At 69.3% G+C, this 221,975-nt stretch carries 226 protein-coding genes, 2 pseudogenes and 1 riboswitch (1 of these 229 running past the window's edge); of the genes and pseudogenes, 90 read left to right on the top strand and 138 right to left on the bottom strand.

Annotated features, from left to right (window positions below):
* Positions 1–470 (top strand): annotated as a pseudogene (locus tag AC5Y2S_RS09210) (PE-PGRS family protein); the annotation flags it as partial.
* Between the two features lie 395 nt (positions 471–865).
* Positions 866–3,373 (top strand): PE family protein, encoded by a 2,508-nt coding sequence (locus AC5Y2S_RS09215; protein ID WP_499955718.1) that lies wholly within the window; start codon positions 866–868, stop codon positions 3,371–3,373.
* A gap of 208 nt (positions 3,374–3,581) precedes the next feature.
* On the opposite strand, the gene AC5Y2S_RS09220 is transcribed toward AC5Y2S_RS09215, so the two are convergent.
* The 3 genes from AC5Y2S_RS09220 to AC5Y2S_RS09230 are packed head-to-tail and all read right to left on the bottom strand — an operon-like array spanning position 3,582 to position 6,351.
* Positions 3,582–4,661 (bottom strand): adenosine deaminase, encoded by a 1,080-nt coding sequence (locus AC5Y2S_RS09220; protein ID WP_499955720.1) that lies wholly within the window; start codon positions 4,659–4,661, stop codon positions 3,582–3,584.
* A complete protein-coding gene (locus AC5Y2S_RS09225; RefSeq protein WP_499955722.1) occupies positions 4,658–5,956 on the bottom strand; it encodes a thymidine phosphorylase in 1,299 nt (432 codons plus the stop codon). The genes AC5Y2S_RS09220 and AC5Y2S_RS09225 overlap by 4 nt, the downstream gene beginning before the upstream one ends.
* Positions 5,953–6,351 (bottom strand): cytidine deaminase, encoded by a 399-nt coding sequence (locus AC5Y2S_RS09230; RefSeq protein WP_499956504.1) that lies wholly within the window; start codon positions 6,349–6,351, stop codon positions 5,953–5,955. The genes AC5Y2S_RS09225 and AC5Y2S_RS09230 overlap by 4 nt, the downstream gene beginning before the upstream one ends.
* A 211-nt stretch (positions 6,352–6,562) precedes the next feature.
* Between AC5Y2S_RS09230 and sdhC the strand changes: the two genes are divergently transcribed.
* From sdhC to AC5Y2S_RS09250, 4 genes are read left to right on the top strand one after another with little or no spacing between them, the layout of a single operon-like run.
* Positions 6,563–6,901: a succinate dehydrogenase, cytochrome b556 subunit gene (gene sdhC / locus AC5Y2S_RS09235; RefSeq protein ID WP_499879639.1), complete on the top strand. Its 339-nt coding sequence runs from the start codon at positions 6,563–6,565 to the stop codon at positions 6,899–6,901.
* Positions 6,898–7,365 (top strand): succinate dehydrogenase hydrophobic membrane anchor subunit, encoded by a 468-nt coding sequence (locus AC5Y2S_RS09240; protein WP_499955724.1) that lies wholly within the window; start codon positions 6,898–6,900, stop codon positions 7,363–7,365. The genes sdhC and AC5Y2S_RS09240 overlap by 4 nt, the downstream gene beginning before the upstream one ends.
* Before the next feature lie 10 nt (positions 7,366–7,375).
* Complete coding sequence (gene sdhA / locus AC5Y2S_RS09245) at positions 7,376–9,130, top strand: succinate dehydrogenase flavoprotein subunit (RefSeq protein WP_499955726.1); 1,755 nt, start codon at positions 7,376–7,378, stop codon at positions 9,128–9,130.
* A complete protein-coding gene (locus AC5Y2S_RS09250; protein ID WP_499955728.1) occupies positions 9,130–9,918 on the top strand; it encodes a succinate dehydrogenase iron-sulfur subunit in 789 nt (262 codons plus the stop codon). Before sdhA ends, AC5Y2S_RS09250 begins: the two co-directional genes overlap by 1 nt.
* 9 nt (positions 9,919–9,927) lie before the next feature.
* Here AC5Y2S_RS09250 and AC5Y2S_RS09255 read toward each other — a convergent pair whose 3' ends face one another.
* On the bottom strand, positions 9,928–10,998 hold the full coding sequence (locus tag AC5Y2S_RS09255) for a GGDEF domain-containing protein (protein WP_499955730.1): 1,071 nt from the start codon (positions 10,996–10,998) through the stop codon (positions 9,928–9,930).
* A 37-nt stretch (positions 10,999–11,035) separates the two neighbouring features.
* Here AC5Y2S_RS09255 and AC5Y2S_RS09260 point away from each other — a divergent pair.
* Positions 11,036–11,701, top strand: a pseudogene (locus AC5Y2S_RS09260) (carboxymuconolactone decarboxylase family protein); the annotation flags it as partial.
* On the opposite strand, the gene AC5Y2S_RS09265 reads toward AC5Y2S_RS09260, so the two are convergent.
* Entirely contained in the window at positions 11,661–12,575 is a 915-nt protein-coding gene (locus AC5Y2S_RS09265) for a sigma-70 family RNA polymerase sigma factor (protein WP_499955732.1), read from the bottom strand. The pseudogene AC5Y2S_RS09260 and the gene AC5Y2S_RS09265 overlap by 41 nt on opposite strands.
* Before the next feature lie 26 nt (positions 12,576–12,601).
* On the opposite strand from AC5Y2S_RS09265, the gene AC5Y2S_RS09270 reads away from it, so the two are divergent.
* Positions 12,602–13,933 carry an aspartate aminotransferase family protein gene (locus tag AC5Y2S_RS09270; protein WP_499955734.1) on the top strand — a complete coding sequence of 444 codons (1,332 nt, stop codon included), beginning with the start codon at positions 12,602–12,604 and terminating at the stop codon, positions 13,931–13,933.
* Here the strand turns inward: AC5Y2S_RS09270 and AC5Y2S_RS09275 are convergent.
* Positions 13,908–14,159, bottom strand: coding sequence for a hypothetical protein (locus tag AC5Y2S_RS09275; protein ID WP_499901868.1), 252 nt, complete (start codon positions 14,157–14,159; stop codon positions 13,908–13,910). The genes AC5Y2S_RS09270 and AC5Y2S_RS09275 overlap by 26 nt on opposite strands.
* 178 nt (positions 14,160–14,337) lie before the next feature.
* Between AC5Y2S_RS09275 and dacB1 the strand changes: the two genes are divergently transcribed.
* Genes dacB1 through AC5Y2S_RS09295 form a run of 4 tightly spaced genes read left to right on the top strand, consistent with a single transcriptional unit; the run spans position 14,338 to position 18,456 of the window.
* Positions 14,338–15,573 (top strand): D-alanyl-D-alanine carboxypeptidase DacB1, encoded by a 1,236-nt coding sequence (gene dacB1 / locus AC5Y2S_RS09280; RefSeq protein WP_499955736.1) that lies wholly within the window; start codon positions 14,338–14,340, stop codon positions 15,571–15,573.
* Positions 15,570–16,928, top strand: coding sequence for a sugar porter family MFS transporter (locus tag AC5Y2S_RS09285; protein ID WP_499955738.1), 1,359 nt, complete (start codon positions 15,570–15,572; stop codon positions 16,926–16,928). The genes dacB1 and AC5Y2S_RS09285 overlap by 4 nt, the downstream gene beginning before the upstream one ends.
* Positions 16,919–18,037: an N-acetylglucosamine-6-phosphate deacetylase gene (nagA, locus tag AC5Y2S_RS09290; protein WP_499955740.1), complete on the top strand. Its 1,119-nt coding sequence runs from the start codon at positions 16,919–16,921 to the stop codon at positions 18,035–18,037. The genes AC5Y2S_RS09285 and nagA overlap by 10 nt, the downstream gene beginning before the upstream one ends.
* A gap of 50 nt (positions 18,038–18,087) precedes the next feature.
* Positions 18,088–18,456 carry a DoxX family protein gene (locus AC5Y2S_RS09295; protein ID WP_499955742.1) on the top strand — a complete coding sequence of 123 codons (369 nt, stop codon included), beginning with the start codon at positions 18,088–18,090 and terminating at the stop codon, positions 18,454–18,456.
* A 12-nt stretch (positions 18,457–18,468) separates the two neighbouring features.
* On the opposite strand, the gene yhjD is transcribed toward AC5Y2S_RS09295, so the two are convergent.
* A complete protein-coding gene (gene yhjD / locus AC5Y2S_RS09300) occupies positions 18,469–19,497 on the bottom strand; it encodes an inner membrane protein YhjD (protein WP_499955744.1) in 1,029 nt (342 codons plus the stop codon).
* 8 nt (positions 19,498–19,505) lie between these two features.
* Complete coding sequence (gene trpS / locus AC5Y2S_RS09305) at positions 19,506–20,525, bottom strand: tryptophan--tRNA ligase (protein ID WP_499955746.1); 1,020 nt, start codon at positions 20,523–20,525, stop codon at positions 19,506–19,508.
* 131 nt (positions 20,526–20,656) lie between these two features.
* Between trpS and ephH the strand changes: the two genes are divergently transcribed.
* Positions 20,657–21,454 carry an epoxide hydrolase EphH gene (ephH, locus tag AC5Y2S_RS09310; RefSeq protein ID WP_499956505.1) on the top strand — a complete coding sequence of 266 codons (798 nt, stop codon included), beginning with the start codon at positions 20,657–20,659 and terminating at the stop codon, positions 21,452–21,454.
* Here the strand turns inward: ephH and AC5Y2S_RS09315 are convergent.
* A complete protein-coding gene (locus AC5Y2S_RS09315) occupies positions 21,451–22,680 on the bottom strand; it encodes an NADP-dependent isocitrate dehydrogenase (RefSeq protein ID WP_499955748.1) in 1,230 nt (409 codons plus the stop codon). The two genes, ephH and AC5Y2S_RS09315, sit on opposite strands and share 4 nt — an antisense overlap.
* Positions 22,681–22,707: 27 nt before the next feature.
* Positions 22,708–24,954, bottom strand: coding sequence for an NADP-dependent isocitrate dehydrogenase (locus tag AC5Y2S_RS09320; RefSeq protein WP_499955750.1), 2,247 nt, complete (start codon positions 24,952–24,954; stop codon positions 22,708–22,710).
* Positions 24,955–25,111: 157 nt separating this feature from the next.
* A riboswitch (SAM riboswitch) is annotated at positions 25,112–25,229 on the top strand.
* A 154-nt stretch (positions 25,230–25,383) separates the two neighbouring features.
* Between AC5Y2S_RS09320 and AC5Y2S_RS09325 the strand changes: the two genes are divergently transcribed.
* The 3 genes from AC5Y2S_RS09325 to AC5Y2S_RS09335 are packed head-to-tail and all read left to right on the top strand — an operon-like array spanning position 25,384 to position 28,648.
* A complete protein-coding gene (locus AC5Y2S_RS09325) occupies positions 25,384–26,757 on the top strand; it encodes a bifunctional o-acetylhomoserine/o-acetylserine sulfhydrylase (protein ID WP_499955752.1) in 1,374 nt (457 codons plus the stop codon).
* Positions 26,758–26,768: 11 nt separating this feature from the next.
* Complete coding sequence (metX, locus tag AC5Y2S_RS09330; RefSeq protein WP_499955754.1) at positions 26,769–27,917, top strand: homoserine O-acetyltransferase MetX; 1,149 nt, start codon at positions 26,769–26,771, stop codon at positions 27,915–27,917.
* The gene (locus tag AC5Y2S_RS09335; RefSeq protein WP_499955756.1) at positions 27,914–28,648 is read left to right on the top strand and encodes a class I SAM-dependent methyltransferase; all 735 of its coding nucleotides are present in this window, start codon (positions 27,914–27,916) and stop codon (positions 28,646–28,648) included. Before metX ends, AC5Y2S_RS09335 begins: the two co-directional genes overlap by 4 nt.
* A gap of 10 nt (positions 28,649–28,658) precedes the next feature.
* Here AC5Y2S_RS09335 and AC5Y2S_RS09340 read toward each other — a convergent pair whose 3' ends face one another.
* From AC5Y2S_RS09340 to AC5Y2S_RS09355, 4 genes are all read right to left on the bottom strand, one after another.
* The gene (locus AC5Y2S_RS09340; protein WP_499955758.1) at positions 28,659–29,912 is read right to left on the bottom strand and encodes a PE-PPE domain-containing protein; all 1,254 of its coding nucleotides are present in this window, start codon (positions 29,910–29,912) and stop codon (positions 28,659–28,661) included.
* A gap of 60 nt (positions 29,913–29,972) precedes the next feature.
* Complete coding sequence (locus AC5Y2S_RS09345; protein ID WP_499955760.1) at positions 29,973–31,355, bottom strand: HNH endonuclease signature motif containing protein; 1,383 nt, start codon at positions 31,353–31,355, stop codon at positions 29,973–29,975.
* A gap of 501 nt (positions 31,356–31,856) precedes the next feature.
* Complete coding sequence (locus AC5Y2S_RS09350; protein WP_499955762.1) at positions 31,857–32,261, bottom strand: VOC family protein; 405 nt, start codon at positions 32,259–32,261, stop codon at positions 31,857–31,859.
* Positions 32,261–33,700 (bottom strand): FAD-dependent oxidoreductase, encoded by a 1,440-nt coding sequence (locus AC5Y2S_RS09355; RefSeq protein ID WP_499955764.1) that lies wholly within the window; start codon positions 33,698–33,700, stop codon positions 32,261–32,263. The genes AC5Y2S_RS09350 and AC5Y2S_RS09355 overlap by 1 nt, the downstream gene beginning before the upstream one ends.
* A 268-nt stretch (positions 33,701–33,968) precedes the next feature.
* Here AC5Y2S_RS09355 and AC5Y2S_RS09360 point away from each other — a divergent pair, with 268 nt between their 5' ends.
* Positions 33,969–34,436: a DUF732 domain-containing protein gene (locus AC5Y2S_RS09360; RefSeq protein ID WP_499955765.1), complete on the top strand. Its 468-nt coding sequence runs from the start codon at positions 33,969–33,971 to the stop codon at positions 34,434–34,436.
* Here the strand turns inward: AC5Y2S_RS09360 and AC5Y2S_RS09365 are convergent.
* Together AC5Y2S_RS09365 and AC5Y2S_RS09370 are read right to left on the bottom strand one after the other, a co-directional pair.
* Entirely contained in the window at positions 34,433–34,708 is a 276-nt protein-coding gene (locus tag AC5Y2S_RS09365; protein WP_369807245.1) for a DUF3017 domain-containing protein, read from the bottom strand. The genes AC5Y2S_RS09360 and AC5Y2S_RS09365 overlap by 4 nt on opposite strands.
* A gap of 1 nt (position 34,709) precedes the next feature.
* Positions 34,710–35,552, bottom strand: coding sequence for a bifunctional methylenetetrahydrofolate dehydrogenase/methenyltetrahydrofolate cyclohydrolase (locus AC5Y2S_RS09370; RefSeq protein WP_499901553.1), 843 nt, complete (start codon positions 35,550–35,552; stop codon positions 34,710–34,712).
* Between the two features lie 39 nt (positions 35,553–35,591).
* Between AC5Y2S_RS09370 and AC5Y2S_RS09375 the strand changes: the two genes are divergently transcribed.
* From AC5Y2S_RS09375 to AC5Y2S_RS09385, 3 genes are all read left to right on the top strand, one after another.
* Complete coding sequence (locus AC5Y2S_RS09375; protein WP_499901554.1) at positions 35,592–36,800, top strand: NADH:flavin oxidoreductase; 1,209 nt, start codon at positions 35,592–35,594, stop codon at positions 36,798–36,800.
* 248 nt (positions 36,801–37,048) lie between these two features.
* The gene (locus tag AC5Y2S_RS09380) at positions 37,049–39,739 is read left to right on the top strand and encodes an FHA domain-containing protein (protein ID WP_499955767.1); all 2,691 of its coding nucleotides are present in this window, start codon (positions 37,049–37,051) and stop codon (positions 39,737–39,739) included.
* Positions 39,739–42,207: an ATP-binding cassette domain-containing protein gene (locus AC5Y2S_RS09385; protein ID WP_499955769.1), complete on the top strand. Its 2,469-nt coding sequence runs from the start codon at positions 39,739–39,741 to the stop codon at positions 42,205–42,207. The genes AC5Y2S_RS09380 and AC5Y2S_RS09385 overlap by 1 nt, the downstream gene beginning before the upstream one ends.
* On the opposite strand, the gene AC5Y2S_RS09390 is transcribed toward AC5Y2S_RS09385, so the two are convergent.
* From AC5Y2S_RS09390 to AC5Y2S_RS09415, 6 genes are all read right to left on the bottom strand, one after another.
* Positions 42,204–42,758 (bottom strand): pentapeptide repeat-containing protein, encoded by a 555-nt coding sequence (locus AC5Y2S_RS09390; protein ID WP_499955771.1) that lies wholly within the window; start codon positions 42,756–42,758, stop codon positions 42,204–42,206. The genes AC5Y2S_RS09385 and AC5Y2S_RS09390 overlap by 4 nt on opposite strands.
* Before the next feature lie 7 nt (positions 42,759–42,765).
* The gene (locus tag AC5Y2S_RS09395) at positions 42,766–43,341 is read right to left on the bottom strand and encodes a GTP-binding protein (RefSeq protein ID WP_499955773.1); all 576 of its coding nucleotides are present in this window, start codon (positions 43,339–43,341) and stop codon (positions 42,766–42,768) included.
* On the bottom strand, positions 43,322–43,696 hold the full coding sequence (locus tag AC5Y2S_RS09400; RefSeq protein WP_499879299.1) for a DUF742 domain-containing protein: 375 nt from the start codon (positions 43,694–43,696) through the stop codon (positions 43,322–43,324). Before AC5Y2S_RS09400 ends, AC5Y2S_RS09395 begins: the two co-directional genes overlap by 20 nt.
* A 6-nt stretch (positions 43,697–43,702) precedes the next feature.
* Entirely contained in the window at positions 43,703–44,131 is a 429-nt protein-coding gene (locus tag AC5Y2S_RS09405; RefSeq protein ID WP_499901559.1) for a roadblock/LC7 domain-containing protein, read from the bottom strand.
* Positions 44,128–46,893 carry a sensor histidine kinase gene (locus tag AC5Y2S_RS09410; protein WP_499955775.1) on the bottom strand — a complete coding sequence of 922 codons (2,766 nt, stop codon included), beginning with the start codon at positions 46,891–46,893 and terminating at the stop codon, positions 44,128–44,130. Before AC5Y2S_RS09410 ends, AC5Y2S_RS09405 begins: the two co-directional genes overlap by 4 nt.
* Positions 46,894–47,183: 290 nt before the next feature.
* A complete protein-coding gene (locus tag AC5Y2S_RS09415; RefSeq protein WP_499901561.1) occupies positions 47,184–47,789 on the bottom strand; it encodes a class I SAM-dependent methyltransferase in 606 nt (201 codons plus the stop codon).
* A gap of 42 nt (positions 47,790–47,831) precedes the next feature.
* Between AC5Y2S_RS09415 and AC5Y2S_RS09420 the strand changes: the two genes are divergently transcribed.
* Both AC5Y2S_RS09420 and AC5Y2S_RS09425 read left to right on the top strand, forming a co-directional pair.
* A complete protein-coding gene (locus AC5Y2S_RS09420) occupies positions 47,832–48,296 on the top strand; it encodes a tRNA (cytidine(34)-2'-O)-methyltransferase (RefSeq protein ID WP_499955777.1) in 465 nt (154 codons plus the stop codon).
* 30 nt (positions 48,297–48,326) lie between these two features.
* A complete protein-coding gene (locus AC5Y2S_RS09425) occupies positions 48,327–48,653 on the top strand; it encodes a YciI family protein (RefSeq protein WP_499901563.1) in 327 nt (108 codons plus the stop codon).
* A 1-nt stretch (position 48,654) separates the two neighbouring features.
* Here AC5Y2S_RS09425 and AC5Y2S_RS09430 read toward each other — a convergent pair whose 3' ends face one another.
* A complete protein-coding gene (locus AC5Y2S_RS09430; RefSeq protein WP_499955779.1) occupies positions 48,655–49,299 on the bottom strand; it encodes a nitroreductase family protein in 645 nt (214 codons plus the stop codon).
* A gap of 23 nt (positions 49,300–49,322) precedes the next feature.
* Between AC5Y2S_RS09430 and AC5Y2S_RS09435 the strand changes: the two genes are divergently transcribed.
* Positions 49,323–49,733, top strand: coding sequence for a TIGR03667 family PPOX class F420-dependent oxidoreductase (locus tag AC5Y2S_RS09435; protein WP_499955781.1), 411 nt, complete (start codon positions 49,323–49,325; stop codon positions 49,731–49,733).
* A 12-nt stretch (positions 49,734–49,745) separates the two neighbouring features.
* On the opposite strand, the gene AC5Y2S_RS09440 is transcribed toward AC5Y2S_RS09435, so the two are convergent.
* Together AC5Y2S_RS09440 and AC5Y2S_RS09445 are read right to left on the bottom strand one after the other, a co-directional pair.
* Positions 49,746–50,087, bottom strand: coding sequence for a hypothetical protein (locus tag AC5Y2S_RS09440; RefSeq protein WP_370494505.1), 342 nt, complete (start codon positions 50,085–50,087; stop codon positions 49,746–49,748).
* Between the two features lie 141 nt (positions 50,088–50,228).
* Positions 50,229–53,510: an error-prone DNA polymerase gene (locus tag AC5Y2S_RS09445; RefSeq protein ID WP_499955783.1), complete on the bottom strand. Its 3,282-nt coding sequence runs from the start codon at positions 53,508–53,510 to the stop codon at positions 50,229–50,231.
* Between the two features lie 180 nt (positions 53,511–53,690).
* Between AC5Y2S_RS09445 and AC5Y2S_RS09450 the strand changes: the two genes are divergently transcribed.
* Complete coding sequence (locus AC5Y2S_RS09450) at positions 53,691–55,016, top strand: wax ester/triacylglycerol synthase domain-containing protein (RefSeq protein ID WP_499955785.1); 1,326 nt, start codon at positions 53,691–53,693, stop codon at positions 55,014–55,016.
* A gap of 41 nt (positions 55,017–55,057) precedes the next feature.
* Positions 55,058–56,170 carry a trehalose-phosphatase gene (gene otsB / locus AC5Y2S_RS09455; protein ID WP_499955787.1) on the top strand — a complete coding sequence of 371 codons (1,113 nt, stop codon included), beginning with the start codon at positions 55,058–55,060 and terminating at the stop codon, positions 56,168–56,170.
* Positions 56,171–56,178: 8 nt separating this feature from the next.
* Here the strand turns inward: otsB and AC5Y2S_RS09460 are convergent, their stop codons facing one another.
* The gene (locus AC5Y2S_RS09460) at positions 56,179–57,063 is read right to left on the bottom strand and encodes a MaoC family dehydratase (RefSeq protein WP_499955789.1); all 885 of its coding nucleotides are present in this window, start codon (positions 57,061–57,063) and stop codon (positions 56,179–56,181) included.
* 82 nt (positions 57,064–57,145) lie between these two features.
* Between AC5Y2S_RS09460 and AC5Y2S_RS09465 the strand changes: the two genes are divergently transcribed.
* The 4 genes from AC5Y2S_RS09465 to AC5Y2S_RS09480 are packed head-to-tail and all read left to right on the top strand — an operon-like array spanning position 57,146 to position 61,614.
* Positions 57,146–57,850 carry a histidine phosphatase family protein gene (locus AC5Y2S_RS09465; RefSeq protein ID WP_499955791.1) on the top strand — a complete coding sequence of 235 codons (705 nt, stop codon included), beginning with the start codon at positions 57,146–57,148 and terminating at the stop codon, positions 57,848–57,850.
* Positions 57,851–57,866: 16 nt separating this feature from the next.
* Complete coding sequence (locus tag AC5Y2S_RS09470) at positions 57,867–59,861, top strand: SDR family oxidoreductase (RefSeq protein WP_499955793.1); 1,995 nt, start codon at positions 57,867–57,869, stop codon at positions 59,859–59,861.
* Positions 59,862–59,906: 45 nt separating this feature from the next.
* Positions 59,907–60,644, top strand: coding sequence for a 2OG-Fe dioxygenase family protein (locus AC5Y2S_RS09475; RefSeq protein WP_499955795.1), 738 nt, complete (start codon positions 59,907–59,909; stop codon positions 60,642–60,644).
* A 10-nt stretch (positions 60,645–60,654) separates the two neighbouring features.
* Entirely contained in the window at positions 60,655–61,614 is a 960-nt protein-coding gene (locus tag AC5Y2S_RS09480; protein WP_499955797.1) for a nucleoside hydrolase, read from the top strand.
* Here AC5Y2S_RS09480 and AC5Y2S_RS09485 read toward each other — a convergent pair.
* From AC5Y2S_RS09485 to imuA', 3 genes are all read right to left on the bottom strand, one after another.
* Positions 61,574–61,861: a hypothetical protein gene (locus AC5Y2S_RS09485; protein ID WP_499955799.1), complete on the bottom strand. Its 288-nt coding sequence runs from the start codon at positions 61,859–61,861 to the stop codon at positions 61,574–61,576. The two genes, AC5Y2S_RS09480 and AC5Y2S_RS09485, sit on opposite strands and share 41 nt — an antisense overlap.
* Before the next feature lie 77 nt (positions 61,862–61,938).
* Positions 61,939–63,468 carry a DNA polymerase Y family protein gene (locus AC5Y2S_RS09490; protein WP_499956506.1) on the bottom strand — a complete coding sequence of 510 codons (1,530 nt, stop codon included), beginning with the start codon at positions 63,466–63,468 and terminating at the stop codon, positions 61,939–61,941.
* 34 nt (positions 63,469–63,502) lie between these two features.
* Positions 63,503–64,153 (bottom strand): DnaE2-dependent mutagenesis accessory factor ImuA', encoded by a 651-nt coding sequence (gene imuA' / locus AC5Y2S_RS09495; protein ID WP_499955801.1) that lies wholly within the window; start codon positions 64,151–64,153, stop codon positions 63,503–63,505.
* Positions 64,154–64,292: 139 nt separating this feature from the next.
* On the opposite strand from imuA', the gene AC5Y2S_RS09500 reads away from it, so the two are divergent.
* Positions 64,293–64,829, top strand: a complete 537-nt coding sequence (locus AC5Y2S_RS09500) for a hypothetical protein (protein WP_499955803.1) — start codon at positions 64,293–64,295, stop codon at positions 64,827–64,829.
* Here the strand turns inward: AC5Y2S_RS09500 and guaA are convergent, their stop codons facing one another.
* Genes guaA through AC5Y2S_RS09520 form a run of 4 tightly spaced genes read right to left on the bottom strand, consistent with a single transcriptional unit; the run spans position 64,830 to position 70,036 of the window.
* The gene (gene guaA / locus AC5Y2S_RS09505; protein ID WP_499955805.1) at positions 64,830–66,389 is read right to left on the bottom strand and encodes a glutamine-hydrolyzing GMP synthase; all 1,560 of its coding nucleotides are present in this window, start codon (positions 66,387–66,389) and stop codon (positions 64,830–64,832) included. It lies immediately after the preceding gene.
* A 19-nt stretch (positions 66,390–66,408) separates the two neighbouring features.
* Positions 66,409–66,783 carry an SRPBCC family protein gene (locus tag AC5Y2S_RS09510; protein WP_499955807.1) on the bottom strand — a complete coding sequence of 125 codons (375 nt, stop codon included), beginning with the start codon at positions 66,781–66,783 and terminating at the stop codon, positions 66,409–66,411.
* Positions 66,780–69,611 (bottom strand): MMPL/RND family transporter, encoded by a 2,832-nt coding sequence (locus tag AC5Y2S_RS09515; protein WP_499955808.1) that lies wholly within the window; start codon positions 69,609–69,611, stop codon positions 66,780–66,782. Before AC5Y2S_RS09515 ends, AC5Y2S_RS09510 begins: the two co-directional genes overlap by 4 nt.
* Positions 69,608–70,036: an MmpS family transport accessory protein gene (locus tag AC5Y2S_RS09520; protein ID WP_499955810.1), complete on the bottom strand. Its 429-nt coding sequence runs from the start codon at positions 70,034–70,036 to the stop codon at positions 69,608–69,610. Before AC5Y2S_RS09520 ends, AC5Y2S_RS09515 begins: the two co-directional genes overlap by 4 nt.
* A 194-nt stretch (positions 70,037–70,230) precedes the next feature.
* Between AC5Y2S_RS09520 and AC5Y2S_RS09525 the strand changes: the two genes are divergently transcribed.
* The 3 genes from AC5Y2S_RS09525 to AC5Y2S_RS09535 are packed head-to-tail and all read left to right on the top strand — an operon-like array spanning position 70,231 to position 72,484.
* Positions 70,231–71,028: an SDR family NAD(P)-dependent oxidoreductase gene (locus tag AC5Y2S_RS09525; protein ID WP_499955812.1), complete on the top strand. Its 798-nt coding sequence runs from the start codon at positions 70,231–70,233 to the stop codon at positions 71,026–71,028.
* A 13-nt stretch (positions 71,029–71,041) separates the two neighbouring features.
* A complete protein-coding gene (locus AC5Y2S_RS09530) occupies positions 71,042–71,878 on the top strand; it encodes an SDR family oxidoreductase (RefSeq protein ID WP_499955814.1) in 837 nt (278 codons plus the stop codon).
* A 12-nt stretch (positions 71,879–71,890) separates the two neighbouring features.
* Positions 71,891–72,484 carry a TetR/AcrR family transcriptional regulator gene (locus AC5Y2S_RS09535; protein WP_499955816.1) on the top strand — a complete coding sequence of 198 codons (594 nt, stop codon included), beginning with the start codon at positions 71,891–71,893 and terminating at the stop codon, positions 72,482–72,484.
* 7 nt (positions 72,485–72,491) lie between these two features.
* Here the strand turns inward: AC5Y2S_RS09535 and AC5Y2S_RS09540 are convergent, their stop codons facing one another.
* On the bottom strand, positions 72,492–73,688 hold the full coding sequence (locus tag AC5Y2S_RS09540; protein WP_499955818.1) for an acyl-CoA dehydrogenase family protein: 1,197 nt from the start codon (positions 73,686–73,688) through the stop codon (positions 72,492–72,494).
* 60 nt (positions 73,689–73,748) lie between these two features.
* On the opposite strand from AC5Y2S_RS09540, the gene AC5Y2S_RS09545 reads away from it, so the two are divergent.
* On the top strand, positions 73,749–74,393 hold the full coding sequence (locus tag AC5Y2S_RS09545) for a TetR/AcrR family transcriptional regulator (protein ID WP_499955820.1): 645 nt from the start codon (positions 73,749–73,751) through the stop codon (positions 74,391–74,393).
* Here the strand turns inward: AC5Y2S_RS09545 and AC5Y2S_RS09550 are convergent.
* On the bottom strand, positions 74,356–74,964 hold the full coding sequence (locus AC5Y2S_RS09550) for a TetR/AcrR family transcriptional regulator (RefSeq protein ID WP_499955823.1): 609 nt from the start codon (positions 74,962–74,964) through the stop codon (positions 74,356–74,358). The two genes, AC5Y2S_RS09545 and AC5Y2S_RS09550, sit on opposite strands and share 38 nt — an antisense overlap.
* Positions 74,965–75,036: 72 nt before the next feature.
* Between AC5Y2S_RS09550 and AC5Y2S_RS09555 the strand changes: the two genes are divergently transcribed.
* Positions 75,037–76,140, top strand: a complete 1,104-nt coding sequence (locus tag AC5Y2S_RS09555) for a cytochrome P450 (protein ID WP_499955825.1) — start codon at positions 75,037–75,039, stop codon at positions 76,138–76,140.
* Between the two features lie 4 nt (positions 76,141–76,144).
* Here AC5Y2S_RS09555 and AC5Y2S_RS09560 read toward each other — a convergent pair whose 3' ends face one another.
* Positions 76,145–76,786 carry a winged helix-turn-helix transcriptional regulator gene (locus tag AC5Y2S_RS09560; protein ID WP_499955827.1) on the bottom strand — a complete coding sequence of 214 codons (642 nt, stop codon included), beginning with the start codon at positions 76,784–76,786 and terminating at the stop codon, positions 76,145–76,147.
* A gap of 79 nt (positions 76,787–76,865) precedes the next feature.
* On the opposite strand from AC5Y2S_RS09560, the gene AC5Y2S_RS09565 reads away from it, so the two are divergent.
* The 8 genes from AC5Y2S_RS09565 (at position 76,866) to AC5Y2S_RS09600 (ending at position 84,781) form a co-directional block, all read left to right on the top strand.
* Positions 76,866–78,401 carry an MFS transporter gene (locus tag AC5Y2S_RS09565; RefSeq protein ID WP_499955829.1) on the top strand — a complete coding sequence of 512 codons (1,536 nt, stop codon included), beginning with the start codon at positions 76,866–76,868 and terminating at the stop codon, positions 78,399–78,401.
* 31 nt (positions 78,402–78,432) lie between these two features.
* Complete coding sequence (locus AC5Y2S_RS09570) at positions 78,433–79,257, top strand: class I SAM-dependent methyltransferase (RefSeq protein WP_499955831.1); 825 nt, start codon at positions 78,433–78,435, stop codon at positions 79,255–79,257.
* The gene (locus AC5Y2S_RS09575) at positions 79,254–80,057 is read left to right on the top strand and encodes a class I SAM-dependent methyltransferase (RefSeq protein WP_499955833.1); all 804 of its coding nucleotides are present in this window, start codon (positions 79,254–79,256) and stop codon (positions 80,055–80,057) included. The genes AC5Y2S_RS09570 and AC5Y2S_RS09575 overlap by 4 nt, the downstream gene beginning before the upstream one ends.
* A gap of 5 nt (positions 80,058–80,062) precedes the next feature.
* The gene (locus AC5Y2S_RS09580; protein WP_499955835.1) at positions 80,063–80,947 is read left to right on the top strand and encodes an alpha/beta fold hydrolase; all 885 of its coding nucleotides are present in this window, start codon (positions 80,063–80,065) and stop codon (positions 80,945–80,947) included.
* Complete coding sequence (locus tag AC5Y2S_RS09585; RefSeq protein ID WP_499955837.1) at positions 80,944–81,339, top strand: hypothetical protein; 396 nt, start codon at positions 80,944–80,946, stop codon at positions 81,337–81,339. Before AC5Y2S_RS09580 ends, AC5Y2S_RS09585 begins: the two co-directional genes overlap by 4 nt.
* Positions 81,336–81,602, top strand: coding sequence for a TetR-like C-terminal domain-containing protein (locus AC5Y2S_RS09590; RefSeq protein WP_499955839.1), 267 nt, complete (start codon positions 81,336–81,338; stop codon positions 81,600–81,602). Before AC5Y2S_RS09585 ends, AC5Y2S_RS09590 begins: the two co-directional genes overlap by 4 nt.
* A 75-nt stretch (positions 81,603–81,677) precedes the next feature.
* Complete coding sequence (locus AC5Y2S_RS09595) at positions 81,678–82,418, top strand: beta-phosphoglucomutase family hydrolase (protein WP_499955841.1); 741 nt, start codon at positions 81,678–81,680, stop codon at positions 82,416–82,418.
* Positions 82,415–84,781 (top strand): glycoside hydrolase family 65 protein, encoded by a 2,367-nt coding sequence (locus AC5Y2S_RS09600; RefSeq protein ID WP_499955843.1) that lies wholly within the window; start codon positions 82,415–82,417, stop codon positions 84,779–84,781. Before AC5Y2S_RS09595 ends, AC5Y2S_RS09600 begins: the two co-directional genes overlap by 4 nt.
* On the opposite strand, the gene AC5Y2S_RS09605 is transcribed toward AC5Y2S_RS09600, so the two are convergent.
* Positions 84,775–85,356: a TetR/AcrR family transcriptional regulator gene (locus AC5Y2S_RS09605; RefSeq protein ID WP_499955845.1), complete on the bottom strand. Its 582-nt coding sequence runs from the start codon at positions 85,354–85,356 to the stop codon at positions 84,775–84,777. The two genes, AC5Y2S_RS09600 and AC5Y2S_RS09605, sit on opposite strands and share 7 nt — an antisense overlap.
* A gap of 64 nt (positions 85,357–85,420) precedes the next feature.
* Between AC5Y2S_RS09605 and AC5Y2S_RS09610 the strand changes: the two genes are divergently transcribed.
* Complete coding sequence (locus AC5Y2S_RS09610; RefSeq protein ID WP_499955847.1) at positions 85,421–86,338, top strand: TauD/TfdA dioxygenase family protein; 918 nt, start codon at positions 85,421–85,423, stop codon at positions 86,336–86,338.
* 9 nt (positions 86,339–86,347) lie between these two features.
* Here the strand turns inward: AC5Y2S_RS09610 and AC5Y2S_RS09615 are convergent, their stop codons facing one another.
* On the bottom strand, positions 86,348–88,084 hold the full coding sequence (locus AC5Y2S_RS09615) for a GMC oxidoreductase (protein ID WP_499955848.1): 1,737 nt from the start codon (positions 88,082–88,084) through the stop codon (positions 86,348–86,350).
* An 80-nt stretch (positions 88,085–88,164) separates the two neighbouring features.
* Between AC5Y2S_RS09615 and AC5Y2S_RS09620 the strand changes: the two genes are divergently transcribed.
* Together AC5Y2S_RS09620 and AC5Y2S_RS09625 are read left to right on the top strand one after the other, a co-directional pair.
* The gene (locus AC5Y2S_RS09620; RefSeq protein WP_499901595.1) at positions 88,165–88,386 is read left to right on the top strand and encodes an antitoxin; all 222 of its coding nucleotides are present in this window, start codon (positions 88,165–88,167) and stop codon (positions 88,384–88,386) included.
* 6 nt (positions 88,387–88,392) lie between these two features.
* Positions 88,393–88,809: a TA system VapC family ribonuclease toxin gene (locus AC5Y2S_RS09625; RefSeq protein ID WP_499955850.1), complete on the top strand. Its 417-nt coding sequence runs from the start codon at positions 88,393–88,395 to the stop codon at positions 88,807–88,809.
* A gap of 19 nt (positions 88,810–88,828) precedes the next feature.
* Here AC5Y2S_RS09625 and AC5Y2S_RS09630 read toward each other — a convergent pair whose 3' ends face one another.
* Both AC5Y2S_RS09630 and guaB read right to left on the bottom strand, forming a co-directional pair.
* On the bottom strand, positions 88,829–89,956 hold the full coding sequence (locus AC5Y2S_RS09630; RefSeq protein ID WP_499956507.1) for a GuaB3 family IMP dehydrogenase-related protein: 1,128 nt from the start codon (positions 89,954–89,956) through the stop codon (positions 88,829–88,831).
* A 14-nt stretch (positions 89,957–89,970) separates the two neighbouring features.
* Positions 89,971–91,584, bottom strand: a complete 1,614-nt coding sequence (guaB, locus tag AC5Y2S_RS09635) for an IMP dehydrogenase (protein WP_499955852.1) — start codon at positions 91,582–91,584, stop codon at positions 89,971–89,973.
* A 152-nt stretch (positions 91,585–91,736) separates the two neighbouring features.
* Between guaB and AC5Y2S_RS09640 the strand changes: the two genes are divergently transcribed.
* Complete coding sequence (locus AC5Y2S_RS09640) at positions 91,737–92,147, top strand: DUF5319 domain-containing protein (RefSeq protein ID WP_066933952.1); 411 nt, start codon at positions 91,737–91,739, stop codon at positions 92,145–92,147.
* Position 92,148: 1 nt separating this feature from the next.
* Here AC5Y2S_RS09640 and AC5Y2S_RS09645 read toward each other — a convergent pair whose 3' ends face one another.
* From AC5Y2S_RS09645 to AC5Y2S_RS09655, 3 genes are all read right to left on the bottom strand, one after another.
* Positions 92,149–92,925 carry an anti-sigma-D factor RsdA gene (locus AC5Y2S_RS09645; RefSeq protein WP_499955854.1) on the bottom strand — a complete coding sequence of 259 codons (777 nt, stop codon included), beginning with the start codon at positions 92,923–92,925 and terminating at the stop codon, positions 92,149–92,151.
* Positions 92,918–93,493 (bottom strand): sigma-70 family RNA polymerase sigma factor, encoded by a 576-nt coding sequence (locus AC5Y2S_RS09650; RefSeq protein WP_081665178.1) that lies wholly within the window; start codon positions 93,491–93,493, stop codon positions 92,918–92,920. Before AC5Y2S_RS09650 ends, AC5Y2S_RS09645 begins: the two co-directional genes overlap by 8 nt.
* An 81-nt stretch (positions 93,494–93,574) precedes the next feature.
* Positions 93,575–94,381, bottom strand: a complete 807-nt coding sequence (locus AC5Y2S_RS09655) for a hypothetical protein (protein ID WP_499955855.1) — start codon at positions 94,379–94,381, stop codon at positions 93,575–93,577.
* A 367-nt stretch (positions 94,382–94,748) separates the two neighbouring features.
* Here AC5Y2S_RS09655 and AC5Y2S_RS09660 point away from each other — a divergent pair, with 367 nt between their 5' ends.
* From AC5Y2S_RS09660 to AC5Y2S_RS09670, 3 genes are all read left to right on the top strand, one after another.
* Positions 94,749–95,057, top strand: coding sequence for a WhiB family transcriptional regulator (locus AC5Y2S_RS09660; RefSeq protein ID WP_499955857.1), 309 nt, complete (start codon positions 94,749–94,751; stop codon positions 95,055–95,057).
* A gap of 278 nt (positions 95,058–95,335) precedes the next feature.
* Entirely contained in the window at positions 95,336–96,115 is a 780-nt protein-coding gene (locus AC5Y2S_RS09665; protein WP_499956508.1) for a Rieske (2Fe-2S) protein, read from the top strand.
* Positions 96,112–96,597 (top strand): hemerythrin domain-containing protein, encoded by a 486-nt coding sequence (locus AC5Y2S_RS09670; RefSeq protein ID WP_499955858.1) that lies wholly within the window; start codon positions 96,112–96,114, stop codon positions 96,595–96,597. The genes AC5Y2S_RS09665 and AC5Y2S_RS09670 overlap by 4 nt, the downstream gene beginning before the upstream one ends.
* Positions 96,598–96,601: 4 nt before the next feature.
* Here the strand turns inward: AC5Y2S_RS09670 and AC5Y2S_RS09675 are convergent, their stop codons facing one another.
* Positions 96,602–96,868: a hypothetical protein gene (locus AC5Y2S_RS09675; protein ID WP_499955860.1), complete on the bottom strand. Its 267-nt coding sequence runs from the start codon at positions 96,866–96,868 to the stop codon at positions 96,602–96,604.
* Between the two features lie 117 nt (positions 96,869–96,985).
* On the opposite strand from AC5Y2S_RS09675, the gene AC5Y2S_RS09680 reads away from it, so the two are divergent.
* The gene (locus tag AC5Y2S_RS09680) at positions 96,986–97,717 is read left to right on the top strand and encodes a superoxide dismutase family protein (RefSeq protein WP_499955862.1); all 732 of its coding nucleotides are present in this window, start codon (positions 96,986–96,988) and stop codon (positions 97,715–97,717) included.
* A 115-nt stretch (positions 97,718–97,832) separates the two neighbouring features.
* On the opposite strand, the gene AC5Y2S_RS09685 is transcribed toward AC5Y2S_RS09680, so the two are convergent.
* Together AC5Y2S_RS09685 and AC5Y2S_RS09690 are read right to left on the bottom strand one after the other, a co-directional pair.
* The gene (locus tag AC5Y2S_RS09685; RefSeq protein ID WP_499901604.1) at positions 97,833–98,498 is read right to left on the bottom strand and encodes a nitroreductase; all 666 of its coding nucleotides are present in this window, start codon (positions 98,496–98,498) and stop codon (positions 97,833–97,835) included.
* A gap of 116 nt (positions 98,499–98,614) precedes the next feature.
* Entirely contained in the window at positions 98,615–99,715 is a 1,101-nt protein-coding gene (locus tag AC5Y2S_RS09690) for a ferritin-like domain-containing protein (RefSeq protein WP_499955864.1), read from the bottom strand.
* A gap of 677 nt (positions 99,716–100,392) precedes the next feature.
* Between AC5Y2S_RS09690 and AC5Y2S_RS09695 the strand changes: the two genes are divergently transcribed.
* Positions 100,393–101,388, top strand: a complete 996-nt coding sequence (locus AC5Y2S_RS09695) for an LLM class flavin-dependent oxidoreductase (protein WP_499955865.1) — start codon at positions 100,393–100,395, stop codon at positions 101,386–101,388.
* 88 nt (positions 101,389–101,476) lie between these two features.
* On the opposite strand, the gene groL is transcribed toward AC5Y2S_RS09695, so the two are convergent.
* The 14 genes from groL to glmS form a co-directional block, all read right to left on the bottom strand.
* Positions 101,477–103,099 (bottom strand): chaperonin GroEL, encoded by a 1,623-nt coding sequence (gene groL, locus AC5Y2S_RS09700; protein WP_499955867.1) that lies wholly within the window; start codon positions 103,097–103,099, stop codon positions 101,477–101,479.
* Positions 103,100–103,176: 77 nt separating this feature from the next.
* Positions 103,177–103,479, bottom strand: a complete 303-nt coding sequence (groES, locus tag AC5Y2S_RS09705; RefSeq protein ID WP_007167930.1) for a co-chaperone GroES — start codon at positions 103,477–103,479, stop codon at positions 103,177–103,179.
* A gap of 213 nt (positions 103,480–103,692) precedes the next feature.
* Positions 103,693–104,718, bottom strand: coding sequence for a tRNA (adenosine(37)-N6)-threonylcarbamoyltransferase complex transferase subunit TsaD (gene tsaD / locus AC5Y2S_RS09710; protein WP_499955869.1), 1,026 nt, complete (start codon positions 104,716–104,718; stop codon positions 103,693–103,695).
* Positions 104,715–105,182, bottom strand: coding sequence for a ribosomal protein S18-alanine N-acetyltransferase (gene rimI, locus AC5Y2S_RS09715; RefSeq protein WP_499955871.1), 468 nt, complete (start codon positions 105,180–105,182; stop codon positions 104,715–104,717). Before rimI ends, tsaD begins: the two co-directional genes overlap by 4 nt.
* Positions 105,179–105,808 carry a tRNA (adenosine(37)-N6)-threonylcarbamoyltransferase complex dimerization subunit type 1 TsaB gene (gene tsaB / locus AC5Y2S_RS09720; protein WP_499901610.1) on the bottom strand — a complete coding sequence of 210 codons (630 nt, stop codon included), beginning with the start codon at positions 105,806–105,808 and terminating at the stop codon, positions 105,179–105,181. The genes rimI and tsaB overlap by 4 nt, the downstream gene beginning before the upstream one ends.
* Positions 105,805–106,275, bottom strand: a complete 471-nt coding sequence (tsaE, locus tag AC5Y2S_RS09725) for a tRNA (adenosine(37)-N6)-threonylcarbamoyltransferase complex ATPase subunit type 1 TsaE (protein ID WP_499955873.1) — start codon at positions 106,273–106,275, stop codon at positions 105,805–105,807. The genes tsaB and tsaE overlap by 4 nt, the downstream gene beginning before the upstream one ends.
* The gene (locus AC5Y2S_RS09730; protein WP_499955875.1) at positions 106,268–107,320 is read right to left on the bottom strand and encodes an alpha/beta fold hydrolase; all 1,053 of its coding nucleotides are present in this window, start codon (positions 107,318–107,320) and stop codon (positions 106,268–106,270) included. The genes tsaE and AC5Y2S_RS09730 overlap by 8 nt, the downstream gene beginning before the upstream one ends.
* Positions 107,321–107,372: 52 nt before the next feature.
* Positions 107,373–108,539 (bottom strand): alanine racemase, encoded by a 1,167-nt coding sequence (alr, locus tag AC5Y2S_RS09735; RefSeq protein WP_499955876.1) that lies wholly within the window; start codon positions 108,537–108,539, stop codon positions 107,373–107,375.
* A gap of 95 nt (positions 108,540–108,634) precedes the next feature.
* Positions 108,635–110,020 carry a glutamate decarboxylase gene (gene gad, locus AC5Y2S_RS09740; protein ID WP_499955878.1) on the bottom strand — a complete coding sequence of 462 codons (1,386 nt, stop codon included), beginning with the start codon at positions 110,018–110,020 and terminating at the stop codon, positions 108,635–108,637.
* A gap of 22 nt (positions 110,021–110,042) precedes the next feature.
* Positions 110,043–111,458 (bottom strand): NAD(P)H-hydrate dehydratase, encoded by a 1,416-nt coding sequence (locus AC5Y2S_RS09745; protein WP_499955880.1) that lies wholly within the window; start codon positions 111,456–111,458, stop codon positions 110,043–110,045.
* A gap of 20 nt (positions 111,459–111,478) precedes the next feature.
* On the bottom strand, positions 111,479–113,329 hold the full coding sequence (locus tag AC5Y2S_RS09750; protein ID WP_499955882.1) for an alpha/beta hydrolase family protein: 1,851 nt from the start codon (positions 113,327–113,329) through the stop codon (positions 111,479–111,481).
* A gap of 3 nt (positions 113,330–113,332) precedes the next feature.
* The gene (locus AC5Y2S_RS09755) at positions 113,333–114,040 is read right to left on the bottom strand and encodes a rhomboid-like protein (RefSeq protein ID WP_499955883.1); all 708 of its coding nucleotides are present in this window, start codon (positions 114,038–114,040) and stop codon (positions 113,333–113,335) included.
* Positions 114,041–114,068: 28 nt separating this feature from the next.
* Entirely contained in the window at positions 114,069–114,923 is an 855-nt protein-coding gene (locus AC5Y2S_RS09760) for a DUF4436 domain-containing protein (RefSeq protein WP_499955884.1), read from the bottom strand.
* 88 nt (positions 114,924–115,011) lie between these two features.
* The gene (gene glmS / locus AC5Y2S_RS09765; protein WP_499955886.1) at positions 115,012–116,877 is read right to left on the bottom strand and encodes a glutamine--fructose-6-phosphate transaminase (isomerizing); all 1,866 of its coding nucleotides are present in this window, start codon (positions 116,875–116,877) and stop codon (positions 115,012–115,014) included.
* 541 nt (positions 116,878–117,418) lie between these two features.
* Between glmS and AC5Y2S_RS09770 the strand changes: the two genes are divergently transcribed.
* Genes AC5Y2S_RS09770 through AC5Y2S_RS09780 form a run of 3 tightly spaced genes read left to right on the top strand, consistent with a single transcriptional unit; the run spans position 117,419 to position 119,562 of the window.
* On the top strand, positions 117,419–117,622 hold the full coding sequence (locus tag AC5Y2S_RS09770; RefSeq protein ID WP_499901622.1) for an Rv1535 family protein: 204 nt from the start codon (positions 117,419–117,421) through the stop codon (positions 117,620–117,622).
* A gap of 25 nt (positions 117,623–117,647) precedes the next feature.
* Positions 117,648–118,487 carry a dienelactone hydrolase family protein gene (locus AC5Y2S_RS09775; protein WP_499955888.1) on the top strand — a complete coding sequence of 280 codons (840 nt, stop codon included), beginning with the start codon at positions 117,648–117,650 and terminating at the stop codon, positions 118,485–118,487.
* A 31-nt stretch (positions 118,488–118,518) separates the two neighbouring features.
* Positions 118,519–119,562, top strand: a complete 1,044-nt coding sequence (locus AC5Y2S_RS09780; RefSeq protein ID WP_499955890.1) for an LLM class F420-dependent oxidoreductase — start codon at positions 118,519–118,521, stop codon at positions 119,560–119,562.
* A gap of 4 nt (positions 119,563–119,566) precedes the next feature.
* On the opposite strand, the gene AC5Y2S_RS09785 is transcribed toward AC5Y2S_RS09780, so the two are convergent.
* The 5 genes from AC5Y2S_RS09785 to rplM all read right to left on the bottom strand — a co-directional run bounded on the left by AC5Y2S_RS09785 (position 119,567) and on the right by rplM (position 123,541).
* A complete protein-coding gene (locus AC5Y2S_RS09785; protein ID WP_499955892.1) occupies positions 119,567–120,802 on the bottom strand; it encodes a hypothetical protein in 1,236 nt (411 codons plus the stop codon).
* A 2-nt stretch (positions 120,803–120,804) separates the two neighbouring features.
* Complete coding sequence (locus AC5Y2S_RS09790) at positions 120,805–121,092, bottom strand: hypothetical protein (protein WP_499955894.1); 288 nt, start codon at positions 121,090–121,092, stop codon at positions 120,805–120,807.
* A 47-nt stretch (positions 121,093–121,139) separates the two neighbouring features.
* Entirely contained in the window at positions 121,140–122,477 is a 1,338-nt protein-coding gene (gene glmM, locus AC5Y2S_RS09795) for a phosphoglucosamine mutase (RefSeq protein WP_499955896.1), read from the bottom strand.
* Positions 122,478–122,603: 126 nt separating this feature from the next.
* Complete coding sequence (rpsI, locus tag AC5Y2S_RS09800) at positions 122,604–123,101, bottom strand: 30S ribosomal protein S9 (RefSeq protein WP_499955898.1); 498 nt, start codon at positions 123,099–123,101, stop codon at positions 122,604–122,606.
* The gene (gene rplM / locus AC5Y2S_RS09805; RefSeq protein ID WP_066933818.1) at positions 123,098–123,541 is read right to left on the bottom strand and encodes a 50S ribosomal protein L13; all 444 of its coding nucleotides are present in this window, start codon (positions 123,539–123,541) and stop codon (positions 123,098–123,100) included. The genes rpsI and rplM overlap by 4 nt, the downstream gene beginning before the upstream one ends.
* Before the next feature lie 268 nt (positions 123,542–123,809).
* Between rplM and AC5Y2S_RS09810 the strand changes: the two genes are divergently transcribed.
* Positions 123,810–126,980, top strand: coding sequence for an ATP-binding protein (locus AC5Y2S_RS09810; protein ID WP_499955900.1), 3,171 nt, complete (start codon positions 123,810–123,812; stop codon positions 126,978–126,980).
* Position 126,981: 1 nt separating this feature from the next.
* On the opposite strand, the gene AC5Y2S_RS09815 is transcribed toward AC5Y2S_RS09810, so the two are convergent.
* Complete coding sequence (locus tag AC5Y2S_RS09815; protein WP_499955902.1) at positions 126,982–127,929, bottom strand: DUF7064 domain-containing protein; 948 nt, start codon at positions 127,927–127,929, stop codon at positions 126,982–126,984.
* A gap of 293 nt (positions 127,930–128,222) precedes the next feature.
* Between AC5Y2S_RS09815 and AC5Y2S_RS09820 the strand changes: the two genes are divergently transcribed.
* On the top strand, positions 128,223–129,347 hold the full coding sequence (locus tag AC5Y2S_RS09820) for an oxygenase MpaB family protein (RefSeq protein WP_499955904.1): 1,125 nt from the start codon (positions 128,223–128,225) through the stop codon (positions 129,345–129,347).
* A gap of 55 nt (positions 129,348–129,402) precedes the next feature.
* On the opposite strand, the gene AC5Y2S_RS09825 is transcribed toward AC5Y2S_RS09820, so the two are convergent.
* Genes AC5Y2S_RS09825 through eccCb form a run of 4 tightly spaced genes read right to left on the bottom strand, consistent with a single transcriptional unit; the run spans position 129,403 to position 134,865 of the window.
* Positions 129,403–129,705 (bottom strand): WXG100 family type VII secretion target, encoded by a 303-nt coding sequence (locus AC5Y2S_RS09825; protein ID WP_499955906.1) that lies wholly within the window; start codon positions 129,703–129,705, stop codon positions 129,403–129,405.
* 8 nt (positions 129,706–129,713) lie between these two features.
* Positions 129,714–130,025 (bottom strand): WXG100 family type VII secretion target, encoded by a 312-nt coding sequence (locus AC5Y2S_RS09830; RefSeq protein ID WP_499955908.1) that lies wholly within the window; start codon positions 130,023–130,025, stop codon positions 129,714–129,716.
* Positions 130,026–130,063: 38 nt separating this feature from the next.
* Entirely contained in the window at positions 130,064–131,311 is a 1,248-nt protein-coding gene (locus AC5Y2S_RS09835; protein ID WP_499955910.1) for a type VII secretion-associated protein, read from the bottom strand.
* Positions 131,308–134,865: a type VII secretion protein EccCb gene (gene eccCb / locus AC5Y2S_RS09840; RefSeq protein ID WP_499955912.1), complete on the bottom strand. Its 3,558-nt coding sequence runs from the start codon at positions 134,863–134,865 to the stop codon at positions 131,308–131,310. Before eccCb ends, AC5Y2S_RS09835 begins: the two co-directional genes overlap by 4 nt.
* A gap of 114 nt (positions 134,866–134,979) precedes the next feature.
* On the opposite strand from eccCb, the gene eccD reads away from it, so the two are divergent.
* Together eccD and mycP are read left to right on the top strand one after the other, a co-directional pair.
* Positions 134,980–136,356: a type VII secretion integral membrane protein EccD gene (gene eccD, locus AC5Y2S_RS09845; RefSeq protein ID WP_499955914.1), complete on the top strand. Its 1,377-nt coding sequence runs from the start codon at positions 134,980–134,982 to the stop codon at positions 136,354–136,356.
* Positions 136,353–137,621, top strand: coding sequence for a type VII secretion-associated serine protease mycosin (mycP, locus tag AC5Y2S_RS09850; protein ID WP_499955916.1), 1,269 nt, complete (start codon positions 136,353–136,355; stop codon positions 137,619–137,621). Before eccD ends, mycP begins: the two co-directional genes overlap by 4 nt.
* On the opposite strand, the gene eccB is transcribed toward mycP, so the two are convergent.
* Positions 137,586–138,950, bottom strand: coding sequence for a type VII secretion protein EccB (gene eccB, locus AC5Y2S_RS09855; protein WP_499955917.1), 1,365 nt, complete (start codon positions 138,948–138,950; stop codon positions 137,586–137,588). The genes mycP and eccB overlap by 36 nt on opposite strands.
* Before the next feature lie 143 nt (positions 138,951–139,093).
* Between eccB and AC5Y2S_RS09860 the strand changes: the two genes are divergently transcribed.
* Together AC5Y2S_RS09860 and AC5Y2S_RS09865 are read left to right on the top strand one after the other, a co-directional pair.
* Positions 139,094–139,939 carry a cutinase family protein gene (locus AC5Y2S_RS09860; protein WP_499955919.1) on the top strand — a complete coding sequence of 282 codons (846 nt, stop codon included), beginning with the start codon at positions 139,094–139,096 and terminating at the stop codon, positions 139,937–139,939.
* 56 nt (positions 139,940–139,995) lie between these two features.
* On the top strand, positions 139,996–140,616 hold the full coding sequence (locus AC5Y2S_RS09865; protein ID WP_499956509.1) for a cutinase family protein: 621 nt from the start codon (positions 139,996–139,998) through the stop codon (positions 140,614–140,616).
* Here the strand turns inward: AC5Y2S_RS09865 and truA are convergent.
* The 8 genes from truA to infA all read right to left on the bottom strand — a co-directional run bounded on the left by truA (position 140,613) and on the right by infA (position 145,207).
* Positions 140,613–141,524, bottom strand: coding sequence for a tRNA pseudouridine(38-40) synthase TruA (gene truA, locus AC5Y2S_RS09870; RefSeq protein WP_499955920.1), 912 nt, complete (start codon positions 141,522–141,524; stop codon positions 140,613–140,615). The genes AC5Y2S_RS09865 and truA overlap by 4 nt on opposite strands.
* The gene (gene rplQ / locus AC5Y2S_RS09875) at positions 141,454–142,080 is read right to left on the bottom strand and encodes a 50S ribosomal protein L17 (RefSeq protein WP_499955921.1); all 627 of its coding nucleotides are present in this window, start codon (positions 142,078–142,080) and stop codon (positions 141,454–141,456) included. Before rplQ ends, truA begins: the two co-directional genes overlap by 71 nt.
* A 60-nt stretch (positions 142,081–142,140) precedes the next feature.
* On the bottom strand, positions 142,141–143,184 hold the full coding sequence (locus AC5Y2S_RS09880; protein ID WP_067006072.1) for a DNA-directed RNA polymerase subunit alpha: 1,044 nt from the start codon (positions 143,182–143,184) through the stop codon (positions 142,141–142,143).
* Between the two features lie 78 nt (positions 143,185–143,262).
* Positions 143,263–143,868, bottom strand: a complete 606-nt coding sequence (rpsD, locus tag AC5Y2S_RS09885) for a 30S ribosomal protein S4 (RefSeq protein ID WP_066933864.1) — start codon at positions 143,866–143,868, stop codon at positions 143,263–143,265.
* Positions 143,869–143,877: 9 nt separating this feature from the next.
* A complete protein-coding gene (gene rpsK / locus AC5Y2S_RS09890; protein ID WP_067873528.1) occupies positions 143,878–144,297 on the bottom strand; it encodes a 30S ribosomal protein S11 in 420 nt (139 codons plus the stop codon).
* A gap of 4 nt (positions 144,298–144,301) precedes the next feature.
* Entirely contained in the window at positions 144,302–144,676 is a 375-nt protein-coding gene (rpsM, locus tag AC5Y2S_RS09895; protein ID WP_066907568.1) for a 30S ribosomal protein S13, read from the bottom strand.
* A gap of 162 nt (positions 144,677–144,838) precedes the next feature.
* Positions 144,839–144,952, bottom strand: a complete 114-nt coding sequence (gene rpmJ / locus AC5Y2S_RS09900) for a 50S ribosomal protein L36 (RefSeq protein ID WP_003879483.1) — start codon at positions 144,950–144,952, stop codon at positions 144,839–144,841.
* Between the two features lie 33 nt (positions 144,953–144,985).
* Positions 144,986–145,207, bottom strand: a complete 222-nt coding sequence (infA, locus tag AC5Y2S_RS09905; RefSeq protein WP_003418601.1) for a translation initiation factor IF-1 — start codon at positions 145,205–145,207, stop codon at positions 144,986–144,988.
* Positions 145,208–145,459: 252 nt separating this feature from the next.
* Here infA and AC5Y2S_RS09910 point away from each other — a divergent pair, with 252 nt between their 5' ends.
* The 9 genes from AC5Y2S_RS09910 to AC5Y2S_RS09950 all read left to right on the top strand — a co-directional run bounded on the left by AC5Y2S_RS09910 (position 145,460) and on the right by AC5Y2S_RS09950 (position 156,388).
* On the top strand, positions 145,460–147,136 hold the full coding sequence (locus tag AC5Y2S_RS09910; RefSeq protein WP_499901642.1) for an NAD(P)/FAD-dependent oxidoreductase: 1,677 nt from the start codon (positions 145,460–145,462) through the stop codon (positions 147,134–147,136).
* Positions 147,133–148,614, top strand: a complete 1,482-nt coding sequence (locus tag AC5Y2S_RS09915) for an ATP-binding protein (RefSeq protein WP_499901643.1) — start codon at positions 147,133–147,135, stop codon at positions 148,612–148,614. Before AC5Y2S_RS09910 ends, AC5Y2S_RS09915 begins: the two co-directional genes overlap by 4 nt.
* Positions 148,615–148,643: 29 nt before the next feature.
* Positions 148,644–149,474: an LLM class F420-dependent oxidoreductase gene (locus AC5Y2S_RS09920; RefSeq protein ID WP_499901644.1), complete on the top strand. Its 831-nt coding sequence runs from the start codon at positions 148,644–148,646 to the stop codon at positions 149,472–149,474.
* 20 nt (positions 149,475–149,494) lie between these two features.
* Positions 149,495–150,361, top strand: a complete 867-nt coding sequence (locus AC5Y2S_RS09925; protein WP_499955922.1) for an LLM class F420-dependent oxidoreductase — start codon at positions 149,495–149,497, stop codon at positions 150,359–150,361.
* A gap of 28 nt (positions 150,362–150,389) precedes the next feature.
* Positions 150,390–151,385, top strand: a complete 996-nt coding sequence (gene rfbB, locus AC5Y2S_RS09930; protein ID WP_499955923.1) for a dTDP-glucose 4,6-dehydratase — start codon at positions 150,390–150,392, stop codon at positions 151,383–151,385.
* A gap of 1 nt (position 151,386) precedes the next feature.
* Positions 151,387–152,007 carry a dTDP-4-dehydrorhamnose 3,5-epimerase gene (rfbC, locus tag AC5Y2S_RS09935; protein WP_499955924.1) on the top strand — a complete coding sequence of 207 codons (621 nt, stop codon included), beginning with the start codon at positions 151,387–151,389 and terminating at the stop codon, positions 152,005–152,007.
* Positions 152,004–152,843 (top strand): SDR family NAD(P)-dependent oxidoreductase, encoded by an 840-nt coding sequence (locus AC5Y2S_RS09940; protein ID WP_499955926.1) that lies wholly within the window; start codon positions 152,004–152,006, stop codon positions 152,841–152,843. The genes rfbC and AC5Y2S_RS09940 overlap by 4 nt, the downstream gene beginning before the upstream one ends.
* 122 nt (positions 152,844–152,965) lie before the next feature.
* Positions 152,966–154,420: a PecA family PE domain-processing aspartic protease gene (locus AC5Y2S_RS09945; protein ID WP_499955928.1), complete on the top strand. Its 1,455-nt coding sequence runs from the start codon at positions 152,966–152,968 to the stop codon at positions 154,418–154,420.
* 81 nt (positions 154,421–154,501) lie between these two features.
* Positions 154,502–156,388 (top strand): PecA family PE domain-processing aspartic protease, encoded by a 1,887-nt coding sequence (locus AC5Y2S_RS09950; protein ID WP_499955930.1) that lies wholly within the window; start codon positions 154,502–154,504, stop codon positions 156,386–156,388.
* On the opposite strand, the gene AC5Y2S_RS09955 is transcribed toward AC5Y2S_RS09950, so the two are convergent.
* From AC5Y2S_RS09955 to AC5Y2S_RS09985, 7 genes are read right to left on the bottom strand one after another with little or no spacing between them, the layout of a single operon-like run.
* Positions 156,385–156,771, bottom strand: coding sequence for a hypothetical protein (locus AC5Y2S_RS09955; protein ID WP_499955932.1), 387 nt, complete (start codon positions 156,769–156,771; stop codon positions 156,385–156,387). The genes AC5Y2S_RS09950 and AC5Y2S_RS09955 overlap by 4 nt on opposite strands.
* Positions 156,768–157,700 (bottom strand): metallophosphoesterase family protein, encoded by a 933-nt coding sequence (locus AC5Y2S_RS09960; protein WP_499955934.1) that lies wholly within the window; start codon positions 157,698–157,700, stop codon positions 156,768–156,770. Before AC5Y2S_RS09960 ends, AC5Y2S_RS09955 begins: the two co-directional genes overlap by 4 nt.
* Positions 157,697–158,122 carry a cupredoxin domain-containing protein gene (locus AC5Y2S_RS09965; RefSeq protein WP_499955936.1) on the bottom strand — a complete coding sequence of 142 codons (426 nt, stop codon included), beginning with the start codon at positions 158,120–158,122 and terminating at the stop codon, positions 157,697–157,699. Before AC5Y2S_RS09965 ends, AC5Y2S_RS09960 begins: the two co-directional genes overlap by 4 nt.
* A gap of 21 nt (positions 158,123–158,143) precedes the next feature.
* Positions 158,144–158,833 (bottom strand): Rieske (2Fe-2S) protein, encoded by a 690-nt coding sequence (locus AC5Y2S_RS09970; RefSeq protein WP_499955938.1) that lies wholly within the window; start codon positions 158,831–158,833, stop codon positions 158,144–158,146.
* Positions 158,830–159,387 carry an RNA polymerase sigma factor gene (locus AC5Y2S_RS09975; RefSeq protein ID WP_499901655.1) on the bottom strand — a complete coding sequence of 186 codons (558 nt, stop codon included), beginning with the start codon at positions 159,385–159,387 and terminating at the stop codon, positions 158,830–158,832. The genes AC5Y2S_RS09970 and AC5Y2S_RS09975 overlap by 4 nt, the downstream gene beginning before the upstream one ends.
* Before the next feature lie 17 nt (positions 159,388–159,404).
* Positions 159,405–160,829 carry an NAD(P)-binding protein gene (locus AC5Y2S_RS09980; protein WP_499955940.1) on the bottom strand — a complete coding sequence of 475 codons (1,425 nt, stop codon included), beginning with the start codon at positions 160,827–160,829 and terminating at the stop codon, positions 159,405–159,407.
* A gap of 32 nt (positions 160,830–160,861) precedes the next feature.
* Positions 160,862–161,434, bottom strand: a complete 573-nt coding sequence (locus AC5Y2S_RS09985; protein WP_499955942.1) for a TetR/AcrR family transcriptional regulator — start codon at positions 161,432–161,434, stop codon at positions 160,862–160,864.
* 84 nt (positions 161,435–161,518) lie between these two features.
* On the opposite strand from AC5Y2S_RS09985, the gene AC5Y2S_RS09990 reads away from it, so the two are divergent.
* The 4 genes from AC5Y2S_RS09990 to mmsB all read left to right on the top strand — a co-directional run bounded on the left by AC5Y2S_RS09990 (position 161,519) and on the right by mmsB (position 166,066).
* A complete protein-coding gene (locus AC5Y2S_RS09990; protein ID WP_499955944.1) occupies positions 161,519–162,397 on the top strand; it encodes an SDR family oxidoreductase in 879 nt (292 codons plus the stop codon).
* 80 nt (positions 162,398–162,477) lie between these two features.
* Positions 162,478–163,998, top strand: coding sequence for a CoA-acylating methylmalonate-semialdehyde dehydrogenase (locus AC5Y2S_RS09995; protein ID WP_499955946.1), 1,521 nt, complete (start codon positions 162,478–162,480; stop codon positions 163,996–163,998).
* Positions 163,999–164,008: 10 nt separating this feature from the next.
* A complete protein-coding gene (locus tag AC5Y2S_RS10000; RefSeq protein ID WP_499955948.1) occupies positions 164,009–165,169 on the top strand; it encodes an isobutyryl-CoA dehydrogenase in 1,161 nt (386 codons plus the stop codon).
* A 12-nt stretch (positions 165,170–165,181) separates the two neighbouring features.
* Positions 165,182–166,066, top strand: a complete 885-nt coding sequence (mmsB, locus tag AC5Y2S_RS10005; protein ID WP_499955950.1) for a 3-hydroxyisobutyrate dehydrogenase — start codon at positions 165,182–165,184, stop codon at positions 166,064–166,066.
* A gap of 18 nt (positions 166,067–166,084) precedes the next feature.
* Here mmsB and AC5Y2S_RS10010 read toward each other — a convergent pair whose 3' ends face one another.
* From AC5Y2S_RS10010 to secY, 11 genes are read right to left on the bottom strand one after another with little or no spacing between them, the layout of a single operon-like run.
* Positions 166,085–166,630: a TIGR03086 family metal-binding protein gene (locus AC5Y2S_RS10010; RefSeq protein ID WP_499955952.1), complete on the bottom strand. Its 546-nt coding sequence runs from the start codon at positions 166,628–166,630 to the stop codon at positions 166,085–166,087.
* Between the two features lie 23 nt (positions 166,631–166,653).
* Positions 166,654–167,157 carry a MarR family winged helix-turn-helix transcriptional regulator gene (locus tag AC5Y2S_RS10015; RefSeq protein ID WP_499955954.1) on the bottom strand — a complete coding sequence of 168 codons (504 nt, stop codon included), beginning with the start codon at positions 167,155–167,157 and terminating at the stop codon, positions 166,654–166,656.
* Between the two features lie 8 nt (positions 167,158–167,165).
* A complete protein-coding gene (locus AC5Y2S_RS10020; protein ID WP_499955956.1) occupies positions 167,166–168,218 on the bottom strand; it encodes a pyridoxal phosphate-dependent aminotransferase in 1,053 nt (350 codons plus the stop codon).
* On the bottom strand, positions 168,218–169,237 hold the full coding sequence (locus AC5Y2S_RS10025) for a 3-oxoacyl-ACP synthase III family protein (RefSeq protein ID WP_499955958.1): 1,020 nt from the start codon (positions 169,235–169,237) through the stop codon (positions 168,218–168,220). Before AC5Y2S_RS10025 ends, AC5Y2S_RS10020 begins: the two co-directional genes overlap by 1 nt.
* 7 nt (positions 169,238–169,244) lie before the next feature.
* Positions 169,245–169,892: an SRPBCC family protein gene (locus AC5Y2S_RS10030; protein WP_499955960.1), complete on the bottom strand. Its 648-nt coding sequence runs from the start codon at positions 169,890–169,892 to the stop codon at positions 169,245–169,247.
* Entirely contained in the window at positions 169,873–171,579 is a 1,707-nt protein-coding gene (locus AC5Y2S_RS10035) for a thiamine pyrophosphate-binding protein (protein WP_499955962.1), read from the bottom strand. The genes AC5Y2S_RS10030 and AC5Y2S_RS10035 overlap by 20 nt, the downstream gene beginning before the upstream one ends.
* Before the next feature lie 60 nt (positions 171,580–171,639).
* Positions 171,640–172,395 (bottom strand): anti-sigma factor family protein, encoded by a 756-nt coding sequence (locus tag AC5Y2S_RS10040; RefSeq protein WP_499956510.1) that lies wholly within the window; start codon positions 172,393–172,395, stop codon positions 171,640–171,642.
* Between the two features lie 55 nt (positions 172,396–172,450).
* Positions 172,451–172,996, bottom strand: a complete 546-nt coding sequence (locus AC5Y2S_RS10045; RefSeq protein WP_499879180.1) for a sigma-70 family RNA polymerase sigma factor — start codon at positions 172,994–172,996, stop codon at positions 172,451–172,453.
* A gap of 45 nt (positions 172,997–173,041) precedes the next feature.
* Positions 173,042–173,842 carry a type I methionyl aminopeptidase gene (gene map, locus AC5Y2S_RS10050; protein ID WP_499955964.1) on the bottom strand — a complete coding sequence of 267 codons (801 nt, stop codon included), beginning with the start codon at positions 173,840–173,842 and terminating at the stop codon, positions 173,042–173,044.
* 2 nt (positions 173,843–173,844) lie between these two features.
* On the bottom strand, positions 173,845–174,390 hold the full coding sequence (locus AC5Y2S_RS10055; RefSeq protein WP_499955966.1) for an adenylate kinase: 546 nt from the start codon (positions 174,388–174,390) through the stop codon (positions 173,845–173,847).
* Positions 174,387–175,712 (bottom strand): preprotein translocase subunit SecY, encoded by a 1,326-nt coding sequence (secY, locus tag AC5Y2S_RS10060; protein WP_499901670.1) that lies wholly within the window; start codon positions 175,710–175,712, stop codon positions 174,387–174,389. Before secY ends, AC5Y2S_RS10055 begins: the two co-directional genes overlap by 4 nt.
* Positions 175,713–175,917: 205 nt before the next feature.
* On the opposite strand from secY, the gene AC5Y2S_RS10065 reads away from it, so the two are divergent.
* On the top strand, positions 175,918–176,823 hold the full coding sequence (locus AC5Y2S_RS10065) for a class I SAM-dependent methyltransferase (protein ID WP_499955968.1): 906 nt from the start codon (positions 175,918–175,920) through the stop codon (positions 176,821–176,823).
* Here AC5Y2S_RS10065 and AC5Y2S_RS10070 read toward each other — a convergent pair.
* Together AC5Y2S_RS10070 and AC5Y2S_RS10075 are read right to left on the bottom strand one after the other, a co-directional pair.
* Positions 176,820–177,485, bottom strand: a complete 666-nt coding sequence (locus AC5Y2S_RS10070; RefSeq protein ID WP_499955970.1) for a GNAT family N-acetyltransferase — start codon at positions 177,483–177,485, stop codon at positions 176,820–176,822. The genes AC5Y2S_RS10065 and AC5Y2S_RS10070 overlap by 4 nt on opposite strands.
* Before the next feature lie 70 nt (positions 177,486–177,555).
* Complete coding sequence (locus AC5Y2S_RS10075) at positions 177,556–178,983, bottom strand: RNA-guided endonuclease InsQ/TnpB family protein (RefSeq protein ID WP_499955972.1); 1,428 nt, start codon at positions 178,981–178,983, stop codon at positions 177,556–177,558.
* Between the two features lie 203 nt (positions 178,984–179,186).
* Here AC5Y2S_RS10075 and AC5Y2S_RS10080 point away from each other — a divergent pair, with 203 nt between their 5' ends.
* A complete protein-coding gene (locus AC5Y2S_RS10080) occupies positions 179,187–179,579 on the top strand; it encodes a transposase family protein (RefSeq protein WP_499956511.1) in 393 nt (130 codons plus the stop codon).
* Here the strand turns inward: AC5Y2S_RS10080 and AC5Y2S_RS10085 are convergent.
* Complete coding sequence (locus AC5Y2S_RS10085) at positions 179,551–180,912, bottom strand: xylulokinase (RefSeq protein WP_499955974.1); 1,362 nt, start codon at positions 180,910–180,912, stop codon at positions 179,551–179,553. The two genes, AC5Y2S_RS10080 and AC5Y2S_RS10085, sit on opposite strands and share 29 nt — an antisense overlap.
* Before the next feature lie 30 nt (positions 180,913–180,942).
* Between AC5Y2S_RS10085 and AC5Y2S_RS10090 the strand changes: the two genes are divergently transcribed.
* The 4 genes from AC5Y2S_RS10090 to AC5Y2S_RS10105 are packed head-to-tail and all read left to right on the top strand — an operon-like array spanning position 180,943 to position 184,490.
* Positions 180,943–181,923, top strand: coding sequence for an NAD(P)-dependent oxidoreductase (locus tag AC5Y2S_RS10090; protein WP_499955976.1), 981 nt, complete (start codon positions 180,943–180,945; stop codon positions 181,921–181,923).
* Positions 181,920–182,573: an L-fuculose-phosphate aldolase gene (locus AC5Y2S_RS10095; RefSeq protein ID WP_499955978.1), complete on the top strand. Its 654-nt coding sequence runs from the start codon at positions 181,920–181,922 to the stop codon at positions 182,571–182,573. Before AC5Y2S_RS10090 ends, AC5Y2S_RS10095 begins: the two co-directional genes overlap by 4 nt.
* Positions 182,574–183,452, top strand: a complete 879-nt coding sequence (locus AC5Y2S_RS10100) for an MBL fold metallo-hydrolase (RefSeq protein WP_499955979.1) — start codon at positions 182,574–182,576, stop codon at positions 183,450–183,452. It begins immediately after the preceding gene.
* 3 nt (positions 183,453–183,455) lie between these two features.
* Positions 183,456–184,490 carry an NAD(P)H-dependent amine dehydrogenase family protein gene (locus tag AC5Y2S_RS10105; RefSeq protein WP_499955980.1) on the top strand — a complete coding sequence of 345 codons (1,035 nt, stop codon included), beginning with the start codon at positions 183,456–183,458 and terminating at the stop codon, positions 184,488–184,490.
* Here the strand turns inward: AC5Y2S_RS10105 and AC5Y2S_RS10110 are convergent.
* A complete protein-coding gene (locus AC5Y2S_RS10110; RefSeq protein ID WP_499955981.1) occupies positions 184,479–185,336 on the bottom strand; it encodes a helix-turn-helix transcriptional regulator in 858 nt (285 codons plus the stop codon). The genes AC5Y2S_RS10105 and AC5Y2S_RS10110 overlap by 12 nt on opposite strands.
* Before the next feature lie 74 nt (positions 185,337–185,410).
* Between AC5Y2S_RS10110 and AC5Y2S_RS10115 the strand changes: the two genes are divergently transcribed.
* Entirely contained in the window at positions 185,411–186,043 is a 633-nt protein-coding gene (locus AC5Y2S_RS10115; RefSeq protein WP_499955982.1) for a class I SAM-dependent methyltransferase, read from the top strand.
* Here AC5Y2S_RS10115 and AC5Y2S_RS10120 read toward each other — a convergent pair.
* Positions 186,022–186,873, bottom strand: coding sequence for an SDR family NAD(P)-dependent oxidoreductase (locus AC5Y2S_RS10120; protein ID WP_499955983.1), 852 nt, complete (start codon positions 186,871–186,873; stop codon positions 186,022–186,024). The genes AC5Y2S_RS10115 and AC5Y2S_RS10120 overlap by 22 nt on opposite strands.
* 145 nt (positions 186,874–187,018) lie before the next feature.
* On the opposite strand from AC5Y2S_RS10120, the gene AC5Y2S_RS10125 reads away from it, so the two are divergent.
* Complete coding sequence (locus AC5Y2S_RS10125; RefSeq protein ID WP_499956512.1) at positions 187,019–187,597, top strand: TetR/AcrR family transcriptional regulator; 579 nt, start codon at positions 187,019–187,021, stop codon at positions 187,595–187,597.
* Here the strand turns inward: AC5Y2S_RS10125 and AC5Y2S_RS10130 are convergent.
* Together AC5Y2S_RS10130 and AC5Y2S_RS10135 are read right to left on the bottom strand one after the other, a co-directional pair.
* On the bottom strand, positions 187,572–188,786 hold the full coding sequence (locus tag AC5Y2S_RS10130; protein WP_499955984.1) for a zinc-dependent alcohol dehydrogenase: 1,215 nt from the start codon (positions 188,784–188,786) through the stop codon (positions 187,572–187,574). The two genes, AC5Y2S_RS10125 and AC5Y2S_RS10130, sit on opposite strands and share 26 nt — an antisense overlap.
* On the bottom strand, positions 188,783–189,559 hold the full coding sequence (locus AC5Y2S_RS10135; RefSeq protein WP_499955986.1) for an SDR family NAD(P)-dependent oxidoreductase: 777 nt from the start codon (positions 189,557–189,559) through the stop codon (positions 188,783–188,785). The genes AC5Y2S_RS10130 and AC5Y2S_RS10135 overlap by 4 nt, the downstream gene beginning before the upstream one ends.
* 97 nt (positions 189,560–189,656) lie before the next feature.
* On the opposite strand from AC5Y2S_RS10135, the gene AC5Y2S_RS10140 reads away from it, so the two are divergent.
* From AC5Y2S_RS10140 to AC5Y2S_RS10150, 3 genes are read left to right on the top strand one after another with little or no spacing between them, the layout of a single operon-like run.
* Complete coding sequence (locus AC5Y2S_RS10140) at positions 189,657–190,601, top strand: class I SAM-dependent methyltransferase (RefSeq protein WP_499955987.1); 945 nt, start codon at positions 189,657–189,659, stop codon at positions 190,599–190,601.
* Positions 190,594–191,502, top strand: a complete 909-nt coding sequence (locus AC5Y2S_RS10145; RefSeq protein ID WP_499955988.1) for a class I SAM-dependent methyltransferase — start codon at positions 190,594–190,596, stop codon at positions 191,500–191,502. Before AC5Y2S_RS10140 ends, AC5Y2S_RS10145 begins: the two co-directional genes overlap by 8 nt.
* 10 nt (positions 191,503–191,512) lie before the next feature.
* Positions 191,513–192,427 carry a class I SAM-dependent methyltransferase gene (locus tag AC5Y2S_RS10150; RefSeq protein ID WP_499955990.1) on the top strand — a complete coding sequence of 305 codons (915 nt, stop codon included), beginning with the start codon at positions 191,513–191,515 and terminating at the stop codon, positions 192,425–192,427.
* On the opposite strand, the gene AC5Y2S_RS10155 is transcribed toward AC5Y2S_RS10150, so the two are convergent.
* Complete coding sequence (locus tag AC5Y2S_RS10155) at positions 192,424–193,011, bottom strand: TetR/AcrR family transcriptional regulator (protein WP_499955991.1); 588 nt, start codon at positions 193,009–193,011, stop codon at positions 192,424–192,426. The genes AC5Y2S_RS10150 and AC5Y2S_RS10155 overlap by 4 nt on opposite strands.
* 67 nt (positions 193,012–193,078) lie before the next feature.
* Between AC5Y2S_RS10155 and AC5Y2S_RS10160 the strand changes: the two genes are divergently transcribed.
* Positions 193,079–194,242, top strand: coding sequence for an LLM class flavin-dependent oxidoreductase (locus tag AC5Y2S_RS10160; protein WP_499955992.1), 1,164 nt, complete (start codon positions 193,079–193,081; stop codon positions 194,240–194,242).
* On the opposite strand, the gene sppA is transcribed toward AC5Y2S_RS10160, so the two are convergent.
* On the bottom strand, positions 194,239–196,002 hold the full coding sequence (gene sppA / locus AC5Y2S_RS10165) for a signal peptide peptidase SppA (RefSeq protein WP_499955994.1): 1,764 nt from the start codon (positions 196,000–196,002) through the stop codon (positions 194,239–194,241). The two genes, AC5Y2S_RS10160 and sppA, sit on opposite strands and share 4 nt — an antisense overlap.
* A 38-nt stretch (positions 196,003–196,040) precedes the next feature.
* Here sppA and AC5Y2S_RS10170 point away from each other — a divergent pair, with 38 nt between their 5' ends.
* Positions 196,041–196,970 (top strand): LLM class flavin-dependent oxidoreductase, encoded by a 930-nt coding sequence (locus AC5Y2S_RS10170; protein WP_499955996.1) that lies wholly within the window; start codon positions 196,041–196,043, stop codon positions 196,968–196,970.
* Here AC5Y2S_RS10170 and rplO read toward each other — a convergent pair whose 3' ends face one another.
* The 16 genes from rplO to AC5Y2S_RS10250 form a co-directional block, all read right to left on the bottom strand.
* Positions 196,971–197,411: a 50S ribosomal protein L15 gene (gene rplO, locus AC5Y2S_RS10175; RefSeq protein ID WP_067006245.1), complete on the bottom strand. Its 441-nt coding sequence runs from the start codon at positions 197,409–197,411 to the stop codon at positions 196,971–196,973.
* Entirely contained in the window at positions 197,408–197,590 is a 183-nt protein-coding gene (rpmD, locus tag AC5Y2S_RS10180; protein WP_067006248.1) for a 50S ribosomal protein L30, read from the bottom strand. The genes rplO and rpmD overlap by 4 nt, the downstream gene beginning before the upstream one ends.
* Complete coding sequence (gene rpsE / locus AC5Y2S_RS10185; RefSeq protein ID WP_499955998.1) at positions 197,587–198,285, bottom strand: 30S ribosomal protein S5; 699 nt, start codon at positions 198,283–198,285, stop codon at positions 197,587–197,589. Before rpsE ends, rpmD begins: the two co-directional genes overlap by 4 nt.
* Positions 198,286–198,307: 22 nt before the next feature.
* Entirely contained in the window at positions 198,308–198,676 is a 369-nt protein-coding gene (rplR, locus tag AC5Y2S_RS10190) for a 50S ribosomal protein L18 (RefSeq protein WP_499901876.1), read from the bottom strand.
* A gap of 41 nt (positions 198,677–198,717) precedes the next feature.
* Positions 198,718–199,257 (bottom strand): 50S ribosomal protein L6, encoded by a 540-nt coding sequence (gene rplF / locus AC5Y2S_RS10195; RefSeq protein WP_499956000.1) that lies wholly within the window; start codon positions 199,255–199,257, stop codon positions 198,718–198,720.
* A gap of 11 nt (positions 199,258–199,268) precedes the next feature.
* Entirely contained in the window at positions 199,269–199,667 is a 399-nt protein-coding gene (rpsH, locus tag AC5Y2S_RS10200; protein ID WP_067158795.1) for a 30S ribosomal protein S8, read from the bottom strand.
* 19 nt (positions 199,668–199,686) lie between these two features.
* A complete protein-coding gene (locus tag AC5Y2S_RS10205) occupies positions 199,687–199,872 on the bottom strand; it encodes a type Z 30S ribosomal protein S14 (protein WP_003873499.1) in 186 nt (61 codons plus the stop codon).
* A 4-nt stretch (positions 199,873–199,876) separates the two neighbouring features.
* Positions 199,877–200,440 (bottom strand): 50S ribosomal protein L5, encoded by a 564-nt coding sequence (gene rplE / locus AC5Y2S_RS10210; protein WP_499901693.1) that lies wholly within the window; start codon positions 200,438–200,440, stop codon positions 199,877–199,879.
* 1 nt (position 200,441) lies between these two features.
* Positions 200,442–200,759 carry a 50S ribosomal protein L24 gene (gene rplX, locus AC5Y2S_RS10215; protein WP_085097010.1) on the bottom strand — a complete coding sequence of 106 codons (318 nt, stop codon included), beginning with the start codon at positions 200,757–200,759 and terminating at the stop codon, positions 200,442–200,444.
* The gene (gene rplN, locus AC5Y2S_RS10220) at positions 200,760–201,128 is read right to left on the bottom strand and encodes a 50S ribosomal protein L14 (protein WP_003403649.1); all 369 of its coding nucleotides are present in this window, start codon (positions 201,126–201,128) and stop codon (positions 200,760–200,762) included.
* A gap of 157 nt (positions 201,129–201,285) precedes the next feature.
* Positions 201,286–202,758: an HNH endonuclease signature motif containing protein gene (locus tag AC5Y2S_RS10225; protein ID WP_499956002.1), complete on the bottom strand. Its 1,473-nt coding sequence runs from the start codon at positions 202,756–202,758 to the stop codon at positions 201,286–201,288.
* A gap of 101 nt (positions 202,759–202,859) precedes the next feature.
* Positions 202,860–203,336 carry an Rv1419 family lectin gene (locus AC5Y2S_RS10230; RefSeq protein WP_499956513.1) on the bottom strand — a complete coding sequence of 159 codons (477 nt, stop codon included), beginning with the start codon at positions 203,334–203,336 and terminating at the stop codon, positions 202,860–202,862.
* 116 nt (positions 203,337–203,452) lie between these two features.
* Positions 203,453–204,391: a DUF4436 domain-containing protein gene (locus AC5Y2S_RS10235; protein ID WP_499956514.1), complete on the bottom strand. Its 939-nt coding sequence runs from the start codon at positions 204,389–204,391 to the stop codon at positions 203,453–203,455.
* A 135-nt stretch (positions 204,392–204,526) separates the two neighbouring features.
* Positions 204,527–205,486, bottom strand: coding sequence for a DUF4436 domain-containing protein (locus tag AC5Y2S_RS10240; protein WP_499956515.1), 960 nt, complete (start codon positions 205,484–205,486; stop codon positions 204,527–204,529).
* A 194-nt stretch (positions 205,487–205,680) separates the two neighbouring features.
* Positions 205,681–206,571 carry a formylglycine-generating enzyme family protein gene (locus AC5Y2S_RS10245; protein WP_499956004.1) on the bottom strand — a complete coding sequence of 297 codons (891 nt, stop codon included), beginning with the start codon at positions 206,569–206,571 and terminating at the stop codon, positions 205,681–205,683.
* Positions 206,572–206,592: 21 nt separating this feature from the next.
* Positions 206,593–207,534, bottom strand: coding sequence for a DUF4436 domain-containing protein (locus AC5Y2S_RS10250; protein WP_499956005.1), 942 nt, complete (start codon positions 207,532–207,534; stop codon positions 206,593–206,595).
* A gap of 260 nt (positions 207,535–207,794) precedes the next feature.
* Here AC5Y2S_RS10250 and pstS point away from each other — a divergent pair, with 260 nt between their 5' ends.
* Complete coding sequence (gene pstS / locus AC5Y2S_RS10255; protein ID WP_499956006.1) at positions 207,795–208,922, top strand: phosphate ABC transporter substrate-binding protein PstS; 1,128 nt, start codon at positions 207,795–207,797, stop codon at positions 208,920–208,922.
* A 4-nt stretch (positions 208,923–208,926) separates the two neighbouring features.
* Here the strand turns inward: pstS and AC5Y2S_RS10260 are convergent, their stop codons facing one another.
* From AC5Y2S_RS10260 to AC5Y2S_RS10275, 4 genes are read right to left on the bottom strand one after another with little or no spacing between them, the layout of a single operon-like run.
* The gene (locus AC5Y2S_RS10260; RefSeq protein ID WP_499956007.1) at positions 208,927–209,853 is read right to left on the bottom strand and encodes a DUF4436 domain-containing protein; all 927 of its coding nucleotides are present in this window, start codon (positions 209,851–209,853) and stop codon (positions 208,927–208,929) included.
* Between the two features lie 53 nt (positions 209,854–209,906).
* A complete protein-coding gene (locus AC5Y2S_RS10265) occupies positions 209,907–210,560 on the bottom strand; it encodes a hypothetical protein (protein ID WP_499956009.1) in 654 nt (217 codons plus the stop codon).
* Positions 210,541–212,892 (bottom strand): sulfatase-like hydrolase/transferase, encoded by a 2,352-nt coding sequence (locus tag AC5Y2S_RS10270; protein WP_499956010.1) that lies wholly within the window; start codon positions 212,890–212,892, stop codon positions 210,541–210,543. Before AC5Y2S_RS10270 ends, AC5Y2S_RS10265 begins: the two co-directional genes overlap by 20 nt.
* 49 nt (positions 212,893–212,941) lie before the next feature.
* Positions 212,942–213,625, bottom strand: a complete 684-nt coding sequence (locus AC5Y2S_RS10275) for a DUF2306 domain-containing protein (RefSeq protein ID WP_499956011.1) — start codon at positions 213,623–213,625, stop codon at positions 212,942–212,944.
* 56 nt (positions 213,626–213,681) lie between these two features.
* Between AC5Y2S_RS10275 and AC5Y2S_RS10280 the strand changes: the two genes are divergently transcribed.
* Positions 213,682–214,380, top strand: a complete 699-nt coding sequence (locus AC5Y2S_RS10280) for a TetR/AcrR family transcriptional regulator (RefSeq protein ID WP_499956013.1) — start codon at positions 213,682–213,684, stop codon at positions 214,378–214,380.
* Positions 214,381–214,397: 17 nt separating this feature from the next.
* On the opposite strand, the gene rpsQ is transcribed toward AC5Y2S_RS10280, so the two are convergent.
* The 12 genes from rpsQ to AC5Y2S_RS10340 form a co-directional block, all read right to left on the bottom strand.
* Positions 214,398–214,766: a 30S ribosomal protein S17 gene (gene rpsQ, locus AC5Y2S_RS10285; protein WP_499956015.1), complete on the bottom strand. Its 369-nt coding sequence runs from the start codon at positions 214,764–214,766 to the stop codon at positions 214,398–214,400.
* Complete coding sequence (gene rpmC / locus AC5Y2S_RS10290) at positions 214,763–215,008, bottom strand: 50S ribosomal protein L29 (RefSeq protein ID WP_499956016.1); 246 nt, start codon at positions 215,006–215,008, stop codon at positions 214,763–214,765. The genes rpsQ and rpmC overlap by 4 nt, the downstream gene beginning before the upstream one ends.
* A complete protein-coding gene (rplP, locus tag AC5Y2S_RS10295; protein ID WP_499901706.1) occupies positions 215,008–215,424 on the bottom strand; it encodes a 50S ribosomal protein L16 in 417 nt (138 codons plus the stop codon). The genes rpmC and rplP overlap by 1 nt, the downstream gene beginning before the upstream one ends.
* A 3-nt stretch (positions 215,425–215,427) precedes the next feature.
* Entirely contained in the window at positions 215,428–216,261 is an 834-nt protein-coding gene (gene rpsC / locus AC5Y2S_RS10300; protein ID WP_499879145.1) for a 30S ribosomal protein S3, read from the bottom strand.
* The gene (gene rplV / locus AC5Y2S_RS10305) at positions 216,261–216,809 is read right to left on the bottom strand and encodes a 50S ribosomal protein L22 (protein ID WP_499956017.1); all 549 of its coding nucleotides are present in this window, start codon (positions 216,807–216,809) and stop codon (positions 216,261–216,263) included. The genes rpsC and rplV overlap by 1 nt, the downstream gene beginning before the upstream one ends.
* Entirely contained in the window at positions 216,806–217,087 is a 282-nt protein-coding gene (gene rpsS / locus AC5Y2S_RS10310; protein WP_025738376.1) for a 30S ribosomal protein S19, read from the bottom strand. The genes rplV and rpsS overlap by 4 nt, the downstream gene beginning before the upstream one ends.
* Before the next feature lie 12 nt (positions 217,088–217,099).
* Complete coding sequence (rplB, locus tag AC5Y2S_RS10315) at positions 217,100–217,942, bottom strand: 50S ribosomal protein L2 (RefSeq protein ID WP_085190746.1); 843 nt, start codon at positions 217,940–217,942, stop codon at positions 217,100–217,102.
* 29 nt (positions 217,943–217,971) lie between these two features.
* The gene (gene rplW / locus AC5Y2S_RS10320; protein ID WP_067012931.1) at positions 217,972–218,274 is read right to left on the bottom strand and encodes a 50S ribosomal protein L23; all 303 of its coding nucleotides are present in this window, start codon (positions 218,272–218,274) and stop codon (positions 217,972–217,974) included.
* Complete coding sequence (rplD, locus tag AC5Y2S_RS10325) at positions 218,274–218,927, bottom strand: 50S ribosomal protein L4 (protein ID WP_499956019.1); 654 nt, start codon at positions 218,925–218,927, stop codon at positions 218,274–218,276. The genes rplW and rplD overlap by 1 nt, the downstream gene beginning before the upstream one ends.
* Complete coding sequence (rplC, locus tag AC5Y2S_RS10330) at positions 218,927–219,580, bottom strand: 50S ribosomal protein L3 (protein ID WP_067012928.1); 654 nt, start codon at positions 219,578–219,580, stop codon at positions 218,927–218,929. The genes rplD and rplC overlap by 1 nt, the downstream gene beginning before the upstream one ends.
* 14 nt (positions 219,581–219,594) lie before the next feature.
* Positions 219,595–219,900 carry a 30S ribosomal protein S10 gene (gene rpsJ / locus AC5Y2S_RS10335; protein WP_003873519.1) on the bottom strand — a complete coding sequence of 102 codons (306 nt, stop codon included), beginning with the start codon at positions 219,898–219,900 and terminating at the stop codon, positions 219,595–219,597.
* 333 nt (positions 219,901–220,233) lie between these two features.
* Entirely contained in the window at positions 220,234–220,845 is a 612-nt protein-coding gene (locus AC5Y2S_RS10340) for a TetR/AcrR family transcriptional regulator (RefSeq protein WP_499956021.1), read from the bottom strand.
* A gap of 243 nt (positions 220,846–221,088) precedes the next feature.
* On the opposite strand from AC5Y2S_RS10340, the gene AC5Y2S_RS10345 reads away from it, so the two are divergent.
* Positions 221,089–221,975: the 5' portion of an MFS transporter gene (locus AC5Y2S_RS10345; RefSeq protein WP_499956022.1), read on the top strand. It continues 724 nt past the right edge of the window; 887 of the gene's 1,611 nt are visible here — the first part of the coding sequence; its start codon is at positions 221,089–221,091; the stop codon falls past the right edge of the window.

Consider the following 221,975-nt stretch of genomic DNA (forward strand, 5'->3'; position numbering starts at 1 on the left):
TGTTCGGTGCCGGCGGTGACGGCGGGGCCGGCGGTATCGGTGACAGCGGTGTCGGCGGGGCAGGCGGGGCAGGCGGCAACGCCGGCATGCTGTTCGGTGCCGGCGGTGACGGCGGCACCGGCGGGTGGACTGCCGGCTCCACCGGCGGGGCCGGCGGGGCCGGCGGCAACGCCGGCCTAGTCATGGGCAACGGCGGTGACGGCGGCACCGGCGGGCTGGCCAGAACCGGTACCGGCGGTCACGGCGGTAACGGCGGCACGGCCGGGATGATCAGCGGCAACGGCGGGGCGGGCGGCGCCGGCGGAGACTCCCTCAGTATCGGCGGTAACGGCGGCAATGGCGGCAACGCGTTCGGCATCGGCGATGGTGGTAGCGGCGGCAACGCCGGGACTGGGCCAGTCCCGGGCGTGCCCGGTACCGGCGGCACCGGCGGGCTGCTCGGCGCACCCGGATATAACGGGATGACGTAGCCCGTGGCGTCGATACGGATGGCCCGACCCACAGCTGCCCGACGGCGCGGTGATTTGGACCTCGCTGTCCAGGCTCAATCGGGTGGTGCAACAAATCTACCGGTGAAAGGCCACCGCCATGCCAACCACCGCGATCACGTCTCCCCAATGTCCGGCTGCAGGTCGGCGTCGCCACAGTCGATGACTGGCAGCCTGATGATCCTCAGCTGCATCGGGTCAGTTTGGCGTCAACCGCAATGTCACCGACCACGAACTCCAAGTGGGGTAGTGGCCCTAACGGGAGGTGAAAATTTGCCGCAATGCCGAAATACCGGGGCGGAATCGACGCACGCTCCGGACACTCTTGAAGTTCATCGGGCTCACCAACATGTCGACGACCTGGCAGGAGGATAGCGATGTCGTATCTGGTGGCAGCCCCCGAGTTGCTGGCTTCGGCGGCAACGGATCTGTCCAACATCGGTTCGGCGGTGACCGCCGCGAATGCGGCCGCGACGGCCTCAACTACCGAGGTGCTCGCGGCGGCCGCCGACGAGGTGTCGACGGCGGTGGCGTCGCTGTTCGCCGGGCACGCACGGGCCTTTCAACAGCTGAGCGCTCAGGCGGCGGCGTTTCATACCCAATTTGTCCAGGCGCTGACCGCGGGTGCGGGGTCCTATGCCAGCGCGGAGACGGCCACTGTTGCGGCGTTCACGACCAATCCGGTGCAGACGGTGCAGCAGGATCTGCTCAGCCTGATCAATGCGCCCAGCCTGGCGCTGACTGGGCGCCCGCTGATCGGCAACGGCGCCAACGGGGCCCCCGGGACCGGGCAAAACGGCGCGCCCGGCGGGTGGCTGCTTGGCGACGGCGGGGCCGGCGGCTCGGGCGCGGGGGGACAAAACGGCGGTAATGGCGGGGCTGCCGGGCTGTTGGGCACCGGCGGTGCCGGGGGGGCCGGCGGGGAGTTGGGGTCCGGTGGGGCCGGCGGGACCGGCGGGTTGCTATTCGGCAACGGCGGGGTCGGCGGCGCGGGCGGGGCCAGCCCTTCAGCGACCGTTGGTGCCGGCGGGGCCGGCGGGGCCGGCGGGCTGTTGGGCGCCGGCGGTGCCGGCGGGGCCGGTGGGCTCGGCGCGACCACGGGAGGGGCCGGTGGGGCTGGCGGGACCGGCGGGCTGCTCAGCGGGCTAGTCGGTGCGGGCGGCGGGACCGGGGGGGCCGGCGGGCTCGGCAACGTCACGGGAGGGGCCGGGGGGGCCGGCGGCAACGCCGGCCTGCTCGCCGGCCCCGGCGGCGCCGGTGGGACCGGTGGGATCGGCGAGAACGGCACCGGGGGTGCCGGCGGAGCCGGCGGCAACGCGGGCCTGCTGTTCGGCGCCGGCGGCCCCGGCGGGGCCGGCGGATTCAGCAGCGGTGCCGGCGGCACCGGCGGGGCCGGCGGGGCCGGCGGCAACGCGGGCCTGCTGTTCAGCTCCGGCGGGGACGGCGGGGCCGGAGGAGCCGGCTTGAACGGCGGGGGCACCGGCGGGGCCGGCGGGACCGGCGGCCATGCCGGCCTGCTTGGCTCCGGCGGGATCGGCGGGATCGGCGGAGCCGGCTTTGTCACCGGGGGTGCCGGCGGGGCCGGCGGCGGGGCTGGCCTACTGGCGGGCAACGGCGGTGCCGGCGGCGCCGGCGGTGAGGGCGTGACCGGTGGTGCCGGCGGGGCGGGCGGCAACGCCGTGCTGATCGGCACCGCCGGCGACGGCGGCAACGGCGGGTTTGGCCCCGTCGTCGGCGCCCCCGGCGCCAACGGCGCCGCCGGACCGCTGCAGCCGGTATTCAACGTTGTGAACGGCCCCGTCGAGGCGCTGACTGGGCGTCCGCTGATCGGCAACGGCGCCAACGGACTTGCGGGCACCGGACAACCCGGCGCGCCCGGCGGGTGGTTGCTCGGCAGCGGCGGGGCCGGCGGCTCGGGCGCGGCGGGCCAAAACGGGGGCGCCGGCGGGGCCGCAGGGCTGTTCGGCGCCGGCGGGGCCGGCGGCGCCGGCGGAAGCTCATCGACCGCCGGGGCCGGCGGGGCCGGCGGAGCCGGCGGGCTGCTGTCCGGCAACGGCGGGGTAGGCGGGGTCGGCGGGTTCGCGCTTGGCGCCGGCGGGCACGGCGGGGTAGGCGGGGCCGGCGGAGCCGGCGGGCTGTTGGGCGCCGGCGGGACCGGCGGTGCCGGCGGGATCGCGACAGGCACCGGTGGGACCGGCGGGGCCGGCGGGGCAGGCGGTGCCGGCGGGCTGCTCAGCGGGCTGGTCGGTGCGGGCGGCGGGACCGGCGGGGCCGGCGGCCTCGGCCGCGGCGTCGGGGGTACCGGCGGAGCCGGCGGCAACGCCGGCATGCTCGCCGGTTATGGCGGCGCCGGCGGGGACGGCGGGAGCAGCTCGTTCGGCGCGACCGGCGGGGCCGGCGGGACCGGCGGCAATGCGGGCCTGCTGTTCGGCGCCGGCGGGGACGGCGGGGCCGGCGGGGAGGCCGGGGCCGGCAACGGCGGAGCCGGCGGGGCCGGCGGCAATGCAGGCTTGTTGTTCTCCAGCGGCGGGATCGGCGGGCACGGCGGGGACGCCGGTGTTACCGGTGGGGCCGGCGGGGTCGGCGGCAACGCCCTCTTGCTTGGCTGCGGCGGGACCGGCGGGGCCGGCGGAGGCGGTACCACCACGGGGGGCGCCGGCGGGACCGGCGGAGGAGCCGGCGCACTGTTGGGCGACGGTGGTGCCGGCGGGGCCGGCGGGAATGGCGCGACGACCGCGGGTGCCGGGGGGGCCGGCGGCAACGCTGTGCTGATCGGCGACGGCGGCAACGGCGGCAACGGCGGGCTTGGCCCGACGCCCGCCCCCGGCACCGGCGGCGCCGGCGGGCTGCTGCTGGGCCTGAACGGGATAGACGGATTGCCGTAGCCGGCTTTCGGGCCCACTCCTGCCCCCGGGTGGCGACGGGGGTCGGCAACTGCCAGCGGGCGCGCGTCGTTGGCGCGAGCTCACTGATATCGCGGTCACCGGATGCGTTGCACCGCAACGCGATCGACGCCGCCGAGCTTCGCAGCCATTGAGGCACGCGAATGGCCCCAGCAGATGGCTGTTGTGCGTTGGCTCCCCGGCCGCCGATCTAGCCGATCAACACCGCGTAGCGCGGCTTGATCACCTCGTCGATGATCGCCAGCCGCTCGTCGAACGGGATGAACGCCGACTTCATCGCGTTGATGGTGAACCGCTCGAGGTCACTCCACCCGTAGCCGAAAGCCTGGACCAGCCGGTGCATTTCGAGGCTCATGGTGGTGTCGCTCATCAGCCGGTTGTCGGTGTTGACGGTCACCCGGAAGCGGGTGCGGGCCAGCAGGTCGAACGGGTGCTCGGCGATGCTCTTGACCGCGCCGGTCTGCACGTTCGAGCTGGGGCACAGCTCCAGCGGAATTCGCTTGTCCCGCAAGATGGATGCCTGCTGGCCCAGCCGGACGCGGCCGTCCCCGAGGACCTCGATGTCGTCGACGATGCGCACCCCGTGGCCGAGCCGATCGGCGCCGCAGAACGCGATCGCCTCGTGGATGGACGGCAGGCCGAACGCCTCACCGGCGTGAATCGTGAAGCGCGCGTTGTGGTCTCGCATGTACTCGAAGGCGTCCAGGTGACGGGTCGGCGGGTTGCCGGCCTCGGCGCCGGCGATGTCGAATCCCACCACACCCTTGTCCCGGAACCGGATCGCCAGCTCGGCGATCTCCCGGGACACCGCGGCGTGGCGCATCGCGGTGACCAGCAGCCGCACCTTGATGGGGCGCCCGGCCGCCGCGCAGGCCTTCTCGCCGGCGGCGAAACCTGCCAGCACGGCGTCGACGATCTCGTCGAAGGACAGCCCGCGGTCGATGTGCAGTTCGGGGGCGAACCGCACCTCGGCGTAGACCACCGAATCATCGGCCAGGTCCTCCACGCACTCGTAGGCGACGCGGTACAGGGCGTCGGGGGTCTGCATCACCGCCACGGTGTGCGAGAACGGTTCCAGGTAGCGCTCCAGGGAGCCGCTGTGTGATCGGGTGCGAAACCACTTCGACAGCTCGTCGACGTCGGTGGCGGGCAGCCCGTCGTAGCCGGTCTGGCCGGCGATGTCGAGCACGGTCGACGGCCGCAGCCCGCCGTCGAGGTGGTCGTGTAGCAGGGCCTTGGGCGCCTTCTTGATCTGGTTGAGGTCGATCACAGCGTGATCCGATCGATGATCAGCGGCCGGGAGGCCGGGGGCGTGTCGTCGACGCTGTAGCCGCCGGCCAGCTCGGCCATCGCGGCGTCGAAGCGCTCGGGGGTGTCGGTGTAGAGGGTGAACAGCGGCTCGCCGGCGGCGACGGGCTCCCGGGGCCGGCGGTGGATCCGGATTCCCGCGCCCAGCTGCACCGGATGGCCCGGACGGGCCCTGCCCGCGCCGAGCCGCCAACTCGCCAGCCCCACCGCCATCGCGTCGATATCGCCCATTGTGCCGCCCCGGTGAGCGGTGACGGTCTCGGAACACGAACCGATCGGCAACGGTACCGACAAGTCGCCGCCCTGGGCCGCGACGAGCCGGCGAAAGCGGTCCATCGCGGTGCCGTCGCGCAGCGTCCGGGCGGGGTCGCGGTCGTCGATGCCGGCGAGGTCGAGCATCTCGGCGGCCAGCCGCAGCGTCAGCTCCACCACGTCGGGCGGCCCGCCGCCGGCCAGCACCTCCAGCGACTCGGCGACCTCGAGCGAGTTGCCGACGGTCGAGCCCAGCGGGCGGTTCATGTCGGTCAGCAGCGCGCGGGTGGGCACCCCGTGCGCCGCGCCCAGCTCGACCATGGTCCGCGCCAGCTCCCGGCTGGCCGCCTCCGAGCTCATCAGCGCCCCGGATCCGACCTTCACGTCGAGCACCAGCGCGCCGGCGCCCTCGGCCAGCTTCTTGCTCATCACCGAGCTGGCGATCAGCGGCAGCGACTCGACGGTGGCGGTGACGTCGCGCAGCGCGTACAGCTTGGCGTCGGCCGGGGCCAGCTCGCCGGCGGCGAAGATGGCGGCGCCCACGTCGCGAAGCTGCTCGCGCACCCGGCGGCCGGACAGCTGGGCCGTGAACCCGGCGATGGATTCCAGCTTGTCCAGGGTGCCGCCGGTGTGCCCGAGCCCGCGGCCCGACGCCTGCGGCACGGCCGCCCCGCAGGCGGCGACGACGGGAACCAACGGCAGGGTGATCTTGTCCCCGACGCCGCCGGTCGAGTGCTTGTCGACGGTCGGGACGCCCAGGTCGGCGAAGTCCAGCCGCTCGCCGGAGGCCAGCATCGCCGCCGTCCACCGGGCGATCTCGCCGCGGTCCATGCCGCGCCACACGATCGCCATCAGCAGCGCCGACATCTGCTCGTCGGCGACGCGGCCGTGGGTGTAGGCGTCGACGACCCAGTCGATGGCGGCGTCGGACAGCCGCCCGCCGTCGCGCTTGGTCCGGATCACCGTCGGCGCGTCGAACACGGCGTCGAAGTCCCAGTCACTCAAGGCCGTTCCCGCGGCAGGTCGGCGGTGAACGCGTCGGGCAGCAGCTCGCCGAGGCGGCGCGGCCCCGCCGGATGCTCGATCAGCATGTCGGGGCCGCCGTGCTCCAGCAGCAGCTGGCGGCATCGCCCGCACGGCATCAGGGTGGCCCCCCGGGCGTCCACGCACGCCAGCGCGACCAGCCGGCCGCCGCCGGTGGAGTGCAGGGCGCACACCACACCGCACTCGGCACAGAGACCAAGGCCATATGAGACGTTCTCCACATTGCACCCGGTGACAACACGGCCGTCGTCGACCAGCGCGGCCGCCCCGACGGCGAATCGCGAGTAGGGCGCATAGGCCCCCGCCGCAGCGCCGATCGCCTTGTCGCGCAGCACATTCCAGTCGACGTCGGGCACACGCACCTCGCTCACCAAAGGGCCGACTTGCCAGCGTCACCCTACTCTGACACGACAATTCGCCTGGCGGCTGTTCGGCACGACCCGCCGGCTGGCAGGGTTAGGCTGAACCCCCGGCTGACTGTTCACAAAGGCGGGTGAGGACATGGTGAGCACTGCCGCCGCGCGCAAGCGGCGACCACCCCGGACCCTGTATCGGGGCGACCCGGGCATGTGGGCGTGGGTGCTGCACCGCATCAGCGGGGCGACCATCTTCTTCTTCCTGTTCGTCCACGTGCTGGACGCCGCGATGCTGCGGGTGAGCCCGCAGACCTACAACGCGGTGGTGGGCGACTACAAGACCCCCATCGTCAGCCTGATGGAATACGGCCTGATCGCCGCGGTGCTGTTCCACGGCCTGAACGGGATCCGGGTCATCCTGATCGACTTCTGGTCGCAGGGCCCGCGCCATCAGCGGCTGATGTTCCTGATCGTCGTCATCGTCTTCTTGCTGCTGATGGTGCCCGCCGGCGTGGTGACCGGAATCCACGTCCTGGAGCACCTGCGATGAGCAGCCCGGATCTCCAGCTCGGGCGCGGCCAGACCGCGCCGGTCAAGCAGCGCTTCTACGACCGCCCCGCCAGCCTGGACAATCCCCGCTCCCCGCGCCGGCGCGCCGGCATCCCGAACTTCGAGAAGTTCGCGTGGCTGTTCATGCGGTTCTCCGGGATCGCGCTGGTGTTCCTGGCGATCGGGCACCTGTTCGTCATGCTGATGTGGGACGACGGCGTGTACCGCATCGACTTCAACTACGTGGCGCAGCGCTGGCACTCGCCGTTCTGGCAGATGTGGGACATGGCGCTGTTGTGGCTGGCGCAGCTGCACGGCGGCAACGGGCTGCGCACCATCATCGACGACTACAGCCGCAAGAACTCCACCCGGTTCTGGCTCAACAGCCTGCTGCTGTTGTCGATGGGGTTCACGTTGGTGCTGGGCACCTACGTGCTGGTGACCTTCGACCCGAACATCTCGTGAGAGGCGAGCCGTGATCTCCCAACACCGATACGACGTGGTGATCGTCGGCGCGGGCGGTGCCGGGATGCGCGCCGCCGTCGAGGCCGGGCCGCGGGTGCGGACCGCGGTGCTGACCAAGCTCTACCCCACCCGCAGCCACACCGGCGCCGCCCAGGGCGGCATGTGCGCCGCGCTGGCCAACGTCGAGGACGACAACTGGGAGTGGCACACGTTCGACACCGTCAAGGGCGGCGACTACCTCGCCGACCAGGACGCCGTCGAGATCATGTGCAAGGAAGCCATCGACGCGGTGCTCGACCTGGAGAAGATGGGGATGCCGTTCAACCGCACCCCCGAGGGCCGCATCGACCAGCGCCGCTTCGGCGGGCACACCCGCGACCACGGCAAGGCGCCGGTGCGCCGGGCCTGCTACGCCGCCGACCGCACCGGCCACATGATCCTGCAGACGCTGTACCAGAACTGCGTCAAGCACGACGTGCAGTTCTTCAACGAGTTCTACGCGCTGGACCTGGTTTTGACGCAAACCCCGACGGGTCCGGTGGCCACCGGCGTGGTCGCCTACGAGCTCGCCACCGGCGAGATCCACGTCTTCCACGCCAAGGCCGTCGTGATCGCGACCGGCGGCTCGGGCCGCATGTACAAGACGACCTCCAACGCGCACACCCTGACCGGCGACGGCATCGGCATCGTGTTCCGCAGGGGACTTCCCTTGGAGGACATGGAGTTTCACCAGTTCCACCCGACCGGCCTAGCCGGCCTGGGCATCCTGATCTCCGAGGCAGTGCGCGGCGAGGGCGGCCGGCTGCTCAACGCGGACGGCGAGCGGTTCATGGAGCGCTACGCCCCGACGATCGTCGACCTGGCGCCGCGCGACATCGTCGCGCGCTCGATGGTGCTCGAGGTGCTGGGGGGCCGCGGCGCGGGCCCCAACAAGGACTACGTGTACATCGACGTCCGCCACCTCGGCGAGGACGTGCTGGAGGCCAAGCTGCCCGACATCACCGAGTTCGCGCGGACCTATCTGGGCGTGGACCCGGTGCACGAACTCGTCCCGGTCTACCCGACGTGTCACTACGTGATGGGTGGCATCCCGACGACCGTCACCGGACAGGTGTTGCGGGACAACACCTCCACCGTGCCGGGCCTGTACGCGGCCGGCGAGTGCGCGTGCGTATCGGTGCACGGCGCCAACCGGCTGGGCACCAATTCGCTGCTGGACATCAACGTCTTCGGCCGCCGGGCCGGCATCGCCGCGGCTTCGTATGCACGGGGCCACAACTTCGTCGACATGCCGGCCGAGCCGGAGGCGATGGTCGTCGGGTGGGTGTGCGACATCCTCTCCGAGCACGGCAACGAGCGCGTCGCCGACATCCGTTCCGCCCTGCAGCAGTCGATGGACAACAACGCCGCGGTGTTCCGCACCGAGGAGACGCTCAAGCAGGCGCTCACCGACATCCACGCGCTGAAGGAGCGCTACTCGCGAATCACCGTGCACGACAAGGGAAAGCGTTACAACAGCGACCTGCTGGAGGCCATCGAGCTCGGCTTCCTGCTGGAGCTGGCCGAGGTCACCGTGGTGGGCGCGCTGAACCGCAAGGAGTCCCGCGGCGGCCACGCCCGCGAGGACTACCCGAACCGCGACGACGTCAACTACATGCGCCACACCATGGCCTACAAGCAGGGCACCGACCTGCTGAGCGACATCGCGCTGGACTTCAAGCCCGTCGTGCAGACCCGCTACGAACCCAAGGAACGGAAGTACTGATGGCCGCAGACGTCGAGCCCCGGCTGGAACCCCCCTTGCCGCCGGTTCCCGAGGGCGCGGTGATGGTGACCGTGAAGATCGCTCGGTTCAACCCCGACCAGCCCGACGCCTTCGCGAAAACCGGTGGCTGGCAAAGCTTTCGGGTGCCGTGCCTGCCCAGCGACCGGATGCTCAACCTGCTGATCTACATCAAGAGCTATCTGGACGGGACGCTGACATTCCGGCGGTCCTGCGCGCACGGCGTGTGCGGCTCCGACGCCATGCGCATCAACGGCGTCAACCGCCTGGCCTGCAAGGTGCTGATGCGCGACCTGCTGCCGAAAAAGCCCGGCAAGTCACTGACCATCACGGTCGAGCCGATCCGCGGGCTGCCGGTGGAGAAGGACCTGGTCGTCGACATGGAACCGTTCTTCGACGCCTACCGGGCGGTGAAGCCCTACCTGATCACCACCGGCAACCCCCCGACGCGGGAACGCATCCAGAGCCCGACCGACCGCGCCCGCTTCGACGACACCACCAAGTGCATCCTGTGCGCGTGCTGCACCACCAGCTGCCCGGTGTTCTGGCACGAGGGCAGCTACTACGGGCCGGCGGCGATCGTCAACGCGCACCGCTTCATCTTCGACAGCCGCGACGAGGCGGCCGCCGAGCGCCTCGACATCCTCAACGAGGTCGACGGCGTGTGGCGGTGCCGGACCACGTTCAACTGCACCGAATCCTGCCCGCGGGGCATCGAGGTCACCAAGGCGATCCAGGAGGTCAAGCGCGCGACCATGTTCTCGCGCTGAGCCGTCGCCTCAGCAGAGCTCGTGGTGATGGCTCTGGTTGCCGCCCATCCGCTTGGCCTGGTACATCGCCGCGTCGGAGGCGCTGATCAACTCCTGCAGCACCAACTGCGGGTCGGCCGCGGTCTCGTCGAGGCGGGCGCAGGCGGTGCCGATGCTGGCGGTGACCCCCGCCGCCGAGGTCGCGATGGCCCGGCACATCTGCATAGCCAGCGACTCGGCGTTGCAGCCCGAAGACGTGCCGGCGAGCAGGAACTCCTCGCCGCCGCTGCGCGCCACCACCGCCTGCTTGTCGGCGGCGGCCAGCAGCGCCTGGGCGACCTGGACCAGCGCGTGGTCCCCCGCGGCGTGGCCGCAGCGGTCGTTGAGGGCCTTGAAATGGTCGAGGTCGATCAGCATCACCACCAGGTGGGAGTCGATGCCCCGGCGGGCCAGGATCATCCCCAGCGCCTCGTGCGCGAACGCGCGCCTGTTGAGCAGCCCCGTCAGCGGATCGCGGTCGGCCCGCAGCAGGTCGCCCGCCAGCGCGCGCACCAGGATCAGAATGGCCACCGGCAGGGCGATGTTGACCTCGATCACCAGCCACAGGTCCACCCCCGCGAGGCTGGGGTGTCCGGCCCGGGCCAGCGACAGCGCCTCCCAGGAGCCGACGCCGGCGGCCACCGCGAAGTTGTACAGCACGAAGCCCGTGGTGTGAAAGAACGCCATGTACGCGCCGAAGGTCGCGAAGGCGACACACCCGATCAACGCGGCCAGCGGATTCGGGTGCGCCAGGCACGCCAGGGCGACGGAGGCGTTGCACGTCACGGCGAAAATGAGTGACTGCGTGCGCGTCGGCCAGCGGGATGCCCACAGCACCACCCCCGCCACCCCGCCGCCGACGGCGGCCCACATCATCGCCACCGGGACGGCTCCGCGGGGACCGTCCGAGCCCGCCAGCAGCGCGAGAAGGCACAACACCATCGACGCCGAAATGGCCGCCAACACGGCCCGGGTGGCACCGCTGATGCCCCGCGACGCCAGGTATCCGGAGAGCCAGTCATATTGATCGGCCCGCCACCACCGGCTAAACAGCGCGGTCATCGTCAATTTCCAATCGCCCCCACAGGTCGTGAGACTAGCCGCATACCGCAGGTATTTGTCACACTTTCGCGCGCCATCGCGTCTGACAGGTATGACACAAAAAACCCGCATCGAGCCCCTGCCTCCCAACCGCGCCGGCCTGCTGACCCGCGCCATGTACCGGGTGGCCAAGCGGCGCTACGGCCAGGTCCCCGAGCCCTTTGCCGTGTCCGCGCATCATCGCAAGCTGATGATCGCGGGCGCCGTGCACGAAACCATGGTCGACCGGGCGTCGAAGACGCTTCCGGTCAGCGTGCGCGAGCTCGCGGTGTTCTGGACCGCGCGCCAGATCGGCTGCTCGTGGTGCATCGACTTCGGCTCCATGCTGCAGCGCCTTGACGGCCTCGACATGGAACGCCTGAAGGAGATCGACAACTACGCCACCTCACCGGCGTTCAGCGACGACGAGCGCGCGGCCATCGCCTACGCCGACGCGATGACGGCCGACCCGCACACCGTGACCGACGAGCTGGTCGCCAACCTGCGGGCCCGCTTCGGCGACGCGGGCGTGTTCGAGCTGACCTACCAGATCGGGCTGGAGAACATGCGCGCGCGGGTGAACTCCGCGCTGGGCATCACCGAGCAGGGCTTCAATTCCGGTGACGCCTGCCGCATCCCGTGGGCTAGCGAGTCTGAGACGGCTCCCGAAGCGGCGAGCCGGTGAACTTGTCCGGGTTGGCGATATCCCATAGCGCGCAGACCTTTCCGTCGCGCACCGTGATCGCCAGGATCCGCGGCCGCATCTCCCAGTGCCCGTCGTCGCCGGGGCTGCCCGCGGTATAGGCGCCCAGCTCGCCGTTGACCAGCCCCAGCTGATTCGCCGTGAAGAACGCGTCGCCGTAGCGGCGGGCCAGGCCGAACATGAACCGGGCCACCTTGTCCGCCCCTTCGATAACGTGAACGGCCGTGGGCGCCTTGCCATTTGAATCGCCGGTGAACACCACGTCCGGGTGTAGCAGCTCCACCACGGCCCCCAGGTCGCCGGCGGCCATGGCGGCCATCAGCCGGCCGACCACCTCGTTGTGCGAGGGATCGGGTTCGGGTGGTGGCGGCACGGCCACCGCCTTGCGGGCCCGTGACGCCAGCTGCCGCGCGGCGGCCTCGTTGACGCCCAGCACCTCGGCCACGTCGGCGAAGGGCACGGCGAACCCGTCGTGCAGCACGAACGCGACCCGCTGATCGGGCGACAGGCGCTCCAGCACCACCATCGCTGCGAAGCGGGCGTCCTCGCTGGCCACCACCGCGGACAGCGGGTCGGGTTGGTCGAGGCCGGTGACCACCGGCTCGGGCAGCCAGTTGCCGGTGTACGTCTCGCGCCGGTGCGCGGCCGACCGCAACCGGTCCAGGCCGAGCCGGCTCACCACGGTGGTCAGCCAGGCCCGCAGGTCCGAGATGGCCTGGTTCTGCCCGTGCCAGCGCAACCACGCCTCCTGGACGATGTCCTCGGCGTCGGCCACCGTGCCGGTCAGCCGGTAGGCCACCGACATGAGATGCGGTCGCAGCGACTCGAACTCGCTAACCTGCTGCGCCGCGGTCATATCGCGAGGCTACGCTCGCGAACGAGATGACTGACAACCTGTGGCTGCACTTCGCCCGGCACGGCCCGGGCATCGCGGCGCCGATCATCACCCGCGGCGAGGGCGTCACCATCTTCGACGACCGCGGCAAGAGCTACCTCGACGCGCTGTCCGGGCTGTTCACGGTCCAGGTCGGCCACGGGCGCGGTGAACTCGCCGAGGTCGCCGCCCGGCAGGCGAGCACGCTGGCGTACTTCCCGCTGTGGGGGTACGCCCACCCGACGGCGATCGAGCTCGCCGAGCGCCTCGCCCGCCACGCGCCGGGCGAGGTGAACCGCGTCTTCTTCACCACTGGCGGCACCGAGGCCGTCGAGACCGCCTGGAAGGTGGCCAAGCAATACTTCAAGCTCACCGGCAAACCCGGTAAGCACAAGGTGATTTCGCGGGCGATCGCCTACCACGGCACCACCCAGGGCGCGCTGGCGATCACCGGGCTGCCGCGCTACAAGGCTCCGTTCGAACCGGTGACGCCCGGCGGGTTCCGGGTGCCCAACACGAACTTCTACCGCGCGCCCGAGCCCTTCAACACGGACCTCAAAACCTTCGGGCGCTGGGCCGCCGACCGGATCGCCGAGGCGATCGAGTTCGAGGGACCCCAGACCGTCGCCGCGGTGTTTCTGGAGCCGGTGCAGAACGCCGGGGGCTCGATCCCGCCTCCCCCAGGCTATTTCGAGCGGGTGCGCGAGATCTGCGACGAATACGACGTGCTCCTCGTCTCCGACGAGGTGATCTGCGCGTTCGGGCGGATCGGGTCGATGTTCGCCTGTGCGGACTTCGGCTACGTGCCCGACATGATCACCTGCGCCAAGGGGCTGACGTCCGGCTACTCACCGCTGGGCGCGATGCTCGCCAGCGAGCGGTTGTTCGAGCCGTTCAACGACGCCAAAACCATGTTCCCGCACGGGTATACGTTCGGCGGGCATCCGGTGTCGGCCGCGGTGGCGCTGGCCAACCTCGACATCTTCGAGCGCGAGGGCCTCAACGAGCGCGTCAAACGCAACGCGCCGGCTTTCCGCGCCACCCTGGAGAAGCTCTACGACCTGCCGATCGTCGGCGACGTGCGCGGCGAGGGGTACTTCTACAGCGTCGAGCTGGTCAAGGACCAGGCGACCCGGCGGACCTTCACCGACGACGAACGCGGGACGCTGCTGCCCCGCGTGTCCGCGGCCCTGTTCGAGGCGGGAATGTACTGCCGCACCGACGACCGCGGCGATTCCGTCGTTCAGCTGGCTCCGCCATTGATCAGCGGCCAACCCGAGTTCGACACCATCGAGGCCATCCTGCGCGGCGTGCTCAGCGAGGAGTCGGGCCGGCTGTAGCGAGGACCCGCTTGACCTCGTAGGCGGCCAGCAGCACCTCGCGGGAATGCGCCGTGCTCGGGTCGCTGCCCAGCCGGGTCTGCGCGTTGCACAGCCAGACGAGCGCGGATTTCAGGTCGGCGTCCTGCGCGTTGTCGCGGTGCGCCTTCAGCTCTTCCAGCACGCGGTCGAGCCCGGAATTCCGGACCTGGGTGCCCTTCTCGATCTGCTTGAGCAGCTGCTCCAGCGACCGCGGACCGTCACCGTCGCGCCGCCACCGAGACCAAAAGCCGTTGTTTTGAATGCTGTCAGCGTAGTGGTTCGCCTGCGCACCCGCGCGGGCGGGCCGCTTTGTAACATCTGTCCCATCAGTCACAGCGCGGCTCCCGGGAATTGGGCCGCCGATCGCCTAGTCTGCTGACACAATGTCCCTGTTACGTTCCGCGTCATGCCTGGCAGCGACGCTTTTCCTGGTCGCCGCGCCGGTCGCCGCCCCGCTCGCGTCCGCCGAACCGGCTCCGGGCCCCAACGCCGGGCCGCCGAACTGCCCGTACCAGGTGAACACCCCGCCCGCGGTGGACTCCTCGGAGGTGCCGGCCGCCGGCGATCCGCCGATCCCGCTGGCGGTGCCCCCCAAGCCGGTCGGCGGCGAGGCGCTGGGCGGCTGCGGCGTCGTCGCAGCACCCGGGACGCCGCCCCTGCCGGGCGACGTGTCGGCCGACGCGTGGCTGGTGGCGGACCTGGACAGCGGCGCCGTCATCGCCGCCAAGGACCCGCACGGCCGCCACCGCCCCGCCAGCATCATCAAGGTGCTGGTCGCGATGGCCTCCCTCAACGCGCTGCCGCTGAACAAGTCCGTCGAGGGCACCGCCGACGACGCGGCGGCCGAGGGCACCAAGGTCGGCGTGACCGACGGCGGCGTCTTCACCGTCAATCAGCTGCTGCACGGCCTCTTGATGCACTCCGGCAACGACGCCGCGCACGCGCTGGCCATGCAGCTCGGCGGGATGCAGCAGGCGCTGGAGAAGATCAACGTGCTGGCCGCCAAGCTCGGCGGCCGCGACACCCGGGTGGCGACCCCGTCGGGGCTGGACGGGCCAGGCATGAGCACGTCGGCCTACGACATCGGCCTGTTCTACCGCTACGCCTGGCAGAACCCCACCTTCGCCGGCATCGTCGCGACGCGCACCTTCGACTTCCCCGGCCACGGCGACCACCCCGGCTACGAGCTGGAGAACGACAACCAGCTGCTCTACAAGTACCCCGGCGCGCTGGGCGGCAAGACCGGCTACACCGACGACGCCGGGCAGACGTTCGTGGGCGCGGCCAACCACGACGGACGGCGGCTGGTGGCGGTGCTGCTGCACGGGACGCGCCAGCCGATCGCGCCGTGGGAACAGGCGGCGCACCTGCTGGACTACGGGTTTTCCACGCCGCAGGGCACCCAGGTCGGCACGCTGATCGAGCCCGATCCGTCGCTGATGGCCACCAAGCACGACGGCGCCGCCGACCGGCCGGGCGCCGGCCCCCAGGCCGCCGGGCTGATGCCGTCGGCGGACGCGCTGCCGGTGCGGGTGGGCGTCGCGGTGATCGGAACGATCATCGTGTTTAGTTTGATCATGGTCGCGCGCTCGATGAACCGCCGACCGCAACACCGGTGACGGCACGGCGCGCCCCGTCGCGGCGGGGCCTGCTGCTCGGGCTCACGGCCGCCAGCGTCGGCGTCATCTACGGCTACGACCTGTCCATCATCGCCGGCGTGCAGCTGTTCGTCACCGAGGACTTCGGGCTCACCACCCGGCAACAAGAGCTGCTGACGACCATGGTGGTGATCGGTCAGATCTTCGGGGCGCTCGGCGCCGGCGTGCTGGCCAATGCGATCGGCCGGAAGAAATCGGTGGCGCTGATCCTCGTCGCCTACGCGGCGTTCGCGCTTCTCGGCGCGTTCTCGGTGTCGCTGCCGATGCTGTTGGCGGCGCGCTTCCTGCTGGGCCTGACGATCGGCGTGACCGTGGTGGTGGTGCCGGTGTACGTGGCGGAGTCGGCCCCCGCGGCGGTGCGGGGCTCGCTGCTGACGGCCTATCAACTGGCGATCGTCAGCGGACTCGTCGTCGGCTACCTGACCGGTTACGCGCTGGCCGGCGCGCACGCCTGGCGGTGGATGCTGGGGCTGGCCGCCGTGCCCGCAATGCTGCTGCTGCCCTTGCTGATTCGGATGCCCGACACGGCCCGGTGGTACGTGCTCAAGGGCAGGGCCGACGAGGCGCGCGCCGCTCTGCTGCGCGCGGACCCCACCGCGAACGCCGACGAAGAGCTGGCCGAGATCGCGAGCGCTTTGAACGAAGGGAGCGGCGGCTTCTCCGAGATGCTGCGCCGACCGTACTTGCGGGCGACCGTGTTTGTGATCACGCTCGGCTTCCTGATCCAGATCACCGGCATCAACGCGATCATCTACTACAGCCCTCGGATATTCGAAGCGATGGGCTTCACCGGCAATTTCGCCCTGCTGGCCCTGCCGGCGCTGGTTCAGGTCGCCGGACTGGCGGCCGTGGGCACGTCGCTGCTTCTGGTGGACCGGTTGGGCCGGCGCCCAATCCTGTTGTCCGGCATCGCCATGATGATCGCCGCCGACGTCGTTTTGATGGCCGTGTTCGCCCAGGGCCGTCTCGGCGGCGCCGGACTGGTGTTCGGGTTCGTCGGCGTCGTGGTGTTCATCTTCGGCTACACCGCGGGCTTCGGCTCCCTGGGCTGGGTGTACGCGAGCGAGAGCTTCCCGTCGCGGCTGCGGTCCATCGGCTCCAGCACGATGCTCACCTCCAACCTGGTGGCCAACGCGATCATCGCGGCCGTGTTCCTCACGCTGTTGCATTCCCTGGGCGGCGCTGGCACTTTCGCGGTGTTCGTGGCTCTGACCCTGGTCGCATTCGTGTTCGTCTACCGGTACGCCCCGGAGACCAAGGGGCGCCAACTCGAGGACATCAGGCACTTCTGGGAAAACGGCGGTCGATGGGACTGATCCGTTCGGGGACGATGGTTCTCGACGGGCAGGTCTGCCGGCCGGGATGGCTGGAGACGGCCGGCGGGCAGGTCCGGGCCTGCGGCGCCGGGCCCCCGCCGGGGCCGGCCGACCGCGAATTCCCGGATTGCGTTGTGGTGCCGGGCTTTGTCGACATGCACGTGCACGGCGGCGGCGGCGCCTCCTACACCGACCCCGACGCCATCGACGCCGCCGCGGAGTTTCACCGGCGCCACGGCACCACCACCACGCTGGCCAGCCTGGTCACCGCCGCGTCGGCGGAGCTGATGGCCGGCGTCCGCGCGCTCGCCGCGGCCACCCGGCGAGGCACGATCGCGGGCATCCACCTGGAAGGTCCCTGGCTGAGCCCGGCCCGCTGCGGGGCGCACGACCCCACCCGGATGCGCCACCCGGACCCCGCCGAGATCGATGCCGTGCTGGCGGCCGGCGATGGCACCGTCCGAATGGTCACGCTGGCGCCCGAACTGCCGGGGGCCGACGACGCGATCCGGCGCTTTCTGGACGCGGATGTCGTTGTGGCCGTGGGCCATACCGACGCGAGCTACGAACAGACCCAGCGGGCCATCGCCGCGGGCGCCACGGTCGGCACCCACCTGTTCAACGCGATGCCGCCACTGCACCACCGCGAACCGGGGCCCACGCTCGCGTTGCTGCGGGACCCCGGGGTGACCGTCGAACTCATCGCCGACGGCGTGCACGTGCACCCGGAGGTGGTGCGCGCGGTCGTCGCGGCCGCGGGGCCCGACCGGGTCGCCCTGGTCACCGACGCGCTCGCCGCGGCCGGCTGCGCCGACGGGACGTTTCGGCTCGGCGCGGTGCCCGTCGACGTCGCGTCGGGCGTGGCGCGGGTGCATGGCACGTCGACGATCGCCGGCAGCACCGCCACCATGGATCGGCTGTTCCGCACCGTGGCCGCCGACGCGGGGCTCACCGCCGCGGTCGCGATGACGGCGGCGACGCCGGCGCGGGCGCTGGGCCTCGAGCGGGTGGGCGGCCTGCGGGCGGGCCACGACGCGAATCTGGTTGTGCTGGACGGCGCTTTGCATGTGACGGCCGTCATGGTCCGCGGCGATTGGTGTCACGTCTAGGCCCGCCGCCCCGTCATACCTCTGAGTAGCCAACAACTCAGGAGGTCATGATGAACGTCTTGCTCTGGACACTGCAGGCGGCGCTCGCCGCGGTCTTCACCGCGTCCGGTCTGGCCAAGATCAGCCGGCCCAAGGACCGGCTCATCGCAAGTGGGCAGACCGGCGTCGCGCCGTTCCCGCTGCCGGTGATTCGCGTCACCGCGTTTTGCGAATTGCTGGGCGCCGTCGGCATTCTGCTGCCCCGGCTGCTCGGGGTGGCCGTGTTCCTCACGCCGCTCGCCGCGGCCGGCTTCGCCGTCGTCATGGTGGGCGCCATCGGATCGCATGTCTACCTTCGCGAACCGCGCAACGTGGCGCTCACGGCGCTGATCTTCGTCGCCGCCGTCACCGTGGCCGTCGGCAGGACCGTCGGGCTGTGAAACCGGCGAGGACTAGCGGAACCGGCGGGTCAGCCGGGAAAAAGCGAGCGCACCAACGGCTCCCACGCCCATCGCGGTCAGCGTCTGCCGCGTGGACAGCCCCTCGTCCAGCTGCACCCGCGGGGCGATGATCGCCGGCGGCGGGGGCTCCACGTGCGCGGCGCGCGGATCGCGGGACGCGGTGGCGGCCCAGGCGGCGGCGAACAGCACCAAATACGCTGTGACGTAGGAGAACACCATGAGGCCCAGCACCGGCCCGAAGACCGCCCCGGCGGGGCTGCGCAGCACCGCCTTCAAATACAGCGACGCCACCTGCTTGAACAGCTCGAAGCCCGTCGCCGCCAGCAGACCGGCCCGCATCGCGGCGACCGGGTCCACCTTCTCGCGCGGCAGCCGGGCGATCATCCAGCTGAACAACAGCCACGACACGAACAACGAGATCAATATCGAGAACAGCCGGAACAGCCAGTTGAACACCGAGAACTGCGGTATGCCAAGCCATCTCAGGACCGCGCCCATCGGCGCCTCGTGGCCCAGCGTGCTCAGCGCCACGGTGGCCAACATGACCATGAACGTCCCCAGCATCGCCACCAGGTCCGACAGCTTGTTGCGCAGGAACCCCGGCGACTCGATGCGCTTGTCCCACCACATCTCGGTCACCGCGCCGCGCAGGTGCGAGATCCAGCCCACGCCCGCCCAGGCGGCGGTGGCCAGCCCGATGACGCCGACAGAGGTGCGCGCGTCTATCGCCGAATTCATCAGGTCGACCAGCTGCTGCGAAAGGGCGCCAGTCACCGAGGACCGGATGTGGTCGTCGATCGTGTTCAGCAGCTGGGGCCGGCGCGACAGCAGGAACCCGAACGCCGCGAAACCGACCATCAGCAAGGGGAATAACGCGAAGATCGTGTAGTAGGTGAGGCCGGCGGCGTAGAAGCCGCCGTTGCGCTCGTCGAAACGCTGATAGGCGCGCAGGACGTGGTCGAGCCACCGAAACCGGGCCCGCAGCCGGTCCAGGATGCCTGGCTTGGCCGGCTCGCTCATGCGCAACCCTATTCCCGCATCGGAAGGAACCCGAGTCGATCGTAGACCCGCCGAACGGTCTTGCCCGCGACCTCCTCGGCGCGCTGCGCCCCGGCCGCCAGCACCGACTCCAATTCGGCACGGTCCGACATCAATTCGTCGACGCGCGCCTTGATCGGGCCGACGAATTCGACGACGGCCTCGGCGGTGTCCTTCTTCAGGTCGCCGTAGCCGCGCCCCACGTAGCCCTCGACGAGCTTGTCGATGCCGACCCCGGTGACCGCCGACTGGATGGTCAGCAGGTTCGACACGCCCGCCTTGGCCTCGGTGTCGTAACGGATCTCGCGCTCGCTGTCGGTCACCGCGGAGCGAATCTTCTTGGCCGACAACGCCGGATCGTCGAGCAGGTTGATCAGCCCGGCGTCCGTGGCCGCCGATTTGCTCATCTTCGACGTCGGGTCGGCCAGGTCGTAGATCTTGGCGGTCACCTTGGGAATGAGCACGTCGGGCACGACGAAGGTGTCGGGGAAGCGACTGTTGAACCGCTGCGCCACGTCGCGCGCCAGCTCGAGGTGCTGGCGCTGGTCCTCGCCCACGGGCACCAGATCGCTGTCGTAGGCCAGCACGTCGGCCGCCTGCAGCACCGGGTAGGTGAACAGGCCCACCGTGGTCGAGTCACTGCCCTGGCGCGTGGACTTGTCTTTGAACTGCGTCATCCGCGATGCCTGCCCGAAGCCGGTGAAGCAGCCCAGCACCCACGCCAGCTGGGTGTGGGCGGGCACGTGGCTCTGCACGAACACGGTGCTGCGGTGCGGGTCGATGCCGAGCGCCAGGTACTGCGCGGCGGTGACCAGGGTCCGGCGGCGCAGCGCCTCGGGATCCTGCGGGATGGTGATCGCGTGCAGGTCGACGACGCAGAAGAATGCGTCGTGGTCGTCCTGCAGCGCCACCCACTGGGTGATGGCGCCCAACGCATTACCCAGGTGAAGCGAGTCGGAGGTGGGCTGCACGCCGGAGAATAGCCGGCGGGATCCGGTAGCGGTGCTCATGATGTCCCGATCTTTTCACGGGCGGAAGGCCCGTTGTTTGCAGTACCGGCGGTACCGCCATTACTGTCGGGTCCATGGGGAACACCGTGGGGACCCGGCCGCCGATCCACCTCGGTTCGGGAGAACCGATTCTGCTGCTGCATCCGTTCCTGCTGTCGCAGGCGGTGTGGGAGGACGTGGCCCGGCAGCTGGCCGACACCGGCCGCTACGAGGTCTTCGCCCCGACGATGGCCGGCCACAACGGCGGCCCGAGGGCCGGCACCTGGTTCCTGTCGTCGGAGGTGCTCGCCGACCACGTCGAGCGCCAAATGGACGAAATGGGCTGGAAAACCGCCCACATCGTGGGCAACTCGCTGGGCGGCTGGGTGGCCTTCGAGCTGGAGCGGCGCGGCCGGGCGCGCAGCGTCACCGGCATCGCGCCGGCCGGCGGTTGGACGCGCTGGACCCCGGCAAAGTTCGAGGTGATCTTCAAGTTCGTCCTGGGCATCCCGCTGTTGCTGCTCGCCTGGGCGTTCGGCCCCAAGGTGATGCGCCTGCCGTTCAGCCGCCGGCTCGCCACCTACGCGATCAGCGCAACGCCGGACGGGGTCAGCGACGCTCAACTGCTCGGCTGCATCGACGACGTCGTGCACTGCCCCGCCTACTTCCAGCTGCTGGTCAAGGCCACGCTGCTGCACGGACTGCGGGAGGTCGCGCAGAACGCCGTCCCGGCCCACCTGGTGATCTGCGAGAAGGACCGGATCCTGCCCGCGCCCAGGTTCAGCCGGCACTTCACCAACCAGCTGCCCAAAGACAGTCACCAGGTCACCAAGCTCGACGGCGTGGGGCACGTGCCGATGTTCGAGGCGCCCGAGCGGATCACCGCGGTGATCACCGACTTCATCGAGGAACAGTGCCCGTCGGCGGGCCGCGAACAGCCCGCGGGCTAGCCAGCTAGCGCCTTCTCCAAATTCTCGGCGATGGAGTTCAGGAACTCCTCGCTTTGCTGCCATTCCTGCTCGGGGCCGATGAGGATGGCCAGGTCCTTGGTCATCTTGCCGCCCTCGACGGTGGCGATGACGACCTCTTCGAGCTTCTTGGCGAACTCGATCACCTCGGGGGTGTCGTCCAGCTTGCCGCGGTGCTGCAGCCCCCGGGTCCAGGCGAAGATCGACGCGATCGGGTTCGTCGAGGTCGGCTTGCCCGCCTGGTACTGCCGGAAGTGGCGGGTGACGGTGCCGTGCGCGGCTTCGGCCTCGACGGTCTTGCCGTCGGCCGTCATCAGTACGGACGTCATCAGCCCCAGGGAACCGTAGCCCTGCGCGACGGTATCCGACTGCACGTCGCCGTCGTAGTTCTTGCAGGCCCACACGTAGCCGCCCTCCCACTTGAGGCAGGCCGCCACCATGTCGTCGATGAGCCGGTGTTCGTAGGTCAGCCCCTCGGCTTCGAACTGCTCCTTGAATTCCTCGTCGTAGATGCGCTGGAACTCGTCTTTGAACATGCCGTCGTAGGCCTTGAGGATGGTGTTCTTGGTGGACAGGTACACCGGCCATTTGGCGTTGAGGCCGTAGGCGAACGAGGCGCGCGCGAAATCGCGGATGGAATCCTTGAAGTTGTACATCCCCATCACCACGCCGCCGTCCTCGGGAATGGACACCACCTCGTGCACCATCGGCTCGCTGCCGTCGGCCGGCGTGAACGTCAGCGTGACTGTGCCGGGCTTGTCGACCTTGAAGTTCGTCGCGCGGTACTGGTCACCGAACGCGTGACGGCCGATGACGATCGGCTTGGTCCAGCCCGGAACCAGCCGCGGCACATTGGAGATCACGATCGGCTCGCGGAAGATGGTGCCGCCCAAGATGTTCCGGATCGTCCCGTTCGGCGACAGCCACATCTTCTTCAGGTTGAATTCGTGGACCCGGGCCTCGTCCGGGGTGATGGTCGCGCACTTGACGCCCACGCCGTGCTTCTTGATCGCATAGGCCGCGTCGATCGTCACCTGGTCGTCGGTGCGGTCGCGGTGCTCGATGCCCAGGTCGTAATAGTCCAGGTTGATGTCGAGGTGCGGCAGGATCAGCATGTCCTTGATGAGCTTCCAGATGACGCGGGTCATCTCGTCGCCGTCGAGCTCGACTACCGGGCCCTTGACCTTGATCTTGGATTCGTTGGACATTCGAGTTGGACTTTCTTCTCGCGGCTCTCAGCCTTGGGAGGCTTGCGAAGCTGCTAGCGCTTCGTTGAACGTTTTGCTCGGCCGCATCACTGCAGTCGTCTTCTCCGTGTCCGGGCGATAGTAGCCGCCGATGTCGACCGCCTCGCCCTGCACCTCCGCGAGTTCGGCGGCGATGGTGTCCTCGTTGCGGCTCAACTCATCGGCCAGCGCGGCGAAGTGCTCACGCAACTCTTCGTCGTCGGATTGCGCGGCGAGTTGCTCGGCCCAGTACAGCGCCAGGTAGAACTGGCTGCCGCGGTTGTCGAGCTCGCCCGTCTTGCGCGACGGGCTCTTGTTGTTCTCCAACAGCTTTCCGATCGCCGCGTCCAGCGTCTTGCCGAGGATCTTGGCGCGCTCGTTGCCGGTCTTGATGCCGATGTCTTCGAAACACGCTCCCAGAGCGAGGAACTCGCCTAGCGAGTCCCAGCGCAGATGGTTTTCCTCGACGAGCTGGTGGACGTGCTTCGGCGCCGAGCCGCCCGCCCCGGTTTCGTACATTCCGCCGCCGGACATCAGCGGCACGATGGACAGCATCTTGGCGCTGGTGCCGAGCTCCAGGATGGGGAACAGGTCGGTGAGGTAGTCGCGCAGGATGTTTCCGGTCGCCGCGATGGTGTCCTGCCCGCGCATCGCGCGCTCGATCGTGTGCCGCATCGCGCGCTCCTGCGACATGATCTGGATGTCCAGGCCCTCGGTGTCGTGATCGGCCAGATAGGTGTTGACCTTCTTGCGTAGTTCGCTCTCGTGCGGGCGCCACACGTCCAGCCAGAACACCACCGGCATGCCCGAGTTACGCGCCCGCGCGACGGCCAGTTTGACCCAGTCGCGGATCGGTTCGTCCCTGACGATGGGCATGCGCCAGATGTCGCCGGCTTCCACGTTCTGCGTCAGCAGGACTTCCCCGGTGTCGATGTCGACGATGTTGGCGACGCCGTCCTCGGGGATCTCGAAAGTCTTGTCGTGCGAGCCGTATTCCTCGGCCTCTTGCGCCATCAGCCCGACATTCGGCACGGTGCCCATCGTCGTCGGATCGAACTGCCCGTGGGTCTTACAGAAGTTGATGATCTCCTGATAGATGCGGGAGAAGGTCGACTCGGGGTTGACGGCCTTCGTGTCCTTCTGCCGCCCGTCGGCGCCCCACATCTTGCCGCCGGCGCGGATCATCGCCGGCATCGACGCGTCCACGATCACGTCGCTGGGCGAATGGAAGTTGGTGATGCCCTTGGCCGAATCGACCATCGCCAGCTCGGGACGGTGTTCGTGGCAGGCGTGCAGGTCGCGAATGATCTCGTCGTGTAGCGACGCCGGCAGCGACTCGATCTTGTTGTAAAGGTCCACCAGTCCGTTGTTGACGTTGACGCCGAGCTCGTCGAAGAGCGCCTGATGCTTGGCGAAGGCGTCTTTGTAGAAGATCTTGACGGCGTGGCCGAAGACGATGGGGTGCGATACCTTCATCATCGTCGCCTTGACGTGCAGCGAGAACATCACGCCGGTCTCGTAGGCGTCCTGCATCTGTTCCTCGTAGAACTCGCAGAGCGCCTTCTTGCTCATGAACATGCTGTCGATGATGTCGCCCTTGCGCAGCGACACCATGGGCTTGAGCACGATCGTCTCGCCGCTCTTGGTCTCCAGCTCCATCTTCACGTTGCATGAGCGGTCCAGCGTCATCGACTTTTCGCCGTGGTAGAAGTCGCCGTGCCGCATGGTCGCGACGTGGGTGCGCGACGCCTGAGACCACGGCGCCATGCTGTGCGGGTGCTTGCGCGCGTACTCCTTGACCGCCTTGGGTGCACGGCGGTCCGAGTTGCCTTGTCGCAGTACCGGGTTGACGGCGCTGCCCAGGCATTTCGCGTAGCGGTCGCGGATTTCGGAGTCCTCGTCGGTCTTCGGACTCTGGGGGAAGTCCGGAATTTTGAATCCCTTGTCCTGTAGTTCCTTGACGGCGGCTACCAGTTGGGGCACCGAGGCGCTGATGTTCGGCAGCTTGATGATGTTGGTGTCGGCCAGCTTCGTCATGCGGCCCAGCTCTGCCAGGTTGTCCGGAACCCGCTGCTCGTCGGTCAGGTCCTCCGGGAACTCGGCGAGGATCCGGGCGGCGACGGAGATGTCACTCGCCTCGATCTTGATGCCCGCCGGCTCGGCGAAGGCTCGCACGATCGGCAGGAACGCGTAGGTCGCCAGCAGCGGCGCCTCGTCGGTCAGCGTGTAGATGACGGTCGGCTGTTCGGCGCACACGGTCCATCTCCCGGCGTCATTGGTCAGTGAATGATGGTTCTCAGCGTTCTGGTTGCCACGTTATCAAGGGTGTTTGGACAGGTGTCGACCGCGCATTGGGATCTTCATTGGCATCTCCGTTGGCATGGACTCACCGCAATGAGATAGGCTTCACATCGGTCATGAGTGCCAGCGCTAAGCCCCGGCTTGCTGGCCGGCAACCCTCCAACCGCGGTGGGGTGCCCCGGGTGAAAGACCAGGTCTAGTAGCCACAGGCTGCGCGGCAAGCGCGGGTCCGCCATACCGGACCCCTGACTAGAGGGGAAACGTGATGCGCATTCATCAAGCTCATTGGCATGCCTTTGTCTGCGGTTTTGTCTGCCGTCGGTAGTCCGACCGCGCACTCCCCGATACCCGAATTCATGCCCTGCTGAGAAGAAAGCACCGCACGTGAGCTCCCAAAACAACGAAACCAGCCCCGAAACGGACCCCGCCGCGCACTGGTCCTTTGAGACGAAGCAGGTCCACGCCGGCCAGAGTCCCGACCCCGCGACCCACGCCCGGGCCCTGCCGATCTACCAGACCACGTCCTATGTCTTCGACGACACCACGCACGCCGCCGCGCTGTTCGGGCTCGAGGTCCCGGGCAACATCTACACCCGGATCGGCAACCCGACCACCGACGTCGTCGAGCAACGCATCGCCGCACTCGAGGGCGGGGTGGCCGCGCTGTTCCTGTCCTCCGGGCAGGCGGCTGAGACATTCGCCATATTGAACCTCGCGAGTGCCGGAGATCACATCGTCTCCAGCCCGCGGCTCTACGGCGGCACGTACAACCTGTTCCACTATTCGCTGCCGAAGCTCGGCATCGAGGTCAGCTTCGTCGACGATCCCGACGACCTCGATTCGTGGCAGGCGGCGGTGCGGCCGAACACCAAGGCGTTCTTCGGCGAGACCATCTCCAACCCGCAGATCGACATCCTGGACATTGCCGGGGTTTCCGGGGTCGCCCACGCCAACGGTGTGCCGCTGATCGTCGACAACACCATCGCGACGCCCTACCTGATCCAGCCGTTCGCGCACGGGGCCGACATCGTGGTGCACTCGGCCACCAAGTACCTCGGCGGGCACGGCTCCGCGATCGCCGGCGTGATCGTCGACGGCGGCACCTTCGACTGGACGCAGGGCCGCTTCCCCGGATTCACCACGCCCGACCCCAGCTATCACGGCGTGGTGTTCGCCGAGCTGGGACCGCCGGCGTACGCGCTCAAGGCCCGCGTGCAACTGCTGCGCGACCTGGGCTCGGCCGCCGCGCCGTTCAACGCGTTCCTGGTGGCCCAGGGCCTGGAGACGCTGAGCCTGCGCGTCGAGCGGCACGTCGCCAACGCGCAGCGGGTCGCCGAGTTCTTGGAGGCCCATGACGGCGTGCTGTCCGTCAACTACGCGGGGCTGCCCAGCTCACCGTGGTACGAACGGGGAAAGAAGCTGGCACCCAAGGGAACCGGAGCCGTGCTGGCCTTTGAGCTGGCCGGTGGCATCGAGGCCGGCAAGGCGTTCGTGAACGCGCTGCGGCTGCACAGCCACGTGGCCAACATCGGCGACGTGCGCTCGCTGGTGATTCACCCGGCGTCGACCACGCATGCCCAGCTTTCGGCCGAGGAACAACTGGCCACCGGCGTCACCCCCGGCCTGGTGCGGCTGGCCGTCGGCATCGAAGGCATCGACGACATCCTGGCCGATCTGGAGCTCGGCTTCGCCGCGGCCCGGAAATTCGGGGCGCAAGGGGCCGGGGCGGCCGACCCGCAAGCCGTGGCGGCGTTCTGAGGGGTCCTGACATGACGATCTCCGACGTCCCGACGCAGACGCTGCCCGCCCAAGGCGAGGTCGGCCTCGTCCACATCGGCTCGCTGACCACCGAGAGCGGTGCGGTGATCGACGACGTGTGCATCGCGGTCCAGCGCTGGGGCGAGCTGTCGCCGACGCGCGACAACGTGGTGATGGTCCTGCACGCGCTCACCGGCGACTCGCACATCACCGGGCCCGCCGGGCCCGGGCATCCCACGCCCGGCTGGTGGGACGGCGTGGCCGGCCCGGGCGCGCCGATCGACACCGACCGCTGGTGCGCGGTGGCCACCAACGTGCTCGGCGGCTGCCGAGGCTCGACCGGCCCCAGCTCCCTGGCGCGGGACGGAAAGCCCTGGGGCTCAAGGTTTCCGCTGATTTCCGTGCGTGACCAGGTGCAGGCCGACATCGCCGCGCTGGCCGCCCTGGGCATCGACCAGGTGGCCGCCGTGGTCGGCGGATCCATGGGCGGCGCAAGGGCTTTGGAATGGATCGTCGGCCACCCCGACCGGGTGCGGTCCGGGCTGCTGCTGGCCGTCGGCGCGCGCGCCACCGCCGACCAGATCGGCACGCAGGCCACGCAGGTGGCGGCCATCAAGGCCGACCCGAACTGGCGCGGCGGCGACTACTACGAGACCGGGGCATCGCCGGACGCCGGGTTGACGATCGCCCGCCGCTTCGCGCACCTGACCTACCGCGGCGAGGTCGAGCTCGACACCCGCTTCGCCAACGACGCCCAGAACGACGAGGATCCGGCCCCCCCATTTGGCGGCGGCCGCTACGCCGTGCAGAGCTACCTGGAGCACCAGGGCGACAAACTGTTGGCCCGCTTCGACGCCGGCAGCTACGTCATCCTCACCGAGGCGCTGAGCAGTCACGACGTCGGCCGCGGACGCGGCGGCGTCGAGCGCGCGCTGCGCGGTTGCCCGGTGCCGGTGGTGGTCGGCGGCATCACCTCCGACCGGCTCTACCCGCTGCGCCTGCAAAAGGAGCTGGCCGAGCTGCTGCCGGGCTGCTCCGAGCTGCGCGTCGTCGACTCCATCTGCGGGCACGACGGGTTCCTGGTGGAATCCGAGGCCGTCGGCGAGTTGATCCGCAAGACGCTGGATTTGGCGGACCCGGCTGATAGGGGTCGGCGATGATCCACTCCAGCCAGGAACGCTCCCTGTCGTTCGGCTCGGCGGCCGCCGCCTACGAGCGTGGCCGCCCCTCCTATCCGCCGGAGGCGATCGACTGGCTGATACCGCGCGGCGCGCGCCAGGTGCTGGATCTGGGCGCGGGCACCGGCAAGCTGACCACCCGGCTGGTGGAACGCGGTTTCGACGTGGTGGCCGTCGACCCGATCCCCGACATGCTTGAGGTGCTGCGCTCCTCGCTGCCGGAGACCCGCGCCCTGCTGGGCACCGCGGAAGAGATTCCGTTGGAGGACAACAGCGTTGACGCCGTGGTCGTCGCCCAGGCATGGCACTGGGTGGATCCCGAGCGGGCGATCCCGGAGGTGGCCCGCGTGCTGCGGCCCGGCGGGCGGCTCGGCCTGGTGTGGAACACCCGCGACGAACGGCTGGGCTGGGTGCGCGAGCTGGGCGAGATCATCGGCTCCGACGGCGACGGGGGCCGCTTCGACGTCTCGCTGTCCACGTCGTTCTCCGAGCCCGAGCGCCATCAGGTGGAGTGGACGAATTACCTTACGCCGCAAGCCCTGATCGACCTGGTGGCGTCCCGCAGCTACTGCATCACCTCGCCGACCGAGGTCCGCAGCCGAACGCTCGACCAGGTGCGAGAGTTGCTGGCCACGCATCCGGCGCTGGCGAATTCGAACGGCCTCGCGCTGCCGTACGTCACGGTGTGCATCCGGGCGGCGTTGGCCGGTTAGTTCGTTCGCGTCACGAGAAGAGGTTCGGCAACGGGGGCAAGCCTTGCAGGGTCCCCTGCAAGAAGTACGGACCGGCGTTCGGCGTCAGGGACGAGTAGCCGTCGTCGACGATCGGATGCAGAAACGCGTTGAGGTCGCTGACGATTGGCTGCGGGACGCCGAGCTGCTGGAGCGGGTACAGCATCGGCAGGGTCGGAGCCGGGACCATGTCGGTGGTGATCGTGCCGCCCAAGGAGGTGGTCACGCTGGAGACCTGCACGGCGTCCGACATCGAGACCAGCGACGTGGTGTTGTGGTTGTAGATCCCGGCGGCCAGCGAGTTCACCCAGGCCGGAATATTCCACGGGCGATCGGGCGGATTGCCGAAGAAGTCGTACTGACCGAACACCACGCTGACGTCGTACTGGGTGTTCGGCACGCCGTGCACGGTGTAGTCGACGAAAGGCACGGTCACCCCGTTCGGCAGGTAGGTGTGGAACAGGCCGGACTCGGGGCCGTTGAACATCGCGAACTGCAGGGCGCCATGCGGTGGCGCGGTCGGGTCCGCGGCCAGGGCGGCCAATTCGCGGTTGACGACGAGGGTTCCCTCCGAGAGCGCGGCGATACGCACCGGTGAACCGTTGCCGTTGGCGAACGCATTGAAGATCTGGTCGTTGAGCGCTCGCTGTCCCATGGCGACGGCCTGATTGACGCCGGGCGCGGCCAGGCTACCGCTGAGGAAGCCGATGCTGGCCGGGTAGTTGACCACCTGGGGGGTGGTACCGGGGAACCAGTTCTCCCCGATGGCGTGGTTCAGCAGGTCGTACCCCTGCAGGATCGACACGGAGATCGGCCCCGGGATGCTGCCCGCGTACACCAACTGCCCCAGATACGGCAGATTGGTGATGAAGTTCGGGTAGTACAGCGGCCCCGCGCCGGGAACCGTGATCCGCGTGCCCGCCGCCGCGGCCGGGACCGCCGGGCTCCCCAACAGCGCCTCGGCCGTTGCGATCTCGGTGGTCAGATACGTGTTGGCGTTCGCCGCCAGGGTGTTCACGAACCTGTCGTGCAACTGCACGGCTTGCGCGGTGACCGCCTGGAATTCCAAGCCGTGCGCGCCGAACAACCCGGCGATGCACGTCGACACCTCGTCGGCGCCCGCGGCCAACAGCGACGTGGTGGAGTTCGCGGCCGCCGCGTTCGCGGCGTTGACCGCGGACCCGATCCCGGCCAGATCCTCGGCAGCAGCCGACAACAACTCCGGCGTGGCCAGGACGTACGACACCCGGTGCCTCCTTGCCCCCGGACGCGATCAGTGGCTGTGAGGCTACTCGCGGCCGGGGCGCTAGGCGTGGCTTTCGTCGTCCTCGCTGTCGTCGTCATCTTCGGTGTGGAGGAGTTTTTCGGGGTGATGAAAGGTGTTGATTCGGGGTTGTCCTCGATCAAGATGCGGCGGGGGGATCCATTCGGTGTCGCCGTGGGCGTTGGTGCGGGTAGTCCAGCCTTGTTCGGCGAGGCGGTTGTCGGGTCCGCAGGCCAGGGTGAGGTCGTCGATGTCGGTGCGCCGGGTGGCTTTCCAGGCGGTGACGTGGTGGACCTGGCTGTGATACGCGGGGGCGTCGCAGCCCGGTTTGGTGCAGCCGCGATCGCGGGCGTAGAGCATGATGCGCTGCGCGGGTGAGGCCAGCCGTTTCGTGTGATAGAGCGCCAGCGGCTTGGCCCCATCGAAGATCGCCAGATAGTGGTGGGCGTGGCCGGCCCAGCGGATCACATCCGACATCGGCACCAGGGTGCCGCCGCCGGTCAATGCCTTGCCGGTGGCGGCCTCAAGCTCCTTGAGCGTCGTCATCGCCACGATCGACACCGGCAGCCCGTTGTGGCTGCCGAGCTCGCCGGAGGAGAACAGCGCGCGCAGCCCGGCCAGGAACGCGTCGTGAGAGCGCTGGGCGGTCGATCGGGTGTCGCGGTGCACCGCGTCCTCATCCGGAGTGTCGCCGACCACCGGGGTTTCGTCGTCGGGGTTGCACGCGCCGGGCGCGGCCAGCTTGGCCAACAGGGCCTCGATCGCGGCGCGTAATTCCGGGGTTACCAACCCGCTCAGGCGCGACATCCCGTCGAATTCCTGCCCGCCCAGGACGATGCCGCGCCGGCGGGCCCGCTGCGCATCACTGAAATCCCCATCCGGGTGCAGCCAGTCCATGATCCGCTGGGCATACTTCGCCAACTCGTCGGGGCGATACCCGCGAGCCTTCCGCGCCAGATCCGCCTCGGCAGCCTCCCAGGTCCACGGGTCCACCTCCGCGGGCAGGTGGGCGAAAAACCCGCGGATCACCCGCACATGCCCATCCCCGATCAACCCCTCCCGCTGCGCGGCCGCCGTCGCGCCTAGTTGCGGGGCCAGCGGCTCACCGGTCAACGCCCGCCGCTCACCCAAGTCCTCGGCCTCGGCGATGCGCCGCCCGGCCTCGGCTTTGGTGATCCGCAACCGGTCGGCCAGCGCGCAACACAGGTTGCCGCCCAGTTCTGCCGGAGTGGCCTGCGCGTCGAGTTGGTTGATCAACGCGTGCTGGGGGGCGCGCAGCCGACGCGCCACGCGCTCGAGGCGCTCCACGGCGCGTAGCCGTTCCGGGGTGGTGAATACGTCAAACGACAACCCGGACAAGCGCTCCAACTCGTGATCGAGCGCGTCGAAAACCTCGATGATCTCCTCACGACTGCTCGAACCCATGCCCCGAATCTTACGAACGGCCACCGACAAGAATCGCCGCCATGTGACCACCGAAACTACAGTGGCACAAGTTATTTCGTTGGCACCGCTGTTAGACGCGGTGGGGCCCGGAATGGTTCCACGAATTCGCCAAAGGGATCCTGCGGCAGGATCTGTTGTCCGCCCGGGCCGCTGATGATGTCGTCACAAAAACTCACGCCCGCCGGGTTCCCGCGCTGCCGCAGATGATCACCGCACGTTCCGACTCGGCGGTGTGGAAGGTCGCCGATTTGTTGACCCAGTAGCTGGGCATCGAGTCCACCAACGCGCACCCGCTACCTCAACCCGCTCGCCGAGGCGGGAATCCTCGTGGAGACGACTAGTGGAACCCGCGCGTTCACCTCAAGTGCTCGCCCCGCTCGACGCGTTCGCCGAACGGGCCGGGCGGCGAGGCTGACGCTGCGTCGAGCTGTCGCACGCCTCAGAAGTAAAGCATGTCAAGGTTTCTAGGCTGAGCACCAGTTATGCGGTTGCGTTAGCCCCTATGGTGCGGGGTGCCGGCTGGAACAGCTCCACGAGGTTTCCGGAGGGATCCCACAGCAGGACCTGCTGCCCGCCCGGGCCGCTGATGACGTCGTTGCGGAAACTCACACCGGCCGCGCGCAGCCGCTCGACCTCGGCCGAGATGTCTTCGACGACAAGCTGAATGCGGTTCCAGCCGCCGGGCTCCGGTGCGGCGCCGTCGGGCATCGGACGCGCCGCCGAGCTCTTGGGCCCGGCCAGCAGCAGCTGCAGCGGGCCGCGCACGACGGCGGCGAACGCGGGCGCGGCGTTCAAGTCGACGCTGAAACCCAGGTGGGTCGTGTAGAAGTCGACGGCCGCCCGGACGTCGTCGACGAGGTAGCGCACGCGCGCGAGTTCGGCCATCAGATGTTCAGCCCTGAATACATCACCCGGTTCGGGTCGTACTTCTGCCGAACCGTCGCCAGCTGCGACAGGTTCGAGCCGAAGTAGCGCGATGGCGAGCTGTTGGGCTCCAGGTAGTTGACGTAGCCGCCGACCGAAAACTGTTGCACCGCTTGGTGCGCGGAACTGAGCCACTGCTGCGCAGCGGCCACCTGGCTGGCGGCCGGCTCGACATACCACTGCAAGAGGACCGACTGTTTGCGCCACGGAAACGCGGTGTCTCCCGACCCCACGTCGCCGGCGGCGCCGTCCAGCGGGTCGATCAGCACCGACGCCTTGCCGCCAGAGGCGGGCCACTGACCGATCGCGGTCGCGATGGCATGCGCCGCAGCGGAATTCATCGTCGAGAGCACGTCGGAGCCGGCTACGAACCCGACGGGCGAGGCCGTCGAGCTGCCCCCGGCCAGGTACGTCACCAGGTCCATGTGGCCGAGCGTCTTGTTCACGACGGCGGTCGGCGCGACCCCGACGGCGGACTTGATGGCGTCGACCACACCCGAGCCGGCGCCCGCGGGGCAGGTCGCCAGCACGTGGCAGTTCGGCTGGCTCCCGACCGAGAGATCGACTATCCCCCAGGTGTTTCGGTCGGCGGCGCTCAGCCACGACTGCCAGCCGGACAGCACCTGCACGGCGGATGCCGGCGGGAAGTCGAGCCGGACCACGTCGCTGTCGGCGGTCGCGAAGGTCCCGAATGTCATCGACGTCGTGACCCCGAGGTTGCCGCCGCCGCCACCGCGCAACGCCCAGAACAGATCCGGATGATCGTTGGCCGACGCGGTGACGACGTCGCCGCTGGGCAACACCACGGTGGCCGACTGCAGGGCATCACACGTCAGGCCCGCGTGGCGGCAATCGGCGCCCACCCCGCCGCCCAGCGCCAGCCCCCCGATCCCGACGGTCGGGTAGGTGGCGGTCGGGATGGCGCGCCCCGCGCCGGCCAGCCCCTGATGCACCGCGTACAGCGTGGTCGCCGGCATCACCGTGGCGTTGCCGGCGCCGTCGACGTTCAGCCCGCCGGGAAGCCCGCGCAGGTCGATGACCATCGTGCCGTTGGAGCTCGACGCGCCGATGTACGAGTGCCCGCCCCCGCGGGGGGCGATCTTGAGCCCGTTGGCCGTCGCGAACGCGACCGCCTTCTGCACGTCGGACTGCGACGACACCCTGACCACCGCCGCCGGATTGGAATTGTTGTAGAGCGAATTGAAAACCTGCTTGCCCGAGGAGAATTGGGCGCCGCTGGCCGGCAGCAAGACGTTGCCCCCGATGGAGGAGGCCAGGCCTCCCCAACCGGTGGCGGGGTCCGCCGCGGCGCGCGCGCTACCGAACACCGCTGCGGTGGCCAGCATTCCGGCTCCGCGAAGGAACGTCTGACGCGAGATGCCCGTCTGATTCGTCGTCATGGGCCGGATTCTGGTCCAAACGGCTACTGAAAATACGGCCTCCGGCCGAGTGTCAGGTCACAGTGTGGCCTCGATCCGCCCTCGATCCGCCGGAGCCCCTCGGGGCACGTGCCAGCCCGATAATCGACGTCGCGCGGGCGATCCCCTCACGAAACGCTTATTGTGCAAACCTTTATCGCACCGTGTTGTAAACGTGACAGAAATAGATCAGAGTTCCTAGCGTGACTGGAGTGCAATCAGAGCACCCGGCGAGACACGGGAGGCTGGCATGAAGGCACTCACAGCGGAGACGCAACGTTGGATCTGGCTGTTTCGTCACCAGCCGCTGAGCATCCGCCTGCTGGCCGGGGCCGCCGCCCTGCTCACCGCCGCCGCCGCCTTCGCCGCGCCGGCCGAGGCCGACGCCGGGGCCGACGACGCCTTCATCGACGCGCTGAACCACGCCGGCATCGACTTCGGCGAGCCCGGCAACGCGATGTCCGTCGGAGAGTCCGTCTGCCCGATGCTCGCCCAGCCGGGCGGGAACTTCGCCGCCGTCGCCGCGACCGTCAGCCACCGCGGGCTGTCGCCACAGATGGCGAAGCTGTTCACCACCATCGCCATTCAGTCGTACTGCCCGCAGGAGATGGCCAACATCGCCAGCGGCAACCCGGCCGCCGGCATTCCCGGGGGCCTGCCCGGGCTCGCCGGAGGCATCCCCGGCATCCGCCAAATCCCCGGTATGCCAGGGGCTTAACGGGTTCCCAGCGGATCGATCGTCGACGCGATGTAGACCATCGCCGCGGCCACCGTCGCGGTGGTCAGGAAGTCGATGCCCCGGCTGCGCACGACCAGCAGGCCGGCCCGCTCGTCGGACAACACCAACCGCAGTACCGCCGCCACGCCGACCCCGATCCCGATCAGCAGGGCGCCGCGACGCCAGAAGTTGGCCGCCGCCAACACAAATGCGGCGGCGAAGATCAGCTCGACCAACAGGATCGGCCACTGGGCCCGTAACGTCGCGCGCACGCTATCCCTCGGCCAGTTCGACCACGTTGGTCAACAGGAACGCGCGGGTAAGAGGCCCGACGCCACCGGGATTCGGGGACACGTGACCGGCCACCTCCCACACGTCGGGATGCACGTCGCCGGCGAGCTTGCCGTCCACCCGGCTGACGCCGACGTCGAGCACCGCGGCGCCGGGACGCACCATGTCGGCGGTCAGCATGTGCGGCACCCCGACGGCGGCGACGATGATGTCCGCCTGCCTGGTCAGCGCCGGCAGGTCACGAGTTCCGGTGTGGCACAACGTCACCGTCGCGTTCTCGGAGCGGCGGGTCAGCAGCAGCCCCAACGGGCGCCCGACCGTCACACCGCGGCCGATGACCACCACGTGCGCGCCGGCGATCTCGACGTCGTAGCGCCGCAACAGGTGCACGATGCCGCGCGGCGTGCAGGGCAGCGGCGCGGACTTGTTCAGGACCAGCCGGCCCAGGTTGGTCGGGTGCAGCCCGTCGGCGTCCTTGTCGGGGTCGACGCGCTCCAGCGCCGCGTTCTCGTCGAGCTGCTTGGGCAGGGGCAACTGCACGATGTAGCCGGTGCACTGCGGGTTGGCGTTCAGCTCGTCGATGGTCTCGTTGAGCTGGGCCGTGCTGGTGTCGGCGGGCAGGTCGCGGCGGATCGACGTGATGCCGACCTTGGCGCAGTCGGCGTGCTTGCCGCGCACGTAGGCCTGCGAACCGGGGTCGTCGCCGACCAGGATGGTGCCCAGCCCGGGCGTGCGGCCCGATGCGGTCAGTGCGGCGACCCGCTGGGTGAGGTCGACGAAGATCTCGTCCCGGGTGGCCTTGCCGTCCAGCGTGATTGCGCCCACGCCTGACAGTGTTCCACGTCGAAGGTTTACGCTCCTCGCATGTCTACCCCTCCAGACGTGCTCAGCCCGGCCAAGCTGGGGCCCATCACGCTGCGCAACCGCACCATCAAATCCGCCACCTTCGAGGCGCGCACGCCCAACGCCCTGGTGAGCGACGACCTGATCGAATACCACCGCCTGCCGGCGGCCGGCGGGGTGGGCATGACGACCGTCGCCTATTGCGCGGTGTCCCCCGGCGGCCGCACCGAGGGCAACGGGATCTGGATGCGCCCCGAGGCGGTGCCAGGGTTCCGGCGGCTCACCGACGCGATCCACGCGGAGGGCGCCGCGGTGAGCGCGCAGATCGGGCACGCCGGCCCGGTCGCCAACGCCAAGTCCAACAAGGCCAAAGCCCTGGCGCCGGTGCGGTTCTTCAACCCGATCGGGATGCGCTTCGCCAAGAAGGCCACCCGCGACGACATCGACGACGTGATCGAGGGGCACGTCAACGCGGTCCGGCTCGCCATCGAAGCCGGCTTCGACGCGGTCGAAATCCATTTGGGCCACAACTATCTGGCGAGCGCGTTCCTGTCCCCGCTGATCAACCGCCGCAACGACGAATTCGGCGGATCGCTGGAGAACCGGGCCAAGGTCGCCCGCGGGATCGTCATGGCGGTGCGGCGCGCGGTGGAGAAGGAGGGCACGCCGATCGCGGTCACCGCCAAGCTCAACATGTCCGACGGGGTGCGCGGCGGCATCAGCACGAAGGAATCGCTGATCACCGCCAAGTGGCTGCAGGACGATGGCGGTCTGGACGCGATCGAGCTCACGGCGGGCAGCTCGCTGGTCAACCCGATGTACCTGTTCCACGGCGACGCGCCGATCAAGGAATTCGCCGGCGCCTTCAAGCCGCCGCTGCGCTGGGGCATGCGGATGACGGGCAAGAAGTTCCTGCGCGAGTACCCCTACCGCGAGGCCTATTTACTGCGCGACGCCAAGCTGTTCCGCGCCGAACTCACCATGCCGCTGATCCTGCTCGGTGGCATCACCAACCGGGAAACGATGGACCTCGCGATGGCGGAGGGATTCGACTTCGTCGCGATGGGCCGGGCGCTGCTGGCCGAGCCGGACCTGATCAATCGGATCGCCGCCGACGGCGCCGCGCACAGCGTGCATTCGGCCTGCACGCACTGCAATCGGTGCATGCCGACGATCTACACCCGGACTCAATGCGTGATCACCGGCGCGCCGGACGCTTTGGCCCGCTGACGATGCGCGCCGCGAACGCGGCGGGAGGTTGCGTGAGTTGAGGGTCTCGAGTGTGAGCTCACGGCCTTGAGTGTGCTGACGGGGCGGGGATTTCCGGCGGGTTCCGCCCAGGCTTCACGATGAAAGCCAAGGCTTCACAATCGAAGCCCAGGCTTCACAATCAATGCCGGCGCTGAGGTCACCGGCGGGCCGGACTCGGTAAATCAGCCCACAGGGTGAAAACAGGTGCACCCGCTACAGTTGTGGCGATGAGTGCACCAGCCCCGCCAGCGCTGACCGTTCGCCATGACGGGTCGGAGCGCACGTTCGCGGCGGGCCACGACGTGGTGGTCGGGCGCGACCTGCGCGCCGATATGCGCATCACGCACCCGCTCATCTCGCGCGCGCATCTGTTGCTGCGGTTCGACCAGGGCAGGTGGCTGGCGATCGACAACGGTTCGCTCAACGGGACTTTCGTCAACGGCCGCCGGGTGCCGGTGGTCGACATCCACGACGGCCAGAGCCTCAACATCGGAAATCCCGACGGGCCACAGCTGACCTTCGAAGTAGGGCGCCACCAAGGCCTGGCCGGGCGCCCGCCGCGCACCGAGTCGATGGGCATCCCGGTGGCCCAGCCGGGTGCGGCGTGGTCCGGCCAACCGGGCCCGCCCGTCGCCGCCCCGCCCGGCCCGCCGCCCGGACCCCCGGGCCGGCAAGCCAATTGGGCCGCGCAGGCGGCGCGGCGCCCGCAGGTGGCCGCGCCCCCACCGCCCGGCCAGCCCATGTACCCCACCAGCGGCGGTGGGCGCCCGCCGTATCCGACCAGCGCGCCGCCGCCACCCAATTTCCAGCCGCAGCCGCAGATGTCCGCGGCGTCCGCGCCGGCGGCACCGGAAACCCAGATGTCGGCCAACCTCACCAAGCCGCCCGAGGTGGGGAACCTGGCGACCAAGATGTTCCAGGCGCTGCTGCCGTCGCGCTCCGGGGCGATGCCGAAGTCGTCCGACGCGGTCACGATCGGCCGTTCCACCGACAACGACATCGTCATCCAGGACGTGCTGGCGTCGCGCCATCACGCGTTTCTGACCCAGACCCCGCTGGGCACCGAGATCCGCGACGCGCACAGCGTCAACGGCACCTTCGTCAACGGCGTCCGGGTCGGCTCCGCGATCCTGACCGAGGGCGACGTGGTCACGATCGGAAACGTCGACCTCGTCTTCACCCGCGACACCCTGGTCCGCCGCACCGAGGCCGCGACGCGCACCGGCGGCCTGGAGGTCAACGCCGTCACCTTCACGGTCGACCACGGAAAACAGTTGCTCGACCACATCTCGCTGACCGCGCGTCCCGGGACGCTGACCGCCATCATCGGCGGGTCGGGCGCGGGCAAGACCACGCTGTCGCGGCTGATCGCCGGGTACACCACCCCCAGCACGGGAACGGTGACGTTCGAGGGCCACAACATCCACGCTGAATACGCGTCCATGCGCAGCCGGGTCGGGATGGTGCCGCAGGACGACGTGGTGCACCGCCAGCTGACGGTCAACCAGGCGCTGGGCTACGCGGCCGAACTGCGGCTGCCGCCCGACACCAGCAAGGCCGACCGCGAGCAGGTCGTCGCGCAGGTCCTCGAGGAACTCGAGCTGACCAAGCACGCCGACACCCGCGTCGACAAGCTGTCGGGCGGCCAGCGCAAACGCGCCTCGGTGGCGCTCGAGTTGCTCACCGGGCCGTCGCTGCTCATCCTCGACGAGCCGACCTCGGGCCTCGACCCGGCGCTGGACCGGCAGGTGATGATGATGCTGCGCCAGCTGGCCGACGCCGGCCGCGTGGTGCTGGTCGTCACGCACTCGGTGGCCTACCTCGACGTCTGCGATCAGATCCTGCTGCTGGCACCGGGTGGCAAGACGGCCTTCCTGGGGCCGACCAGCCAGATCGGCGCGGCCATGGGCACCACCAACTGGGCCGACATCTTCGCGAAGGTGGGCGCCGACCCCGACGAGGCCAACCGCCGCTTCCTCGCCGAAAACCAGCCGCCGGAGATACAGGCCCCGTCCGACGCCAGCCCGGGCGACCTGGGCGAACCGGTGCACACCGACGTGCTGCGCCAGTTCTGGACGGTGGCGCGCCGCCAGATCCGGCTGGTGATCTCCGACCGGGGCTACACGGTGTTCCTGGCGCTGCTGCCGTTCCTGATCGGCATCCTCACGCTCACGGTGCGCGGCAAGACCGGATACGGAATGGGCGACCCGTTGAGCAACTCCCCCAACCAGCCCGACCAGATTCTGGTCATGCTCACCGTGGGCGCCGTGTTCATGGGGACCGCGCTGACCATCCGCGACCTGGTCGGCGAGCGTCCCATCTTCAAACGCGAGCAGGCCGTCGGCCTGTCGACCGCGTCGTACCTGGCCGCCAAGGTCGTGGTGTTCAGCGCGTTCGCCATCGGGCAGGCGGGGATCGCGACCGTGATCTCGGTGGTCGGCTGGGGCCAGCCGATCGCGAACGCCGTGATGCTGGGCAACGTCAGCTTCGAACTGTTCGTCGACGTCGCGCTGACGTGCGTGGCCTCCGCGCTGTTGGGGATGGCCCTGTCGGCGATCGCGAAGTCGCAGGACCAGATCATGCCGTTCCTGGTCATCGCCATCATGTCGCAGCTGGTGTTCTGCGGCGGGTTGATCTGGGTGACCAACCGGCCCGTGCTCGACCAGTTGTCGTGGGCCACGCCGGCCCGATGGGGTTACGCGTCCGCGGCCTCGACGATCGACACCCACCGGCTCGTCGTGGGCCCGACCGACCCGAAGGACCAGCACTTCGACCACAAGGCGAGCGCGTGGCTGTTCGACATCGGGATGCTGCTCGCGTTGTGCGTGGCCTATAGCACCATCGTGTGGTGGAAGATCCGGCTGAAGGCGCACTCCTCGGGCCGCCGCGGCCTGGCTAGGAACCGGCGCAAGGGCTGATGGGTCAGCCCGCGCAGCCAGTGCTGACGGTGCGGTCCCAGCGATCGGAAGGCAATTTCGCGCCGGGTCGCGACGTCGTCGTCGGCAGCGACCTGCGCGCCGACCTGCGCGTGGCGCACCCGCTGATCGCCCGGGCGCACCTGCTGCTGCGCTTCGAGGGCGGCCGGTGGGTGGCGGTCGACAACGGCTCGCTCAACGGGGTCTTCCTCAACGGCCGGCGGGTGGCGACGGTCGACATCCAGGACGGCCAGGCCCTCAACATCGGCAAGCCCGACGGACCGCGGATCACGTTCGAGGTCGGCCACCACCGGGGCACCGTCGGGCTGCTGCCACCGACGGAGACGGTCCCGACGATCGCGCCGCCCACCGGCCCTATCCGCAAGGCCCCGCCGCCCGGGCGGCGTCCCGACGGCGTGTCGCGCACGACCGCCATCCCGATCCTGCGGCCGAACGCGCCCACCCACGACGAGAACCCGCCCACCCAGGTCGGCGTGGGCGGCGAGATCGCCGAGTTCCCGACCACCCGGGTCAAGGCGCTCGGTTCCGGGAAGCTCGAGGGCCCGGTGACCGGCTCCGCCTGGATCGGCCGCTCGCTGGACAACGACGTCGTCATCCAGGACGTGCTGGCGTCGCGCCATCACGCGTTCCTGACCGCGACGCCGGTGGGCACCGAGATCCGCGACGCGCACAGCATCAACGGCACCTTCGTCAACGGGATCAGGGTCGGGTCCGCGGTGCTCGCCGAGGGCGACGTGGTCACGATCGGCAACGTCGACCTGTTGTTCAGCGGCGGCATGCTGGTCCGCCGCAACGAGGTGGCCGCGCGCTCGGGCGGCCTGGAGGTGCGCGAGGTCAACTTCGCCATCGACGGAAAGAACCTGCTCGAGCGGGTCTCGGTGACCGCCCGGCCCGGCACCCTGACCGCGATCATCGGCGGGTCGGGCGCCGGCAAGACCACGCTGTCCCGGTTGATCGCCGGGTACGCCACCCCGACCTCCGGCTCGGTCACGTTCGAGGGCCACGACATCCACACCGAGTACGCGTCGCTGCGCACCAGGATCGGGATGGTCCCGCAGGACGACGTCGTGCACCGCCAGCTGACGGTCAACCAGGCCCTCGGCTACGCCGCCGAACTGCGGTTGCCCCCCGACACCGGCAAGGCCGACCGCCAGCAGGTGGTGGCCCAGGTGCTCGACGAACTCGGGCTGACCAACCACGCCGACACCCGCGTCGACAAGCTGTCCGGCGGCCAGCGCAAGCGCGCCTCGGTGGCGCTGGAACTGCTCACCGGGCCGTCGCTGCTGATCCTCGACGAGCCGACCTCGGGCCTGGACCCCGCGCTGGACCTGCAGGTGATGACAATGCTGCGCCAGCTCGCCGACGCCGGGCGCGTGGTGCTGGTCGTCACCCACTCGCTGACCTACCTCGACGTGTGCGACCAGGTGCTGCTGATGGCGCCGGGCGGCAAGACGGCCTACCTGGGCGCGCCCGCGCAGATCGGCGCGGCCATGGGCACCACCAACTGGGCCCAGATCTTCGCGAAGGTGGGCGCCGACCCCGACGAGGCCAACCGTCGCTTCCTGGCCCAGAACGAGCCCCCGCCGCCGGTCGCGTCGGCGCCGGCCGACCTCGGCACCCAGGCCCGAACGAGCGTGCGGCACCAGTTCTCCACGATCGCGCGGCGCCAGGTCCGGCTGGTGGTGTCCGACCGCGCCTACTTCACGTTCCTGGCGCTGCTGCCGTTCGTCCTGGGCGCGCTGTCGCTGACCGTCCCGGGGAACACCGGCTTCGGCGTCGCGCAACCGACCAGCGGGACGCCCGACGAGTCCGCGCAGATCCTGACCCTGCTGTCGATCGCCGCCGTCTTCATGGGCACGGCGCTGACGATCCGCGACCTGATCGGCGAGCGCGCCATCTTCCGGCGCGAGCAGGCGGTGGGCCTGTCGACGGGCGCCTACCTGGGCGCCAAGCTGACCGTGTTCTGTGCGTTCGCGATCGCGCAGGCCGCGATCGCGACGGGCATCGTGCTGCTGGGCAAGGGGGCGCCGACGCGGCCGCCGGTGCTGTTGGGTAACGCGAGCTTCGAGCTGTTCGTCACGGTGGCCGCGACGTGCGTGGCCTCGGCGGTGCTGGGGTTGGTGCTGTCGTCGCTGGCGCGCTCCAACGAGCAGATCATGCCGCTGTTGGTGGTGTCGCTGATGCTGCAGCTCGTGCTCGGCGGCGGCATGGTCCCCGTGACCGGCCGGATCTTCCTGGACCAGCTGTCCTGGGTGCTGCCGTCGCGCTGGGGCTACGCGGCGTCGGCGTCCACGGTCGACCTGCGGGCGCTGGTGCCCGGTTCGCTGGTGCAGCAGGACGCCCACTGGGCGCACACGCGCGGCGCGTGGCTGCTCGACATGGGCATGCTGGTCGCGCTGTCGGTGGTCTATTCCGGGATCGTGCGGTGGCGCATCCGGCTCAAGCGCTAATCCTTCGCGTCCAGCCGCAAGCCGTGCGCCAGCGCGAACGCCATCGCCTGCGGGACATCGACGCGGGCGCCCGACAGCGACGCGGTCCGCCACAACGCGGCGTCCACGATGGCGCCGCGCAGGTCGGCGTCGTCGAGGCGGGCGCCCGTCGTCCGAGCGCCGGACAGGTCGGCGCCGCGCAGCACGGCCTTGCGCAGGTCGGTCTCCACCAGGCTGGTCTCGCGCAGCCGGCAGCCGCTCAGGTCGACGCCGCGAAGATCGTTGCCGCCGAGCACCGCGAGGGTGAAGTCCACCTCGTCGAACGTCATCGGGCGCATCCGGCAGTGCACAAACACCGAGCCCAGCATGCTGCACTGCGCAAAGGTGCTGTGCCACAACAGTGTTCGCTCGAACGTGCAGTTGCGAAACGCCGACCCGCGATGGTCGGACTCGGCCAGGTTGACGCCGCTGAGGTCGCACTCGGAAAACACCACCCGTTCGGTGCGCAGCCGGCTGAGGTCGTCGTCGCGAAAATCGGTGCCAGTGAATTCGCGGTCGACCCAGTGCTGCAACGCGGGATCAGCTCGCGGCCAGGGTTTCCAGCGCGTACTCGCTCACGGCGATCAGCGCGTCGGTTGCCGACCGTCGGTCCCGGGCGTCGACGGTGATCACCGGGATGTGCCGGGGCAGGGTCAGCGCCTCGCGCACCGCCTCGACGGGATAGCGTGGCGCGCCGTCGAATTCGTTGACCGCGATCAGGAACGGCAGGTTGCGGTGCTCGAAGAAGTCGACCGCGGCGAAGCTGTCCTGCAGCCGGCGGCAGTCGACGAGGACGACCGCCCCGATCGCGCCGCGCACCAGGTCGTCCCACATGAACCAGAACCGCCGCTGACCGGGGGTGCCGAACAGGTAGAGCACCAGCTCCTCGTCCAGGGTGATCCGGCCGAAATCCATTGCGACCGTGGTGGTCTTCTTGTCCGGGGTGGCCTCGAGCATGTCGACGCCCTCCGATGCATCGGTGAGCATGGCCTCGGTGCGCAGCGGCATGATCTCCGAGACCGCCCCGACGAACGTGGTCTTGCCGACCCCGAAGCCGCCCGCGATCACGATCTTCGTCGAAGCGTGCGCTCGCGCGTCAGAGTGCTCGTAAGCCACGCAGGGTCCTTCCTATGAGTTCGTGGCGCTCGTCGCGGGTGGAACGCTCCGTCAACGTCCTGTGCACCCGAAGGTAGCCGGACAGCACCAGATCGCCGACCAGGACGCGCGCGACGCCGACCGGTAAATCCAGCCGGGCCGAGATCTCCGCGACGGACGGGCTGTTGACGCACAGTTGGATGATCTTGCCTCTCGCATCGTTGGGTGGCCAGCGGTGAGCCAGGCCCGCGTCCAACGTCTGCACCGGCGCTTCCAGCGGAAGGTCGACGTTGGTACCGGTCCGGCCGGACGTCAGGGTGTACGGACGGACCAGGTTCGCCTCACGTGAGGCGGGCCAGCGCTCACGTCTGTCCATCGCGGCTCACTGGTACTGCTCTGCGGACCGGCGGGTGGACTGAACCACACCGCCCACCCGTTCGACGAGGATGGCCATCTCGTACCCGATCTGGCCGATGTCGCAGGAGGACACGGCCAGCGTCGCCAGGTGCGAGCCGTCGCCGACCCGCATCAGCAACAGGTAGCCGTTGGACATCTCGACCACCGACTGCAGCACCCGGCCGCCCTCGAAGAGCTGCGCGGCACCGGTCGCGAGGCTGGCCAGGCCGGAGGCCACCGCGGCCAGCTGATCGGCCCGTTCGCGCGGGAGGTGTTCGCTGGCGGCGACGGGCAGCCCGTCGACCGACACCAGCAACGCGTGCGCGACGCCGGGGACCTCGCGGGCGAACTTCGTCACCAGCCAGTCCAGCGTGGGGGCACCGCCCGCTTGCGGGGGATTGTCGGCGGACGTCATTCCTGATCAGATCCTTCACTCGTCTCGCGGGCGTGCGACCGTCCGGAGCGCACGCCACCGAAGTGGCTGCTGAACGACGCCCGCACCGCCTCGGGGTCGCGGCCCGCGGCGGAGTGCTGCGAATGCCGACCCAGGCCGTTGGATCCCACCAGGAATCCCTCGTCGTCGTCCGGCCGGTCCTCTTCCGTCGTGTCCGTCCCGTTCGCGGCGCCGGGCACCAGCCGCGCCCCGGGCTCACGGACCGGCAGCCCGTGCTCGGTTTGCGCCTCGACCGGCTTGTCCTCGGCTGCGGCGGCCAACGACCAGCCCCGATCCCACACTGACTGCCAATCCAGGTCGGGGCTGTTGACCAGGTCGTGCGGGTCGCCCAGCATCTCCGACAGCATCCGACGGTAGATGACGTCGTCATCGGCCGGCGCCTGCGGGGCTTCGGGGGCTTTCGGGGCTTTCGGGGCTTTCGGGATGGCCGGAATTGTTGGGATCGACGCGACCGGCGCCGGGGTTTCCCGCGGGGCCGCGGCGGCCTGGGCGCGCGCGGCGAAGAACGCCGACGTGTCCGACACCGCCGCGGGCTTGGCCGGCCTCGGCTGCGGCCGCGGCTGCGGCTCGGCGAGCTCGCGCCGTTGCCGGCGGGGCAGCGGCTCGGCCGGCGCGGGAACCTCGGGAACCTCGGTGATGCCGCTGGATCCGGGGTTGCGGCGCGGCAACAGCGTGACCGACGGTATCTCGGCGCCGTTCTGGTTCGCGGGCTCGGGGGCGTCGTACTCCCCGGCGGGCGCGCCCGCGGGGTCCGTCGTCGCCATGGCGTTGGCGAGCTTGGTGCTCGGCGACGACACGGATCCCGGCCGTCCCTGCGGCCCCGCCGAGCCGGCGAGCACCGTCGGGGGCAGGTACACCTCGGCGGTGGTGCCGGCGCCCGCCTCGTTGCCGGCCGGGCCCCGCAGGCCCACCCGGATGCCGTGCCGGGCGGCGATCCGGCCCACCACGAACAGGCCCATGTGCCGGGCGTTGTCGGGGGTGACGTCGCTGCCGGACCGCAGCCGCATGTTGGCGATGCGCCGATCGGCGTCGTTCATGCCAAGGCCGGAGTCGGAGATCCGCAGCGTGACGCCGCCGTCGCCGCCGCGTCCCGCGGAGATCCGGACCGTCGTCGTCGGCGGTGAGTAGCGCAGGGCGTTGTCGATCAGCTCGGCGAACAGGTGAATGACCCCGCCCGACGCCGCGCCGACCAGCGCGCAGTCGGGCAGGCCGGACAGCTCGACCCGGCGGTAGTCCTCGACCTCGGACACCGCGGCGTTGATCACCGTCGACAGCGGCACCGGGTCGCGTTGGTCGCGGGCCAGCTGCGCGCCCGCTAGCACCAGCAGGTTGGCGCTGTTGCGCCGCAGCCGGGCCGCCAGGTGATCCAGCCGGAACAGGTTGTCCAGGCGTTCGGGATCCTCCTCGTTGCGCTCCAGCCGGTCGATCAGCATCAGCTGCTGGTCGACCAGGGAACGGTTGCGCCGCGACATGGTCTCGAACATGTCGTTGACCAGCAGCCGAAGGCGCGCCTCGTCGCCGGCCAGCAGCAGGGCCTGCGTGTGCAGCTCGTCGACGGCGTGGGCGACCTGACCGATCTCCTCGGTGGTGTACACCGGCAGCGGCTGCGGGATCGGTTCGGCGCCACCGGCTTTGACCCGGGCCACCTCCTCCTCCAGGTCGGTGTGGGCGACCTGGAGCGCGCCGTCGCGCAGGACGCGCAACGGGCGCACCAGCGCGCGCGCCACCAGCAAGACGACGAGCAGGGCGATCACGATGACGCCCAGCACCAGCGCGGTGTCGACGATCGCGGAGTTGCGGCGGTCGGTGGCCTCGGCGTGCACGGACTTGGTCACCGACGCGGTGGCGTCGTTGATGACCTGCTCGGCGATCCCGTCGGTGGTCTCGATCGAGCGCAGCAGGTCCGGGTTGTCGACGAGCACGCTGGCCGGATCCGACATGATCGCCATTCGGGTCACCATCTGCTGCTGCAGCGTCTTGGCCTCGGGCGACCCGGCGCCGAGCACCTCACTCATCCCGAACAGCGTCGACGGCTCGGTGCCGGCCAGGGTGATCATCGAGGTCCGCAGCTGCGGCTCGGGCAGGTCGGCGCCCCGGGTCACCAGGATTTGCTGCATCGTCATCTGCCCGCGGGCGCCGACGGCCCGGCTGAGCGCCTGCGCCTCGGCGCGGATCCGCTCGTCGCCGACGCGCACCGACGCGTTGATCACGTCCTCGGCCGTCAGCAGGAGCGGGGCGTACGTGGTGACCCGGTCCCGCAAACCGATGGCGTTGTCGGCCACCTTGTCCAGCAGCCCCGCGCCGCCGTTCAGCAGGGTGCTCACCCCGGACCGCACGTCGGGGGTGACGTCGGTGTCCGCCAGGCGCTGCTGCAGCTCGTACTTGCGCGCCTCGTAGTTCTTCTTGGCCCCCTCGACGTCGCGCCCGGTGGAGCTCGCCAGTAGCGCGACGTCCAACGCCGACATGTATTTGGTGATCGCCGGCAGCACGTCGGCGCGGGCGGCGGCCAGGTTCAGGCCGCGCGAGTTGGCCATCGCGTCCTTGACGCGCAACGCCCCGAACGCCGTCGCCAAGAGCAGCGGGACCAGCACAATGGCCAGCACCTTGTAGCGCACGGGCCAGTTGCCCAGCGACCAGGCCGGCGGGCGTTTGGCCCGCGGCCCGTCGGCTTGCGTGTATTCCGGCGCGACCGCCTCGGCCGCGTGGGCCGGGCGGGTGAACATGGTCACGTGCTTGCGGCCGCGCGACGGGCCGCTGCGCTGATTGTCAGCGCTCGGTGAAACGAGAGGCTCATGAGACTTCCTGCTTAATTCCGCCTACCCCACGCAGTCGGCGCCAGCGATAAACACCTGGCAATCCGACGAGTATGACAGCCCGCGGCCGAGGTCTCCACAATTCCTACTGAGTAGGCAGAGCCCTCCAAAGTGTGCCCGCGCGCGGGGACGCAAGTCTGGCAAACAAATTGGCTTTGTCATGATCCGTCCGGACGGCAACGGCCGCCGACGCGCAGGACCTAAGACGGCCGAAGGAGCGCGACGAGGAAATCGGACTCGTCGGTGAACGGTCGCAGATCCCAGGTGGACAGGAGCAGATCTTGCGCGAACCCGGCAGCTGCCGCGTCGTCGAGAAACTGGCCGAACTCGTACCCGCGGCCGGCGCCCAAGCCGATCACCGCTCGACCGCCGTCGGTGACATGCGCACGCAGCCGGCCCAGCACCTGGGCTCGGGTACTCGGGGCAAGGAACGCCATCACGTTGCCGGCCGACATGATGACATCGAACGGCTCGGCGATTCCGCGTGCGGGCAGGTCGAGTTCGGCGAGGTCGCCCACAAGCCAGCGCGGCCCGGGATGGTCGTGCTCGGCTGCCTCGATGAGCACCGGGTCGACGTCGACACCGACCACCCGGTGACCGGCTGCGGCCAGATAACCGCCCAACCGGCCGGGGCCGCAACCGGCATCAAGGATGTGGGCGCCGCGGGGTGCCATCGCGTCCACGAGGCGGGCCTCGCCGAGCAGGTCATCACCGGCGCGTGCCATGGCACGGAAGCGCTCGACATACCAGTGCGAGTGTCCGGGATCGGCTGCCACCTTCTGCATCCAGATGCTCTGCTCGACCATGCCAGCATTATCCAAGCGAAGACCCCGGGCAGGATGGCGTGTGTGTTCAAGATGCTGTTCTATTCACCGCGCATCGCCCCCAACACCGGCAACGCCATTCGGACGGCGGCCGCCACCGGCGCCGAACTGCACCTGGTCGAGCCGCTGGGATTCGACCTGTCCGAGCCCAAGCTGCGCCGCGCCGGGCTGGACTATCACGACCTGGCGTCGGTCACCGTGCACCCGTCGCTGCGCGCCGCGTGGGACGCGCTGGCGCCGGCGCGGGTGGTCGCCTTCACCGCGCACGCGACCACGTCGTTCGCCGACGTCGACTACGAGGCCGGCGACGTGCTGATGTTTGGGCCGGAACCCGACGGGCTGGACGCGGCGACCCTGGCCGATCCGCACGTCACCCGGCAGGTGCGCATCCCGATGCTGGCGGGCCGGCGGTCGCTGAACCTGTCCAACGCGGCCGCGATCGCCGTCTACGAGGCCTGGCGGCAGAACGGATACGCCGGGGCGCGATGAATCCCCGGCCGCGCGCGAGTCAGCCTTGATATGGCTACCTTCATCACGATCGGTTACGGGGACGCGGCGGGGTACGACCGCGTCAGCGACGAATGCAAAGCGGCCGCGCACGCGCGCGACGACGAATTGGGTGCGGCCGGGGCGCTGATCGGCATCGCCGGACGCCCCGTTCAGGTGCGCAATCCGGAGGGCTCGGGCGTGCGAACCGACCCCGGCCCGTACCTGCAGTCGGCGCTGCCGATCGCCGGGTTCGCGGTCCTGGAGGCCGAGAACCTCGACGCGGCGATCGAGCGGGTGAGCCAAACCCCGTGCGCGGTCGCGCACGGCGTCGTCGAGGTCTGGCCGCTTTCGGGCTGACCTACCAGGCGTTCCAGTGCGTGAGCTGCTCGGCGGGCAGGCGCTTGGCCGGCCGGAAGTCGGTGCCCTTGGTGTAGGCGATCGGAAACAGCCCGCCCTGGCTGAATTTGTCGAACGGGATGCCGAGCACCTCGGCGGCCTGCTTTTCGCCGTCGCGCAGCAGGTGCAGCGTGGTCCAGCAGGAGCCCAGGCCCCGCGACCGCAGCGCCAGGCAAAAACTCCACACCGCGGGAAACAGCGACGCCCAGAACGACACGCCGCCCAGCGGCGTCTTGTCCTCGCGGCCCTCGATGCACGGGATCATCAGGACCGGCGCCTCGTGCATGTGCTCGGCGAGATAGGTCGCCGAATCGCGGACCTTGCCCATCCGCTCGCCGCGGGTGTCGCCCTCGGCGTACTCGGCTCCCGGCGCGGCGAGGTAGCCGCGGGCGTTGGCCAGGTAGATTTCGCCGATCGCCTTCTTCTTCTCGGCGTCCTCGACGAACACCCACTGCCAGCCCTGCGAGTTGGACCCGGTGGGCGCCTGCAGGGCCAGGTCCAGGCATTCCATCAGCACCTCGCGGCCGACGGGCTTGTCGAAGTCGAGCCGCTTGCGGACCGAGCGGGTGGTGGTGAGGACTTCGTCGACGGACAGGTTGAGGGTCATGTGTGGAGACTACATTCGGCATCATGAGCGTCGAACTGACACAAGAGGTTTCCGACAGGCTGACATCGGATCAGTACGGCTGGCTGACCACCGTCGCGAAATCGGGGCAGCCGGTGCCGCGGCTGATCTGGTTCTACTTCGACGGCGCCAAGCTGACGGCCTATTCCACGCCGGGGGCGGCCAAGGTCGCCCACATCAAAGCGCACCCCGAGGTGAGCCTGAACCTGGACTCCGACGGCAACGGCGGCGGAATCATCGTCATCGGTGGCATCGCGGAGGTCGACGCGACCGGCGTCGACTGCCGAGACGACGCGCCGTACTGGGCTAAGTACCGCGAGGCCGCGGCGAGCTTCGGCCTGACCGACTCGCTGGGCGCCTACAGCACCCGACTGAAGATCACGCCGACGAAGGTGTGGACGACGCCGACGGCCTGAGCCCGGGGTCGGCTAGGGGGGCGGCGGCGGGCCGTCGGGCGGAATCGCCCCGCCGCAGCCACCGGGCGGCGGCGGCCCCGGCAGGGGTTCGTCGCCGCCGACGCAGTCGTAATAAAATTGCGGGCCGACAATCCAGGTTTTCATCCACTGGTGCCAAAACGACCCGTCGGGATACTTCTCGCCGTCGCACACGGCCAAATTGCCGTACCCCCATCGGCCCCCCGGGCAGAAGCCCTTCGTCATGTCCGGCTGGTGCGGGTCGGGCGGATCGGCGCTGGCCACCGCGGGAGAAAGAACCAGCGCCGCAGCGCAACCCAATATCGCCGCGCCGCGCCGAACGAGCGTGAATTTCATCTCGACTCCCTTGACACATTGAATCAATACAGCCGATTCCAAGCGATCTTTTTCGAATAGCTTACGACGCGTCGGATTTGCTAGGCGCCTTTCCGTGCAACAGGCATGACGACCGCCAAAACCGCGCCGCCAGTGCACGGCTCAGCGGAAGTCGCGCGACTTCGAGCCCACCGCCAGGGTGATGCGGCCCAGCCGCTCGGCGACGACGGTGATGGCGCCGCTGGCGTTTTGCACCTGCCCGCGGATCAGCAGCGCGGGTGCGGTGTTGGCCAGCTTGCGGTGTCGCGCCCACACCCCCGGCGTGCAGAGCACGTTGACCATCCCGGTCTCGTCCTCGAGGTTGATAAACGTCACCCCCTGGGCCGTGCCGGGCCGCTGCCGATGGGTCACCGCGCCGGCGATCAGCACGTGGTCGCCGTCGGGGACCGATCCCAGCGCGTCGGCGGGCACCACGCCCATCTCGTCGAGGTCCTCCCGCAGGAACTGCGTCGGGTAGCTGTCCGGGGAGATGCCGGTGGCCCATACGTCGGCGGCGGCCAGCTCCAGCTCGCTCATTCCCGGCAGCGCGGGGATGTGCGACGACGAGCCCACGCCGGGCAATCGGTCCGGCCGTTGGGTGGCCGCGGCCCCGGCCGCCCACAGCCCCTCGCGCCGGGACATGCCGAAGCAGCCCAACGCCCCGGCCGTGGCCAGCGCCTCGGTCTGCGGCACGGACAGCTGCAGCCGGGTGGTCAGATCGAGCAGGGATGCGAAGGGGCCGTGGGCCTTTCGTTCGTCGACCAGCCGCTCGGCGAGGTCGTCGCCGATGTGGCGGACGGCGCCCAGGCCGAGCCGCACCTCCGTCCCGTTGTTCTCGAGGGTGGCGTGCGCCAGGCTGGCGTTGACGTCGGGGCCGTGCACCGTGACGCCGTGCCGGCGCGCGTCGGCCACCAGCGACTGCGGCGAGTAGAAGCCCATCGGCTGCGCGCGCAGCAGCGCCGCGCAGAACGCCGCCGGGTGGTGCAGCTTGAACCACGACGAGTAGAACACCAGCGACGCGAAGGACAGCGCGTGGCTTTCGGGAAAGCCGAAATTGGCGAAGGCCTCCAGCTTTTCGTAGGTCCGGTCGATCACGTCGTCGGGGGCGCCGTGCAGTTCGCGCATGCCGTCGTAGAACCGGCCGCGCAGCCGTCGCATCCGCTCGGTCGAGCGCTTGGAGCCCATGGCGCGCCGCAGCTGGTCGGCCTCGGCAGCGGAAAAGCCGGCGCAGTCGACGGCCAGCTGCATCAGCTGTTCCTGAAAGAGTGGCACCCCCAGCGTCTTTCGCAGCGCCGATTCCATGGATGGGTGGTCGTAGACGACCGGGTCGACGCCGTTGCGCCGCCGGATGTAGGGGTGCACCGACCCGCCCTGGATGGGCCCGGGGCGGATCAGCGCGACCTCCACCACCAGGTCGTAGAACACCCGCGGCCGCAGCCTGGGCAACGTGGCCATCTGCGCCCGCGACTCCACCTGGAACACGCCGACGGAGTCGGCGCGGCACAGCATCTCGTACACCGCTTCTTCGGAGAGGTCGAGGCGGGCCAGGTCGACCCGGATGCCCTTGTGCTCGGCGACCAGGTCGATGGCGTAGTGCAGCGCCGAGAGCATGCCCAGCCCGAGCAGGTCGAACTTCACCAAACCGATTGCCGCGCAGTCGTCTTTGTCCCATTGCAGGACGCTGCGGTTCTCCATGCGCGCCCACTCCACCGGGCACACGTCGGCGATCGGGCGGTCGCAGATCACCATGCCGCCGGAGTGGATGCCCATGTGCCGCGGCAGGTTCCGGATCTGGTTGGCCAGGTCGATCACCTGCTCCGGGATGTCCTCGATGTCCGGCGAGTCCGCCAGTCCGTTCCAGTGGCTGATCTGCTTGCTCCACGCGTCCTGCTGCCCCTGCGAAAACCCGAGGGCGCGGGCCATGTCGCGGACCGCGATCCGACCCCGGTAGGTGATGACGTTGGCGACCTGGGCGGCGTAGTCGCGGCCGTACTTGTCGTAGACGTACTGGATGACCTTCTCGCGCTGGTCCGATTCGATGTCCATGTCGATGTCCGGCGGCCCGTCGCGGGCCGGCGACAGGAAGCGCTCGAACAGCAGCTCGTTGGCCACCGGGTCCACCGCGGTGACACCCAAGGCGTAGCAGACCGCGGAATTGGCCGCCGATCCCCTGCCCTGGCACAGGATGTTGTTCTCCCGGCAGAACCGGGCGATGTCGTGCACCACCAGGAAGTAGCCCGGAAAGCTCAGGTGTGCAATGACTTTCAGCTCGTGCTCGATCTGGGCGTAGGCGCGCGGCGCCGATTCGGGAAGCCCGTAGCGCTCGCGCGCGCCCGCCATGGTCAGCTGACGCAGCCAGCTGTCCTCGGTGTGCCCGTCGGGCACCTCGAACGGCGGCAGCCGGGGCGCGATGAGCGCCAGCCCGAACGCGCACTGCTCGCCGAGTTCGGCGGCGGCCGTCACCGCTTCCGGCCGCTGGCCGAACAGCCGGGCCATCTCCTCCCCGGAGCGCAGGTGCGAGCCGCCCAGCGGGGCCAGCCACCCGGCGGCCGAATCCAGGGACTCCCGGGCCCGGATGGCGCCCATCGCCATGGCCAGCCGGCCGCGTGACGGGTGGGCGAAGTGCGCCCCGGTGGTGGCGACGACCCCGACGCCGAAACGCGGCGCGATCCCGGCCAGCGCCGCGTTGCGTTCGTCGTCGAGCGGGTGGCCGTGCCGGGTCAGCTCGACGCTGACCCGGTGCGCGCCGAACCGGTCCACCAGGTCGGCGAGCGCCCGCCCCGCCGCGTCCGGACCGCCGTCGGAAAGCGCCTGGCGCACATGGCCTTTGCGGCATCCGGTCAGGATGTGCCAGTGCCCCCCGGCGGCCTCGGTCAGCGCGTCGATGTCGTAGCGCGGTTTGCCCTTCTCCCCGCCGGCCAGGTGCGCCGCGGCCAGTTGACGCGACAGCCGTCGGTACCCCTCCGGGCCGCGGGCCAGCACCAGCAGGTGCGGGCCGGGCGGGTCGGGCGTCTCGGTGCGCGCGCCCGGCCCCAGCGAGAGTTCGGCGCCGAAGACGGTGTTCAGGTCGAGTTCGGCGGCCGCCTCGGCGAACCGCACCGCCCCGTACAGGCCGTCGTGGTCGGTCAGCGCCAGGGCGCGCAGGCCCAGCCGGGCGGCCTCCTCCACCATCTCCTCGGGGGTGCCGGCTCCGTCGAGGAAGCTGAACGCCGAATGCGCGTGCAGCTCGGCATAGGCAACGGACGAGCGGGCCGGCCGGGTGTCGTCGGGCGGCCGGTACGTCCCCCGCTTGCGCGACAGCGGGGCGTCCTCCGGCGGGTCCGCCGGCGCGCCGGCGTGGCGCGGCTTGCCGTCGAGCACCCGCTCCATTTCCGCCCAGCTCGGCGGCCCGTTAAACCAACCCATACCAGCCCACGTTCAGAGAGTCTACTCGAATGTATGTTCGATTTAACCCGTGCTCGTGACAACGGTTGTTAAACGGATCTTCAACTCCTAAACAAGGTCTTAACGCTGCGGGGCCTACCGGGCATAACCTGCGGCGCAGATACTGGTACGGGTGCAAAAAATCGAGGGCGGGGACTGAGCATGGCGCAGGTGAAGACACTGGACACGGCGTTCCCCGATCAGCATGCCAGCCTGGCGATCGGGGCGGTCGCCATCGTCGACGGGACCGCCCCTGACGACGAATCGCTAAAAGAGGTTCTGGCGCAACGGCTTCCGTCGATACCGCGATGCACGCAGTTGCTGCGAACCCAGACCTTCGAGTGGATCGACTGCCCGGGACTCGATTTCGCCCATCACGTGCGCCGCGTGGTGGTTCGGCGCCCGGGCGATGACGCAGAACTGTCCCGGGCCATCGCCCAGGCCCTGGAGCGTCCCCTCGACTTGGACCGCCCGCTGTGGGAGTGCTGGGTCATCGAGGGCCTGAGGGGAAATCGGTGGGCGATCTTGATGAAGGTCCACCACTGGCTGGCCGATGGCCACTCCGCCGCCCACCTGCTCACCCGGCTTTGCGACGACGCCGACGGGGACACCTTCGCCACCCACGCCGGTGCGAAAGGGGTTTCGCCGGCGCTGAACCCGAAGCGCGGCTGGGCCGACGCCCTGGGGCGGGCCTCGGGGCTGGCGGACACGATCGTCGGGGCGGTGTGGCCGGCGGCCGGGCCCTCGGTCGGCCCCGTGACCACGATGCGTAAGTACGGCACCGTGCGGGTGCCGCGCGCCGACGTCGACCGCGTGTGCCGCAAATTCGGGGTGACCGTCAACGACGTTGCGCTGGCGGCCATCACCGAGGGCTTCCGCACCGTCCTGCTGGGCCGCGGCGAGCAACCGCGGGCCGACTCGCTGCGCACCCTGATGCCGATGCCGATGCGCTCGGCCATGCTGCCGTACCTGCCCGTCGAGCATGAGGACCCCGTCCAGCTGCTGCGGGCGGTGCAGCACCAATGCAAGACCAAGCAAACCGACGAGCCCGGCCTCGGCGACCTCGTGGAGTCGGCGATCAACTTACTGCCGACGATGTTGCGCAGCAACGTGATACAGCTGCTGGCGCGCCTTCCGCAACGCGCGATCGTGACGCTGGCGACCAACGCGCCCGGACCTCGCCACCAGCTGCGGCTGATGGGCCGGACCCTCGAGCGCTTCCTGCCGATTCCCCCGACCGCCGTGCGGCTGAGCACCGGGGTCGGTGTGCTCAGCTACGGCGACGAAGTGGTGTTCGGCATCACCGGCGAATACGACGCCGCCGCCGACGTCAGGCAGCTGGCCGCCGGCATCGAACTGGGTGTGGCGCGGCTGGTGGCGCTGAGCCAGGACTCCGTGTTGCTGTTCAGCAAGGACCGTCGGCGCAGGCGCACGGCCCGCGCGTTTCCCAGCCCGTCGCAGCGGGCGCACCCGTCCTCGCTCCGCTGACCCGGGCCCCGCGACCCCGGTCAGCGTGAGAGGGTGGGGCGGTGCCCACATTGGAGCCGGCCACCATCGACCCCCGCCGCCACGACGCCGTGCTGTTCGACGCCGCGCTGGGCGCCACGGAGGCACTGGTGGGGCGATTGCGGGACGCCGGCGTCGGCACCGGCGTCTTCCCGCCGGGCAGTCAGCCCCCGAGTGAGGCGGTGCGGCCGGGCCGGAGCGTCGTCGTCGCCACCGACCCGGCGGTCGTCCGGGCCGCGCGCGAGCGCGGATTCGCGTTGGTCATCGGTGTCGGCCCCGCGGGTGATGGCGACGCGGTCGTCGCCGACCTCGGCCAGATCACCGTGCGGACCGGGGACCACCGGATGTCCGAGCTGCCGGACGCCCGGGGGGCCCTCGACACCCTGGCCGCCCGGAGGCCGGCCGTGTTCTACGACTTCGACGGCACGCTGTCCGAGATCGTCAACGACCCGGACGCGGCCAGGCCCGTCACCGGCGCGGTCGAGGCGCTGCAAAAGCTGGCCGCGCAGTGCCCGGTCGCGGTGCTGTCCGGACGCGACCTCGCGGATGTGACGCAGCGCCTGGGCGTCCCCGGGATCTGGTACGCCGGCAGCCACGGTTTCGAGCTGACCGCGCCCGACGGGACGCACCACCAAAACGAGGACGCGGCCGCGGCCGTGCCGGTGCTCGAGGAGGCGGCCGCCGAACTACGCGACAAACTCGGATCGATTCCCGGTGTTGTGGTGGAGCACAAGCGGTTTGGCGTCGCCGTGCACTACCGCAACGCCGCCCGCGACCACGTCGGCGAGGTGGCCGCGGCGGTGCGCGAAGCGGGTCGGCGCGACGCGCTTCGGGTGACAACCGGCCGCGAGGTGATCGAGCTGCGCCCCGACATGGACTGGGACAAGGGCAAGACGCTTCGCTGGGTGTTGGAGCACTTGCGCCAGGCCGAGTCCGGGCCCCTGGTGCCGGTCTACCTGGGCGACGACATCACCGACGAGGACGCGTTCGACGCCATCAGCGACGACGGAATCCCAATCCTGGTGCGCCACGACGAGGATGGTGACCGCGCCACCGCCGCACGATTCGCGCTGGACACTCCCGCGCAGGCCGCCGAGTTCACCGACGAACTGGCGCGGCGACTGGGCGGAACGTAGCCCGTCAGCTAGCCCTGCGCGTACTCCGCGGCGCCGTCGTCGAGCACCACGCGCGCGTCGGAGCCGTCCGAGGCGCCTTGGGCGCCGGAAGCTTCCGTGCGGAACACGGCCTTCCCGGGCTCGGTGCGCCAGATCAGCGTGGTCAGCGTCTCTCCGGGAAACACCGGCGAGCTGAACCGCGCGTCGATCGAGGTGACGTTGGCGGCCACGCCCTTGCCCAGCTCGGCGACCAGCGCCCGGCCCGCGACCCCGTAGCTGCACAGCCCGTGCAGGATCGGCTTGGGGAACCCGGCCAGCTCCCGAGCGAACCACGGGTCGCTGTGCAGCGGGTTGCGGTCACCGGAGAGCCGATAGATCAGCGCCTGATCCTCGCGGGTGGGCAGCGGAATCCGGGCGTCCGGCTCGCGGTCCGGGATCTCCGGCGCCACCGGCCGCTGACCCGGCACTCCCCCGAACCCGCCTGCGCCGCGGACGACGAACGTCGTCGACGTTTCGGCGATCAGCTTTCCCGAGTCCGGGTCGGTGCCGCGACCGCGCAACATCACGACCGCGTTCTTGCCCTCGCCCTTGTCCTGAATGTCGGTGACCTCGGAGACCACCGAGAGCTTCCCCGCGGGCGGCAGCGGCGCGTGCAACCGGACACCCTGCGACCCGTGCAGGAGCATGGCCCAGTTGAACGTTCCGATCTTGCCGGCCGCCCCGAAGGCCGGAGAGCAGATCACCGCGTACGTGGGCAGCACCTGCTGGGCGATGTCGTGGCTGTTCTCGGTCGTGAAGGCCAGATCGTCGATGCCGCACCCGACACCGAGCGCATACAGCATCGTGTCCTTATCGGTCCATTCGAACAACGTCGGATCGCTCACCGCGCCGACGGCACTCGGGTCAATGGCCATGCGAGTCTCCTTTCGAGGATTTTCTGCACCTAACCATCGCAAACCCTTCCCCCGGGCGCCGTCGGCAGGGCAGGCTATCGACATGCGCAAGGGGAGCATGTTCCGGAAAGCCTTGACCGTGCTCGCCGCGGTGATGATCGTCGGCGCCTGCGGCGGATCACCACAGGTGCGCAGCATCACGATCACGTTCATCCGGCATGCCCAGTCGGAGGCCAACGCCAGCGGAATCATCGACACCAGCGTGCCGGGTCCCGGCCTGAGCCCCGAGGGCAAGTCCCAGGCCGAGCAGGTCGCGCACCAGCTTGGCCGCGAGCACTACGACGCCGTCTACGCCTCGACCATGGCGAGGGCCCAGCAAACCGCCGCGCCGTTGGCCGCCGAACTCGGCAAGCAGGTCGAGGTGCTGCAGGGCATCCAGGAGATCAACGCCGGCTGGTTCGAGGGCAAGCCGATCTCGATGGATCCCACCACATACCTGCTGGCGCCGGCGGACTGGCTTGCCGGCGACACCCAGAACAGCATCCCCGGGTCGATCTCCGGCAAGGAGTTCAACGACCGGTTCACCGCCGCAATTCAGAAGGTCTATGACAGCGGCCACAGCAAACCGGTGGTGTTCGCGCACCTCTACTCCATCGAGTACTGGGTGCTGATGAACGTGAAGAACGCCAAGGACAGCCTGCGCACCAGCCACCCGCTGCCCAACACCGGCCGCGTGGTGATCAGCGGCAACCCGGCGACCGGCTGGACGCTCGAGGACTGGGACGGCATCCGCAACTTCAACGGCTGACCGCTACCATGGCCCAATGCGGTATGTCGTTACCGGCGGTACCGGGTTTATCGGTCGCCGCGTCGTATCTCGTCTGCTAGCCACCGAGCCCGATGCCGAGGTGTGGGTGCTGGTTCGTCGCCAGTCGCTGGGCCGGTTCGAACGCCTCGCCGCCGACTGGGGCGAACGGACCAAGCCGCTGGTCGGCGAGCTGCCCGAGCTCGACCTGACCGACGAGACCCTCGCCGAGCTGGGCCACGTCGACCACCTGGTGCACTGCGCGGCGATCTACGACATCACCGCCGGCGAGGCCGAGCAGCGCGCGGCCAACGTCGAGGGCACGCGCGCGGTCATCGAGCTGGCCCGGCGGCTGGACGCGACGCTGCACCATGTGTCGTCGATCGCCGTGGCGGGCGACTTTCGGGGCGAGTACACCGAGGACGACTTCGACGTCGGCCAGCAGCTGCCGAGCCCCTATCACCGGACGAAGTTCGAGGCCGAGGCGCTGGTCCGGTCGGCGCCCGGGCTGCGCTACCGCGTCTACCGCCCCGCGGTGGTGGTGGGCGACTCGGTCACCGGCGAGATGGACAAGATCGACGGGCCGTACTACTTCTTCGGCGTGCTCGCCAAGCTGGCGGTGCTGCCCAACTTCACCCCGATCCTGCTGCCCGACACCGGGCGCACCAACATCGTCCCGGTCGACTACGTCGTCGACGCGCTGGTGGCGCTCATGCACACCGAGGGCTTGGATGGCCGGACCTTCCACCTGGCATCGCCGAAAACCATTGGGCTGCGCGGCATTTACCGCGGCGTTGCCAAGGCGGCCGGGCTGCCGCCGATGCGCGGGTCGCTGCCCGGCTCGGTGGCCGCGCCGGTGCTCAAGGTGCGCGGACGCGCCCGGGTGCTGCGCAACATGGCGGCCACCCAGCTGGGGATTCCCGCCGAGATTTTCGACGTCGTCGACCTGTTGCCCAAGTTCGTCAGCGACGAGACGCGGAAAGCGTTGCGGGGCACCGGTATCGAAGTCCCGGACTTCGCCAGCTACGCGCCCGAGCTGTGGTGGTACTGGGCCGAGCACCTCGACCCCGACCGCGCGCGACGCGACGACCCGAAGGGCTCCTTGCGGGGCCGGCACGTCATCATCACCGGTGCGTCCAGCGGCATCGGGCGCGCCTCGGCCCTCGCCGTCGCGGAAAGGGGCGCAACGGTTTTCGCGCTGGCCCGCAACGCCGACGCGCTCGATGCGCTGGTCGCGGAGATCCGCGCGGGCGGCGGGCAGGCGCACGCGTTCGCCTGCGACGTCACCGACTCCGCTTCCGTCGAGCACACCGTCAAGGACATCCTGGGCCGCTTCGACCACGTCGACTACCTGGTCAACAATGCCGGCCGGTCGATCCGCCGCTCGGTGGTCAACTCCACCGACCGGCTGCACGACTACGAGCGGGTGATGGCGGTCAACTACTTCGGCGCGGTGCGGATGGTGCTGGCGCTGCTGCCGCACTGGCGCGAGCGCCGGTTCGGCCACGTCGTCAACGTATCCAGCGCCGGCGTGCAGGCCCGCAACCCCAAATACAGCTCGTACCTGCCGAGCAAGGCGGCGCTGGACGCGTTCGCCGACGTCGTCGGGTCGGAGACGCTGTCCGACCACATCACGTTCACCAACATCCACATGCCGCTGGTCCGCACGCCCATGATCGCGCCGTCGCACCGGCTCAACCCGGTGCCCGCGATCAGCCCCGAGCGCGCGGCGGCGATGGTGGTGCGCGGCCTGGTCGACAAACCGGCCCGCATCGACACCCCGCTGGGGACGCTGGCCGAGGCCGGCAACTACTTCGCGCCGAGGACTTCGCGGCGCATCCTGCATCAGCTGTACCTGGGCTACCCCGATTCCGCCGCGGCGCGCGGGCTGCCCGCGGAGGCGCCGACGCCGAACCGCCGGCCCAGGCGCCCGGCGCGCGGCGTCACCGGTGGGATTCGCACGCCGCGACCGGTCAAGCGCCTGGTGCGGTTGGTACCGGGCGTGCACTGGTAAACACCCCGAGGGTTTAGCCCGACCGAATTGCGGTATCCCGGCGCGATGGTCCTGTGCGAAAAGTGGACAGACGCCGACGCGGTGGCCGCCGCGGCCCGGCAGGTCGCGACGACCGGCGTCGCCGTGCTGCCCTCGTTCGACGTGACGCGAAGCCTCGAGGTGGGCCGCGAGGAATGGACCCGGTTCGCCCGGCACTGGCGGCAGCTGGCGCCCGACCCGTACGCGGCGGAGCTGGGCGTGCGGCGGCTGCGCCGTTACGGCCAATACTCGCTGCGCGACGGGGCGCTGCGCCCGATGCCCAAGCTCGCGTTCGTGCAGCCGCAGGACTCCAACCCGCTCTACATCGGCAAGGACCGCGAGTTTGAGCCGCTGACCGCTGCGTTCGCCGCGGATCCGTTGCTGCACAAGGTGATCAAGCTGCTGGCGCGGGTGGCCGGCGCCCTGGACGACGTGGTCGACTGGAACGTCAAGGTGCACCCGTTCCGCATCCGATGCAACGGGGGCGACGACGGCAGCCCCACACCAGAGGGCCTGCACCGCGACGGCGTCACGCTGGTCAGCTCGCTCCTGATCGGGCGGCGCAACGCCATCGGCGGCGAGAGCACGGTGTGCGACCTGCAGGGTCGGCAGTTGCTGGCGACGACGCTGGCCGAACCCGGGACGCTGATGCTGGGCGACGACCGCCGCACCCTGCACGCGGTCTCGCCGATCCGGCCGATCGACGGCTCCGGGCCGGCGCAGCGCGACGTCCTGGTGATCACGTTCGCGTCCGCCTGGCCGTAAACTCGCGGCGGTGAACGCCATCTTCGTCGACGTCGACACCGGAATCGACGACGCGATGGCGCTGATCTACCTGCTGGCCAGCGCCGACGCCGAGGTGGTGGGCATCGCCTCGACGGGCGGCAACATCCACGTCGAGCAGGTCTGCGAAAACAACCTGGGCTTGCTCGAATTGTGCCGGGCCCCGGCCCTACCCGTCTCCAAGGGCGCCGACGACCCGCTGTGCGGCCACTGGCCGCATCACTCGAAGTTCCACGGCCCCAAGGGTTTGGGCTATGCGAAGCTCCCCCGCACCGACCGGACGCTCACCGACCACGACGCCACCGAGGCGTGGGTGGCCGCGGCGCACGCCCATCCCGGGGAGCTGGTCGGGCTGGTCACCGGCCCGCTGACCAACTTGGCGCTCGCACTGCGCGCCGAACCCGCGCTGCCGGCGCTGCTGCGACGGCTGGTGATCATGGGCGGCTCGTTCGGCGGCGCAGGCAGCGACGCCAACCCGATGGCCGAGTGGAACATCCGGGTGGATCCCGAGGCGGCCAGCGAGGTCTTCACGGGCTGGGCTGGGCAGCAACGACTTCCGATCGTCTGCGGCCTGGACCTCACCCGCCGCGTCGCGATGACACCGGAGATCCTCGCCCGGCTCGCGGACGCGTCCGGCGAGTCGCCATTGGTCCCGGCCATCGAGGACGCGATGCGGTTCTACTTCGAGTCCCATGAGGCCCGCGGTCACGGCTACGTCGCGTACATGCACGACCCGCTGGCCGCCGCGGCGGCGCTGGACCCGCAGCTGATCACGACCCGGGCGGCGACGGTGGACGTCGAGCTGGCGGACACCCCGACCCGGGGCGTGACGGCTCCCGATTGGTCGGGCGACCGAAAGGCCAACGCGCTGATCGGCATTGACGTGGACGCCGCGGTGTTCTTCGAGGAGTTCATCGAGCGGGTGGGGCCGTTCGCGCGCGGGCTCGCCTGATCGTGCGGATGTCGATCAGGTTGTCGGGATGGCCCGAGTCCGGCTGGCGGTTGCCGGCGACATGCCGGTAAGACCAGACCAGGTCACCGGCCTCGCTGCCGACTTTGGATACGGCCCTCGACGCGGCCTCCGACACCGCGCCGACCATCCGGCCCAGGTGCAGCGCCGTCGCCTGCGCGGCTTCGAGGACGGCGCCCGTTCCTCGTGCGACGACGACGTCGACCTGCCGGACGATTTCAGTCGCCATCCGTACTCCTCCGCCCGAACACCCGAATAACTTCGACCACCACGGTACCGAAGGATTGAACACGTTGAGTCGCAGCGCTACTCGTAGGCCCCCTCCAGGTACCAGCGCCGCTGGCGGTAGCACAGCAGAAACGCCCGCTCGTCCTCCAGCAGGACCTGGGCGCGGGCGGCGCGGCTCTTAGCCTCGGGATCCCACCACCGCTCGTCGACCGGCCACGGCCCGGCCCACCAGCGCAGCCCATGGTCCCGGCCGCGCACGGTCAGATGGGCGGGGTCGGCCGAGAACATCCCCCGGGCGGTGACGCGTATCGGGTTGCCTTGGGCGTCAAGCAGATCCACCGGGTCGTCCAGCAGCACGGCCGGCGACGGCTCGGGCAGTTGACCGGGCCACGGCGGGCCCGGGTCGGCGTGCGGTACCGGCTCGTCGCCCAGCGGCGTCAGCGTGATGCGCTCGGCAGGTCCCCGGCCGCCGGACAGCACCGGCACTCGCACCGCCTCCGGGCCGAGCAGGCCCTGCACCCGCACCAGCGCCCGACGGGCCCGCAGCCTGTCCTCCTCGCCGAGCCCACCCCACAGCGGCAACTGCAGCGCCTCGGCGGACACCACCTCCACCGCCCGCAGCCGCAACAGCGTCACCGGCGCGGTGGGACGGGGGTCGCGCGCGGTCCGGCTGCTCAGCCATCCGTCCAGCTGCCAGCGCACCCGGTCGGCGGTGGCGTCCTCGGTCAACGGCTCGGCGCACCGCCATACCCGTTGCAACTCTTCGCCGTTGGCGGTGACGGCGTGGATGGCCAGCCGGGTGCAGCCCACCCCCGCGCCCATCAGCGCCTGGTGCAGCGTGCCGGCCAGGAAGCGGCCGGCGAAGGCCGCGGCATCGACCCGATCGATCGGCGGGTCACAATCCAGCACGGCCTCGAGCTCCGGCGGCGGCTCGCGCCCGGACGGCGCGCGCTCGGGTTCGCCGCGGGCGAACCGGTGCGCGGCCACCCCGTCGGCGCCGAACCGGGAGGCCACGTCGGTCCGGGACAGCGCGGCGAACTGCCCGATGGTGCGAATCCCCATCCGCCACAACAGATCCGTCAGCTCTTCTCGCCCCGGACCGGACAGGCTCGGCTCGGTCGCGAGCTGCCGGATCGACAGCACCGAGAGGAACCTCGCGTCGCCCCCCGCCTCGACGATACGGCCCGCTCGCGCGGCGAACACCGCGGTGGACAACTGGTCGGCGATGCCCACCTGGCACTCGGCGCCGGCGGCGGCCACCGCGTCGATCAGCCGCTCGGCGGCCTGCTCCTCGGACCCGAAGTAGCGGGCCGCCCCGCGCACCGGCAGCACCAGGAGCCCGGGCCGCAGCACCTCGGCGCGGGGCACCAGGTCGTCCACCGCGGCGATCACCGGTTCGAAGAATCGGGCGTCGCGGTCGGCGTCGGCCGGCGCGACGTGCAGCTGCGGACACCGCGCCGCCGCCTCCCGTCGCCGCAGCCCACGCCGCACCCCCGCCGCGCGGGCGGCCGACGAGCAGGCGATCACCCGGTTGGCCAGCGTGACCGCGATCGGGGCCGTCGCGGGCAGGTCCGCCGCGGCCGCCGCTGCGACCGCGGGCCAGTCCATGCACCAGATCGCCAGGGCCCGGGATGCCACGGAGTCACCCCGCCCGCGCCCGGCCGCTCACCCGTCTGCCCGCGCACACCCCGCTGATCTGCAGTCGCACCCTGCTGATGCGCCCGAATCCCGGGCGAGCGTTCGCCGTGATCTCATAGCCGCACACCCGCGCCTCCAACCGCGTCGGCGCCCCTTGCCAGTCGCCGTCGGTGACCAGCAGGGTGCACCCCTTGTTGCGGGCCCGCGCCACCACCGCCCGCGCCCGGGTCTGCGGCACCTGACGGCCGCCCAGGCCGAGCACCACCAGGTCCATGCCGTCGACGAGCACCGCGGCCACCTCCACCGGGTCGGTTCCGGGATCCGGTATCACGGCGAGCCGGCTCAGGTCCGCCCCCATCTCCGCGGCGGCCAGCAGCCCGATGTCCGGCTGGCCGACGAGGGCGACGTTGCCCCCGGCCGCCGTCACCGCGGCCACCACGCTCAGCAGCAGCGACCGGGCTCCCGACAACACCGCCACCGTTCCCCGCGGCAACGGCACCGGCAGCGACTCGGCAAGCCACCGCGGGAGCGCCACCACGGATTCCGAATCCGGCAGCAGGTCTTCGGCGGGGGCTCGCCCCGACATCTCAGCCATTCGCCGGCGCAGCGATTCCAGCTGCTCAGCGCGATTTTCGGAGGCCAAAGCCGCGGTCATGACTGCCTCCTGTTCGAATGTATGTTCGATACATTGGGAGTAAACACCCACCCTCCGACAAGCGTCAAGAAACGTGAGAGGCTGCCTTATGCGGTCGTTGCTGGTGTGGCTGATGGTGCTTTTTTGCTGCACTTTTCCGGTGCCAAGTGCCGCCGCTCCCTGTCGACAGGCGGAGCTGTTCGCCACCGACACCACCGATCCCCTGTTCGAGGCGCAGGCCACCGTGACGATCGCGTCAAGCGGCACGGCGGTGACGGGATCGACCCCGCTCGACGGGGTGTACTGGTCGAGCGCACTGCACCGGAACACCCCGGAGCGCTCGCGGGAATTTCACCTGTGCGGCGCCAACGGCTCGGTGCACGCCGCCGCCGAGGCGCTGCGCCGCCAGTTCGACCAGGAAGCGGTGCTCACCTTCGACTACGAGCCCACGCCGGACCAGGACGCGATCATCATCGCCGTGCCGGGCGTCGACATCGCCCGCTTCGGGGATGCGCTGGTGGCCGACCCGGTCGCCCGCGACCGTATCCGGGGTGGATCGGTCACCACGACCGACCACACCCTGATCCTGGTCGCCGCAACCGGCGACCGAGATGTCGCCCGCCGGCTCGTCGCCGAGGCCGGCGGGAACTGGGATGCCGCCACGATCGCCTACGGCAAGCGCGAATTCGTGGAGTAATTACTCCCACTCGATGGTGCCGGGCGGCTTGCTGGTGATGTCCAGCACCACGCGGTTGACCTCGGCCACCTCGTTGGTGATCCGGGTCGAGATGCGCTCCAGCACCTCGTAGGGCACCCGGGTCCAATCGGCGGTCATGGCGTCCTCGCTGGACACCGGCCGCAGCACGATCGGGTGCCCGTAGGTCCGGTTGTCGCCCTGCACGCCGACCGAACGGACGTCGCCCAGCAGCACCACCGGGCACTGCCAGATCTGCTTGTCCAGGCCGGCGGCGGTGAGCTCCTCGCGCGCGATCTCATCGGCGCGCCGCAGCGTGTCCAGCCGCTGCGCGGTGACCTCGCCGACGATCCGGATGCCCAGTCCCGGTCCCGGAAACGGTTGGCGCGCAACGATTTCCTCCGGCAGGCCCAGCTCGCGCCCCACCGCGCGCACCTCGTCCTTGAACAGCAGCCGCAGCGGCTCGACGAGCTTGAACTTCAGGTCGTCCGGCAGGCCGCCGACGTTGTGGTGGCTCTTGATGTTCGCGGTGCCGCTGCCCCCGCCGGACTCCACGACGTCGGGATACAGCGTGCCCTGCACCAGGAACTCGACCTCCGACCCGCTGTCTCCCACAATCTCTCGCACCGCGCCCTCGAACGCCCGGATGAACTGGCGGCCGATGATCTTGCGCTTGCCTTCGGGGTTGGTCACGCCCGACAGCGCCTGCAGGAAGGTGTCCGCGGCGTCGACGGTGACCAGGTTGGCGCCGGTGGCGGCGACGAAGTCGCGCTGCACCTGATCGCGCTCGCCGGCGCGCAACAACCCGTGGTCGACGAACACACAGGTCAGCCGGTCGCCGATGGCGCGCTGCACCAGCGCCGCGGCCACCGCCGAATCCACCCCGCCGGACAGCCCGCAGATGGCGTGGCCGTCACCGATCTGGGCGCGCACCTGCTCGACAAGCGCGTCGGCGATGTTGGCCGGCGTCCACTCCGCGCCGAGCCCGGCGAAGTCGTGCAGGAACCGGCTGAGCACCTGCTGCCCGTGCGGGGTGTGCATCACCTCCGGGTGGTACTGCACCCCGGCGAGGCGCCGGCCCCGGTTCTCGAAGGCGGCCACCGCCGCGCCCGCGCTGGAAGCGACCACGTCGAACCCGTCCGGCGCGGCGGTGACCGCGTCGCCGTGGCTCATCCAGACCGGCTGGACGTCGGGCAGGCCCGAATGCAGTTCGCCGCCAAGGACTTTCAGCTCGGTTCGGCCGTACTCGCTGGTGCCGGTGTGGGCGACCGTGCCGCCCAGGGCCTGCGCCATGGCCTGAAACCCGTAGCAGATGCCGAACACCGGCAGCCCGAGGTCGAACAGCGCCGGATCGAGCTGCGGGGCGCCGTCGGCGTAGACGCTGGCCGGTCCCCCGGACAGCACGATCGCCACCGGGTCACGGGCCTTGATCTCCTCGACCGTGGCGGTGTGCGGGATGACCTCGGAAAACACCCGCGCCTCGCGGACCCGGCGGGCGATCAGCTGCGCGTACTGCGCGCCGAAGTCGACCACCAGCACGGGCCGGGACGGGGGGGTTTCCACGGCAGCCAGCTTAATGGCATCAGTGGTCGCCCGGCTCGAGCCAGCTCCTGGTGTGGCTGAGCAGGGTGCCGTCGGATTCGGCAGCCAACCGGAACTCGACCGACATCGCGGGCAGCTGGTGGGCGTATTGCACCCAGCACAATCGCCGGCGCGGTTGCACCGAGGTCACGCGGCACAGCGCGGTGTCGTCGCGGCCGTGCCGGCGACGGATCAGCCGAAACGACGTGCCGACCTGGAGCCGTTCATCGCCGGCGGCGTGCTCTACCGCGTCCCAGGTGTCATACCACTGTGTGATGCCGGCGACGGTGGTGATCAGTTCCCACACCTCATCGGGCGGCGCGGCGATGCGTATCGACTCGGACAACGTCTGGCTTCCGGCGCGGCGGCGGGTCATGTGTGCACGCTTTCGATGGCGGTCGGGGTGGAAAGGATGTCGGGGCGCCGCGCGCGAGGGCGAGGGCCCACCCGCCGGGGCCACCAGAACCAACGCCCGAGCAGGGCGGCGATCGAGGGCGTCATCAGTGAGCGCACGATCAGCGTGTCGAACAGCAGCCCGATGCCGACGGTGGTCCCGAACTGACCGATCATCTGCAGGTCGCTGAACACGAAGGAAGACATGGTGAACGCGAACACCAGGCCCGCGGAGGTCACCACGGCGCCGGTTCCGCCCATCGCGCGGATGATTCCGGTCTTCATGCCGGCGCCGATTTCCTCTTTGAACCGCGAGACGAGCAACAGGTTGTAATCCGATCCCACGGCCAGCAGGACGATCAGCGCCATCGCTATCACCAACCAGTGCAACGGAATACCGAGGATGTCCTGCCACACCAGCACCGACAGTCCGAACGAGGATCCCAGCGACAGCACCACGGTGCCGATGATGACCAAGGCGGCGACGACGCTGCCGGTGATGACCAGCATGATGATGAAGATCAGGCTCGCCGCGGCGATTCCCGCGATCAGCAGATCGTACTTGGCCGCGTCACTCATGTCCTTGTACGTCGCGGCGGTGCCGCCCAGGGAGATCTTGGCCTCTTCCAAGGGCGTTCCCTTGAGGGCGTGGCGCGCGGCCTTTTTGATCGCGTCGACGCGCGAGACGCCTTCGGGCGTCGCGGGATCCCCGTCGTGGGTGATGATCAGGCGCGCGGCCCTGCCGTCGGGCGACAGGAACATCGCCAGGCCGCGTTTGAAGTCGGGGTTGTCGAAGACCTCCGGCGGCAGGTAGAAGGAGTCGTCGTTCTTGGCCGCGTCGAAGGCCTGCCCCATCGCGGAGGCGTTCTGCTGCGCGGCGTCCATCTGGTCCAGCAGGCCGGCGAACGTGCTGTACATCGTCATGGTCATGGTGCGCATGGCCGTCGTCGCGTCGATGATCGGCGGCAGCAGCGAGATCAGCTGGGGCATTAGGTCATCCAGCCGGTCGGTGTCCTTGACCAGACCGCCCAGGTCGTCGGTGAGCGTGTCGACGCCGTCCAGCGCATCGAATACCGATCGCAGCGCCCAGCAGACGGGGATGTCGAAGCAGTGCGGCTCCCAGTGGAAGTAGCCGCGCAGTGGGCGGAAGAAGTCGTCGAAATCGGCGATGCGGTCGCGCACCTCGGTGGTGTCGTCGACGATCCGTTTCGTCTGGCCGGCGACGTCGTGGGTGGTGGCGGCGAGCTGACGCAGCAGGGCGAGCATGTGTTGCATGGTGTCGATGACGCCCGTCATTTGGTCGGCGATGGCCCGCATGTCGGCCATCCGGTCGTGCATGTACTTCATGTTCTCGGTCAGCGTGGTGCCCTGCATGCTGATCTGAAAGGGAATGGAGCTGTGCGTGATTGGCCCGCCCAACGGCCGGGTGATGGACTGCACCCGCGCCACACCGTCGGCCCCGAACACACCCTTGGCCAACCGGTCCAGCACCAGCATGTCGGCGGGATTGCGCATGTCGTGGTCGGCCTCCACCAGCAGCAGGTCGGGGTTCAAGCGGGCGGGCGAAAAGTGCCGGTCGGCCGCGGCGTATCCGATGTTGGACGGCGTGGTCCGGGGTAGGTAGTTGCGGTCGTTGTAACTCGTCGTGAACGACGGCAGGGCCAGCAGCCCGACGAGCGCGGTCGCCGAAGTCGCCGCGAGTATCGGCGCGGGCCACCGGACGACGGCGGTCCCCACCCGCCGCCATCCCCTTGTCTTGATCTCCCGCTTGGGATCGAACAGGCCGAATCGACTGCCCAACGTGACGATGGCGGGACCGAGCGTGAGCGCGCCGGCCACCATCGTGAACATCCCGATCGCGCACGGCGCGCCCAGCGTTTGGAAATAGGGCAGCCTGGTGAAGCTGAGGCAGAACATCGCGCCGGCGATGGTCAGGCCCGAGCCGAGCACCACGTGGGCGCTGCCGCCAAACATGGTGTAGTAGGCGGCTTCTGAGTCCTGGCCGGCCTGCCGGGCCTCCTGATATCGGCCCACGATAAATATCGCGTAATCGGTGCCCGCGGCGATGGCGAGTATCGGGAGGATCTGGACCGCGAAAGTGGAAAGCCCGATGATTCCGTGGCTTCCGAGGAACGCGATCACCCCTTGTACGGCGGGCAGTTCGATGAAGACCATCAGCAGGGTCAGCAGGACGGTGACCACGGAGCGGTACACGATCAGCAGCATCAGCACGATGACCCCGACCGTCACGCCCATCACCTTGCGGGCGCTCTTGTTACCGAACTCGAGCTGATCGGTGGTCACGGCCGCCGGGCCGGCCACGTACGCCCGAACCCCGTTGGGCGGCACCGCGCCTGACACGATTCCCCGGACGGTGTCGACGGACTCGTTGGCCAGCGTCTCGCCTTGGTGACCGGCGAGAAAAACCTGGACGTAGGCGGCCTTGCCGTCGGCGCTCTGCGAACCGGCCGCGGTGAGCGGATCGCCCCAGAAATCCTGAATGTGCTCGACGTGCTTGCGGTCGCGCGCGAGCCTGCGCATCAGGTCGTCGTAAAACCTGTGCGCCGCGTCGTCCAGCGGCGCCTGTCCTTCCAGCACGACCATGACCGCGCTGTCCGAGTCGGATTCGCCGAACACCTGGCCGACGCGCTTCATCGCCCGTATCGCCGGGGCGTCGTCGGGGCTCATCGACACGGCGTGCGCCTCGCCGACCGCTTCCAGTTGGGGTACGACGATGTTGGTGACCGCGGCCAGCCCGATCCAGAACAGCAGGATGGGCAACGAAAGCCGGCGAACCGTTCGCGCGATCACGCGGACTTCACCAGGCAGAAGGTTTGAGGGTGGATCCCCGCCACCGTTCGTTGCGCCTTGACGTCACCGTTCACCGTGATCCGGCAACCGATGACGTCACCGTCCCCCTGCGCCACGACATTCACGCTCACCGCCGGTGCCATCGTGGCCACGCTGTAAGTCCACGGGAGCCGCATGCCGTCAACCCGCTGCGGTGCGGCGTCGACGTCGAGATAGTTGATGTCCGCCACGGTCCCCTCCGGGCCGAAGACCTGCAGGGTCACGTGTTTGGGGTTGAAGGGCTTGATGTCATCCGAGCGGCCGCCCACGGCCGAGGTGCCGCCGCGCGCACCGAACACGCCATGCAATCGGTAGACGGCGAAACCCGCGACGCCGACCAGGACCACGACGACCAACGGAATCCACGCGCGTTTGACGACACTCATCCTCGCTCCCGTCGCAGGAGTTAGTTGGTTAACTAACCAGCACGCTAGCGGCTCTCCCTCGAATGACGCAACAGTAAGCCGCTGTCAGTTGGCATTTTGCTTTCAGGATCCCCAGCACTTAGCCCCTCCTCTTGCCGCCGCATCTGGCCCCGTGCTAAGTTATCCAACTAACTCGATTCGGAGGTGCGAACGCCATGAGCATCAGTGCAGATCGGTTCGGCCCGTGGGCGGTCGTGACGGGTGCGTCGTCGGGGATCGGGCGCGAACTCGCCCATCAGATCGCCGATTCGGGCATCAACGTGGTCCTGGTGGCGCGGCGCCAGGCCGCGCTGCGGGACCTGGGGGCGGCGCTGAGCCGGGGCTACGGCATCGACTTCCGCGCCGTCGGCGTCGACCTGTCCGACCCGGGCTCGCTGACCCCAATCGCCGAGGCCACCAATGACATCGACGTCGGACTGCTGGTCTCCAACGCCGGCGCGGCCCTGCCCGGCGCCCTCGTGGGCTCCGACCTGCAGGCACAGCGGGCCATCCTGCGGCTGAACACCGCAGCACACCTGGGCTTGACGCATCACTTCGGTGAACGGCTGGCGCGGCGCGGCCGCGGCGGCATCCTGCTGGTCTCCGCGCTTGGGGCGGTGCACGGCGTGCCCTACATGGCGCACACCGCGGCGACCAAGGCCTACATCACCAGCCTCGGCGCGGGCCTGCACGGCGAGCTGGCCAAGCAGGGGGTGCACGTGACGGTGCTCCACCCGGGGCCCACCCGCACCCCGGTGCTGGCCGAGCTCGGCCTCGACCCCGACAAGATGCCGATACCGCCCATGGCGCCGGACGTTTGCGCCCGCGAGGCGCTGCGCGCCCTCGAGCGCAATCGCGCCAACTGCATTCCCGGACGAATCGACCGGGTGACCGCCGCGCTGGTGCCGGCGGCCATCACCCGCTCGGTGATGTCGCGGATGTTGTTGCGGCCCACCCTGGCCGAGTCCAAATAGGCGCTTGAAACATATGGACAGGCCAATCTGCCTCATCACGGGAGCGACCGACGGCATCGGTAAGGTCACCGCGACCGAGCTCGCCCGCGCCGGCTACTCCGTCGTGCTGGCCGCGCGCAACGAGGCGAAGGCCGCAAGCGTCGCAAGCGAAATCGTCGCGTCGACCGGCAACCGCGACGTCGCTTACCTCACCGCCGACCTCAGGTCGCTTGCGCAGCTGCACCGGCTGGCCGAGACGTTTAAGGTCCGCTACCCGCGACTGGACGTGCTGATCAACAACGCCGGTGTCGTCATGCCGCAACGCGTGCTGACCGCCGACGGATACGAGACGACGTTTCAGGTCAACTACCTGGCGCAGTTCTATCTCACCCAATTGCTGCTCCCCGCATTGGAGAAAAGCCCGCAGGGCAGGATCGTCAACCTGAGCTCGAGCGTCTACCGCGCCGGCAAATTCGAACCGGACAACCTGCAAAGCGAACGCAGTTTCTCGACGATCCGCACGTACGCCTCGTCCAAGCTGTGCGTGCTGCTGTTCACCATCGGACTGGCGCAGCGCCTACGTCCGACGCGTGTCACCGCTAACGCCGCGCACCCCGGAATCGTCCGAACACCGATGATGCGGGGGGCGGAAGGGGTCTTTCGCGCGATCTCCTTTGCGGCGCTGCCGTTTTCCCGCTCCCCGGAGAAGGGCGCGGCCACGTCGCTGTTCCTCGCCCGCTCACCGGATGCGGCGCGGGCCTCCGGACAGTACTTCGTCAACGCCGTGCCGAGGACCGTAAAGAGCGCCTACAACACGCCGCATAACAGGGACTTGCTGTGGAACCTGAGCATGGGCGCGTGCCGTCTATAGTCCGTGAGTGATATGGCTGACTTAACCGACGCCGGCGAGGCCCCCTCGGCGCCACCGCCCGGCAAGCGCGAGCGACTGATCGCCGCCGCCTGCGACCTGTTCTACCGGCAGGGCATCGCGGGCACCACGCTCGCGCACATCGCCGAGGCCGCCGACGTGCCGTTGGGCAACATGTACTACTACTTCAAGACCAAAGACGACATCGTGGCCGCCGTCGTCGAGGCGCGCACCGAGGAAATCCGGGCCGCGACCGCGGCGCTGCAGCGCAAGTACGGGAACCCCAAGGCCCGGCTCAAGGCGCTCGTCGGGATGCTGGCCGAATCGGGCGACACCATCGCCGACCACGGCTGCCCCTTGGGAACCCTGTGCACCGAGCTGGCGAACCAGTCGGGCCGATCACCTGCCCTGACCGCCCCCCTGATGCAGACCCTGCTGGACTGGGCCGAGCAGCAATTCCACGCCATGGGCCGCCGCGACGCGCGCGACCTGGCGCGCGAGCTCGTCATCGCCTACGAGGGCAGCGCGGTGCTGACCAACGCGCTGGCGCAACCCGAGGTGATGGCGCACCAGGCCCGGCGCATCGAAAAGTGGATCAACGCCTTATAGGTCGGCGTCACAGCAGGTGCGTCGGTTGGGTGATGCCGAATTGGGTGTTGGCGTAGCGCTTCAGCGCGGACGGGCTGAAGTAGACGTGCTGGCCGACGGTGTGCAGATCCCGGAAGCATCGTTGCAGCGGATGGGTCGCGTGCACCGCGCCCGCACCCGTCAGACCGAAAGTCGTGTCGACCGCCCGGCGCGCCGCACGCATCGCCTGCTGGGCGGCGAGCTGGAAACGAGCGCGCTGCTGAAGCGACGGCGCGTCGCCGGCGAGGGCGGTGTCCCACAGGGCGGCGGCCTCGTCGAGAACGAACGCCCGCGCCGACCGCAAACCCGCCTCCGCACCGGCGAACTCGACCTGCGCGACGGGGTCCTCGGCGAGCGGTTCGAATGTGCCGGCTCGCGCCTTCGTCGTAGCGAGGTCGGCGAATTCGTCGAGCGCGCGCCGCGCGATCCCGAGCGGGACGCCGACAAGGGCCACCCCCACCATCGTGAAGAACGGCAGCCTCCACAGCGGACCGTCGTGCCGGGCCGGCCGGAAGAACGGGGTGATGGTGTGTTCCTCGGCGACGCTCAGACCCCGGGCCACCACGTCGTTGCTGCCGGTGGCCCGCAACCCCAAAACGTCCCAGTTGTCCACGATTTCGGCGTCGGCGCGGGGGAAGAACCCGAGGCGCCAATCCGGGCCCTGCCCGGCGATCATCCGCGGCGCGTCACCGTCGAACACGAACATCCCCATCAGTAACCATTCGGCGTGCCGGCAACCGCTGGCGAACGGCCATCGGCCGTCGACGGTGAACCGGCCCCCGCCGTCGGGGACGGCCCGCCCGGTCGGGGCGAAGACGGTCGCCGCCAAGAAATCCGCGTTCGGGCCGAGGACGTCCACGGCGACGGCCGGCTCGAGCCAGGCGGCGAACGCCGGCGCGCCGGCGCCGATGGTCGCGATCCAGCCCGTCGACCCGTCGGCGCGCGCCAATTCCTCGATCATCCCGATGAACTCGGCGGGGGCCAGCTCGAATCCGCCGAGCGCGCGCGGCTGCACGGCCCGGAAGACACCGGCCGCGCGCAGCCGCCCGACGAGATCGAGCGGCAGCGTCCCGAGTGCCTCAGCCTCGTCGGCGCGCCGCGTGATTTCGGGTGCCAGGGCGCGCGCTACCGCCGTGGGATCGTCGCCGTCCGCCAAGCTGGCGGCGGGGCGGGTCGCGGTTGTCATGTCGGTTCTCTATTCTTTAATACAGTACACAGTAATCGATACAGGAGCATGTACTGAATTATGGGATCTGTCAAGGGCAAGCCGCCGCGCCGCTACGATTCGTCCCGTCGGCGCCAACAGGCCCAAGAGAATCGGCACGCGGTGCTCACGTCCGCCCGCCAGCGCTTCCTGGCGCAGGGTTACGCCGCGACGACCATCGCGGAGATCGCGCGCGACGCCGGCGTGTCGGTCGAGACGGTGTATAAGGCCTTCGCGACCAAGGCGGGGGTGCTCAAGGCGCTCTTCGACGTGTCCGTCGCCGGCGACGACGAACCGATCCCGATGGCCGAGCGCGACGTCATCCAGAAGGTGCGCGACGCCCCCGAGGCCGCCCGCAAGCTCGAGCTCTACGCCAAGCACCTGGCCGCCACCATGCCGCGCAGCGCCCCGGTCCAGCTGCTGGCCCGCGATGGCGCCGCGTCGTCGCCCGACGCCGCGGAAGTCTGGAAGCAGATCCGGCACGAAACCCTCACGGCCATGACGATGTTCGCCGCCGGCCTCGCCGGCACCGGACAGCTTCGGGTCAGCGTCACCCAGGCTCGCGACATCCTGTGGACGTACCACGCGCCGGAGCTTTACGAGCTTCTCGTCCTCGAACGCGGCTGGTCGGCCACCCGCTACGGCAAGTTCATCGCCCAGGCCTGGATCGACGCCCTGCTCGGCTAGGGCCCGATGCGGCCTGGATCACGGCGTCGACAACGCTGCGGATTCGGGCGGCGGCTTGATCGGGGTCGGGCTGACCGGCGTCCAGCCAGGCGATGACGGCGTCGATCGTCATGGCGGGCAGCAGCCGCGCCGCCCAGTTGCGCCAACCGTCGTCGGCGATGCCCTCGAGGTGGCGGCGGGTGATGTCGGCCGAACGCTCGACGAGGGTGTCGATGACGTCGCGGAACTCCGCTTCGCGTGCGGCATGGCGGTAGAGCAGCCGGAAGGTGTCGGGATCCGCTGCGGCGGCGCGGATCAGCGCGGGGATGCTGGCGTCGTCGAAGTCGTCGGGGCCGGTGGCTTCGCGAAGGCGCGCGTGACCGCTTTCGATGACCTCCCGATACAGCTCGGCCTTCGAGGCGAAGTGCCGGTACAGGATCACCGGGGTGACACCGGCCTCCGCGGCGATGGCATCGAGCCCCGTGTTCGCGAAGCCGCCGCGGGCGAAGGCGCGCGTGGCGGCCTGGAGGATCTGTTCCCGCCGCTCGGCGCGAGGCATCCGCCGGGTCGACTCGGACCGGACCACCGTCATCTCAACACTCCTCTTGTCTAGAGAATAGTGTACAAGTAATCTTGTATAACTCGCTCTATACAAGGTGGCGCCATGACATCGATTCATGCGGTGCGCACGCCGGTCGGCGACCGGGCCTGGCTGGTCACCGAATACGCCCAGGTGCGACGGCTGCTCGACGACGATCGCCTCGGCCGCTCCCATCGGAAACCCGAAACGGCTTCGCGCACCGGGGACTCCGCGCTGTTCGGTGGCCCGTTGGGCGAGTTCGACACCGAGGAGGCCGACCACGCGCGGCTGCGCGCACTGCTGCAGCCGCACTTCTCACCCCGGCACCTGCGGTCGCTGGAACCCAGGGTCGCGGCGCTCACCGCCGGCCTCCTGGACGACCTTGCGGCGCAGGGCCCCCCGGCCGACCTGCACGCACGGCTGGCGCTGCCGCTGCCCATCCTGGTGATCTGCGAGCTGATCGGGGTGCCGTATTCCGACCGTGACCAGTTCCGCGCCTGGGCGGAGGACGCCGGCAACGTGCGCGACCACGCCCGCTCCGAGCGCGGGCTGGCCGAGCTGTTCGATTACGGCCGCGGGCTGGTCGAGAGCAAGCGCGCCCATCCCGGCGACGACGTGATGTCGCGGCTGTGCGCCACCGACGGCGTCTCCGACGAGGAGGCCGCCACGATGTCGATGTTCTTGCTGTTCGCCGGGCACGAGACCACGGTGGTCCAAATCGGGCTCGGAGCAATGCTGTTGCTGACGAATCGCGACCAGTGGCGGGCGCTCGTCGACGATCCCGCGCTGATCCCCCACGCCGTCGAGGAGCTGCTGCGGGCGACTGCGGGCACCGGCCCGGTGGGCGGCATCCCCCGCTACGCGCGCACGGACTTCGACATCGACGGCGTGGCCATCCACGCCGGGGACCTGGTGCTGCTGGACATCAACGCCGCCAACAACGACCCCGCGGCCTTCGCCGACCCGCAGCGCGTCGACGTCGCCCGCAAGGAAACCGCCCACCTGACCTTCGGGCACGGCGCGCGCTACTGCATCGGGGCCCCACTAGCCCGCATCGAGCTGAAAACGGTTTTTGCGCAATTGATTCCGCGGTTCCCGTCGATGCGCCTGAGCGTCGATCCCGCGACCCTGCCGACGCGCCCCGACGTGCTGGCCGGTGGGCTCGCCGAACTTCCGGTGTCCTGGTGAGGCCCTAGAGCGCGAACGCCCTGCGCACGGCCTCGACCGCCTCCGGGTCGCCCGTGAATTCGATCCGCCGCAGCGCCGCCTTGCGCTTGGCCTCGGTTGACCCCAGACGGGCGTTGACCAGGTCCGCCGCGCTTGCGGTGAGGGTCACCGAGGGTTGGCCATGAGCGCCCGCCAGGCGCCCCTGCGTTATCGCGAACTCGAAACGGCGGCCGTCGATCTCGGCGCGGCACGTCGCCTCCAAACCGGCCGCGGCACCGGAGTTGAAGCCCAGCAGGAACCCGGCCAAAAAGCCGTTCAAGGGTGTCGTCGGGCCGTCGCCGATCGGGTCCAGCCGGTCCAGCCCGAACCACGCGATGCTCTGCAGGATCGGCAGCACCCGCTGCCAACCCAGGTCGCTCAGCGTGTACACGGTGCGCCCGATCGGGGCCGGCAGGTCGGTGCGGTCGACGAGCCCCGCATCTTGTAGCTCCTTGAGCCGCTCGGCCAGGAGATTGGTCGCAATGCCGGGGAGCGCGTCGCGCAGGTCGCCGTAGCGGCGCGCCCCGCCGACCAGCTCACGCAGGATCAGCAACGTCCAGCGCTCGCCCACGACGTCGAGCCCGCGGGCGATCGGACAGTTCTGGTTGTAGATCCTGCGGTACGCCACCAGGCCACTCTACCTCCGCCAGACATCTTTTTCAACTTACTACTTGATTTATTTGTCTATTAGCTTTAGCGTCTTGTCCATGAGCACCGAACCGATCTTCCGAAACCGCCCCATCGCCGCGCTTGCCGTCATCTGCCTCGGCGTCTTCGTCATCAGCGTCGACGCCACCATCGTCAACGTCGCGCTACCCACCCTGTCGCGCGAACTGGGCGCCGACACCGCCCAGCTGCAATGGATCGTCGACGCCTACACCCTGGTCATGGCAGGGCTGCTGCTGTCGGCCGGCAGCCTGTCCGACCGCTACGGCAGGCGGGGCTGGCTCAACTCCGGACTCGCCCTGTTCGCGCTCACCTCCGCCGTTGCCGCGCAGGTGAATTCGGCCGACGCGCTGATCGCCGCCCGCGCCGCTATGGGCGTCGGCGCCGCGGTGATCTTCCCGACCACACTGGGCCTGATCACCAACATCTTCACCGACCCGGTGCCGCGCGCCAAGGCGATCGGGCTGTGGGCGGCCATGGTCGGCGTCGGGGTGGCCGTCGGGCCGATCAGCGGCGGCTGGCTGCTCGAGCACTTCTGGTGGGGCTCGATCTTCATGGTCAACATCCCGATCGCGGCGCTGGCCATCATCGGTGGCATCCTGTTCGTCCCGACCTCGCGCGACCCCGCAGCGCCGCGCGTCGACCTACCGGGCCTGATCCTGTCCGCGGTAGGAATCACAACGCTGGTCTACACCGTGATCGAGGCGCCCACCTGGGGATGGACCAACGGCCGGACCGCGGCCGGATTCGCAACCGCCGCAGTCGTTCTCGCCGGGTTCGCGGCATGGGAACGGCGCAGCACCCACCCGATGCTGGACGTGTCGGTGTTCCTCAACCGGCGGTTCTCCGGCGGCAGCCTGGCCGTGACCGCCGGGTTCCTGACGCTTTTCGGGTTCATCTTCGTGATCACCCAGTACTTCCAATTCATCAAGGACTACACGGCGTTTCAGGCCGGCGTGCGCCTGCTTCCGGTCGCCGTCTCCATCGCGCTGGCCAGCATCCTGGGGCCCCGGCTGGTGGAACTCGTCGGCAGTACCGCCGTCGTCGCAGGCGGCCTGACCGTGTTCGCCGCCGGCCTGGCCTGGGCGTCCACGGCGGACGCCGCCACGCCCTATATCCAGATCGCCCTGCAGATGCTGCTGCTCGGCGGCGGACTCGGGCTGACCGTTTCGCCGGCCACCGAGGCCATCATGGGATCGCTGTCGGTCGACAAGGCCGGCGTCGGCTCGGCCGTCAACGACACGACGCGTGAACTCGGCGGCACCCTCGGAGTGGCCATCGCGGGCAGCATCTTCGCGTCGGTGTACTCGGGACATCTTGGGGCAAACGCGCTGACGGGACTGCCCGCCGAGGCGATGCGGCACTCGATGGCCTTCGCGCACACCGTGATCGGACGCCTGCCCGCCGAGCAGGCCGGCCACGTCCGCGCCGTCGTCGATCGCGCCTTCCTGGACGGCCTGCGGGTGAGCTCGCTGGTGTGCGCGGGCATCGCGCTGGGCGCCGCGATCGTCGTGGCCTGGCTCCTGCCGGCCCGCGCGCGGCAGGCGACGCCGTCCCCCGAACTGGCCAACGCCTGAAACCTCTCCCGCACAGAAAGGCACGAAAACAATGAGTACAACCGAAAGCAGCTACGTCCTCGGGCACGCCGACGCCGAGGTGCAGCGGCTCCTCCTGCAGGGGCGACTCTATGACGGCTACACCGAGCACGCGCTGCGGCTCGCCGGCCTGCGGCCGGGCATGCGGGTGCTCGACATCGGCAGCGGCCCCGGCGACGTGTCGTTCGTCGCCGCCCGGCTGGTCGGCCCGACCGGGAGCGTCCTCGGCGTCGACGCCGCGCCCGAGATGGTCGAGCTGGCCCGCGCCCGCGCCGCCGAAAAAGGCTTGTCCACCGTAAGTTTCACACAGGCCGCGATCGACGCGATCGCCCTGGACGAGCCCGTCGACGCGGTGGTCGGCCGGCTGATCCTGATGCACCTGCCCGACCCGGCCGCCACGCTGCGCCACCTCAGCTCCCTGGTGCGCCCCGGCGGCGTGATCGCGTTCGCCGAGATCGACATCACCCGGGCGCACAGCGTCCCGGACCTGCCGCTGTTCAGCGACGTGATCGCGGGCATCGTCCGCGCCTTCGAGGCCATGGGCCTGTCCGCGCGGTTCGGCACCACGCTGCACACGGTCTTCGCCGACGCTGGCCTGGGGGCGCCGCGGTTGACCATCGGCGCCCCGATCGGCACCGCCGCCGACGGCGACATCCTCGCCTACGGCGCGGAAGTCTGGCGGCTCGTCTCGCCGATCGCCGAACAAGGGGGCTATGGCCTCGACGATCTCACCGACATCGGCGAGTTCGTGCCACGTTTCCGCGAGGAGGCGCTGGCGGAAAACGCCCTCATCACGATGCCCTCCATCATCACCGCATGGGCCGAGGTGCGGAAATGAACGAGACGATCCAGGCCCAGTACTCGACAGGCCTGTCGCGCAACAACATCGAGCGCGCGCTGCGCACCGCCGGATTGGACCTGGACCACCTGGCCCCAGCCGACCTGGCGATGCTGGAGGACTTCCACACCATGGGCCGTATCGCCACCGCCCAACTGGTAGAGCTGGCTGGGATCACCAATGACGGCGACGTCCTCGACGCCGGCAGCGGCGTCGGCGGCACCGCGCGCTACGTCGCCGACCGCTACGGCTGCCGAGTCGCCGCGGTGGATCTCACCGACGAATACTGCGAAACCAACCGCTGGCTCAACGGGCTGGTCGGCCTCGACGGCCTCATATCGGTTCGTCAGGCCGACGTCACCGAACTCCCCTACGCCGACGGCACTTTCGACGTCGTCATCAGCCAGCACGTCCAGATGAACGTGGCGGACAAGGCGCGCCTGTACTCCGAGGCGCACCGGGTGCTCAAGGACGGCGGGCGCCTTGCCCTGTGGGACATCACGATTGGCGACGCCGGCCAACTCGACTATCCCCTGCCCTGGGCCGACCACCCCGCGCGTAGCCACCTGGCCACCCCCGGCGAGCTGCGCGCCGCGGTCGAGTCCGCGGGCTTCACCGTCAAGGCGTGGAACGACCTCACCGACCAGGCGGCCGCGCTCATGACGGCCATCCTGGCCCAGCCCGACGGCCCGCTCGGCCTGCACGCCTTCGTCACCGACTTCCACCGAAAAGCCGAAAACCTGACCCAGGCCCTGGCCGACCGGCGCCTGCGCGCCATCCAGGCAATTTGCGAACGGTGAACGCCATGGCGCCCAACGAGATACCGGATCAACGCTACACACTGGCGTGGAGCGGCGGCCGCGGCGAGGTCAGGTTCCTCCGCCGGTCCGACGGCTCCCGGTTGCGCTACTTCACCGCGGGAACCGGCCCACCGCTCGTCCTGCTGCACACCGTCCGCACGCAGCTGGACTACTTCCAGCGGGTGGTGCCCGCGCTCTGGGACGACTTCACCGTCTACGCCCTGGACCTGCCCGGCATGGGATGGTCCGACGTTGTGCCCGGCGCCCGATACGGGGAGCCCGAATTGCGCGGCGCCGTCGTCGAATTCGTCCGGGACCTGGGACTGCGTGACGTCACGCTGGCGGGCGAATCGATGGGCGGCGCGCTCGCGCTGCTGTCCTCGATCGAGCTGACGGACCGGGTGACCAACGTGATCGCCTTCAACCCCTACGACTACCCCGGCGGCCTCGAGCGCGGCAACTGGTTCGCCCACGTGATCGGCACGGGCGTGCGCCTGCCCGGATCGGGACCGGTCTTCGCCCGGCTGGAAAACCGGCTCATCCTCGAAGGCGTGCTGGCCGGCGGCTTCGCCGACCGCCGCGCCCTGCCCAAGGACTTCCTCACCGAGCTCCGGCGCAGCGGCCGCCGGCGCGGCTACCCCCGGGTGAACCGGGCCATCATGCGCGCCCTCACCGGGCTCATCGATGCGAAAGGCCGCTACGCGCAGGTGAATACGCCCGTCACGCTGGTCTACAGCGAGCACGACTGGTCGCGCCCGGCGGACCGGGAGCAGGTCGCGCGTCTCCTCGGCGTCCGGGCCGTCACGGTGAGCGGCGCGGGTCACTTCTCGGCCCTCGAGCGGCCCGAGGAGATAGTCCGCATCATCCGGCACGGCCGATCCGGTTCATGAGGCAAACCGCGCTTCGGGTGGTCATCCGGCTGACCGCGGTCGGGTACCTGCTCTTCTTCGTTCCCGACCTGGTGTTCGCGATGACCCATCGAACCAAGGCGCTCTTCGACTGGGGCTCCGGAGGCGACGCGATCGCCGTCATGTTCGCCACCGTCTACATCGTCTGGGCGCTGTTCTTGTTCGCATCGGCGCGCGACCCGCTGGCGAACCGGCTCTTCCTCGATTTCAATCTCACCGCGAACGCCGCACACTTCGGCGTCATGCTCGTCATGGCCGCCACCATGCGCGAGGAGCACCGGCACCTGGCCGGAGTGATCGCGCTCGGATTGCTCACTACCGTCCCGTTGGCCGCATGCTGGCTCCCGGCCCGGCGCCGCAGCGCCCGCCGATGAGCCGTGCCAGCGGACGCTGCGCCACCTACGAGACATCCACCGCCGACCCGTTCGGGGTCCTCGGCCGGGTGCTCGACGAGGCCCTGGCCGCCGGCATGCTGGACGCTCGCCGCAGGCCGGGGGCCGAAATCGCCGCGTGGTCCGCGGTGCACGGGCTGGCCTGCCTGCTGCTCGACGGACCGCTACCCAAAAGCCCCGCGGCCGTCCGGTTCGCGCGGGCCCAGGTCTTCGACCTCATCGAGCGCGGCCTGTTGGACGAGTGATGCTGGCGGCCCACGGGCAGGCATGGTGGAGTGGATAGCGTCGCCCGACCCGATTCCCGAGAGTGAGGTCCACCCGTGCTGGGTCTGCCGGAGAAGGTGCGCGCCTGCCTGTTCGACCTCGACGGTGTGCTCACCGACACCGCGAGCGTGCACACCAAGGCCTGGAAGGCGATGTTCGACGCCTACCTGTCCGACCGGGCGAAACGAACCGGGAACGAATTCGTCCCGTTCGACGCGGCCACCGACTACCGCAAATACGTGGACGGCAAGAAGCGCGAGGACGGGGTCCGGTCGTTCCTGGACAGCCGCGGAATCGAGCTGCCCGACGGCAATCCGGACGACCCCGGCGACGCCGAGACGATCTACGGCCTGGGCAACCGCAAGAACGACATGTTCCAAAAGGTGCTGCGCGACGACGGCGTGGAGGTGTTCGACGGATCGCGCCGCTACCTGGAGGCGGTCTCGGCCGCGGGCCTCGGCATCGCCGTGGTGTCCTCGAGCGCCAACACCCGCGACGTCCTCGAGATCACCGGCCTGGACCGGTTCGTGCAGCAGCGGGTGGACGGCGTCACGCTGCGCGACGAGCACATCGCCGGCAAGCCGGCCCCCGACTCCTACCTGCGCGGGGCCGAGCTCCTCGATGTCCCCGCCGACGCCGCGGCCGTCTTCGAGGACGCGCTGTCGGGCGTGCAGGCCGGCCGGGCCGGTAACTTCGGCTACGTGGTGGGCGTCGACCGGGTGGGCCAGGCCGAGGACCTGCGCCGCAACGGCGCCGACGTGGTGGTCACCGACCTCGCCGACCTGCTGCAGTCATGATCACCGAGGAGTTTTACCCCGTCGAACCCTGGCAGATCCGCGAGACCCGGCTCGACTTGAACCTGCTGGCCCAGTCCGAATCGCTGTTCGCTCTGTCCAACGGCCACATCGGGTTGCGCGGCAACCTCGACGAGGGCGAGCCGCACGGTCTGCCGGGTACCTACCTGAACTCCTTCTACGAGATCCGGCCGCTGCCGTACGCCGAGGCCGGTTTCGGCTACCCGGAGGCCGGCCAGACGCTCGTCGACGTCACCAACGGCAAGATCATCCGGCTATTGGTCGAGGACGAGCCGTTCGACGTCCGCTACGGCGAGCTACTGTCCCACGAGCGGGTGCTCGACCTGCGCGCCGGGACGCTGACCCGCCGCGCGCACTGGCGCTCGCCCAACGGCAAGCAGATCCGGGTCGTGTCCACCCGCCTGGTCTCGCTGGCCCAGCGCGGGGTCGCCGCCATCGAGTACGTCGTCGAAGCGGTCGAGGAATTCGTCCGCGTCACCGTGCAGTCCGAGCTGGTCACCAACGAGGACCAGCCCGAGACGTCCGACGACCCGCGGGTGTCGGCAATCCTGGAGAACCCGCTCGAGGCCGTCGACCACGAAAACACCGAAACCGGAGCGCTTCTCATGCACCGGACCCGGGCCAGCGCGCTGATGATGGCCGCCGCGATGGACCACGAGATCGACGTTCCCGGCCGCGTCGAGTTCAGCACCGACGCCCGTCCCGACCTGGCGCGCACCACGGTGATCTGCGGGCTGCGCCCGGGCCAGAAGCTGCGCATCGTCAAGTATTTGGCGTACGGCTGGTCGAGCATGCGCTCCCGCCCGGCGCTGCGCGACCAGGCCGCGGCCGCGATCCACAGCGCCCGCTACAGCGGCTGGCAGGGGCTGCTGGACGCGCAACGGTCCTACCTCGACGACTTCTGGCAGAACGCGGACGTCGAGGTGGAGGGCGACCCCGAATCCCAGCAAGCCGTCCGGTTCGGGATGTTCCACCTGCTGCAAGCCAGCGCGCGCGCCGAGCGCCGCGCCATCGCCGCCAAGGGTCTCACCGGAACCGGCTACGACGGCCACGCCTTCTGGGACACAGAGGGTTACGTGCTGCCCGTGCTGACCTACACCGCGCCGCACACCGTCGCCGACGCGCTGCGGTGGCGGGCGTCGACGCTGGACCTCGCCAAGGAACGCGCCGCCGAGCTCGGCCTCGAGGGGGCCAGCTTCCCCTGGCGAACCATCCGCGGGCAGGAGTGCTCGGCCTACTGGCCGGCCGGCACGGCGGCCTGGCACATCAACGCCGACATCGCGATGGCCTTCGAGCGCTACCGCACCGTCACCGGCGACCACGACCTGGAGCGGGACTGCGGGCTGCGGGTGCTGGTCGAGACCGCCCGGCTGTGGATGTCGCTCGGGCACCACGACCGGCACGGCGTCTGGCACCTCGACGGCGTCACCGGCCCCGACGAGTACACGGCGGTGGTCCGCGACAACGTCTTCACCAACCTGATGGCGGCGCACAACCTCGTCACGGCCGCCGACGCCTGCAACCGTCACCCCGAGGAGGCGGAGGCGCTGGAGGTGACCAACGAGGAGACGGCGGCCTGGCGCGACGCCGCCGGCGCGGTCAACATTCCCTACGACGCGGAACTCGGCGTGCATCAGCAGTGCGAGGGCTTCACCACCTTCGCCGAATGGGACTTCGAAAAAAACACGACCTATCCCCTGCTGTTGCACGAGGCCTACGTGCGGCTCTACCCCGCGCAGGTGATCAAGCAGGCCGACCTGGTGCTGGCGATGCAGTGGCAGAGCCATGCGTTCACGCCCGAACAGAAGGCGCGCAACGTCGACTACTACGAGCGGCGGATGGTGCGCGACTCGTCGCTGTCGGCCTGCACGCAGGCGGTGATGTGCGCCGAGGTCGGCCATCTGGAGCTGGCCCACGACTACGCCTACGAGGCCGCGCTGATCGACCTGCGCGATCTGCACCACAACACCCGCGACGGGTTGCACATGGCCTCGTTGGCCGGGGCGTGGATGACCCTGGTCGTCGGGTTCGGCGGCCTGCGCGACGACGAGGGCGTCCTGTCGCTGGATCCCTTACTGCCTGATGGCATTTCGCGCCTACGGTTTCGGCTGCGCTGGCGGGACTTCCGGCTGACCGTCGACGTCAACCACACCGAGGTCACCTACACGGTGCACGACGGGCCCGACCACGAGCTGAACATCCGGCACGCCGGCGAGCAACTCACCCTGAGCACCGACGCGCCGACGACCGTCGCGGTGCACATCCGAAAGCCGCTGCTGCCGGCGCCGCAGCAGCCGCCGGGCCGCGAGCCGCTGCACCGGCGCGCCCTGGCCCGGAGTCAGTGAGGCTCGACGATCCGGGCAACCTCGGAGCCCACCGCCTGCCGTAGTTCGGTGTCGGTCAGCTCGTCGAGGCCGGCGGCGGATCGCAGGAAGGGCGCGAACAGCCGCCAACCGAATTGCAGGGCAAAGGCATTGGCCACGGCCAGGCGGGCGCTGCGGTCCCCCTCGCGGCCCGGGTCGCGGGTCGCGCGGACGCTGTCGAACAGCGCCGAGGCGCCCGGAAACCGCGTCTGCAACTTCCCCGCCGGGTAGCCGTCGAGCAACGTGCGGGCCATCACCCGGATGTGCCGGTCGAGCGCCCGCTCCGCCTCCGGGGCCGCGGCGTCGGCCTGTATCAGCTCGGTCGTCGTCGTACCCAGGTGATCGAGCACGGAGCCGACCAGTTGATCCTTCGTGCCGAAGTAACGAAACACCAAGCCGTGGTTGACCTTTGATCGTGCGGCGATGTCGCGGATCGACGTGGCCGCCGGACCGCGCTCGGCGAACAGGTCGGTGGCGGCCTCCAGAATCGCCGCGACCACCTCTTCCCGGCCGGTGGGAACATCCGTGCGCGCGACACTTGCGGAACCCTTAGTCATGTGACTACACTAACTCACTTAGTCAAGTGACTACAACCCGAGTTACGGCAAAAGGACCACTGAAATGACACATCCGGTGACCGTCACCAAGCTGGGCAGCCGGATCGGCGCCCGTATCGACGGAGTGAAACTGGGCGGCGACCTCGACCAGGCCACCGTCAGGGAGATCCGCGCAGCCCTGCTGGCCCACAAGGTGATCTTCTTCCGCGGGCAGGACCACCTCGACGACGAGGGGCAGCTCGAGTTCGCGCGGCTGCTCGGCACCCCGATCGGCCACCCCGCGGCCGCCTTCCTGGCCGCCAAGGACGCGCCGATCATCACGCCCATCAACTCCGAGTACGGCAAGGCGACGCAGTGGCACACGGATGTCACCTTCGCCGCGAACTACCCCGCGGCCTCGATCCTGCGCGCGGTCACGCTGCCCAGCTATGGCGGCTCGACGCTGTGGGCCTCCACCGCCGCGGCCTATGACAACCTGCCCGAGCCACTCAAATGGCTGGTCGACAACATGTGGGCGCTGCACACCAACCGATACGACTACATCACCCCCGAATCGATCGAGGCGATGACCGACACCCAGAAGGCCTTCCGCCAGGCGTTCGAGAAAAGGGAGTTCCGGACCGAGCACCCGGTGGTGCGGGTGCACCCGGAGACCGGTGAGCGGACGCTGGTGCTCGGCAATTTCGTGCGCGGGTTCGTCGGGTTGGACAGCTACGAATCGACGGTGCTGCTCGAGCTGCTGCAACGACGAATCACCATGCCCGAGAACACCATTCGCTGGAGTTGGGGATACGGCGACGTTGCCATCTGGGACAACCGGGCCACGCAGCACCGTGCCATCGATGACTACGACGGCCAGCATCGGCTCATGCACCGGGTCACGTTGATGGGCGATGTGCCCGTCAACGTGCACGGGCAGCGCAGCCGGGTCGTCAGCGGCGCCCCGCTCGATGCCACGACCCCCGAGACGATCGCAAGCTGATTTGAGGGGTCAGCCTGCGGTGCTCACGGGGTCGCTAGGTAGCCAGCGCAACGCGCCCGGCGCATGCGCTGGCACCACCGGGTGCTCGGGCGGAATCGGGGACAGCCTGCGGTAGGTGTCGCCCTGCAGAGGGCGCAAGTCGTTCTCGCCCTTGTTCGGCCACAGCGACGCGGCCCGCTCGGCCTGCGCGGTGATGGACAGTGACGGGTTGACGCCCAGGTTCGCCGAGATCGCCGCGCCGTCCACCACGAACAGGGTCGGGTAGCCGTAGACCCGGTGATACGGGTCGATGACGCCATTGTCGGGGCTGTCGCCGATCACCGCGCCGCCGAGGAAGTGCGCCGTCAGCGGGATGTTGAACAGCTCGCCCCAGGTGCCGCCGGCCACGCCGTCGATCTTGGCGGCGATGCGGCGAGTGACCTCGTTGCCGACCGGGATCCACGACGGGTTCGGCTCGCCGTGCCCCTGTTTGCTTGAATACCAACGGATTCCGAGCTTCCCGCGCTTGGTGAAGGTGGTGATCGAGTTGTCCAGGTGCTGCATCACCAGTGCGATCACCGTGCGCTCGCTCCACTGCCGGACGTTGATCATCCGCAGCATGCCGCGCGGGTCCTCGCGGCCCTGGTCCAGCAGTTGCTTCCAGCGCGGCACGTCCGTGCCGCCGGGGCCGTGCCCGTCCGTCATCAGCGTCTGCAGCAGCCCCATCGCGTTGGAACCCTTGCCGTAGCGGACGGGCTCAACGTGGGTGTCCGACGTCGGGTGAATCGACGACGTGATCGCCACCCCGTGCGTCAGGTCCAGCTCGGGCTTCACCTCCAGCGTGGCGGCCCCGACGATCGACTCGGAGTTGGTGCGGGTCAGCACGCCAAGGCGCCGGGAAAGGCGCGGCAGCTTGCCACTGTCGCGCATCTTGAACAGCAGGTGCTGCGTTCCCCAGGTGCCCGCGGCCAGGATCAGGTGCGAGGCGGTGTAGGTGCGCCGGTCGCGGCGCAGCCAACTTCCGGTGCGAACCGTCCGGACCTCCCACAGCCCGTCGGGGCGCTGCTCGAAACCCTTCACCGTCGTCATCGGAATGACTTGTGCGCCATTGGCTTCCGCGAGGCCGAGGTAGTTCTTCACCAGTGTGTTCTTGGCGCCGTAGCGGCAGCCGGTCATGCAGCAGCCGCATTCCAGGCAGCCGGTCCGGTCCGGGCCCGCGCCGCCGAAGAACGGGTCCGGCACCGTCTTGCCGGGCGCCTTGGTGCCGTCGGGGCCGAAGAACACGCCCACCGGGGTCGGCACGAAGGTGTCACCGCAGCCCATCTCGTCGGCGACTTCCTTCATGAGGCGGTCGGAGTCGGTGAACGTCGGGTTCTCCACCACGCCGAGCATCCGTTGCGCCTGCTCGTAGTGCGGCATCAGCTCGTCGCGCCAGTCGGTGATGTGCGACCACTGCCGGTCTTTGAAGAACGGCTCCGGCGGCACGTACAGGGTGTTGGCGTAGTTGAGCGAACCGCCGCCCACCCCGGCTCCGGCCAGGATCATCACGTTGCGCAGCGGGTGGATCCGCTGGATGCCGTAGCAGCCGAGCTTGGGCGCCCAGAGGAACTTGCGCAGGTCCCAGGAGGTCTCGGCGAATTCCTGGTCCGAGAAGCGGCGGCCGGCCTCCAGCACCCCAACCCGGTAACCCTTTTCCGTCAGCCGCAGCGCGCTGACGCTGCCCCCAAACCCCGACCCGATGATCAGGACGTCGTAATCAGGCTTCATTGCACCAGTATGGCCTTACCGGCCGGTAACAAACCAGTAGTGTAATCCGCGTTGATGTTCTGATGCGATAGCATCAAAAGATGCGAACGACCCTCGACCTCGACGACGACGTGATGGCCGCGGCCCGCGAACTCGCGGCAAGCGAGCGGCGGTCGCTAGGCGCCGTCATCTCCGAGCTGGCGCGCCGCGGCCTCACCCCGGCGCGAGTCGAGGCGCAGGATGGATTGCCGATCATCCGCGTCCCACCCGGCACGCCGGCGATCACGCCTGAGATGGTGCGGCGCGCGCTCGACGAAGACTGACCCGCAGTGGGTTTGCTAGATATCAATGCTCTCGTCGCGCTGGCATGGGATTCACACATCCACCACGTTCCGATGCGTGAGTGGTTCGTCGCCAACGCGTCGGGCGGCTGGGCAACCTGCCCCGTCACCGAAAGCGGTTTCGTGCGCGTGTCGACGAACCCGAAGGTGCTTGCCAGTCCGATCGGGATCGCCGATGCGCGACGTGTCCTATCGGCACTGAGGGCCACCGATGGTCATCGCTTTCTGGTCGACGATGTGTCGCTTGCCGACGAGGACATCCCGCCGATTGCCGGTTATCGCCAGGTGACGGACGCGCACCTGCTGACGCTTGCCCGCCGCAGGGGCGTCCGCCTCGTCACGTTCGACGCGGCCATCGTCACTCTCGCGAACGGTCAGGACGTCGAACTGCTGACCGCCCTGTGACCGGGCCAGTGGTGAGAGATCAGCCCCCGACGGTAAGGCCGACCTTCTGGAACTCCTTGAGGTCGCAGTAACCGGCCTTGGCCATCGACCGGCGCAGGCCGCCGACCAGGTTCAGGCTGCCGAACGGGTCGTCGGACGGCCCGCCCAGCACCCGCTCCAGCGGCGGGCGCTCGCCGACGGCGATCTGCAGCAGGGCCCCGCGCGGCAGCGACGGGTGCGCCGCGGCGGCCGGCCAGAACCACCCGCCCCCGAGCGCCTCGGCGGCCTCGGAAAGCGGCGTGCCCAGCATCACCGCGTCGGCGCCGCAGGCGATGGCCTTGGCCAGCTCGCCCGAGGTGTGGATGTCGCCGTCGGCCAGCACGTGCACGTACCGGCCGCCGGTCTCGTCGAGGTATTCGCGGCGCGCGGCGGCGGCGTCGGCGATCGCGGTGGCCATCGGCACGCTGATGCCCAGCACCTCGTCGCTGGTCGTCACGCCGCGGGTGGAGCCGTAGCCGACGATGACCCCGGCGGCGCCGGTGCGCATCAGGTGCAGCGCGGTGCGGTGGTCGAGCACCCCGCCGGCGACCACGGGCACGTCGAGCTCGGAGATGAAGGTCTTCAAGTTCAGCGGCTCACCGTCGCTGGCCACCCGTTCGGCGGACACGATCGTGCCCTGGATGACCAGCAGGTCGATCCCGGCCTGCAGCAGCACCGGCGTCAGCGCCTGCGCGTTTTGCGGGCTGACCCGCACCGCGGTGATCACCCCCGCCTCGCGGATGCGCGCCACCGCCGACCCCAGCAGTTCCGGGTCGAGCGGCGCCGCGTGCAGTTCCTGCAGCAACCGGATCGCCGCCGACGGTTCGGGCTCCTTTTCGGCGGCCTCCAGGAGCTGGGCGATCTTGGCCTCGACGTCGGCGTGCCGGCCGATCAGGCCCTCGCCGTTGAGCACGCCCAGCCCGCCCAGCCGGCCCAGCTCGATCGCGAACTCCGGCGACACCAAAGCGTCGGTGGGATGGGCGATCACCGGGATCTCGAACCGGTAGGCGTCCAGCTGCCACGCCGTCGATACGTCCTTGGACGAGCGGGTGCGCCGGGAGGGCACGATGCCGATCTCGCTCAGTTCATACGTGCGGCGGGCGACGCGGCCCATGCCGATCTCGACCATTGCCAGTTCGCTGTTCACCGCGCGAAATAGTTCGGCGCTTCGACCGTCATGGCGACATCGTGTGGATGGCTCTCGCGCAGCCCGGCCGCCGTGATCCGGACGAACTGCGCCTGCTGCAGCACCTCGATCGTGGGCGAGCCGGTGTAGCCCATCGCCGCGCGCAGGCCCCCGGTCAGCTGGTGGATCACCGAACCCAGCGGGCCGCGGAACGGCACCCGGCCCTCGATGCCCTCGGGCACCAGCTTGTCCTCGGAGAGGGCGTCGTCGGCGAAGTAGCGGTCCTTGGAATAGGACTTGCCCCCGCCGGAACCGCCAGAGCCCCTGCCAGCCATGGCTCCCAGCGACCCCATGCCGCGGTAGCTCTTGAACTGCTTGCCGTTGACGAAGATCAGCTCGCCGGGCGCCTCAGCGGTGCCGGCCAGCAGCGAGCCGAGCATGGCCGTCGACGCGCCGGCGGCCAGCGCCTTGGCGATGTCGCCGGAGTACTGCAGCCCCCCGTCGGCGATGACCGGCACGCCGGCCGGGCGGCAGACCGCGACGGCCTCCAGGATCGCGGTGATCTGCGGCGCGCCGACGCCGGCCACCACCCGCGTCGTGCAGATCGATCCCGGGCCCACGCCGACCTTGACCGCGTCGGCCCCGGCGTCGACGAGCGCGGTGGCCGCTGCCCGGGTGGCCACGTTGCCGCCGATCACCTCGACGCGGTCGCCGATCTCGGCCTTGAGTTTGCCGACCATGTCGAGCACCAGCCGGTTGTGCGCGTGCGCGGTGTCCACGACCAGCACGTCGACGCCGGCGTCGACCAGCATCATGGCGCGGACCCAGGCGTCGCCGCCGACGCCGACGGCGGCGCCCACCAGCAGCCGCCCGTCGCTGTCCTTGGTGGCCAGCGGGTGCTGTTCGGTCTTGACGAAGTCCTTGACGGTGATCAGCCCGGTCAGCCGGCCGTGCCCGTCGACGACGGGCAGCTTCTCGATCTTGTTGCGGCGCAACAACCCCAGCGCCGCGTCGGCGCTGACGCCCTCCTGCGCGGTGATCAGCGGCGACTTGGTCATCACCTCGGCGACCTTTTTGGTCTGGTCCACCTCGAAGCGCATGTCGCGGTTGGTGATGATGCCGACCAGCGCGCCGTCGTCGTCGACGACGGGCAGCCCCGAGATCCGGAACCGGGCGCACAGCGCGTCGACCTGCGCCAGCGTGTTGTCTGGGCGGCAGGTGACCGGATCGGTGACCATGCCGGCCTCGGAGCGCTTGACCATCTCGACCTGGCCGGCCTGCTCGGCGACCGGCAGGTTGCGGTGCAGCACGCCCATGCCGCCGGCCCGGGCCATCGCGATCGCCATCCGCGACTCGGTGACGGTGTCCATCGCCGAGCTGACCAGCGGCACCTTGAGCCTGATCTTCTTGGTGAGCTGGCTCGAGGTGTCCGCGGTGGCCGGGACCACATCGGAGGCGGCGGGCAGCAGCAACACGTCGTCGAAGGTCAACCCGAGCATCGCGATTTTGTACGGGTTGTCGCCCCCGGTCGGCACCGGCTCGTCGGCCAGCCCGGTGAGGTGGGGGTCGCGCAGGTACGGGCTGGCAACCAGGTCGGAGCTGTCTTCCAAGTGGGACGTGCCACGGGACATCGGTGGGGCCCTCCATGCGCGCGCGGAGTGATGAAGCCCATCCTATCGGCTCGCGCGGACACCGGACCCGCTTGCCCGGGCGCGCCGCGCGCGCCGCGCGGCGCGCGTCTCCCTGCTGGCGCTATGACGGCCCGCCTGCGTAGTCTAGAGGCGTGCGTGACCACCTCCCGCCGGGTTTGCCACCCGACCCGTTCGCCGACGACCCCTGCGATCCGTCGGCTGCGCTTGAAGCCGTCGAGCCGGGGCAACCGCTGGATCAGCAAGAGCGAATGGCGGTCGAGGCGGACCTGGCCGACCTGGCCGTGTACGAGGCCCTGCTGGCGCACAAGGGAATTCGCGGACTCGTGGTGTGCTGCGACGAATGCCAGCAGGACCACTACCACGACTGGGACATGTTGCGGGCCAACCTATTGCAACTGCTCATCGACGGCACCGTGCGCCCGCATGAGCCCGCCTACGACCCCGAACCCGACTCCTATGTCACGTGGGATTACTGCCGGGGATACGCCGACGCCTCGCTCAACGAGGCGACGTCGGACGCGGACGGATTTCACCGCCGCTGAGCTAGGGAGTCTCGTCCGGCGCCGCTGAAGACGGTGTGGACGAGTGCCCGTGATGCCGATGCCGCCCGGACGACGGGCTCGTGGTGGGGCTTGCTGACGGGCTCGGCGCGGTCGTGCTGGCGGCCGTCGGCGGTTTGGCGCTCGGGCTCGGCGCGGCCGGCGAGGTCGACGAATCGGCCGGCGCCTTCGGCTTCGGCGCGGCCGGAGGCAGCGTCGCGTTGGGATTGCGCGATTCGACTCGGGTGTTGAGCAGGTTCACCTCGTCCAACAGGTCGTTGCGGCTGGCCCCGTCATTCATGGACTGCACCGTGCTGCTGACCTCGGCCAGCTGATTCTGCGCCTGGGTCCACTGGCCCTGGTCGATCATTTGCTGAACCTTGGCCAGTTCGGCCTTGGCCGACAGCTCGATCTGGCTGTCCTTGACCCTCGGCTGGTCGAAGAACATCGCATGCAGGCCGTACAGCGTGTCGCCCGGACGGGCCTCGACCACCATGGCGCCGAACCCGCTCAGCACCAACAGCGTCGCTGCGACCGATCCGATTGTGGCCAGGCCGCGGCGGGCGCGCCGCCGCTCGGTCAGCCCGGCGTGCAGCGCCCCGACGGCCTCCTCGGGTGAAACCAGCGCGCTGGCCGGCGGCCACCGCAGGTCGTCGCGCCAGTCCGCCAGCAGGACCGCCAGCGCGTCGTCGTTGGGATCGTCCAGGTCGACCGGCCGGCGCTCGGCGAGCGCGTCGAGAAGCAAATCGGTGCTGGCGAATTCATCCAGGGATTCAGGCATAGTCACCCGCCGCTACGATTTCGGACTTGAGCCGGGACAGCGCCCGGTGCTGGGCCACGCGGACCGCTCCCGTCGTGCTGCCGACGGCGGCCGCGGTCTCCTCGGCGGACAGGCCGACGACCACCCGCAGGATCAGGATCTCGCGCTGCTTGGACGGCAGGATCTCGAGTAGTTCGTTCATCCGGCTGACCGAGTCCGCCTCGATGGCCCGCTGCTCCGGGCCCGCGTCGGTCGACCAGCGTTCGGGGATGGTCTCGGCGGGGTACGCGAGGTCACGACCGGCGGCCCGGTGCGCGTCGGCGACCTTGTGGGCCGCGATGCCGTAGAGGAAGGCCAGGAACGGGCGTCCCCGCTCGCGATAGCGCGGCAGCGCCGTAATGGTGGCCAAGCACACCTCCTGTGCCACGTCGTCGGCTGTCAGACCACCCCGGGCGACCGTGCCGACTCGCGCGCGGCAATATCGGACGACGATCGGACGGATGGTCTCCAGCACCTCCCGTAGGGCGTTCCGGTCCCCCGCCACGGCCTCCGCAACCACAGCGTCGAGACGTTCCCCTTGAATTGTCATCGACGGCGGTTGCTCCAACGTTACGAACGGGACACATCGCGGGCTAACTAACGCAATGACAATAACGGGCGGAAGGCCGTTTCAAGCGGAACGCCACGCTCCCCCGGCGCGCCGCACCTGGCCTGCGCAGATATCCCGAATTTCACGCAGCTTTTGTGTTGAAAACGTGACGCTTTCGATGTCGATCAGCAAGCAAGCCAACGCCCACCGAAGCGGGATCAGGTTCGATCGGCCGGTGGCGTCCAGCGCCGCCTCGGCGACCGCGCGGGCGCGCTCGACGCGGCCCGCGCTGCACAGGGCGGCCGCCAGCACCACGTCGCTTTTGACGCGGTGCCGCACCGACGCGACGGCCATCGCCTCCGCCAGGCGCGCGGCCTCCTCGGCATGGCGCACCGCCGACGCGCCGTCGCCGGAGGCCATCGCCAACTCGGCCGCCACCCATCCCCGGCGCACCGGGAGCCGGTCCGGCACCGGTCCGTCGTCCACGCGGGCCAACAACGTTGCCGCGGCAGCGAACCGGCCGACGCCCAGCGCGTCGGCCGCCAGCCCGATCAGCGCGTCGGCGCGGGCCTCGGGATCCGCGCCGGCCAGCGCCAGCGCGCGCCCGTCCCAGCCCCGCGCCAGCGTGTGCCAGCCGAGCTGGCGCAGGAACGAGCCCTGCGTGCTGTGGGCCAGCGACACCCACCGGCCCGCCGGAACGGTTCGTCGCAGCACCGCCAAGTCGCGGTAGGCGCTGCCGTAGCGGCCCTGCCCGCCCGCCGCGACGGCCCGCCACCACAGTTGCTGCGGCGTGCGTGCGGCCGGCAGCGGCCAGGTTGCGGGTTGCTCCCCGAAGGCGGCGGCGGCCAGTGTGCTGTTAATCACCGAAGTGTGACCAGTTTCAATCACGGTGATAGTAGTAAACACTTCGTGCTGTTCTTGTTACCGAGCTGTTAATCGCCATGAGCCGCGTACTAATTGCTCCCCCCACTGTCCTATGCGCTGAGCTGGGAAATCTCGGTCCGGTCAAGTGCCTGGTAGCACGGTCCTTGGTCAACAAAAGCGTGGCACATGAACGGCGAGTTAATTCTGCTCCAACGCTTACATATTTTGGCGAGCTAAGTGGCTATTGACGGAAATTCGCCGACGCCCCTAAGTTCTACTTCGACGGGTAGTCATCGGAGACCCCACTCGAAAATCGGTTGCACAATCGCTTGTCGGAACGCTACGCGAACCCCGAACTTCTGGGCGTGCCGTGCAGAGAGGGAACGATCCAATGCCACAGCCGGAGCAGCTACCTGGCCCCAACGCCGACATCTGGAACTGGCAACTGCAAGGCCTGTGCCGCGGCGTTGACTCCTCGATGTTCTTCCACCCCGACGGCGAGCGTGGCCGCGCCCGCATGCAGCGCGAGCAGCGCGCCAAGGAGATGTGCCGGCGGTGCCCGGTGATCCAGGAGTGCCGTTCCCACGCGCTGGAAGTCGCTGAGCCGTACGGAGTTTGGGGCGGCCTGTCCGAATCCGAACGCGACATGCTGCTGAAGGGCGACATCGGCCGCAACCGCGGGATCCGCCGCTCGGCCTGATCCGCCCGGCTCAGCGCGCCCGGCCCTCAGTCGGGTGAACAATTTGCGGCGGCATTACGTGTACTAGGGGTGGACTGCGCCGCGCGCCGGTCGCGGTCCGATCGACACGTCGTCGAGACCCCTGCGCCGCGTCGGTTCACCCACTCCACAGGAGAAGTGCCGTGGCTGAACGGTCACACAATTTTCTTGCTCGCTTCCGGGCCGCCGTGGGAGAGCAGCGGTGGCTGGATCGGCCGAGCTACCGCCTCGAGCACGCGCTGACGTTCCTTTTCGCGGCCATGGGCCGGCATCGGGATCGGGTCGGCAACGCGCTGCACGGCACCCGGCTCGGCCATCCGCTGCACCCGGCGCTGACGTCGGTGCCGACCGGGGCGCTGACCACGACGGTCGCGATGGACGCGGCCAGCCTGCTTCCGGGTCGCCCCCCGCAATACCGCGACGCGTCGCGGTTCGCGCTGGGGGTCGGGATCATCGGAAGCGTCGGCGCGGCCGCCACCGGCGTGACGGACTGGCAGCACACCCACGAGCAATCCCGCCGGGTCGGCCTCGTGCACGGCGTGCTGAACGCGGTCGCGACGGGCCTGTACGCGGCGTCATGGTTCGACCGCCGCCGCGGCCGTCACTGTCGCGGAATGGCAAGCAGCGCTTTGGGTTACGGCCTCATGCTGGGCAGTGGCTACCTGGGCGGGACGTTGGTGTTCGGCGAGGCGACCGGCGTCGATCGCTCCGGCGACCGGCTGGCCTCGGACCACTGGACGCCGGTGCTGCCGGTCGCCGCGCTGGACGGCCAGCCGCGGCGGGTCGAGGTGGACGGCGTCGGCGTGGTGCTGTACCGCAACGACGGCCAGGTGCTGGCCGTCGGTGAGCACTGCCCGCACCTGGGCGCCCCGATGGGCGACGGCTGGATCGACCGCGACCGCATCGTGTGCCCGTGGCACGGTTCGAGGTTCGCGTGCGAATCCGGAGAGGTGCTGCGCGGACCCGCGACGGCGGCGCTGCCGAGCTACCCGGCGCGCATCCGCGACGGGCTCGTCGAGGTGCGCGGGGCGGCGAAATGAACGCCTACGACGTGCTTTTCGAGCACCACAAGGTCCTGCGCGGACTCTGCGAGAAGATCACGGCCATACCGCCGGACACCGACGAACGGCAAGACGCCCTCGACGAACTGCTGATCGAGCTCGACATCCACATGCGCATCGAGGACGACCTGTTCTACCCCGCGGTGTCGGCGGCAACCGAGCTGGTGGCGATCGCCCACGCGGAGCACCGCCAGGTCTGGGATCAGCTCGCGGTGCTGCTCCGCACGCCGCCGACCGCGCCCGAATACCAGGACGAGTGGCACTCGTTCGTCACGGTGCTGGACGCCCACGCCACCGAGGAGGAGCGCGACTTATGCCCGGCCCCAATCGATTTGAGCGCAGAGTTGCTCAAGGCGCTGGGAAACCGAATGATCGAGCGCATCGCCGAGTTGCGTCGATCGGGCATCCACAAACTCCGGGTCCGCGGGCGTAAGGCCGTGCTCAGCGCGCTGGGCGGCTAGCGCCTCAGAGGTTGGTCGGCGCGCCCAGCGCGCCCGGTGCCCCCGTCACCTGGCCGGTGAGCAGGTTGTGCATGGCGGTGGCGTCGTGTGCCGCGGCGACGGCGGCGCGGAGGTGCCACTCGTCGCCGTCCTCGGTGTACGCCACCATCTGCCGGGCGGCAAAGCTGTACAGCGACTGGATCATGGGCAGGTTCCTCTTGCGGGCCACGTCGGCTATCCAGAGGTAGCTCGACGCCTGCCTGAGCGCTTCCGCCAACTGCGGTTCGGACACCACGCAACCCACGCTCGCACACCGCGGGCGTCAGGAGTATCGGGCGCGGCCCGGCTCATATGCCTCTCATATCTTTGTGCGGCGTTTGATATGCGCTCATCGGGGTAGGCCCAGCCCATGAAACGGGAAGTGGCCTTTGCGGTCGCGGCGCTTACCGCGACCATCGCGCCATTGGGCGCTTGCGCAAACCAGGGCGGTAACCAGTCCACCACGTCACCGTCCTCGAGCGCGCCGGCCGGCGCCGAGAGGATGACCACCCAGTTGAAGACCGCCGACGGGACCCAGGTCGCCAACGCCACCATCGACTTCACGAGCGGCTACGCGACGGTGACCGTGGAGGCCGGCCCCAACCAGGTCCTGACCCAGGGCTTCCACGGGCTGCAAATCCACGCGGTGGGCAAATGCGAGGGCGACTTCAGCTCCGCCGGAAGCGTCTACCAGGCGCCGGGTCACACAGGCTATCCCGACAGCGGCGACCTGACCGCACTGCAGGTGCGCTCCGACGGCTCGGCGAAACTCGTCACCACCACGAACTCGTTCACGGCCGCCGACCTGAGAAACAGCTCGGGCACCGCGCTGGTCATCCACCAGGCCGCGGACAATCTCGGCGGCTCGTCCACGGGTGATTCGGGCAAGCGGGTGGCCTGCGGCGTGATCGCCGCGGCGGCCGCGACGACGACGTCGTCGACCACGGAGACCACTACCGTCACCACGGTCACGACCGCCGTGCCCCCGCCCTCGACCAGCACGAGCACCAGCACCGTCACGGTCACCAGCACCCCGACCGTCACGTCGACGCCGAGCTATACCGTGACGACGACGACCCCGCCCAGCCTTCCACCCCGCTGACTCGCGCCGCCGAAGGTGGGGCCTACGTACGAAAACCGTTGGGATTTCGTACCTGAGCCCCACGTTCGGGAGTCTACGATCCATCGCCCAAGCGCTTCGACCGTCATCGAGCGAACTATCCGTGGACGAACGTGACCGTCTCGCCGAGTGGCGCCCTGCCCGTGCGCGCGTAGCCGACGGCGGTGTCCTCGTATCCGATCGACATGCCGCAGAAGAGGATTAACCCGTCCGGGGGCGACAGGATCTCGGCGACGGTCTTGCGATACACCGACCACGCCATCTGCGGACAGCTGTGCAGCCCCTCGGCGCGCAGCAGCAGCATGACGGTCTGCAGATACATGCCGACGTCGGCCCACTGGGGACGACCAAGGTCGCGGTCGATGTAGCAGAACAGGGCGGCCGGCGCGCCAAAGCAGTCCCAGTTCGCCGAAGCGGCCCTCTGACGCGCCTCCCAGTCCTCGCGCTCAATGCCGAGTGCGCTGTAGCGCTCATGGCCGAAGGCGGATCGACGTTCGCGGTAGGGGGACTTCAAGTCCGTTGGGTACATCTCGTACTCCCGCTCGTCCCACGGGTCGCGAGCCGCAACGCGTTCGCCGGCGCGCTTCTTGAGCTCGGCCAACGGCGCGCCGGTCACCACGTAGGAGTTCCAGGACTGGAGGTTCGATCCGGAAGGCGACCACGCCGCGGCGGACAGCACGCGCTCCAGCACTTCCCTCGACACCGGCTTGTCGGTGAATCCGCGCACCGCTCGTCGGGTTGTGACTGCCTCGTATACGTCCACGGTCGCTCCCCCTGATCGGTTTCGTTGCCAACCATATGGACCGTTGCCCAGGACGCCGAGCGTGGGGCCATGCACGAAAACTGTTGGGATTTCGTGCACAAGCGGGGCGCCTTGGGTTAGCTCGCGCCCGCCGCGATCACCTCGTCCACTTCGAGCGCCCGGTCGGCCATCTCGGCGTGTGCCTTGTCCAGCGCGTCGGCCTGATCCTCGTCGGCCTTCATCAGCGCCTCGATGTTGGAGCCCGCCAGGTCGAGGACGCCCATCTCCGTGAAGGCCTTCTGCACCTTGTCGCCCCACAACCCGATGTCCTTGACGATCGGCACGATCCGGCTGAACAGGTGCGAGCGGAACTGCATCATCAGCGGCGACGTGTCGACCCACTCGGCACACGCTTTGACGTCGAGGCCGAGGGTTTCGAAAACCTCCTCGCCGCGGAACCGGTCGCGCATCAGGTAACAGGCATCGACGACGAACTCTTCACGCTCATCGCGCTCGGCCTCGGTCAGCGCGGAGTAATAGTCCTTCAACGAGATTCGGCCGAAGGCCACGTGCCGGGCCTCGTCCTGCATGACGTAGGCCAGCAACTGCTTGGCCAGCGAGTCCGGCGGCGCCAAGTCGCGCAACGTTCCGAAGGCGGCCAGTGCGAGCCCTTCGATGAGGACCTGCATGCCGAGATACGGCATGTCCCAACGCGAGTCGCGCAGAGTGTCGTCCAGCAATTGGGTCAGATTCTTGTTGATCGGGTAGACGAGACCGACCTTCTCCTGCAGGAACCGCGAGAACGCCTCCACGTGCCGGGCCTCGTCCATGGTCTGGGTGGCCGCGTAGAACTTCGCGTCCAAGTCAGGGACGACCTCGACGATCTTGGCCGCGCACACCATCGCCCCCTGCTCGCCGTGCAGAAACTGCGAAAAGTTCCAGGCCTGGGAGTGCCGGCGCATCTCGGCGCGCCGCGATTCGTCTGCGGCTTCCCACACGGGACTGCCGAACAGCGGATGGAACTCGTCGGGCAGCCCGACCGGGTTGTCGGGATCGACGTCTTGCGCCCAGTCGATGCGCGACTGGGCATCCCACTGCTTGTCCTTTCCCTTTTGGTACAGAGAGAGGAGCCGGGCGCGACCGTCGTCGTACTCCCAGGTGAAGCGCGCGTCGCCGGCACTGGGGACCGTCCACGAGTAGGGCTCGGGGACGTCCGTGTACTTGTCCCTGGTGGTCATGAGTTCTCGCCTCTCCGCCCGGTATGACCAGTGGTCATATGACGAGTATCACACTGCACCCCGTATGGCAGCCGCGTCAACCATGGCGCGTGGGCTAACGCGCTGAGCCGAGACCGAAAACCTCGGTGGGCGTCGACTTGCCCTTCAGGGCGTGAGCACCCCGGTCGGTAAGCCCGGACGGGCGAGAGACCAACCGGCGGTCTTGGATGTAAGCCCGTCAGCCCTTGCACTGAGGTAGGAAACCGGGCCCGTAACCGCAGTCCAGCGGGCCTTCTAAGACCTGGTTGCCCGCGGCCGGGTTGTCGTGCCATGCGTAGTGCCAGTCATGGCAGACACTCATGTCCCAAGTTATCGGTGCATTGGATGACGGTAGGGGTTTGCCTGGGCACCAACAGGTTTGAGTCGCGCAACCGGGCTGGGCCTGGGCGACACCTGTGGCCATGCATAAACTCGCCACCGCGACGGCGACGGATAGCAGCGCGACGGCGACGACCTCTTTCAGGTTGTGAGCGGTGTTCATGGTGGTCAGATTGCCGCAGACCACTTGCGAGATTCTTGCGATCACCAAGAGGAGGCGCCCCGGCCGATTGACCGCGACCGGTGGCGTGCCGATTGGCTGAACCGGGCTTGTCCGCTTGTCCGCTTGTCCGCTCACTGCGGTCTCGTATGGTCCGAATATGCAGATCTCGTGTGCGTTCGCAACTTCGTCGGACACCCCGTCCCAGGTAGAGCTCGCCGAAACACTCGGCTACAAGCGCGCGTGGCTCTACGACTCGCCGGCGCTCTACCCGGACGTGTGGATGATTCTCAACCGGTGCGCCGAGCGCACGTCGCGCATCGGCCTCGGGCCGGGCGTGCTCGTCCCCAGCCTGCGGCATCCGATGGTCAATGCCGCCGCGATAGCCGAGCTGGCGAGCCAGGCGCCTGGTCGGGTCGCCGTCGCGATCGGCTCGGGTTTTACCGGTCGAATGGCGCTGGGCCAGCGGCCAATGCCGTGGCGGCAGGTCGCCGACTACGTGCGGTGCCTGCGGGATCTTCTCGCCGGCGGAACCGCCGAGTGGGAAGGCGCGAAGGTCCGGATGCTGCAGCTACCCGGCTTCGGGGCGCCCCGGCCGATCACCGTGCCGATACTGATCGGCGCCGATGGCCCGAAAGGGCTGGCCGTTGCGGCGGAGCTTGGCGACGGCGTTTTCTCCGCCGCCGTGCCCCAGCCCGACGCCGCGAAAATCTCCGACTGGCGGGCACTGCTCTGCTTCGGCACTGTGCTCGACGAAGGAGAGGACCTGGCGTCGCCGCGCGCCATCGACGCCGCGGGTCCCGGCGCCGTGGTGATGTATCACGCCGTGTACGAGCGCGGCGGTGCCGCCGCGGTCGACGCGCTGCCCGGTGGGCAAAGCTGGCGCGAGGCGATCGAGGTCTACCCGACGGACGAGCGGCATCTCGCCATCCACACGGGACATCTGGTGAAGGCCAATGTGAGCGATGAACCGCATGTTGCGGGCCTGGTGCCGATGGTCAGCTCGATGGCGTTGACCGGACCGGCCGAGGAAATACCGGAAAAAATTGCGGGACTCGCAGCGCGGTACGTCACCGAGATCGTTTACCAGCCAGCAGGATCCGACATCGAACGGGAACTCAAAGCATTCGCGTCCGCCGCCGGCCTGGACGGCTAATCGGGCGCTCGCGACCGACGATGAACGGACCTTGAACAACGAAGCACCCCCGGCCGATAGAGCGGGGGTGCTTCGTTACCGGGCGCTTCTAGTGGTGGTGATGGCCGTGGCCGTGGCCGTGGTCATCCTCGGCCTCGGCGGGCTTCTCGACCACCGCAGTCTCGGTGGTGAGCACCATCCGCGCCACCGACGCCGCGTTGACGACGGCCGACCGGGTCACCTTGACCGGGTCGATCACGCCGGCGCCGAGCAAGTCGCCGTATTCGAGCGTCTCGGCGTTCAGGCCCTGCCCGACGGGCAGCTCGCCGACCTTGTTGACGGCGACCGCGCCGTCCAGCCCGGCGTTGGTGGCGATCCAATAGAGGGGCGCCGACAGCGCCGCGGAGAACACGTCGACGCCGAGCGCCTCGTCGCCGCTCACCGTCCCGCGCAGCTCCGTCAGCGCCTTGCGCGCGTGGATGAGCGCCGTTCCGCCGCCCGCGACGATGCCCTCCTCGACGGCGGCCTTGGCGGCCGCGACGGCGTCCTCGACGCTCTCCTTGCGCTCCTTGAGCGCCGTCTCGGTGGCGGCACCGACCTTGATGACGGCCACGCCGCCGGCCAGCTTGGCCAGCCGCTCCTGCAGCTTCTCGCGATCCCAGTCGGAGTCGGTCTTCTCGATCTCGGCGCGCAGTTGCTTGACGCGGTTGGCGACCGCGTCCTTCGAGCCGCCACCCTCGACGATGATCGTGTCGTCCTTGCTGACCACCACGCGGCGGGCCGAGCCCAGCACCTCGGCGCCGACCTCGCGCAGCAGCAGCCCGGCGTCGGGGTTGATCACCTGACCGCCCGTGACCACCGCGAGGTCTTCGAGGAACGCCTTGCGGCGGTCACCGAAGAACGGCGCCTTGACCGCAACGGCCTTCAGCGTCTTGCGGATCGAGTTGACGACCAGCGTCGCCAGGGCCTCGCCCTCGATGTCCTCGGCCACGATCAGCAGCGGCTTGCCCGCTTCGGCGACCTTTTCCAGCATTGGCAGCAGGTCGGGCAGTGAGCTGATCTTCTCCTGGTGCAGCAGGATCAGCGGGTCGTCGAGCACAGCCTCCTGCGAGTCGAAGTCGGTGACGAAATAGGCCGACAGGAAGCCCTTGTCGAAGCCGACGCCCTCGGTGAACTCCAGCTCGGTGTTCAGGGTCGAGGATTCCTCGACGCTGACGACGCCGTCGGCGCCGACCTTGGTCATCGCCTCGCCCACCAGCTCGCCGATGTGCGGGTCGCGCGACGATACGGTCGCCACCTGCGCGATGCCCTCCTTGCCGGACACCGGGGTGGCCTCGGCCAGCAGCGCCTCGGACACCGCGTCGCCGGCCTTGCCGATCCCGACGCCCAGCGCGATCGGGTTGGCGCCGGCGGCGACCATCCGCAGCCCGTCCTTGACCAGTGCCTGCGCCAGCACGGTCGCGGTGGTGGTGCCGTCGCCCGCTACGTCGTTGGTCTTGGTGGCCACCGACTTCACCAGCTGGGCGCCCAGGTTCTCGAACGGGTCCTCGAGGTCGATCTCGCGCGCGACGGTGACGCCGTCGTTGGTCACCGCGGGCCCGCCGAACGCCTTGGCCAGCACCACGTGCCGGCCGCGCGGCCCCAACGTCACCCGGACGGCGTCGGCGAGCTTGTTCACGCCGGCCTCCATGGCACGGCGCGCGGTTTCGTCGTACTCAATAACTTTGCTCATCAGGCTCCTTCACAACGCATGCCGCCCCGGAAATCACCCGCGGTGTGCGCGGGGATCGCCGGGGCGGAACACGGTCCTTACTTGGATACGACAGCCAGCACGTCGCGCGCGGACAGGATCAGGTACTCCTCGCCGTTGTACTTGATCTCGGTGCCGCCGTACTTGCTGTAGATGACGGTGTCACCCTCCGAGACGTCCAGCGGGATCCGCTTCTCGCCGTCCTCGTCCCACCGGCCCGGGCCGACTGCGACGACGGTGCCTTCCTGCGGCTTCTCCTTGGCGGTGTCAGGAATGACCAGACCGGACGCGGTCGTGGTCTCGGCCTCGTTGGCCTGCACGAGAATCTTGTCCTCGAGTGGCTTGATGTTCACCTTCGCCACGATTGGAGCCCTCCAATAGTTAGATCGGGTCCGGGGCGGTTGGCCCCGGAATTATCAAGGGATTCGGCAGTCGTCCGTGCCCTCGCGCCGTCGTCGCGGGTGCCGACACAGGGGCTCGGCCGATTGCCACCTAGCACTCTATACATGCGAGTGCTAGCACTCAAGGCCGCCCCGCTGCTTCTTGTGTCTTGGCGTGTCCGCGCTGAGCGAACATCAGCTCACCTGGGCTTTTACCACCGGCAAGCCGGGGTCGCTGGGGACGTCCAGCGGCGACGGGGCCGCGCCGGCCGCCACCAGGTGCGCGGCGAAGGCGGCGATCATCGCCCCGTTGTCGGTGCACAGCCGCGGCCGGGGGATGCGCAGCGTCAGGCCGGCCGCCGCACAGCGCTGCGTGGCCAGCTCCCGCAATCGCGAGTTCGCGGCCACTCCCCCGGCGATCAACAGCGTCGAGACGCCGAGTTCGGTGGCCGCCCGCACCGCCTTTCCGGTGAGCACGTCGGCGACGGCCTCCTGGAAGCCGGCGGCGATGTCGGGGGTCGGGGCGTCGGGGTGGCTTTCCACGTAGCGCGCGACGGCGGTCTTGAGCCCGGAGAAGCTGAACGCGTGCGGGTCGTCGCGGGGACCGGTCATGCCGCGCGGGAACGTGATGGCGTCGGGATCGCCGGTGCGGGCCAGGTCGTCGAGCACCTTGCCGCCCGGGTACCCCAGCCCCAGCAGCCGCGCCACCTTGTCGTAGGCCTCGCCGGCGGCGTCGTCGACGGTGCTGCCCAGCTCGACGATCGGCTCGCCGAGGGAGCGCACGTGCAACAGGTGCGTGTGCCCGCCCGACACCAGCAGCGCCACACACTCGGGTAGCGGTCCATGTTCGTAAACGTCGGCGGCCAGGTGCCCGCCCAGGTGGTTCACGGCGTAGAACGGCACGTCCCAGGCGGCCGAATACGCCTTGGCCGCAGCCACTCCCACCAACAGGGCTCCGGCCAGCCCGGGCCCGATCGTGGCGGCGACGACATCGGGCTTGTCCAGCGCCGCCGTTTCCAGCGCGCGGCGCATGGCGGGGCCGAGGGCCTCCAGGTGCGCGCGCGAGGCGATCTCGGGGACGACGCCTCCGAAGCGGACGTGTTCGTCGACGCTGGAGGCCACCTCGTCGGCGAGCAGCGTCACGGTGCCGTCCCCGTCGAGGCGCGCGATGCCGACTCCCGTTTCGTCGCAGGAGGTTTCGATCGCCAGAATGACCGTCACACAGCCTCCCGTCGCATCGTGTACGCGTCGGCGCCGCTGACCCGGTAATAGCGCTTGCGCAGGCCGATCTGCGCGAAGCCCGCGCTGCGGTACAGCGCGATGGCCGCCTCGTTGTCGGTGCGGACCTCCAGGTAGACGACGCCGCCGCCGGCGAAATCGAGCAGGTCGTCGAGGAGCCGGCGCCCGATGCCCCGGCCCTGGTAGGCCGGGTCCACCCCGATGGTGTGCACCTCGTATTCGAAGGGCGGTGTGCGGCCCAGCCGCGCGATGCCGGCGTAGCCGACGAGCGTGCCGCCGACCCGGGCGGCCGCGTAGTGGTTGTGTGTGGCGGCCAGCTCGCGGTTGAACGCCACCGCGGGCCAGGGGTCGTCGCCGGGGAACAGCACCGCCTCCAGCTCGGCGCAGCGCTCGGCGTCGGCGGGCGTCAACGCGCCGAAAGTCACGGGCTCGCTGGGGGCGGTCATCGGGGGGCCGCCAGGGGCTTGGCGTCTGGACGGCGCAGGTAGAGCGCGACGAGCGGGAGCGGCCGCTCCGCCCAGTCGGGCACCGCAGCGACCAGGCCGGCGGACGTCGGGTGGGCGGGCTCGCCGACCGGCAGCCCGAACAGCGCGGCGTGCTCGGGTGAGCCGGCGACCGCCGTGGCGGGACCGGGGTCGACGTCGGCGGGGGCATTAACTCCCGGTCCCGCCATGCGGAAACCGTCGCGGTAGCGCGCCCAGTACACCTCGCGACGGCGGGCGTCGGTGACCACCAGGACCTCGCCGGTGGTGCGCACCCCGATGGCGTCCAGGCTGCACACCCCGCGCACCGGGATGCCCAGCGCGTGCGCGTAGGCCGCGGCGGTCGCCATCCCGGCCCGCAGGCCGGTGAACGGGCCGGGTCCGCAGCCCACCACGACGGCGTCGAGATCGGCCATCGTCAGCCCGGCGTCGGCGAGGGCGGCCAGCGCGTTGGGGGTCAGCCGCTCGGCGTGCGCGCGGGCATCGTGGGTGACCCGCTCGGCCAGCACGGTGAGGACGCCGCGCTCAAGCTTTACCAAGCCCGCCGTCACGGCCGGAGTCGACGTATCCAGCGCCAGAACGAGACTCATGCGCCCCACTCCCAGGTGGCGATCCGCACATCGGAGTGGCTGACCCGCTCCAGCCGGACGTCGAGGTGTCGCTCCGAGAGGCGTTCGGCCAGGCCCTCGCCCCACTCGACCACGACGACCGCGTCGTCGAGATCGGTGTCGAGGTCCAGCGAGTCCAGCTCCCCCAGCAGGTCGGCGCCGCCATGATCCAGCAGTCGGTACATGTCGACGTGAATCATCGCCGGTGCGCCGGGCCGGCGCGGCGGATGCACCCGCGCCAGCACGTACGACGGCGACGTGACCGGACCGTCGACGTCCATCGCCGCGGCAATCCCCTTGGCCAGCACCGTTTTTCCCGCACCGAGCGGGCCGGACAGCACCACCACGTCGCCCGCCCGCAGCTGCCGGCCCAGCCGCGAACCCAGCGCGACGGTGTCCTCGACGCGCTCGCAGGTGGCCGTGCCCTGCCCTTCGGCGCCGTCAGCCATTGCGCCGCAACCTTTCTCGCAATCGCCGGTACCGCAGCACCATCTCGCCCGGAACGGCGCGGTGAACGAGCCGGACCAGCCCGTCGTTGATGGCCTCGGGCTTGTCCAGCAGCGCCAGGTGGCTGGCCCCGGCGACGATGACCAGCTCGGAGCGCGGCAGCGAGGCCGCCATCTTCCGCGAGTATTCGTCCGGGGTGAGCAGGTCATGGTCGCCGCACGCGATCAGGGTCGGCACCTTGAGCAAGGTCCACAGCCCGGCGGTCTCGTCGTGTTTTTCCAGGGCATCGAGAAAGCCGACCATGGTGTCGATCGGGGTGCCGTTCATCATCCGCTGGGAGAACGCGTCCAGGCTCCGGCTCACCTGCAGGTCGCTGTAGGACGCGGCCCGCAGGACCGGGCCGATCAGCGATCGTGACACGTTGCGGCCGCGGTGCATCAGCTTGGGCGCGGAGCGGGCGGTGAACCGAAACGCGTCCAGCGCGGGATTTTTCAGGATCTCGCCCAGCGGCGACCGCGTCACCCCTTCGGCCGCGGAGGAGATGATTGCGGCGCCGACGATCCGGCGGCCGTACTGCTCGGGGAACTGGCGCGCGTGCGACAACACCGTCATGCCACCCATCGAATGGCCGACGAGCACCACCACCCCTCTGGGCGCCGCGGCCTTCAGCACGCCGTCCAGGTCCTCGCCCAGCTGGGTCAGCGTGTAGCTCTCCGGCGCGCCGGCGCCGGATCGTCCATGGCCACGCTGGTCGTAGAACACCATCCGCACGGGCGGGGACAACCGATTCGGGAGTCGGGTGCGCTGGAAATGGAAGGCGCCCATGCGCAGGCAGAATCCGTGGACGAAGACCATGGTCACCTGCGCGTCGACCGGGCCGGCCTCGCGGACCGCCAACGGCACCCCGTCGGGTGTGGTCACCACGTACGCGCGGTCCTGGTCGATCGTCTCGAAATCCTCGTCCGCGTACGGGTCTTCGAGGAGGGCCGCGCGCTGGGTCACCGAGCGGCGGGCGGAGGCTCCGACGATGGTGGCGACGGCGGTCACCCCGGCCCCTCCCGCAAGCCAGGCTTTGCCCCTGCGACGCCTGCGGGTCTTGTCAGGGCTCAAGGGTTTCGGCCTCGCGGTAGGTTCTGGTGATCCGCCCCCGGGGGCTGGTGACCACTTCGTAGTGGATGGTGCCGAGCAGGTCGGCCCAGTCTTGTGCGGTGGGTTCGCCCCGGGTGCCGGGCCCGAACAGGATCGCCTCGTCGCCCTCGGCCACATCGACCGGCCCCGGCCCGAGCTCGACGACGAACTGGTCCATGCAGATCCGTCCGGCACCGGGGCGCCGCCTGCCGTTGATCAGCACCTCCAGCCGCCCGCCCAGCGAGCGGAACACGCCGTCCGCGTAGCCGATCGGCAGCAACGCCAGGGTGGTGTCCCGTTGCGCGGTCCAGGTGTGCCCATAGGACACGCTCTCGCCGGCGCGAACCGATTTGACCAGCGCGACGGCACATTTCACGGTCATCGCCGGGATCAACCCCATTTCGCCGAGCTGGGGTACTGGGCTCAGGCCGTACACCGCGATGCCGGGACGCACCAGGTCGAAGGCCAGGTCTGGGCGCGACATCGTGGCCGACGAATTCGCCAGATGCGCAACCTCGAAATGCACGCCCTCGGCGCGCGCTCGCGCGAGCATGTCGGAAAACCGTTGGGCCTGAACGTCGTTGACGGGGTTCTCGGGCTGGTCGGCGAACACCATGTGCGACATCAGCCCGCGCAGCCGGATGGCGTTCTCGGCGACGGCGGCGCGCAGCGCGGTCAGCATCGCCGGGTAGTCCGCCGGGGCCACGCCGTTGCGGTTCAGCCCCGTGTCTACCTTGACGGTCACCGTCGCCGTGCGCCCCGTGCGGCGCACCGCGTCGGTCACCTCGTCGAGCTGGCGCACCGAGGAAACGCCGATCTCCACGTCGGCCAGCAGGGCCGGCCCGAAGTCGATGCCTGGCGGGTGCAGCCACGCCAGCACCGGCGCGGTGATCCCGTCGGCGCGCAGCGCCAGCGCCTCGGCGACGGTGGCGACGCCCAGCTCGGCCGCCCCGGCGGCCAGCGCCGTCGTCGCGACCCGGGTCGCGCCGTGGCCGTAGCCGTCGGCCTTGACGACGGCCATCACCCCGGCGCCGCCGGCGTGTTCGCGCAGCACCCGCACGTTGTGCGCGACGGCGCCCAGGTCCACCACGGCCTCGGCGACGACGCCGGGCGTCAGGGATATCGGCGTAACTGCCACGGCCGCCATTGTCCCAGAAGTGCGCCGAGCGCCGTCGAGCGTCGACTCGTTGTGGAGGATTCGGCCTGATCAGCGCAACAAGTCGACGTTCGGCGCTAGTGCGCGAAGTGCTGGGCGTCGTAGTGCCCGGCGGGCTTGATCTTGTCCAGCGACGCCAGGGCGCTGCGGGCGTCGTCGTGCAGCGCCCGGGCCAAATCGGCGGAGAGCCCTTCCCGCACCACGATGCGCAGCACCGAGACGTGGGTGGCGTTGTCCGGCATGGTGTAGGCGGGCACCTGCCAGCCGTAGCCGCGCAGCTCGTGGGAGACGTCGAACTCGGTGTACCCGCGGTCCCTGGCCAGCCGGAAGCTGACCACCGGGATCGCCGAACCGTCGGAGATCAGCTCGCAGTGGTCGGTATCCCGCAGCTGGTCGCCGAGCCAGCGCGCGGTCGACGACAGGCTCTGCATCACCTTGGTGTAGCCCTCGCGGCCCAGCCGCAAAAAGTTGTAGTACTGGCCGACCACCTGGTTGCCGGGGCGCGAGAAGTTCAGCGTGAAGGTCGGCATGTCGCCGCCCAAGTAGTTGACCCGGAACACCAGCTCGTCGGGCAGGTGCTCGGCGCTGCGCCATACGACGAACCCGATGCCCGGGTAGGTCAGCCCGTACTTGTGGCCGCTGACGTTGATCGACACCACCCGGGGCAGCCGGAAGTCCCATTCCAGGCCCGGGTGCAGGAACGGCACCACGAAGCCCCCGCTGGCGGCGTCGACGTGCACCGGGACGTCCACTCCGCCGCCGGCCGCAAGCTTGTCCAGCGCCGCGCAGATCTGCGCGATCGGTTCGAGTTCGCCGGTGTAGGTGGTGCCCAGGATCGCCACCACGCCGATGGTGTCCTCGTCGACGGCGTCGACGACCTGCTCGGGCGTGATGACGTAGCGCCCCTCCTCCATCGGCAGGTAGCGCGGCTCGACGTCGAAGTAGCGGCAGAACTTCTCCCACACGACCTGGACGTTGGAGCCCATCACCAGGTTGGGCGTCCGCTTCTCCCAGCCCTTCCCGATCTTCTGGCGCCAGCGCCACTTCAGCGCCAGCCCGCCCAGCATCACCGCCTCGCTGGAGCCGATCGTCGACACCCCGATGGCGCTGGACGGGTCGTCGTCCTTGAGCTCCTCGGCGTGGAACAGGTCGGCTACCATGCACACGCAGCGCTGCTCGATGGCCGCGGTGGCCGGGTATTCGTCCTTGTCGATCATGTTCTTGTCGAACGTCTCGGCCATCAGCTTGCCGGCCTCGGGATCCATCCAGGTGGTGACGAACGTCGCCAGGTTCAGCCGCGAGCTCCCGTCGAGCATCAGCTCGTCGTGAATGAATCGGTACGCGGCGTCGGGATCCATCGACTCCTCGGGCAGCCGCAGCGCCGGAATGGGCGCGGTGAACAGGCGGCCGGTGTAGGCGGGGGCGATCGAGTGCGCCGGCACGGACGGATGGCTGCGGGACACGGCGGGTCCTTTCTCGTGGGTGCTACAGGTCGGCCAGTGCGGCCCGGATGTGCGGGACGATCCGCGACGCCGACGTCGGCGCCTCGCCCGGGCCGGGGTCGGCGGCCGAGAGCGCGGCCGCACGCGCGTGCACGAACGCCGCGGCCGCGGCCGCCTCGGCGGCCGGCAACCCTGACGCCAGCAGCGCGCCGATCATGCCGGACAGCACGTCGCCGGAGCCGGCCGTGGCCGCCCAGGACTGCCCGGCGGGATTGAGATAGACCGGGCCGCCGGGGTCGGCGACGATCGTGACGTTGCCCTTGAGCAGCACGGTGGCGCCGAACGCGTCGGCCAGCTTGCGGCACGCCGTCACCCGGTCGTCGCCGGGCGGGTTGCCGGCCAGCCGGGCGAATTCGCCCGCGTGCGGGGTCAGCACGGTGGGCGCGGCGCGGCTCATCACGAGTTCCGGGTGGGCCGCCAGGATGGTCAGCGCGTCGGCGTCGACGATCACCGGCAGGTCGCTCTCCAGCGCGAACCACAACGCGGCGGCCCCGGTTTCGTCGGTGCCCAGTCCCGGCCCGACGACCCACGCCTGCACCCGCCCGGCCGCGGCCGGGGTGGGCGAGGCGATCACCTCGGGCCACTGCGCGAGGACCTGCGTGTGCGCGCTGCCGGCGTAGCGGACCATGCCGGAGGTGGCGGCGACGGCGGCGCCGGTGCACAGGACGGCGGCGCCCGGGTAGGTGGCCGAGCCGGCCATCACGCCCGTCACGCCCTGGGTGTACTTGTCGTCGCGGGGCCCGGGAACCGGCCAGCGCCCCGCGACGTCGGCGGCCTCGAAGCCCAGCACATCCGTCTCGGGCAGGTCGAGGCCGATGTCGATCAGCTTGACGCGCCCGCAGTCGGCGAGCGCGTGCACGGGTTTGAGCCCGCCGAAGGTGACGGTCAGCGCCGCGTGCACCGCGGGCCCGGTGATGGCGCCGGTCGCCACGTCGATGCCGCTGGGGATGTCGACGGCGACCACCGGGATTCCCGCGGCGGCCGCGAACACCTCGGCCGCCGCCGGTCGCAGCGGCCCCGAGCCGGAGATGCCCACCACTCCGTCGATGACGAGATCGGTTCCCCCCGAGACACTTTCGACGACGCGACCGCCGGCCTTCCGGAACGCCGCCAGCGCCTTGGCGTGGGTGTGGTCCGGGTTGAGCAGCACCGCGTCGGCGGCCGCGCCGCGGCGGCGCACGAAGGTCGCCGCCCACAGCGCGTCGCCGCCGTTGTCGCCCGAGCCGACGACGGCGCACACCCGACGGCCGGCGACGCCGCCCGCGCGGACGGTCAGCTCGGCGATGATCTGCGTCGCCAGCCCGAAGGCCGCGCGGCGCATCAGCGCGCCGTCGGGAAGGCTGGCCAGCAGCGGCGCTTCGGCGTCGCGGATGGCGTCTACGGAGTAGTAGTGCCGCATCACCGCAAGCATTCCATGCCCTAGGCGCGCCGGGCGAACGCCTCGGTCAGCCATTCGGTCATCGCCTCGGCCAGCGCGGCGTGGTTCTCGCGCTTGACGATCTCGTGGCCGTCGTCGGCGAACAACAGGTAGCGCACCTCGCGGCCCGCGCGCCGCAACGCGTCGACGATCTGTTCCGATTCGCTGACCGGCACGTTGGTGTCGTGCGCGCCGTGCACCACCAGCAGCGGCGCGGTGAGCGCCTCGACGCGGCGCAGCGGCGACAGCCGCTCGAGCAGCGCGCGGTCGTTGACCGGGTGGCCGTACTCCGGGTAGGCGGCTTCGGCGATCCACGGCTCGGTGTTGCGGTAGAACGTGGTCAGGTCGCTCATGCCGCAGATGGTGACGCCCGCGGCGAACAGGTCCGGGTGAAACGTCAGGGCCGCCATCGTCAGGTAACCGCCGTAGGACCAGCCCGCGCAGGCGATGCGTCCCGGATCGGCCACCTGGCCGTCCACCAGGAAGCGCACGCAGTCCGCGACGTCGTCGATCGCCGCGAACCGCTTCCCCTTGTCGTCGGCGTGCACGAAGGTGCGGCCCAGCCCGCCGGAACCGCGCACGTTCGGCGCCAGCACGCTGATCCCGGCGTTGAGCAGGTCCGGGAAGATTTCGCTGTAGTCGGGCCGGGCCTGGCCCTCCGGGCCGCCGTGCAGATACACCAAGGCGCCCGAGGTGTTGTCGGTCGCCCGGTACAGCCAGGACGGAAGCTTGCGCCCGTCGCGCGCGGTGATCGTCTCCAGCGACGGCCGGGCGGAGAAGCCCGCGGCGATCGGGCCGCGGCTGGGTTCGGCGTCGATGAGTTGCCATGCCCGCGTGCGGGTGTCGACCAGCTCGACGGTTCGCGGCATCGCCGGGCCCTGCACGGTCATCGCCACCATCGAGCCGCCGGCGCTGATGGTCAGCTCGCCGGCGACCTCGCCCGGCAGCGGGATCGGTTCGGCCAGCGAGTAGTCGGTGTAGTGCAGAATCTGTAACTCGCTGCGGCCCTGCAGGTTCCACAGCAACGCGACGGTGGACATGTCGTCGCTGACGACGAACTCGTCGAGATCGGCGTCGGGGCGCTCGGCCACCACGAAGTAGCTCACCCCGTCCAGCGTGGCGATGACCTCCACCAGCCGCGCGTGCTCGCAGCCGTTGTCGCTGACGAGCAACGCCCGGAAGTACCCGTCGCCACCCACGCCCGGCCGGTACAACCTGGTCAGCTCGCCGGTCGGGCCGTAGCGCAGGCGGCGCGGGTGGTGGTCGTCGAGGATGGCGCCCTTGGCTGTCACCGAACCGGGATCCGATCCCAACAGCGCGATTTCGGTGTCCCCGTGCAGCATGACCATTTCCTGGTAGCCGCGCGGCCCGACCCGGATCAGCGCCGCCCCGGTCCACGCGTCGACGAGCCGGGCGCCGGAACGGCGGTCTATCACAACGCAATTGCCGTCGGCGGGATCGATCAGGCAGGACTGGCCGACGCCGTCCTCACCCGTCAGGATCGCCGCCACCCGGGTGCCGTCCCATCCGATCAGCTCGGCGGTCCCGGCCTCCTCGGCGTCGATGCGCCAGGCCATCCGGTCGTCGGGATCGGTGGTGACGACCCAGATCTGCCGGCGGGTGAAGCCCTCCGGGGCCACCTCGCAGGCCAACCAGTGACCGTCCGCGGAGTGGATGACCCGCGAGACCGGGCCCTCGACCGGCAGTTCGACGTTGCGCGACGAGCTGGCCCGGCGGCCGCGCAGGAAGCGCTGCACCGCATGGGGATAGCCGCCGTCGTCGACGAGGTGGGCGAACGCGGTGGCGTCGGGGGACAGCGACGCGCCGTAGAGCGCGCGGACCTGCTGTCCCATCGCCTACCCCTCGCGCGTTCCGATTCGCCGGAAAGCCGCCCTGATTTTCGCGGGGTTCAAGGGCGGTCGCTTGCGTTCGCGCGCCATCGGATAGAAGCAGAGCCCGATCAGGAGTGCGGCGAAATGACCGATCGCGGTGAAGTTCACCCCGTGGCGGGTCATGGTGAGCAGCGGGAAGCCGAAGATGACCAGCAGCACCCCGAGATAGCCCCAGCGCCAGGGCCGCGCGATGTGATAGGTCAGCACCGCCATCACGCCGACCAGGAAATAGCTGACCCCGATGTCGCGTGCGTGCACCAGCCGTTCGGGCGCCTCGTGCTCCTCGATCGCGAAGTACAGGATGCCCTCGCTGATGTAGGTGGCCAGGATGTGGGAGGTCAATCCGATTGTGAGCCAACGCAACTGGCCCAGCCAGTGCTCGGCGGGCGCGAGGAACAGGCTGAACAGCAGCAGGTACGGCTCCAGGTTCTTCCCGTCGATCCACAGCAGGCTGGAGAACAGCACGTCGAGCGGATCGGTTCCGAGCGCGTGAATGTTGGTGGAGCGGTGCAACAGCACGGAGTGCAGTTGCCGGCCGGGCAATTCGTTCTGGATGATCGTGGTGATCGCCAGCACCAGCAGCCAGGTGTAGGTCAGCGGCGCGGTGACGACGAATCGCCACACCGCGAGCCGGATTCGCCGCAGCCGGGTCCCCACCGATGCGTTCGCCACAAGTTCAACTGTTGCATGCCCGGCGCTGCTACGCGACGGTGGCCGGCTCTGGTTTGAGGTGGCGCCACCAGCAGTAGATGTAGAGCAGCATCGCGTTCACCAACGCGACGATCACCCACAGGGTGACGGTCACGTCGATCCACGAACCTATGGGCGGCGCGTCGGGCAGGGCGTTGCGCAGCGGCATGATCGCGAACAGCATCGCCGCGTACCACGTCGTCATCGGCGGCTGAAACTTTCGCCGGTCGAGCGCGGTCAGCACGGCGACCGAGAGACCGATCGCAGCGATCGCGATCATCATGGCGACGATGACGGCGGCGAAGGCCGCCGTGCTCGGAGACCGACGCAATTCCACTCGGTAGGGCGCCGAGATGGGCGCGGCGATATCAGATCTGGCTCTGACGGGTATGTCGACCCGCCAACCCGGAATGCGGTCGATGAACGTGACCGACGCCCGTTGTGGCACCGGGGAGTCGCCGCGGAAAAGATCGACCGTGATCGGCCCCGAGTGGTAGTGATCGAAGGGCCAATCCGACGGGTCGCCGGTAATGGTCAGCGGGACGGGAGACACGCCCGGCACCGTGCCCTTCGGCCAGCTGCGCTTCGTGGGAGTCATCGCGGAGTGGACTGCGACGGTGAGATCTTCGGTGAGGCCGCCGGTCAGGGGGTCCAGCAGCTCACGCCCCGGCGAAACCGTGACGTTGCCGTTCAGCCCGCCCTTGACCGACTGGAGCTCTTGGAGATCGATGGTCACGGTGGTCCCATCGGGCATCGGCTGACCCTCGGTGACCTGGCGCGGGCAGCCGCACCCTGACCTGGAGTAGAGCCCGACCGTGACCGCATAGGTCGCGACGAAGAGCACCACCAGACCGATGATCAACACTTTCCCGAAACGTCTGCCCGGCGCCGAGGGACCACCAGCCAACAACGTGCCTCCCGCTCATTCGCGTGAATTGACCGCCCGGAGAAGACTATTCGACGGTGACGGACTTGGCCAGGTTGCGCGGCTTGTCGACGTCGTAGCCGCGGGCCTGCGCGACCGACGCGGCGAACACCTGCAGCGGGATGGTCGACAAAAGCGGCTGCAGAAGGGTTGACACCGAGGGGATCTCGATCAGGTGATCGGCGTAGGGGCGCACGGTGTCGTCGCCCTCCTCGGAGATCACGATGGTCACCGCCCCGCGGGTCTGGATCTCGCGGATGTTGGAGAGCAGCTTGGCATGCAGCGTGGCCTGGCCCTTCGGCGAGGGCATGACGACGATCACCGGCAGGCCGTCCTCGATCAGCGCGATCGGGCCGTGCTTGAGCTCGCCCGCGGCGAAGCCCTCGGCGTGCATGTAGGCCAGTTCCTTGAGCTTGAGCGCGCCCTCCAGCGCCACGGGATAGCCGACGTGGCGCCCCAAGAACAGCACGGTCGAGGACTGCGCGAACCGATGGGCCAGCGCGGCGACCGGCTCGATGGTCGCCAGCACCCGGGCCACCAGGTCGGGCATCGCCTCCAGCTCGAGGTACTCGCGCTCGACCTCGTCGGGGTATTTGGTGCCGCGGGCCTGTGCGAGCGCCAGGCCGACCAGGTAGTTGGCGGCGATCTGCGCCAGGAACGTCTTGGTCGAGGCCACGCCGATCTCCGGTCCGGCGCGGGTGTAGAGCACCGCGTCGCACTCGCGCGGGATCTGCGAGCCGTTGGTGTTGCAGATCGCCAGCACCTTGGCCTTTTGGTCCTTGGCGTGCCGCACCGCCTCCAGGGTGTCGGCGGTCTCCCCGGACTGCGAGATCGCGACGACGAGTGTGCTGCGGTCCAGCACCGGGTCGCGGTAGCGGAATTCGCTGGCCAGCTCGACCTCGACCGGGAGCCGGGTCCAGTGCTCGATCGCGTACTTGGCGAGCAGCCCCGAGTGGTAGGCGGTGCCGCAGGCGACCACGAAGACCTTGTCGATCTCGCGCAGTTCCTGATCGGACAGGCGCTGCTCGTCGAGGACGATCCGGCCGTCGACGAAGTGCCCGAGCAGGGTGTCGGCGACCGCGGTGGGCTGCTCGGCGATCTCCTTGAGCATGAAGTAGGGGTAGCCGCCCTTTTCGGCCGCGGCCAGGTCCCAGTCGATGTGAAACTCGCGGTACTCGACGTCCAGGTTTCCGTCGAAGTCGGTGACGCGGTAGCCGTCCGCGGTGATCACCACGGCCTGGTCCTGCCCGAGTTCGACGGCGTTGCGGGTGTGCTCGATGAACGCCGCCACGTCGGAGCCGACGAACATCTCGCCGTCGCCGATCCCGAGCACCAGCGGGGTCGAGCGGCGGGCGGCGACGATGGTGCCCGGCTCATCGGCGTTGGCGAACACCAGGGTGAAGTGGCCCTCGAGGCGGCGCAGCACCGCCAGCACCGACGCGGCGAAGTCGCCCGCGGTGTCGCCGTGGTGGTAGGCCTGGGCCACCAGGTGCACCGCCACCTCGGTGTCGGTGTCGCTGGCGAACTCCACACCGGCGGCCTCCAGCTCGTGCCGCAGGGCCGGAAAGTTCTCGATGATGCCGTTGTGGACGACGGCGATCTTGCCCGCGGCGTCGCGGTGCGGGTGCGCGTTGCGGTCGGTTGGGCGGCCGTGGGTGGCCCAGCGCGTGTGGCCCAGCCCGGTGGTTCCGGCCAGCGACGCCGGCGCCATCTCCGCGACCGCCTCTTCCAGGTTGGCCAGTCGCCCGGCGCGGCGCCGGACGGTGAGTTTGCCCTGGCGGTCGACCAGCGCGATCCCCGATGAGTCGTAGCCGCGGTACTCCATCCGGCGCAGCGCGTCCATGACGACCTCGCAGGCCGGGCGGTGCCCGACGTAGCCGACAATCCCGCACATCCTGAACAGGGTAGTGCAGCGATCGCGCCGGAACCGCCAGCACGGGCCCGACCTGCGGGTATCGCGCGCCGGCCGCGCCAAGAAATCGTTGAGAATCCCTCCAGGCGCGGGCCCGAGGCTGTAGCCATCGACACCGGCACGGAGGGACCGCAGCGATGCATTCATACCGCCTTCATCAGCGATCGGCGTTTATTTCACCCGATGTATTCGTGGCGTTCCCGTCGGCGTCCGTTTCCCAGCAACCACTCGCTTTACACTGCGAAATGTCGGGTAACAGCTGGCGACAACCCGAGGCCAGCGGAAAGAATAATGGGGGTGGCGCTCGGCCTTTACCGGCGAATCTACCTGTAAGCCAAGGGTTAAACGCGACGGGTCACCGTCGAAAATCTGGCAGGTAAACGTTCCAAGCGACTTTTCAATACCGGCGAAATCCAACGGTTCAACTTTTCGTAAACCTTACGCAAGTGAATATCTAGCAAAGATTAACAACGGAAAACCGGGAATCGGTGAACGACCCGTAAAGAGCTTTCAGGAGGGAATCATGACCGCTGTGCTGTTCGACGAAGTGGTGACCGCGCCTGCCGCGCCACGGCCGACCGTAGCGCCCGCGCCGAAGCGGACGCCCCGCCCACCGGTCGCCGGCGGCGACCCGATGGTAGACGCGGCCTCACGTTTGCTGAGCATCCCGCTGCGCCACCTGTACGCGGCGCTGTGGCGGGTGGGTGTTATCGAGGTCACGGCCTAGCGGCGCCATGCGCTAACGTCGACGGGTGGCCCGCATCCGGAAGCTCGTCGCCGCCCTCAGCCGCCGTGGACCGCACCGGGTTTTGCGCGGCGACCTGGCCTTCGCCGGTTTGCCGGGGGTGGTCTACACGCCCGAGGCGGGCCTCAACCTGCCCGGCATCGCGTTCGGCCATGACTGGCTCGTCGGCGCGGCCCGTTATTCGGGCCTGCTGGAGCACCTCGCCTCCTGGGGCATCGTGGCCGGCGCCCCCGACACCCAGCGGGGGCTGGCGCCCTCGGTGCTGAACTTCGCGTTCGACCTCGGTACCGCCCTCGACATCGTGTCGGGCGTGCGCCTGGGGCCGGGCAACATCAGCGTCCATCCCGCCAAGCTCGGCGTGGTCGGCCACGGCTTCGGCGGCTCGGCCGCCGTGTTCGCCGCGGCCGGGATGCCCGAGAAACCCGCGGCCGTCGCGGCGCTCTTCCCGTCTGTCACCAGTCCCCCGGCCGAGCAGCCCGCCGCGGCGCTGAAGATCCCGGGCCTGATCCTGACCGCGCCGGGGGACCCGAAATCGCTGAACTCCAATGCCCTGGCGCTGGACGCGGCGTGGGACGCGGCCACGCTGCGCATCGTCGCCAAGGCCCAGCCCGGCGGGCTGGTCGAGGGCCGGCGACTGACGAAGGTGGTCGGACTGCCCGGCCCGCACCGGCGCACCCAGCGATCGGTCCGGGCGCTGTTGACCGGCTACCTGCTCTACGCGCTCGGCGGTGACAAGAAGTATCGCGACTTCGCCGATCCGGACGCGAAGCTGCCGCGGACGGTTCCGCCGGACCCGGAGGCCGAGCCCGTCGCCCTCGAGGAAAAGGTCGTCGCGCTCCTGAAGTAGCGTGCGTGCGCGCGCGTGGTATCTCTCATTGATGCGAATCGGGATCGCTCTGGACTATTCGGGCGGCTTTCACGAGGCCGTCGACCGCGTCGTCGAACTCGAAAAGGCCGGCATCGAGGTGGCGGTGGTGGCCGAGGCGTACGCGTTCGACGCCGTCAGCCAGCTCGGCTATCTGGCCGCCAAGACCAACACCGTCGAGCTGGCGTCGGGGGTGCTGCCGATCTACATCCGCACGCCGACGCTGCTGGCAATGACCGCCGCGGGCCTGGATTTCGTGTCCGACGGGCGATTTCGTCTTGGCATCGGCACTTCGGGGCCGCAGGTGATGGAGGGCTTCCACGGCGTCGAGTTCGACGCCCCGCTGGGCCGCACCCGCGAGATCGTTGAGATCTGCCGGCAGGTGTGGCGCCGCGAGCGGCTGCAATACGCCGGCAAGCACTACCAGATCCCGTTGCCCGCCGACCGCGGGACCGGGTTGGGCAAGGCGCTGCAGCTGATCAATCACCCGGTGCGCGAACGGATTCCGATCTCCATCGCGGCGCTGGGCCCGAAGAACGTCGAGCTCACCGCCGAGATCGCCGAAGGCTGGCAGCCGGTCTTCTACCTTCCGGACAAGGCCCACCTGGTGTGGGGCGAGGCGCTGGCCGCCGGCGCCGCCAAACGCGACCCGGCGCTGGGGCCGCTCGACGTCATGGTGCACGCCGGTCTGGCCATCGGCGATGACGTCGAAGACCGGTTGGCCTGGAGCAAGCCGCAGCTTGCCCTCTACCTCGGCGGGATGGGCGCCAAGGGCCGCAACTTCTACCACAGCCTGGCCACGCGCTACGGGTTCGGCGAGATCGCCGACCGCATCCAGGAGCTCTACCTGTCGGGCCGCAAGCGCGAGGCCACCGCGTTGGTGCCCGACGAATTGGTGCGCGGGATGTCGCTCATCGGCCCCCGCGGATACGTCGCCGAACGCCTGGCCGCCTTCGCCGAGTCCGGCGTGACGACGCTGTTGGTCAACCCCCTGGCGGCCGACCCCGGTGAGGCGATGCGCTTCGTCGAGGACGTGCTGCGGATGCGGCCCGCCTGAGCCATCACTGCCCCGCCTGCGGAAGTTCTTCCGCGGCAATCTCGCACGGCGTCGCTCCGTCGTTCGGCGGCGCGGCGACCGGCGCGGCGACCGGCGCGGCGACCGGCGCGGGGGCCGCATCCGGCGGCGCCGGCTCGTCAACCGGCCGAGCATCCTGAACCGGCCCGGCAACCTCGGAATCACGCTCCTCGGCAACGTCTTTCGCCTCGCCGGGCTCATCGGGCCGGTCCGCGGCGTCGTCGGGGTGGAACGGATCCCCTTCGTCGTCGATTGCGTCGTCGAAGGCGTCGTCGATGCCCGCCTCGTCGCCCGCCGGGCCCAACAGCGAGCCCATCGCGCCGACGATCCGATCGGCCAGCGCGCCGAGCCCGCCCAGGCCGCCGCCCAGATCACCCGTGGGCAAGGCCGACGGCGTGCCCAGGTCGGGCAGCGGCGGCGCGGCGGTCGGCAACGCCGGCGCCGCAACGGGATCCACCGGCGGCCCGGCTAGCGCGGCGGGCGCGACCACCGCGGCAGGCGGGCTGGCTGGGCGAGGCTGGTAACCGCCCCCGAAGTCGCCGGGCACCTCGAAGCGCGCCGCCGGCGCGGCGGCCATCCGGTCGATCACCATGGCGTAGGACGTGTCCACCCCCTCCGCCGTCGAGCGCATCGTCGTCAACCAGTCGTCACGAATCTCGTTGTCCACGTATGGAGCTATCTCCTGACGGACCACCTCCTCGGCGCCGGCCCGCTCGCCCGCGCCGTTCGTGACCGCGGCGGCCGCGGCCAACCACGCCGGACGCTGGGCCCGCGTGGCCTCGTCGATGGCGATGGCCGTCGCGACCTTCGAATCGACCAAATACCACAGGTTGTCGCGCAGCGACTCACACCGCTGCGCCGCCGCGCGGACCTCGGTGGCCACCGCGGACGCGGCGTCGCAATGACGCTCCAGGAACCGCACCGCGGAGTCCCCGCCCGGCCCCAGCCACGCCGCGGCCAGCTGGGCGAGCTGCGCGCGCTGCGTCCCGAGCGCCTCCATGACCGCCGCGCCCGCGGCCCGCAATTCCGCGCAGTCGCGGTCGAGCGCGCGAAGATCCAGGCCCTCTTCGCCGTCGTACCAATCGCGGATTTGGGACGGATGGGCCGTCAGGCCGGGATGTTGGTAGCCGAGCGCGTGGCAGGCCCGCACGTAGCTCTCGGTGCGCTCGACGGCGGGGAGGCCCTCGGCCAGGCGCCCGGCGACGTCCAACCGGTCGGCCACGGTCAGGCGATCCGCGCCGCGGCGTACGTTTCGGCGTCGGCGTAGTTCTCGGCGCCGGTCCGCAGCGCTGCGGCCGTCGCCGCCGCCGTGCGCGACCACTGCGTCACCTCGGCCGTCAGCCGCTCCAGTTGCAGGCGCAGGGCGTCACCGCGCGCGGTGTGGTCCCGGCCGGCGACGGCACCGCCGAAAGTCAACCGCGCCAAGTGATCTGCCACCGCGCGCTCGAGGAGGTCGGCGGCCGCGCCCATCTGATCGGCGACCCTGAGCACCGCCGAGCTGTCGAATCTCATGCCTAATCCGACGGCGGATGTCGCGCCGCGGTTCCCGCGCTAGTCGATCAGCGCGCGTCGCTCACCGCTTCGGCGACCCGGGTGGCGACCCGCTGCGCGACGCTCTCTTCGGGCGCCTCCACCATGACCCGGATCATCGGCTCGGTTCCCGAGGGGCGCAACAGGATTCGGCCGGTGTCACCCAGTTCGGCCTCGGCCTGCTCGAGCGCGGTCCGCACCGAGGGCGCCGCGGCGGCGGTGGCCTTGTCGGCGACCTTGACGTTGATCAGGACCTGCGGCAGCGCCCGCATCGCCGAGGCGAGGTCGGCCAGCGAGGCGCCGGTCTGCACCATGCGGTTCATCAATCGCAGCCCGGTGACGATGCCGTCGCCGGTGGAGCCGGCCGCGGGCATCACGATGTGGCCGGACTGCTCGCCGCCCAGGCTGTAGTCGCCGGCCCGGAGCTCCTCCAGGACGTAGCGGTCGCCGACTCCGGTCGTGCGCACGGCGATGCCCGCGGACCGCATGGCCAGGTGCAGCCCGAGGTTGCTCATCACGGTGGTCACCAACGTGTCCGAGGCCAGCTCGCCCGCATCCCGCATGGCCAGCGCCAGCACCACCATGATGTGGTCGCCGTCGACGAGCTCCCCGCTGGCGTCGACGGCCAGGCACCGGTCGGCGTCCCCGTCGTGCGCCAGGCCCAGGTCGGCGCGGTGATCGATGACCGCCGCCTTCACCGCGTCCAGGTGCGTCGAACCGCAGCCGTCGTTGATGTTGAGCCCGTTGGGGTCGGCGTTGATGGCGATCACCCGCGCGCCGGCCGCGCGGTAGGCGCGGGGGGCCACCGACGACGCCGCGCCATGGGCGCAGTCGACCACCACGGTCAGGCCGTCCAGGCGCAGCGTGCTCGCCTTGGACAGGTGGCGCAGGTAGCGGTCGGCCGCATCCTCGGCGTCGACGACCCGGCCGATCCCGGCGCCGGCCGGGCGCAACCCCGGCCCCGCCGCGACGAGCTCCTCGATCTGGTCCTCGGTGGAGTCGTCCAGCTTGTGGCCGCCGGGTCCGAAGATCTTGATGCCGTTGTCGGGCATCGGGTTGTGCGACGCGGAGATCATCACCCCGAAGTCGGCGTCGTAGGCGCCGGTCAGGTAGGCCACCGCCGGGGTGGGCAGCACCCCGACCCGAAGCGCGTCGACGCCCTGGCTGGTCAGCCCGGCGATCACCGCGGCCTCCAGCATCTCGCCGCTGGCCCTGGGATCGCGGCCGATCACGGCCACCCGCCGGCCCGGTGCACCCGAACTCGCCAGGCGCCGGGCCGCCGCGGCGCCCAGGGCCAACGCCAGCTCGGCGGTCAACTCGCGATTGGCGACCCCGCGCACACCGTCGGTGCCGAATAGTCGACCCATGCGGTAAAACCTCTCACAGTTGACGCTCAGACACCTAACGTGCCCGTTCTTTTCTGACCGAAACCACGCGCGAACGCGCGCAGACACGCCGCAAGACGCGGTTTTGCGGCCAGAAAGTGACGTTGATCAGCGCTTGCTGTACTGCGGCGCCTTGCGGGCCTTCTTCAGCCCGTACTTCTTGCGCTCGGTGGCGCGCGGGTCACGGGTGAGGAAGCCGGCCTTCTTCAGCGCGGGCCGGTCCTCGGGCGAGGCCAGGATCAGCGCCCGGGCGATGCCCAGGCGAAGCGCCCCGGCCTGACCCGACGGGCCGCCGCCGTGCAACAGGGCGAAGACGTCGAAGCTCTCCACCCGGTCGACGGTGACCAGGGGGGCCTTGATCAGCTGCTGGTGCACCTTGTTGGGGAAGTAGTCCTCGAGGCTGCGGCCGTTGAGGTCGAACTTGCCGGTGCCGGGCACGATGCGCACCCGCACCACGGCCTCTTTGCGGCGGCCGACGGTCTGGATGGGCCGCTCGAACACGAACGACTCGGCGGGACGGGCGGCCGGAGCCTCGGCCGGGGTTTCCGGCGCCTCGGGGGTCTCCGGGGTCGCCTGAGCTTCCACGGCCTCGGTTGTCTCGGTCACTGGGCCACCTGCTTGATCTCGTACGGAACCGGCTGCTGAGCGGTGTGGGGATGCTCCGGACCTGCGTAGACGCGGAGCTTGCGCTGGATCTGCCGGCTGAGCTTGTTCTTGGGGAGCATGCCGACGATGGCCTTCTCCACGACGCGGGTCGGGTGCTTTTCCAGCAGCTCGCCGGTCGTGCGGCTGTGCAGCCCGCCGGGATACCCCGAGTGGCGGTAGGCCAGCTTGCTCTGCAGTTTGTCGCCGGACAGGGCGACCTTTTCGGCGTTGATGACGATGACGAAGTCACCGCCGTCGACATTGGGCGCGAACGTCGGCTTGTGCTTGCCGCGCAGCAGGTTGGCCGCCGCGACGGCAAGGCGGCCAAGCACCACGTCCGTGGCGTCGATGACGTACCACGACCGCGTGGTGTCACCCGCCTTTGGCGCGTAGGTGGGCACAGCGCTTACCTTCTCTTCTCTAGCCTCTGGTACGAGGATGTGGATCCCGGGTCGAGCCGGGTGCCAGTCAGGCGTTCGCGGTGGGGTTTGATCTCGGCGACCGACATTGACCCGAGACCCCGACGTACCGCACGCCAACGGAGCAGCTTACCGATCGTCATCCCCGCAGGTCAAAATCGCCGAGACTGGTATGAAAGGTGCCCTTGTGACCTCTGCAACTTATCCTTAGATCACCCAGCAACGGGGGGCCCGGATTGGCGGAGGTCGGATGACGGCCGGAGCAGCATGTCGGACGTGTGGCACCGAGCCCTTCAAGGACGCCCGGTTCTGCCACAGCTGCGGCTCGGCGGTCCAGGACGGCGACGCGCACGCGGAATACAAGCAGGTCACGGTGCTATTCGCCGACGTGGTGGGCTCGATGGAGATCGCCGCCGCGGTCGGCGCGGAACGGCTGCTGCAGATCATGGCCGACCTCGCCGACCGCTGCGCCGCGGTCGTTGAACGGTACGGCGGGACGGTGGACAAGTTCACCGGCGACGGCATCATGGCCGTGTTCGGTGCGCCGGTCGCGTTGGAGGACCACGCCATCCGGGCTTGCCTTGCGGCGCTTGGCATCCAGGAGGCAACCGCCCGGCTGGCCGCCGAGGTCGACCACCGCGACGGCATCGAACTGCGGTTGCGCGTCGGTCTCAACTCCGGTGAGGTGATCGCCGGCGAAATCGGTTCCGGGCCGTTCGGCTACACCGCCATCGGCGAGCAGGTCGGCCTGGCCCAGCGCATGGAGTCGGCCGCCCCGCCGGGCGCGGTGATGCTCAGCGTGTCGACCGCGCGACTCGTCGAGGGGGCCGCGGCTCTGGGCGAATCCGAGCTGGTTCAAATCAAGGGTGTCGACGCGCCGGTGCCCGCGCATCGCCTGCTGGGCGCGGGCGAGGGGCATCACGTTCCGAGGCGTGCCGAGTCGAATCTGGTCGGCCGGCGATGGGAGATGTCGGCCATCGAGGGCTTGCTGGAGCGCGCCATCGGCGTCCACGGCACCGTGGTCGGCGTGGTCGGGTTACCGGGCATCGGCAAGAGCCGCCTCGTGCGAGAGGTCACCGCGATGGCCGAAGCCCGGGGTGTCGACGTGTTCAGCGCCTTCTGCGAATCGCATGCCAGCGACGTCCCCTTCTATCTGGTGGCGCGGATGCTGCGTGCGAGCTTCCGGGTGGCCGATCTGGAAGCGCCGGACGCTCGCGCGGAGCTGCGGTCCCGGGTGCCCGACGCCGAGCCGGACGACATGTTGCTCCTCGACGACTTGTTGGGCATCGCCGATCCCGACGTTGCGCTGCCGACCATCGACCCGGACGCGCGGCGGCGGCGGTTGACCGCGCTGATCAATGCCGCGTCGCTGGCCCGCCAATCCCCGGCGGTCTACGTCATCGAGGACGTGCACTGGATCGACCAGGTCAGCGGCTCGATGCTGGCCGAATTCGTCGCGGTGGCCCCGCAGACACCCACGCTGGTGCTGCTCACCTACCGCCCCGAATATCGGGGTCCGTTGAGCAAGGTGACCGGCGCGCAGACGATCGCCCTTGCGCCGCTGAGCGATTCGGAAGCCGCGACGCTGGCCGGCGAGCTGCTCGGACCGGACCCCTCGGTCGGCGCCCTGGCCGCCATGATCGCCGAGCGCGCCGCCGGTAATCCGTTTTTCATCGAGGAGATGGTGCGCGAGCTGGCCGAGCGCGGTGTGCTGCGCGGTGACCGCGGCGCTTACGTGACGGAGGCGGCGGTCACCGAAGTCCGCGTGCCGGTCACGCTGCAGGCGACCATCGCCGCGCGCATCGACCGGCTGGACTGGGCGGCCAAGCGCACCCTGAGCGCCGCGGCGGTGATCGGGTCTCAGTTCAGCCGAGACTTGCTGCAAACGCTGGGGATTGACCCCAGCCTGGACGACCTGTTGGCGGGGGAGCTCATCGACCAGATCAAGTTCACCGGAGAGCCCGAGTACGTGTTCCACCATCCGCTGATCCGCACCGTGGCCTACGAATCGCAACTCAAATCGGATCGCGCCGAGCTGCACCGGCGTGTCGCCGCCGCAATCGAATCCGGGGACCAGGCCGACCAGAACGCGGCGTTGATTGCCGAGCACCTGGAGGCCGCCGGTGATCCGCACGCCGCATTCAGCTGGCACATGCGTTCGGCGACGTGGGCCACCAACCGAGACATCAACGCCGCCCGACTGAGTTGGGAGCGCGCCCAGACGATCGCCGACCGGCTACCCGCGGAGGACCCCAACCGGGCAACCATGCGCATCGCCCCGCGCACCATGTTGTGCGCGATCGCCTGGCGAATCCACGCACGAGGGGTGGCCGACCGCTTCACTGAATTGCGCGAGCTGTGTGCCGCCGTCGGGGACAAGGTGTCGCTGGCCATGGGGATGGCGGGGCTGGTGATGGAGCACGCGCATCAGGCCCGGGCGCGCGAGGCCTCGCAGCTGGCGTCTGAGGCCTGGACCCTCGCCGAGGCGCTCGGCGATCCAGCCTTGACGGTGGGGCTGTCCATTTCGCTGATCTTCGCAAAGATGGAGAACAACAACTGGGCCGACGTGCTGCGGTGGTCACAGACCGTCATCGACCTGGCCGAGGGTGACCCGTCCAAAGGAAACTTCATCATCGGGTCCCCGCTGCCGGTCGCCCTGACGGCGCGGGCCATCGCCCGGTATTGCTTGGGTCTTCCCGGGTGGCAGGACGACCAGCAGCAGGGCCTCGCCATGGCCCGCAAGGCCGACCCGATGTCGTACGCCTTGGTGGTCGCCTACATCTACAACCCGGGGATACCGCTGGGCGTCCTGGCGGCCGACGATCGGGCGGTGACCGAAACCGAAGACGCCGTGCGGATCGTCGAACGGTCCGGTGACGACGTCGCGCTGGCCTTCGCCCAGATGGCGCCGGGCGTCGCGCTGGTGCACCGCCCGACGGCGCCCGACCGTGAGCGCGGCGAGAAGCTCCTGGCGGAACTGGGCGACGTGTTCCGGCGCCAGGGACACAACCTGGGCGAATTGCCGATCGTCGACGTGTACTTGGCGCGGGAGAGGACCCGGGGCGGCGATCGCGACGACGCCGTAACGCTCGTGCGCGCCGCCGTCAACGATCTGTTCCGCGAGGGGCAGCAGCCGTGCGGGGCGTGGGCGTTTCCCGCGACGGGTGTTCTGGTGGAGACGCTGCTGGAGCGCGGGACCGACGCCGACGTTGCCGAAGCCGAGGCGGCCATCGAGCGGTTGGCGGCGACCCCGACCGACGGTGTGGCCATGCGCGACATCTGGCTGTTACGACTGAAAGCCCTTGTGGCGCAAGCCCGCGGCGACGCCACCGCGTACGCGGACCTGAAGAATCGCTACGGCGAGATGGCGAGAACGCTACAGTTTGCCGGGCACATCGCCTGGGCGGAGGCCGTGCCCTAGATCAGGGCATGACCATCCTCGCCGCGGGCCCCATGCGCGGCAGCACCCGCAGCGAGCCCAGTACGCCGGCATGCCAGGCGTGCTCGGTCATGCCGAGACCGGTGAACGCCCGGCCATCGACGACCGTTTCGAAGCGCGTCGCCGACTCCTGGATCACCAAACCCCTTTTCCACAAGCAGGATTGGGCGATGACGCGGCCCTGAATCTCGAGCCGCAAGCCGCTGACGTCGGTGACCACCATCCGCGAGGCGCGGGGGACCTGATGACCGGACCACTCGTGGTCCACGGTCAACTGCGCAACCGCGTGGCACGCGCCGTCGTGGAAGACGTAGCCCGTCGGGTAAGCCCGCCCACCCTCGAACAGGTGGGTGCAGTTCATGGTGAAGTCGGGGCTTAGCAGCACCGTGTTCCAGTCCCAGCGCTCGATGCGGCCCCACAAGCGGATCCCCCACGACTTGTCTCGCTGACCGAGGCCGTCGATCGGATAGGAAGCGCCGTTCATTTTCACCCGGCCCGTGACCCACCCGGACTGCTCCATGTGGGTGTCAGCGATGCCCGACGGCAGGTACGCCCCGGGCGGCGCCTCGGCGTGATAGTCGAACGGCGCATGCAGCGCAGTCCAGGTCAGGTCGACCTCGTGGCGGCCCTGAAGCGACAGCCGCCACTTCGACATCGGCTCGATCATCTGAAACTCCAGAGCCCCCACCTTCAGGTGGTCCGGGTCCGGGGTGCCGGCGTAGTGGGCGTGCAGCTTGGCATAGCCGCCCTCGACGCGCCCGCCGCGCATCGTGTACAGGATCGCGTCGGCGGTGTGATTGCTGGGCCGATATCCGATACGGGCCAATCCCACCGCGTCCGACTCGGCGTCGAACCAACTGAAGAAGAAGCTTTCCTGCCAATCGCGATCCGGTCCGGGTTCGTGCAGGAATTCGTCATTGACGTCGACCATCGTGTCCGTCCTAGCAAATCGGGGCCAAATAACTCCGAGACAAAGTTGGTGGCGACAAGAATCTAGAAAGACTACGTGAAAACTATGCATCCCACCGCGTTACAGTCACGGCGCTGATCAGTAACGTCTCGGTGCGCCATCGCCTTTGGCCCGGCATCGCATCGCTTTTCTAACAAATTCTTGAGCGCAGATTGGCCCTTCGCCAACGGCGCGAAATCTGCGATGCTGTGCAAATGGCGGGCGCAAATGGAAGCTCGAGATGGACAAACGGGCACCTCGATGACATGCGAAAGGTGGGTGATAAGCAGGTCGACGAAGCGGTCGAGAAAGTGTTTAAGCGGGACGTCAACGAGGTCAATCGGTTGATGCGGACGCTCGTCCGCAACGACCAGCCGGTGCCGAAGGATCTGCCCAAAGAGCTCCGCGGCTACCTGACCACTTCGCTATCGCTGCCCGAGTGGGCCGACATGGACAAGATCCAACTGGGGCAGCAGGTGTTCGAGAAGAACGGCCTGCTCATCACCCTGTGCCTGTTCTGCGCGTCGCTGCCGTCGGCGTATGCGGACAGCGACGCCGTGAAGGTGCTGTACCTGACCGCCCAGCTCGACACGGACGCACGGCGGCGGGTGATGGAGACCGGCCAGTTCCTGATCGACGTGTGCACCACCGGCGGCCTCGATCCAAACGGCAAGGGGCTGCGCGCCATCCAGCACGTCCGCCTGATGCATGCCGCGGTGCGTCACCTGATCAAGGACCGCGCCCGTAAGCACCCCGGCATGTGGAATTACAGCAGTTGGGGCGTACCGATCAATCAGGAGGACATGGCCGCGACCATCCTCTCGTTCTGGTATGTCGTCAAAGACCCGATGCGTGGTCTCGGTGTAAACCTGTCGAGCGACGAGATCGACGCGTACCTACATCTCTGGAACGTCATCGGCCACCTGATGGGCGTGCTCGACGAGATGCGTCCGGATGACAGCACCGACGCCAACGCGCTGCTCGACGCCATCAAGCGACGGCGCTTCGCGGCGTCACCAGAGGGCCAGCACATGACCCGCGCGCTCCTCGCGCTACTCGACCAACTCACACCCACCCAGGCGTTCGATAAGACGATCCCGCCACTGATCCGCCACCTGATCGGCGACAAAACCGCCGACCTGCTGCTCGTACCGCCTTTGCATCACCGCCGCGAACTCGAACAGCTCGCGCGGGTCGCCGACTGGTTCTCCACCCACGTCCTGAGCCTGATCGGCCGCGCCTTGCCGCGCTACCACTTCGTCTCGGATATAGCCGCGGATTTCGGGCGCGAACTGTTGGAGAGTGCGTTCGAGTTAGAGCGGGGTGGCGTGCGCGCGTCGTTCGACATGCCCGATCACCTCGCCCGCAGCTGGGAGATTTCGAAACCTTCACGCCCGTAGGACTGTGTGGTCCCGGCGGCTCTCCTCCGCCGGGACCACACAGGGGTCATTCGAGCTACCGGGCCCACACTCCCGCCGCCCGGCGGTCCGCGTCGGCCACGTCCTGGGCGCCGTCGCGCACCGCGTTTCCCAGGTCGACCAGTATCTGGTTGAGCGCGGTGGCGGCCTGGTGCCACTTCAGTTGCTCGACCTGATACGCGGCCGCAGCCTCGCGCGTCCAAAGGTCGCGCAACGGGGCGATCTGCGACCTCAGCTCGTCGAGCGCCGCATTGAAGCGGGCAGCCGTGGTGTGGATCTCTTGGCGCACCGCGTATTCGATTTCGCCGAAGTTGTAGGACAGCACTGGGTCCATGGGCATTCCCCCGCTCACAGGTTTCCGCCGGCGGCGGCGACGTGGTGGGCGTGGTTCTCCCCGGCCTCCCGCAGCGCGACCTCGTTGTGCCGAATGGTCTCGGCGATGGTGTTCAGGACGCGGTAGAGCCGGGTCGACTCGGCGTTCCAGCGATCCAGCACGTCTTTGAACCGCACGGCCGCGGCGCCGCCCCACACCGAGGGCGGCACACTGCCCATGCGACCGATGAAGGCCTGCAGCATCGCCCGGATCTCCTCGTTGCGGGTGTCCGTCGCGGCCGCGACCGAGCGCATGAGATCGAAGTCGGTGCCCAGTGTGTTCGCCATATCAAATTGGACCGCGCCGGCTTCGGTTTGGTTCCGTCTCATCCGATCGCGTGGGCGGATCGCACCGCCTCCTCGCAGGCGTCACGCACCGCCTCCTCAGCGCCGGGGCGGCTCTGGCACCCCACGCTGATCCGGACCGGCCCGTCCAGCAGCACCGTCCACCGCACCTGGTGGGCGGGGCGCAATTCGCGATAGGTCACCGCGGGCCGGCCGCCGCTTACCCCGGCGGGATTGAAGTCGACGAATACCCCGGCCGGCTCCGCGGCGATCGCGCGTTTCAACCGCTCGGCGGTGCCGCTCAGCGTCTCGCCGACCACCGGCGACTGCGTGACGTGCAACGCCACTTCCGGATCCGACGGCGAGGTCACCTGAACCCGCGCGGACCCGGGCCCGGCAACCATCCGCTGCGCGGACCAGTTCGCGGGCACCGTCAGCGCCACGCGGCCCTCAACCAAAAACGTTGTCGGCGCCGTCTGCGCCGCGGCGGGGGGCGGCACGCCATGACGGCCGGCGGGGGCGACAGCCGCGATCGCCGCTGGAAATGCCGTCAGCGCGACGGTGGCCCCGGCGAGCGCACCTATCATCCGCGCGCGGGACCCGGGCGGGTCGCCCTCGGCGGCGACGCGCGGCCCGGCCGGGTCCCCCACGGCCGGAAGCGCCGCCTGGGCCAGCAAGGCAAGCTGAGCGTCACCGATCTCCACCGCCGCCCGGCCACCACGATGCAGCGCCCGGGCGATCGACGCCCCGAGCGCCGGCGCCCCGGCAACCGTCCCCGGCGCGTCGATCACAACAGCCGCCGACGTCTGGTGCGTCATCCCCGCGATGACGGATGCGGCCTCCTCGGCAGCGGAATGCGGTTCCGCCCCAAGGGGTATCGCAACCACCTCGGCCCCGGTGACCACCACCAGCCGCTCGGCGATCTCCACGGTCACCGACTCCCGGTCGGATGCCTGCGCCAACAACCACGACCGGCGTCGCGCCAGCATGTCGTCGGACAGGGTCCTGGCGGCCCCGGTCACCACGGCGACTCGGGCGGATGGCCACCAGGAGGGATGCAGGACGGCCAGGCCGTCGCACTGCTCGCATTTCACCGACCGCAGGGCCGCACGCCAGAGCGAGGCGACGGTGACGGGGCGGCCACCGACCAGCGCCACCCGGTCGTCGATCGCGACCAGTGCTTCTCTGCTGATCTCGGACATGTCGTCGTCAGCGGTCTCGCTTGTGCCACAGCACAATCGGCGGATCGTGCCGGGCCCGGCCTCGATGAGCGCGCGGTGCCGATTCACGGGGGCGGGCTCCAGGCCACCTGAACGAGCTGTTCGTCACCGGGACGAGTGATCAGGACGCCACGGCCGGGCGGCAACCGCACCGAGCGACCGGAACCCCAGGGTGCGCCCTCGCCCGGACGCCCACTCATCATCAGCATCATGCACCCGAGGTCCCGCAGGCGCGCCAGCAGCGGCTCGAACCATGCGCGCTCGGCGCCGCCGCTGCGCCGGGCCACGGCCAGGTGCAGGCCCACATCCCTTGCGTACGGCAAGTATTCGACGAGCGCCTCGAGCGGGTTCCCGCCCGGGTTGGCGACCAGGTCGTAATCGTCAACGATGACGTAGATGTCCGGCCCGGACCACCAGGACCGGGTCCGCAACTGCGCCTGGCTCACGTCCGACGAAGGCATCCGCGTCGTCAGGAGGTCGAGCAGATCCGGGAGCACGCCGTTCAGCGCGGACGAAGACACGGCGTAGCCGCCAAGGTGTTCCGACTCGACGACGCCCAACAGCGAGCGCCGAAAGTCGACGATGAATAGCTGGGCTTCGCCGGCGGCATTCGTCCGGACGATCTCACGACACAGCGTCCGCAGCGTGGCGGTCTTGCCGCACTCGTTGTCCCCGAGGACCAACAGGTGTGCGTGGCGCCCAAAATCGATTGGGACCGGCTGCAGTCGGCGCTCCTCCAGACCGAGCATGACCCCCGCCCCCGCCCGACTCACGACGGCCTCGTGGTCGACGTGCGTCGGAAGCAGCGGTATCGGCGGTGCGAACGATTCGCCATGACAGATGCGATCGGTGGGCAGCGCGATGAGCATGTGCAGCCCGTCGCGGGAAAGGCCGCGACCCGGTCTGTCGTGCGGCACATCGCGCGCGCGCCGGCGGTCGATCTCGGAATCGGCCGGGTCGCCGAGGCGCAATTCGATGCGGGTGCCGATCTGGTCCTTGAGCGCCGGCCTGATCTCGGCCCACCGCGTCGCCGACAGCACGACGTGCACGCCGAACGAAAGTCCTTGAGCCGCCAGGGTAATGACAGACGTCTCGATTTCCTCGAACTCGTGCCGCAGGCTTGCCCAGCCATCGACGACGAGGAACACCTCGGCGGATGGACCGGCGCGCTGCTCCTCCCGGGATCGCACCGTGGACTCCATCTCGGCGATCATTCGTCGCACCAGATCCGGCTCGGTCCGGCCGGCGACCGCGCCCACATGCGGCAAGGCACGCAGCGCCCCGAGCGCTCCGCCGCCGAAATCCAGGCAGTAGAACCGAACCCGCGCCGGATCGTAAGCCGCCGCCAAGGCCGTGACGAGGGTGCGCAGCGCGGTCGATTTGCCCGATCGGGGCGCGCCGACGACGGCGACATTGCCCGCGGCTCCCGACAATGCGACCGTCAGCGGCGTGCGGCATTGTTCGAGCGGGCGGTCGACGATCCCGATGGGCACGCTCAGCCCGTCCGGCGCCGGCACCGTGTCGCGGAGCAAGGTGTCCAGCGCGGGCGCCGCGTCCAGCGGGGGCAGCCAGACCTGGTGTGCGGGCGGCCCCTGTCCGGCGAGCCCGTCGAGGACCGCTTGCAGAACCGTCCGGCTCGGCGATGCGCCCGCGTCGGGTCGGGTGACCGGGTGGGCCGGCCGCGTGCTGAAGACCCGCACCGTCAACTCCTCGGCCGGCCTGTCCGCCGGCAGCGGTCCCGAAACGTACGCGGCCTGAAAGCGGATCGGCTCGCCGCTGCCCGCGCGGAAGTAGCCCGCGCCGGGGGTGTTGGGCAGTTGGTAGGCGTCAAGCGTTCCCAGCGCCGCCCGCGATTCGCTGGCGGACAGGGTCTTCAGGCAGATCCGGTAGGACAAATGGGCTTCCAGTCCCCGCAGCCGGCCCTCTTCGAGCCGCTGGCTGGCCAGCAGCAGGTGCATGCCCAGCGACCGCCCCAGCCGCCCAATCGCGACGAACATGTCGGCGAACTCGGGATGCTGGCTGAGCATTTCGGAGAACTCGTCGACGATGATCACCAGAGTCGGCAACGGGATCGATCGCGCACCGGCCCGGCGCGCGTGTTCGTAGGCCGCGACGCTGGCACAGTTCGCCCGTCGCAGCAGCCGTTGCCGACGGTCCATCTCGCCGGCCAGTGCGTCGCGCATGCGCGCGACCAGCGGGGCCTCGTCGGCGAGGTTGGTGACGACGGCGGCCACGTGTGGCGCCCGCGCCAAGTCGAGAAACGTTGCGCCTCCTTTGAAGTCGACGAGCAGCAGGTTGAGCACCTCGGGAGGGTTTTGCGCCGCCAGCCCCAACGCGATGGTGCGCAACAACTCCGACTTGCCCGACCCGGTGGCGCCCACGCACAGCCCGTGCGGACCCATCCCTTCTTCCGCGGCCTCTTTGATGTCCAGATGCAGCGGCGCGCCGTCGACCGTGGTCCCGATCCGCACGCACAGTCGATCGCGATGGTTCTCGCCGCGCCACAACGTGACCGGGTCGGGTCCGGCCGGCGCGGCCCGGTACCCGGCGAGCCGGCGGGCACACGTCAGCGCGTCCACCAATTCCATTCGGTCGTGACACGGCGGCGGTTGAGGCTCGCCGCGCCCCTTGATCATCACCGGCGCGCCGTCGGCGCAGGCACCGACCGCCAGGATGGTGGCGCCGGTGGGCGCCCCGGCGGAATCGGGCTCCCCCGGGTCGGCGACCACGATCAGGTGCGGCCCCGCCACGCCGGCGAGCGCTTGCCCAGCCTCCGCCATGCTTTGATACACCATGCGTGCCGGGCCCACCGCATCGGCGGCACTCGGATGTTGGTTGTGCGGCAACCATTTCAACCAATCCCAGTCGCCATGGTTCCGATCGCCGACCACGGCCGCGACCAGCAGGTGATCGGGACCGTGTAGCACAGCCAGCTGGCAGATCATCGCGCGCAGCAGCCCGCGCACCGAGGCCGCATCGCCGTCTATCGTCACCCTCCCGGGGCCACCCAGGTCGACGGTGATCGGCGCGCCCACGACGAGCGAATGCGCGCTCAGGAAGCGACGCAAGGCCGCCGCCGTGACCGGGTCGGTCGGCTCGTGGGGCGACGACTCCGGCGCCAGCAAGCGTGCCGCAAGCGGCTGGGTCCCGACCCCGACACGGATACGGCAGAAGTCGGGGTCTGGCGCTCGCCGCTCCCACATCCGTGGTCCGCCGATCAACGTCCACAGCGTGTCGGGGTCCGGCTGGCTCCGGTTGAGTGAAACCCGCTGTGCTGTAGCTATTTCGGTGACCGTCGCGCGGAGCCCGCTCAGGTATGCGAGGTAGTTGACCCGGTCGTCGTCGAGGCGGCGGCCCCGCCGCTGGCCTCGCCCGCCGGTCGCCGTCACCGCCAGTGAAAGCAGTGTCATCACCGGGAAAGCCACAAACATGGGATTGCGCGCGGCGGCCGATCCCGAGAGGAAGGCGGCGGCCATCAGGGCGAGGGTCGCGAGCGACAGCATGACCGGGAGCAACCTGGGCGGTCCCGCCGCAGGCAGCCCTGGCGGCGCGTCAACGGCGATGTCCACGGCCGCGATTACCGGTGCCGGCCGGCGAACCGCGGGCACGAAACACTGAGTCATCCCGGCCCTCCTACCGGTTGGCGACGGTAGGCAGCGCCGAAATCCGCTGCAACTCACCTGTGGATAGCCGGACATCGACGGATCGAAGACTGGCTACGGTGACCGAAAATCCGAATGAAGGGGTCACCGTTGCCTGGATCCGACCCGGGACTGCGCCGCGTGTCAATACATGCCGGCACGGCCGTCACGGACCTGTCCCTGCCCTCAGGCGTGCCCGTCGCCGTCCTGATTCCGTCGATCGTCGACATCCTCGACGGCCACGGTATCGCGGCCTCCGGGGAGCTGGAGGCGCGGCGCTACCAGCTGTCGTGCCCGGGTGCGGCGCCCATGATCACATCGGCGACGTTGGCGCAGAACGGTATCCGAGACGGCGCGGTCCTGGTTCTGACCCAATCCTCCGCCCCGCCCGCCCCTCCTCACTACGACGACGTGGCCGAGGCCGTGTCGGCGACGCTCGACGCCGAGGGTCGAACCCGGGCCCCAGTCCGGCGCGGAGAGGCGTTGCGGGTGGCGAGCGCCGTCGCGGCGGCCTGCTTGGCAGGCGTCGGCGCGTTGGCGCTCATCCGGAACGCGTTCAGCACTAACGCCACCGGCGCCACCGTCGGCGTGGCGGCATCGACCGGCGTCCTGGCCCTGCTCGTCGCGGCGGTCGCACACCGCGCGTATGGGGACGCGATCGCCGGGCTCGCGCTGAACGTGATCGCCGCCGTATTCGCGGGGGTCGCAGGCTTTCTGGCGGTGCCCGGCAGCCCCGGTCCGGCAAACGTGGTGCTGGCCGCCACGGCGACGGCGGCGGCCTCGGTGCTGGCGTTCCGCGTATCAGGTTGCGGCGCCGTTCCATTGGCCGCGGTCGCATGCGTCGCGATGATCGTCGCCCTGGCCGCCCTGGCCGGCGTGATCACCGCCGCACCGCTGCGCGCGATCGGCTCGGTATCCGCGTTGGCATCCCTCGGCCTGCTGGGCGTGGCGCCGCGGCTGTCGATAACGCTGGCGGGCCTGTCACCCCAGCGGTCACCCGCGCCGGACGTGGGCGCCAGGGCGAACCGCGCGGACACCTGGTTGACCGGTTTGCTCGCCGCCTTGGTCTTCGTGGCCGCCGCGGGAGCCATCGTCACCGTGCTGGCCGGCGCACCGCGGCTGTGCTGCATCGCCTTCGGTGCGCTTACCGGCGCATTGCTGATGCTGCGCGCACGTTCGGATGACGGGAGGAGGACGCTCGTGTTCCTCTGCTGCGGAATCGCAATCGTGGCAGCGACTTTCGGCGTCGTTGCGCTGAGCATGCTGAGGAGTGGATCATGGGTGGCCGCGATGACGGCCGCGTTGGCCGCCGCGGCGATCTACCTGGGCTTCGTCGCTCCGACGATATCGATCTCGCCCCTACTGCGCCGCGGCGTCGAGGCGCTGGAGTGCCTGGCGCTGGTCGCGCTGGTGCCCGTGACCTCATGGGTGTGCGGGCTATACACCGCGGTTCGCGGGTTGAGCTTCCGGTGAACACCTCACGCGTCACGCGCCTACTGGCCGCTTCGGCGCTTGCGTCGGCGTGCCAGCTCGGAATGCCTTCGGCGCAAGCGGTTTCGCCGCCGGAAGTGGAGGACAAGTGGTTGCCCAAGCCGGCGCTGCCCGCGCCGCCGTCACCGAGCGTGCAGCGCGAGGTCTGCGCGACGATCACGGTGGATTCTGCCGCACGGCCGGACCGGCCGCCGGATCTCGTCGACCTGCCCAGGGTCTGGCAGCTGACCCGCGGCGCGGGACAGCGGGTCGCGGTGATCGACACCGGCGTCTCGCGGCATCCGCGGCTGCCCGACGTGGTGCCCGGGGGCGACTACGTGTTCACCGGTGACGGCACCCAGGATTGCGACGCGCACGGCACCCTGGTGGCCGCCATCCTCGGCGGGGTGGCGCCGGAGGCCACGTTGATCGGCATCCGGCAGTCCAGCGCGAAGTTCGTTCCCGCCGGTGACCGTTCGCGCGGCGGGGTGGGCGACGTCGACACCATGGCGAAAGCCATCCGGACGGCCGCCGATCTCGGCGCATCGGTGATCAACATTTCGTCCGTCGCGTGCGTTCCGGTCGCCTCGCCACTCGACGACCGTGCGGTGGGCGCCGCCCTCGCGTACGCGGTCGACGTAAAGAATGCGGTCGTGGTGGCCGCGGCGGGCAACACCGGCGGCGCGGGCCCGTGTCCGCCGCAGCGACCCGACGCGACGTGGGAGACGGCCACGGTCGTCGCGAGTCCGGCTTGGTACGACGACTATGTGCTCACCGTTGGTTCGGTCGACACCGAGGGGACGCCGTCCCCGTTCACGCTCGCGGGACCGTGGGTGGACGTCGCGGCCACCGGCGAGGGAGTGGCCGCGCTCGGTTCGGAACCGGTTTCGGGCACCAGTTATGCCGCACCCCTGGTCAGTGGGCTGGCGGCCCTGATCCGGGCCCGATTCCCCGCATTGACCGCGCGCCAGGTGATGGGGCGCATCACCTCGACCGCGCACCACCCGCCCGCCGGGTGGGATCCGCTCGTCGGAAACGGCACCGTCGACGCGCCGGCCGCGGTCAGTACCGACGCCACTCCGCCCACGACGACCTCCAAACCGACACCGGCGCCCGTACCCGTCACCGCGCCGCCGCCACCGAGGCCGCCAGATGTGCACGCCCGGGACACCGCGCTGCGCGGGGCGGCCATCTGCCTGCTCGCGCTGGCGGGAACGCTCGCGGCCGCCCGGTTATGGGCTTCCCGCCACCGCGTCCCGTGCGACTGACGCGTTGCGCCTGCTCAACTCGGGTCCGGGCGGCAGGGCCGCCAGCGTCGGCCACGGCGCCGGAATCGGTGCCGGCAGACCCAGATCGTGTGCGGCGGCGTCGTCGTGGATCGCGAACCGCACCCCGGTGTCGGTGACGAGATATCTTGTGCCGCTTCGGTTGTCGTCCCGGACGTAGGCGCTCCGGCCGGGCGGTAGATAGGCCGCATCGAGCGCGGGACCGCGACCGTCGGCCCCGGACAAGGTCACGGGAGCCCGACCGGCCGGCACCGGCAGGCCGCTCCCCGCCAGGAAAACGACCTCGTAACTCCCCGATGGCTCGCGCTTCGACGTGACGCACACGGTGCTGCCCGCGGCCAACGCCGGCGCCAGCTCCGGAAAGCCGGCCAGCGGCAGCGTGTTCACGATTCCCGCGGCGCGGATCGCATCGGGGGCCACCGGGACGGCGTTGGCGGTGCCACGCGAATCGCTGAAACGCAGGAGATCGGCGGCCACCCGACCGATGCGCTGGACCCCGCCGGGCAAGACGACGTAGTACTCGTCGCCGTCGCCGCGGGTGATGCGCAGCACGCTGCCGACCGGAATGCCGGGCAGCCCGGCCGCCGCGCCTCCCGCGTCGCGGACCCGTGGTGCGCTGATCGGCGGCACCTCGGGCACGGCGTTCAACAACGATTGCGACACGCGTCGCGGCGGGCGGCCCTCCAGCCGGAGCGCACGCACGACCGCGGTGTCGGCGAGGTCGACCACGGCTCGCTGCCCGTTGTAGAGCAGATAGGCCGGCGAGCCCGCGGGGGGCGCCACCAGGAGCCCTTGGTCGGGAGCCAGGCGGTGGACCGCCGGGCCGGTGGGCCCGACGACGACCGTCGCCGCACCGGTCTCCTCGGCATCGCAGACCGTCCAGGCCGATTCGTCCGCCGACAACGGCTCACCGAGGAACTGCGGCGCGCCCGGAATGCCAAGCAGGGGACCGCGTTTGGTGCGGGTCAGATCGGACTCGGGCACAGGCTGCGGGTTGGCGGGCGCCGCCGCGATCAACCGGGCCGACGCCAGGTTCAGCACCGGATGCCAGGTATCGCCCACTCGCACGTACAGCGCCCCGGATTGTTGGCCCATCACGATCTGGGCTCGACCGAGATCCACATGCGGCCGCAGCACCCCCGGCAACGCGCAGCCCAGCGGGGCGACGGCCGCCACCGCGCACCCGACGGCGAGCGGCGCCGGCAGCGGCCCGTTCGCGGCGTGAATATCCCGGCCCAGCAATGCGCGCTCGAGGCGGCGCAGCAGAAATCGGTGAGCGCTGATTTGCACCCACGTGGCCGGCCGGCGCACCTGCGAACGGTCCAAAATACCCTCGGCAAAGTTGTGGAATCCGTCTCCCGGCTCCAGTTAAGCCGCAGGTAGACGGCGGCGCCGCCGGTTATCCACAGGCCGGGGAATTTTCGGTGTTCGCTGCTTGCGGGTAATATTTCGGCGTGTCTTCCCACCGTTTAATTCGCTGGGTAGGCCCGGGGGTTTCCGCAGTGCTCACCACCGCCGGCCTGCTCATGTCCCCGCCCGCCATTCCGGTCGCGTCCGCCGATGACTGCCCGCACGTCGAGGTCATCTTCGCCCGCGGCACCAACGAGCCGCCCGGCATGGGCCGCGTCGGCGACGCGTTCGTCGACGCGTTGAAACAGGACACCCCCGGCCTGACGTACGACACCTACGGGGTGAACTACGCGGCCAGCAAGCTGCAGCTGCACGGCGGCGACGGCGCCAACGACACGATCAACCGCGTCAAGGCGGCGGTGGCGAAGTGCCCGAACGTCAAGATCGTGCTGGGCGGCTACTCGCAGGGCGCGTCGGTGATGGACATCGTCGCCGGCGTCCCGATCGGCGGCATCAACTGGGGCAACTCGCTGCCGCCGGAGTATGCCAAGAACATCGCGGCCGTCGCCACCTTCGGCGACGTGGCCGACCGCGCCGGCGGTTCGCTTCCCGTCGCGAGCGCCCTGCTGGGATCCAAGGCGATCGACCTGTGCAACCCGGAGGATCCGATCTGCCACGCGGGCCAGGGCAACGAATGGAGCGGTCACACCGAGGGCTACGTCCCCCTGTACACCACGCAGGCCGCGTCTTTCGTCGCGTCCAAGTTGATGGCCGGGTCCTACCCGCAGACGCCGGGCTACGGCCCGCAGACGCCGGGTTACGGGCCGCAGACCCCGGGCTCCGTCCCGTCGGTCCCCGGCCCGTCGGTTCCCGGAACCGTGCCGTCGCCGAACGCGCCCGTCACGCCCAACACCCCGGAGACGCCGAATCCTCAAGCGCCGCTTGTCTAAATCGTTATCGGGGCTTGATTTTGGGCCCGTAGCCTCGTCGTGTGAGGCTTATCCGCTTGGGGCTGACCGTCGCATTCCTTGCGGCGGTCGCGGTTTTCGTCGTCCCTAAGCTGTTGCCGCTGGCCTCGGCGGCGTGCCCCGACGTCGAGGTGGTGTTCGCCCGGGGCACCGACGAGCCGCCGGGCGTCGGGAAGGTGGGCCAGGCCTTCGTGTCCTCGCTGCGCCAGGACACCCGCAAAAGCGTTGGCTCGTACGGAGTTAACTACCCGGCCAACAAGGACTTCCTGGCGGCCGCGGACGGCGCGAACGATGCCAGCAACCACATCCAGCAGATGGCCGGCAACTGCCCCAACACCAAGATCGTGCTCGGCGGGTACTCCCAGGGCGCGGCCGTCGTCGACATCGTCACCGCCGCGCCGCTGGCCGGCTTCGGCTTCCGTGACCCGTTGCCCGCCAAGGCCGCCGATCACGTCGCCGCCGTCGCCCTGTTCGGGAACCCGTCGGCCCGGGCGGGCGGGCTGATGAGCGCCATCACCCCGAACTTCGACGGCAAGACCATCGACCTGTGCAACACCGGCGACCCGATCTGCTCGAACGGCAACAAGTGGAGCGCGCACCTGGGCTACGTGCCCGGATTGACCAACCAGGCCGCGAGTTTCGTCGCCGGCCGCGTTTAGCCGGGCGTGCGCAGATCCCGCGTGATCAGGATCCGGTCGGCCAGTTCGTCGTCGGGCGGGTAGTCGACGCCGATCAGCGTCAGCCCGTGCGCCGGCGCGGCGGCGAAGTCGCTGGACCGTTCGGTGGCGGACAGCAGTTCGCGGCACCATGAGGTCGGGCGGCGGTGCTCGCCGACGGCCAGCAGCGCCCCGATCAGCGAGCGCACCATCGACCAGCAGAACGCGTCGGCGGTGACGTGCGCGGTGATCAGGTCGCCGTCGCGCGACCAGTCCAGCCGCTGCAGGTCGCGGATGGTGGTGGCGTTTTCCCGCTGCCGGCAGAACGCGGCGAAGTCGTGCAGCCCCAGCAGGTCTCGCGAGGCCGTCGCCATCGCCTCGAGGTCCAGCTCGCGCGGCCAGGCGGTGACGTAGCGCGCCTGCTGTGGCTCCACGCCGTGGGCCGCCGTCGACAGCCGGTACGCATAGTGCCGGCGCAGCGCCGAGAACCGGGCGTCGAAACCGTCCGGGGCGCGGGCGATTTCGAGCACCCGGACGTCGGTGGGCAGGAAGCGGCCGAGCCGGCGCACCAACGGAAGGAATTCCGATTCACCGGGGCGCGGCGAGCGCGGGTAGGCCTTCGGCAACGCGTCGGCGGGCACGTCGACGTGCGCGACCTGCCCGGTGGCATGGACTCCCGTATCGGTGCGCCCGGCCGCGCGCAGCCGCACCGGAACGCGGAAAACCGTCGTCAGCGCCTCGTCGAGAACGCCGGCGACGGTCCGCTGCCCGGCCTGCGTTGCCCAGCCGGCGAATTCCGTTCCGTCGTAGGCGATGTCAAGCCGCAGACGGACGTCCTCGCTAACTCTCGTCAGCCTCGTCGTTCGCCTCGGCGGCCTCGGCCTCGGCCCGCGCGGCCACGGCCTCGTCATGCTTTTCCTCAGCGGCGGCCTCGGCCTCCGTGGCCTCGGTCTCCGTGGCCTCGGTCTCGGCCTCGGTGACCTCGTCGGCCGTCGGGCCGACGGCCTCCTCGGGCTCGACGGCGGCCTGCGGCGCCGCCGCCGCGGCCACGGGTGCCGCCTTCTTGGACGCCTTCACGCGGCGCGCCCGGTCGGCCTCCGACGTCACCGTCTTCTCCCGGACCAGCTCGATCACGGCCATCGGGGCGTTGTCGCCCTTGCGCGCCTCGACCTTGATGATGCGGGTGTAGCCGCCGTTGCGGTCGGCGAAGAACGGCCCGATCTCCGCGAACAGGGCGTGCACCACGTCCTTGTCGCGGATCTTCTTCATCACCTCACGACGGTTGTGCAGCGTGCCCTTCTTGGCGTGCGTGATCAGCTTCTCCGCGTACGGCCGCAGCGCGCGAGCCTTCGGCTCGGTCGTCTTGATCCGGCCGTGCTCGAACAGCGACGTGGCCAGGTTGGCCAACAGTGCCTTCTGGTGCGAAGACGACCCGCCGAGGCGAGGGCCCTTGGTGGGCTTGGGCATTGCACTATCTCCTAAGTGGGGCCGACCCCCGTATCAGGTAGGGCCGGGACGGACTTGTTATTAAAGCTGTTCGGTTTCCGCGTAGTCCTGGTCGTCGTAGGCGGCCTCGGTGGACCAGGTGCCGGTGGCGACGTCGTAGCCCGCGACCTCCGACGGGTCGAAGGTGGCCGGGCTGTCCTTGAGCGACAGGCCGAGCTGGTGCAGCTTGACCTTCACCTCGTCGATGGACTTCTGGCCGAAGTTGCGGATGTCGAGCAGGTCGGACTCGGTGCGGCTGACCAGCTCGCCGACGGTGTGCACACCCTCGCGCTTGAGGCAGTTGTAGGACCGCACGGTCAGGTCCAGGTCGTCGATCGGCAGGGCGAACGAGGCGATGTGGTCGGCCTCGGCCGGCGACGGCCCGATCTCGATGCCCTCGGCCTCGACGTTGAGTTCGCGTGCCAGGCCGAACAATTCGACCAGCGTCTTGCCCGCAGACGCCAGCGCGTCGCGGGGGGTGATCGAACTCTTGGTCTCCACGTCCAGGATCAGCTTGTCGAAGTCGGTGCGCTGCTCGACACGGGTCGCGTCCACCTTGTAGGTGACCTTGAGCACCGGCGAGTAGATGGAATCGACCGGGATGCGGCCGATTTCGGCGCCCGACGCCCGGTTCTGCACGGCCGGCACGTAGCCGCGGCCGCGCTCGACGACGAGCTCGACCTCGAGCTTGCCCTTGTCGTTCAGCGTCGCGATGTGCATGGCGGGGTTGTGCACCGTCACACCGGCGGGCGGCACGATGTCACCCGCGGTGACCTCGCCCGGGCCCTGCTTGCGCAGGTACATGGTGACCGGCTCGTCCTCCTCGGAGGACACGACCAGGCCCTTGAGGTTCAGGATGATGTCGGTGACGTCTTCCTTGACGCCGGGCACGGTGGTGAACTCGTGCAGCACGCCGTCGATGCGGATGCTGGTGACGGCCGCGCCGGGAATCGACGACAGCAGCGTGCGCCGCAGCGAATTGCCCAGGGTGTAACCGAATCCGGGCTCCAGCGGCTCGATGACGAACTGGGACCGGGTGTCGGTGACGACTTCCTCGGACAGGGTGGGTCGCTGTGAGATCAGCATGGTGTTTCTTCTTCTCCTTCTCGGCACCCGCTATTTGATGCCGCCTAAGGTTTTCGGGCCGGCCGGCCCGAAAGTCCGTTACTTCGAGTAGTACTCGACGATCAGCTGCTCGGTCAGCGGCACATCGATCTGCGCGCGCTCGGGCAGCTGGTGGATGAGAATGCGCTGGCGCTCCCCCACGACCTGCAGCCAGCTCGGGATCGGGCGGTCGCCCGCGGTCTCCCGCGCGATCTGGAACGGCACCGTGTTCAGCGAGCCGTCCCGCACCTCGATGATGTCGTACTGCGACACCCGATAGCTGGGAACGTCGACCTTCACGCCGTTCACCGAGAAGTGGCCGTGGCTCACCAGCTGGCGGGCCATCCGTCGGGTGCGCGCCAGCCCGGCGCGGTAGACGACGTTGTCCAGCCGGCTCTCGAGGATGCGCAGCAGTTCCTCACCGGTCTTGCCGGGCTGCCGCACGGCCTCTTCGTAGTAGCGGCGGAACTGCTTTTCCATCACGCCGTAGGTGAAGCGGGCCTTCTGCTTCTCCTGCAGCTGCAGGAGGTATTCGCTCTCCTTGATCCGCGCGCGGCCGTGCTGGCCGGGCGGGTAGGGACGCTTCTCGAAGGCCTGGTCGCCACCGACGAGGTCGGTGCGCAGCCGGCGCGACTTGCGGGTGATGGGTCCGGTGTAACGAGCCATGATTGTGTCCTAGACCCTTCTGCGCTTCGGCGGACGGCATCCGTTGTGCGGCTGCGGGGTGACGTCGGAGATCGCGCCCACCTCCAGGCCGGCGGCCTGCAGCGACCGGATCGCGGTCTCGCGGCCCGAACCCGGGCCCTTCACGAACACGTCGACCTTGCGCACGCCGTGCTCCTGCGCCTTGCGCGCCGCGTTCTCGGCGGCCAGCTGCGCCGCGAACGGCGTCGACTTGCGCGAGCCCTTGAAGCCGACGTGACCCGACGACGCCCAGGCGATGACGTTGCCCTGCGGGTCGGTGATCGTCACGATCGTGTTGTTGAACGTGCTCTTGATGTGCGCGGCGCCGTGCGGAATATTCTTCTTTTCCCGCTTGCGGGTCTTGTGCTGCCCCTTCTTGGGGGCCGAGCCGCTTGCCTTCTTCGGTGGCATCCGGTTACCTGGCCTTCTTCTTGCCTGCGATGGTGCGCTTGGGGCCCTTGCGGGTACGCGCATTGGTCTTGGTGCGCTGGCCGCGCACCGGCAGGCCGCGGCGGTGCCGCAGGCCCTGGTAGCAGCCGATCTCGATCTTGCGGCGGATGTCGGCCTGCACCTCGCGGCGCAGGTCACCCTCGACCTTGAGGTTGGCCTCGATGTAGTCACGCAGGTGGGTCACCTGGTCATCGGTGAGGTCCCGGGTGCGCAGGTCCTTGTCGATGCCGGTGGCGGCCAAAATTTCATTGGCGCGGGTACGGCCGACGCCGAAGATGTACGTCAGCGCGATCTCCATCCGCTTGTCGCGCGGGAGATCGACGCCTACTAGTCGAGCCATAGGTGGCGTTTCCTCTTTTTCCAGGCGGAGGTCTGATCCCAGCCCGTTCCCGCTTCAAGGTTTGAGGCGGGGCCCGGCCTCCGTCCGGGCGTGGATGAGCGACGTATTCGCTCAGTGGTGCTGGGAGGTCATCATTTAGTTGTCTTGAGTCAGCGATCGCCGCTAACCCTGGCGCTGCTTGTGGCGCGGATCCGAGCAGATCACCATGACCCGCCCATGCCGACGGATCACCCTGCACTTGTCGCAAATCGGCTTCACGCTGGGGTTGACCTTCACGGCTTTTCGATCCTGTTCTCGTCTGTTCGTTGGTTACTTGTACCGGTACACGATGCGGCCCCGGGACAGGTCGTAGGGAGACAACTCCACCACCACCCGGTCCTCGGGCAGGATGCGGATGTAGTGCTGCCGCATCTTGCCGCTGATGTGGGCGAGCACCTTGTGGCCATTCTCCAGCTCAATGCGGAACATCGCATTGGGCAGGGGCTCGACCACGCGGCCCTCGACCTCGATGGCGCCGTCCTTCTTGGCCATACTTGTCAGAAATCCTCGTCATTCGTTTCGTTCGCTTTAGCGCCCGCCGTTGGCGCGAGATATACACCGACTTCGAACGTGAGCCGGTGACAGGAAATTCCTAGGGACTGGGCACACAAAAAGTCGGCGCGGAAACCGCACCGTTGGTCAACGATACCTGGTAACGGGCCTTACCCAAAATCGCTGCCGGAGAAATCGGCCCCGCCTTCACGACCTGCCGAACCACGCCTGACGAGGGCATACTTGACGGCGATGAGCAGCCCCGCAAACCTTACCGCAGAGTCCCGCAAACCCGTCCTGCTGACCGTCGACGACGATCCCTCGGTCTCCCGCGCGGTCGCCCGCGACCTGCGTCGCCACTACGGCGACCGGCACCGGATCGTGCGGGCCGAATCGGGCCTCGACGCCCTGGAGACGCTCAAGGAGCTCAAGCTGCGCGGCGAGACCGTCGCGGTGCTCATCGCCGACTACCGGATGCCGCAGATGAGCGGCATCGAATTCCTCGAACAGGCGATGGACCTGTATCCGGCCGCGCGCCGGGTGCTGCTCACCGCCTACGCCGACACCCACGCCGCCATCGACGCGATCAACGTCGTCGACCTGGACCACTACCTGCTCAAACCGTGGGACCCGCCGCAGGAGAAGTTCTACCCCGTCATCGACGGGCTGCTGGACGCCTGGCGGGCCGCCCCGGAACACGCCATCCCGCACACCAAGGTGATCGGGCACCGCTGGTCGGAGCGGTCGTGGCAGGTGCGCGACTTCCTGGCCCGCAACGGGCTGCACTACTCGTGGTTCATGGCCGACGACCCCGACGGCGAGCGGCTGCTGAAGGCCGCCGGCGCGGATTGCCTGCGCCTTCCGGTCGTCGTCACCGAGCGCGGCGACACCCTCGTCGAACCGACCGACGCGCAACTGGCCGACACCCTGGGCCTGACCACGACCCCGTCGCAGGAGTTCTACGACCTGATCGTCGTCGGCGGCGGACCCGCGGGCCTGGCCGCCGCCGTTTACGGCGCGTCCGAGGGGCTGCGCACGGTGCTGATCGAACGCACCGCGACGGGCGGGCAGGCCGGCCAGAGCTCACGCATCGAGAACTACCTCGGCTTCCCCGACGGGGTCTCGGGGGGCCAGCTGGCCGACCGCGCGCGCCGGCAGGCCGAGAAGTTCGGCGCGGAACTGATCACCGCTCGCACCGCGACGGCGCTGGAGGTGAACGGTTCCAAGCGCACCGTGCGGTTCGCCGACGGCGGCTCCATCGACGCGCACGCGGTCATCCTGGCCACCGGCGTCGCGTATCGCCAGCTGCCCGCCGAGGGCTGCGGCGAGCTGACCGGCCGCGGCGTCTACTACGGGGCGGCCGTCTCCGTCGCCTCCGAGTGCGCGGGCGAGGAGGTCTACGTCGTCGGCGGCGCCAACTCCGCCGGGCAGGCGGCGATGTACCTCTCCCGCGAGGCCAAGTCGGTGACGATCGTGGTGCGCGGGCCGTCGCTCGAGGCCTCGATGTCGTATTACCTGATCCAGCAGATCGGGCAGCGACCCAACATCACCGTGCGGACCTGCACCGAGGTGCGCCGCGCCGTCGGGGACGACCACCTACAGCGGCTGACCCTGGTCGACAACAGGACCGGGGACACCCAGGACGTCACCTGCGCGCGGATGTTCATCTTCATCGGGGCGGCGCCGCGCACCGAATGGCTGGACGGCGTGGTCGCCCGCGACGACCACGGCTTCGTCCTCACCGGACCGGACCTGCGCAACGTGTGCGGCTGGACGCTGGACCGGCCGCCGCACCACCTGGAGACCAGCGTCCCCGGCGTGTTCGCCACCGGGGACGTCCGAGCCGAGTCCGCCAAGCGCGTCGCCGCCGCCGTGGGCGAGGGATCGATGGCGGTGATGCTGGTGCATCGCTACCTCGCCGAATCATGACCGAAACACCCTGTCAGCCCGGCGAGCTGCGCAGCCTGTTCCTCTTCGAGGCCCTCTCCGACGAGCAGCTCGAAGCGTTGTGCGCCAGCGGGCACATCGAGACCTACCAACCCGGCCCGATCTGCGTCGAGGGCGAACCGGCCACCTGCCTGTACGTCCTGATCGAGGGCGAGCTGGCGATGTCGAAGCTCTCGGGTGGCCAGGAGATCGAGACGAATCGGACCTCCCAGCGCGGGGTGTATGCGGGCGCCTGGCGGGCCTTCACCGGCAACCTGGCGCAGCAGAGCTACGACGCGAGCGTGTACGTCACCAAGCCGTCCCGGTTCTTCGTGCTCGACGCGCCGGCGTTCGCCCGCTTCATGCAGGACCAGTTCCCGATGGCGGTCCACCTGCTCGACGGGATGGCGGTCGGCCTCGAGCGCACCCGCCGCATCATCGACAACCGGGAGAAACTGCTCGCGCTCGGCCAGCTGTCCGCCGGGCTGACCCACCAGCTGAACAACCCGGCCGCCGCCACCGTCCGCGCGGCCGCCGAGCTGCGGCAGCGGGTCGCCGGCATGCGCCAGAAGCTCGCCATGCTCGCCGACGGCACCGTCACCCCCGAGGCGTTGCAGGCGCTGGTGCGGCTGCAAGAAGAGGTCGCGGCCCAGGTGGCGAAGTCGGCCTCGGTGAACATGACCGCGATCGAGACGGCCGACCTGGAGGACGCCGTCGGCGATTGGCTGGAAGACCATGGCGTCGAGGACGGTTGGGACATCGCCCCGACGTTCGTCGAGGGCGGCATCGACACCGATTGGCTGGAACGCATCGCCGCGGCTACCGAGGAGCTCGGTTCGTCGACCTCGCTGGAGAAGGCCATCCGCTGGCTGACCTACACCGTCGAGGGCGAACTGCTGCTCAACCAGATCCTGGAGGCGAGCAAACGGATCTCGGCGCTGGTCGCCGACGCCAAGCAGTATTCGCAGATGGACCGCGCCCCCTTCCAGGTAGCCGACATCCACGAACTGCTGCGCAGCACGCTGGTGATGTTCGCCGACCGGTTGGGCCCGCATTCGAGCGCCGACGCCAAAGTCCAGGTGGTCAAGGAATTTGACAAATCGCTGCCCCAAATCCCTTGCTACCCGGGCGATCTCAACCAGGTGTGGACCAACATCATCGACAACGCGCTCGCCGCGATGCGCGATGAGGGCGGCACCCTGACGATCCGCACCGGCCGGCAGGGCAACATGGCCCGAATCGAGATCTGCGACACCGGGCCGGGGATCCCCGACGACGTGCGCGAGCGCATCTTCGAACCGTTCTTCACCACCAAACCGTTCGGGGAAGGCACCGGCCTCGGGCTGGATCTGGCGTTCAACATCGTCGTGAAGAACCATCGGGGCGATCTGCGCGTGGAATCCGTGCCGGGCGACACGCGCTTCATCGTGCTGCTGCCGCTGGACGCGCCGCCGGCGGCGGATCCGGATCTCCCGGAATAGCCGCATCACCCGCCCGGTTGGGAACGACCATGACCAAACCCAACCTCGGCCGGTTCGGATCGTTCGGACGCGGCGTGACGCCCCAGCAAGCCAAAGAAATCGAATCCCTGGGTTACGGGGCGGTCTGGGTGGGCGGTTCCCCGCCGGCCGAACTGGCCTGGGTCGAACCCATCCTCGAGGCGACGAGCACCCTGCAGGTGGCCACCGGCATCGTCAACATCTGGACGGCGGCCGCCGGGCCGGTGGCCGAGTCGTTCCACCGCATCGAGGCGGCCTACCCCGGCCGCTTCCTGCTGGGCATCGGCGTCGGACACCGGGAGGCCATCAGCGAGTACCAAAAGCCCTACGACGCCCTGGTCAGCTATCTCGAGCAGCTCGACGAACACGGCGTGCCCGCCGACCGGCGGGTGGTAGCGGCCCTGGGTCCCCGGGTGCTGAGGCTGTCGGCCGAACGCACCGCCGGCGCGCACCCGTACCTGACCACCCCCGAGCACACCGCGCAGGCTCGCCAACTGATCGGCCCGTCGGCGTTCCTGGCGCCCGAACACAAGGTGGTGCTCACCACCGACGCGGAGCAGGCCCGCGCCGTCGGCCGCAGGGCGCTCGACATCTACTTCAACCTGGCCAATTACCGCAACAGCTGGAAGCGGCTTGGCTTTTCCGAGGAGGAAGTCACCCGCCCCGGCAGCGACCGCCTGGTCGACTCGGTGGTGGCCTATGGCACGCCGGAGCAGATCGCCGCGCGGCTGAAACAGCACCTCGACGCGGGCGCGGACCACGTGCCGGTCCAGGTGCTCACCAAGGATGAAAACCTGGTCTCGGCGCTGGCCGAATTGGCGGGGCCGCTCGGACTGAGCTAGCGCACGCGAGGGGGACGCGCATGACAGAGGCTGTTGCACTGAAACCTGACCTGGGGCGGTTCGGCGTGTGGCTGGCCACCCGCTCGATCTCGCCCGACCTGGCCGCCGGGATCGAAGCGCTCGGCTACGGCGCCGTGTGGATCGGCGGCTCGCCGGACGCCGAGCTGGCCTGGGTCGAGCCGGCCCTGGCGCGGACGAGCTCGCTGCAGCTGGCGACCGGGATCGTCAACATCTGGTCGGCCCCGGCGCCGGCGGTCGCCGAGTCCTTCGCGCGCATCGAAGCCGCCCACCCGGGGCGGTTCCTGCTCGGCGTCGGGGTGGGCCACCGGGAGCGCACCGAGCATTACGCCAAGCCCTACGACGCCCTGGTCGACTACCTCGACGCTCTCGACGCCGCGATGGTGCCGACCAGCCGGCGGGTACTCGCGGCGCTCGGGCCGCGCGTGCTGGGGCTGGCCGCGGAACGCAGCGCCGGCGCGCACCCGTACCTGACCACGCCGGAACACACGGCCAAGGCGCGCGAGCAACTGGGCAGGTCGGTGTTCCTGGCGCCCGAGCACAAGGTGGTGCTGACCACCGACGCCGACGAGGCCCGCGCGATCGGCCGGCAAACGGCCGACCGCTACCTGGGGCTCTCCAACTACGTGAACAACTGGCTGCGGCTCGGATTCACCCAGGACGACGTGCGCAGGCCCGGCAGCGACAGGCTGATCGACGCGGTGGTGGCCCACGGCGCCCCGGAGGCCATCGCGCGGCGCCTCGGTGAACATTGCGAGGCCGGCGCGGACCACGTGGCGATCCAGGTGCTGGGGACGGCGAACGACGAGGCGTTGCTTTCGGCGTTGAGCGAGCTGGCGGGGCCATTAGGGCTAACTGCCCCAAACTGATCACCTGGCTCGGTTAGGGTGTGTGACCATGCGATTGCTGGTCACCGGGGGCGCCGGATTCATCGGCGCGAATTTCGTGCACAGCACGGTGCGCGAGCACCCCGAGGATTCCGTGACGGTGCTCGACGCCTTCACCTATGCCGGGCGGCGCGAGTCGCTGGCCGACGTCGAGGACTCCATCACGGTGGTGAAGGGCGACATCGCCGACGCCGCGCTGGTCGCCGCGCTGGTCGCCGAGTCCGACGCGGTCGTGCACTTCGCCGCCGAGACCCACGTGGATAACTCCCTGGAAGATCCGTGGACGACCCTGCAGACCAACGTGGTCGGGACCTTCGCGATCCTGCAGGCGGTGCGGCGGCACGGTGTCCGGCTGCACCACGTCTCCACCGACGAGGTCTACGGCGATCTGGAGCTCGACGAGCCCAGCCGGTTCACCGAGTCGACGCCCTACAACCCGTCGAGCCCGTACTCGGCGACCAAGGCCGCCAGCGACCTGCTGGTCCGGGCCTGGGTGCGGTCCTACGGCGTGCGCGCGACGATCTCGAATTGCTCGAACAACTACGGTCCGTATCAGCACGTCGAAAAGTTCATCCCGCGCCAGATCACCAACGTGCTCACCGGTCGCCGCCCCAAGCTGTACGGCGCGGGCGCCAACGTTCGGGACTGGATCCACGTCGAGGACCACAACAGCGCGGTCCGGCGAATCCTGGAAAAGGGTGAGAACGGCCGGACCTACCTCATCGCCGCCGAGGGCGAGCGCGACAACCTGACGGTCATGCGCGCGATCCTGCAGGCGCTGGACCGCGATCCCGACGACTTCGACCACGTCACCGACCGCGTCGGCCACGACCTGCGGTACGCGATCGACCCGACGACGCTGTACAACGAATTGGGTTGGACGCCAAAGCATGCCAACTTTGAGGAGGGCCTGCGCGCCACCATCGAGTGGTACCGCGCGAACGAGTCGTGGTGGCGGCCCCTCAAGGAAGCCACTGAGGGCCGCTACGAAGAACGAGGTCAGTGACATGAAAGTTCGCGAGCTGAAAGTCCCCGGCGCCTGGGAGATCACCCCCACGATTCACGGTGACTCCCGCGGCTATTTCTTCGAATGGCTCACCGACCGCGACTTCACCGCTTTCGCCGGTCACCGCCTGAACGTCCGGCAGGCCAACTGCTCGGTGTCCTCAGCCGGCGTGCTGCGTGGCGTGCATTTCGCGCAGGTGCCGCCGAGCCAGGCCAAGTATGTGACCTGCGCGTCCGGTTCGATCTTCGACGTCGTCGTCGACACCCGCGTCGGGTCACCGACTTTCGGGCAATGGGACTCGGTCCTGCTCGACGACCAGGACCGCCGGACGATCTACATCTCCGAGGGCCTCGGGCACGGATTCCTTGCGCTGGAAGACAATTCGACGATCATGTACCTGTGCTCGTCGGAATACAACGCGCAACGCGAGCACACCATCTCTGCAATGGATCCGACGCTGGCGATCGACTGGCCACTGGTCGACGGCACCACTCCCACGCTGTCCGCCCGCGACGCCGTGGCGCCGAGCTTCGAGGAAGTGCGCGCCGCCGGCCTCCTGCCCACCTGGGAGGAGACGCAAAAGTTCGTCGCCAGTCTGCGCGAGCAACTCAACAACGCGTGAGCTTCACCGGCAAGGTCGCACTCGTCACCGGCGGCGCGTCCGGCATCGGCGCCGCGCTGGCCACCAAGCTGGTCGACGGCGGCGCCGAAGTCTGGATCGCCGATCGCCAGCTCGAGGCGGCGCAGGCGCTGGCGCAGCGCCTCACCAGCGGCATCGCCAATGCGCGCGCGATCGAGCTCGACGTCCGCGACTACGCGGCGTTCGAGCGCGCCGCCGTCGCGGCGGCGGAGCAATCCGGGCGGATCGACTACCTGTTCAACAACGCCGGCATCGGGGTGGGCGGCGAGGTCGACTCGTACACGCTCGACGACTGGAACGACGTCCTCGACGTGAACCTGCACGGCGTGGTGCATGGCATCCAAGCGGTGTACCCGATCATGATCCGCCAGCGCTCGGGCCACATCGTGAACACGGCCTCGATGGCCGGCCTCCTCCCCTCCCCCGGCGCGGTGAGCTACACCGCCGCCAAGCACGCCGTCGTCGCGATCTCGCGGGCGCTGCGGGTGGAGGCCGAGCACCACGGCGTCAAGGTGTCGGTGCTGTGTCCCGGCGCGATCAAGACCCCGATCCTCACCGGCGGCACCTACGGGCGGATGACCAAGACCGGCGCCAGCGACGAGGCGCTGCTCAAGTTTTGGGAGCCGATGCGGCCCATGGCGCCCGAGAAGTTCGCCGAGCGCGTCCTGCGGGCGGTGTCGCGAAATGACGCGATCATCATCGTGCCGGGGTGGTGGAAGGCGTTTTGGTACTTAGACCGCCTCTCGCCGGCCATCTCGGCGCACGCCGCGCGACTAACACTGAAACGCTTGCGCACCATGCAGCCCACGACCTCCTGACCGTCGCCGCGCGGCCGAATTCCCGCTGAAAACAACCGCTTTCGCCAGTTAGAAGCGTTAATATCCGCTTGTCGCTGTAGCCGGGCCGCGGCCGCTTCACGTGCCATCTGCTGGGGGGTCGGATGTCGTTCTTGTTGGCCGTTCCCGAAGTAATGTCTGATGCGACAACAAGTTTGGCGAGCATCGGGTCGACGGTCAGCGCGGCCCACGCCGCGACGGCGGCACCCACGACGGGTCTGCTCGCGGCGGCCGGCGACGAGGTTTCGACGGCCATCGCGGCGGCGTTTTCTTCCTACGCCGCGTCTTATCAGGCGCTGAGCGCCCAAGCCGCCGCGTTTCACACCCAGCTGGTGCAGACCCTCAACGCGGGTGCGAGCGCCTACGCGGCCGCCGAGGCGGCCAACGCATCGCCGCTCGAGACCCTTCAGCAAGACGTGCTGGGCCTCATCAACGCGCCGACCGACACGCTGCTGGGGCGCCCGCTGATCGGCAACGGCGCCAACGGCATAACGAACGCCCAAGGAGTTGGCACACCCGGCGGTCCGGGCGGAATCTTGGCCGGCAACGGCGGCAACGGCGGCAACAGCACCGCCATCGGAGCGCCCGGTGGCTCCGGTGGGCCCGCGGGCCTGCTCCTCGGAAACGGCGGCAACGGCGGGACCGGCGGCCCCGCCGCGCTCGGCGGCGCCGGCGGCCCTGGCAGCTTGTTGGGCGCGCCCGGGGCCACCGGCGCTCCCGGCCTGGCAACGGTTCCCATCACGGTGCAAAACAACGACATCATCGCGAACCTCTCGGTGGGCGGGGGACCGACGGCGTCCGTCATCGTCGACACCGGCTCGCGGGGTCTCATTCTCCCGCCCCAAGACGTGAATACGGGGACCCTCGGCACGCCCACCGGCTTCGGCAGCGTCGTGTACGGCGAACCCGGCAATACCTTGACGGTGAACTACAACACCTATACGACGACGGTGAATTTCGGAAACGGAATCGTCACCCAGCCGACCACCGTCGCCGTGGCCACCTCCGCGACCCGGACTATCGCCTTCATCTTCACAAGTTCAGTTCCGGCTTCGCAGGTGCCCGCCGTCCTGGGCGTCGGGGTCAATCCTGCCGGACCACTGGGCAGCAGCCCCGTGGCGGCCTTGCCCGGCACCTTCGGTCAGGGCGTGCTGATCGACGAACCCCAGGGAATAATGGAGTTCGGCACCAACCCGTTGCCCGCCATCGCCTCGGTTACCGGGGCCCCCTCCACCACCCTGGACATACGCATCAACAACGGGTCCCTCCAGCAGACCGCCGGCGCGTTCATCGATTCGGGCGGCCTATACGGATCCGTCCCGGACAATCTCAACCCCCCAAACTCCGGCGGATACCTGCCCGCGGGGACCACCATTTCCGTCTACACCCCCGACGGGACGACGCTGTTGTACACGACGACGGTCGGGGCGCAACAGACGGCCGTCGTATCGAGCTTCCTGGGGGGCAACTTCAACACCGGCATCGCGCCCTTCCTGCAGGAGCCGATCTACCTCTCCTACAGCCCAACCGGTTTCGGGACAATGACCTTCGATACCTAAACCGCAAACGGTTCGTTTCCCGCTGCTGAATTGCCCTCGAAAATCGACGCATTCGCGACGGAACTTGGTAACGTCCGCCGGATGTCGTTTGTGATCGCGGTTCCGGAATTGGTGACCGACGCGGCAACAAGTTTGGAAAGTCTCGGCGCGAAGATCAGTGCGGCCCAGGCGGCCGCGGCCGCGCCCACGACAGGGCTGCTGGCCGCCGCGGACGACGAGGTGTCGGCGGCCGTAGCGGCCGTGTTCTCTCAGCACGCGTCGGCATATCAGGCGCTCAGCGCGCAGGCCGCGGCATTCCACGCCCAGCTGGTGCAGACCCTCAATGCGGGCGCGGGCGCCTATGCCGCCGCCGAGACCACCAGCGCCGCGTCGCTACAGACCCTCGAGCAAAACGTGCTCGAGGCGATCAACACGCCCACCGAGCTGACGTTGGGGCGCCCGCTGATCGGCAACGGCGCCAACGGCACCACCGACGCTCAAGGGATCGGGACGGCCGGCGGCGCCGGGGGAATCCTGTGGGGCAACGGCGGCGAGGGGGGAGACAGCTTCGCCGCCGGCGTGCCCGGCGGTGCCGGCGGTCCGGCCGGCCTGCTGGGCACCGGCGGCCTCGGCGGGATGGGCGGCTTCGGCGGGTCCGGCGGGACCGGGGGCACCGGCGGGTTGCTGTGGGGCAACGGCGGCATCGGGGGTTTCGGCGGGCCGACCGGGACCGGCGGTGCCGGCGGCAACGCACTGTTCTTCGGCCACGGTGGCACGGGCGGCCAGGGCGGGACGTTCACCACCGGCGCCCCGGGCGGCTTGGGCGGCACCGGCGGGACCGGGGGCACCGGCGGGTTGCTGTGGGGCGACGGCGGAATCGGCGGTACGGGCGGGCCCTTTGCGAACGGCGGTACCGGCGGCAGCGCGCCGTGGCTCGGCCACGGCGGCGCCGGCGGAATCGGTGGCGCATTCGCGAACGGCGGCGCCGGCGGCGCCGGCGGTCACCTGGCCGGCAACGGCGGCGCCGGCGGGGCCGGCGGGGTCATCTCGGGTTCCGGCGGCACCGGCGGGCCAGGCGGCCAGTACTTCGGCCACTCCGGGACGACGGGCGCGGCCGGCGGCCCGGCCGCCATCGCGTTGAACGGTGCCAACGCGGGCCTCGGTCGGCCGACGGTATCGGTCGCCGTCAACGACGGGCCCGTCGTGCAAGCGTTGCTTGACACCGGATCCACCTCCGCCCTTTTCCCGCAGGCCGACGTCAACATGCAGTCCCTCGGCAACCCCATCGGACCGTCCCAGACCTACGGCTTCGGCCCGCCGGAAGACAGAACGATCGACACGTACACCCCCTACACCGCATCGCTGAACTTCGGGAACGGAATGCTCACCAAGCCGATGACCATCGGCGTCATCACGGCGGAAACGCACAACGGCGTGCCGGTGACCCCGAGCGAAATCGTTCTCGGTGTTGGAGCCAATTCGCAAAATCCGCCGTATTTCACCAGCAGCCCCGTACAGCAGTTGCCGGGCGTCCTCGGCCAGGGTGTGCTCGTCAACGAACACGCGGCCGCGCCCTACGCGCAGTTCGGCCCCAATCCGCAAACCGCCGTCGCCTCGGTTACCGGGGCGCCGTTCACCAACGTCCTGCAGGTATCGGTCAATGGCGGCACGCCCGTTGCTCTCACCGACGCGATTGTCGACACCGGCGGCGTCGGCGGCAACATGCCACAAGACGTCGTCCCCAGCTACACCGCCGGCCAGTACCTGCCGGCGGGAACGACCATTCAAGTCACCATCCAAGGCACCGGCCAGCAGGTGTACACCCAGACGCTGGGCGCAAATACCATGCAGGTCACCGTGTCCCAGAGCGCTTCGCCCCCACTCGGGCCGGGCTTCTTCAATACCGGAAACTACGTCTTCAAGCAGATGCCGATCTACTTCTCCTACAGCCCCAACGGCCAGGGGACGATCTATTTCGATGCGGCCTAGGACGCGGCGGCAACGCGCCTGACCCGGGGCAGCCTGACGAAGGTGGCCGCCCACAGCAGCACGCACAGCGCCTCCGCGACGACGGTGAGCGCCGCGTGGGGCGCCGGGTCCCACCCGCGCTCGGTGAAGCCAAACAGCCCAACGGTTCTGGACAGCACGAAGGCGACCAGGGAACCGCCCGCCACCGCGGCGGCGGCCCATTCGACCCACCACGGACCGCCCGCGGCGACCAGCAGGGCCAACGAAAACGAGACGCTGGCCTGGATCAGGAAGCTGGTACCGATCATCGGGATGTGCTGGTAGCCATGGATATACAGGTAGGCGTGGCTGAAGGCGCTGACGGCCAGGGAGGCGGCCAGCGCGAGCCGGAGGAAGATGTTCATTGCAGCTTGGTCTCTTTCAGTGCGAGGGCGGCCTGGCCCTTGGTGTAGTTGACCTCGCGGATCCCCAGGGCGTCGCGCAGCTTGCCCGCCGGCAGCGTGATCGGCTTGGGCGCCGGCCCGTCACCGGGATGGGGCAGCGGGTAGGCGGTCGTCGTCCCGCTGTAGAACGTCACGTTGCCTTCCGTCTTGGAAAACAGTTGGTGCACATGACCGTTGAGGCACGTCACCGACGAGAACCGGCTCAGGTAGCTGAGCGCCTGGGTGGCGTCGTCGGTGCCCCAGCCCCAGTCCGGGTACATCGCGAACAAGGGGATGTGACTGAACACGATGATGGGCGTATCGCTGGACAACCCCGCGACGTCCTTCTCGACGAACTCCAACTGGTCGACGCCCAAGTGCCCCAGCTTCTTCAGGTTCAAGGTGTTCACCAATGCGATCACGTGCACACCCGCGATGTCGAAGCTGTACCATCCGTCGCCGCGGGTCCCCGCGCCGAACACGCTGCGGTACTTCTGACCCGCGTCGTCCACCGAATCGTGCTCGCCGGGCACCGTGAACACGTGCGGCGTCTGCAGCTTGGAGAGCATCTGCTTCACCTGGTCGAACTGCTCGGGGGTCGACAGGTGGGTGAGGTCGCCGGTGTGAATGACGAAATCCGGCGCGTAGCCAAGGCCGTTGACCTGATCGATCGCGTGGCCGAAGGTGCCGGCGACGTCCGGGTTGGGCGGGCCGGCAAAGCCGATGTGGCTGTCGCTCACCTGGGCGAAGCGCAGCGTGGGCCGGGCGCTCGTGTGCGAGGCGGACGCCGTGCCGGCGACGTGCGAGATGACCTCGCCGCCGACGACGGCGAACCCGACCGCCGCGCCGAACCACGCGGAGTGCCGGATCAGCTGCCGGCGCGTCATGGTGTTGGGGTCGTTGGCATTCATCCCGTCACCACCACGGTGCCGTGCATCATCGGGTGAATCGAGCAGACGTAGTCGAACTTGCCCGCCGTGGGGAAGGTGTGCGAAAAGGTGGCACCGGTGCCCATTCCGGGCGACTTGAACGACCCGTCGGCCGCGGCGACCGTGTGCGGTTCCTCGTCCTTGTTGGTCCAGGTGACGGTGCTGCCGGCCTTGATGGTCAGGGTTGCCGGGGCGAAGGCGAAGTTGTCGATGGTGACCGCATCGCCCGCGGCCGCGGCCGGTGACCCGGTTGCCGGCGCCGTGCTCATCCCGGGCATCCCGCTGGCGTTCGATCCGAACGTGACCGACGGCTGCGCGGCCGGCGGCGACGACGAGCAGCCGGCCAGTAACACCCCGACGGCCGACGCCGCGACCACATGTTTTCGAAGCTTGGCGATGTTCATGCCAAGAGATATGGCGGCGGGTTACACGTCCCGACGCGGCGGGGCGAACACCTCGATGGCGCCGTCGACCTCACGAACCATCAGCGCGGGCAACGGCTTTGGAGCGATCGGCAACTGGTGGGTGCGCACCTGCCCGCTGGGCGAGAACGACGTCGTGTGGCACGGGCAGTGCAGCGCGTCGTCCTGGGCGTCGAACCAGAGCCGGCAGCCCTGGTGGGTGCAGACGCCGGAGATGGCCTGGGGCTTGCCGTCGACGCGGTGGACGAACCCACTGACCGAGCCGAGGTCGAACGGGTGCATGACGCCGTCGGGCACCTCCGAGCTCGACGCGACGCGCTGCCAGCTGCCGTCGTTCGGCGTCAGCTCGCCCGCGACGGCGGGGCCCGGGGTGGGGCCGCCGATCAGCGCGCGATCGATGGAAACGGCGGCGGCCGCGGCGGCCGCGGCGGCCGACGTGCCCACGATGACCTGGCGGCGCGTTGTGCTCTGTTTGGGCGCCGACGGCGCCGGCGCACCGTCCATCTGTTCCGCCAGCCGCCGGTGCAGGTCGGTGAGGAACTCCTGGCGCGGTTCGGCGTCCGCCTGCCCCGCCGCCCGCAGCTCGATCGCCGTGCGGATCTGCGCCGCCTCGAAGTCGTCGGGCGCGAACGGCTTTGGCCGGCGACCCCGCAGCAGGTCATCGACATACCGCCGCAATCCTCGCGCGTTCATCGTGGCCCTCCCTCGTTCACCTGTGCCGCCAGCCGCAGGGCGCGGTGCTGCAGCACCTTGGCATTGGCTACGCTGATCCCAAGTTCGGCGGCGGACTCCTTGATCGAATTTCCTTGCAGGAAGCGAATTTCCAGGATCTGGCGGTACCGGTCCGGCAGATTGTCGAGAACCCGGGCGACGCGCTGGGGCGCTGTGCTGATCGCTTCCTCGCTCTCGGGTGGTTGTTCAATGTCGTCGATGGAGGTTATCTCCCGGCCCATGGTCTCGCGCCAATGCGCGGCCAGCACGGTTCGCGCCGTGGCCCGCAGGTAGGCGCGCACCTCGCCGACGCTCGCGGTCAGGCGCAGCGGCCGCAGCGCCGCCAGAAAGACCTCGGCGGTGAGGTCCTCGGCGTCGGCGCGGTTGCCCACCCGCGCGAACAGCGTGCGGTACACCCAGGACGCGTTGTCCTGGTATACCGCTTCCCAGTCGGGATAGCTCTCATAGCCGCTGTCGGGCACCGCGCGCAGCGGTCGCGGGACTAGCGGTTTATTGGATTCGTTTTGCGCCGCCACGGTCCTCCTTCACCGATTCAATATCGGACCGGGTTACACGCGTCAGCTTCCGAGGCCATCAGCTCGTCCAGTTTCGCGGCGGTGGCCGACAGGGCCGACTTGGCCATGCTCAGCAGCCGCTCCCGAACCCGCGGCTTCGCCGACGCCGGCGCCAGCGAGTCACCCACCAGCCGGCCGAACACGTCCAGGCGTGCCGCGGAGAGCCAGGCGGTCAAATCCGGGTCGTCGAGCCAGCGCAGCTGGTTGCGGTAGTAGGCCCGCGTGATGCGCAGCCAGTCGAGGTCGGTGTCGGGATGCGGCAACGGGTCGCACAGCTCGTTCTTCACCGCGTCGTCCGGGTAGGCGGCCTCGACGTGCGCGACCAGCGCCGCGCTGAACACCTGCTGGCACCCCCGGACGCTCTGCAGCGTGATGCCGGCGCCATCGAAAATCGGTGTGGCGGGCCGCTTCTCGGCGCCGTCGGCGGTGCAGTCCACGTAGAGCGCCGAGTCTTCCACGCGCACGGCACCGCCCTCGAGGACCGCCTCGCCGGCGTCGGCGCGCAGCAGGTGGCCCAAGCGCACCACGTCGGTGATGCGGCGCAGCTGTGCCAGCTCGGCGTGGGTGACGGTGGCGCAGCGGTACATAGCCGGCCGCACCGCCGGGTCGATCCGCAGCAGCGCGCCGGCCTCCTCGAGGCGGACGAACAGGTCGTCGACCGACACCGCGTCCCGAACCGCTTGCAGCTGCGCGGTGAGGGTGGCCTTGATCCCGTCCGCGAACAACGGTCCCGGCTGCAGCGTCGCGCGATCCAGCAACCACGAGTCCCGCGGCATGATCCACGTCAGCCGCTCCGGCGCGATGCCCTGGCCCAGCAGCCACAGGCACACGTCGATGCCGGTCTTGCCGGCCCCGACGACGACGTAGCGGCGGCGGGCGGCGAGCCCGGGCAGCTCGTTGGGCGCGACGCAGTCCACGCCGGGCGCCACCCGGTAGGGCGGCGGGCGCATCGAGGGCACCACGACCCGCATGTACGTGGCGTCGACGACGCGGCGCGTCACTTCGACCGCGTAGTCGGTCCCGGCCAGTGTGGTAAAGCGGCCGGCACCGGAGTATTCGCTCATCGGGAAGTAGGAGACCCGCCCGGTCGGCAGGAACCGCTGGCGCATGACGTGGTCGTAGTAGGCGCACACCTCACCGGCGGTCGCCAACTCGTAAAGCCCTTGGTTCCACCCGACTTGGTCGATCGTGTCGCTGCCCAGGGGCAGCGAGTTGACGCCGTAGAACGCCGACGGTTGATGCAGCCGCACGAACGGGTAGGCCATGGTCCAGTGCCCGCCGGGCTGATGGTGGCGATCCACGAGCACCACGCGTGCCTCGGTTTCGGTGACCAGCGTGTCGATGAACGCCATCCCCATGGCGCCCGCGCCGACTACCAGATAGTCGGCCTCGATGGTGCGCATACGGACTAAAGGCTAATCGGCCCGGGGTCGCTTCAGCGGATTTCGGCCGCCGCGATGCGCAGGTCCTCCAGGGCAGCGCGGGCGAGTTCCCCCAGGCTGCGGTCACCGTCTGCCGTAATCCATTCGGCGAACGCCTCTTTGAATGCGAGCCCGCCCAGCTCGGCGGCCAGGGCGGCCGCGCGGTCCGGCACGCCCCGGGCCCGCAGCGCGTTCGCCATGGCCGCCGCGAGGCCGACCTGTTTGAGCGCGTCGCGCTCCTGCAGTTCGGCGCTGGACGCGATGACGGCCTTCACCCGGGGGGCGAGCTCGCGATTGCGTGGCGTCATCGCCCCGGCCGCGCGCTCCAGCCCGGCGGCGACCGCCGTGAGCGGGGTGGCGTCGGCGGGCGCCGAGGCGATGCCCTCGGTCAGCAGTTGCGTCAACACCTCCTGCCCGGCCGCCAGCACCTCCCGCTTGTCGGGGAAATACCGGAAGAAGGTGCTCTTCGTCAGGCCGGCCCGATCGGCGATCTCGGCGACGGTGGTTCGGTCGTAGCCCTGCTCGGAGAACAGGTGCAGCGCGGCCTCGACCAGGCGCGCACGCGCATCGGGTTCCCAGCGGGGCATGCCGCCATCGTAGGCGATGGGACCTTTATCCCATCACCGTGGTAGCGTGATGAGACATCGGTCCCATCACTTGAGGAGTGCCTAATGCGCGTTTTCGTCACGGGTGCCACCGGCGGGGTCGGCTCGGCCGTCGTTCCTGAGCTGATCGGGGCGGGCCACGAGGTCCTGGCGCTGGCCCGCTCGGATGCGTCGGCCCGGTCGGCCGCCGCCATGGGTGCCGACGTGCTGCGCGGCGACCTCGACGACCCCGAGAGCCTGCGCGTCGGCGCCAAGGAGTCCGACGGCGTCGTCCACCTGGCCTTCCTGCACTTCGACGACTTCGAGAGGGCGGTCGCCCAGGAGGGGGCCGCGGTCGAGACGTTCGGCGTCGCGCTCGCGGGGAGCGGCAAGCCGTTCGTCATGGCCTCGGGCACGCCCCCCGTCCCCGGACGCGCGTCCACTGAGCGCGACTCGGTGCCGACCGATGGACTCATCGGCGGGCGCGGGCGGAACGCGCAGGCCACCCTGGAGCTGGCCGGCAACGACGTCCGGTCGGCGGTGGTCCGCCTCCCCCGGTCCGTCCACCGGGCGGGCGGCCCCTGCGGGTTCGCCTCCCTGCTCGTCGCGGCCGCCCGAGGGACCGGGGTGTCCGGGTACGTCGGCGAGGGCACCAACCGGTGGCCGGCCGTGCACGTCCTCGACGCCGCCCGGCTCTTCCGCCTAGTCCTCGAACAGGCCGAGCCCGGGACGGTGGCGCACGCCGTGGGCGACGAGGGCGATCCGATGCGTGCGCTCGCCGAGGCCATCGGGCGCCGGCTCGATCTCCCCGCGGCGTCGGTCCCCGCCGAGCATTTCGGGCCCCTCGGCGCCGTATTCGCCCTGGACCAGCCGGCAACGAGCCAACTGACCCGCGAGCGATTCGGCTGGCGGCCCACCCATCCGAGCCTGCTCGAGGACCTGGAGGCCGGGAACTACCCGGTGTGACGGCACGCGCCTTGCCACGCCCGAGCCAAGTTACTAGGATATGCAAGTATTCCGCGCGTAACGACAAACTCGAGGGCACCATGACCACACAGATCCCGCATTTCATCGATGGGAAGCGCACCGCCGGCCAGTCCAGCCGCACCGCCGACGTCCTGAACCCCAGCACCGGCGAGGTGCAGGCGAAGCTTCCGATGGCCGGCAAGGCCGACGTCGACGCGGCGGTGGCCTCGGCCGTCGAGGCCCAAAAGGATTGGGCGGCATGGAATCCGCAGCGCCGCGCCCGGGTGCTGATGCGCTTCGTCGAACTGGTCAACTCCAACAGCGACGAGCTCGCCGAGCTGCTGTCGCTCGAGCACGGCAAGACGGTGGCCGACTCCAAGGGCGACATCCAGCGCGGCATCGAGGTCATCGAGTTCTGCCTCGGGATCCCCCACCTGCTCAAGGGCGAGTACAGCGAGGGTGCGGGTCCGGGCATCGACGTCTACTCGCTGCGCCAGCCCCTCGGCGTGGTCGCCGGCATCACGCCGTTCAACTTCCCGGCGATGATCCCGCTGTGGAAGGCCGGGCCGGCGCTGGCGTGCGGAAACGCGTTCGTACTCAAGCCCAGTGAGCGCGACCCGTCGGTCCCGGTGCGCCTGGCCGAGTTGTTCGGAGAGGCCGGCCTGCCGGCGGGCGTCTTCCAGGTGGTGCACGGCGACAAGGAGGCCGTCGACGCGATCCTGCACCACCCCGACATCAAGGCCGTCGGCTTCGTCGGCAGCTCGGACATCGCCCAGTACATCTATTCGACGGCCGCGGCCACCGGCAAGCGGTCGCAGTGTTTCGGCGGCGCGAAGAACCACATGATCGTGATGCCCGACGCCGACCTCGACCAGGCCGTCGACGCGCTGATCGGCGCCGGGTACGGCAGCGCCGGCGAGCGCTGCATGGCGATCAGCGTCGCCGTGCCCGTCGGCGAGCAGACGGCGGATCGCTTGCGCGCCAGGCTGATCGAGCGGATCAACAACCTGCGGGTGGGCCACAGCCTGGACCCCAAGGCCGACTACGGCCCGCTGGTCACCGAGGCGGCGCTGGCCCGGGTGCGCGACTACATCGGCCAGGGCGTGGACGCCGGCGCCGAATTGGTGATCGACGGCCGCGAGCGGGCCAGCGACGACCTGACCTTCGGTGACGCCAACCTGGAGGGCGGATTCTTCATCGGCCCAACGCTGTTCGACCACGTCACCCCCGACATGTCGATCTACACCGACGAGATCTTCGGCCCGGTGCTGTGCATCGTGCGCGCGCACGATTACGAGGAGGCGTTGCGGCTGCCCTCCGAGCACGAGTACGGCAACGGTGTGGCGGTGTTCACCCGCGACGGCGACACCGCCCGCGACTTCGTCTCGCGCGTGCAGGTGGGCATGGTGGGCGTCAACGTGCCGATCCCGGTCCCGGTGGCCTACCACACCTTCGGCGGCTGGAAGCGCTCCGGCTTCGGCGACCTCAACCAGCACGGCCCCTCGTCGATCATCTTCTACACCAAGACCAAGACCGTGACGTCGCGGTGGCCGTCCGGGATCAAGGACGGCGCCGAATTCGTCATCCCGACAATGAATTAGACGCCACATCATGTTCACCATGAACGATGACGAGCGGGTCATCACCGAAACGGCGGCCGCGTTCGCCGCCAAGCGCCTCGCGCCGCACACCCTGGAATGGGATGCCAGCAAGCACTTTCCGACCGACGTGCTGCGCGAGGCCGCCGAACTCGGCATGGCGGCGATCTACTGCCGCGACGACGTCGGCGGCAGCGGCTTGCGCCGGCTCGACGGGGTGCGCATCTTCGAGCAGTTGGCCATCGCCTGCCCGACCATCGCCGCGTTCCTGTCGATCCACAACATGTGCGCGTGGATGATCGACAGCTTCGGCACCGCCGAACAACGCAAGGAATGGATCCCGCGCCTGGCGCCGATGGACGCCATCGCCAGCTACTGCCTCACCGAGCCCGGCGCCGGGTCGGACGCCAGCGCGCTTGCCACCCGCGCCGTCAAACAGGGTGGCGACTACGTGCTCGACGGCGTCAAGCAGTTCATCTCCGGCGCGGGCGCCTCGGACGTCTACGTGGTGATGGCCCGCACCGGGGGTGAGGGCCCGCGCGGCATCTCCGCATTCATCGTCGAAAAGGGCGCGCCCGGGCTGAGTTTCGGCGCCCACGAAGAGAAGATGGGCTGGCACGCCCAGCCCACCGCGCAGGTGATCCTCGACGGGGTGCGGGTGCCCGCCGACGCGATGCTGGGCGGCGCCGACGGCGAGGGCGCCGGGTTCGGCATCGCCATGAACGGCCTCAACGGCGGGCGGCTCAACATCGCGGCCTGCTCGCTGGGCGGCGCGCAGTCCGCCTTCGACAAGGCCGGCGCGTACGTGCGCGAGCGCCGAGCGTTCGGCTCCGCCCTGCTCGACGAGCCGACCATCCGGTTCACCCTGGCCGACATGGCCACCGGGCTGGAGACCTCGCGAATGATGCTGTGGCGGGCCGCCAATGCGCTGGACGCCGACGACCCCGACAAGGTCGAGCTGTGCGCGATGGCCAAGCGCTACGTCACCGATACCTGCTTCGAGGTCGCCGACAAGGCCCTGCAACTGCACGGCGGCTACGGCTACCTGCGCGAGTACGGTCTGGAGAAGATCGTCCGCGACCTGCGGGTGCACCGAATCCTGGAAGGCACCAACGAGATCATGCGGGTGGTCATCGGCCGGGCCGAGGCCGCACGCGTCCGCGCAACCGCATAGAAAGGTCTTCAGATGACCGAACACCTCACGGTGGCCTTCCTGGGCCTGGGCCACATGGGCCTGCCCATGGCGACGAATCTCGTTGCGGCCAAGCATGCGGTGCGCGGATTCGATCCAGTGCCGGCGGCGTTGTCCGCGGCGGTCGAGGCCGGCGCGACGGGATTCGACAGCGCCGCCGACGCGGTCGACGGGGCCGACGTGGTCATCACCATGCTGCCCAACGGCGACATCGTCAAGCGCTGCTACGCCGACATCCTGCCCGCCGCGCGGCCGGGCGCGCTGTTCATCGACAGCTCCACCATCTCGGTCAGCGACGCGCGCGAGGTGCACGCGCTGGCCAAGGGGCACGGCATCGCGCAGCTGGACGCGCCGGTCTCCGGCGGGGTGAAGGGCGCGGTCGCGGGGACGCTGGCGTTCATGGTCGGCGGCGACGAGGCTGCGGTGCAGCGCGCCCGGATCGTCCTGGAACCCATGGCGGGCAAGGTCATTCACTGCGGCGCCGCCGGTGCCGGCCAGGCCGCCAAGGTGTGCAACAACATGGTGCTGGCGGTGCAGCAGATCGCGGTCGGCGAGGCGTTCGTGCTGGCCGAGAGGCTCGGGCTGTCCGCGCAATCCCTGTTCGACGTCATCACCGGCGCAACGGGCAATTGCTGGGCGGTGCACACCAATTGCCCCGTGCCCGGCCCGGTCCCGACCTCGCCGGCCAACAACGACTTCAAGCCCGGCTTCGCGACCGCGCTGATGAACAAGGACCTGGGCCTGGCGATGGACGCGGTCGCCTCGACCGGTTCGACCGCGCCGCTGGGCACCCACGCCGCCGAGATCTACGCCAAGTTCGCCGCTTCCCACGCGGACAAGGACTTCAGCGCCGTGATCGAGATGCTGCGCAACGGCTGAGCCAAAAGTCCTGCGTCACTACACCTTTCGTCCCAGGAACGCAGCCAGCCGATCGGCCGGGGCGCGGTCGTCCGAGCACGGCTGTTCCGCACCGAAGGGCTTGTCGGGCCCGCGGAACTGGGGGCCCACGAACGCGCGCACGGCGGCGAGCTGCTCGGCCGCCAGCTCGGGATCCAGGTCGGTGGACTGGCCGGTGGCGGCCGCGAGATCCCATGCGTGGGTCAGCACGTCGCTGGTGCGCATCCCGATGAATATTTGTCCGGGGACCTCCCCGAACGGCAGCTTGAACATCGTGGACATCCCGTCCGGTCGGGCGAAGACCTCCTGCGCGGCCGCGGCGGCGGCCCGGTGCGCCGCACGGATGTCGTCGGGCCGGGCGGCCGGCTTGTCGGTGCTGCCCGCCCAAATCGCGACGCGCTCGTTGCCGCCGATGACGTGCTCGATCAGGTCACGAATCGTCCACTCCGGGCACGGCGTTGGGCCGCGGTACCGGTCGGGGCTGACCTTCGCGAGGACGCCGGCGAACGCTTCCTGTGCGCGCTGGTGAGCAACTAGAGGGTCCATTGCTCTGCCTTTCTCTCAAATCATCAGAAGTCGCCCGCATTGCGGCGCAACGTTTCGATGGACGACACCAGCGCCGCCGACTCGGCGGTGTCCATTCCGATGTCGGCGAACACCTGCTCGTTGAGCGTGACGGTGGCGTCCTCGACGGTGGAGCGGCCGAGGTCGGTGATGGCCACCAGCGTCGTGCGCCCGTCGGTGGGGTGCGGCACCCGCCGCACCAGCCCGTCGGCCTCCAGCCGGCGGATGGCGTGGGTCACGCTGGTCACGTGCACCTGCAGCCGATCGGACGCCTTGGTGATCGGCAGCGCACCGGTGCGGCTGAACGCCAGCAGCCGCAGCAGCTCGTAGCGGGAAAAGCTCAAGTCATAGGGGCGAAGCGCGGTCTCCACGCGGGCCAGCAGGATCTGGTGTGCGCGCATCACGGAGGTGACGGCGACCATGCCCTCCGACACGTCGCCCCACCCGGCACGCTCCCAGTTGGCCCGTGCCGCGGCGATGGGATCGCGTTTCGAGCTCGATGCGGCCACGCCCTTTCTTACCGCATCTGGGACCGGATCGGGACCTTTCCTATGGCCGACAACACCGCCAGGGTCGACGCGCGGTTGCCGACGGTGATCCGGGCGCCGCCGTCCGGGTAGTGGCGCACGTGCAGCCCACTGTCCGCGAACACCTCATGCCACGGCCGACCCCTCGACGGCAGGTACATGAAGTTCGCGTGGGCGTCTGTGGTGTAGACGTCCAGGGCGCTCAGCCGCATCCGCAGATAGCGGCGTTCGGCGTTGATCGACTGGATCCGTTGCAGCAGTTGGTCTTCGGCGTCATAGGACGCCGCGACCGCGAGCAGGCTGGTGAGCGCGATGCCGAACGGCAACTGCTGGGACCACAGGGTGGCGGCCAGCTCCGGCGACGCCAGCCCGTAGCCGATGCGCAGCCCGGCCAGCCCGTAGGCCTTGGAGAACGTCCGCACCACCACGACGTTCGGGAAACCCGCGAGCAGCGCCGCGACGTCGATGCGGTGCTCGGGCGCGGCGAACTCGATGTAGGCCTCGTCGAGCAGCACGACGGTGTCGCCCGGCACCCGGCGCAGGAACCGCACCACGTCGTCCGCGCTCTCCAGCGTGCCGGTCGGGTTGTGCGGGCGGCAGATCACCACGACCCGGGCCTCCGCTGCGGCGTCGGCCAGCCCGGCGAGGTCGTTGTGGCCGTCCGCGTCGAGGGGAACGAACAGCGGGTTGAGCCGCGACATCCGGGCGATGATCGGGTATCCGTCGAACGTCGGCGACGCCATCGCCACGGTGTCACCCGGGGCGGTCAGCGCGTGCAACGCCTGCAGCGCCACGCCCGTCGCGCCGGCACCCAGCACCACCTGCTCGGCGGGCAGGCCCACATGGCCGGCGATGAGGCCGCGCAGCCGTTCGGGCAGGAACTCCGGATAGCGGTTGACCGCGTAGATGGAGCGGATCAGCGCCGAGCGCACCGCCGGCAACGGCGGGAACGGATTCTCGTTGAGCGACAACGCAAGCGGGTCGATCGCGGTGGGAAACGCCTCGTCGATGTCGTCGGCGAACGGGCTGCGGACGGGTTGCATCAGCCCCGCCCGCCCCAGCGCACCGCCGCGGCCCCGGCGAAGTCACCGGCGTGGGCGAAGGCCGCCATCATCACCACGTCGCCCGCCTTTACCTGACCGTCGGATATCGCACGGTCGAGGTTGACCGGGATCCCGGCGCCGAACAGGTTGCCGCACTGCTCGAAGGTGTCGCGATGGCGTTCGGGGGGCAGCTCGAGGGCCTCGCGCCAGTTGCGCAGGAAAGCCCGGTTGGGCTGGTTGGTCACCAGCAGGTCGATGTCCTTGGCAGGCAGACCGATTCGGTCGCAAACCGCCAGCGCCACCTCGGGCACCTGCCGGTTGCCGCGGGCCAGCACCTTGGTGATCTTGCTTTCGGTGAAGCCGATCGAGCCCTCGCCGGGTCCCGCCTGCCACCATTTGCGGGGCGGGTCGAAGGACAGCGTCATCTCGCCGGCGTATTCGCCGTAGGTGCGGCACTCGACATCGAGGATCGGGGATTGATCGCCGACGGTGACCAGGGCGGCCGCCGCCCCGTCGCCGGGCACCGCCGACTGCGCCTTGCGGCGGATCGTCGGCTGATCGAAGAACTGCCCCGCGGCGTTTTGCGCGATGGCGATCAGCGCGGTGTGGCCCTCGCCCGATGCCAGCAGCTTGCGGGCCACGTTGAGCGCCAACACGAACGCGGCGCACCCGCCGTTGTTCAGGTCGAGCACCCACGACGGTCGCATGCCCAACCGGTGCGCGATGCCGCCCCCCTGTCCGTAGAACGCCATGTCCGGCACCTGCGTGTGGGTGATCAGCACGTCGGCGCCCTCGACGGCGTCGTGACCGTGCCGCTCGATCAGGCCGGCCACCGCCTGCTCGATCATGTCGATCGAGCTTTCCTCCGGCGCGACGTGGTGGCGAAACTTCGGGGCGCGGAACATGAGATTGTCGCGCAGGTCGTCGGATTCGGCGAATTGCGCGTAGTACTCGGCGGCGATCGGCTCGCCGGGCAGATAGGTGGAGACGTCGATCAGGCTCACGCTCGGCTTGCTCATGGTCAATTCATCTCATCCATTTGGGGGTCACCGGCAGGCCGTTGCGGTGGCGGTACTCGGCGATGGCCTTGAGGTTCTTCAGCTCCAGCAGATGGCCGGCGCCGAACATGTCCCAGAAGTCGCCGACCCACACTGGGCGCTGCGGCGGCGCCGTCTCCGGGTACGGGTTTTCGTCGTAGAACGGGTGATGGCAATTCGTCCACAGCACAACGGAACCCGGCTTGTCGAGGACCGTCTGCGCGTCGACGACGCGCATCAGGTAGATCATCCACAGGTGCTTGCCCTGGTCCCACGCGCAGTGGTAGTCGACGGTGCGGGCCTGCGGGTTGGCGACGGTCCGCGTGTAGATCTCGGTCTCCGAGCCCAGCCGGTCGTGGGCCAGCCACAGGCCGGGTTCGTCCGTCGGGGTGAAACCGCGCAGGCTGTAGGTCCACTCCTCGAGGCTGCGGGTGTCGGACATGTACTCGTACAGCTCGTCTGGCGGGCAGTCGACGTAATCGTTGACGGCGCAGTACTCCCCGAAAACCTGGTCGTGCGGGTAGACCGACCGCATCATGTCCATGATGATGGGGGTGGCCTTTTCCCTTGGGCTGGTTTCGATTCGGGTCACACCGTCCAGCGGCGTCGGGATGTCCTCAAGCGCTGGCAGCGACATCGATCCGGTTCTCCTTTGCGATTTGAGTGAGAAATGGTCCGAATGGCGGCATCTCGTCGGCTGCACATTCGACACTGACGACGGAGGGCCCGTCGGTGGCGAGCACCGCGCGCATCCAGGCGGCCAGGTGATCGAGGTCATCGACGTCGACGGCCGTCAGCCCAGGGAACATCGCCGCCAGCCCGGCACCCAGCCGGCTGGGCCGGAACCGGTTATAGCTGTAGAGGTCGTCGTAGAAGAGCTGCTCGCGGGTCACGCACATGGCGTGGGCGTTGTTGTTGAAGACCACGAACGTCACCGGCAGCCGGTAGTGCACCGCGGTGTGCACCTCCATGCCGTGCATGAAAAACGCGCCGTCCCCGGCGATCACCACGGTGCGCCCGGGCGGCCGCCCGCTGTTCGCGCGCCCGAAGGCCATCCCGATGCCGGCGCCGAAGCTGTAGCCCATGCCCCCCATGCCCAGCGCGACCGCGAACCTGCCGTCGCGACGGGCCGGCAGGTAGTGGATCGCCGCGGCGCCGGTGTTGCCGGCGTCCACGACGATGTCCGCGCCGTCGGGCAGGCAGCCGTCCAGCACGGCCATCGCGTCGCGATAGCGCACGCCGGGCCCATCGCACGGCGGCGGGGACAATTCGGTGCGCCGCACCACGTCGGGCACCCGCACCTTGGCCGGCCGCCCCGGCCCGGACAGCGCCTGGGTCAGCATGCGCAGCGAGCCGCGCAGGTCGTCGGTGTGCACATGCGTGCACGGAACGTACGGCGGCGCCGAGCCGATCGAGACCGTCCGCACCGCCGCCAAGGCGTCGTCGAGCCCGGTGCGCGCGGTGACCGACAGGCGCGTGCCGACCACCAGGCACACGGCGCTGCCGGCCACCGCTGCAACCACACCGGGGTGGCCCATCACACCGGTCACCCCGAGCGCTGACGACGACCCGAGACCCGGTGTGCCGGCGACGTCCTTGGCGTCGGGCACGGTCGCCACCCGCGCCCGCAACACCGCGCGCAGGGCCTCGAGCTCGGCGCGGGCGTCGTCGCGGGCGACCTGCTCTCCGACGATGATGGTGACCGGGCCGTTCGCGTCGCGCAGCGGTGCGACGATCGGATGCGGGTTGCCGATGGGACGCAGGTCGTCGGTGGGCCGCCCGTTGTGCCCGCAAATCACGCTGCCCTGCTGAATGTCCTTGGGCAGCAACAGCACCGCGGGGCCGCCGGTGCGTGCGGCGGCGATCGCCCGGGACAGGGCCGGCGCGGCGTCGGCGGGGCGCAGCACCCGCTCGCACGACACCGACACCGCGGAAAACAGCGCCTGCGCGTTCAGCGAGCCGTTCTCGCCGCTGGTGTCCTGAAAGCTGCCCCGGCCGTCCATGGCGGTGGGGGTCTGACCGACGAGGGCCAGCACCGGAACCCGGCTTGCCAGCGACTCACCAAGGGCCGCAACAAGATTCAGCGCACCGCCGCCCGACGTCGCCGCGACCACGCCCAGCCCCGCGCCGCTGCGGCTGTACCCGTCGGCCATGGCGGCGGCGGAGAATTCGTGCTTCGCCAGCACGGCGGTGATGTCGGTCCGGAAGTGCGCGGCGTCGTAGAGGTCCTCGATGTTGGCGCCGTCGACACCGAAGATGTGGTCGACGCCGGCCGAGGCGAGCCGTTCGACGATGTGGTCGACCACTCGCTGCTTCCTGGGCATGCCTGTAACACGACGCGCGGTGAACTTGAGTTCACCACGCGTCTTGTTTTTACCGGGGTTTTACAGCGAACGCTGCAGCAGAACCTGCCCGCTGTCAGCGGAAACCACTTGCACGGCGGCGATCTGGTCGACCGGCGTCGAGATGCTGCCGGCGGGCGTCGCGGTGTGACCGGGCTCGGCCACCCACGTCGCCAACCGGGTTTGGCTGCCGTCGCGACCCACCACGACCATCGCCAGCGTGTCGTGGTGCGCGTTCAGCGGAGCCAGGCAGACACACTTCAGGTTGATCGACGTCCCCCAGTGCTGGCTGGACAGCTGCACCGTGGAGGCCAACAGGGTGGTGCCGATCTGCGCCATCGGCTGCGAGGACGCGGCGACCTGCTGCGCCGGCGCCGAGTTCCCGTGCACCCCGACCAGCACGCCGATCCCCAGCACCGCCGCCGCGGCGGACGATGCCACCCACGTCGTCACCCGGGTGCGGCGCCGGCGCCAGCGCACCGTTGCCAGCAACGAGGGCAACAACTCCGGCGAAATCTCCGGCGCCGCCGTCACGGTGCGCCCGGACTCGTCCATCGCGGCGACCTGATCGCGGTCGAGCTGCGAGAGCAGGGCCGGCACGCCACTCAGATCGGCGACGGCCTCGCGGCATGGCGGGCAGGCGGCCATGTGCGCCTCGAACTCGCGGCGGTCGGAGGCCGACAGCGACCCCAACACGTATGCGGCATCCCACATCGCGTAGCGGTGGTCGTCTTCGACGGTCAAACCAAACACCTCGTTGTCACCGGGCGGGCCGATGCCTCGTAGCGGCGTCCTCATCTCGTCCATCTCCTGTCACCCATCAAGTATTCGGAGCCGATGACCGTCTGGATGGTCATCGCGTGACTCCAAGTTCCTGCAGAGTGAGCCGCAATGCCCGCACGGCATAGTGTAGTCGCGACTTCACTGTTCCTTCGGCGATCTCGAGGTCCGCAGCAATCTGCGCGGTCGTCCAACCGCGGTAGTAGGACCGGTCGATCACCGCCCGGTGTTCGGCGGACAGCTGCGTCATGGCCTCGGCTATCAGCAGCCGGTCCAGCGCCGCGTTCACCTCGTCGGGCGTCGATTGTTCGGGCGCCCCCGATTCGTCCAGCGAACCGACGACGTTGCGGTACCTGGCGCTGCGTCGGTCGTCGATGATCATGTTGCGGGCGACGGTGAACAACCACGCCCGCGCCGATCTCTCGGTGTCGCCGATGACCTCCGGATGCTGCCAGGCCCGCAACAGCGTCTCCTGGACAACGTCCTCGGCCTGGCTGGCATCCCCCGTCAACCGGAGCGCATAGCGCCACAAGACCGCGGCATGTTCGTCGTAGAGCGCCTTCATCAGAGCGGCCTCGGCAGCCCCGGACGCCCCCCGAGTACCGGCCACACGAGCCACTCGATCACCTCCTGCCCTCTGAAACGAGTGGAGCAGGCGTTTAGTTCAGGCGAGGGTCAAGATGCGCGGCCCGGTTTCGGTCACCGCGACGGTGTGCTCCCAATGCGCCGCGCGCGACCCGTCGGCGGTCGTGACTGTCCATTCGTCGTCGAGCACCCTGGTTTTGCTGGTTCCCAGCGTCAGCATCGGTTCGATTGCGAGCACCGAGCCCGGGGCCAGCAGGGGTCCCCGCCCGGGCGAGCCCTCGTTGGGCAGGAACGGGTCCATGTGCATTTGCCGGCCGATGCCGTGGCCGCCGTAACCCTCCACGATCCCGAACCCGAGCCCGTAGCGGGCCGCGGCGGCGCGCGTGCCCGTTTCGATGGCGTGCGCCACGTCGGTCAGCCGGTTGCCGACGACCATCGCCGCGATGCCGGCCTGCAGCGACGCCCTGGTCGCGTCGCAGAGCGCCTCGTCGGCCGCGTCCAGCGCGCCGACCCCGAAGGTGATGGCGGCGTCGCCGTGCCAGCCGTCCAGCACCGCGCCGCAGTCGATGGAGACCAGGTCACCGGGGGCCAGGATCTCCGCGGCGGACGGGATGCCGTGCACCACCCGGTCGTTGACCGACGCGCAGATCGACGCCGGGTAGCCGTGATAGCCCAGGAACGACGGCACGGCCCCGGCCTCGCGGATCACGGACTCGGCGATTTCGTCCAGGCTCAGGGTGGACGCCCCCGCGACCGCGGCGGCATGGACCGCGTGCAGGGCGGCCGCCACCACGGCGCCGGCCGCCGCCATCGCGTCGAGCTCACCGGGGCTGCGCTGCGGCACGACCCTGCGACTCCGCAGCCGCGCCAGCGCGCTCATGATTACTTGCCCAGCGCTTGCAGCGCGCGGGCGAACACCTCGTCCACCGTGCCGACCGCGTCGACCGTCTTCAGTTGGTCGCTGTAGTACTCCAGCAGCGGCGCGGTCTCGTCGCGGTAGACCTTCATGCGGTTGAGGATGACGTCGTCGGTGTCGTCGGCGCGGCCGCGGCCTTTGAGTCGCTGCAGCAGCTCGTCCTGCGAGACGCGGAATTCGACCACCGCGTCGATGTCGCAGCCGCGGCGCTCGAGCATCTCGTGCAGCGCCTTGGCCTGCTCGAGCGAGCGCGGGTAACCGTCCAGGATGAAGCCTTTGGCGCAGTCCGAATCGTCGAGCCGGTCGTCGACGAGCTGGTTGGTCAGCTCGGAGGGCACCAGGTCGCCGGCGTCCAGGTAGCGCTTGGCCTCCACACCGAGTTTGGTCCCGTTTTCGATGTTGTTCCGGAAGAGCTCCCCGGTGGAGATTTGCGGGATGCCAAGCTTTTCGGCGAGCTTTTCGGCCTGCGTCCCCTTGCCCGCCCCGGGCGGTCCCAGCAAAACCACTCTCACTTGAGGAACCCTTCGTAGTTGCGCTGCATGAGTTGGCTCTCGATTTGCTTGACCGTATCCAAACCGACACCAATCATGATCAAAACCGCCGTACCGCCAAACGGCAAATTCTGAACCGCTCCGCCATTGCCGATCTGCAGGAACAGGTTGGGCAAAACGGAAATGGCACCCAGGTAGATCGAGCCCGGCAGCGTGATCCTGCTCAGCACGTAACGCAGATAATCCGCGGTCGGCTTGCCCGGCCGGATGCCGGGAATGAAGCCGCCGAACTTCTTCATCTCGTCGGCACGCTCGTCGGGGTTGAACGTGATCGACACGTAGAAGTACGTGAAGAAGATGATGAGGCCGAAGTAGATGCTGATGTAGACCGGATCGCTCGGGTCCGACAGGTAGCTGCCGACGAACTTGTCCCACCAACTGTTGCCCACGCCGCCGCTGCCGCTGCGGATCAGCTGGGTGATCAGGTGCGGAATGTAGATCAGCGACGACGCGAAAATGACCGGGATGACGCCGGCCTGGTTGACCTTTAGCGGCAAATACGTCGACGTTCCGCCGTACATGCGCCGGCCCACCATGCGCTTGGCGTATTGCACCGGGATCCGGCGCTGGCCCTGCTCGACGAAGACCACGCCGACGATGATGAGCAGCGCGGCGCCGCAGACGGCCGCGAAGATGATCCCGCCGCGGCTGTCCAGGATGGACTTGCCCTCCGCCGGGATGCGCGCGGCGATGCCGACGAAGATCAGCAGCGACATGCCGTTGCCGATCCCGCGTTCGGTGACCAGCTCGCCCATCCACATCACCAGCGCCGCCCCCGCCGTCATCACCAGCACGATGACGACGAGCGTGAAGATCTTCTGGTCGGCGATGATGTCCAGCGAGCAGCCCTGCAGCAGCCCGCCGTTGGCCGCCAGCGCCACGATGCTGGTGGCCTGCAGGACGGCCAGCGCGATGGCCAGATACCGGGTGTACTGGGTCATCTTCGCCTGGCCGGACTGGCCCTCTTTGCGCAATTCCTCGAAGCGGGGGATGACCACGGTCAATAGCTGCACGATGATGCTCGCCGTGATGTAGGGCATTACGCCCACGGCGAACACCGTGAGCTTGAGCAGCGCGCCGCCGGAGAACAGGTTGATCAGCGAGTAGATCTGCCCGGCCTCGCCGCCGCTCGCCTCCTTGATGCACTGCTGCACGTTCGGGTAGTTCACACCCGGTGAGGGCAATGCGGCGCCGACCCGATAGAGAAGGACGATGCCAAGCGTGAAGAGGATCTTCCGTCTCAGGTCGACTGTCCGCAGCGATGAGATGAAAGCCGAAAGCACTCTTCCTCCTGCGTCCTGCGTCTCGCGCCTAACACCCGCAGGCCAGGACGTACGGCGCCGCGCGTCAAACCGTGTACGAGACTAACAGCTGAATCGGGCAGGTCCTTTCAACACCCTTTGCCACACCCTTTGCCACCCTTTGCCGTCAGCCGCGAGGCGTAGAGTTTCGGTGGCTCATTGCATTGGCTAAATAAGTGGGAGCACCATGACGCGAACCGATCAGGACAGCTGGGATTTGGCCTCGAGCGTCGGCGCGACGGCGACGATGGTCGCCGCGGCCCGCGCGGTGGCCAGCACGGAGCCCGACGCGATCATCGACGACCCTTTTGCGGCGCCGCTGGTGCGCGCGGTCGGCCTCGGCTTCTTCGTCCGCCTGATCGACGGCGAGGTCGCCCCGGGCGCGGACGACGGGGGCGAACGGGACCTGCAACTCGAGACCGACTCGATCGCGGTGCGGACCCGCTTCTTCGACGACTTCTTCCTCAACTCCGCCCGCGACGGCATCCGCCAGTCGGTGATTCTGGCCGCCGGCCTCGACGTGCGCGCCTACCGGCTGGCCTGGCCGCCCGGCAGCGTGGTCTACGAGGTCGACCAGCCCAAGGTCGTCGAGTTCAAGACCGCCGCGATGGCCAACCTGGGCGCCGCCCCGACCGCGGACCGGCGCACCGTCGCCGTCGACCTGCGAGACGATTGGCCGGAAGCGTTGCGCCGCAGCGGGTTTGACCCGTCGCAGCCGACGTCCTGGAGCGCCGAAGGTTTGCTGATGTACCTTCCGCCCGACGCCCAGGACCGGCTCTTCGACAACGTCACCGAGCTCAGCGCGCCCGGCAGCAAGCTGGCCACCGAATACCACGGCGACACCGGCCGCTCTATGTCGCAACGCGCGCAGCAATTCAACCAGCGGTGGGCCAATTTGGGCTGCGACATCGACCTGTCCGGGCTGTTCTTCGACGGCGAGCGCAGCAACGTCGTCGACTACCTGGCCGGCAAGGGCTGGCAGGTGGGCACCCGGCCACGGCGGGAGTTCTTCGCCGACTACGGCCGCGTCTTCCCCGACGACGAGGAATCGCAGCTGCGAAACATCATCGCCGTCACCGCGACCCGGGGCTAGCTCGGCTTGGCCGGCGGCGTCCGGACCACCAGCGGCACGGCGGGGAAGCACCACGCCAGCTCCGTGCGCGACTTGCGCAGTGCGGCGGTGCCGTAACCCTTCTTGCGGTGCTCCGGGTGAATCCAGATCCGCACGTTCACCTCGCCGCCGAGCAGCTCGCCGAACACCATCCCGACCTTCTCGCCCGAGTCGACCGCGACGAACCACGCGGCCTCCTCGTCGCCGACCCGGCCCAGCGCCGCACGGATCTCGTCGTCGAGGTTGCCCGCCGGCCCGCCGGACCCGTCGCCCGCGGCGCCGACGTCCTCGGTGCGGGCGGCGAAGATGTCGCGGTCGGCGGCGGCGGAGAACGGCCGAAGCTCGAGGGTCTCCCCCGAGCTCGCGGGCCGCTCCCCCAGGGTGAAGCTCAGCTGCTTGTTCAAGTCCTCGAGCTCGGCCAGGATCTTTCGGCGCGAGTCGATAGTCAGCTGCGCGAACGACATGCCCATCACCGCCTCGGCGGCCAGGTGGGACGTGTCGAGCAGGCGGACGATGGCCTCGACCGCCGCCGCCTTGTCCTCGGACTCCACCACGACGTCGGCGATTTCGTGCCGGCGCTCGAGGGCTTTCAACAGTGCGTCGGCGATCTCCCGACGGGCGGCTTTGCGGTCTTGGTCAGTCATTGCACCAGCCTAAAGCGTGTCGAACGACTCTGGTGAGTGTTCGGCACCGCCCTTCTCGGGCGTCGTCGGTTCAGGCCGCGGGTGCGGTGTGAACGTCGGTTCCCGCGTCATTCGGAACGGTTTCACCAACACGAGGGTGTTGGCCAGCGCCGTCCCGTCGGCGGACATTGTTGGCCCGGCCTCCTGCTTGGGGGTCCGGGGATCGCGAGGGGTCGTGATGGGCGTGGCCCCAGCGGGCTAGGTTCGTAGCCGCGTTTCGGTCACGGTCAACGGTGTGCCCGCAACCACAGGTGAAGACCCGATCGGCGAGTGTCATCGCGCTGTCGACCGCCCCGCAGTGGGGGCATAGCCGGGTCGAGGGATACCAGCGGTCGGCTTCGACGAGCTGCCCACCGCGCCACATCTGTTTGTATTTGAGGAGGCGGGCAAACTCTGACCAGCTGGCATCGGAGATGGCGCGGGCCAGCCGATGGTTGCGCAGCATTCCGGTCACGTTGAGGTTCTCGATGACGAGCCGGTCGTGGGTCTTGACCAACTCATTGGACACCTGGTGCAGGAAATGGCGGCGCACGTTGGCAACACGGTGATGATGCCGACCCAGTCTGGCAGCGGCATCCTTTCGACGCTCTGATCCTTTCTTCTTGCGTGACAATGACTTCGACAAGCGTCGCTGCTGTTTGAGCCCACCGGACAACGCTTTGGGTGCGTCACTGATGCGCGCGACCTCGGCGCCATCGGCGGTGGCGGCCACCAAAAAGGCCGACAGGCCGCGGTCCACGCCGACCCAGCTAGCAGCATCCTCGGGTGGGACTGGGTGCTGACGGGCGGGATGCAGGTCGGCGGCCTCAACGTTGAGCGATACCCACCACCGGCCGCGACGGCAGCTAACGGTCGCAAAGCAGATCTTGGCGCGATTCGCGGTGAGCATGCGGCGTAGCCGACGGGTGTCGTCTTGGACAGCGATGTGCCCGATACCGGGCAACGTGAGCGAACGGGGCCGGTGATTATCCCCAACTCGGATCGCGGCCGGTTTGCCCTTGGGGTGCTTGTTGCGCAACCGAAACGACGGGACATCCGCAGTCTTCTTCTTAAACCGCGGGAACCCGACGCGACGGCCTTTGCGCTTGCCCGAGCGTGAATCCGACCAGGCCGACAATCCCCTGCCGAGATCGACGGCGGCTTCCTCGAACACCTGCTGGCACACCTCGGCCCGCCAGGACAGGCCTGTCACCACTACCTCAGCGTCGCCGGCGGCATCGACGGTGAACACCCGCCCCGCGTCCTCGGTTTTCTTCCACGCGTTGAATGTGTTGATCAGATCAAACCCCGTCCAGGGCACGTCAACGTCCGCGTCGGTCTTACGTCGAGTCAGAGCGATTTTCACGATGCGCAGGCACTGGTTGAACGCAAACCGCGCCGCTCCCGCATGCCGTTCGAGCACCTCGTACTGCTCGACCGTCGGGTCGAGACAGAACCGAAATGTGGTGTGGCGAGCCATCACCGATCAGCGTTCCACACAACACCGACAAACTGCCCTGGCCAGCACGGATGTATCGGACCATCTGATCACCATCGACAGTCATGCAACCGAGTCGGTCAAAGATCGCCGGTGGCCGGGCCGCGCGGCTTCGACGGCGCGAAGGAGGTTGACGGCGTCAAACGGCACGGCTCGTCGAAACCGCCTGGGCCCCGGTCGCCGCTATCGTCACACCAGCCGACGTGCAGGACCTGGCTGCATACCCCACCCTGCTGCGTAAGGCGAAGCAGGTCGCGCCGACCATCAGCCACGTGGGGGTGGACAAGGGCCACGACGTGCAGGCCGTCACCACCGCCGCGGCCAAGGCCGATGTCAGCGTCGAGGTGGTCTCCTGGCCGAAGCCAGACCACGGCTTCATCGTCCAACCGCGACGCTGGGTAGTCGAACGCACTAACGACTGCATCAACCACTGCCGCTGCATCGACCGCCACTACGAAATCACCCTCGCCGCCCAGAAGGATTCCTCTACCTCAGTCAAATCGCCCTACTACTCCGCAGACTCGACCGCACCCAGTTGTTCGACACGCTTTAGAACGCCACCGGGCATATCGCGCTAGATCGTTGGTTTCCCAGTTCCAGGAACCGTTGGTAGCGCTCGGCGGTAGGCGCCGCCCAGGCGGGATCGGGCTCGACGACGCGTTCGGTGCGGGCCCACCGGCCCGCGTCGGTGATCGAGGTCTCCAGGCCGGCCGCCATCCGGCCCAGGAAGGCGGCGCCCAGCGCCGCGCCCTCGGCCACCGCGGACACCTCCACCGGCCGGCCGGTGGCGTCGGCGATGGCCTGCATCCACGGCCCCACCCGGGTGCCGCCTCCGGAGGCGACGATGCGCGCCACCGGCGCCCCGCCCAGCTCGATGAGTTGACGCACGACGAAGCCCGCCGCCTCGTAGGCGGCGCGCCGCACCGCGGCCGGGTCGTGGGTGAGGTCGAGGGCGTCGAGCACGGCCCGGCGATCCGGATCGTGGAACGGCGTGCGCTCGCCACGGATGTAGGGCGACCAGACCGGCACGCGGCGCGGATCGGCGGTGCCCGGATCGCCCGGGCCGAGCAGGCGCTCCACCCAGCCGAGGAACAGGCCGCCCGCGTTGCTGGCGCCCCCGATCTGGCTTTTGCCGGGGGCGGTGTGCGGGATGGTCCACAGGCCGGGCACCTGCCGCGCCTCGGCGATCGTGTTCCACACGATCAGGGTGGTGCCGCACAGCACCAGCACGTCGCCGTCGCGGTCGGCGCCGGCCACGATCTGTTCGCACAGGGCGTCGATGGCGCCGATCGCCAGCACGGCGCCCGAACCGGGGAGCTGTCCCGCCGCGGTGCCGATCGTCTCCACCCGGGGCATCTGCTCGACGGTCGCGCCGCAGTCGGCGCAGGCCGCCGGGTCCCAGCCGGTCCCGTCGAACAGCGGGAAGGCGGTGGCGGCGGTCGCGACGTCCATCACCGCCTCGCCCGCCAGCGCGTGGTTGGCCACCGCGGGCGCGGGCCAGTACCCGGCCGCGCCGGGCGCCTGGGCCGTCGTCCAGCGCAGGAATTCGGCGGCCTCGCCCAGCGCCGGGAGCGGCTTGTCGTCGGAGCCCGGGACCCGGCCCCTTGCATCGCCGTACAGCAGCCCGGGGGTCAGCGGGCGACCCCCGGCGTCGACGGCGGTCAGCGACGGCACCATCGCCGACACGGCCACGGCGCGGACGTCGGGTGCGGGGGCAAGGCGCTCCAGCGCCGCCACCGGCCCCCGCCGCCACGCCTCGTCGGCGTCGTGCTCGAGCCGATCGGGCGCCGGCACGCGCAGCTGGTGTGGAATGCGCAACCGCGCGGTCACCCGGCCGTCCGCGTCGGCGGCCACCGCCTTGACGGCGGTGCTGCCGACATCGACGCCGATTGTGACGCCATCACGTGACACGGGCGTCACCGTACGCCAGCATTGGCGTCTGTGACATCAAGACCGCGCGCCCTGGTCACCGCGCCGCTGCGGGGCCCGGGGTTCGACAAGCTCCGGCAGCTGGCCGACGTGGTGTACGACCCCTGGATCGAGCAGACCCCGCTGCGGATCTACAGCCCCGAGCAGCTGGCCGAGCGGATCGCCGCCGAATCCGCCGATGTCGTTGTGGTGGAGGGCGACTCGGTCCGTGGCCCGGTGTTCGAGCAGGGCCTGATCGCCGTAGCCTCGACCCGCGGCGACCCGAACAACGTCGACATCGACGGGGCCACCGCGGCCGGCGTCCCGGTGCTGAACACCCCGGCCCGCAACGCCGACGCGGTCGCCGAGATGGCGGTGGCCCTGCTGCTGGCCGCGACGCGGCACCTGCTGACCGCCGACGCGGATGTCCGCGGCGGCAACATCTTTCGCGACGGCACCATCCCGTATCAGCGGTTCCGTGGCTGGGAGATCGCCGGGCGCACCGCCGGGTTGGTGGGCCTCGGCGCCGTCGGCCGCGCCACCCGGTGGCGGCTGGCCGGGCTGGGCATGCGGGTGATCGCCCACGACCCGTACAACGACGAGGCCCGGCACGGCCTCGACGAGCTGCTGGCCGAGTCCGACGTGGTGTCCCTGCACGCGCCCGTCACCGACGACACCGCGGGCATGATCGGCGCGCAGCAGTTCGCGGCCATGCGCGACGGCGTGGTCTTCCTCAACACCGCCCGGGCCCAGCTGCACGACACCGACGCGCTGGTCGACGCGCTGCGCGCCGGCAAGGTGGCCGCCGCCGGCCTGGACCACTTCGTCGGCGAATGGCTGCCGGCCGATCACCCGTTGACTTCCATGCCGAATGTCGTGCTGACGCCCCACATCGGCGGGGCGACGTGGAACACTGAGGCCCGGCAGGCGCAGATGGTGGCCGACGACCTGGAAGCGCTGCTGAGCGGCAAGACGCCCACCCATATCGTCAACCCGGAGGTGTTGGGCCCATGAAATCGGTGGCGAACCCCGAAGACGCCGTGCTGGACGCGGCCAAGGACATGCTGCGCCGCGGCCTGGTCGAGGGGACCGCCGGCAACATCTCGGCGCGCCGCTCCGACGGCAACATCGTCATCACGCCGTCGTCGGTCGACTACCGCGACATGGAGCTGGACGACCTCGTGCTGATCGACCCGCAGGGCGAGGTGGTGCACGCCGCCGAGGGCCGCTTCCCGTCGTCGGAGGCGAAGCTGCACCTGGCGTGCTACCAGGCCTTCGACGACATCGGCAGCGTCATCCACAGCCACCCGGTGTGGGCGACGATGTTCGCCATTGCGCACCAACCCATTCCGGCCTGCATCGACGAGTTCGCCGTCTACTGCGGCGGGGAGGTCCGCTGCACCGACTACGCGGCGTCCGGCACGCCCGAGGTCGGCACCAACGCGGTCAAGGCGCTCGAGGGCCGCGGCGCCGCGTTGATCGCCAACCACGGCCTGGTCGCCGTGGGCCCGCGACCCGACAAGGTCCTGCACATCACCGCGCTGGTCGAGCGGACCGCCCAAATCGTATGGGGTGCAAGGGCTCTCGGTGGCCCGGTGCCCATCCCCGACGAGGTGAACCGCAACTTTGCCGGCGTGTACGACTACCTGCGCGCCAACGCCTAGATGAGCCGGGTCCGGTTCGGCCACGCGAGCGTGGCGCGCGTGGCCGAACTCCAATTCGACCTGGGCACGCACTGTTTCCCGCAGACGCCGCCGTCGGGATGGCGGGACAACGCCGACCTGCTGGTGCCGGACTTCTTCGATCCCGCGACCGATCAGTGGCACATCGCGGTCCAGAGCTGGGTGATCGAGGTCGACGGGCTGACCGTGGTCGTGGACACCGGCGTCGGCAACGACCGCATGCGCCCGCACATGCCGCCCCTGGACCACCTGAACACCGGCTTCCTGGCGGCGCTGCAGGCGGCGGGCATCGACCGCGACGCCGTCGACGTCGTGGTCAACACGCACATCCACTCCGATCACGTCGGGTGGAACACCATGCTCGACGACGGCGCCTGGGTGCCGACGTTCCCCAACGCCCGATACCTGATGCCGGCGGCCGACTACCGCCACTTCTGCCCCGACGGGCCCGCGGGCCAGGATCCCGGCAACCAGCTCGTGTTCGCCGACAGCGTCGCGCCCATCGATGGCCAGCTCGTCCAGTGGTCGGACGACTACCAGATCAGCCCGTCGCTGCGGCTGCGGCCCGCGCCCGGGCACACGCCGGGATCCTCGGTGCTGTGGCTCGACGCGGGCCGGCCCGCGGTCTTCGTCGGCGACCTAACCCACAGCCCCCTGCAACTGCGCCGGCCCGCCGACGCCTGCGCCTTCGACGTCGACGCGCCGGCCGCCGCGGTGACCCGCCGCCGGATATTCACCGAGGCCGTCGAGACGAAGGCCGCCGTGATACCCGCGCACTACCCGGGCCACGGCGGTGCGACGATCCGCGCCGTCGAGGACCGATTCGAGGTCGATCAGTGGCTGGACACGGATACGGTGTGAGCCATGGCGTACCGAGTGGTCCAGTGGTCGACCGGCAACATCGGCAGGCGGGCGCTCGGCGCCCTGCTCGAGCGCGACGACTTCGACGTGGTCGGCGTCCATGCCTTCGGTTCCGACAAGGTGGGACGCGACGCGGGTGAGCTGGCCGACCAGGCCCCCGTCGGTGTCGCCGCGACCGACGACGCCGATGCGTTGTTCGAGCTCCGGCCCGACTGCGTGTGTTACATGCCCCGCGCCATCGACTACGACCTGGTGCTCAGGATGCTGCGCTGCGGCATCAACGTCGTCACCACAGGGGATTTCGTGACCGGGACCCATCACCCGGTCGAACTGCCGGCGCTCGAGGAGGCGGCGCACCACGGCGGCGCGACGTTTCTGGGAACGGGATTCGAGCCGGGCTTCATCAATGTCGTGGCCGGCTTCCTCACCGGCGCATGCCGGCGGGTGCACAGCGTCAAGCTCGTCGAAACGCTGGACTGCACAACCTATCCCGTACCGGACGTGTGGAAGGTGCTCGGATTCGGCAAAACCCCACGGGAGCCGGTGACGCATCTCGACCCGGCGGCGCAACGATACGGCCTGGGCTACTTCGAGACGCTGGACATGATCGCCGCCATGCTGGGTGTCGAGCTCGACTCCAAGGACGCATTCGTCGAGCCCGCGGTGCTGACCCGGGACCTGAATCTGGGGTGGGTGGACTACGCCGCCGGCACGGCCGGCGGACAGCGCCGAACCTATCGCGGCCATCGCGGCGGGCGCCCGGTCGTCGAGCTGGCCATCTGCTGGACGATGAGCGACGACGCGCTCGACCCGAAATGGACCGACCCCAAGGGATTCAGCGTGGTGATCGAGGGGCAGCCGCGCGTCGACGCGACGATCCGGTTCGGCGAACCCGGCGACGACGTGATGACCGTGTTGATGGACAGCACCGCCATCGCGGCGGTGAACGCCATACCATTCGTGTGCGACGCGGCACCCGGCGTCATCACCCCGATCGACCTGCCAATCGCCGGATCCAAAGGGGCATTAACGGTTTGACCCGCGCCACGCGCGTGGCGAGGCGCCCTGCGTCCGGCCGAACAGCCGGCTGAAATAGCCGGGGTCGCCGATCCCGACCCGCCCGGCGACCTCCGCGATCGGCAGATCCGTGTCGGCCAGCAACGTCCGGGCCTCGGCCATCCGGCGTTCGATGATCCACTCCTGCACCGTGCGTCCGGTGCGGCGCCGCACCACAGTGGTCAGGTGCCCCGGCGTGACGCCGAGTTCGCCGGCCACGTCGCGCAGCGACAGCGGCTCGGCGTGACGCCGGTCGATCACCGCGAACACCTCGGCCAGCAGCGGTTCACCGCTGCGCCGCAGGTCGCCGACCACGTCGACGGCGAGGCGTGCGAGGTCGATCAGCAGCAGCGTGAGATGCGCCAGCGACGCCTGCTGGTAACCGTCCCGGCGCGCGGTCAGCTCGGTCTCGATCGACGCGATCGCGCCCTCCCACGCAGACCGCCGGTCCGCGGGCACGTCCAGCCGCAACAGTCCGCCGGACCGACCGTGCAGGAACGGGAACAGCAGCGGATGCGCCCGCCATGCCGGCCACGGCGAACGCCCGTCCTCGCCCAGCGCCGCGGGATCGAAGAAGACGCCGACCCCCACATCGACATGGCCCATCACCTGGGCGGGGTCGATCACGGCGCCGGCCGCCAGTACATACACGACGCCCGAATCGGGGGTGTACCAGAGCGCCGGGAATTCGTGAATGTGGCGGCGTTGCTCGGGCAGGTCTTCCCGCCCGGCCCGTAGCACCGACACCGGAGGCGTGTCCGGACCGGTCCGATACTCGTAGATGGGCACGCCCCTGCGGTGCCGAATCATCCGAGCGGGTTGGGTCATGGTGCGGAAGATAGTCCTAGTTTTGCCAAAGATCGGCCAACTCAGCTGTGAATTAGCGTTTCATCATGATGAGTATGACAAAACATCATCCACATGACTACCTGCCGGCCGCCGGGCACGACGCGCTGCTGCCCTGCTACGACCTGTTCGCCCGCCTGTTGGGAATGTCGAAGGTCTACGACACCCTGATCGCGCAGGCCGAACTCGCCGACGGCCAGCGCGTACTGGAAATCGGTTGCGGCACCGGCAATCTCACCACCCGCGTCAAACGCGCCCACCCGGGCGTCGACGTGACGGGATGCGACCCGGACCCGAGGGCACTGGACCGGGCGCGGCGCAAATCGAAAGACATCCGCTTCGAACACGGCTACGCCGAGCGGCTGCCCTACGCCGACGGCGAGTTCGACCGGGTGCTGTCGTCGATGATGCTGCACCACATCAACGAAGACGCGAAAACCGCTGCCGCGGAGGAGATCTTCCGGGTCCTGCGCCCGGGCGGCAGGCTGCACCTCGTCGACATCGGCGGCGACACCGGCGACCACGGTCCGATGGCTCGGCTGATCAGGCGCAACCCCCACGCGGCCGGCAACCTGGGCGACGCGATTCCCCGGCTACTGAGCGCCGCGGGATTCGAGTGCACCGAGCTCGCGTCGACGCCGCACCGCGTCCTGGGGCGGTTGAACTACTACCGCGCCACGCGCCCCTGATCAATCCGAAGGCCGCGAAACAGCCTCATGCGGTGGACATTGATTCGATAGAACAGGCCCGGGAACCGGCGGTACAAGTGCCAAATGACCTGAACCGCAGCGGGAAACACGATCAGCGGCCGGTTGCGGTCCACACCGCGCAGTATCGCGCGGGCGGCGGCCGGCGCGCTCATCTGGGGCATCAGGTAATGAGTGCGCCGGCTCAGCGTCGCCACCCGCTCGCGCGGCATGTTGACCACGACCATGTTGTCGTAGATTTTCGTCTTCATGTCGCCCGGGCATGCCGCGCTGACCCGCACGCCGAGGTCCGCTCCCTCGGCGCGCAGCGAAAGCGAAAGTCCCACGATCCCATGCTTGCTGGTGCAGTAGGGAACGTTGCCCGGCTGCGGAACCAGCCCACTGAGCGATGAAATGTTCACAATGTGGCCGTGGCCCTGGCGCGCCATGACCTGATACGCGTGCATCGTGCCGTACACCACGCCGAGCAAGTCGACGTCGAGCACGCGGCGCCACTGCTGCATCGAGAGGTCGCGGGAATCCCCGCCGATCGCGATGCCGGCGTTGTTGATCATGTAGTCCACGCGTCCGTATTCGGCCACTGTGCCGTCGACCAGCTTGGCCACCTCGGTTTCGTCGGCCATGTCCACCCGCACGGCAGCTGCGTCCGCCCCGCTTTGCTCGAGGCGCCCCGCCACCTGACGGGCGGCGTCGCCGTCGATATCGGCGACCACGACCGTGGCACCGCGACGCCCGAGTTCCTCACTCAGCGCCTCGCCCAAACCCATCCCGCCGCCGGTGACGATCGCCACCGCGCCCTCGAACCGCTGCATGACCCAGTCCTCTCCGGCGCGCCCATGCAAGGAAAATTACATCTGATATAAGCTTATATCCACTGTAATAATTGGGAAAGGATCGATCACGGCCGACGGGACAAGCCTGCGGGAACGCAAGCGGCAGCAAACCAGGCGGGAGCTAATCACCGCGGCCATGCGCCTGTTCGAGGAGAAGGGCTACGAACGGACGACGGTGGCCGAGATCGCAGCGGCCGCAGGCGTTTCCACCAAGACCTTCTTCAACTACTTCACGAGCAAGGACGAGGTCCTTTTCCCCCACCTGGCGCGGCGGATCGACGCCGCGGTTGCGCTGATCGAGCGGCGCGGACCGGATGCCCCGATGGCCGAGGTGCTCGTGGCCGCGATGCAACACATGCTGGCCGACGCCCTCACCGAGGAGGTCGAGGGTGGCCTGGCCGGAGTCCGGCTGCCGATGATCATGTCGGTGCCCGCCGTCCAAGCGGCCACGCTGCATCGCTACTTCCTCGCCGAAAACCAACTCGCCGGGGCGCTGCAGGGCGCCTATCCCGACACGCTCGACCCGGCGGCGGCCGCCGCCGTCATCGGCTCGGTCATGGGGGCGGCCATCGCCGCTGCGCTGGTGTGCCTGCAGGAGGGCGACAATGGCCAACAGCTGCGCGTCGCGGTCGAACGCGCCGTCGCCATCGCGATTTACGGGGTGCGTGACATCGGGCCTAACGCTGGTCGAACGCGACCTTGACCGCGCCGCTGTCGGCCTGATTGGCGATCGCCAGGAAGGCCTCGCGCCACTGCTCGAGACCGAAGGTGTGGGTCAGCATGGGGCGCAGGTCCACCCGACGAGCGGCGGCCAGGTCCAGGTAATGCGCGATGGCGTGCTTGCGCTCGCCGTCGACCTCCTCGACCCCGAAGGCGTTCGACCCCACCCAGCTGATCTCCTTGAAATACAAGGGACTCCACTCCCAGCGGCCGGGCGCGTGCACGCCGGCCTTCACCAGCGTCCCGCGCGAGCGCAGCACCCGCACCCCGACCTCGAACGTCTCCGGCTTGCCGACGGTGTCGTAGACGACGTCGAGCGCCCCCGGGTAGGCCATCGGCAGGCCCAGCAGCGGCTGGCGCAGCCGGCCGCCGCCCCACGCGGTCAGTTCCTCGATGACGGCCAGGCGCGGTTCGTGGTCTAGCACCAGGTCGGCGCCGAACCGCCGGGCCAGTTCCTGCTGAGCTGCGAACCGCGCGACCACCGCGACGGCCACGCCCGGGTAGAGCGCGCGCAGGATCGCGACCGCGCACAAGCCGAGCGAGCCGGCGCCGTACACCAGCACCCGGCCTTCGGCTGGCGGCGGGTGGCGGGTGATCGCGTGCAGGGACACCGAAAACGGGTCCGCGAACACCGCCAGCTCGTCGGGCACGGAATCCGGGACCGGGAAGAGCATGCTGTCGTGGGCGGGCATCAGCTCGGCGTAGCCGCCGGTCACGTCGGCCGAAACCCCGGTGTGGATGCCGGGCTTGATGTCGCCGTCGGTGAAGCTCCAGCACAGGCTGTAGTCGCCGCTTTCGCAAGCGGGACAGGGTGGTTCGATACCGCGCGGCCCGCAGGACAGCCACGGGTTGAGCACCACGCGCTGGCCGACCTCCAGCCCGCGCGCCGCGGGCCCCATCGCCACCACGTCGGCGACCACCTCGTGCCCCATGACTTGCGGAAAGGAACAGAACGCGGACATCGCGTTGTCGGCGTCGGCCTCGCCGAAGTCCATCAGGATCTGCTTGGAGTCCGACCCGCAGATGCCGGTCAGCCGCGGCCGGGTCAGCACCCAATCCGCGTGCGGCAGTTGCGGATCCGCGACCTCCCGCAGTGCGACCGGGCTGTGGGTCAGGGCGTCGTCGGGCCCCGGCGACGGCTCCGGCGGCACGCCGTACACCAGCGCCCTCATCGCGGGGCCATCCCGGCCGAGCCGGCGATGAACGCGTCGAGGTCGGCGTTCTTGGCGTCCACGACCGCTTTCATGTCCGGAACGTAGTGCTCGAACGCGTCGCGGCCCAGCGCCTCGACGATGCCCGCGGCCACCTCGTCGGCGGGCACCTTTGGCCCCTGGTAGAGGGGTTCCTCGCTGCCCGGGTGATCCCAGATCTCGGTGTCGACCGGCCCCGGCTCGATCAGCTTCACGGCGACCCCGCTGCCGTGCAGGTCGACGGCCATCGCCTCGCTCCAGCCGCACAACGCGAACTTGCTTGCGCAGTAAGCCGTTTCGTGGATGATGCCGAGCCGGCCGCCGACGCTCGATACGTTGACGATCAGGCCGGAACCGCGCGCCAGCATCCGCGGCAGCAGGGCCAGCGTGAGGCGCATCGGCGCGAAGAAGTTGATCCGCATGACGTCCTCGACCTCGTCGGGCTCCAGGGCCGCGACCGGGCGCCGTTTCGGGATCGCGGCGTTGTTGATGAGCACGTCGACGCCGCCGAGCGCGTCCCACGCCCGCGCCGCCAGCTCCCGCAGCGCCGCGGTGTCCGCCAGGTCGGCCACCCACATCGCCGATCCCGGCGAGGTTCGGCGGCAATCGGCCAGCACCTCGGCCAGGCGATCCCGGCGCCGGGCGATCAGCCCCACCACCGCCCCTCGCTCCGCCAACCTCCGGGCCAGGGCCGCCCCCAGGCCCGACGAGGCACCCGTGATCAGCACCCGTTTTCCCGCGGCCGCGTACGTCATCCGTCAAGGTTGCCGCGAATCGCGGGAAGCGTACAGTGGTGGAAGCTTGTTATATCGGCTAAATATTAGATTAACTACTTCCGAACAGGGGCTGTGCATGAGTTCCACCAGGTATGAGGGCGACACCTGGGACCTCGCCTCGAGCGTGGGCGTGACCGCGACGATGGTCGCGGCCGCCCGCGCCGTGGCGAGCCGCGCCGATCGTCCGCTGATCGACGACCCGTTCGCCGAGCCGCTGGTCCGGGCCGTCGGCGTGGACCTGCTCACCCGGCTGGCGACCGGAGAGCTGAACCCGAGCGACCTGAACGACGTGCACGACGGCACCGACGGGTCCGCGGGGGCGATGTCGCGGATGGCCGACAACATGGCGGTCCGCACCAAGTTCTTCGACGAGTTCTTCCTGGGCGCGACGCAGGCCGGCGTCAAGCAGGTGGTGATCCTGGCCTCGGGGCTGGACTCCCGCGCGTACCGGTTGGACTGGCCCGCCGGGACCGTGGTCTACGAAGTCGACCAGCCGCAGGTCATCGAGTTCAAGTCCCGCACGCTGGCCGAGCTCGGCGCCGCCCCGACGGCCTATCGGCGGGTGGTGGCCGTGGACCTGCGCGACGACTGGCCCGCCGCCTTGCGCGCCGCCGGATTCGACCCGACCCGGCCGACCGCATGGAGCGCCGAGGGCCTGCTCGGCTACCTGCCGCCGGAGGCGCAGGACCGCCTGCTGGACACCATCACCGAACTCAGCGCGCCGGGCAGCCGGCTGGCGACCGAAAGCGCGCCGAACCGCGAGCCCGGGGACGAGGACAAGCTGAGGGAACGCATGCAGCGCATCTCCGAACGCTGGCGCGCGCACGGTTTCGAGCTGGACATGGCCGGGCTGGTCTACTTCGGGGAGCGCAACGAGGCGGCTTCCTACCTGAGGGAGCGTGGGTGGGCGCTGGAAGGCATCACCATCCGAGACCTGTTCGCGGCCAACGACCTTCCGCCCCTGGAGGGTGACGACACGCGGATGGGCGACGTGCTCTACGTGAGCGGCACCCATGAGTGAGGGCCGCACCGAGGGCGACAGCTGGGGGCCGGCGTCCAGCGTGGGGGCGACGGCCACCATGGTCGCGGCGTCCCGCGCCGTGGCATCGCAGGGACCCGATCCGCTGCTCGACGACCCGTTCGCCGATCCCCTGGTCCGCGCCGTCGGGCTGGACCCCTTCATCCGCATCATCGATGGTGAGCTCGATTTCGGCGACGACGTGCTGTTCAACCGGAAGGCCCGGCGCGAACAGATCACGGTGCGCACCAGGTTCTTCGACGATTTCTTCACCGGCGCCACCGCCGATGGAGTGCGGCAGGCGGTGATCCTGGCCTCCGGCCTGGACACCAGGGCCTACCGGTTGCCCTGGCCGGCCGGGACGGTGGTCTACGAGATCGACCAGCCCCAGGTCATCGCGTTCAAGACGGGCACGCTGGCCGACATCGGCGCGGCCCCCACCGCCGAGCACCGCACGATCGCGATCGACCTGCGCGACGACTGGCCGGCCGCGTTGCGCCAAGGCGGCTTTGACGTCACGGCGCCGACGGCGTGGAGCGCCGAGGGCCTGCTGCCCTACCTGCCGCCCGACGCCCAGGATCGGCTGTTCGACCACATCACGGCGCTGTCCGCGCCGGGCAGCCGCCTGGCCACCGAACACGTCCCCAACCCGAACGCGTTTACCGACGAGCGCCTGCAGCACATCTCCGAGCGCTGGCGGCGCCTCGGTCTCAACCTCGACCCGGCCGACCTGTTCTACCGGGGCGAGCGCAACGTCGTCGCCGACTACCTGACCACCCACGGCTGGGACGTGACCACACATCCCGCCCGAGACCTCTACGCCCGCAACGGATTTGAGTTCCCCGAGGACGAGATGACGGCCGCCTTTGGTGAGCTCAGCTACGTGGCCGCGACCCTAAAGTAGGGTTTCGCCCATGCCACGCGCTCATGACGACAACTGGGACCTGGCCTCCAGCGTGGGAGTGACCGCGACGATGGTCGCGGCGGGCCGCGCCATGGCGACCAGGGACCCCCGAGGCCTGATCAACGACCCGTTCGCCGAGCCGCTGGTGCGCGCGGTCGGGGTGGACCTGTTCACCAAGATGCTGGACGGCGAGCTCGACCTCGACGCGTTCGAGAACGCATCGCCGGCGCGCATGCAGGCGATGGCCGACGGAATGGCGGTGCGCACCAAGTATTTCGATGATTACTTCATCGACTCCGTCGGCGCCGGCGTGCGCCAGGCGGTCATCTTGGCGTCGGGCCTGGACTCGCGCGCCTACCGGCTGCCGTGGCCGGACGGCACGGTGGTCTACGAACTCGACCAGCCGCAGGTGATCGAGTTCAAGACGACCACGCTGGCCGGCATCGGCGCCGAACCCACCGCCACCCGGCGCACCATCGCCGTCGACCTGCGGCAGGACTGGCCGGCCGCGCTGCGCGCCGCCGGACTGGACACCACCGCCCCGACCGCGTGGCTGGCCGAGGGACTGCTGATCTACCTGCCTCCGGAGGCCCAGGACCTGCTGTTCGACAACATCACCGCGCTCAGCGCGCCCGGCAGCACCGTCGCGACCGAATTCGTGCCCGGCATCATCGATTTCGACCCCAGCCGCGTCCAGGACATGGCCGGCGTATTCCGGGAGCACGGCGTGGACGTCGACATGGCGTCGCTGGTCTACACCGGCGAACGCAACCACGTCGTCGACTACCTGCGGTCCAAGGGATGGGACGCCGAGGGCGTGCCGCGAACGGAACTGTTCCGGCGCAACCACATCGAGGTGCCTCCCCCGGAGCAGGACGATCCGCTCGGCGAGATCATCTTCATCAGCGGCAGGCTCGCGGGTTAGCTTCTTCTGGTCAGTCCCGCCTCGAAAGTCTTGGTGAGTTCGTCGACGATATCGGCCTCACTACGGCCCGCGGTCGCCTCTTCGTGCAGCGCCAGCATCGTCACCGCCGCGAACACGATGCGCACCGCGATGTGCGGGTCGTAGAGATAGCCGTGCCGCTGCGCGACCTCGGCCGTCAGCTGCTCAAGCCGGTCCAGCACCGGTGTCATGTGCGTACCGAAGGGGTCGGCGCTGAGCGCGCGGAACAGCGCCCGGTTGCCCCGGACCAGGGCCCACAGGCCCTCGACGTAAATGCGCATCAACCGGTGTGGTTGAGCGCCCGCCGCCAGCACGAGCTGCCATTCGATCAGTTGCTGGTCGACCAGCGCCTCGAAGGGCCGCAGCACCGCAGCGGCGAACAGCTGCTGCTTGGACTCGAAGTGGTTGAACAAGAGTTGTTCGGTGACCGTCGCACGCTCGGCGATCTCGCGAGTCGTCGCGTTCAAACCCTTGATCGCGAACAGCTCTCGCGCGGCGTCCAGCATCAACACCTGGACCTCGGCCGCGGTTCTGCGCCGGCGACGAATATTTTTGGTATCTGGCATCTTGAAATTCCCGACCACGCTCCTATAGAGTGCTCACTCTACAGCATCCGCGAGAATCGAGTAGACGATGCCGACTGCCGAAGTGGCCCTCAATTACTGGCCGAGCCGCTATCTCCCGCCCCAGGCCGGCGCTGATTTCGCCAAGCAGATCGAGGCGAGCGGTGTCGTCGACTGGTTTCAGACGTGGGACCAGTTGGTCAGCTTCTTCCCGCAGGCGCTGTGGCGCCCGGACGTCACGCCAATGGCCAACCTCAGTGCCGACTGCGACTCCTACTACAACGCCGCGATGGTCGCGCTGCTGGCGGCCACCGCGACGAGCAGGCTGAACATCACCACCACGCTGGACGCGGTGCGCAACGGCCCCGCGGAGTTGCTGCAACAGATCCTGACCCTGGCATCGGCGACACCCGCGAAGGTGGCGCTACAGTTGGCCGCGGGCGAGCTCAAGCAGTGTAAGCCGTTCGGCTGGAAGCGATCCCAGGGTCTGTCCCGGATGGAGGACATCTTCGCCATCGTGCGCAAGCTGCTGTCCACCGATGGGCTGGTCAGCCACGAGGGCAACCATTGGAACTACTCGGGCGCGTGGATCGGCACCCACTTTCCCACGGTCCCCGAGATCTGGGCACTGGGTGGCGGCCCACAGCTCATCGACATCGCGACCACCCACGCCGACGGTTTCATCAGCATGGTGCCCAGCGCATTCGCCACCCCCGAGCAGTGGGGCGAGCAGGTCGCCCGGATCGACGCCGAGCTGGAGCGCAAGGGCCGCGACCCGGAGACGTTCACCAACGGATTTTGGCCATTCGTCATCGCCTACCGCAGCGACGACGAACGCGAACGCCTGCTCAACAGTCCGATCACGAAGTGGATGGCCGCGGTGTTCGGGCGACTGCACCACGGCGCCTGGCGCGCCGAGGGCGAGCCGTTGATCTTCGAGGAGAACTGGCACTACGCGCTGAAGATGCTGCCGCACCAGATGAGCAGGCCCGAGGTCGACGAGATCGTCGCCGCCGTAACACCGTCCATGATCGAGAAGTCCTACATCATCGGCACCCCCGACGAGGTCGCCGCTGAGCTACAGAAGTACGTCGATGTGGGCGCTGACTACATCGCCCCGAGCGACCTCGCCCCGGCGATTTTCGAGGCCGATGAACAACCGCGGGCATTGGAGACGATCCTGCAAGTTTGCGCCCAGCTCAAGGGCGCCGGAGTAGGAGTTCTTCCGGTCTAGAGGCGCGAGTTGCCCAGCCACAGCGCGCTTGTACCGCTCAGCGTCTGCTCGACGTTGTCGAGCATCCCGGCGATCGCGCGACCCAGCAGCGCGCCCAGCGACGCGGCGGCCGGTTGCGACGAGGCCCGCGGTCGCACCAGGTCCAGCAGCGACGACCCCGGATAGCTGACGAGGCGCACCTCGGCGTCCTCGTCCAGGCCCGCCAGGACCTTGGCCCGGCGCACCGCGGCCCGGAAGCCGCCCAGCTCGTCGACCAGGCCGCGTTCCAGCGCGTCGGCGCCGGTCCAGACCCGGCCCCGCGCAACGGCTTCCACGGCTTCGGCGCTCAAGTCGCGGCCCCCGGCGACCCGTTCGACGAAGTCGCGGTAGAGGAGCTCGGCCTCGGCCTCACGATGCCGGCGCTGTTCCGGCGTGAACGGCGCGTCGACCGACCAGGCGTCCGCATTCGCGTTGGTGCGCACCGTGTCCGACGCGACCCCCAGGCGATCCTTGAGATCGCGCACCACCAGCTTGCCGGTGATCACGCCGATCGAGCCGGTGATCGTGCCCGGGTTGGCCAGGATCGCGTCGGCGCCCATCGCGACGTAGTAGCCGCCGGACGCCGCGACCGCACCCATCGACGCCACCACCGGCTTGCCGCGCTCGCGCGCCCGTGCCACCTCGCGCCAGATCGTTTCCGACGCGATGACCGCACCCCCCGGGCTGTCCACCCGCAGCACGATCGCGGACACCGAATCGTCGGCGGCGGCCTCGCGCAGCGCCGCCGCGATGGTGTCGGCGCCGGCGGTCGACGTGCCCAGCGGCAGGAACTGGGGGCCACCGCGTCCGGTGACGATCGTGCCGTCGACGGTGACCACGGCGAGCGTCGGCTTGGGCCGGCGGCCAGGGACGGACGGCACGGGCGGGCTCAGTCGTGGCCGGGAAGCGCCGGCGTAGCGCGCCAGGTAGAGCCGGGGCGACGTGTTCTCGTCCGAAACATCCTGCACACCAACCAGTTCCGCGATCCGTGCGTAGGCTTCGTCGCGGAATCCGATCCGGTCGACGAGGCCCGAGGCCACCGCGTCGTCGCGCAGGAGCGGGCCGCGGTCGGCCAGCTCGTCGAGCGCCGCCGGCTCGACCTTGCGGGACTCCGCGACCGCCCGCCACACCTGTTCCTGCAGGCTCTGCAGCATCCGCGTGACGGCCTCGCGGTGGGCCTCGGTGAAGCCGCCCTCGGTCAAAAGGTTTGCCGCCGACTTGTATTCGCCCGTCGCGATGATCTGGGCCTCGATCCCCGCCTTGTCGAGCGCGTCGCGCAGGAACATGGCGTTGCTCGCGAATCCGATCAGGCCGACGCTGCCCGAGGACTGCATCCACACCTCGCCGAACGCCGAAGCGAGGTAGTAGGACAGCGTGCCCGGGTAGGTCTCGGCCCAGGCCAGCGAGGGCTTGACGGCGCTGAAAGCCGCGATCGCCTCCCGCAGTTCCTGGACCGCGGCCGGCGGCGCCGCCGTAAGCTGCACGCGCGCGATGAGCCCGGCAACCCGCGGGTCTTCGGCCGCGCGGTGGATCGCCGCGACGGTGTCGCGCAGCGACATCGCTCGACTGCCCCCGGTGATCATCGCCACCGGGTCGAAGCCGGTGGTCTCCGGCGGCACCGAGCGCAGGTCGAATTCGAGCACGCAGCCGTTGGGCACGCCGTGGTGGCGCGCAGTATCGACGCGGCCGGCCAGGGCGCGCACGTCATCGAGGCCCGGGACAGAAGGCAGGAAACCGAACATATTCGCAGCCTACCGATCGGCCGCCGTACGGTGGTCGGGTGAGGTTTTCCATCGCGATCCCCCAATTCGACTATGACGGCTTCGACGCCTCAGGCCTTCGCGCCTACCTCGCCCGCGCCGAGGAGCTCGGGTTCGAGGCCGGCTGGGTGCTCGAGCAGATCATCGGCGAGGCGCCGCTGCTGGCGCCGTTGGAGCTGCTGGCGTATTGCGCCGCGTGCACCGAGCGGCTGCGCCTCGGGGTCGCCGTCCTGGTGACGTCCCTGCACGACCCGCTGCAGCTGGCCTCGTCGGCCACCGCGGTCGACCGGCTCAGCCACGGGCGGCTGGACCTCGGCGTCGGGGCCGGCGGCGGCTTTCGCCGATTCGACGCCTTCGGGGTCGAAAAGGCAACGTACATCTCGTATTTCACCGAGGGCCTGGAGCTGATGAAGGCAGCCTGGTCCGACGAGCCCCGGGTGACGTTTCACGGCCGGTTCCGCGAGGTCGACGACGTGCCGATCCAGCCCAAGCCGTTGCAGCGCCCGCATCCGCCGATCTGGTTCGGCGGGCTGGCCCCCAAGGCGCTGGCCAGGGCGGTGCGCCACGGTGATTCGTTTCTGGGCGCGGGTTCGTCGACCACCGAGGCGTTCGCCGGGGCCGTCACCGTGGTGCGCCGCGAGCTCGCCGAACAGCGGAAAGACCCCGCGCACTTCACGATTGGCAAACGGGTCTACCTGACAGTCGACGACGACGCCGCAAAAGCCCGCGAACGCGTCCTCGAAGGGCTCCACCGCATCTACGGAGATTCCATTCCCGGCGGCGAAGACGTGCCGGTGTCGGGCACGCCCGACGACGTGGCGCGCGGGCTGCGCGAGGTGATCGACGCGGGGGCCGAATACCTGCTGCTCAACCCCGTCGGCACCGACGTCGGCGAGAACCACGAACAGATGGAACGCCTTGCCGCGGAGGTCATTCCGCAGCTGAGCTGACTACAGCTCGGTGACCGAGCCGCCCGCCGCGGTGATCTTCTCGCGCGCGCTGCCGCTGAACTTGTGCGCGGACAGGTCGACCTTGACGGTCAGCTTGCCGTCGCCGAGGACCTTGACCAGCGAGTTGCGGCGAACCGCGCCCTTGGCCACCAGCTCGTCCACGCCGACGGAACCGCCCTGCGGGAACAGCCGGTTGATGTCGCCGACGTTGACGATCTCGTACTCGGTGCGGAACCGGTTCCGGAATCCCTTGAGCTTGGGCAGCCGCATGTGAATCGGCATCTGGCCACCCTCGAAGGTCGCCGGCACGTTCTTGCGGGCCTTGGTGCCCTTGGTGCCCCGGCCGGCCGACTTGCCCTTGGAGCCCTCGCCGCGACCGACCCGGGTACGCGCTTTCTTCGACCCGGGTGCGGGTTTCAGGTCGTGCAGTTTGATGGTCACTTGGCCTCCTCCACCTGCACCAGGTGGCGCACCACCGCGATCAGGCCGCGGGTCTGTGCGTTGTCCTCACGGACCACCGAATGGCGGATCCGCCGCAGGCCCAGGGTCCGCAGGCTCTCGCGCTGCTTCCAGCGGGCACCGATGGTGCTGCGCACCTGGGTGATCTTGAGCTGACTCATGGTTGCGCTCCCGAAATCTGAGCCTCACGCGCCGCCGCCGCACTGGCCAGTGCGTCGCTTTCCCGGCGCGCCTTCAACATCCCGGCCGGGGCGACGTCCTCGATCGGCAGTCCGCGGCGAGCGGCCACCTCCTCGGGACGCTGCAGGAGCTTGAGCGCGGCGACGGTTGCGTGCACCACGTTGATCGCGTTGTCGCTGCCCAGCGACTTGGCCAGGATGTCGTGCACCCCAGCGCATTCCAGCACCGCGCGGGCCGCACCGCCGGCGATGACACCGGTACCCGGGCTGGCGGGACGCAGCAGCACGACGCCCGCGGCGGCCTCACCCTGCACCGGATGCGTGATGGTGCCGCCGATCAGCGGCACCCGGAAGAAGCCCTTGCGTGCCTCCTCCACGCCCTTGGCGATCGCGGCCGGCACCTCCTTGGCCTTGCCGTAGCCGACGCCGACCATGCCGTTGCCGTCACCGACGATGACCAAAGCGGTGAAGCTGAATCGCCGTCCACCCTTGACCACCTTGGAGACGCGGTTGATGGCGACGACCCGCTCCAGGTAGTTGCTCTTCTCGCCGTCGCGATCACGACCGCCCCGGCCGCCACCGTCGCGCCGGCCGCGGCTGTCGCGGCCGTCACCGCGCGAGTCGCGGCTGTCGCGGCTTTCTGGGCCGCCGTGCCCGCCGGCCGACTGTTCCGCCATTATGCGGTCCTTCCAGTTGTCATCAGAAACTCAATCCGTTCTCGCGCGCGGCATCCGCCAGCGCCGCGATCCGTCCGCCGTAGGTGTAGCCGCCGCGGTCGAAGACCACGGTGTCGATGCCGGCCGCCTTGGCGCGCTCGGCGATCAACTGACCCACCCGCACGCTGCGCGCCTTCTTGTCGCCGTCCAGGCCGCGCACGTCGGACTCGATCGACGACGCCGCGGCCAGGGTGGTGCCGTTCTCGTCGTTGACCAGTTGCACGTGAATGTGCCGGGCGGAGCGGTGCACCACCAGCCGCGGACGCTGCGGGGTGCCCGCCAGCTTCTTGCGCAGCCGCGCGTGCCTGCGCAGCCGGGAGACCCGCCTGGTCGCGGATACGTTCTGCCCCACCGGCTTTCCGGCGGTGGGGGCGGTCTTTGCTTGCGCCATGACTACTTACCTGTCTTTCCGACCTTGCGGCGGATCTGCTCGCCCTCGTAGCGCACGCCCTTGCCCTTGTAGGGGTCGGGACGGCGCAGGCGGCGGATGTTGGCCGAGATCTGACCGACTTTTTGCTTGTCGATCCCGGTGACCGTGAACTTCGTCGGTGACTGGACCGCGAACGTGATGCCCTCGGGAGCCTCGATCACCACCGGATGGCTGTAGCCCAGCGCGAACTCGAGGTTGGAGCCCTTGAGCTGCACGCGGTAGCCGACCCCGAAGATCTCCATCTTGACGGTGTAGCCCTCCGTCACGCCGGTGACCAGATTGGACACCAACGTGCGCGACAGCCCGTGCAGCGAGCGGTTGCGCCGCTCGTCGTTGGGCCGGGTGACCACGATCGCGCCGTCGTCGTTGCGCGCCACCATGATCGGTTCGGCCACCGTCAGATTCAGGGTGCCCTTGGGGCCCTTCACCGAGACGTTCTGGCCCTCGATCGTTACGTCGACTCCAGTGGGGACCGGAACCGGCTGCTTACCAATGCGCGACATGTCTTAACCCCTCACCACACGTACGCGAGGACTTCGCCGCCCACGCCCTGTCTGGCCGCCTGGCGGTCGGTGAGCAGACCCGACGAGGTCGAGATGATCGCCACGCCCAGTCCGCCGAGCACGCGCGGCAGGTTGGTGGATTTCGCGTACACGCGCAAGCCCGGCTTGGACACGCGGCGCAAACCCGCGATGCTGCGCTCCCGGCTCGGCCCGTACTTGAGCTGGACGACCAGCGACTTGCCGACCCGAGCGTCTTCGGTATGGAAGTCGTTGATGTAGCCCTCGTTCTTGAGGATCTGGGCGATGTTGGCCTTGATCTTGGAGTGCGGCAACGTCACCTCGTCGTGATACGCCGAATTGGCGTTACGCAGACGCGTCAGGAAGTCTGCGATCGGGTCCGTCATCGTCATAGTTCAGTCCTATGTCCCGTCACCAGCTGCTCTTCTGCACGCCGGGCAGCTCACCCGCGTGCGCCATCTCTCGCAGGCAGATCCTGCATAGCCCGAACTTGCGGAACACCGCGCGCGGGCGTCCGCACTTGTTGCAGCGGGTGTAGCCGCGCACCGCGAACTTCGGCTTGCGCGCGGCCTTGTTAACCAGTGCCTTCTTAGCCATCTAGTCAGTTCTCCTTGAACGGAAAGCCGAGGGCCCGCAACAGCGCTCGTCCTTCGTCGTCGGTCGTCGCCGAGGTGACGACGTTGATGTCCATGCCGCGGACCCGGTCGATCTTGTCCACGTCGATCTCGTGGAACACCGACTGCTCGGCCAGTCCGAACGTGTAGTTGCCGACGCCGTCGAACTGCTTGGGCGAAAGCCCGCGGAAGTCACGGATACGCGGCAGCGCGATCGAGGTGAGCCGGTCGAGGAACTCCCACATGCGGTCCCCGCGCAGCGTCACCCGCGCGCCGATCGGCATGCCCTCGCGCAACTTGAACTGCGCGATGGACTTTCGCGCCTTGCGGATCTCCGGCTTCTGGCCGGTGATCAGCGCCAGGTCGTTCACCGCACCGTTGATCAGCTTGGCGTCACGTGCCGCCTCGCCGACCCCCATGTTGACGACGACCTTGGTGATGGTCGGGATCTGCATGACGTTGCCGTAGCCGAACTGCTTGTGCAGCGCATCCCGAATCTCGTTGCGATAGCGCTCTTTGAGGCGCGGCTGAACCTTCTCTGCGGTGGTCATGCTAGATGTCCTTGCCGTTGCGCTTGGAAATGCGGACGCGCTTGCCGGTTTCCTCGTCGACCCGGTAGCCGATTCGGGTGGGCTTGCCGTCCGAGTCGACCACCATCACGTTGGACACGTGGATGGGGGCCTCCTGCGTGACGATGCCGCCGGAGCGGGCGCCGCGCTGGTTGGTGGAAACCGCGGTGTGCTTCTTGATCCGGTTGACGCCCTCGACCAGCACGCGGTTGCGTTCCGGGTACGCCTGCAACACCTTGCCCTTGGCACCCTTGTCCTTGCCCGCGATGACGAGGACGGTGTCGCCCTTGTGGACCTTCATCTACAACACCTCCGGGGCCAGCGAGATGATCTTCATGAATCGCTTCTCGCGCAGTTCGCGGCCGACCGGCCCGAAGATGCGCGTCCCGCGCGGGTCGTTGTCGGGCTTGATGATCACCGCGGCGTTCTCGTCGAACTTGATGTAGCTGCCGTCGGGACGCCGGCGCTCCTTGACCGTGCGCACCACGACGGCCTTGACGACGTCCCCACGCTTGACGTTGCCGCCGGGGATAGCGTCCTTGACCGTGGCGACGATGACGTCACCGATGCCGGCGTAGCGTCGCGACGATCCGCCGAGCACCCGGATGCACAAGATCTCCTTGGCGCCGGTGTTGTCGGCAACCTTCAGCCGCGATTCCTGCTGAATCACTCGATCTCCTGACCTGGTTACGTTTGCACAGCAGGAAATCACCTGACATGCGCGGTCTTTGTCACCGAAGGGCACGCGGGGCCGATTCGCACCGGCCGAGGTCTGCCCAAGGCAACCCCTAGAGTCTAGGGGACGACCAGCTCAGAGCCAAATTCGGCTAGAAGGGCGGCGGATCGTCGTCGTGGGTGGGTGTGGCGGGTCCGGTGTAGCTCCAGGTTTCGGCGCGGCGGGCGGTGCGGGCCTGGCGGTTGTGTCGGCGTTCGGTGGCCACGTAGTGGGCCCGGTTTTGAGCGCGGGTCGTGGCGCGCAGCGGCATCTTCGCGGTGCGCTCGCCGCGCCGCTCAGCCGGGGTGACCCGATGACACGCCCGCGTCGGGGCGCACAGGCTGGGAAACACCAACGCGCTACCCGGAGTGGTCACATACGTCTGCCCGCCGGGCAGCCACCAGATCACCGTCCCATCGGGCAGCTGAGTTTCCCGCCACCCCCAAAACGTCTTCAGCAAATGATGCAGCCGGCACAGGCATTTCAGGTTCGACGCCTGCGTGGCGCCCCCGTCGGCATAGGGAATCGTATGGTCAAGATCGCAGTCGATGGCCGGTCGATCACAGCCCGGGGCCCGACACGTCAAATCCCGACACCGCACAAAATCCGCCAACACTTTGGACGGCACATAGCCCGGCTCCGGTGGCGCGTCCGCGGGATGGATCAGCGGCACCAGCTTGGCCGATCTGGCCAGCTCGGCCACCAGTTCGGGTGGGATCAGCCCATCGGCGCCCAGCTCCGATCCCGGGGCGCCGCCGCGTCCGTCCAGGGTGGCCTGCTCGGCGATCACATGAATCACCACCGGCGAGGCGGGCGGGCGGGTGCCGGCCGCGCAGTCGGCGCGCCCGCACCGACACCCCAGCCGGTCGGCCCCGACCGCCAGCGCGCCCAGCGCATCGGCGCGGCGCTGCTCCCGGGTGCGCGGATCATGTGGGCACACCGTTGCGGCCAACGCGTCCAGGCGCTCCTCGAGCGCGTGCGCGTCCGGGGTCACCAGGCTGCCCTGAATCTCCGAAAGCCCGCAGCCGACCAGATCCCCGATCCACACCCCGCGATCCACCTGACGCTCTTGCCGGCGCCGCACCGCATCCACATCGACGCGGGCCACAATCCGATCCACCTGGGCGGCGAGCCGGCCCCGCGTCATCGACGGCCAGCGCCCCACCTGGGCGGCCAGCTGGGCATCCACGGCCGCCAGCACCGCGGCGTCTTCGATTAGATCGGTGCGATACACCAGCGTCTGAAACAACCGGTAATCGATGTCGCCGGCCCGAAACACGGCTGCCACCGCCGGGAGACGCTCGCGCATCGCCAACGCGTAGCGCAAATAGCTCCCCGCCATGGCCAGGCTGGTCCGAAACGCCGCGGCCACTTCGGCACCCACCGCCGCCCAGGTATCCACCGCCCAATCCGCGGCCTCCCCACGCTGGGCGCGGCGCAGCTCGAACAACTCCCCGATCGCATCCAACCGATCCGCCGCCGCCCGCGCCTCAGCCCGCCCCGCCCCACACATCCGCGCCATCAGCGCCGCCGAACCCTCCGTGGCCGGGGGCTCCCAGTACTCATGCAGCCGCGTATCGAACATACGTTCGAGTATGCCATCGGCCTACGACAAGAAGGCCAGGTCGAGTGTCGATGGCAGGCGATGGTGTACGACCAGCGCCGTGGCCAGCGCGTAGGAATTTGTCACGAGATGACGTCCCACGCCTGGCCTGGATCGCCGTTGCAATATCGGGTGGAGACCCAAGCCCCAGGGCCCGGCCCGCCGAGGACACTGAGGCAGAGCCACCCCGGATCAGTCGTGACCGGGCCATTGGGGTCGAGATTCCAATTTTGGTTCCACATACCAATACAGGGCCCGAGGTGCGCAAACGCACTGTCGCCCGCCGGATTTATCAGGCACCCTCCGGGGAAAGCCACGTTCTGCAGCTGCCGGCCATTGAGGTACCAGCGCTGGGAGTCCGAACCGTTGCAGGGGTTGATCACCACCGCGGCGTAGTAGATCCCCGTCGGGGAGTCCAGACAAAAATCGCCTAGCCGGCTCCTCAACCGGACCGGGCCGTCGGCGTCCGCCGCGCCGGCGAACAGCACCGCGACGCACAGCAGTGCACTGACCATGCCAAGGGCCCGACCGACACCGCGCATCATCCGCGACTCACGCATCGTCCGCTCCGCCTTCTCGGTCTCGTCAACCCCCGCCACCCATACCACCACGGAGGCACCTTGGGTTCACCGGAAATGACGGCCGTCGCGTGGGCGTGTTGCTCGTCGCGCGAACGTCAGCTCGAATGTCGATACCAGGCGATGATGTACAGCACCAGCGCCGTGGCCAGCGCGATCAGCACCCAGATCACCACGGCCTGGTCGATCCACGAACCCGCGGGCGGGGTCCCGGGCAGGATGTTGCGCAGCGGGACGACGGCGAACAGCATCGCCGCATACCAGGTGGAGAACGGCGGCAGGAATTGCCTGCGGCCGGTCAGCATCTGAATGGCCACGAACAGCGCCAACGTCGGCAGCGTGATGAGGACCAGGCAGATGCCGAGGTCGAACACCAGCGGGCCCTTGGCCCTGTGCAGGGTGATGACGACGTTGTCCGGGCGATCGGGGTCGTTCGGGTTGCGCACGACCCGGGTGGCGGCGATGTCCCAGCCGTCGAGCTTTCCGGTCACTTCGACCCGACCCGGCTTCAATACGCGGTTTTCGCCGGACCCGATGAGGACGTCGGCCTGGACGGTATCGGTGCGGTAGGAGTCGAACGGCCAGTCGCTGGGATCACCGTGGGCCTCGATGGTGGTGGCGACCTGCGCCGGCAACTTCCCCACCGGGTACTGCAGGTCTCCCAGGTCGTTCTGCGGAAAGAGACGCACGGAGGTGTCGGTGTTCAACACGTTCAGGCGCTTGTTGATCATCGAATCGTCCGGCATCACCAGGACTTTCACGTCGAGGCGATTCGCCACCGTGTGCAGCTGCTCGAAACGCACCAAGACCACGGTGCCGTCGGCGGTGTTCAGCACCGGGTCGGGAAGCGGACCCGGCGCGGTCGCCAGCCAGTGGTAGCCGAGCAGCGACAGGACGTAGACGACGGCAACGCCAACGATGATCGAGATGTCGAGGACGAGGTGTCGTCGTCGCGGCTTACGCGCGGGCGGGTCGGCGGGTGCGGTTGGTGCTGCCGGGGCCGCGGCGTGGCCATTCGTGGGCAGCGCTACGACCACGTCCCGTTGAACCGACACGGACGCACATTAGCAACGGCGACGTTTGCTGGCACCTTGAAGCGAGCCCCGCTACGAGTTCTTAACACAGCGCGCTACCAGCTTTAACACAACACCGTTAACCGGCGCTGCCGAACGTCAGTCCCCTTGCCGCACCCAGGCGAAAATGTACAGGCTCATCGCCGTCACGAGCGCGATCAGCACCCACTGGACGATGGCCTGGTCGATCCAGGAACCGGGCGGGGGGGCGCCGGGGAGGATGTTGCGCAACGGGACGATGGCGAACAGGTTCGCGGCGTACCAGGTTGCGAAGGGCGGCAAGAACTTACGCCTGCCCAACGCCATCGGGATGGCCACCAACAGCGCCAGGGTGGGCAGGCTGATGAGCACCAGGCAGATGCCGAGGTCGAAAATCAGCGGCCCCTTGGCCCGCTTCAGGGTGACGACGACGTTCCCGTTGTCGGAACCGCGTTGGGTCGGCAGCGCGGCGGGGTCGTGCACCCGGTGGACGCTGACGTCCCACCCGTCCAGCTCCCCGGTTACCTCGACGCGGGCGGGCACCTTCTTGACGTTGTCGCCGGAGCCGACGAACGCATCGGCCGAGATCGGCTCGGTGCTGTAGGAATCGAAGGGCCAGTTACCGGGATCGCCATGGGCCTCGATGGTCGTGCTGAGTTGGGCGGGGGCTTTTCCTCTCGGGTAATGCAGGTCCCCCAGGTCGCTCGTCGGATACAGGCGCACGCCGACGTCGGTACCGAGCACGTCGAGGCGGTTGTCGTAGGCCGAAATCGCGGGGTAGACAAGCACATTCACCGTTAGTCGATTCGCGGTGGTCTTGAGTTCCTCGAGGCGCAGCTGCACGATGGTCGCGTCGCCGCCCCCCTGGCTCAGGTCCAGTGGGGGAAGCGGGGCCTCCGCCTCCTGCAACTGGTGGACGCCGAACAGCGACAGGGTGTAGGCCGAGACGACGACCACGAGGATGGCGATGCCGATCGCGATGCGCGGTTTCGACCGTTGTTTGCGTGGCGGTGGCGGCGGCGCGGGCGGCGCGTCCGAGGGCGGCGGCGGGGCGGGTGTCGTCGGGGCCTCGGTGGTCACTGCCACCCCACTGATGACATCTGGCTCGTCGACGGCCGACACGTGGCGATGCTAGCGAATCCGCGACGACCGCGCGCCATGACGAAAGGTCCGTCACTTACCGTCCATCCGGCGGTAACCCGCTTGTTGTTTTTGCCGCCTGAGGTGCGGCGCAGAGGGAGGCTCGGTTTGCTGACCGGCCGGCGCGAAGCAGCCTATCCCGACGGCGCATCCGCCACGCAGCGAAACCCGATGTGGGTCGTCGCGGTGTCCTGCGACTGGGGCGACCGCGCGGCCGGCCGGTAGCGGTGGCAGTACTCCGGCGCGCACAGGTGCGATCCGCCCTTCAATGTCTGGCTGACGCTCGGGTCCGGGGGTCCCGACGGTGCGCAGCAGGCTTTCGGCGGCTGATCGAGCCGGTGGTGCGCGGAAAACTCGGTGGCGGTCCACTCCCACACATTGCCGATCATGTCGAGCAGCCCAAATTCGTTGGGCGGGAACGCCCCGACCGGGGAGGTGCCCACCCAGCCGAGCGCTCCGTCGTTGCGGTACGGAAATTTTCCCTGCCACGTGTTGGCCATCAGCCGACCATCGGGGTTCGCCTCCTGGCCCCAGGCGTACGTCCACGAATTTCCGCCGCGGGCCGCGTACTCCCACTCGGCCTCGGTGGGCAGCCGCCGGCCGGCCCACCGCGCGTACGCCGCGGCGTCGGGATACGCCACCTGCACCACCGGATGGTCCGCCCGGCCCGCGAGATCGCTGTCCGGCCCGAACGGATTTCGCCAGCTGGCGCCCGGCACCCAGGCCCACCACTGGCGCCAGTCACGCAGGTCGACCGGCCCCGCCGTCGGGCGGAAGACCATGGCGCCCGGAACCAGGTCTGCAGGATCCGCGCCCGGGTAAAGCGCCGGGTCGATCGGTCGCTCGGCCACGGTGACATAGCCTGTGGCGAAAACGAATTCGGCAAATTGCGCGTTGGTCACCGGGTGCCGCTCCATCGCGAACGGGCCCACCGTCACGGTGTGGATCGGCGCCTCTTCGGGGTAGAAGCTCGTCGAGCCCATGCGGAACGATCCGCCCGGCAGGTCGACCAGCTCGGTAAGCACCCCTTCAGGGTAGGACGCGCCTCAGTCCGATTGTCGGTACCAGGTCAACATGTACAGGGCCATCGCGGCGACGAGCGCCATCAGCACCCAGATCACCAAGACCTGGTCGATCCAGGCGCCCGGCGGCGGAGACCCCGGCAGGAAATTGCGTATCGGGATAACGGCGAACAGCATGGCGGCGAACCACGTCACGAAGGGCGGCACGAATTTCCTTCTGCCCAGTGCGATTTGGATGGCCACGGCGAAAGCCAGGGTGGGCAGGGCGAACAGCACCAGGCAGATGCCCAAGTCGAAGATCAGCGGCCCCTTGGCCCGGTGCAGCGTGATGATCACGTTGTCGGGGCGGTCAGCCTCCTGGCTTGCTTCGCCCACCCGCTGGACGCTGGCGTCCCAACCGTCCAGCGCCCCGGTGACTTCCACCCGGGCCGGTATGTACTGGCGGGCGTCGCCCTGCCCGACGAGCACCTCCGCCGACAGGGTGTCGGTGCTGTAGGAGTCGAACGGCCAGTTGTTGGGATCGCCGTGCGCCTCGATCGTGGTGGCGACCTGCGCCGGCGACTTGCCCGCCGGGTATTGCAGGTCACCGAGGTCGTTCGCGGGGTCCATCCGCACGGCGGTGTCGGTCTTCAGCACATCGAGGCGCTTGTCGAACATGGAGTCCTCGGGAATCACGAGCACCTTCACGGTGAGGCGATTCGCGACGGTTTCCAGCTTCTCCAGCCGCACCAGCACGACGGTGTCGCCGGTCGCGTTCAAATCCGGCGGCTTGATCGGTGCCGCCGATTTGGCCAGCAAATGGACCCCGAACAGCGACAGGCCGTAGACGATGAGGAACGCCACCAGGATGCCGATCACCAACAGCGTGCGCCGGCGGCCTCGAGCGGGGGGCGCCTCGAGCGGTGCGGCGGCCGGTTGCTCCGGTGGTGTTGGAGGCGGCGGAGCCGGTGGGGCTTGATGGGTCATCGGTCGACACCTCCGTTGGATTGCGGCAACTCGGCCGGCCATGCGCGGATTGATCGTAGCGAACCGGTCGTGTCAGCGCGACGGGTCGGAATTTACTTCATCAATCAGGTAATTTGCGTCAACCCGCCGAACCGTTGTTCGCCGCCCAGCGAAACCCGGCGGCCCCCCAATTGCTGACCCGTTCATCCGTTGTTGGTTTGCCTGTTAATTCGGTGGCTGTAAAAGTCTGAGGTGTATCCCCCCGCCTGGAGGCAATCACCGTGAAGCACAAGCGCTCAGCCGGCGCCATCAGCTTGCTGGCCGCGGCCGCGATGGTGAGCTCGGCGTGCACCAACTCCCACGCGACCCTGGCGTATGCCGCGGGCGCCAAGGTCGACTGCGGCGGCAAACAGACCCTGATCGCCAGCGGGTCGACCGCGCAGGCGAATGCCATGACGAAGTTCGTCGAGGCGTACCACCGGGCCTGCCCGGGACAGAACCTCAACTACACCGCCAACGGGTCGGGCGCCGGGATCAGCGAATTTCTTTCGGGCAAGACCGATTTCGGCGGATCCGACACACCGCTGGCCGACGATCAATACGCCGCCGCCAAGCAGCGGTGCGGCGGTGCCGACGCCTGGAACCTGCCCGTGGTGTTCGGCCCGCTGGCCATCACCTACAACCTCGGCGCCGTCGACTCCCTGGTGCTCGACGCGCCCACCCTGGCCAAGATCTTCAACGGCACCATCACGCGCTGGGACGACCCGGCGCTTACCGCGTTCAACGCATCAATGCCGGCAGAGGACATCAAAGTCATCTACCGCAGCGACGCGTCCGGCACGACCGACAACTTTCAGGACTACCTGCAGTCCGCGTCCGGCGGGGCGTGGAAACAGGGCACCGGCAAGACGTTCAAGGGTGGGGTCGGCATCGGCGCCGCCGGCAACAAGGGCACCTCGGAGCTCGTGAAAACCACCGAGGGCGCGATCGGCTACAACGAGTTGTCGTTCGCGCTGCAGCAGGGTCTTTTCGCCGCCGAGATCAAAACCCCGGCGAGCCGCAGGTCCCTGCGCCCGGTGCGGATCGGCACCGACACGGTCGGCAAGACGATCATGGGCGCCAAAATCACGGGCGCCGGCAACAACCTGGTGCTCGACATTTCGTCGTTCTACAACCCCGCCCAACCCGACGTCTACCCGATCGTCCTGGCCACCTACGAGATCGTCTGCTCGAGGTACCCCAACGCCGACGACGCCAGGGCGGTCAAGGCGTTCCTGCAGGCGGCGATCGGGCCGGGCCAGGTGGAGCTGGCCCGCAACGGCTACATCCCGCTGCCGCCCGACTTCCAATCGCGGGTCTCCAGCGCCGTCGACGCCATCAGCTCGGCGGGCGCGGCGGTCGCGGAGTAGGCGGTCAGCCCTTCTTCGGCGATCTTCGATCGCGTTGCTGCCACCAGCCGGAGAGGAACAGGGCCATCGCGGTGACCAGTCCGATCAGGACCCAGAGCACGACGGCCTGGTCGATCCAGGAACCGTACGGCGGGCTGCCCGGCAGGATATTGCGCAGCGGGACGATGGCGAACAGCATCGCGCCGTACCACGTCACCATCGGCGGCAGGAACGAGGTCCTGCCCAACGCCACCGGGATGGCCACCCACAACGCCAGCACGGGCAGGGCGATCAGGACGAGGCAGATTCCGATGTCGAAGATCAGCGGGCCCTTGGCGCGCTTCAGGGTGATGATCACGTCGTCCTGGACGTCCGGGTTGGAGTCCGAGGGGTCATGGACGCGGGTGACGGTGGCGTCCCAGCCGTCGAGCTTTCCGGTCGCCTCGAGGCGCGCGGGTGACTTATCGCGGTTCTGCCCGGAGCCGGTGAACACGTCGGCCGCGATGACCTCCGTCTTGTAGGTGTCGAAGGGCCAGTTGCCGGGATCGCCGTGCGCCTCGATGGTGGTGCTGACCTGCGCAGGCGCCTTCCCGACCGGGTACTGCAGGTCACCGAGGTCGTTCTCCGGGTAAAGGCGCACGGCCGCGTCGGTGGTGAGCACCCCGAAGTTTTTGTCGTACAGCGAATCCTTCGGATAGACAAGGACATTCACCGTCAAGCGGTTGGCGACGGTATCCAGTTTCTCGAGACGGACCTGCACGACGCTGTCTTCGGCCTCGACTTTGCTCAGGTCCACCGAGGGCAGCGGGGGCGCCGATTTCGCCAGCAGGTGCACGGCGATCAGCGACAGGACGTAGATGACGATCAGGGCGACGATGATCCCGAACGCGATCGCGAGGCGCGGTCCTCGTGCCTCGGGTGGCGCCGGCGGCGGCGGTGCTTCGGTGGTCATTGGGGCATCACGGGGCCAGATGCTACCGCCCGCCGGTCCTGAAACAGCTCTTTTCAGGGGATGACGACGGCAAATTGCTGCATCACCGTGGATTTCGCCGCGTCGAAGCCGGGCGCGCCCACCGGTCCGTCCAGCTGGACGGCCACCAGGTAGGCCTTGGTGTTGGTCCAGATGTGGGTGATGCGGTCGGCGAAGTCGACCCCGCCCGGAACGGTGCCGGTCAGCACCTGGCTGCTGTAACCGCAGAACGGCGCGGCCGTGACGGTGAGGGTGCCGCCGGGTTTCTTGGTGCGCAGGTCGGCGGTGTAGTGCAGGAACGCCCCGCCGGGATCGAGGTCCGTCGGCGCGATCGTCACCCGCACCGACATGCCGTCGGGACCGGTCGACGTCAGCGCCACGTCCCCGGCGCCGCGGGTCGAGTTCCAGCCGTCGGGCAGGGGCAGGACGATCACCGGTGCCACCGGATCCGGCACCCAGGCCCTGGCCATGGTCCCGCCGGCGGGCGGCGGCGGAAAGCACGCCACGGCGTTGGGCGGGATGTGATCGGGCACCGTGACTTGGACGCCGGGTACCGGCTCGGCCGGGTCGGACAGCCTGGGCGCACTGGGGCGGATGGCGGTGCCGCCCGTGGTCTTCTCGCAACCGACGACGACGCCCGTTGCCAGACAGAGCAGGCCGACCGCCAGTTCAGTCGCGCGAAAACGCAAGCGCGAGTTCCCTTTCCACGTCCTCGTACGGCCTGCCCGAGAAGTCGACGGTGACCTGGGCGATGGTGCCGCCGGTGAAGGCGAACGGCGCCTTGTAGCGGCTCGACACACGCGATCCGCCGTTGTGTCCGACGGTGATGCCGGCCCCCGCCAGCCCGAAGGTCCCGGGGTGGGTTGTCACGTCCGGCAGCGTGCCGACCACGTCGTCGTCGACGAACAGCGTGAGGTCACCGAGCGGGGTATGGCTGTTCTCGACCGTTCCCGTCCGCGCATAGCGAACCCCGAACATGTGTCGCCCCAGCGGCACCGGGCCGGACGAGGAAATCAGCTGCTGGCGTTCACCGAGGAAGTTGTAGACGTAGTGCAGCCGACCGTCCTGGACGAAGAGCACGTGCCCGCCGTGGGCTCCGCCCTGCTTGAACAGCACGCCCTCGGCGCCGGTGGTATCCACGGTCACGTCCGCGAGCACGGCGAACGAGCGGCCGCGAATCTCCGCGGCCGCGCCGATGCCGACGTCCGCGCAGTGTGGATAGTACGTGTAGCTGGGCCGTTCGCCGACCAGATAGGGACGTGAGCGCATCATCGTCTCGATGATGTTCAGGTCCGACAGGGGCAGCCCGTTGTACTTGGCGGCCTCGGAATACCACAGCGCCTTGAGCTCCTCGAGCTTCTCGGGTTGCTCGGCGGCGAGATCGTGGCATTGGCTGCGGTCCGCCTCGATGTGGAACAGCTCCCAGCGATCCGCGTCGAAGTGCGACCAGCCCGCCGGGGTGGCGGCATGGACGGTGTTGGCGAACCAGCCCTCGTGCCAGATCCCGCGGGTGCCCAGCATGGTGTAGAACTGGGTCCTCTTGCCGGTGTCGGCAGCGGGATCCGCAAGGGCCGCTTTGAAACTCACGCCGTCCAGGGGTTTCTGCGTGATGCCCTTGACCGTGTCCGGCGGCGTCATCCCGAGCAGGTCGTAGATGGTCGGGGTGATGTCGCAGACATTGACGTAGTTGTCGCGGACCTCGCCGTGCGCGGCAATGCCGTTGGGCCAGGAGACGATCGCCGTGTCGGCGATGCCGCCCTCGTGCGAGGCGTAGCGCTTGTACAGCTTGTACGGCGTGTTGAACGCCATCGCCCACCCGATCGGGTAGTGGTTGTACGTCTCGGGCCCGCCCAGGTGGTCGAAGAGCTTCATGCTCTCCTCGACGGTGTCGATGTAGCCGTTGAAGAACTTGCCCTCGTTGACCGACCCATTTGGCCCGCCCTCACCGCTGGCGCCGTTGTCGGAGATCACCACGATGATGGTGTTGTCCAGCTGCCCGGACTCCTCGAGATAGTCGAGGATGCGGCCGATCTGGGCGTCGGTGTAGCTCAGGAAACCGGCGAACACCTCGGCCATCCGGCTGAACAGCTTCTTTTCTTCGTCTCCCAGCGAGTCCCACGGCCGCACAGTGTCCTGCATCGGCCAGGGTTCGCCGCTGGGTCCCTTCACGTCGGCGTACGGGTTCACCGGGGACAGTTCGGTGTCACGTGGCACGATTCCGATCGCCTTCTGGTTTTCCAGCACGATCTCGCGGTAGCGCTCGTAGCCCATGTCGAACTTGCCGGCGTAGCGGTCCGCCCATTCCTTGAAGACGTGGTGCGGGGCGTGGCCTGCGCCGGGGCACACATAGCTGAACCACGGCTTGTCCGGCGCGATCACCTTGGCGTCGCGGATGAACTCGATCGTCCTGTCCGCGATGTCCTTCGACAGGTGGTAGCCGTCTTCCGGGGTGCCCGGCGGGTTGACCGGGTGGTTGTCGTACACCAGGTCCGGGTACCACTGGTCGGTCTCGCCGCCCATGAACCCGTAGAACCGCTCGAATCCGCGCGAGGTGGGCCAATGCCGTTTCGTTGCCGCCAGGTTCGACTCTTCCAGCGGCGTCAGGTGCCACTTGCCGACGCAGTAGGTGTTGTAGCCGCGTTCGGCGAGCACCTCGGAGATCAGCCCGGTGTCGGCGGGGATCCGTCCGTTGCAGTTGGGGAAGCCATCGGTGAATTCCTCGATGGTGGCCATGCCGACCGTGGTCGCGTTGCGCCCGGTCAGCAGGGACGCTCGCGTCGGCGAGCACAACGCGGTGGTGTGGAACTGCGACAACCGCACGCCGCGCTCGGCGATCCGCGTCATCGCGGGCATCTCGACCAGGCCGCCGAAGCAGTCCCACGTCGCGATCCCGGTGTCATCCCAGACGAGATAGAGGATGTTCGGCGAGTTCTCCGGCGCCGTCGGCGCCGCGTAGGGGCCCCAGTCCGGCTCGGAATCGCGGATATCGAGCTCGATCTTGCCGTTGAATTCCGTTGTCATGCCAGCCTCGCCCCGGGGTGGATAGCGCTCGATTGAGGTCGCCCGGAGATTACACCCGCGATGTGTGCGTTGGCTGAGAAATCCGCGACGGCGCTACCGGTTTGCGACGCAGCCACCATCGCACGGTCAAGAACGGAACCGTCCACCCCAGCCACGCGCCGAGACCGGCGACGAACCACAGGTAATGCTCCGCATTGCCGCTAAAGACGCTGTCGCGCAACGGCTGCAGCGAGACGAAGAGGACCGGCGTCCAGATCCGGTTGGTGATGATCGACAGCGCAAGCGTCGCGCTGGTGATCATGTGGCGACGGTGTTCGGCGAACCGGCGCTGCCGCGCCGCGAGGTAGCCGTCGATGGTGAACCACAGCCACAGTGACGCCAGAAAGACGTTGCTGACCGCCAACAGCGGGCCGAACGGCGTCGCCGCCCCGATGGCCATCGCGCACACGGCGGCCGCGGTGGCGGCCCCGAAATAGATCCGTCCCACGCGTCGGTGCAGCGCGGGTCGGCGGGTCCGCAGCCCGGGCCAGATCTGCAGCACGGCGGCGACCATCGCGACGCTCGCGAACATCACGTGGCCCACCAGCAGCGGGTAGTGCAGCGCGAACGTGGGCGGCACGCGCGTCCGCCCGGTGAAGTACGGCGGCAGGGAGCAGGCGAGGAAGGCGACGACGACCAAGGCCAGGGCCACGGCGAGCGGTTTGCGACGGGAAGCGGATTTTGCGTATGCCATACGCAGAAGCGTATGCTATACGCACAAGGGCGCGCATCTCGATTAGGCTTGAGGCGATGTCCGACGAGGATCTGCCCCGCGCCCTGGAAGTGCTCTGGCGCGAGCCCGCCCGCGGCCGTCGGACGCGGGGTCTGAATCGGGAGCGCATCGTCGCCGCGGCCGTGGACCTGGCTGACGCCGACGGTCTGGGCGCCCTGTCGATGGCCCGGCTGGCCGAGCGGCTGGGCTGTGGCACCATGTCGCTGTACCGCCATGTGGCCAACAAGGATGAATTGGTCACGTTCATGCTGTCGGCGGCACCGGGGCCGCCGCCCGCGCCGTCGGACCCAGCGGATTGGCGTGGCGCTCTTGCCGATTGGGCCACCGGGCTATGGGACGTGTACCACCGGCATCCGTGGGTGTTGCAGGCGGTGTCGGCCGGGCCTCCCGCCGACCCGGGCCAGTTGGCGTGGCTGGACGCCGGGCTCGCGACGCTGGGCGATACGAATTTGGCCGAGCGCGACAAGCTGGCCGCGGTCATGGCGGTGCTGCATTTCGTTCGCGGAGCCGCGGCGCTGGCGATCGAGGCCGCACCCGTCGACGGTCCCCACTACCCCGCCCTGCTGCGTCGGGTGATCGATGCGGACCGATTCCCGGCGTTGTCGGCGGCGCTCGAGGCCGGGGCTTTCGACGGCGCGGACGCCGGCCACCGCGTCGAGTTCCGCTCCGGGTTGGGACAGCTGCTCGACGGCATCGCGGTCAGGACCGCGGGCTAAGACCGGTTGGGCCCGGGCTACTTGGCCTTCTCGAGGATCTCGACGAGCCGCCAGCGCTTCGTGGCCGACGTCGGGCGCGTCTCCATCAGCGAGACGCGGTCGCCGATGCCGGCGGTGCTGTTCTCGTCGTGCGCCTTGACCTTCTTGGTGGTCCGGATGATCTTGCCGTACAACGGGTGACGCATGCGGTCTTCCAGCTCGACCACGATGGTCTTCTGCATCTTGTCGCTCACGACATAGCCGATGCGCACCTTGCGCCGCCCGCGGGTCTTCGGGTTGGCCGGAGTGTGCTTGGGGCCCTTGTCTTTCGACGCGGCGTCGGTGCTCTTGGGAGCGGTCTTCTTGGGCGCGGCCTTTTCGGGCGTCTTCTTAGCTTCTGCCATCACGAATCCTTAGTTCCGTCGGTTCCGTCGGGTCCGCTAGCGAGGCCCAGTTCTCGTTCGCGCAGCACGGTGTAAACGCGCGCGATTTCGTGACGCACCGTGCGGAGCCGGCGGTTGTTGGTGAGCTGCCCGGTCGCCATCTGGAAGCGCAGGTTGAACAGCTCCTCCTTGGATTCGCGCAGGCGGTCGGTGAGCTCGTCGTCGGTGAGCTCGCGCAGTTCGCCCGGCGAAATGCCCAGTGCCATCAGAACTGATCCTCTCGGGTCACGATGCGTGCCTTGATCGGCAGCTTGTGGATTGCGCGGGTGAGCGCCGCCCGGGCGGTCTGCTCGTTGGGGTAGCTGAGCTCGAACAGCACCCGGCCCGGCTTGACGTTGACCACCCACCACTCGGGGGAGCCCTTACCCGAACCCATCCGGGTTTCGGCGGGCTTCTTGGTCAGCGGGCGGTCGGGGAAGACGTTGATCCACACCTTGCCGCCACGCTTGATGTGCCGGTTGATCGCGATACGAGCCGCCTCGATCTGCCGGTTGGTCACGTAGGCGTGCTCGAGCGCCTGGATGCCGTAGTCACCGAAGTTCACCTGCGTCCCGCCGCTGGCGATGCCGCGCTGGCGCGGGTGGTGCTGCTTGCGGTGCTTGACCTTGCGGGGAATCAACATGATTCAGCTCTCCGTACTCTGCGGTTCGGGGGCCGGCGCGGCCTCGGCCGGAGGCGCTGCTTGGTCCTCCGCACCCGCGGCCCGGCCGGCCTCGGTGCTGGTCGCCGTGGTGCCCGACGCCCCGCTGCGCCGCGGACGCGTGCCCGACGGCCGCTCGCGGCGCGGACGGTCGGCGCCCGCCGGGGCGGCGGCGGTCAATTCGCGCTTGCCGCCGACGATGTCGCCCTTGTAGATCCACACCTTCACGCCGATGCGGCCGAAGGTGGTCTTGGCCTCGTACAGGCCATAGTCGATATCGGCGCGCAGCGTGTGCAGCGGCACCCGGCCCTCGCGGTAGAACTCCGAGCGGCTCATCTCCGCGCCGCCGAGGCGACCGGAGCACTGCACCCGGATGCCCTTGACGTTGGGCTGCCGCATCGCCGACTGAATGGCCTTGCGCATGGCGCGGCGGAACGCCACGCGGTTGCTCAACTGCTCGGCGACGCCCTGCGCCACCAATTGCGCCTGCGATTCGGGGTTTTTGACCTCGAGGATGTTGAGCTGGACCTGCTTACCGGTCAGCTTCTCCAGGTCGGCCCGGATCCGGTCGGCCTCGGTGCCGCGGCGGCCGATGACGATCCCGGGACGCGCGGTGTGGATATCAACGCGAACCCTGTCCCGGGTCCTTTCGATCTCCACGTCGGCGATGCCGGCGCGCTCCAGGCCGGTGGACAGCAGCCGCCGGATCGCGACGTCTTCCTTGACGTAGTCGGCGTACTGCTTGTCGGCGTACCAACGGGACTTCCAGTCCGTGGTGATGCCGAGCCGGAAGCCGTGCGGATTGATCTTCTGGCCCACTAGTCTGAGCCTCCCTTCGCTTCAGAAGCCTCAGAAGCCTTGGCCGGGGCCTTTTTTGCCGGGGCCTTCTTGGCGGCCGGCGCCTTCTTGGCGGGAGCCTTCTTGGCCGGTGCCTTCTTGGCCGGCGCCTTCGCCGCCGCCTTGCTGGCCTCGGCGCGACGCGCCCGCGTGGACTTCGCCGACCGCTCGCCGGAGGCGGGCCGGCTTTCCACCACGACCGTGATGTGGCTGGTGCGTCGGCGAATCCGGAACGCGCGGCCCTGGGCGCGCGGACGGATGCGCTTGGCCGTCGGTCCCTCGTCGGCGTACACGGTCGCGACCACCAGCGTCGCCGGGTCCAGGCCGTTGTTGTTCTGCGCGTTGGCCGCGGCGCTGGCGATCACCTTGGCCACCGGCTCGCTGGCGGCCTGCGGCGCCCAGCGCAGGATGTCGAGCGCGTCTTCCACCGACTTGCCGCGCACCAGGTCGATCACCCGGCGCGCCTTGGTCGGCGACACCCGCACGAACCGCGCCTTGGCGACCGCGGACGGAAACTCAGTTGTGGTCATCGCCGCTTGGCCTTCCGATCATCCTTGATGTGCCCCTTGAAGGTCCGCGTCGGGGCGAACTCGCCTAGCTTGTGGCCCACCATCGCCTCGGTGACGAACACCGGGACGTGCTTGCGCCCGTCGTGCACGGCGAAGGTGTGGCCGATGAAGTCCGGAATGATCGTCGACCGGCGAGACCAGGTCTTGATGACCTGCTTGCTGTTCTTCTCGTTCTGCACGTCCACCTTCTTGAGCAGGTGGTCGTCGACGAACGGTCCCTTTTTCAGGCTGCGTGGCATAGGTTGCTACTCCTACCGCGAGTGCTTCTTGCCGGTGCGCCGGCGTCGGACGATGAGCTTGTTGCTCTGCTTGTTCGGGTGACGGGTGCGGCCCTCCGGCTTGCCCCACGGGCTGACCGGGTGGCGACCACCGGAGGTCTTACCCTCACCACCGCCGTGCGGGTGGTCGACCGGGTTCATCACGACACCACGGACGGACGGGCGCTTGCCCTTCCACCGCATGCGACCGGCCTTGCCCCAGTTGATGTTTGCCTGCTCGGCGTTGCCCACCTCGCCGACCGTGGCGCGGCAGCGCACGTCGACGCGGCGGATCTCGCCGCTGGGCATCCGCAGCGACGCGTAGCTGCCCTCCTTGCCGAGCAGCTGGATGCTCGACCCGGCCGAGCGCGCGAGCTTGGCGCCGCCACCCGGGCGCAGCTCCACGGCGTGCACCAAGGTACCGGCCGGGATGTTGCGCAGCGGCAGGTTGTTGCCCGGCTTGATGTCGGCGTTGGGGCCCGACTCCACCACATCGCCCTGCGAGAGCCCAAGCGGGGCAATGATGTAGCGCTTCTCGCCGTCCAGGAAGTGCAGCAGCGCGATGTTGGCGGTGCGGTTCGGGTCGTACTCGATGTGCGCGACCTTCGCGTTGACGCCGTCCTTGTCGTTACGACGGAAGTCGATCACCCGGTAGGCGCGCTTGTGGCCGCCACCCTTGTGCCGGGTGGTGATCCGGCCGTGGGCGTTGCGTCCACCGTGCCCGTGCAGCGGGCGAACCAGGGACTTCTCCGGCTCCGAACGGGTGATCTCGGCGAAGTCGGACACGCTGGCGCCGCGGCGACCCGGGGTCGTCGGCTTGTACTTACGAATTGCCATGTCTAATCAGGTCTTTCTCTCGCGCTCGGCTAGCTCGGTGCGCCGAAGAGGTCGATCGGCTTGCTGCCCGGGGCCAGGGTGACGATGGCGCGCTTGGTGCCCTTGCGCTTGCCGTATCCGGTCCGGGTGCGCTTGCGCTTTCCCTGCCGGTTCGCGGTGTTCACCGACGCGACCTTGACGGAGAAGATCTTCTCGATGGCGATCTTGATCTGCGTCTTGTTCGAGTCGGGGTGCACCACGAACGTGTACACGTTGTCGTCCAACAGTGAGTAGGACTTCTCGGAGATGACCGGCGCCAGGATGATGTCGCGGGGGTCAGCGATGGTCGCCATCAGGCCGAAACCTCCTCGGTGGAGCTGGTGTTGGCGGAGATGTAGGCGTTGAGGGCCTCGACGCTGAACACCACGTCATCGGAGCGCAGCACGTCGTAGGTGTTCAGCTGGTCGGGCGCCAGGACGTGCACGCCGGGCAGGTTGCGCACGCTCTTCGCACCGGTTTCGTCGGCGCGACCGATGACGAGCAGCACCTGCTTGCGATCGGTCAGCGTGGCCAGAAAAGCCTTGGCGCTCTTGGTCGACGGGGTCTGGCCGGCGACCAACTCGGTCACCGCGTGGATGCGCCCGTTGCGCGCCCGGTCCGAGAGAGCGCCGCGCAACGCCGCGGCGATCATCTTCTTGGGCGTGCGCTGGCTGTAGTCCCGCGGCTTCGGGCCGTGCACGGTGCCACCACCGGTGAACTGCGGCGCCCGGGTCGAACCCTGGCGGGCGCGGCCCGTGCCCTTCTGCCGGTAGGGCTTGCGACCGCCACCGCTGACGTCGCCGCGCGTCTTGGTCGAGTGCGTGCCCTGCCGGGCGGCCGCCCGCTGCGCGGTGACCACCTGGTGCATCAGCGCGATATTGGCCGGGGCGTCGAACAATTCGGCGGGCAGCTCGACGGAGCCGTCGACCTTGCCGTCCGGCGTCTTGACTTCGATCTTGAGAGCCATCAGTTCTCACCTCGTTTGATCGCGCTGCGAACCATCACGAGTCCGCCGGTGCGGCCGGGGACCGCACCCTTGATCAACAGCACGCCGTTCTCGGTATCGACCTTGTGCACCAACAGGTTCTGCACGGTCACCCGGTCGTTGCCCATCCGGCCGGCCATCCGGGTGCCCTTGAAGACCCGCGCCGGGGTGGCGCAGCCTCCGATGGAACCCGGCCGGCGGTGCACCGCCTGGGCACCGTGGCTGGCGCCCTGGCCGCGGAAGCCATGCCGCTTCATGGTGCCGGCGAAGCCCTTCCCCTTGGAGGTGCCGGTCACGTCGACATACGCGCCGTCGGCGAAGATCTCCGCCGTCAGCTCCTGGCCGACCTCGTATTCGGCGGCGGCGTCGGGGTTGTCCAGCCGCAGCTCGGCCAGGAAGCGGCGCGGGTTGACGCCCGCCGCCGTGTACTGACCGGTCACCGGCTTGTTCACCTTGCGCGGGCTGATCTCGCCGTACGCCAACTGAACGGCGCTGTAGCCGTCGCGCTCCGGCGTGCGGATGCGGGTCACCACGTTGGGGCCGGCCTTGACCACCGTCACCGGGACAACCCGGTTGTTCTCGTCGAACACCTGCGTCATGCCCAGCTTGGTACCCAGAATGCCTTTTCTTGCCATGAGTTCTGGATCTCCTACTGGATGTTGACGTCGACACTGGCCGGAAGGTCGATGCGCATCAGCGCGTCGACGGTCTTCGGCGTCGGATCGAGGATGTCAATCAACCGCTTGTGCGTACGCATCTCGAAGTGCTCCCGCGAGTCCTTGTACTTGTGCGGGGAGCGGATGACGCAGTACACGTTCTTCTCGGTCGGCAGCGGCACCGGACCTACGACGCTGGCACCCGTGCGGACGACGGTCTCGACGATCTTGCGCGCCGATGCGTCGATGGCCTCATGGTCGTAGGCCTTAAGCCTGATGCGGATCTTCTGTCCCGCCACGCTTTCTCCTACCCTCACTCCTGTTAAAGGCCCGTATTCGGGCCTGGTGCCCCGGCGCGCCAATCGGCGGCCCAATCTTGGGCCGGTCGAGCGTCGCGCCGGTATTGCGCCGCTGTTTACCTGTCGTGGTCCACCGGCCCCCGCGGTCGGGCGTGTCACCCTCACGCAGCCTCGTTCGCGGCCAAAATTAAGTCGCGCTCCGAGGATGAGACCGGACGCGCCCGGTTGGGCGCTGGTCGTATGCCCGGCCAGGCAGAACCCGGCGCAAGGCAACCCGAACAGTATGCCTCAGATCATGGGTTTGGCCAAATCCCGGGCAAACGTCGCCGGGACTCAGGCGCCGGCCGATTCCGTGGCCGCCGCGTCGGCCCTCTGCTGGGCCCGCTGCACGTGCAGGAAACCGTCGACGGAGGCCCGGGCACACTCCCGATAGTCGAAGTCGGGCAGGGTCGATAGCCGCCCCAGTACCAGCGGGCCGATCAACATCGCGATGGCGCGCGACCGGTCGACCTCGCCCAGTTCGGCGGCGGCCTCGGGGCTGTCGAAAACCGCGTCGAACGGCGCGGCGTACTGCTGGGCGATGCGCTCCCGCAGGGTGCTGATCGCGCCGCCGTCGCACATGCCGAGGTGCTGAGGTTCGGGCAACACATCCAGGTCGCGGCCCAGGGACAGCCACGACATGGCCGTCAGGAGGGCCGGCGCCTGCGCCACGGTCTCGGCCTGGGCCAGCACCAGCCCGATAAGGCGATCGCGCAGTGAACCGTCGGCGGGCGGCATCGGCGGCGGCGGTATCAGGCTGTTGAATGCCGCTGCCAGCAAATCATTTCCGCTCGGGAAGTGGCGATACAGGGTCGCCCTCGCTACATTGGCGCTACGAGTGACCGCATCGACGGTCACCGCGCTGGGACCCCCCGATCGCAGCAGCGCGGCGGCGGCCTCGAGCAAACGGGCCCTGGACCGCGCTGGACGGGGATCGGTACTTCCGCCGGTAATTGTGAGCTACCTCCCGGTTTGGAACCGAGACTATCGGTCTACCTACAAGACCAATAGTCTCGAAAGTCTGTCTACGCCCCCGTTAGGAGGCGCATTTATATGGTCGAAGCGCTGGTACGGCCTGATCAGCGTACTGATGTAGCGCGCCTCGGGGGTAGTCCCCGGGCCCGAACTTGGACCCTGACCGTCGCCTGCATGGGCGTCGGGCTGGTCGTCGCGTCGATGACGGCGCTGAACACCGCGCTGGGGGATCTCGCCGTCGCCACCTCGGCGACCCAGTCGCAGCTGACCTGGATCGTCGACGGTTACACGGTGGCGCTGGCCTGTTTGCTGCTGCCCGCCGGGGCGATCGGCGACCGGTACGGCAGGCGGGGCGCGTTGCTCATCGGTTTGGTCATCTTCGCCTTCGGGTCGGCCACGCCGGCGCTGTTGCACAGCCCGCTGCAGATCATCGCGGGCCGGGCGGTCGCCGGCGTCGGCGCCGCCTTCGTGATGCCCGCGACGCTGTCGCTGCTGACGGTGGCCTACCCGAAGGAGGACCGGATCAAGGCCGTCGGGATCTGGGCCGGCACCGCCGGTTCCGGCGGGGTGCTGGGCATGCTCGGATCCGGCCTGCTGCTTCGCTTTTGGGACTGGCATGCGATCTTCTGGTCGTTGGGCGTCGCCGGGCTGGCGATCTTCGCGCTGGCGTGCACCGTCGCGTCGTCGCGCGAGCACGACGCGCCACGGATCGATTCGCTGGGCGCGGTCCTGATCGGCGCGGCCGTCGCGATCGCGGTGGCCGCGATCCTCGAAGCGCCCGACCGCGGCTGGAGCGATCCCCTGGTCTGGGGCGGGCTCGTCGCCGGGGCGGCCATCGCGGCGGTGTTCGGCGTCGTCGAATTCCGGATGAGGCACCCGCTTCTGGATGTCCGACTGTTCGGCGATCCCAGTTTCGCCACCGGGGTGGCGACGATCGTCATCCTGTTCGGCGCGACGTTCGGTTTCTTCTACCTGGGCATGCAGTACGTGCAGCAGATCATGGGCTACTCCCCGCTGATGACGGCGGTGGCGTTCGGTCCCTTCATGGTCCCGCTCGGCAT

This window comes from Mycobacterium sp. NGS69 (assembly GCF_059812165.1).

What these genes read in the sequence shown, in the direction of transcription:
- AC5Y2S_RS09995 (WP_499955946.1), top strand. Translation starts at nt 162,478, where the DNA reads ATGACCACACAGATCCCGCATTTCATCGATGGGAAGCGCACCGCCGGC.
- AC5Y2S_RS09915 (WP_499901643.1), top strand. Translation starts at nt 147,133, where the DNA reads ATGACCGAAACACCCTGTCAGCCCGGCGAGCTGCGCAGCCTGTTCCTC.
- AC5Y2S_RS09350 (WP_499955762.1), bottom strand. Translation starts at nt 32,261, where the DNA reads ATGGCCGAACTCGCGCGCGTGCGCTACCTCGTCGACGACGTCCGGGCG.
- AC5Y2S_RS09375 (WP_499901554.1), top strand. Translation starts at nt 35,592, where the DNA reads ATGTCTACCCCTCCAGACGTGCTCAGCCCGGCCAAGCTGGGGCCCATC.
- AC5Y2S_RS10270 (WP_499956010.1), bottom strand. Translation starts at nt 212,892, where the DNA reads ATGACAACGGAATTCAACGGCAAGATCGAGCTCGATATCCGCGATTCC.
- AC5Y2S_RS10230 (WP_499956513.1), bottom strand. Translation starts at nt 203,336, where the DNA reads ATGCGTGAGTCGCGGATGATGCGCGGTGTCGGTCGGGCCCTTGGCATG.
- map (WP_499955964.1), bottom strand. Translation starts at nt 173,842, where the DNA reads ATGAGCGCGCTGGCGCGGCTGCGGAGTCGCAGGGTCGTGCCGCAGCGC.
- AC5Y2S_RS09360 (WP_499955765.1), top strand. Translation starts at nt 33,969, where the DNA reads ATGAAGGCACTCACAGCGGAGACGCAACGTTGGATCTGGCTGTTTCGT.
- rplB (WP_085190746.1), bottom strand. Translation starts at nt 217,942, where the DNA reads ATGGCAATTCGTAAGTACAAGCCGACGACCCCGGGTCGCCGCGGCGCC.
- AC5Y2S_RS10150 (WP_499955990.1), top strand. Translation starts at nt 191,513, where the DNA reads ATGCCACGCGCTCATGACGACAACTGGGACCTGGCCTCCAGCGTGGGA.
- AC5Y2S_RS09750 (WP_499955882.1), bottom strand. Translation starts at nt 113,329, where the DNA reads ATGGGACAGCAGGTCCGCGCGCTCTACGGCGCGTCGCTGTCCCCCGAC.
- AC5Y2S_RS09270 (WP_499955734.1), top strand. Translation starts at nt 12,602, where the DNA reads ATGACTGACAACCTGTGGCTGCACTTCGCCCGGCACGGCCCGGGCATC.
- AC5Y2S_RS10155 (WP_499955991.1), bottom strand. Translation starts at nt 193,011, where the DNA reads ATGCCAGATACCAAAAATATTCGTCGCCGGCGCAGAACCGCGGCCGAG.
- AC5Y2S_RS09470 (WP_499955793.1), top strand. Translation starts at nt 57,867, where the DNA reads ATGCGGTATGTCGTTACCGGCGGTACCGGGTTTATCGGTCGCCGCGTC.
- AC5Y2S_RS10140 (WP_499955987.1), top strand. Translation starts at nt 189,657, where the DNA reads ATGAGTTCCACCAGGTATGAGGGCGACACCTGGGACCTCGCCTCGAGC.
- AC5Y2S_RS10280 (WP_499956013.1), top strand. Translation starts at nt 213,682, where the DNA reads ATGTCCGACGAGGATCTGCCCCGCGCCCTGGAAGTGCTCTGGCGCGAG.
- AC5Y2S_RS09265 (WP_499955732.1), bottom strand. Translation starts at nt 12,575, where the DNA reads ATGACCGCGGCGCAGCAGGTTAGCGAGTTCGAGTCGCTGCGACCGCAT.
- AC5Y2S_RS09745 (WP_499955880.1), bottom strand. Translation starts at nt 111,458, where the DNA reads ATGCGGCACTACTACTCCGTAGACGCCATCCGCGACGCCGAAGCGCCG.
- AC5Y2S_RS10275 (WP_499956011.1), bottom strand. Translation starts at nt 213,625, where the DNA reads ATGGCATACGCAAAATCCGCTTCCCGTCGCAAACCGCTCGCCGTGGCC.
- AC5Y2S_RS10105 (WP_499955980.1), top strand. Translation starts at nt 183,456, where the DNA reads ATGGCGTACCGAGTGGTCCAGTGGTCGACCGGCAACATCGGCAGGCGG.
- AC5Y2S_RS09650 (WP_081665178.1), bottom strand. Translation starts at nt 93,493, where the DNA reads ATGACAATTCAAGGGGAACGTCTCGACGCTGTGGTTGCGGAGGCCGTG.
- AC5Y2S_RS10120 (WP_499955983.1), bottom strand. Translation starts at nt 186,873, where the DNA reads ATGCAGCGGTTCGAGGGCGCGGTGGCGATCGTCACCGGCGGCGGGATG.
- AC5Y2S_RS10130 (WP_499955984.1), bottom strand. Translation starts at nt 188,786, where the DNA reads ATGAGGGCGCTGGTGTACGGCGTGCCGCCGGAGCCGTCGCCGGGGCCC.
- AC5Y2S_RS09980 (WP_499955940.1), bottom strand. Translation starts at nt 160,829, where the DNA reads ATGCGCACCATCGAGGCCGACTATCTGGTAGTCGGCGCGGGCGCCATG.
- AC5Y2S_RS09545 (WP_499955820.1), top strand. Translation starts at nt 73,749, where the DNA reads ATGGGATCTGTCAAGGGCAAGCCGCCGCGCCGCTACGATTCGTCCCGT.
- groL (WP_499955867.1), bottom strand. Translation starts at nt 103,099, where the DNA reads ATGAGCAAAGTTATTGAGTACGACGAAACCGCGCGCCGTGCCATGGAG.
- rimI (WP_499955871.1), bottom strand. Translation starts at nt 105,182, where the DNA reads ATGACCGCCCCCAGCGAGCCCGTGACTTTCGGCGCGTTGACGCCCGCC.
- AC5Y2S_RS09240 (WP_499955724.1), top strand. Translation starts at nt 6,898, where the DNA reads ATGAGCAGCCCGGATCTCCAGCTCGGGCGCGGCCAGACCGCGCCGGTC.
- AC5Y2S_RS09250 (WP_499955728.1), top strand. Translation starts at nt 9,130, where the DNA reads ATGGCCGCAGACGTCGAGCCCCGGCTGGAACCCCCCTTGCCGCCGGTT.
- AC5Y2S_RS09440 (WP_370494505.1), bottom strand. Translation starts at nt 50,087, where the DNA reads ATGAAATTCACGCTCGTTCGGCGCGGCGCGGCGATATTGGGTTGCGCT.
- tsaE (WP_499955873.1), bottom strand. Translation starts at nt 106,275, where the DNA reads ATGGCTGACGGCGCCGAAGGGCAGGGCACGGCCACCTGCGAGCGCGTC.
- rplD (WP_499956019.1), bottom strand. Translation starts at nt 218,927, where the DNA reads ATGGCTCTCAAGATCGAAGTCAAGACGCCGGACGGCAAGGTCGACGGC.
- AC5Y2S_RS09415 (WP_499901561.1), bottom strand. Translation starts at nt 47,789, where the DNA reads ATGGTCGAGCAGAGCATCTGGATGCAGAAGGTGGCAGCCGATCCCGGA.
- AC5Y2S_RS09690 (WP_499955864.1), bottom strand. Translation starts at nt 99,715, where the DNA reads ATGACCACCAGGGACAAGTACACGGACGTCCCCGAGCCCTACTCGTGG.
- sppA (WP_499955994.1), bottom strand. Translation starts at nt 196,002, where the DNA reads ATGTTCGGTTTCCTGCCTTCTGTCCCGGGCCTCGATGACGTGCGCGCC.
- rplW (WP_067012931.1), bottom strand. Translation starts at nt 218,274, where the DNA reads ATGGCGACCATCGCTGACCCCCGCGACATCATCCTGGCGCCGGTCATC.
- AC5Y2S_RS09485 (WP_499955799.1), bottom strand. Translation starts at nt 61,861, where the DNA reads ATGGCGACTGAAATCGTCCGGCAGGTCGACGTCGTCGTCGCACGAGGA.
- AC5Y2S_RS09555 (WP_499955825.1), top strand. Translation starts at nt 75,037, where the DNA reads ATGACATCGATTCATGCGGTGCGCACGCCGGTCGGCGACCGGGCCTGG.
- trpS (WP_499955746.1), bottom strand. Translation starts at nt 20,525, where the DNA reads ATGAGCACCGCTACCGGATCCCGCCGGCTATTCTCCGGCGTGCAGCCC.
- AC5Y2S_RS09610 (WP_499955847.1), top strand. Translation starts at nt 85,421, where the DNA reads ATGACACATCCGGTGACCGTCACCAAGCTGGGCAGCCGGATCGGCGCC.
- AC5Y2S_RS09970 (WP_499955938.1), bottom strand. Translation starts at nt 158,833, where the DNA reads ATGAACGCGCGAGGATTGCGGCGGTATGTCGATGACCTGCTGCGGGGT.
- AC5Y2S_RS09475 (WP_499955795.1), top strand. Translation starts at nt 59,907, where the DNA reads ATGGTCCTGTGCGAAAAGTGGACAGACGCCGACGCGGTGGCCGCCGCG.
- AC5Y2S_RS10030 (WP_499955960.1), bottom strand. Translation starts at nt 169,892, where the DNA reads ATGTCGCTGCCAGCGCTTGAGGACATCCCGACGCCGCTGGACGGTGTG.
- AC5Y2S_RS10100 (WP_499955979.1), top strand. Translation starts at nt 182,574, where the DNA reads ATGAGCCGGGTCCGGTTCGGCCACGCGAGCGTGGCGCGCGTGGCCGAA.
- AC5Y2S_RS10020 (WP_499955956.1), bottom strand. Translation starts at nt 168,218, where the DNA reads ATGCAACCCGTCCGCAGCCCGTTCGCCGACGACATCGACGAGGCGTTT.
- AC5Y2S_RS09335 (WP_499955756.1), top strand. Translation starts at nt 27,914, where the DNA reads ATGATCCACTCCAGCCAGGAACGCTCCCTGTCGTTCGGCTCGGCGGCC.
- guaB (WP_499955852.1), bottom strand. Translation starts at nt 91,584, where the DNA reads ATGTCCCGTGGCACGTCCCACTTGGAAGACAGCTCCGACCTGGTTGCC.
- AC5Y2S_RS09355 (WP_499955764.1), bottom strand. Translation starts at nt 33,700, where the DNA reads ATGACGACGAATCAGACGGGCATCTCGCGTCAGACGTTCCTTCGCGGA.
- AC5Y2S_RS09600 (WP_499955843.1), top strand. Translation starts at nt 82,415, where the DNA reads ATGATCACCGAGGAGTTTTACCCCGTCGAACCCTGGCAGATCCGCGAG.
- AC5Y2S_RS09400 (WP_499879299.1), bottom strand. Translation starts at nt 43,696, where the DNA reads ATGGACAGACGTGAGCGCTGGCCCGCCTCACGTGAGGCGAACCTGGTC.
- AC5Y2S_RS09380 (WP_499955767.1), top strand. Translation starts at nt 37,049, where the DNA reads ATGAGTGCACCAGCCCCGCCAGCGCTGACCGTTCGCCATGACGGGTCG.
- rplX (WP_085097010.1), bottom strand. Translation starts at nt 200,759, where the DNA reads ATGAAGGTCCACAAGGGCGACACCGTCCTCGTCATCGCGGGCAAGGAC.
- mmsB (WP_499955950.1), top strand. Translation starts at nt 165,182, where the DNA reads ATGACCGAACACCTCACGGTGGCCTTCCTGGGCCTGGGCCACATGGGC.
- AC5Y2S_RS09385 (WP_499955769.1), top strand. Translation starts at nt 39,739, where the DNA reads ATGGGTCAGCCCGCGCAGCCAGTGCTGACGGTGCGGTCCCAGCGATCG.
- AC5Y2S_RS09670 (WP_499955858.1), top strand. Translation starts at nt 96,112, where the DNA reads ATGAACGCCTACGACGTGCTTTTCGAGCACCACAAGGTCCTGCGCGGA.
- rplP (WP_499901706.1), bottom strand. Translation starts at nt 215,424, where the DNA reads ATGTTGATTCCCCGCAAGGTCAAGCACCGCAAGCAGCACCACCCGCGC.
- AC5Y2S_RS09490 (WP_499956506.1), bottom strand. Translation starts at nt 63,468, where the DNA reads ATGGACTGGCCCGCGGTCGCAGCGGCGGCCGCGGCGGACCTGCCCGCG.
- AC5Y2S_RS09950 (WP_499955930.1), top strand. Translation starts at nt 154,502, where the DNA reads ATGTCGTTTGTGATCGCGGTTCCGGAATTGGTGACCGACGCGGCAACA.
- AC5Y2S_RS09945 (WP_499955928.1), top strand. Translation starts at nt 152,966, where the DNA reads ATGTCGTTCTTGTTGGCCGTTCCCGAAGTAATGTCTGATGCGACAACA.
- AC5Y2S_RS10110 (WP_499955981.1), bottom strand. Translation starts at nt 185,336, where the DNA reads ATGACCCAACCCGCTCGGATGATTCGGCACCGCAGGGGCGTGCCCATC.
- AC5Y2S_RS10115 (WP_499955982.1), top strand. Translation starts at nt 185,411, where the DNA reads ATGACAAAACATCATCCACATGACTACCTGCCGGCCGCCGGGCACGAC.
- rplQ (WP_499955921.1), bottom strand. Translation starts at nt 142,080, where the DNA reads ATGCCCAAGCCCACCAAGGGCCCTCGCCTCGGCGGGTCGTCTTCGCAC.
- infA (WP_003418601.1), bottom strand. Translation starts at nt 145,207, where the DNA reads ATGGCCAAGAAGGACGGCGCCATCGAGGTCGAGGGCCGCGTGGTCGAG.
- AC5Y2S_RS09695 (WP_499955865.1), top strand. Translation starts at nt 100,393, where the DNA reads ATGCAGATCTCGTGTGCGTTCGCAACTTCGTCGGACACCCCGTCCCAG.
- AC5Y2S_RS09790 (WP_499955894.1), bottom strand. Translation starts at nt 121,092, where the DNA reads ATGAGATTCGACAGCTCGGCGGTGCTCAGGGTCGCCGATCAGATGGGC.
- rplF (WP_499956000.1), bottom strand. Translation starts at nt 199,257, where the DNA reads ATGTCGCGCATTGGTAAGCAGCCGGTTCCGGTCCCCACTGGAGTCGAC.
- AC5Y2S_RS09570 (WP_499955831.1), top strand. Translation starts at nt 78,433, where the DNA reads ATGAGTACAACCGAAAGCAGCTACGTCCTCGGGCACGCCGACGCCGAG.
- AC5Y2S_RS10010 (WP_499955952.1), bottom strand. Translation starts at nt 166,630, where the DNA reads ATGGACCCTCTAGTTGCTCACCAGCGCGCACAGGAAGCGTTCGCCGGC.
- AC5Y2S_RS09645 (WP_499955854.1), bottom strand. Translation starts at nt 92,925, where the DNA reads ATGCCTGAATCCCTGGATGAATTCGCCAGCACCGATTTGCTTCTCGAC.
- rplC (WP_067012928.1), bottom strand. Translation starts at nt 219,580, where the DNA reads ATGGCAAGAAAAGGCATTCTGGGTACCAAGCTGGGCATGACGCAGGTG.
- AC5Y2S_RS10070 (WP_499955970.1), bottom strand. Translation starts at nt 177,485, where the DNA reads ATGACTGACCAAGACCGCAAAGCCGCCCGTCGGGAGATCGCCGACGCA.
- metX (WP_499955754.1), top strand. Translation starts at nt 26,769, where the DNA reads ATGACGATCTCCGACGTCCCGACGCAGACGCTGCCCGCCCAAGGCGAG.
- AC5Y2S_RS09540 (WP_499955818.1), bottom strand. Translation starts at nt 73,688, where the DNA reads ATGACAACCGCGACCCGCCCCGCCGCCAGCTTGGCGGACGGCGACGAT.
- AC5Y2S_RS09770 (WP_499901622.1), top strand. Translation starts at nt 117,419, where the DNA reads ATGACCGCTGTGCTGTTCGACGAAGTGGTGACCGCGCCTGCCGCGCCA.
- AC5Y2S_RS09830 (WP_499955908.1), bottom strand. Translation starts at nt 130,025, where the DNA reads ATGGCGAACACACTGGGCACCGACTTCGATCTCATGCGCTCGGTCGCG.
- AC5Y2S_RS10205 (WP_003873499.1), bottom strand. Translation starts at nt 199,872, where the DNA reads ATGGCTAAGAAGGCACTGGTTAACAAGGCCGCGCGCAAGCCGAAGTTC.
- AC5Y2S_RS09450 (WP_499955785.1), top strand. Translation starts at nt 53,691, where the DNA reads ATGGCGCAGGTGAAGACACTGGACACGGCGTTCCCCGATCAGCATGCC.
- rpmC (WP_499956016.1), bottom strand. Translation starts at nt 215,008, where the DNA reads ATGGCACTGGGCATTTCGCCGGGCGAACTGCGCGAGCTCACCGACGAC.
- rpsD (WP_066933864.1), bottom strand. Translation starts at nt 143,868, where the DNA reads ATGGCTCGTTACACCGGACCCATCACCCGCAAGTCGCGCCGGCTGCGC.
- AC5Y2S_RS09575 (WP_499955833.1), top strand. Translation starts at nt 79,254, where the DNA reads ATGAACGAGACGATCCAGGCCCAGTACTCGACAGGCCTGTCGCGCAAC.
- AC5Y2S_RS09810 (WP_499955900.1), top strand. Translation starts at nt 123,810, where the DNA reads ATGACGGCCGGAGCAGCATGTCGGACGTGTGGCACCGAGCCCTTCAAG.
- rpsK (WP_067873528.1), bottom strand. Translation starts at nt 144,297, where the DNA reads ATGCCACCGAAGAAGGCAAGCGGCTCGGCCCCCAAGAAGGGGCAGCAC.
- AC5Y2S_RS09780 (WP_499955890.1), top strand. Translation starts at nt 118,519, where the DNA reads ATGCGAATCGGGATCGCTCTGGACTATTCGGGCGGCTTTCACGAGGCC.
- AC5Y2S_RS09585 (WP_499955837.1), top strand. Translation starts at nt 80,944, where the DNA reads ATGAGGCAAACCGCGCTTCGGGTGGTCATCCGGCTGACCGCGGTCGGG.
- AC5Y2S_RS09425 (WP_499901563.1), top strand. Translation starts at nt 48,327, where the DNA reads ATGGCTACCTTCATCACGATCGGTTACGGGGACGCGGCGGGGTACGAC.
- AC5Y2S_RS09535 (WP_499955816.1), top strand. Translation starts at nt 71,891, where the DNA reads ATGGCTGACTTAACCGACGCCGGCGAGGCCCCCTCGGCGCCACCGCCC.
- glmM (WP_499955896.1), bottom strand. Translation starts at nt 122,477, where the DNA reads ATGGGTCGACTATTCGGCACCGACGGTGTGCGCGGGGTCGCCAATCGC.
- AC5Y2S_RS09315 (WP_499955748.1), bottom strand. Translation starts at nt 22,680, where the DNA reads ATGTCCAACGAATCCAAGATCAAGGTCAAGGGCCCGGTAGTCGAGCTC.
- rplE (WP_499901693.1), bottom strand. Translation starts at nt 200,440, where the DNA reads ATGACCACCGCAGAGAAGGTTCAGCCGCGCCTCAAAGAGCGCTATCGC.
- AC5Y2S_RS10250 (WP_499956005.1), bottom strand. Translation starts at nt 207,534, where the DNA reads ATGACCCATCAAGCCCCACCGGCTCCGCCGCCTCCAACACCACCGGAG.
- rfbB (WP_499955923.1), top strand. Translation starts at nt 150,390, where the DNA reads ATGCGATTGCTGGTCACCGGGGGCGCCGGATTCATCGGCGCGAATTTC.
- AC5Y2S_RS09660 (WP_499955857.1), top strand. Translation starts at nt 94,749, where the DNA reads ATGCCACAGCCGGAGCAGCTACCTGGCCCCAACGCCGACATCTGGAAC.
- AC5Y2S_RS10095 (WP_499955978.1), top strand. Translation starts at nt 181,920, where the DNA reads ATGAAATCGGTGGCGAACCCCGAAGACGCCGTGCTGGACGCGGCCAAG.
- AC5Y2S_RS09405 (WP_499901559.1), bottom strand. Translation starts at nt 44,131, where the DNA reads ATGACGTCCGCCGACAATCCCCCGCAAGCGGGCGGTGCCCCCACGCTG.
- AC5Y2S_RS09530 (WP_499955814.1), top strand. Translation starts at nt 71,042, where the DNA reads ATGGACAGGCCAATCTGCCTCATCACGGGAGCGACCGACGGCATCGGT.
- rplV (WP_499956017.1), bottom strand. Translation starts at nt 216,809, where the DNA reads ATGACCACAACTGAGTTTCCGTCCGCGGTCGCCAAGGCGCGGTTCGTG.
- AC5Y2S_RS09465 (WP_499955791.1), top strand. Translation starts at nt 57,146, where the DNA reads ATGCGCAAGGGGAGCATGTTCCGGAAAGCCTTGACCGTGCTCGCCGCG.
- sdhC (WP_499879639.1), top strand. Translation starts at nt 6,563, where the DNA reads ATGTGGGCGTGGGTGCTGCACCGCATCAGCGGGGCGACCATCTTCTTC.
- rpsE (WP_499955998.1), bottom strand. Translation starts at nt 198,285, where the DNA reads ATGGCGGAACAGTCGGCCGGCGGGCACGGCGGCCCAGAAAGCCGCGAC.
- AC5Y2S_RS09565 (WP_499955829.1), top strand. Translation starts at nt 76,866, where the DNA reads ATGAGCACCGAACCGATCTTCCGAAACCGCCCCATCGCCGCGCTTGCC.
- AC5Y2S_RS09580 (WP_499955835.1), top strand. Translation starts at nt 80,063, where the DNA reads ATGGCGCCCAACGAGATACCGGATCAACGCTACACACTGGCGTGGAGC.
- AC5Y2S_RS09295 (WP_499955742.1), top strand. Translation starts at nt 18,088, where the DNA reads ATGAACGTCTTGCTCTGGACACTGCAGGCGGCGCTCGCCGCGGTCTTC.
- AC5Y2S_RS09920 (WP_499901644.1), top strand. Translation starts at nt 148,644, where the DNA reads ATGACCAAACCCAACCTCGGCCGGTTCGGATCGTTCGGACGCGGCGTG.
- AC5Y2S_RS09925 (WP_499955922.1), top strand. Translation starts at nt 149,495, where the DNA reads ATGACAGAGGCTGTTGCACTGAAACCTGACCTGGGGCGGTTCGGCGTG.
- AC5Y2S_RS09960 (WP_499955934.1), bottom strand. Translation starts at nt 157,700, where the DNA reads ATGAATGCCAACGACCCCAACACCATGACGCGCCGGCAGCTGATCCGG.
- AC5Y2S_RS10260 (WP_499956007.1), bottom strand. Translation starts at nt 209,853, where the DNA reads ATGACCACCGAAGCACCGCCGCCGCCGGCGCCACCCGAGGCACGAGGA.
- eccD (WP_499955914.1), top strand. Translation starts at nt 134,980, where the DNA reads ATGAAGGGGTCACCGTTGCCTGGATCCGACCCGGGACTGCGCCGCGTG.
- AC5Y2S_RS09910 (WP_499901642.1), top strand. Translation starts at nt 145,460, where the DNA reads ATGAGCAGCCCCGCAAACCTTACCGCAGAGTCCCGCAAACCCGTCCTG.
- AC5Y2S_RS09680 (WP_499955862.1), top strand. Translation starts at nt 96,986, where the DNA reads ATGAAACGGGAAGTGGCCTTTGCGGTCGCGGCGCTTACCGCGACCATC.
- AC5Y2S_RS09955 (WP_499955932.1), bottom strand. Translation starts at nt 156,771, where the DNA reads ATGAACATCTTCCTCCGGCTCGCGCTGGCCGCCTCCCTGGCCGTCAGC.
- eccCb (WP_499955912.1), bottom strand. Translation starts at nt 134,865, where the DNA reads ATGACTCAGTGTTTCGTGCCCGCGGTTCGCCGGCCGGCACCGGTAATC.
- rpsS (WP_025738376.1), bottom strand. Translation starts at nt 217,087, where the DNA reads ATGCCACGCAGCCTGAAAAAGGGACCGTTCGTCGACGACCACCTGCTC.
- AC5Y2S_RS09880 (WP_067006072.1), bottom strand. Translation starts at nt 143,184, where the DNA reads ATGCTGATCTCACAGCGACCCACCCTGTCCGAGGAAGTCGTCACCGAC.
- AC5Y2S_RS10135 (WP_499955986.1), bottom strand. Translation starts at nt 189,559, where the DNA reads ATGACGTACGCGGCCGCGGGAAAACGGGTGCTGATCACGGGTGCCTCG.
- glmS (WP_499955886.1), bottom strand. Translation starts at nt 116,877, where the DNA reads ATGTGCGGGATTGTCGGCTACGTCGGGCACCGCCCGGCCTGCGAGGTC.
- AC5Y2S_RS09435 (WP_499955781.1), top strand. Translation starts at nt 49,323, where the DNA reads ATGAGCGTCGAACTGACACAAGAGGTTTCCGACAGGCTGACATCGGAT.
- AC5Y2S_RS09985 (WP_499955942.1), bottom strand. Translation starts at nt 161,434, where the DNA reads ATGCCCCGCTGGGAACCCGATGCGCGTGCGCGCCTGGTCGAGGCCGCG.
- AC5Y2S_RS10000 (WP_499955948.1), top strand. Translation starts at nt 164,009, where the DNA reads ATGTTCACCATGAACGATGACGAGCGGGTCATCACCGAAACGGCGGCC.
- AC5Y2S_RS09825 (WP_499955906.1), bottom strand. Translation starts at nt 129,705, where the DNA reads ATGCCCATGGACCCAGTGCTGTCCTACAACTTCGGCGAAATCGAATAC.
- rfbC (WP_499955924.1), top strand. Translation starts at nt 151,387, where the DNA reads ATGAAAGTTCGCGAGCTGAAAGTCCCCGGCGCCTGGGAGATCACCCCC.
- AC5Y2S_RS10225 (WP_499956002.1), bottom strand. Translation starts at nt 202,758, where the DNA reads ATGTTCGATACGCGGCTGCATGAGTACTGGGAGCCCCCGGCCACGGAG.
- AC5Y2S_RS10040 (WP_499956510.1), bottom strand. Translation starts at nt 172,395, where the DNA reads ATGAGGACGCCGCTACGAGGCATCGGCCCGCCCGGTGACAACGAGGTG.
- AC5Y2S_RS09665 (WP_499956508.1), top strand. Translation starts at nt 95,336, where the DNA reads ATGGGCCGGCATCGGGATCGGGTCGGCAACGCGCTGCACGGCACCCGG.
- rpsM (WP_066907568.1), bottom strand. Translation starts at nt 144,676, where the DNA reads ATGGCTCGACTAGTAGGCGTCGATCTCCCGCGCGACAAGCGGATGGAG.
- AC5Y2S_RS09990 (WP_499955944.1), top strand. Translation starts at nt 161,519, where the DNA reads ATGCGCGTTTTCGTCACGGGTGCCACCGGCGGGGTCGGCTCGGCCGTC.
- nagA (WP_499955740.1), top strand. Translation starts at nt 16,919, where the DNA reads ATGGGACTGATCCGTTCGGGGACGATGGTTCTCGACGGGCAGGTCTGC.
- AC5Y2S_RS09510 (WP_499955807.1), bottom strand. Translation starts at nt 66,783, where the DNA reads ATGACCCGCCGCCGCGCCGGAAGCCAGACGTTGTCCGAGTCGATACGC.
- AC5Y2S_RS10145 (WP_499955988.1), top strand. Translation starts at nt 190,594, where the DNA reads ATGAGTGAGGGCCGCACCGAGGGCGACAGCTGGGGGCCGGCGTCCAGC.
- rpmD (WP_067006248.1), bottom strand. Translation starts at nt 197,590, where the DNA reads ATGAGTCAGCTCAAGATCACCCAGGTGCGCAGCACCATCGGTGCCCGC.
- AC5Y2S_RS09460 (WP_499955789.1), bottom strand. Translation starts at nt 57,063, where the DNA reads ATGGCCATTGACCCGAGTGCCGTCGGCGCGGTGAGCGATCCGACGTTG.
- AC5Y2S_RS10025 (WP_499955958.1), bottom strand. Translation starts at nt 169,237, where the DNA reads ATGAGCAAGCCGAGCGTGAGCCTGATCGACGTCTCCACCTATCTGCCC.
- AC5Y2S_RS09630 (WP_499956507.1), bottom strand. Translation starts at nt 89,956, where the DNA reads ATGGTCGAGATCGGCATGGGCCGCGTCGCCCGCCGCACGTATGAACTG.
- AC5Y2S_RS09345 (WP_499955760.1), bottom strand. Translation starts at nt 31,355, where the DNA reads ATGGGTTCGAGCAGTCGTGAGGAGATCATCGAGGTTTTCGACGCGCTC.
- AC5Y2S_RS10075 (WP_499955972.1), bottom strand. Translation starts at nt 178,983, where the DNA reads ATGGCTCGCCACACCACATTTCGGTTCTGTCTCGACCCGACGGTCGAG.
- yhjD (WP_499955744.1), bottom strand. Translation starts at nt 19,497, where the DNA reads ATGAGCGAGCCGGCCAAGCCAGGCATCCTGGACCGGCTGCGGGCCCGG.
- AC5Y2S_RS09550 (WP_499955823.1), bottom strand. Translation starts at nt 74,964, where the DNA reads ATGACGGTGGTCCGGTCCGAGTCGACCCGGCGGATGCCTCGCGCCGAG.
- AC5Y2S_RS09605 (WP_499955845.1), bottom strand. Translation starts at nt 85,356, where the DNA reads ATGACTAAGGGTTCCGCAAGTGTCGCGCGCACGGATGTTCCCACCGGC.
- rpsH (WP_067158795.1), bottom strand. Translation starts at nt 199,667, where the DNA reads ATGACGATGACGGACCCGATCGCAGACTTCCTGACGCGTCTGCGTAAC.
- AC5Y2S_RS09410 (WP_499955775.1), bottom strand. Translation starts at nt 46,893, where the DNA reads ATGTTCACCCGCCCGGCCCACGCGGCCGAGGCGGTCGCGCCGGAATAC.
- AC5Y2S_RS09620 (WP_499901595.1), top strand. Translation starts at nt 88,165, where the DNA reads ATGCGAACGACCCTCGACCTCGACGACGACGTGATGGCCGCGGCCCGC.
- AC5Y2S_RS09615 (WP_499955848.1), bottom strand. Translation starts at nt 88,084, where the DNA reads ATGAAGCCTGATTACGACGTCCTGATCATCGGGTCGGGGTTTGGGGGC.
- truA (WP_499955920.1), bottom strand. Translation starts at nt 141,524, where the DNA reads ATGACGAGGCCGTGGCCGCGCGGGCCGAGGCCGAGGCCGCCGAGGCGA.
- AC5Y2S_RS09525 (WP_499955812.1), top strand. Translation starts at nt 70,231, where the DNA reads ATGAGCATCAGTGCAGATCGGTTCGGCCCGTGGGCGGTCGTGACGGGT.
- imuA' (WP_499955801.1), bottom strand. Translation starts at nt 64,153, where the DNA reads ATGACCGCGGCTTTGGCCTCCGAAAATCGCGCTGAGCAGCTGGAATCG.
- AC5Y2S_RS09815 (WP_499955902.1), bottom strand. Translation starts at nt 127,929, where the DNA reads ATGGTCGACGTCAATGACGAATTCCTGCACGAACCCGGACCGGATCGC.
- AC5Y2S_RS09590 (WP_499955839.1), top strand. Translation starts at nt 81,336, where the DNA reads ATGAGCCGTGCCAGCGGACGCTGCGCCACCTACGAGACATCCACCGCC.
- dacB1 (WP_499955736.1), top strand. Translation starts at nt 14,338, where the DNA reads ATGTCCCTGTTACGTTCCGCGTCATGCCTGGCAGCGACGCTTTTCCTG.
- AC5Y2S_RS10065 (WP_499955968.1), top strand. Translation starts at nt 175,918, where the DNA reads ATGACGCGAACCGATCAGGACAGCTGGGATTTGGCCTCGAGCGTCGGC.
- AC5Y2S_RS09520 (WP_499955810.1), bottom strand. Translation starts at nt 70,036, where the DNA reads ATGAGTGTCGTCAAACGCGCGTGGATTCCGTTGGTCGTCGTGGTCCTG.
- tsaB (WP_499901610.1), bottom strand. Translation starts at nt 105,808, where the DNA reads ATGAGTCTCGTTCTGGCGCTGGATACGTCGACTCCGGCCGTGACGGCG.
- AC5Y2S_RS09445 (WP_499955783.1), bottom strand. Translation starts at nt 53,510, where the DNA reads ATGGGTTGGTTTAACGGGCCGCCGAGCTGGGCGGAAATGGAGCGGGTG.
- AC5Y2S_RS09255 (WP_499955730.1), bottom strand. Translation starts at nt 10,998, where the DNA reads ATGACCGCGCTGTTTAGCCGGTGGTGGCGGGCCGATCAATATGACTGG.
- AC5Y2S_RS10035 (WP_499955962.1), bottom strand. Translation starts at nt 171,579, where the DNA reads ATGCCCAGGAAGCAGCGAGTGGTCGACCACATCGTCGAACGGCTCGCC.
- AC5Y2S_RS09965 (WP_499955936.1), bottom strand. Translation starts at nt 158,122, where the DNA reads ATGAACATCGCCAAGCTTCGAAAACATGTGGTCGCGGCGTCGGCCGTC.
- AC5Y2S_RS10160 (WP_499955992.1), top strand. Translation starts at nt 193,079, where the DNA reads ATGCCGACTGCCGAAGTGGCCCTCAATTACTGGCCGAGCCGCTATCTC.
- AC5Y2S_RS09430 (WP_499955779.1), bottom strand. Translation starts at nt 49,299, where the DNA reads ATGACCCTCAACCTGTCCGTCGACGAAGTCCTCACCACCACCCGCTCG.
- AC5Y2S_RS09215 (WP_499955718.1), top strand. Translation starts at nt 866, where the DNA reads ATGTCGTATCTGGTGGCAGCCCCCGAGTTGCTGGCTTCGGCGGCAACG.